This is a genomic window from Streptomyces sp. NA04227 (genome assembly GCF_013364195.1).
Taxonomy (GTDB): Bacteria; Actinomycetota; Actinomycetes; order Streptomycetales; family Streptomycetaceae; genus Streptomyces.
In genome coordinates, this window is the sequence record NZ_CP054918.1 from 1,564,566 (window position 1) to 1,793,028 (window position 228,463).

Annotated in this window: 204 protein-coding genes, 1 other RNA gene, 3 pseudogenes and 1 riboswitch (2 of these 209 only partly in view); of the genes and pseudogenes, 108 read left to right on the forward strand and 100 right to left on the reverse strand. The window is 70.8% G+C overall.

Features of this window, described 5'->3' with window-relative positions:
• Positions 1-730: the 3' portion of an NAD(P)/FAD-dependent oxidoreductase gene (locus tag HUT18_RS06415; protein WP_176098604.1), read on the forward strand. 614 nt of this gene lie to the left of the window's left edge; the window shows 730 of its 1,344 coding nt (coding positions 615-1,344); its start codon lies beyond the left edge, outside the window; it ends in the stop codon at positions 728-730.
• 73 nt (positions 731-803) lie between these two features.
• Here the strand turns inward: HUT18_RS06415 and HUT18_RS06420 are convergent, their stop codons facing one another.
• On the reverse strand, positions 804-2,240 hold the full coding sequence (locus tag HUT18_RS06420) for a regulator (RefSeq protein WP_176098606.1): 1,437 nt from the start codon (positions 2,238-2,240) through the stop codon (positions 804-806).
• A gap of 346 nt (positions 2,241-2,586) precedes the next feature.
• On the opposite strand from HUT18_RS06420, the gene lipB reads away from it, so the two are divergent.
• The 4 genes from lipB to HUT18_RS06440 all read left to right on the forward strand — a co-directional run bounded on the left by lipB (position 2,587) and on the right by HUT18_RS06440 (position 6,199).
• Complete coding sequence (gene lipB / locus HUT18_RS06425; RefSeq protein WP_176098608.1) at positions 2,587-3,384, forward strand: lipoyl(octanoyl) transferase LipB; 798 nt, start codon at positions 2,587-2,589, stop codon at positions 3,382-3,384.
• A 199-nt stretch (positions 3,385-3,583) separates the two neighbouring features.
• Positions 3,584-4,573 carry a lipoyl synthase gene (gene lipA / locus HUT18_RS06430; RefSeq protein WP_176098609.1) on the forward strand — a complete coding sequence of 330 codons (990 nt, stop codon included), beginning with the start codon at positions 3,584-3,586 and terminating at the stop codon, positions 4,571-4,573.
• A gap of 618 nt (positions 4,574-5,191) precedes the next feature.
• On the forward strand, positions 5,192-5,395 hold the full coding sequence (locus HUT18_RS06435; protein ID WP_176098611.1) for a hypothetical protein: 204 nt from the start codon (positions 5,192-5,194) through the stop codon (positions 5,393-5,395).
• Positions 5,396-5,497: 102 nt separating this feature from the next.
• Complete coding sequence (locus HUT18_RS06440) at positions 5,498-6,199, forward strand: DUF4191 domain-containing protein (protein WP_176098613.1); 702 nt, start codon at positions 5,498-5,500, stop codon at positions 6,197-6,199.
• A 243-nt stretch (positions 6,200-6,442) separates the two neighbouring features.
• On the opposite strand, the gene HUT18_RS06445 is transcribed toward HUT18_RS06440, so the two are convergent.
• Positions 6,443-6,910 carry an RDD family protein gene (locus HUT18_RS06445; RefSeq protein WP_176098614.1) on the reverse strand — a complete coding sequence of 156 codons (468 nt, stop codon included), beginning with the start codon at positions 6,908-6,910 and terminating at the stop codon, positions 6,443-6,445.
• 271 nt (positions 6,911-7,181) lie between these two features.
• Between HUT18_RS06445 and glnA (HUT18_RS06450) the strand changes: the two genes are divergently transcribed.
• The 3 genes from glnA (HUT18_RS06450) (at position 7,182) to HUT18_RS06460 (ending at position 10,409) form a co-directional block, all read left to right on the forward strand.
• Positions 7,182-8,591, forward strand: coding sequence for a type I glutamate--ammonia ligase (glnA, locus tag HUT18_RS06450; RefSeq protein WP_176098615.1), 1,410 nt, complete (start codon positions 7,182-7,184; stop codon positions 8,589-8,591).
• A gap of 154 nt (positions 8,592-8,745) precedes the next feature.
• Positions 8,746-9,357 carry a TetR/AcrR family transcriptional regulator gene (locus HUT18_RS06455; protein ID WP_176098616.1) on the forward strand — a complete coding sequence of 204 codons (612 nt, stop codon included), beginning with the start codon at positions 8,746-8,748 and terminating at the stop codon, positions 9,355-9,357.
• A 185-nt stretch (positions 9,358-9,542) separates the two neighbouring features.
• The gene (locus tag HUT18_RS06460) at positions 9,543-10,409 is read left to right on the forward strand and encodes a hypothetical protein (RefSeq protein ID WP_176098617.1); all 867 of its coding nucleotides are present in this window, start codon (positions 9,543-9,545) and stop codon (positions 10,407-10,409) included.
• A 22-nt stretch (positions 10,410-10,431) separates the two neighbouring features.
• Here HUT18_RS06460 and HUT18_RS06465 read toward each other — a convergent pair whose 3' ends face one another.
• A complete protein-coding gene (locus tag HUT18_RS06465; protein WP_176098618.1) occupies positions 10,432-10,857 on the reverse strand; it encodes a PPOX class F420-dependent oxidoreductase in 426 nt (141 codons plus the stop codon).
• A gap of 170 nt (positions 10,858-11,027) precedes the next feature.
• On the opposite strand from HUT18_RS06465, the gene HUT18_RS06470 reads away from it, so the two are divergent.
• From HUT18_RS06470 to HUT18_RS06480, 3 genes are all read left to right on the forward strand, one after another.
• Entirely contained in the window at positions 11,028-11,795 is a 768-nt protein-coding gene (locus tag HUT18_RS06470; protein WP_176098619.1) for a TetR/AcrR family transcriptional regulator, read from the forward strand.
• 325 nt (positions 11,796-12,120) lie between these two features.
• Entirely contained in the window at positions 12,121-13,998 is a 1,878-nt protein-coding gene (locus HUT18_RS06475; RefSeq protein WP_176098620.1) for an amidohydrolase family protein, read from the forward strand.
• A gap of 92 nt (positions 13,999-14,090) precedes the next feature.
• Positions 14,091-14,837 carry a hypothetical protein gene (locus HUT18_RS06480; protein ID WP_176098622.1) on the forward strand — a complete coding sequence of 249 codons (747 nt, stop codon included), beginning with the start codon at positions 14,091-14,093 and terminating at the stop codon, positions 14,835-14,837.
• Positions 14,838-14,958: 121 nt separating this feature from the next.
• Here HUT18_RS06480 and HUT18_RS06485 read toward each other — a convergent pair whose 3' ends face one another.
• The 4 genes from HUT18_RS06485 to HUT18_RS06500 all read right to left on the reverse strand — a co-directional run bounded on the left by HUT18_RS06485 (position 14,959) and on the right by HUT18_RS06500 (position 21,080).
• Positions 14,959-17,277: an ABC transporter ATP-binding protein gene (locus tag HUT18_RS06485; RefSeq protein WP_176098624.1), complete on the reverse strand. Its 2,319-nt coding sequence runs from the start codon at positions 17,275-17,277 to the stop codon at positions 14,959-14,961.
• Between the two features lie 82 nt (positions 17,278-17,359).
• Positions 17,360-18,265, reverse strand: coding sequence for an ABC transporter permease (locus tag HUT18_RS06490; RefSeq protein ID WP_176098626.1), 906 nt, complete (start codon positions 18,263-18,265; stop codon positions 17,360-17,362).
• Complete coding sequence (locus HUT18_RS06495) at positions 18,262-19,212, reverse strand: ABC transporter permease (RefSeq protein WP_176098628.1); 951 nt, start codon at positions 19,210-19,212, stop codon at positions 18,262-18,264. Before HUT18_RS06495 ends, HUT18_RS06490 begins: the two co-directional genes overlap by 4 nt.
• The gene (locus HUT18_RS06500) at positions 19,209-21,080 is read right to left on the reverse strand and encodes a peptide ABC transporter substrate-binding protein (RefSeq protein WP_176098630.1); all 1,872 of its coding nucleotides are present in this window, start codon (positions 21,078-21,080) and stop codon (positions 19,209-19,211) included. The genes HUT18_RS06495 and HUT18_RS06500 overlap by 4 nt, the downstream gene beginning before the upstream one ends.
• 384 nt (positions 21,081-21,464) lie before the next feature.
• Here HUT18_RS06500 and HUT18_RS06505 point away from each other — a divergent pair, with 384 nt between their 5' ends.
• From HUT18_RS06505 to HUT18_RS06515, 3 genes are all read left to right on the forward strand, one after another.
• Entirely contained in the window at positions 21,465-22,664 is a 1,200-nt protein-coding gene (locus HUT18_RS06505; RefSeq protein WP_176098631.1) for an ROK family transcriptional regulator, read from the forward strand.
• Entirely contained in the window at positions 22,661-24,301 is a 1,641-nt protein-coding gene (locus tag HUT18_RS06510) for a M81 family metallopeptidase (RefSeq protein WP_176098633.1), read from the forward strand. Before HUT18_RS06505 ends, HUT18_RS06510 begins: the two co-directional genes overlap by 4 nt.
• Positions 24,302-24,642: 341 nt before the next feature.
• The gene (locus tag HUT18_RS06515; protein ID WP_176098635.1) at positions 24,643-25,005 is read left to right on the forward strand and encodes a hypothetical protein; all 363 of its coding nucleotides are present in this window, start codon (positions 24,643-24,645) and stop codon (positions 25,003-25,005) included.
• Positions 25,006-25,227: 222 nt separating this feature from the next.
• Here the strand turns inward: HUT18_RS06515 and HUT18_RS06520 are convergent, their stop codons facing one another.
• Complete coding sequence (locus HUT18_RS06520) at positions 25,228-25,488, reverse strand: hypothetical protein (protein WP_254878938.1); 261 nt, start codon at positions 25,486-25,488, stop codon at positions 25,228-25,230.
• 263 nt (positions 25,489-25,751) lie between these two features.
• Between HUT18_RS06520 and HUT18_RS06525 the strand changes: the two genes are divergently transcribed.
• The gene (locus tag HUT18_RS06525; protein ID WP_176098638.1) at positions 25,752-26,123 is read left to right on the forward strand and encodes an arsenate reductase family protein; all 372 of its coding nucleotides are present in this window, start codon (positions 25,752-25,754) and stop codon (positions 26,121-26,123) included.
• A gap of 112 nt (positions 26,124-26,235) precedes the next feature.
• On the opposite strand, the gene HUT18_RS06530 is transcribed toward HUT18_RS06525, so the two are convergent.
• From HUT18_RS06530 to HUT18_RS06550, 5 genes are all read right to left on the reverse strand, one after another.
• Positions 26,236-28,641, reverse strand: a complete 2,406-nt coding sequence (locus tag HUT18_RS06530; RefSeq protein ID WP_176098640.1) for an excinuclease ABC subunit UvrA — start codon at positions 28,639-28,641, stop codon at positions 26,236-26,238.
• A 374-nt stretch (positions 28,642-29,015) separates the two neighbouring features.
• On the reverse strand, positions 29,016-29,432 hold the full coding sequence (locus HUT18_RS06535; protein WP_176098642.1) for a VOC family protein: 417 nt from the start codon (positions 29,430-29,432) through the stop codon (positions 29,016-29,018).
• A gap of 10 nt (positions 29,433-29,442) precedes the next feature.
• Complete coding sequence (locus tag HUT18_RS06540; protein WP_176098644.1) at positions 29,443-29,862, reverse strand: helix-turn-helix domain-containing protein; 420 nt, start codon at positions 29,860-29,862, stop codon at positions 29,443-29,445.
• Between the two features lie 87 nt (positions 29,863-29,949).
• Positions 29,950-30,966 (reverse strand): DMT family transporter, encoded by a 1,017-nt coding sequence (locus HUT18_RS06545; protein WP_176098646.1) that lies wholly within the window; start codon positions 30,964-30,966, stop codon positions 29,950-29,952.
• A gap of 113 nt (positions 30,967-31,079) precedes the next feature.
• Positions 31,080-31,841, reverse strand: coding sequence for a helix-turn-helix transcriptional regulator (locus HUT18_RS06550; protein WP_176098648.1), 762 nt, complete (start codon positions 31,839-31,841; stop codon positions 31,080-31,082).
• A 36-nt stretch (positions 31,842-31,877) separates the two neighbouring features.
• Between HUT18_RS06550 and HUT18_RS33560 the strand changes: the two genes are divergently transcribed.
• The 8 genes from HUT18_RS33560 to HUT18_RS06595 all read left to right on the forward strand — a co-directional run bounded on the left by HUT18_RS33560 (position 31,878) and on the right by HUT18_RS06595 (position 41,550).
• On the forward strand, positions 31,878-32,147 hold the full coding sequence (locus HUT18_RS33560) for a hypothetical protein (protein WP_254878454.1): 270 nt from the start codon (positions 31,878-31,880) through the stop codon (positions 32,145-32,147).
• 224 nt (positions 32,148-32,371) lie between these two features.
• Positions 32,372-33,409: a glutamine synthetase gene (gene glnII, locus HUT18_RS06560; RefSeq protein ID WP_176098649.1), complete on the forward strand. Its 1,038-nt coding sequence runs from the start codon at positions 32,372-32,374 to the stop codon at positions 33,407-33,409.
• Positions 33,410-34,782: 1,373 nt separating this feature from the next.
• Entirely contained in the window at positions 34,783-35,448 is a 666-nt protein-coding gene (locus HUT18_RS06570) for a winged helix-turn-helix domain-containing protein (RefSeq protein ID WP_254878940.1), read from the forward strand.
• A gap of 198 nt (positions 35,449-35,646) precedes the next feature.
• Positions 35,647-36,636, forward strand: a complete 990-nt coding sequence (locus tag HUT18_RS06575) for an NAD-dependent epimerase/dehydratase family protein (protein WP_176098651.1) — start codon at positions 35,647-35,649, stop codon at positions 36,634-36,636.
• A gap of 277 nt (positions 36,637-36,913) precedes the next feature.
• Positions 36,914-37,306 (forward strand): nuclear transport factor 2 family protein, encoded by a 393-nt coding sequence (locus HUT18_RS06580; protein ID WP_176098653.1) that lies wholly within the window; start codon positions 36,914-36,916, stop codon positions 37,304-37,306.
• 235 nt (positions 37,307-37,541) lie between these two features.
• A complete protein-coding gene (locus HUT18_RS06585; protein ID WP_176098654.1) occupies positions 37,542-38,813 on the forward strand; it encodes a sensor histidine kinase in 1,272 nt (423 codons plus the stop codon).
• Positions 38,798-39,448: a response regulator transcription factor gene (locus HUT18_RS06590; RefSeq protein WP_176098656.1), complete on the forward strand. Its 651-nt coding sequence runs from the start codon at positions 38,798-38,800 to the stop codon at positions 39,446-39,448. The genes HUT18_RS06585 and HUT18_RS06590 overlap by 16 nt, the downstream gene beginning before the upstream one ends.
• Positions 39,449-39,579: 131 nt before the next feature.
• On the forward strand, positions 39,580-41,550 hold the full coding sequence (locus tag HUT18_RS06595; protein ID WP_176098658.1) for a hypothetical protein: 1,971 nt from the start codon (positions 39,580-39,582) through the stop codon (positions 41,548-41,550).
• Positions 41,551-41,627: 77 nt separating this feature from the next.
• Here the strand turns inward: HUT18_RS06595 and HUT18_RS06600 are convergent, their stop codons facing one another.
• Positions 41,628-43,340 carry a glycoside hydrolase family 13 protein gene (locus tag HUT18_RS06600; protein ID WP_176098660.1) on the reverse strand — a complete coding sequence of 571 codons (1,713 nt, stop codon included), beginning with the start codon at positions 43,338-43,340 and terminating at the stop codon, positions 41,628-41,630.
• Positions 43,341-43,716: 376 nt separating this feature from the next.
• Here HUT18_RS06600 and HUT18_RS06605 point away from each other — a divergent pair, with 376 nt between their 5' ends.
• Complete coding sequence (locus HUT18_RS06605; protein ID WP_254878941.1) at positions 43,717-44,718, forward strand: phosphatase PAP2 family protein; 1,002 nt, start codon at positions 43,717-43,719, stop codon at positions 44,716-44,718.
• A gap of 112 nt (positions 44,719-44,830) precedes the next feature.
• On the opposite strand, the gene HUT18_RS06610 is transcribed toward HUT18_RS06605, so the two are convergent.
• Entirely contained in the window at positions 44,831-47,821 is a 2,991-nt protein-coding gene (locus tag HUT18_RS06610; RefSeq protein WP_176098662.1) for a bifunctional [glutamine synthetase] adenylyltransferase/[glutamine synthetase]-adenylyl-L-tyrosine phosphorylase, read from the reverse strand.
• A 173-nt stretch (positions 47,822-47,994) separates the two neighbouring features.
• On the opposite strand from HUT18_RS06610, the gene HUT18_RS06615 reads away from it, so the two are divergent.
• Positions 47,995-48,186, forward strand: coding sequence for a type II toxin-antitoxin system Phd/YefM family antitoxin (locus tag HUT18_RS06615; RefSeq protein WP_176098664.1), 192 nt, complete (start codon positions 47,995-47,997; stop codon positions 48,184-48,186).
• Between the two features lie 168 nt (positions 48,187-48,354).
• Positions 48,355-48,903, forward strand: coding sequence for a pyridoxamine 5'-phosphate oxidase family protein (locus tag HUT18_RS06620; protein WP_176098666.1), 549 nt, complete (start codon positions 48,355-48,357; stop codon positions 48,901-48,903).
• 257 nt (positions 48,904-49,160) lie between these two features.
• Here HUT18_RS06620 and glnA (HUT18_RS06625) read toward each other — a convergent pair whose 3' ends face one another.
• Complete coding sequence (glnA, locus tag HUT18_RS06625; protein ID WP_176098668.1) at positions 49,161-50,522, reverse strand: type I glutamate--ammonia ligase; 1,362 nt, start codon at positions 50,520-50,522, stop codon at positions 49,161-49,163.
• Positions 50,523-50,783: 261 nt separating this feature from the next.
• Here glnA (HUT18_RS06625) and HUT18_RS06630 point away from each other — a divergent pair, with 261 nt between their 5' ends.
• Both HUT18_RS06630 and HUT18_RS06635 read left to right on the forward strand, forming a co-directional pair.
• A complete protein-coding gene (locus HUT18_RS06630; RefSeq protein ID WP_176098670.1) occupies positions 50,784-51,461 on the forward strand; it encodes a DUF3105 domain-containing protein in 678 nt (225 codons plus the stop codon).
• Complete coding sequence (locus HUT18_RS06635) at positions 51,458-52,081, forward strand: DUF305 domain-containing protein (RefSeq protein ID WP_176098671.1); 624 nt, start codon at positions 51,458-51,460, stop codon at positions 52,079-52,081. Before HUT18_RS06630 ends, HUT18_RS06635 begins: the two co-directional genes overlap by 4 nt.
• A gap of 41 nt (positions 52,082-52,122) precedes the next feature.
• On the opposite strand, the gene HUT18_RS06640 is transcribed toward HUT18_RS06635, so the two are convergent.
• Positions 52,123-53,115, reverse strand: coding sequence for a hydroxyacid dehydrogenase (locus HUT18_RS06640; protein WP_368661506.1), 993 nt, complete (start codon positions 53,113-53,115; stop codon positions 52,123-52,125).
• A 301-nt stretch (positions 53,116-53,416) separates the two neighbouring features.
• On the opposite strand from HUT18_RS06640, the gene HUT18_RS06645 reads away from it, so the two are divergent.
• Complete coding sequence (locus tag HUT18_RS06645) at positions 53,417-55,171, forward strand: NAD+ synthase (RefSeq protein WP_176098673.1); 1,755 nt, start codon at positions 53,417-53,419, stop codon at positions 55,169-55,171.
• Between the two features lie 53 nt (positions 55,172-55,224).
• On the opposite strand, the gene HUT18_RS06650 is transcribed toward HUT18_RS06645, so the two are convergent.
• From HUT18_RS06650 to HUT18_RS06660, 3 genes are all read right to left on the reverse strand, one after another.
• Positions 55,225-56,451: an MFS transporter gene (locus HUT18_RS06650; protein WP_176098675.1), complete on the reverse strand. Its 1,227-nt coding sequence runs from the start codon at positions 56,449-56,451 to the stop codon at positions 55,225-55,227.
• A gap of 402 nt (positions 56,452-56,853) precedes the next feature.
• Entirely contained in the window at positions 56,854-58,071 is a 1,218-nt protein-coding gene (locus HUT18_RS06655) for a S8 family peptidase (RefSeq protein ID WP_176098677.1), read from the reverse strand.
• Between the two features lie 312 nt (positions 58,072-58,383).
• A complete protein-coding gene (locus HUT18_RS06660) occupies positions 58,384-59,409 on the reverse strand; it encodes an endonuclease/exonuclease/phosphatase family protein (RefSeq protein ID WP_176098679.1) in 1,026 nt (341 codons plus the stop codon).
• A 408-nt stretch (positions 59,410-59,817) separates the two neighbouring features.
• Here HUT18_RS06660 and panB point away from each other — a divergent pair, with 408 nt between their 5' ends.
• The 4 genes from panB (at position 59,818) to HUT18_RS06680 (ending at position 63,980) form a co-directional block, all read left to right on the forward strand.
• Positions 59,818-60,690 (forward strand): 3-methyl-2-oxobutanoate hydroxymethyltransferase, encoded by an 873-nt coding sequence (gene panB / locus HUT18_RS06665; RefSeq protein WP_176098680.1) that lies wholly within the window; start codon positions 59,818-59,820, stop codon positions 60,688-60,690.
• A gap of 424 nt (positions 60,691-61,114) precedes the next feature.
• Entirely contained in the window at positions 61,115-62,146 is a 1,032-nt protein-coding gene (locus HUT18_RS06670) for an ATP-binding cassette domain-containing protein (protein ID WP_176098682.1), read from the forward strand.
• Positions 62,143-63,018 (forward strand): ABC transporter permease, encoded by an 876-nt coding sequence (locus HUT18_RS06675; RefSeq protein ID WP_176098684.1) that lies wholly within the window; start codon positions 62,143-62,145, stop codon positions 63,016-63,018. The genes HUT18_RS06670 and HUT18_RS06675 overlap by 4 nt, the downstream gene beginning before the upstream one ends.
• 164 nt (positions 63,019-63,182) lie before the next feature.
• On the forward strand, positions 63,183-63,980 hold the full coding sequence (locus HUT18_RS06680; protein ID WP_176098686.1) for a site-2 protease family protein: 798 nt from the start codon (positions 63,183-63,185) through the stop codon (positions 63,978-63,980).
• 81 nt (positions 63,981-64,061) lie between these two features.
• Here the strand turns inward: HUT18_RS06680 and HUT18_RS06685 are convergent, their stop codons facing one another.
• The 3 genes from HUT18_RS06685 to HUT18_RS06695 form a co-directional block, all read right to left on the reverse strand.
• The gene (locus tag HUT18_RS06685) at positions 64,062-64,241 is read right to left on the reverse strand and encodes a hypothetical protein (protein WP_176098688.1); all 180 of its coding nucleotides are present in this window, start codon (positions 64,239-64,241) and stop codon (positions 64,062-64,064) included.
• Between the two features lie 134 nt (positions 64,242-64,375).
• The gene (gene npdG, locus HUT18_RS06690; protein WP_254878455.1) at positions 64,376-65,125 is read right to left on the reverse strand and encodes an NADPH-dependent F420 reductase; all 750 of its coding nucleotides are present in this window, start codon (positions 65,123-65,125) and stop codon (positions 64,376-64,378) included.
• Between the two features lie 43 nt (positions 65,126-65,168).
• The gene (locus tag HUT18_RS06695; protein ID WP_176098690.1) at positions 65,169-66,317 is read right to left on the reverse strand and encodes an exo-alpha-sialidase; all 1,149 of its coding nucleotides are present in this window, start codon (positions 66,315-66,317) and stop codon (positions 65,169-65,171) included.
• 498 nt (positions 66,318-66,815) lie between these two features.
• Between HUT18_RS06695 and HUT18_RS06700 the strand changes: the two genes are divergently transcribed.
• On the forward strand, positions 66,816-67,424 hold the full coding sequence (locus HUT18_RS06700) for a hypothetical protein (protein WP_176098692.1): 609 nt from the start codon (positions 66,816-66,818) through the stop codon (positions 67,422-67,424).
• Positions 67,425-67,585: 161 nt separating this feature from the next.
• Complete coding sequence (locus tag HUT18_RS06705) at positions 67,586-68,968, forward strand: MFS transporter (protein ID WP_176098693.1); 1,383 nt, start codon at positions 67,586-67,588, stop codon at positions 68,966-68,968.
• A gap of 133 nt (positions 68,969-69,101) precedes the next feature.
• Here HUT18_RS06705 and HUT18_RS06710 read toward each other — a convergent pair whose 3' ends face one another.
• Complete coding sequence (locus HUT18_RS06710; RefSeq protein WP_176098695.1) at positions 69,102-69,335, reverse strand: hypothetical protein; 234 nt, start codon at positions 69,333-69,335, stop codon at positions 69,102-69,104.
• A gap of 118 nt (positions 69,336-69,453) precedes the next feature.
• Between HUT18_RS06710 and map the strand changes: the two genes are divergently transcribed.
• Entirely contained in the window at positions 69,454-70,311 is an 858-nt protein-coding gene (map, locus tag HUT18_RS06715; protein ID WP_176098696.1) for a type I methionyl aminopeptidase, read from the forward strand.
• A 58-nt stretch (positions 70,312-70,369) separates the two neighbouring features.
• Here map and HUT18_RS06720 read toward each other — a convergent pair whose 3' ends face one another.
• Positions 70,370-70,846: a VOC family protein gene (locus HUT18_RS06720; protein WP_176098698.1), complete on the reverse strand. Its 477-nt coding sequence runs from the start codon at positions 70,844-70,846 to the stop codon at positions 70,370-70,372.
• 282 nt (positions 70,847-71,128) lie between these two features.
• Here HUT18_RS06720 and HUT18_RS06725 point away from each other — a divergent pair, with 282 nt between their 5' ends.
• Entirely contained in the window at positions 71,129-71,779 is a 651-nt protein-coding gene (locus HUT18_RS06725) for a heme oxygenase (biliverdin-producing) (protein WP_176098700.1), read from the forward strand.
• A 135-nt stretch (positions 71,780-71,914) separates the two neighbouring features.
• On the opposite strand, the gene HUT18_RS06730 is transcribed toward HUT18_RS06725, so the two are convergent.
• On the reverse strand, positions 71,915-72,541 hold the full coding sequence (locus HUT18_RS06730; RefSeq protein WP_176104327.1) for a PhzF family phenazine biosynthesis protein: 627 nt from the start codon (positions 72,539-72,541) through the stop codon (positions 71,915-71,917).
• Between the two features lie 409 nt (positions 72,542-72,950).
• Between HUT18_RS06730 and HUT18_RS06735 the strand changes: the two genes are divergently transcribed.
• Complete coding sequence (locus HUT18_RS06735) at positions 72,951-73,952, forward strand: hypothetical protein (protein WP_176098702.1); 1,002 nt, start codon at positions 72,951-72,953, stop codon at positions 73,950-73,952.
• Between the two features lie 177 nt (positions 73,953-74,129).
• Here the strand turns inward: HUT18_RS06735 and HUT18_RS06740 are convergent, their stop codons facing one another.
• Together HUT18_RS06740 and HUT18_RS06745 are read right to left on the reverse strand one after the other, a co-directional pair.
• Complete coding sequence (locus tag HUT18_RS06740) at positions 74,130-74,858, reverse strand: bifunctional DNA primase/polymerase (RefSeq protein ID WP_176098704.1); 729 nt, start codon at positions 74,856-74,858, stop codon at positions 74,130-74,132.
• A gap of 380 nt (positions 74,859-75,238) precedes the next feature.
• Positions 75,239-75,877 (reverse strand): TetR/AcrR family transcriptional regulator, encoded by a 639-nt coding sequence (locus HUT18_RS06745; protein ID WP_176104328.1) that lies wholly within the window; start codon positions 75,875-75,877, stop codon positions 75,239-75,241.
• Positions 75,878-76,089: 212 nt separating this feature from the next.
• On the opposite strand from HUT18_RS06745, the gene HUT18_RS34285 reads away from it, so the two are divergent.
• Together HUT18_RS34285 and HUT18_RS06755 are read left to right on the forward strand one after the other, a co-directional pair.
• Positions 76,090-76,449: a DUF6243 family protein gene (locus tag HUT18_RS34285; protein ID WP_176096569.1), complete on the forward strand. Its 360-nt coding sequence runs from the start codon at positions 76,090-76,092 to the stop codon at positions 76,447-76,449.
• 358 nt (positions 76,450-76,807) lie between these two features.
• Positions 76,808-77,422, forward strand: a complete 615-nt coding sequence (locus HUT18_RS06755) for a TetR/AcrR family transcriptional regulator (protein ID WP_176098706.1) — start codon at positions 76,808-76,810, stop codon at positions 77,420-77,422.
• A gap of 139 nt (positions 77,423-77,561) precedes the next feature.
• Here the strand turns inward: HUT18_RS06755 and HUT18_RS06760 are convergent, their stop codons facing one another.
• Positions 77,562-78,605, reverse strand: coding sequence for a small ribosomal subunit Rsm22 family protein (locus HUT18_RS06760; protein ID WP_176098708.1), 1,044 nt, complete (start codon positions 78,603-78,605; stop codon positions 77,562-77,564).
• A 359-nt stretch (positions 78,606-78,964) separates the two neighbouring features.
• Here HUT18_RS06760 and HUT18_RS06765 point away from each other — a divergent pair, with 359 nt between their 5' ends.
• The 5 genes and pseudogenes from HUT18_RS06765 to HUT18_RS33580 form a co-directional block, all read left to right on the forward strand.
• Positions 78,965-79,792 (forward strand): trypsin-like serine protease, encoded by an 828-nt coding sequence (locus HUT18_RS06765; RefSeq protein ID WP_176098710.1) that lies wholly within the window; start codon positions 78,965-78,967, stop codon positions 79,790-79,792.
• A gap of 225 nt (positions 79,793-80,017) precedes the next feature.
• Positions 80,018-80,374 carry a hypothetical protein gene (locus HUT18_RS06770; protein WP_176098712.1) on the forward strand — a complete coding sequence of 119 codons (357 nt, stop codon included), beginning with the start codon at positions 80,018-80,020 and terminating at the stop codon, positions 80,372-80,374.
• Between the two features lie 247 nt (positions 80,375-80,621).
• Positions 80,622-81,059: a hypothetical protein gene (locus tag HUT18_RS06775; protein ID WP_176098714.1), complete on the forward strand. Its 438-nt coding sequence runs from the start codon at positions 80,622-80,624 to the stop codon at positions 81,057-81,059.
• A pseudogene (locus tag HUT18_RS33575) lies at positions 81,043-81,663 on the forward strand (caspase domain-containing protein); the annotation flags it as partial. The gene HUT18_RS06775 and the pseudogene HUT18_RS33575, both read left to right, overlap by 17 nt.
• Before the next feature lie 180 nt (positions 81,664-81,843).
• Positions 81,844-82,828: pseudogene (locus tag HUT18_RS33580) on the forward strand (PAS domain S-box protein); the annotation flags it as partial.
• Positions 82,829-82,851: 23 nt separating this feature from the next.
• On the opposite strand, the gene HUT18_RS06790 reads toward HUT18_RS33580, so the two are convergent.
• Positions 82,852-83,802, reverse strand: a complete 951-nt coding sequence (locus tag HUT18_RS06790; protein ID WP_176104329.1) for a LysR family transcriptional regulator — start codon at positions 83,800-83,802, stop codon at positions 82,852-82,854.
• A gap of 70 nt (positions 83,803-83,872) precedes the next feature.
• On the opposite strand from HUT18_RS06790, the gene HUT18_RS06795 reads away from it, so the two are divergent.
• Positions 83,873-84,952, forward strand: coding sequence for a TDT family transporter (locus HUT18_RS06795; RefSeq protein ID WP_176104330.1), 1,080 nt, complete (start codon positions 83,873-83,875; stop codon positions 84,950-84,952).
• A 38-nt stretch (positions 84,953-84,990) separates the two neighbouring features.
• Here the strand turns inward: HUT18_RS06795 and HUT18_RS06800 are convergent, their stop codons facing one another.
• Positions 84,991-86,058: a serine hydrolase gene (locus tag HUT18_RS06800; RefSeq protein WP_176098716.1), complete on the reverse strand. Its 1,068-nt coding sequence runs from the start codon at positions 86,056-86,058 to the stop codon at positions 84,991-84,993.
• A gap of 56 nt (positions 86,059-86,114) precedes the next feature.
• Positions 86,115-87,479 carry a multidrug effflux MFS transporter gene (locus tag HUT18_RS06805; RefSeq protein WP_176098718.1) on the reverse strand — a complete coding sequence of 455 codons (1,365 nt, stop codon included), beginning with the start codon at positions 87,477-87,479 and terminating at the stop codon, positions 86,115-86,117.
• Positions 87,480-87,616: 137 nt separating this feature from the next.
• Between HUT18_RS06805 and HUT18_RS06810 the strand changes: the two genes are divergently transcribed.
• Positions 87,617-88,621, forward strand: a complete 1,005-nt coding sequence (locus tag HUT18_RS06810; RefSeq protein WP_176098719.1) for a Gfo/Idh/MocA family protein — start codon at positions 87,617-87,619, stop codon at positions 88,619-88,621.
• A 156-nt stretch (positions 88,622-88,777) separates the two neighbouring features.
• Here HUT18_RS06810 and HUT18_RS06815 read toward each other — a convergent pair whose 3' ends face one another.
• The 3 genes from HUT18_RS06815 to HUT18_RS06825 form a co-directional block, all read right to left on the reverse strand.
• The gene (locus tag HUT18_RS06815) at positions 88,778-89,218 is read right to left on the reverse strand and encodes a phage tail protein (RefSeq protein ID WP_254878456.1); all 441 of its coding nucleotides are present in this window, start codon (positions 89,216-89,218) and stop codon (positions 88,778-88,780) included.
• Positions 89,219-89,418: 200 nt separating this feature from the next.
• Positions 89,419-90,297, reverse strand: coding sequence for a GNAT family N-acetyltransferase (locus tag HUT18_RS06820; RefSeq protein WP_176098723.1), 879 nt, complete (start codon positions 90,295-90,297; stop codon positions 89,419-89,421).
• Positions 90,298-90,614: 317 nt separating this feature from the next.
• Positions 90,615-91,058, reverse strand: a complete 444-nt coding sequence (locus tag HUT18_RS06825; protein WP_176098725.1) for an ATP-binding protein — start codon at positions 91,056-91,058, stop codon at positions 90,615-90,617.
• 275 nt (positions 91,059-91,333) lie between these two features.
• On the opposite strand from HUT18_RS06825, the gene HUT18_RS06830 reads away from it, so the two are divergent.
• From HUT18_RS06830 to HUT18_RS06850, 5 genes are all read left to right on the forward strand, one after another.
• Positions 91,334-92,182 (forward strand): helix-turn-helix transcriptional regulator, encoded by an 849-nt coding sequence (locus tag HUT18_RS06830; protein ID WP_176098727.1) that lies wholly within the window; start codon positions 91,334-91,336, stop codon positions 92,180-92,182.
• A gap of 11 nt (positions 92,183-92,193) precedes the next feature.
• Entirely contained in the window at positions 92,194-92,388 is a 195-nt protein-coding gene (locus HUT18_RS06835; protein ID WP_176098729.1) for a hypothetical protein, read from the forward strand.
• 11 nt (positions 92,389-92,399) lie between these two features.
• Positions 92,400-92,594: a hypothetical protein gene (locus HUT18_RS06840; protein ID WP_176098731.1), complete on the forward strand. Its 195-nt coding sequence runs from the start codon at positions 92,400-92,402 to the stop codon at positions 92,592-92,594.
• An 11-nt stretch (positions 92,595-92,605) separates the two neighbouring features.
• Positions 92,606-92,797: a hypothetical protein gene (locus HUT18_RS06845; RefSeq protein WP_176098732.1), complete on the forward strand. Its 192-nt coding sequence runs from the start codon at positions 92,606-92,608 to the stop codon at positions 92,795-92,797.
• A 111-nt stretch (positions 92,798-92,908) separates the two neighbouring features.
• On the forward strand, positions 92,909-93,430 hold the full coding sequence (locus tag HUT18_RS06850; RefSeq protein WP_176098734.1) for a cupin domain-containing protein: 522 nt from the start codon (positions 92,909-92,911) through the stop codon (positions 93,428-93,430).
• Positions 93,431-93,548: 118 nt separating this feature from the next.
• Here HUT18_RS06850 and HUT18_RS06855 read toward each other — a convergent pair whose 3' ends face one another.
• The 5 genes from HUT18_RS06855 to HUT18_RS06875 are packed head-to-tail and all read right to left on the reverse strand — an operon-like array spanning position 93,549 to position 98,194.
• On the reverse strand, positions 93,549-94,235 hold the full coding sequence (locus tag HUT18_RS06855; RefSeq protein WP_176098736.1) for a histidine phosphatase family protein: 687 nt from the start codon (positions 94,233-94,235) through the stop codon (positions 93,549-93,551).
• On the reverse strand, positions 94,232-95,329 hold the full coding sequence (locus tag HUT18_RS06860) for a phosphotransferase family protein (RefSeq protein WP_176098738.1): 1,098 nt from the start codon (positions 95,327-95,329) through the stop codon (positions 94,232-94,234). Before HUT18_RS06860 ends, HUT18_RS06855 begins: the two co-directional genes overlap by 4 nt.
• Positions 95,326-96,075, reverse strand: a complete 750-nt coding sequence (locus tag HUT18_RS06865; protein WP_176098739.1) for an SDR family oxidoreductase — start codon at positions 96,073-96,075, stop codon at positions 95,326-95,328. The genes HUT18_RS06860 and HUT18_RS06865 overlap by 4 nt, the downstream gene beginning before the upstream one ends.
• The gene (locus HUT18_RS06870) at positions 96,072-96,938 is read right to left on the reverse strand and encodes an SDR family NAD(P)-dependent oxidoreductase (RefSeq protein WP_176098741.1); all 867 of its coding nucleotides are present in this window, start codon (positions 96,936-96,938) and stop codon (positions 96,072-96,074) included. The genes HUT18_RS06865 and HUT18_RS06870 overlap by 4 nt, the downstream gene beginning before the upstream one ends.
• Positions 96,935-98,194, reverse strand: coding sequence for an acyl-CoA dehydrogenase family protein (locus HUT18_RS06875; RefSeq protein WP_176098743.1), 1,260 nt, complete (start codon positions 98,192-98,194; stop codon positions 96,935-96,937). The genes HUT18_RS06870 and HUT18_RS06875 overlap by 4 nt, the downstream gene beginning before the upstream one ends.
• A 40-nt stretch (positions 98,195-98,234) precedes the next feature.
• Between HUT18_RS06875 and HUT18_RS06880 the strand changes: the two genes are divergently transcribed.
• From HUT18_RS06880 to HUT18_RS33585, 4 genes are all read left to right on the forward strand, one after another.
• The gene (locus HUT18_RS06880) at positions 98,235-98,993 is read left to right on the forward strand and encodes a TetR/AcrR family transcriptional regulator (protein ID WP_217710467.1); all 759 of its coding nucleotides are present in this window, start codon (positions 98,235-98,237) and stop codon (positions 98,991-98,993) included.
• A gap of 196 nt (positions 98,994-99,189) precedes the next feature.
• On the forward strand, positions 99,190-100,806 hold the full coding sequence (locus HUT18_RS06885; RefSeq protein ID WP_176098745.1) for a RodZ domain-containing protein: 1,617 nt from the start codon (positions 99,190-99,192) through the stop codon (positions 100,804-100,806).
• A 420-nt stretch (positions 100,807-101,226) separates the two neighbouring features.
• Complete coding sequence (locus HUT18_RS06890; protein ID WP_176098747.1) at positions 101,227-101,967, forward strand: hypothetical protein; 741 nt, start codon at positions 101,227-101,229, stop codon at positions 101,965-101,967.
• Between the two features lie 32 nt (positions 101,968-101,999).
• Positions 102,000-102,449, forward strand: a complete 450-nt coding sequence (locus HUT18_RS33585) for a hypothetical protein (RefSeq protein WP_254878457.1) — start codon at positions 102,000-102,002, stop codon at positions 102,447-102,449.
• Between the two features lie 353 nt (positions 102,450-102,802).
• On the opposite strand, the gene HUT18_RS06900 is transcribed toward HUT18_RS33585, so the two are convergent.
• On the reverse strand, positions 102,803-105,217 hold the full coding sequence (locus tag HUT18_RS06900) for an RICIN domain-containing protein (protein ID WP_254878458.1): 2,415 nt from the start codon (positions 105,215-105,217) through the stop codon (positions 102,803-102,805).
• A 456-nt stretch (positions 105,218-105,673) separates the two neighbouring features.
• Between HUT18_RS06900 and HUT18_RS06905 the strand changes: the two genes are divergently transcribed.
• Positions 105,674-105,955: a peptidylprolyl isomerase gene (locus HUT18_RS06905; protein WP_176098751.1), complete on the forward strand. Its 282-nt coding sequence runs from the start codon at positions 105,674-105,676 to the stop codon at positions 105,953-105,955.
• 141 nt (positions 105,956-106,096) lie between these two features.
• On the opposite strand, the gene HUT18_RS06910 is transcribed toward HUT18_RS06905, so the two are convergent.
• Both HUT18_RS06910 and HUT18_RS06915 read right to left on the reverse strand, forming a co-directional pair.
• Positions 106,097-107,743, reverse strand: coding sequence for an alkaline phosphatase (locus HUT18_RS06910; RefSeq protein WP_176098753.1), 1,647 nt, complete (start codon positions 107,741-107,743; stop codon positions 106,097-106,099).
• 819 nt (positions 107,744-108,562) lie between these two features.
• Positions 108,563-108,886: a nuclear transport factor 2 family protein gene (locus HUT18_RS06915; RefSeq protein WP_176098754.1), complete on the reverse strand. Its 324-nt coding sequence runs from the start codon at positions 108,884-108,886 to the stop codon at positions 108,563-108,565.
• 363 nt (positions 108,887-109,249) lie between these two features.
• Between HUT18_RS06915 and HUT18_RS06920 the strand changes: the two genes are divergently transcribed.
• The 5 genes and pseudogenes from HUT18_RS06920 (at position 109,250) to HUT18_RS06940 (ending at position 111,924) form a co-directional block, all read left to right on the forward strand.
• Positions 109,250-109,837: a DoxX family protein gene (locus tag HUT18_RS06920; protein WP_176098755.1), complete on the forward strand. Its 588-nt coding sequence runs from the start codon at positions 109,250-109,252 to the stop codon at positions 109,835-109,837.
• 64 nt (positions 109,838-109,901) lie between these two features.
• Positions 109,902-110,309 carry a MazG-like family protein gene (locus HUT18_RS06925; RefSeq protein WP_254878459.1) on the forward strand — a complete coding sequence of 136 codons (408 nt, stop codon included), beginning with the start codon at positions 109,902-109,904 and terminating at the stop codon, positions 110,307-110,309.
• A gap of 158 nt (positions 110,310-110,467) precedes the next feature.
• Positions 110,468-111,301, forward strand: coding sequence for an NAD(P)H-binding protein (locus tag HUT18_RS06930; protein WP_176098756.1), 834 nt, complete (start codon positions 110,468-110,470; stop codon positions 111,299-111,301).
• A gap of 61 nt (positions 111,302-111,362) precedes the next feature.
• A pseudogene (locus HUT18_RS06935) lies at positions 111,363-111,608 on the forward strand (DJ-1/PfpI family protein); the annotation flags it as partial.
• 127 nt (positions 111,609-111,735) lie between these two features.
• Entirely contained in the window at positions 111,736-111,924 is a 189-nt protein-coding gene (locus tag HUT18_RS06940; RefSeq protein ID WP_176098758.1) for a hypothetical protein, read from the forward strand.
• A 115-nt stretch (positions 111,925-112,039) separates the two neighbouring features.
• On the opposite strand, the gene HUT18_RS06945 is transcribed toward HUT18_RS06940, so the two are convergent.
• A complete protein-coding gene (locus HUT18_RS06945) occupies positions 112,040-112,486 on the reverse strand; it encodes an NUDIX hydrolase (RefSeq protein ID WP_176098759.1) in 447 nt (148 codons plus the stop codon).
• 502 nt (positions 112,487-112,988) lie between these two features.
• Between HUT18_RS06945 and HUT18_RS06950 the strand changes: the two genes are divergently transcribed.
• The 5 genes from HUT18_RS06950 to HUT18_RS06970 all read left to right on the forward strand — a co-directional run bounded on the left by HUT18_RS06950 (position 112,989) and on the right by HUT18_RS06970 (position 118,586).
• The gene (locus HUT18_RS06950) at positions 112,989-115,199 is read left to right on the forward strand and encodes a glycosyltransferase family 4 protein (RefSeq protein ID WP_176098760.1); all 2,211 of its coding nucleotides are present in this window, start codon (positions 112,989-112,991) and stop codon (positions 115,197-115,199) included.
• 201 nt (positions 115,200-115,400) lie between these two features.
• Positions 115,401-116,285, forward strand: a complete 885-nt coding sequence (locus tag HUT18_RS06955) for an amidohydrolase family protein (protein ID WP_254878942.1) — start codon at positions 115,401-115,403, stop codon at positions 116,283-116,285.
• Positions 116,286-116,519: 234 nt separating this feature from the next.
• Positions 116,520-116,942 (forward strand): hypothetical protein, encoded by a 423-nt coding sequence (locus tag HUT18_RS06960; RefSeq protein WP_176098763.1) that lies wholly within the window; start codon positions 116,520-116,522, stop codon positions 116,940-116,942.
• 11 nt (positions 116,943-116,953) lie between these two features.
• Positions 116,954-117,565, forward strand: coding sequence for a cell wall protein (locus tag HUT18_RS06965; RefSeq protein ID WP_176098765.1), 612 nt, complete (start codon positions 116,954-116,956; stop codon positions 117,563-117,565).
• Between the two features lie 121 nt (positions 117,566-117,686).
• The gene (locus HUT18_RS06970; protein ID WP_176098767.1) at positions 117,687-118,586 is read left to right on the forward strand and encodes a MauE/DoxX family redox-associated membrane protein; all 900 of its coding nucleotides are present in this window, start codon (positions 117,687-117,689) and stop codon (positions 118,584-118,586) included.
• An 83-nt stretch (positions 118,587-118,669) separates the two neighbouring features.
• Here the strand turns inward: HUT18_RS06970 and HUT18_RS06975 are convergent, their stop codons facing one another.
• The 4 genes from HUT18_RS06975 to HUT18_RS06990 all read right to left on the reverse strand — a co-directional run bounded on the left by HUT18_RS06975 (position 118,670) and on the right by HUT18_RS06990 (position 124,379).
• Positions 118,670-120,361: a hypothetical protein gene (locus HUT18_RS06975; RefSeq protein WP_176098769.1), complete on the reverse strand. Its 1,692-nt coding sequence runs from the start codon at positions 120,359-120,361 to the stop codon at positions 118,670-118,672.
• Between the two features lie 342 nt (positions 120,362-120,703).
• Positions 120,704-121,681 (reverse strand): TolB-like translocation protein, encoded by a 978-nt coding sequence (locus tag HUT18_RS06980; RefSeq protein WP_217710468.1) that lies wholly within the window; start codon positions 121,679-121,681, stop codon positions 120,704-120,706.
• A 76-nt stretch (positions 121,682-121,757) separates the two neighbouring features.
• On the reverse strand, positions 121,758-123,014 hold the full coding sequence (locus HUT18_RS06985; RefSeq protein WP_176098771.1) for an MFS transporter: 1,257 nt from the start codon (positions 123,012-123,014) through the stop codon (positions 121,758-121,760).
• An 87-nt stretch (positions 123,015-123,101) separates the two neighbouring features.
• Positions 123,102-124,379, reverse strand: a complete 1,278-nt coding sequence (locus HUT18_RS06990; protein WP_217710469.1) for a metallophosphoesterase — start codon at positions 124,377-124,379, stop codon at positions 123,102-123,104.
• Positions 124,380-124,854: 475 nt separating this feature from the next.
• Here HUT18_RS06990 and HUT18_RS06995 point away from each other — a divergent pair, with 475 nt between their 5' ends.
• Positions 124,855-125,742 (forward strand): XRE family transcriptional regulator, encoded by an 888-nt coding sequence (locus HUT18_RS06995; RefSeq protein ID WP_176098774.1) that lies wholly within the window; start codon positions 124,855-124,857, stop codon positions 125,740-125,742.
• Between the two features lie 252 nt (positions 125,743-125,994).
• Positions 125,995-126,375, forward strand: coding sequence for a nuclear transport factor 2 family protein (locus HUT18_RS07000; protein WP_176098776.1), 381 nt, complete (start codon positions 125,995-125,997; stop codon positions 126,373-126,375).
• 120 nt (positions 126,376-126,495) lie between these two features.
• Here the strand turns inward: HUT18_RS07000 and HUT18_RS07005 are convergent, their stop codons facing one another.
• The 4 genes from HUT18_RS07005 to HUT18_RS07020 form a co-directional block, all read right to left on the reverse strand.
• On the reverse strand, positions 126,496-126,882 hold the full coding sequence (locus HUT18_RS07005; RefSeq protein WP_176098778.1) for a VOC family protein: 387 nt from the start codon (positions 126,880-126,882) through the stop codon (positions 126,496-126,498).
• Entirely contained in the window at positions 126,879-127,172 is a 294-nt protein-coding gene (locus HUT18_RS07010; protein ID WP_176098779.1) for a helix-turn-helix transcriptional regulator, read from the reverse strand. Before HUT18_RS07010 ends, HUT18_RS07005 begins: the two co-directional genes overlap by 4 nt.
• A 46-nt stretch (positions 127,173-127,218) precedes the next feature.
• Positions 127,219-127,788, reverse strand: coding sequence for a DinB family protein (locus HUT18_RS07015; protein ID WP_176098780.1), 570 nt, complete (start codon positions 127,786-127,788; stop codon positions 127,219-127,221).
• Positions 127,789-127,857: 69 nt separating this feature from the next.
• Positions 127,858-128,595 (reverse strand): IclR family transcriptional regulator, encoded by a 738-nt coding sequence (locus HUT18_RS07020; protein ID WP_368661507.1) that lies wholly within the window; start codon positions 128,593-128,595, stop codon positions 127,858-127,860.
• A gap of 115 nt (positions 128,596-128,710) precedes the next feature.
• Here HUT18_RS07020 and HUT18_RS07025 point away from each other — a divergent pair, with 115 nt between their 5' ends.
• From HUT18_RS07025 to HUT18_RS07065, 9 genes are all read left to right on the forward strand, one after another.
• Complete coding sequence (locus HUT18_RS07025; protein ID WP_176098782.1) at positions 128,711-129,895, forward strand: cupin domain-containing protein; 1,185 nt, start codon at positions 128,711-128,713, stop codon at positions 129,893-129,895.
• Between the two features lie 41 nt (positions 129,896-129,936).
• Entirely contained in the window at positions 129,937-130,809 is an 873-nt protein-coding gene (locus HUT18_RS07030) for a fumarylacetoacetate hydrolase family protein (protein ID WP_176098783.1), read from the forward strand.
• Positions 130,806-131,450 (forward strand): maleylpyruvate isomerase family mycothiol-dependent enzyme, encoded by a 645-nt coding sequence (locus HUT18_RS07035; protein WP_176098784.1) that lies wholly within the window; start codon positions 130,806-130,808, stop codon positions 131,448-131,450. Before HUT18_RS07030 ends, HUT18_RS07035 begins: the two co-directional genes overlap by 4 nt.
• Positions 131,451-131,506: 56 nt before the next feature.
• Positions 131,507-132,808 (forward strand): FAD-dependent oxidoreductase, encoded by a 1,302-nt coding sequence (locus HUT18_RS07040; RefSeq protein WP_176104335.1) that lies wholly within the window; start codon positions 131,507-131,509, stop codon positions 132,806-132,808.
• Between the two features lie 183 nt (positions 132,809-132,991).
• On the forward strand, positions 132,992-133,378 hold the full coding sequence (locus tag HUT18_RS07045; RefSeq protein ID WP_176098785.1) for a hypothetical protein: 387 nt from the start codon (positions 132,992-132,994) through the stop codon (positions 133,376-133,378).
• Positions 133,379-133,520: 142 nt separating this feature from the next.
• Positions 133,521-134,174 carry a hypothetical protein gene (locus HUT18_RS07050; protein WP_176098787.1) on the forward strand — a complete coding sequence of 218 codons (654 nt, stop codon included), beginning with the start codon at positions 133,521-133,523 and terminating at the stop codon, positions 134,172-134,174.
• Positions 134,175-134,237: 63 nt separating this feature from the next.
• Positions 134,238-134,831, forward strand: a complete 594-nt coding sequence (locus HUT18_RS07055) for a hypothetical protein (protein ID WP_176098789.1) — start codon at positions 134,238-134,240, stop codon at positions 134,829-134,831.
• A complete protein-coding gene (locus tag HUT18_RS07060; RefSeq protein ID WP_176098790.1) occupies positions 134,828-136,186 on the forward strand; it encodes a Dyp-type peroxidase in 1,359 nt (452 codons plus the stop codon). The genes HUT18_RS07055 and HUT18_RS07060 overlap by 4 nt, the downstream gene beginning before the upstream one ends.
• A gap of 19 nt (positions 136,187-136,205) precedes the next feature.
• Positions 136,206-137,507 (forward strand): cytochrome P450, encoded by a 1,302-nt coding sequence (locus HUT18_RS07065; protein WP_176098792.1) that lies wholly within the window; start codon positions 136,206-136,208, stop codon positions 137,505-137,507.
• A gap of 46 nt (positions 137,508-137,553) precedes the next feature.
• On the opposite strand, the gene HUT18_RS07070 is transcribed toward HUT18_RS07065, so the two are convergent.
• The 12 genes from HUT18_RS07070 to HUT18_RS07120 all read right to left on the reverse strand — a co-directional run bounded on the left by HUT18_RS07070 (position 137,554) and on the right by HUT18_RS07120 (position 150,627).
• On the reverse strand, positions 137,554-139,065 hold the full coding sequence (locus HUT18_RS07070) for a DUF6177 family protein (RefSeq protein ID WP_176098794.1): 1,512 nt from the start codon (positions 139,063-139,065) through the stop codon (positions 137,554-137,556).
• Complete coding sequence (eccCb, locus tag HUT18_RS07075; RefSeq protein ID WP_176098796.1) at positions 139,062-143,090, reverse strand: type VII secretion protein EccCb; 4,029 nt, start codon at positions 143,088-143,090, stop codon at positions 139,062-139,064. Before eccCb ends, HUT18_RS07070 begins: the two co-directional genes overlap by 4 nt.
• Complete coding sequence (locus HUT18_RS07080) at positions 143,087-144,337, reverse strand: MinD/ParA family protein (RefSeq protein ID WP_176098798.1); 1,251 nt, start codon at positions 144,335-144,337, stop codon at positions 143,087-143,089. The genes eccCb and HUT18_RS07080 overlap by 4 nt, the downstream gene beginning before the upstream one ends.
• Positions 144,338-144,347: 10 nt before the next feature.
• Positions 144,348-145,643, reverse strand: a complete 1,296-nt coding sequence (gene eccD / locus HUT18_RS07085; RefSeq protein WP_254878460.1) for a type VII secretion integral membrane protein EccD — start codon at positions 145,641-145,643, stop codon at positions 144,348-144,350.
• A gap of 68 nt (positions 145,644-145,711) precedes the next feature.
• Entirely contained in the window at positions 145,712-146,029 is a 318-nt protein-coding gene (locus HUT18_RS33590) for a hypothetical protein (protein WP_254878461.1), read from the reverse strand.
• A 91-nt stretch (positions 146,030-146,120) separates the two neighbouring features.
• On the reverse strand, positions 146,121-146,255 hold the full coding sequence (locus tag HUT18_RS34145) for a hypothetical protein (protein WP_303246532.1): 135 nt from the start codon (positions 146,253-146,255) through the stop codon (positions 146,121-146,123).
• A 220-nt stretch (positions 146,256-146,475) separates the two neighbouring features.
• Positions 146,476-146,802 carry a toxin-antitoxin system YwqK family antitoxin gene (locus tag HUT18_RS07095; RefSeq protein ID WP_176098802.1) on the reverse strand — a complete coding sequence of 109 codons (327 nt, stop codon included), beginning with the start codon at positions 146,800-146,802 and terminating at the stop codon, positions 146,476-146,478.
• 86 nt (positions 146,803-146,888) lie between these two features.
• Positions 146,889-147,230, reverse strand: a complete 342-nt coding sequence (locus HUT18_RS07100; RefSeq protein ID WP_176098804.1) for a hypothetical protein — start codon at positions 147,228-147,230, stop codon at positions 146,889-146,891.
• Positions 147,230-149,473, reverse strand: a complete 2,244-nt coding sequence (locus tag HUT18_RS07105; protein ID WP_176098805.1) for an EndoU domain-containing protein — start codon at positions 149,471-149,473, stop codon at positions 147,230-147,232. Before HUT18_RS07105 ends, HUT18_RS07100 begins: the two co-directional genes overlap by 1 nt.
• Positions 149,470-149,874 carry a DUF6507 family protein gene (locus tag HUT18_RS07110; protein WP_303246533.1) on the reverse strand — a complete coding sequence of 135 codons (405 nt, stop codon included), beginning with the start codon at positions 149,872-149,874 and terminating at the stop codon, positions 149,470-149,472. Before HUT18_RS07110 ends, HUT18_RS07105 begins: the two co-directional genes overlap by 4 nt.
• A gap of 82 nt (positions 149,875-149,956) precedes the next feature.
• Positions 149,957-150,268, reverse strand: coding sequence for a pore-forming ESAT-6 family protein (locus HUT18_RS07115; protein WP_176098808.1), 312 nt, complete (start codon positions 150,266-150,268; stop codon positions 149,957-149,959).
• Between the two features lie 29 nt (positions 150,269-150,297).
• Entirely contained in the window at positions 150,298-150,627 is a 330-nt protein-coding gene (locus HUT18_RS07120) for a hypothetical protein (protein ID WP_176098810.1), read from the reverse strand.
• A 217-nt stretch (positions 150,628-150,844) separates the two neighbouring features.
• On the opposite strand from HUT18_RS07120, the gene HUT18_RS07125 reads away from it, so the two are divergent.
• Positions 150,845-151,384 (forward strand): hypothetical protein, encoded by a 540-nt coding sequence (locus HUT18_RS07125; protein ID WP_176098812.1) that lies wholly within the window; start codon positions 150,845-150,847, stop codon positions 151,382-151,384.
• Between the two features lie 441 nt (positions 151,385-151,825).
• On the opposite strand, the gene HUT18_RS07130 is transcribed toward HUT18_RS07125, so the two are convergent.
• The gene (locus HUT18_RS07130) at positions 151,826-153,538 is read right to left on the reverse strand and encodes a TIGR04141 family sporadically distributed protein (RefSeq protein WP_176098814.1); all 1,713 of its coding nucleotides are present in this window, start codon (positions 153,536-153,538) and stop codon (positions 151,826-151,828) included.
• A 190-nt stretch (positions 153,539-153,728) separates the two neighbouring features.
• Between HUT18_RS07130 and HUT18_RS07135 the strand changes: the two genes are divergently transcribed.
• From HUT18_RS07135 to HUT18_RS07150, 4 genes are all read left to right on the forward strand, one after another.
• Positions 153,729-155,873 (forward strand): N-6 DNA methylase, encoded by a 2,145-nt coding sequence (locus HUT18_RS07135; RefSeq protein ID WP_176098816.1) that lies wholly within the window; start codon positions 153,729-153,731, stop codon positions 155,871-155,873.
• A gap of 80 nt (positions 155,874-155,953) precedes the next feature.
• A complete protein-coding gene (locus tag HUT18_RS07140) occupies positions 155,954-158,020 on the forward strand; it encodes a class I SAM-dependent DNA methyltransferase (protein ID WP_176098818.1) in 2,067 nt (688 codons plus the stop codon).
• A 92-nt stretch (positions 158,021-158,112) separates the two neighbouring features.
• Positions 158,113-159,267, forward strand: a complete 1,155-nt coding sequence (locus HUT18_RS07145; RefSeq protein ID WP_254878943.1) for a restriction endonuclease subunit S — start codon at positions 158,113-158,115, stop codon at positions 159,265-159,267.
• A 53-nt stretch (positions 159,268-159,320) separates the two neighbouring features.
• Positions 159,321-162,554, forward strand: coding sequence for a type I restriction endonuclease subunit R (locus HUT18_RS07150; protein WP_176098822.1), 3,234 nt, complete (start codon positions 159,321-159,323; stop codon positions 162,552-162,554).
• A 22-nt stretch (positions 162,555-162,576) separates the two neighbouring features.
• On the opposite strand, the gene HUT18_RS07155 is transcribed toward HUT18_RS07150, so the two are convergent.
• Positions 162,577-163,011, reverse strand: coding sequence for an ATP-binding protein (locus tag HUT18_RS07155; RefSeq protein WP_176098824.1), 435 nt, complete (start codon positions 163,009-163,011; stop codon positions 162,577-162,579).
• 245 nt (positions 163,012-163,256) lie between these two features.
• Between HUT18_RS07155 and HUT18_RS07160 the strand changes: the two genes are divergently transcribed.
• From HUT18_RS07160 to HUT18_RS07170, 3 genes are all read left to right on the forward strand, one after another.
• Entirely contained in the window at positions 163,257-164,108 is an 852-nt protein-coding gene (locus tag HUT18_RS07160) for a helix-turn-helix transcriptional regulator (protein ID WP_176098826.1), read from the forward strand.
• Positions 164,109-164,119: 11 nt separating this feature from the next.
• Entirely contained in the window at positions 164,120-164,311 is a 192-nt protein-coding gene (locus HUT18_RS07165) for a hypothetical protein (protein WP_176098828.1), read from the forward strand.
• 95 nt (positions 164,312-164,406) lie between these two features.
• Complete coding sequence (locus HUT18_RS07170) at positions 164,407-166,023, forward strand: serine/threonine-protein kinase (RefSeq protein WP_176098829.1); 1,617 nt, start codon at positions 164,407-164,409, stop codon at positions 166,021-166,023.
• Positions 166,024-166,050: 27 nt separating this feature from the next.
• Here the strand turns inward: HUT18_RS07170 and HUT18_RS07175 are convergent, their stop codons facing one another.
• From HUT18_RS07175 to rnpB, 3 genes are all read right to left on the reverse strand, one after another.
• Positions 166,051-168,156, reverse strand: coding sequence for an AIPR family protein (locus HUT18_RS07175; protein WP_176098831.1), 2,106 nt, complete (start codon positions 168,154-168,156; stop codon positions 166,051-166,053).
• A 38-nt stretch (positions 168,157-168,194) separates the two neighbouring features.
• The gene (locus HUT18_RS07180) at positions 168,195-169,547 is read right to left on the reverse strand and encodes a hypothetical protein (RefSeq protein WP_176098833.1); all 1,353 of its coding nucleotides are present in this window, start codon (positions 169,545-169,547) and stop codon (positions 168,195-168,197) included.
• Positions 169,548-169,942: 395 nt separating this feature from the next.
• Positions 169,943-170,349, reverse strand: an RNA gene (gene rnpB / locus HUT18_RS07185) — RNase P RNA component class A.
• A gap of 148 nt (positions 170,350-170,497) precedes the next feature.
• On the opposite strand from rnpB, the gene HUT18_RS07190 reads away from it, so the two are divergent.
• Complete coding sequence (locus HUT18_RS07190; RefSeq protein WP_176098835.1) at positions 170,498-171,421, forward strand: MerR family transcriptional regulator; 924 nt, start codon at positions 170,498-170,500, stop codon at positions 171,419-171,421.
• Between the two features lie 8 nt (positions 171,422-171,429).
• Complete coding sequence (locus HUT18_RS07195) at positions 171,430-172,176, forward strand: hypothetical protein (protein WP_254878462.1); 747 nt, start codon at positions 171,430-171,432, stop codon at positions 172,174-172,176.
• Here HUT18_RS07195 and ligD (HUT18_RS07200) read toward each other — a convergent pair.
• Positions 172,160-173,095, reverse strand: coding sequence for a non-homologous end-joining DNA ligase (gene ligD / locus HUT18_RS07200; RefSeq protein ID WP_176098837.1), 936 nt, complete (start codon positions 173,093-173,095; stop codon positions 172,160-172,162). The genes HUT18_RS07195 and ligD (HUT18_RS07200) overlap by 17 nt on opposite strands.
• A gap of 232 nt (positions 173,096-173,327) precedes the next feature.
• On the opposite strand from ligD (HUT18_RS07200), the gene HUT18_RS07205 reads away from it, so the two are divergent.
• Both HUT18_RS07205 and HUT18_RS07210 read left to right on the forward strand, forming a co-directional pair.
• Positions 173,328-174,035 (forward strand): endonuclease, encoded by a 708-nt coding sequence (locus HUT18_RS07205; RefSeq protein WP_176098839.1) that lies wholly within the window; start codon positions 173,328-173,330, stop codon positions 174,033-174,035.
• A complete protein-coding gene (locus HUT18_RS07210; RefSeq protein ID WP_176098840.1) occupies positions 174,032-174,373 on the forward strand; it encodes a hypothetical protein in 342 nt (113 codons plus the stop codon). The genes HUT18_RS07205 and HUT18_RS07210 overlap by 4 nt, the downstream gene beginning before the upstream one ends.
• Positions 174,374-174,527: 154 nt before the next feature.
• On the opposite strand, the gene ligD (HUT18_RS07215) is transcribed toward HUT18_RS07210, so the two are convergent.
• The 3 genes from ligD (HUT18_RS07215) to HUT18_RS07225 all read right to left on the reverse strand — a co-directional run bounded on the left by ligD (HUT18_RS07215) (position 174,528) and on the right by HUT18_RS07225 (position 177,959).
• Positions 174,528-175,541 (reverse strand): non-homologous end-joining DNA ligase, encoded by a 1,014-nt coding sequence (gene ligD, locus HUT18_RS07215; protein WP_176104338.1) that lies wholly within the window; start codon positions 175,539-175,541, stop codon positions 174,528-174,530.
• A 28-nt stretch (positions 175,542-175,569) separates the two neighbouring features.
• Complete coding sequence (locus HUT18_RS07220; protein WP_176098842.1) at positions 175,570-176,313, reverse strand: DNA polymerase ligase N-terminal domain-containing protein; 744 nt, start codon at positions 176,311-176,313, stop codon at positions 175,570-175,572.
• A 128-nt stretch (positions 176,314-176,441) separates the two neighbouring features.
• Entirely contained in the window at positions 176,442-177,959 is a 1,518-nt protein-coding gene (locus tag HUT18_RS07225) for an RNB domain-containing ribonuclease (protein WP_176098844.1), read from the reverse strand.
• A gap of 109 nt (positions 177,960-178,068) precedes the next feature.
• Between HUT18_RS07225 and yaaA the strand changes: the two genes are divergently transcribed.
• Positions 178,069-178,875 carry a peroxide stress protein YaaA gene (yaaA, locus tag HUT18_RS07230; protein WP_176098846.1) on the forward strand — a complete coding sequence of 269 codons (807 nt, stop codon included), beginning with the start codon at positions 178,069-178,071 and terminating at the stop codon, positions 178,873-178,875.
• Between the two features lie 18 nt (positions 178,876-178,893).
• Here yaaA and HUT18_RS07235 read toward each other — a convergent pair whose 3' ends face one another.
• From HUT18_RS07235 to HUT18_RS07245, 3 genes are all read right to left on the reverse strand, one after another.
• Positions 178,894-180,264 carry a bifunctional RNase H/acid phosphatase gene (locus HUT18_RS07235; RefSeq protein WP_176098848.1) on the reverse strand — a complete coding sequence of 457 codons (1,371 nt, stop codon included), beginning with the start codon at positions 180,262-180,264 and terminating at the stop codon, positions 178,894-178,896.
• Between the two features lie 130 nt (positions 180,265-180,394).
• Positions 180,395-181,138, reverse strand: a complete 744-nt coding sequence (locus tag HUT18_RS07240) for a zinc ribbon domain-containing protein (RefSeq protein ID WP_217710556.1) — start codon at positions 181,136-181,138, stop codon at positions 180,395-180,397.
• On the reverse strand, positions 181,135-182,019 hold the full coding sequence (locus HUT18_RS07245; protein WP_176098859.1) for a Nif3-like dinuclear metal center hexameric protein: 885 nt from the start codon (positions 182,017-182,019) through the stop codon (positions 181,135-181,137). The genes HUT18_RS07240 and HUT18_RS07245 overlap by 4 nt, the downstream gene beginning before the upstream one ends.
• A 420-nt stretch (positions 182,020-182,439) precedes the next feature.
• On the opposite strand from HUT18_RS07245, the gene HUT18_RS07250 reads away from it, so the two are divergent.
• Entirely contained in the window at positions 182,440-183,708 is a 1,269-nt protein-coding gene (locus tag HUT18_RS07250; protein ID WP_254878463.1) for a hypothetical protein, read from the forward strand.
• A 116-nt stretch (positions 183,709-183,824) separates the two neighbouring features.
• On the opposite strand, the gene HUT18_RS07260 is transcribed toward HUT18_RS07250, so the two are convergent.
• Positions 183,825-184,688, reverse strand: coding sequence for a MaoC/PaaZ C-terminal domain-containing protein (locus HUT18_RS07260; protein WP_176098861.1), 864 nt, complete (start codon positions 184,686-184,688; stop codon positions 183,825-183,827).
• A 383-nt stretch (positions 184,689-185,071) separates the two neighbouring features.
• On the opposite strand from HUT18_RS07260, the gene HUT18_RS07265 reads away from it, so the two are divergent.
• The 6 genes from HUT18_RS07265 to HUT18_RS07290 all read left to right on the forward strand — a co-directional run bounded on the left by HUT18_RS07265 (position 185,072) and on the right by HUT18_RS07290 (position 192,002).
• On the forward strand, positions 185,072-186,472 hold the full coding sequence (locus HUT18_RS07265; protein WP_254878464.1) for a sensor histidine kinase: 1,401 nt from the start codon (positions 185,072-185,074) through the stop codon (positions 186,470-186,472).
• A gap of 137 nt (positions 186,473-186,609) precedes the next feature.
• Positions 186,610-187,203, forward strand: coding sequence for a response regulator transcription factor (locus tag HUT18_RS07270; protein WP_303246574.1), 594 nt, complete (start codon positions 186,610-186,612; stop codon positions 187,201-187,203).
• A gap of 305 nt (positions 187,204-187,508) precedes the next feature.
• Entirely contained in the window at positions 187,509-189,056 is a 1,548-nt protein-coding gene (locus HUT18_RS07275; protein WP_176098862.1) for an MFS transporter, read from the forward strand.
• A gap of 223 nt (positions 189,057-189,279) precedes the next feature.
• Positions 189,280-189,870 carry a class I SAM-dependent methyltransferase gene (locus HUT18_RS07280; protein ID WP_254878944.1) on the forward strand — a complete coding sequence of 197 codons (591 nt, stop codon included), beginning with the start codon at positions 189,280-189,282 and terminating at the stop codon, positions 189,868-189,870.
• 108 nt (positions 189,871-189,978) lie between these two features.
• Positions 189,979-190,992: an N-acetylmuramoyl-L-alanine amidase gene (locus tag HUT18_RS07285; RefSeq protein ID WP_176098864.1), complete on the forward strand. Its 1,014-nt coding sequence runs from the start codon at positions 189,979-189,981 to the stop codon at positions 190,990-190,992.
• Between the two features lie 176 nt (positions 190,993-191,168).
• Complete coding sequence (locus tag HUT18_RS07290) at positions 191,169-192,002, forward strand: hypothetical protein (RefSeq protein WP_176098865.1); 834 nt, start codon at positions 191,169-191,171, stop codon at positions 192,000-192,002.
• Between the two features lie 515 nt (positions 192,003-192,517).
• On the opposite strand, the gene HUT18_RS07295 is transcribed toward HUT18_RS07290, so the two are convergent.
• The 3 genes from HUT18_RS07295 to HUT18_RS07305 are packed head-to-tail and all read right to left on the reverse strand — an operon-like array spanning position 192,518 to position 195,731.
• Positions 192,518-193,591 (reverse strand): prenyltransferase/squalene oxidase repeat-containing protein, encoded by a 1,074-nt coding sequence (locus tag HUT18_RS07295; RefSeq protein ID WP_176098866.1) that lies wholly within the window; start codon positions 193,589-193,591, stop codon positions 192,518-192,520.
• A complete protein-coding gene (locus tag HUT18_RS07300) occupies positions 193,588-194,328 on the reverse strand; it encodes a class I SAM-dependent methyltransferase (protein WP_176098867.1) in 741 nt (246 codons plus the stop codon). Before HUT18_RS07300 ends, HUT18_RS07295 begins: the two co-directional genes overlap by 4 nt.
• A complete protein-coding gene (locus tag HUT18_RS07305; RefSeq protein WP_176098868.1) occupies positions 194,322-195,731 on the reverse strand; it encodes a glycosyltransferase family 4 protein in 1,410 nt (469 codons plus the stop codon). Before HUT18_RS07305 ends, HUT18_RS07300 begins: the two co-directional genes overlap by 7 nt.
• 245 nt (positions 195,732-195,976) lie before the next feature.
• Between HUT18_RS07305 and HUT18_RS07310 the strand changes: the two genes are divergently transcribed.
• The 6 genes from HUT18_RS07310 to HUT18_RS07335 all read left to right on the forward strand — a co-directional run bounded on the left by HUT18_RS07310 (position 195,977) and on the right by HUT18_RS07335 (position 203,397).
• Positions 195,977-196,693 carry a TetR family transcriptional regulator gene (locus HUT18_RS07310; RefSeq protein ID WP_176098870.1) on the forward strand — a complete coding sequence of 239 codons (717 nt, stop codon included), beginning with the start codon at positions 195,977-195,979 and terminating at the stop codon, positions 196,691-196,693.
• 162 nt (positions 196,694-196,855) lie between these two features.
• Positions 196,856-196,934, forward strand: a riboswitch (cobalamin riboswitch).
• 132 nt (positions 196,935-197,066) lie between these two features.
• The gene (locus tag HUT18_RS07315; RefSeq protein WP_176098872.1) at positions 197,067-198,344 is read left to right on the forward strand and encodes a prenyltransferase/squalene oxidase repeat-containing protein; all 1,278 of its coding nucleotides are present in this window, start codon (positions 197,067-197,069) and stop codon (positions 198,342-198,344) included.
• A 59-nt stretch (positions 198,345-198,403) separates the two neighbouring features.
• Complete coding sequence (locus tag HUT18_RS07320; protein ID WP_176104341.1) at positions 198,404-199,114, forward strand: SCO2322 family protein; 711 nt, start codon at positions 198,404-198,406, stop codon at positions 199,112-199,114.
• A 298-nt stretch (positions 199,115-199,412) separates the two neighbouring features.
• Entirely contained in the window at positions 199,413-200,654 is a 1,242-nt protein-coding gene (locus HUT18_RS07325; RefSeq protein ID WP_176104342.1) for an energy-coupling factor transporter transmembrane component T, read from the forward strand.
• The gene (locus HUT18_RS07330) at positions 200,651-202,498 is read left to right on the forward strand and encodes an ABC transporter ATP-binding protein (protein ID WP_176098874.1); all 1,848 of its coding nucleotides are present in this window, start codon (positions 200,651-200,653) and stop codon (positions 202,496-202,498) included. The genes HUT18_RS07325 and HUT18_RS07330 overlap by 4 nt, the downstream gene beginning before the upstream one ends.
• A 71-nt stretch (positions 202,499-202,569) precedes the next feature.
• Complete coding sequence (locus tag HUT18_RS07335; RefSeq protein ID WP_176104343.1) at positions 202,570-203,397, forward strand: ECF transporter S component; 828 nt, start codon at positions 202,570-202,572, stop codon at positions 203,395-203,397.
• Positions 203,398-203,700: 303 nt separating this feature from the next.
• On the opposite strand, the gene HUT18_RS07340 is transcribed toward HUT18_RS07335, so the two are convergent.
• The 17 genes from HUT18_RS07340 to HUT18_RS07420 form a co-directional block, all read right to left on the reverse strand.
• Positions 203,701-204,168 carry a hypothetical protein gene (locus tag HUT18_RS07340; RefSeq protein WP_176098876.1) on the reverse strand — a complete coding sequence of 156 codons (468 nt, stop codon included), beginning with the start codon at positions 204,166-204,168 and terminating at the stop codon, positions 203,701-203,703.
• Positions 204,169-204,352: 184 nt separating this feature from the next.
• Complete coding sequence (locus tag HUT18_RS07345; protein ID WP_176098878.1) at positions 204,353-205,627, reverse strand: lytic transglycosylase domain-containing protein; 1,275 nt, start codon at positions 205,625-205,627, stop codon at positions 204,353-204,355.
• Positions 205,628-205,693: 66 nt separating this feature from the next.
• A complete protein-coding gene (locus tag HUT18_RS07350; RefSeq protein WP_176098879.1) occupies positions 205,694-206,584 on the reverse strand; it encodes a hypothetical protein in 891 nt (296 codons plus the stop codon).
• Between the two features lie 30 nt (positions 206,585-206,614).
• Entirely contained in the window at positions 206,615-207,142 is a 528-nt protein-coding gene (locus HUT18_RS07355) for a hypothetical protein (RefSeq protein ID WP_176098881.1), read from the reverse strand.
• 55 nt (positions 207,143-207,197) lie between these two features.
• Positions 207,198-207,683: a hypothetical protein gene (locus tag HUT18_RS07360; protein WP_254878465.1), complete on the reverse strand. Its 486-nt coding sequence runs from the start codon at positions 207,681-207,683 to the stop codon at positions 207,198-207,200.
• Between the two features lie 176 nt (positions 207,684-207,859).
• Positions 207,860-208,393 (reverse strand): hypothetical protein, encoded by a 534-nt coding sequence (locus HUT18_RS07365; RefSeq protein WP_176098883.1) that lies wholly within the window; start codon positions 208,391-208,393, stop codon positions 207,860-207,862.
• Positions 208,390-209,679 (reverse strand): MCE family protein, encoded by a 1,290-nt coding sequence (locus HUT18_RS07370; protein ID WP_176098885.1) that lies wholly within the window; start codon positions 209,677-209,679, stop codon positions 208,390-208,392. Before HUT18_RS07370 ends, HUT18_RS07365 begins: the two co-directional genes overlap by 4 nt.
• Positions 209,679-210,983, reverse strand: a complete 1,305-nt coding sequence (locus HUT18_RS07375; RefSeq protein WP_176098887.1) for an MCE family protein — start codon at positions 210,981-210,983, stop codon at positions 209,679-209,681. Before HUT18_RS07375 ends, HUT18_RS07370 begins: the two co-directional genes overlap by 1 nt.
• Positions 210,980-212,023 (reverse strand): MCE family protein, encoded by a 1,044-nt coding sequence (locus HUT18_RS07380; protein ID WP_176098889.1) that lies wholly within the window; start codon positions 212,021-212,023, stop codon positions 210,980-210,982. Before HUT18_RS07380 ends, HUT18_RS07375 begins: the two co-directional genes overlap by 4 nt.
• A complete protein-coding gene (locus HUT18_RS07385) occupies positions 212,020-213,039 on the reverse strand; it encodes an MCE family protein (protein WP_176104345.1) in 1,020 nt (339 codons plus the stop codon). The genes HUT18_RS07380 and HUT18_RS07385 overlap by 4 nt, the downstream gene beginning before the upstream one ends.
• A 74-nt stretch (positions 213,040-213,113) precedes the next feature.
• Positions 213,114-214,145 carry an MCE family protein gene (locus HUT18_RS07390; RefSeq protein ID WP_176098891.1) on the reverse strand — a complete coding sequence of 344 codons (1,032 nt, stop codon included), beginning with the start codon at positions 214,143-214,145 and terminating at the stop codon, positions 213,114-213,116.
• The gene (locus tag HUT18_RS07395; protein WP_176098893.1) at positions 214,142-215,383 is read right to left on the reverse strand and encodes an MCE family protein; all 1,242 of its coding nucleotides are present in this window, start codon (positions 215,381-215,383) and stop codon (positions 214,142-214,144) included. Before HUT18_RS07395 ends, HUT18_RS07390 begins: the two co-directional genes overlap by 4 nt.
• A complete protein-coding gene (locus HUT18_RS07400) occupies positions 215,380-216,246 on the reverse strand; it encodes an ABC transporter permease (RefSeq protein ID WP_254878466.1) in 867 nt (288 codons plus the stop codon). Before HUT18_RS07400 ends, HUT18_RS07395 begins: the two co-directional genes overlap by 4 nt.
• Positions 216,247-216,249: 3 nt before the next feature.
• Complete coding sequence (locus tag HUT18_RS07405; protein WP_176104347.1) at positions 216,250-217,086, reverse strand: ABC transporter permease; 837 nt, start codon at positions 217,084-217,086, stop codon at positions 216,250-216,252.
• A gap of 77 nt (positions 217,087-217,163) precedes the next feature.
• Positions 217,164-218,201: an ABC transporter ATP-binding protein gene (locus tag HUT18_RS07410; RefSeq protein ID WP_176098895.1), complete on the reverse strand. Its 1,038-nt coding sequence runs from the start codon at positions 218,199-218,201 to the stop codon at positions 217,164-217,166.
• Between the two features lie 278 nt (positions 218,202-218,479).
• The gene (locus HUT18_RS07415) at positions 218,480-219,985 is read right to left on the reverse strand and encodes a DUF6801 domain-containing protein (RefSeq protein WP_176098897.1); all 1,506 of its coding nucleotides are present in this window, start codon (positions 219,983-219,985) and stop codon (positions 218,480-218,482) included.
• A gap of 113 nt (positions 219,986-220,098) precedes the next feature.
• Positions 220,099-220,698: a hypothetical protein gene (locus HUT18_RS07420; RefSeq protein WP_176098899.1), complete on the reverse strand. Its 600-nt coding sequence runs from the start codon at positions 220,696-220,698 to the stop codon at positions 220,099-220,101.
• Positions 220,699-221,225: 527 nt separating this feature from the next.
• Here HUT18_RS07420 and HUT18_RS07425 point away from each other — a divergent pair.
• On the forward strand, positions 221,226-222,434 hold the full coding sequence (locus tag HUT18_RS07425; protein WP_176098901.1) for a helix-turn-helix domain-containing protein: 1,209 nt from the start codon (positions 221,226-221,228) through the stop codon (positions 222,432-222,434).
• A 131-nt stretch (positions 222,435-222,565) separates the two neighbouring features.
• On the opposite strand, the gene HUT18_RS07430 is transcribed toward HUT18_RS07425, so the two are convergent.
• Positions 222,566-224,683 (reverse strand): bifunctional glycosyltransferase 87/phosphatase PAP2 family protein, encoded by a 2,118-nt coding sequence (locus tag HUT18_RS07430; protein WP_176104348.1) that lies wholly within the window; start codon positions 224,681-224,683, stop codon positions 222,566-222,568.
• 439 nt (positions 224,684-225,122) lie between these two features.
• On the opposite strand from HUT18_RS07430, the gene HUT18_RS07435 reads away from it, so the two are divergent.
• Complete coding sequence (locus HUT18_RS07435) at positions 225,123-225,794, forward strand: O-methyltransferase (protein ID WP_176098903.1); 672 nt, start codon at positions 225,123-225,125, stop codon at positions 225,792-225,794.
• A 158-nt stretch (positions 225,795-225,952) separates the two neighbouring features.
• Here HUT18_RS07435 and HUT18_RS07440 read toward each other — a convergent pair whose 3' ends face one another.
• Positions 225,953-226,354 (reverse strand): FHA domain-containing protein, encoded by a 402-nt coding sequence (locus tag HUT18_RS07440; protein WP_176098905.1) that lies wholly within the window; start codon positions 226,352-226,354, stop codon positions 225,953-225,955.
• Between the two features lie 179 nt (positions 226,355-226,533).
• On the opposite strand from HUT18_RS07440, the gene HUT18_RS07445 reads away from it, so the two are divergent.
• Both HUT18_RS07445 and HUT18_RS07450 read left to right on the forward strand, forming a co-directional pair.
• The gene (locus HUT18_RS07445; RefSeq protein ID WP_176098907.1) at positions 226,534-226,938 is read left to right on the forward strand and encodes a DUF1992 domain-containing protein; all 405 of its coding nucleotides are present in this window, start codon (positions 226,534-226,536) and stop codon (positions 226,936-226,938) included.
• Positions 226,939-226,991: 53 nt separating this feature from the next.
• Positions 226,992-227,537, forward strand: a complete 546-nt coding sequence (locus HUT18_RS07450; protein WP_176098908.1) for a GNAT family N-acetyltransferase — start codon at positions 226,992-226,994, stop codon at positions 227,535-227,537.
• A 29-nt stretch (positions 227,538-227,566) separates the two neighbouring features.
• Here HUT18_RS07450 and HUT18_RS07455 read toward each other — a convergent pair whose 3' ends face one another.
• Positions 227,567-228,463, reverse strand: partial view of an MFS transporter gene (locus tag HUT18_RS07455; protein WP_176098910.1) — the 3' end only. It continues 1,266 nt past the right edge of the window; 897 of the gene's 2,163 nt are visible here — the last part of the coding sequence; the start codon falls outside the window, past its right edge; its stop codon occupies positions 227,567-227,569.

Below are 228,463 nucleotides of genomic sequence, written 5' to 3' on the forward strand. Positions count from 1 at the left end.
GGCGGACCTGGCCCTGCACGCCTTCGCCCGCGGCTCCCTCTGTCTGCCCGAGGGCGGCGCCGACGCCCTGCCCCGCCAACTCGCCGCGGCGCTCCCGGCCGGGACGGTGCGGACCTCGGTCCGCGTCACCTCGGTCGCCACCACCTCCGTGACCACCGAGCAACACGGCACCCTGCGCTGCCGCGCCGTCCTGGTCGCCACCGACGCCCGCAGCGCCGCAGCGCTCCTGCCCGGGCTGCGCGTACCCGCGTGCCATCCGGTCACCGTCGTCCACCACACCGCCGACGAGGTCCCGTGCACGGGCTCCGCGCTGGTGCTCGACGCGGACCGGCGCGGGCCCGTGGCGCACACCGCGGTGGTCAGCGAGATCGACCCGAGCCGGGCGCCGCGGGGCCGGGCGCTGATCACCTCCACCGTGCTCGGCACCCCGCCCGCGTCCGTCGACCGGGCGGTGCGCGGTCATCTCGCCGCGCTGTACGGCACGTCCACCACCCGCTGGGACCTGCTCGCCGTGCACCACACCCCGCAGGCCGTCCCGCAGATGAGACCGCCGCACGACCTGCGCCGCTCGGTGCGGCTGCTCGCCGGGCTCTACGTGTGCGGCGACCACCGCGACACCAGCACCGTGCAGGGCGCGCTGTACTCCGGCCGTCGCGCCGCCCGCGCCGTCCTGCGCGACCTCGGCGTACGCAGCGTCCCCGCCGAGGAGCCCGTACCAGCGGTGGCCTGAACCGACCCTCCCGAGCCCGGCCCAACGACCCATCCGGGCCCGGGAGTTCACGCCCTGTCACCTACGCCGCGGCTCAGCCCAGCGCCGCCACCCGGTCCCGGTAACCGCGTACCGGAGCGGCGTCGCGGAAGGGTTCCAGCCTGCGCTCGAACTCGCGGACGTACTCCACCGCCCGTACCGACCGCATCTCGGCCGCGTCCTTGGCCGCCTCGGCACCGAGCGCACAGGCCTGGTCGAGGTCGCCGAGACCGAGGCGGGCCGAGGCGAGGACCACGCGGCAGAACAGACGGCTGCGGGCGTACGCGGGGGCGCGCAGGTCGAGCGAGCGCTCCGCGTGCAGCGCGGCGGTGCGGTACTGCTGGAGGTCGCGGTGGCAGTGCGCGAACTCGTCGGCGAGCTGGGCCTCGTCGAAGAACCGTGCCCAGTACGGGACTTCGTCGCCGGGCTTGGCCGACTGCAGGGCGTGCTCGGCGCGCACCAGACTCGCGGCGCTCAGCCGGCTCTCGCCCAGCACCCCGTGCGCCCGCGCCTCCGCGGCGTGCAACAGGGCCTGCACCAGCGGCGGCACCGAGGCGCCCATGCCCTGCTGCGCGACCCGGGCCAGCTGCACCGCCTCCCGGCCGTGCCCGAGATAGACCGCCTGCCTGCTCATGGTCACCAGGATGTACGCGCCGTAGGCCCGGTCCCCGGCGGCCTGGGCCAGCCGCAGCGACTGTACGAAGTAGCGCTGGGCGAGCCCGTGCGCCGCGATGTCGTAAGAGGTCCAGCCCGCGAGGCGGGTGAGGTCGGCGACGGCGCCGAACAGGCGGCGGCCGGTCTGCTCGCCGTAGTTGCCGCGCAGCATCGGCTCGGCCTCGTGCTCCAGGTACCGCACCAGGGCCTGGCGCGCGTGCCCGCCGCCGTAGGCGTGGTCCAGGGCGCGGAAGAGCTCGCCGACGGAGCGCAGGGCCGCGACGTCGCCGCCGGAGACCCGCTGGCCCGGAGCGCGCTCGGGCTGGCTGCGCGGCCGGGGCACGGTGGCACGGCCCTGGACGGGCACCCGCGGGTGCTGCTCGCCGCGGGCGACCCGGTCGTCGGGGCGCCCGATGAGCCAGTCCCGGCTCGGCACCACCAGACCCGCGGGCGAGAAGGCGATCTTGCGCAGTTCGGCATGGCTGCCGGAGTCCTTGCGCCACAGACCGCCGACGATCTCGACGGCTTCCTCCGGGGTGGCCGCGAACTCCAGCCCGGCGTAGACCGGCGCCCCGGCGTCGAGGCCGAGGTCCTGGGCGGTGAGCCTGCGCCCGAGGCGGCGGGTGAACACCTCGGCGATCAGGGCCGGTGTGGTCCCCCGGGGCTGCTGGCCGCGCAGCCATCTGGTGACCGAGGTCTTGTCGTACCGCAGATCGAGCCCGTGCTCCAGGCCGAGCTGATCGACGCGGCGGGCGAGCCCCGCGTTGGAGAATCCGGCCTCTGCGATGAGTGCGGCGAGCCTGCGGTTCTGCGGTCGCTGCGGGGGTCGTTCGGTCATCAGCTGTGCGGTCTCCTGCCGTCCGGGCCGGGGGGTGGTCACGGGGGTTCTGCCTGCCCGGCGAGATCCCGGGAGATCCGTACGGGCCCTGTGGGAGCACGCCCGGGATCGGTCCCGGGCAGCCCGGGACCGAGGTCACGGGAGTCCCCCACGGCTCGTCCGGCCCCAGGGCCTCGCGAACGGCGCGAATGTAACGCTCCGCAATCTCCGCCCCGCCGGTTTCGGCCCGTCTTCATCCCTTCGGGTGAGGAATGCCCCGAGTTCTGACGCGTGTGTGCGAGTCGTACAGTGGCTGGGGCCGCTCACCGTTACGGGCGGGCCAGGTCTCAGGGAAGAGGGCACGGCCGTGAACGCACTGCGATTCGTCCGGATGGGCTTCGGCGCCGAGGCGGTCGGGTACGCCGAGGCGCTGACCGAACAGCGCCGGGTGCACGCCGCCCGGGTCGCGGACGAGATCCCGGACACCTGCCTGCTCCTGGAGCACCCTGCCGTCTACACCGCGGGCAGGCTCACCAAGGACGACGAGCGGCCCGTCGACGGCACCCCCGTGATCGACGTCGACCGCGGCGGCAAGATCACCTGGCACGGCCCCGGCCAGCTCGTCGGCTATCCGATCACCAGGCTGCCGAACCCGCGGGACGTGGTCGGTCACGTACGCCGCCTGGAGGAGGCCCTGATCCGTACCTGCACGGAGCTCGGCCTTCGGACCAGCCGGGTGGAGGGCCGCAGCGGGGTGTGGGTCCTCGGCGAGGACCGGCCGGCGCCCGCGCTCGGCGGCCTGACCCTGGACTTCGCGCCGCCGCCGCGCACCCGCGCCACCTCCGAGTACAACCCGCGGCTCAGCGGCCCCGAGTACGCGCCGTCCAACGCGGGCCAACGCGGCGAGGACCGCAAGGTGGCCGCGATCGGCATCCGGGTCTCGCGGGGGGTCACCTCGCACGGCTTCGCGCTGAACGTGAACCCGGACAACACCTCCTTCGACCGGATCGTGCCCTGCGGCATCCGGGACGCGGGCGTCACCTCGCTCGCGTACGAGCTGGGCCGCGACGTCACGATCGCCGAGGTCCTGCCGCTGGTGGAGAAGCACCTGGCCGAGGTGCTCGCCGAGGCCGCCGCGGACCCGGCCGGGGCGGTGGCGTCCTGAGCGGGCCCAGGGGCAGGAATGAACCCGGCCCGAGCGAGGTTGGCCGGAGGAGAGGGCCGCGGATTCACGGGCGTACCCTTGGGGTGCACCGAGGATTCCAAGCCTCGAAGTCGTAGTAGCCAAGAAGTCGTAGTAGCCGAGAAGTAGCCGAGAAACCGTGCACCGGCCTGGAAGCCGGCGAAGCTATCAGGGAGCCGCTGTGTCCGCAGTCTCACCCGACGGACGCAAGATGCTGCGCCTGGAGGTCCGCAACAGCCAGACCCCCATCGAGCGCAAGCCCGAGTGGATCAAGACCCGGGCGAAGATGGGCCCCGAGTACCGGAAGATGCAGGCGCTCGTGAAGGGCGAGGGCCTGCACACGGTCTGCCAGGAAGCCGGTTGCCCCAACATCTACGAGTGCTGGGAGGACCGCGAGGCGACCTTCCTCATCGGCGGCGACCAGTGCACCCGTCGCTGCGACTTCTGCCAGATCGACACCGGCAAGCCCGAGGCGCTCGACCGTGACGAACCGCGCCGGGTCGGCGAGTCGGTGGTCACGATGGACCTCAACTACGCCACCATCACCGGCGTCGCCCGCGACGACCTGGAGGACGGCGGCGCCTGGCTGTACGCGGAGACCGTGCGCCAGATCCACGCCCAGACCGCCGAGCGCGCGGAGGGCCGGACCAAGGTCGAGCTCCTCGCCCCGGACTTCAACGCGGTGCCCGAGCAGCTCGCCGAGGTCTTCTCCTCGCGCCCCGAGGTCTTCGCGCACAACGTCGAGACGGTGCCCCGGATCTTCAAGCGCATCCGCCCCGGCTTCCGCTACGACCGCTCCCTCGACGTGATCACCAAGGCCCGCGAGTACGGCCTGGTCACCAAGTCGAACCTGATCCTCGGCATGGGCGAGGAGCGCGCCGAGATCAGCGAGGCCCTGCGCCAGCTGCACGAGGCGGGCTGCGAACTGATCACCATCACCCAGTACCTGCGCCCCTCCGTGCGCCACCACCCCGTCGAGCGCTGGGTCAAGCCCGCCGAGTTCGTGGAGCTCAAGGAGGAGGCCGAGCAGATCGGCTTCTCCGGCGTCATGTCGGGCCCGCTGGTCCGCTCCTCGTACCGCGCGGGCCGCCTGTACCGGATGGCCATGGACCAGCGCGACGGTACGGCCACCGCGACGGACGACTCGTACTCCGCGCGCCAGGCGGTCTGAGAGCTTCCGAGCGTCGTAGGGCCTTTCGTTTGGATCTGGTTGGTGTGGCTAACAGCACTCCATGTCCAACCCGAGCGGGGTCTGGTGCGTGCAGCTGCAAGGCGGAGGATTGAACCATGGCGGAGCCATGGTGATTGACGACAACGCCGCTGGGGGCACCTCCCGGCCGAAGGCTGGGGGAGTGCGTGCCAGACCCCGTGACCCCCAACAAGATCCAAACGAGAGGCCCTAGTTCCGAGAACCGAAGTGCCGTGCCCGGTGGGCCCGTTGGGGCCGCCGGGCACGCGCATGTCCGGGTCCTCTACGCCCCCACGGCTCTGTGAATCCGAGCACAAGTAGTTACCCATCGGTAATGGCGGAACCCGAACGGCCGCCCGCGTCTGCGCAGATCGGAAGCCCGGGGCCACCCGCCGCGTCACGGGAAGGGGCTAACCGCCCGGATTTCAGGCTTCATTGGCGTTTGACCGCCGGGTCACGCACTGGTAACAACGAGCAGTGACGCTGGTTCCCTACCGCGTACACCCTCCGTCACCACCGCGCTGGCACACCACAAGTGGTCCACCGCCGCGTCGGCACCCACGAGTCACCCACCGCCACCCCCGAGGGGATCCCACCGCCATGCAGGCCGCGCCAGTCCGAGCCCAAGCCCTTCCGACCGTCGCCGGAGCCCTTCGCGCCGTCGAATCGCTCCTGATGCGGGGCGGCCAGCGCACCGCACGCCGCAACGCCTGGACCTCCGTACTGGAGGACCGCCGCCGCGCCAAGGACCGGGTCGAGGCCCAGCGCGCACTCGACGCCGCGGTGGAGGCCCGCACCTCCTGAGGGCCCCGACCCTCATCCGCTGAGCCCCGGACCCCTACTTCCCGAGGCTCCGGTCCCTCCCGCGTGTCGAACAGGGTCACCCGGACACGTAGACTCCGCAGTATGGCGAGGAAGGATCCCGCAGCGGACGCTGCGAACACGGGGCGACTCAAGCAGATCGCCCTCACGTACAAGATGACCAGGCGGGCCGACTCCAAAATCGGCCTGATCCTCGGGGCCGTCGGACTCGGCACCTTGGGTGTCTTCCTCGCGATCGGTTTCCTGATCGACCATCCCATCTTCCTGGGCATCGCGGGTCTGCTGGTCTCCCTCCTGGTGACGGCCGTGGTCTTCGGCCGCCGCGCGGAGCAGGCGGCCTTCGGTCAGATGGAGGGCAAGCCCGGCGCGGCCGCCGCTGTCCTGGACAACGTCGGACGCGGCTGGACCACCACCCCCGCCGTCGCGATGAACCGCAACCAGGACGTCGTGCACCGCGCGGTCGGCAAGGCGGGCATCGTCCTGGTCGCCGAGGGCAACCCGAACCGTCTCAAGAGCCTGCTCTCCGCCGAGAAGAAGAAGATGGCGCGCATCGTGGCGGACGTTCCGGTCCACGACATCGTGGTCGGCGAGGGCGAGGGCCAGGTCCCGCTCAAGAAGGTCCGTACGACGATGCTCAAGCTCCCGCGCACCCTCAGCGGCCCGCAGGTGACCGCGACCAACGACCGGTTGCGTGCGCTCGGGGACTTGATGAGCAATATGCCTTTGCCAAAGGGGCCCATGCCGAAAGGCATGCGCATGCCTCGTGGCGGCGGGAAGATGCGCTGAGCATCACCTGAGCCCAGCGACCGAGAAGCGCGAAGGGCGGCCCGGAACTTTCCAGTTCCGGGCCGCCCTTCGCGTACGTACTCGATGACTTGCCTTGCGGGCGCCCGAAGGCCGGGGAACAGCCGGAGCTGCGGAGGCGCGGAACCGCCGGACTACATCCGCACGCGGACCTGGAGCCCGACTCCGAACTACACCCGGAAGCCGCCCTGCCTCCGGAAGCCGACCCGCATATCGGACGCCGAACTACATCCGGACCTGGATCGCGTTGGCCAGCCGGTCGTGGAGGCCGCGGGAGTCGCGGTCCCAGATGAGGGCGGGGACGGCGAGGCAGAGCAGCGCAGTGCGCAGCGCCGCCCGGCCGAGGCCGAGGCTCTCGCCGTGGATGGAGATGACCCGGAGCCGGAAGAGCCGCTTGCCCGGAGTGAAGCCGACCGTACCGACGGTCAGCGTGCCGAGCAGGAAGAGGATGCCGATGGCCCACCTTCCGGTGACCTGCATATCACCTTGCGCGAGCAGACCGTATGCGATCAGGACGCAGAGGCCCCAGTCGACGAAGACGGCGCCGAAGCGCCTGCCGAGCGGTGCGATCGAGCCCGGGCCCTCCTGCGGAAGGCCGAGCTGCTGACCGCGGTAACCGAAGTCGGCATCCGTGCCCTCGGCCGCCTCGCCGGGGCCGGACGGCCTGGATCCCATTGCTTGCCTCTTGTCCACCCGTCAACGGTACTGCCCCCTCTCCGGTACCGGCACCGACGGGTTGGTCGCTGACCTGAACACCCTCCCCGGAGGCCTTCGACGCGACGGACGGTTCTTCCTTTTTGTCGCGCTTGGGACTCTCGGGCCGGTTAACGTGGACGAAACAAATGGGTCATGCTCGAGAAATCCCGCCTCCCTAAGGTCGGGTCCAGCGTGTGCCACCGCACTGGCCGCACCACCGAGCTACAACGCCCGCCCCGAGGACCGGGAGCGGGATAGGAGGAGCTGGATGTTCCAGAACGCCGACGAGGCCAAGAAGTTCATCGCGGACGAGGACGTCAAGTTCGTCGACGTCCGCTTCTGTGACCTGCCGGGTGTGATGCAGCACTTCACGGTGCCCGCCGAGGCGTTCGACCCGACCGAGGAGCTGGCGTTCGACGGGTCGTCGATCCGCGGCTTCCAGGCCATCCACGAGTCGGACATGGCGCTGCGCGCGGACCTGACGACCGCCCGGGTCGACCCCTTCCGCCGCGACAAGCACCTGAACATCAACTTCTTCATCCACGACCCGATCACGGGCGAGCAGTACAGCCGCGACCCGCGCAACATCGCCAAGAAGGCCGAGGCCTACCTCGCCTCCACCGGCATCGCGGACACCGCGTACTTCGGCCCCGAGGCCGAGTTCTACGTCTTCGACAGCGTCCGCTTCGACACCAAGTCGAACGAGAGCTTCTACCACATCGACTCCGAGGCCGGCGCCTGGAACACCGGCTCCGTCGAGGACAACCGTGGTTACAAGGTCCGCTACAAGGGCGGCTACTTCCCGGCTCCCCCGGTCGACCACTTCGCCGACCTGCGCGCCGAGATCTCCCTGGAGCTGGACAAGGCGGGCCTGCAGGTCGAGCGCCAGCACCACGAGGTCGGCACCGCGGGCCAGGCGGAGATCAACTACAAGTTCAACACCCTGCTCGCCGCCGCCGACGACCTGATGCTCTTCAAGTACATCGTGAAGAACGTCGCCTGGCGCAACGGCAAGACCGCCACCTTCATGCCGAAGCCGATCTTCGGCGACAACGGCTCGGGCATGCACGTCCACCAGTCGCTGTGGAGCGGCGGCCAGCCCCTCTTCTACGACGAGCAGGGCTACGCCGGCCTCTCGGACACCGCCCGCTACTACATCGGCGGCATCCTCAAGCACGCCCCGTCGCTGCTCGCGTTCACCAACCCGACGGTGAACTCGTACCACCGCCTGGTCCCGGGCTTCGAGGCGCCGGTCAACCTGGTCTACTCGCAGCGCAACCGCTCCGCGGCCATGCGTATCCCGATCACGGGCTCGAACCCGAAGGCCAAGCGCGTCGAGTTCCGCGCCCCGGACCCGTCCTCCAACCCGTACCTGGCGTTCTCCGCGCTGCTGCTCGCGGGCCTGGACGGCGTGAAGAACAAGATCGAGCCGGCCGAGCCGATCGACAAGGACCTCTACGAGCTCGCCCCCGAGGAGCACGCGGGCGTCGCCCAGGTCCCCACCTCCCTCCCGGCGGTCCTCGACGCCCTCGAGGCGGACAACGAGTACCTCCAGGCCGGTGGCGTCTTCACCTCGGACCTGATCGAAACCTGGATCGACTACAAGCGCACCAACGAGATCGCCCCGATCCAGCTGCGGCCGCACCCGCACGAGTTCGAGCTTTACTACGACATCTAAAGAGCGATGAAGGCCGCCAACCCACGCGTGGGGTTGGCGGCCTTCGTGTTTCATGGCCACCCTTCCGCGCCGTCCGGCAGGAAGGATCGTCCGATTACGATGGCGCCCGGGGCCGGGCCGAACGGTACGACCAGGCAGAAAAGGGCGGCAGTTGATGGTGGGTGACCAGGCGCAGGGCCGCTCCCGGCGACCCGGGGGGCGTGCGGCCGTGGTGGTCGCCGCCGTGCGAGGGGCGACCGATGAGCTGCTCGAGGAAGTCGGCTACGAGGGGCTGACGCTTCCGGAGGTGGCGGCCCGCGCCGGGGTGAACAAGACGACCGTGTACCGGCGTTGGCCGACCAAGGTCGAGCTCATCACCGATCTGTTCCTGATCCGCACCGCGGAGCAGGATCCCGGCCGCGACACCGGCAGCCTGGTCGGCGACCTCGTTGCCACGCTCGAGGACATCGTGGGCCATGTACGCAGTCCCGCGACACGGGCGGTGCTGAGTGTGGCCATCGGCGGCGCCTTGGACGAGCCCACCCGCGCCGCCCGTGAGGCGTTCTGGGACGAGCGGTTCCGTCGCGGTGCCGCGATCGTCGAGCGGGCCGTCGGGCGCGGGGAACTGCCGCCCGATGCGGACGCCCGCCTGCTTCTGGAGGACGCGAGCAGCCCCGTGTACTTCCGTCTGTTGGTCACCGGCCAGGCGCTCACCGACTCGGACATCGAGTTGTTCGCCCGCCGGGCTGCGGAGCGGGCCGGGGGAACCGGCGCAGCTCACGAATGACGGCCGCCCTGACCGGGATCTCGTGGCCGTCGTTGCGGATGTAGCGGCGGGTGCGAGCGATGTGCCGACCCACCCGGATCAGCCGCAACTTTCAATAGCAACTCTAGTTGCTATTACCCTTGACTGCCGCGTCGATCACCGCCACAGTTAAGGCAACTCAAGTTGCCCTTGTGGAGGTGTGCGGGGTGCTGAACCGAAGAAGGTTCCTGGCGATCACGGCTCTCGCGACGGCCGTCGGCGCGGCCCCTCTGGCCCTGTCCTCGGCGAACGCGACGAGCCTTCCGCTCGAGCTGACGGCGTACATCGACGGTCGCGCGGTCGACCGGACGACGGTTCTCGAATGGGAGGCACGGCGGCTTCAGGTGGTTGCCGCGCGGATCGGCGACGAGGTGCCCTCGCTCCTGGCCGAGCTCGCGGTCATCGTCGGACCTGACCCGAGCGCCGAGAACGTGGAGCAGGACCGGCAGCTCCTCGCCGACGTCAAGCTGCGTATGGGCGAAAGCAGGATCCGCGAGCTCCTGGCACCCGACATCGCGATCACGGACCCGATGAGCGCCGCCGCCGCGGCCCTCGGCGACTGGGACGTCAGCACGATCGAGATCTCCAGCTCGCTCGGCACCGCCCAGGGTTTCGTGGACTGGTTCAACGCCCGCATCGCACGGAACGACGTACGCGCCATGCTCGTCGCCTGCCCCGACCACTACGTCCTCAACAGCCCCCGGGCAGGGGTCCAGGAAGTGATCGAGGTGACCGGCGGCGCCGTACTGGGGTCACGCTTCTTCGTCGACTACTCCGACCGCACCGGAGTCCCGATCGAAACGGACCCCGCCTTCCCGGTCCGCACCGCCGGGTGGGCCCGCAACAGCGACGGCACCAAGATCGGCGCGGTCCGTCACCAGTTCCGCGACACTCCCGGAGGCGGGTTCCGGGCAAAGCCCGCCGTCGCCTTCCCGGCCGCACTTCCGCCGGGGATGATCAGTGCGCACGAGTGGCACCTGGCGTGCGAGTTCTCCAACTGGATGACCGCCTACGTCGACTCCCTCCATGCCTGAACGGGCCAGTGCCGTCGCGGGTTCAGCGCCCGCCCGCCTGCGCGTTGTCCTTGTGCGCCCCCCAGCCGTGCCACCTCTCGACCTTGATCCAGGCGTTGACCCGGGCGCGGTCGCGGCGGGCGTAGGGCTGGCCGAGGTAGTGCTCGGACATCCGGTCGATGACGCGGAGGCCCTCGTCGTTGCGGAGGCGGTTGACGGTGCCGATGAAGCTGATGTGCGTGTACCAGGACTTGGCGTCCAGGACGGTGAGGCTGACGCGGGGGTCGTTGCGCACGTGACTCAGGCGTCGGCGCCCTTCGTCCATGTTGACCAGCAGTCGGTCGTCGTCCCACAGGTACCAGGTGGCCGTGGACACCGGCTGGCCGTCCGAACGGAGGGTGGTGATGACGGCCGGGTTGGGCTTGCGCAGGGTGGCGATGACGTCGGCGGGCAGCGGGGGCTCGGACATGGGAGGTCTCCGTGTGTGGTGTGGTGTGGTGTGGCGTGGTGTGGTCGGCCGTTGCCTAGCGATGTATGGAGAGGGTTTCCACGTCCGAGGGGCCGGTGAAACCGGTGAGCCCACCTCTGGGACCGGGCACGCCGCTCACGGCATCCGAGCAGCTCAGTAGACTCGCCGCCATGGGTGCGAGCACGAACGGCGGACGTGCGCCCGACGGGCGGGCGACTCGGTGGGCCGGGCAGCGGGAGCGGCGGCGGGCCGAGTTCGTGGATGCCGCCATCGAGGCCGTCGCACTGCACGGTCCCGAGGTGTCGACCGAGCAGATCGCCGAGCAGGCGGGAGTGGCACGCACCCGGCTGTACAAGCACTTCAGCGATGCCGCGGATCTGAACCGGGCGCTGGTCGAGCGCGTGACCGAGATGATCGCGGCGGAGCTGGAGCCGGTGCTGTACTCGGGCAGTACGCCACGGGACGGCGTCGAGGCGGCGGTGCGTACGCATCTGCAGTGGCTCACCCGGCACAGCAATCTCTACCGCTATCTGCTGCGCCAGACCGCCGACTCCCCCTCCGGTGCCGGTCAGGCGGTGCACGACGTCAAGAGCGCCATGGCCACCATGCTCGCCGGGCTCTTCCGCGACTACACCGCCGCGTTCGAGCTGGACATGCCCGCACAGTGGGTGGACGTGCTCGCCTTTGGCATCGTCGGCCTCATCGAGGCGGCGACCAGCCGTTGGATGGCCGACCCCTCCCAGATCACCGAGGACGAACTCGCCCAGCGCCTCTCCCGCTGGGTCTGGCTCACCCTGGACGATGCACTCCGCGCCGAGGGCATCGAGCTCGACCCGGACGTTTGGCTGCCGCTGCCGCCGCCGAGCGATTCCGCCTCGGCGCCTACGGCTCAGGCTCCGACTCCGGCGGCCGCGGCCCCTCCGGCGACCTCGGACTGAGAACGCGGGCGAGCACGCCCGGGCGCCAACTCCCGTCCCCCGCAAGCTATTTCACCTACGGCGCCACGAGGCCACCGCCCCTTCCTGTGCAGTCATTTCGCCGCCTGCTCACAACGCCACCCCCCGCCCCTCGCCCACAGCCACACCCGTACGCGCACCCGTACGCACAGCCGCACCCGGCGACACCCTTCGCCACGCCTCCAGCCACCCTCCCCATTTATGGGGTACACAACGTACCCTCTTTCTGTGTACGCTCGACGAGCCCGCTGGAACCGTCCGCCGTGGACGTCCCATCGACGCCCCGCCGACGAGAGGAAGCAACGTCATGGCCGAGCTGGATCTGATCGTCACGGGCGGACTGTGGTTCGACGGCACCGGGAGTGCGCCGCTGCGGCGTGAACTCGGCGTGCGGGACGGGGTGTTGGTCGAGATCTCCACCGAGGCGCTGCCCGTGGGGCCGGACACCACCGTGCTCGACGCCCGGGGGAAGTGGGTCACCCCGGGCTTCCTCGACATCCATACGCACTACGACGCCGAGGTCCTCGCCCTGCCGGGGCTGACCGAGTCCGTACGGCACGGCGTGACCACCGTCGTGCTCGGGAACTGCTCACTGTCGACCGTGACGGCCTCCGACGACGAGTGCGCGGACATCTTCAGCCGGGTGGAGGCGGTGCCGCGCGAGTCGGTGATGTCGATCCTGAACGAGCACCGCGACTGGGCCACGCCCGCCGAGTACGCACGGCACCTCGACGGGCTGCCGCTCGGCCCGAACACCGCGGCTTTCCTCGGGCACTCCGACATCCGGGTGCACACGCTGGGACTCGGCCGTTCCGTGACCCGGGCGACCAAGCCGACGGGGGCCGAACTCCGGCGTATGACCGGGCTGTTGGAGGACGCGCTCGACGAGGGGTTCCTCGGTCTGTCGTCCATGACGAACACGCTCGACAAGATCGACGGCGAGGCCTACCGGTCCCGTTCACTGCCCTCGACGTACGCCCGCTCCCGCGAGTTCAAGGCGCTCAACGAGGTACTGCGCTCCCGGGGACGCATCCTGCAGAGCGCGCCCAACATCAGCCTGACACCGAACATCGCCAAGTTCTTCGCGGCGAGTTCGGGGCTCTTCGGGCGCCGCCCGCTGCGTACCTCGCTGCTTTCGGCCGCCGACTCGAAGGCGTATCCCTTCCTCGTCCACTTCATGCTGTACGCGGCGCCGCTCCTGAACCGGTTCGCCGGCACCGACTTCAAGTGGCAGCATCTGCCGGTCCCGTTCAAGGTGTACGCGGACGGCATCGACCTGGTCGTCTTCGAGGAGTTCGGCGCCGGTGCCGCGGCCCTGCATCTGCGGGACGAGGTGGAGCGCGACGAACTGCTCCAACAGGAGTCGTTCCGGCGGCAGTTCCGCAAGGAGTACGACAACAAGCTGACCCCGCGGATCTGGCACCGCAACCTGCACGACGCCCACATCGTCGCCTGCCCGGAGGCGAACACGGTCGGCAAGACCTTCGGACAGGTCGCCGACGAGCGCGGGCTGCACCCCATCGACGCCTTCCTGGACCTGGTCGTGCTGCACGGTCGCAAGGTGCGCTGGCACACCACCGTGGCCAACGACCGGCCGCGCTACGCGGACAAGCTGGCCGCCAACCCCGGCGTCCAGATGGGCTTCGGCGACGCGGGCGCCCACCTGCGCAACATGGCCTTCTACAACTACCACCTGCGGCTTCTCAAGAGGGTCCACGAGGCACGCGGTACGGACAAGCCGTTCCTCAGCCCGCAGCGGGCCGTGCACCGGCTGACCGGCGAGCTCGGCGAGTGGTACGGCCTGGACGCGGGCTTCCTGCGCCGCGGCGACCGCGCCGACCTCGCGATCATCGACCCCGAGCGCCTCGATGCCTCGGTGGACGAGCTGCACGAGAACGCCGTCCCCGCGTACGGCGGTCTGCGCCGCCTGGTGAACCGTAACGACGCCACCGTCACCGCCACCGTCATCAACGGCCAAGTCGCCTGGCGTGACGGCGAGTTCACCGAGGGCTTCGGGACACAGTGGGGCAGCGGGCAGTTCCTCAGGGTGGGCACGCGGGGGCGGACCGGCAGCGCGGTCGACGGCGCCCGTGGGTCCCGCGGCGCGGCGACGGCTCGTACGAAGGACACGAAGAGCACGAAGAGCACGAGCGGTACGCACACTGGGGTCGCCTCGGCGGCGTGAGCTGATCAGGGAGGGGCGGCCCACCGTGGCAGTACGGCAGGGCCGCCCCGCCCTGATCTGCGCCCGGGCCCGTCCGGTGTCAGGCTGGAGGGGTGACCGACTGGTACACACGGACCATCGTGGACCCGGGCAAACAGCCGCTGCTGATCATGCTCGTGGCGTTCATCGTGGCCTTTCTGTTCATCCGGCTCAGTGTCCGCATGATCCGGGCCGAGGTGTCGTGGTGGCCCGGGAACATCGAGGGCGAGGGCTTTCATCTGCACCACGTCGTCTTCGGCATCGTGTTCATGGTCGTGGCGGGGTTCGGACTGGTCTCCCCCTTCGGCTCGGAGAGACCCTGGACAGAGATCCTCGCCGGGCTGTTCGGGGTGGGCACCGCGCTGGTGCTCGACGAGTTCGCGCTCGTACTGCATCTGGAGGACGTGTACTGGACGGGCGAGGGCCGCTTGTCGGTGGACGCCGTCGTACTCGGTGCCGCCCTGGCCGGGCTGCTGCTCATCGGCGCGGCGCCCTTCGGCGTGAACGAGGACACCGCGCGCGGGTCGCCGGTGGTCGGCTGGGACGCGCTGTCGACCATCCTCGTCAACGGTGCGCTGGCGGTGATCGCCCTGACCAAGGGCAAGGTGTTCACCGGCCTGATCGGGCTGCTGCTTCCGGTCTTCGCACTCGTGGGCGCGATACGGCTGGCCCGGCCCGGCTCGCCGTGGGCCCGGCGCAGATATCCCGAGGGCAGCAAGAAGGCGCTACGGGCCGAGCGGCGTGAGACGCGCGAGGACTGGATGCGCCGGATGCGGGTGGCCGCGTACAACGCGATCGCGGGGAAGCCCTCGGCGCAGTGACTCCGGCGTGGGCCTGCCCGCCCTGGCTGCTCCTGGCCCCTGGCTGCTCCTGACTGCTCGCAAACCCGCCTGGCTGCTCGCAAACACTCCTGGCTATTCCCGGCTACTCAGCGTGAGTCGGTCACTTATCGTGAGTCGGCAGCTCACCCTTCGCCACCTCGGCCTTGTACTCGACCTCGGCCCCGACCTCGACCTCGACCTCGACCTCGACCGGAAAGTGGCAGGCCGCCCGGTGGCCGTCCACGCCCGGGCCGAGCTGGGCCGGTTCCCGTTCCGCACACAGGTCCCGTGCCTTCGGGCAGCGAGGGCGGAAGGGGCACCCCGAGACGGGGGCCGTGGCGTGCGCGGGCCCCAGCGGCGGCTCGCCCCGCAACGTGGCCGGGCCCGCCGTACTCGTACCCGGACCCAGACCCGTACCCGTATCCGTACCCGCACCGGGCTCCGGGACGGCCGCCGCGCTCCCCGCGCCGAGCAGTGCCCTCGTATACGGATGCAGCGGGCGCGCGAAGACCTCCTCCGTCGGTCCGGACTCGACGAGTCTGCCGAGGTACATCACGCCGACCCGGTCGGCGAGGTAGCGCACCACGGACAGGTCGTGCGAGATGAAGAGGTAGGTCAGGGAGCGTTCGCGCTGGAGGCGGCGCATCAGGTTGAGGATCTGGGCCTGGACGGAGACGTCCAGCGCCGAGACGGGTTCGTCGGCGATCACCAGATCCGGTTCCAGGGCCAACGCCCTTGCCAGGCCCAGGCGTTGGCGCTGACCGCCGGAGAACTCGTGCGGGTAGCGGTGCTTGGCGCCGCGGGGCAGGCCGACGGCGTCGAGGAGTTCGGCGGTACGGGACTCCTGTTCGCCCCGGGTCCCGTAGCGGTGGATGGCCAGTGGCTCGCGCAGGATCTCGCCGACCCGCATTCTCGGGTCCATGGCCGCGGTCGAGTCCTGGAACATGAGCTGGATCCGGCGGCGCTCGGCACGGCGCTCGGTCCGGGTGAGCAGGGCGAGGTCCCGGCCCTCCAGGCGTACCTCGCCGGAAGTCGCCTCCTCCAGGCCCGCGACGATGCGCCCGAGTGTCGTCTTGCCGCAGCCCGACTCCCCCACGAGCCCGAAGGTCTCCCCGCGCCGCAGCCTCAGGGACACCCCGCCGACCGCCTGGACCGATCCCCGGCGGCGCGCGAAGACGCCGCCCGCGAGGGGGAACTCCTTGTGCAGCGCGTCGAGTTCGAGCAGGACGGGGGCGGGGGCGACACGGCCCGTCCTGGCGTCCACCTCCGCTTCCGCCACCTCTTCCGCTTCCGCTTCCGCTTCCATGGCGGTGCCGTCCGTGTCGGTACGGACACCCGCGCCCTCACCAGTGCGCGCGCCAACACCCGCCAATGGCACCGCGGGATGGAAGCATGCGTGCGAGTGCTCCTGCTCGCCACCCTGTCCCGCCTGTCCCACAGGCACCAACTCCGGTTCCTCGCCCCGGCATTCGGCACTCGCGTGCGTACACCGAGGCGCGAACGGGCACCCCTTCGTCCGTACCGTCAGGCTCGGCGGCAGGCCGGGGATGGTGCGCAGGGGTGCCGCGCGGTGGGCGGCGCGTTCGGGCAGGGCCTCGAAGAGTGCCTGGGTGTAGCGGTGCCGTGGTGCGGTGAACAGCTGGTGGGCACCGGCCTGTTCGACGATGCGGCCGGCGTACATGACCGCCACCTTGTCGACCCGGCGGGCGATCACGCCGAGGTCGTGGGTGACCAGGACGAGGGCCATGCCGAGGCGTTGGCGCAGGTCGTCGACGAGTTCCAGGATCTGGTGCTGGGTGGTGACGTCGAGGGCGGTGGTCGGCTCGTCGGCGATCAGGAGACTCGGTTCGCAGACCAGGGCCATGGCGAGGGCGACGCGCTGGCGCATGCCGCCGGAGAGCTGGTGGGGGTAGGCCCGCATCCGCTCGGCGGGCCGGGGCAGGCCGACCAGGCCGAGCGCCTCCTCGGCCTGCCGCCATGCCTGTTTGCGGCTCAACTCCTTGTGCAGGAGCAGGGGTTCGGCGACCTGGGCGCCGATGGTCAGGGTGGGGTTGAGGGAGGTCAGCGGGTCCTGGAAGACCATGCCGACGGTGTTGCCGCGTACCGCCCGCAGGGTGGTGGGGTCCGCCGAGGTGAGGTCCCTGCCGTCGAAGCGCACCCGGCCGCCGGTGACGCGTGCGCCGTGCGGGAGCAGGCCCAGAACGGCCAGCGCGGTCATCGTCTTTCCGCAGCCGGACTCGCCGACGATGCCGAGTGCCTCGCCGTGCCGCAGGTCGAGGCCGACCCCGTTCAGGGCGTGCACGGTGCGCTCGCCCGCGGTGATCGAGACGTGCAGATCCTCGATGCTCAGCAGCGGCGCGGTGGGCGCTCCGGTCGGCGGCACGGTGGGCGCTCCGGCCGTTCGCGCCCGGGCCGTCGGCACCTCGGTCGGCTCCTTCATCGGGGCTGCCCCTTCCTGGTTCCGGGAGTTGGCGCGTACCGGGCGCCGGGGCCGGATCGCGGTTCCGGCGGCGGCGGTACGTTCACGGCCGCAGCCGTACTTCGAAGGCGTCCCGCAGTCCGTCGCCGATGAAGTTGAAGGCGGCGACGACCAGCACGATCGCGAGGCCGGGCGGGATGATCAGCCACCAGTAGCCGTTCTGGGTGTACGTGATGCCGGCGGAGAGCATGGAGCCCCAGTCCGCGGCGGGCGGCGGGACGCTCAGACCGAGGAAGGCGAGATAGCTGACGTAGAGGATGGCGTCGGCGACCTGGAAGGTGCAGTTGACGAGGACGGTGCCGATCGCACCCGGGAGGATGTGCCGGAAGACGGCGCGGCCCGGACCGCCGCCCATCATCCGCATCGCCTGGACGTACTCGCGCTGCCGCAGGACGAGCGCCTCGCCGCGTACCAGCCGGGCCGGGGAGAGCCAGGCCACCGAGGCGATGATCAGGATCAGGGTGCCCTTGCCGGGGGTGGTGAGGGCGGCGACCACGACGAGCAGGAACATCGCGGGGATGGCGAGGGCGGCATCGGTGATCCGCATCATCACGGCGTCGAGCCAGCCGCCCGCATAGCCCGCCACCGCCCCGTACAGGGTGCCGAAGACCGTGGCGAGCAGGCCCGCGGCGAGGCCGACCTCCAGGGAGGTGCGGCCCGCGACCATCAGCCGTCCGGTCATGTCGTAGCCGAGGTCGGTGGTGCCCAGGAGGTGGCCGTCGGTGCCCGGCGAGAGGTTGGCCCGGGACAGGTCGGTGTGGACCTGTTCGGTGGGGAAGAGCAGCGGGCCGAGGTAGCAGAAGGCGCACAGCAGGCCGAGGACGAGGAGTCCGGTCAGGGCGAGCTTGTTGTGGCGGAAGACGCGCAGCGTGCGGCGGGCCAGTGAAGGGGTGGCCTCGGTGGCCTCCTCGTGCCCGGGCGCGGTGGCGGGGACGGTGGTGGTGGTCATGCCACGCTCCGGATCCGGGGGTCGAGGACCGCGTAGAGGATGTCGGTGAGCAGGGAGCCGACGACGGTGGCGATGCCGACGACGAGGGTGACGCCGAGCAGTACGGGGAAGTCGGAGGCCTGCGCCGCGTTCCAGAACAGCAGCCCCATTCCCGGGTAGTTGAACATCGACTCGACGACCAGGGCACCGCTGAACAGGGTGGGCAGATAGAGGCCGAGCAGGGTGGCGAGCGGGATCAGCGCGTTGCGCAGGACGTGCCGGACGAGCACCCGGCGGCCGGACTGGCCCTTGGCCAGGGCGGTGCGTACGTAGTCCTCGGCGAGGTTGTCGAGAACGGCCGAGCGCATGTAGCGGCTGAACATGGCGACGATGCCGAAGGCCATGGTGACCACCGGCAGGACGAGGCCGCGTACGTCGGCGAGGAGGGAGGTGACGCTCTCGCCCTGGGGTGCCTCGGCCGGGAAGAGCGGGACGACCTGCGCGAAGAGCATGATCATGATGAGGCCGAGGAAGAAGACCGGGGTCGCGTAGAGCAGGAAGGTGACGCCGGTGAGCAGGTAGTCGGACGGCTTGCCGCGGCGCACCGCCTGCAACAGGCCGAGCGGGACGGCGATCAGGACGGCGAGCGCCGTGGACAGGACGGTCAACAGCAGTGTTTTCGGCAGCCGTTGCCGCAGCAGGTCGAATACGGGCGAGTTGAGTTTGTACGAGTCGCCGAGGTCGCCGGTGAACAGGTCGCCGAGGTAGGCCAGATACTGCGTCGGCAGTGAACGGTCGTACCCCTCCTGGTGGTTGAAGTCGGCGATCTGCTCCGGGGTGCCCTTGGGACCGAGGATCGCGCGGGCCGGGCCGCCGGGGAGCAGATGCAGCAGGGTGAAGACGATCAGCGAGACCAGGAACAGCACGACGAGCGCCTGGAGGCACCGTTTGAACAGGAAGCCGCTCATCGGTCCGTTTCCTTCCTGACGTAGTACCAGTGCTGCGGGGCGAAGGAGACCGTCGGGTTCTGCTCGATGCCGCGCAGGTCGTTGCGGATCACCGAGACCTGGTACGCGGGGTTGGGCAGCCACATCACCGGCAACTGCCGGGCGAGGTACTCCCCGTAGGCGTGCACGGCCTTCATGTCGGGCGAGAACTGCACGGCGCGGATCAGCCGGTCGGCCTCCGGGTCGCTGTAGTTGCCGAAGTTGGCCGCGGCGCCGGTGGAGAAGAGCTGCTCGCCGCTGGGGTTGAGCGGGTAGTACCAGGACCCGGCGGTGCCGAAGAAGGACATGTCCCAGTCGCAGCCCGGGTCCTTCGCGGTGCACGGAATCGAGTTGCCGAGCACCGAGTTGAGCGGCTGCTGGCGAATCGTCAGCTCGATTCCGGCCTTGCTCAGCGAGGACTTGAGCTCCTGCATCATGTTCGTGGTCTCGGTGGACCCGGACTGCGAGAGCAGTGTGAAGCGGAGCTGCTGCCCCTTCTTGATGCCCTTGCCGCACTGCCCCCGTCCGGTGCCCGGCCGCTCGCAGCGGGCCGCCCCGCCGTCGACGCCGCGCCAGCCGTGTTCGGTGAGCAGCTTGCGCGCGGCGGCCACGGAGAAGGGGTACGGATCGCGCGTCATGGCGGGCGAGAGGTATTGGCTCCTCGGGGTGAGCGGCACCGGGCCCAGGGTCGGGGTGGCCGTGGTCCGCCAGATGACCTCGGAGATGGCCTTCTGATCGACCAGGTGCTGCATGGCCTGTCGGATGTAGAGCTGCCTCAACAGGGCTGAACTCCGGGTGGAGTTGAAGTTGTGGACGACATAGGTGACCGCCCAGCCCTCCCACGGGTCGACCCGGTAGCCCCGCTCCTCGAACCGGTCCTTCTGGGCCATCACGGAGGGCGGGATGTAGCCGTAGTCGACGCCGGAGGAACGCAGCACGTTGTACTCGGAGTCGGCCGTGGTGAAGGGTTTGAAGACGACCTTGTCCAGGCGCGGACGCTCGGAGGCGGGCCCGGTGTACTTCTCGTTCGGGACGATGGTGACCTGGCCGTTGTCCCGCCAACCCGCCAGCTTCCAGGGGCCGTTGACCGTACGCCACAGCGGGTCGCTGCCGTAGCGGCCGAGGCTCTTGGCGTGCTCGGTGAGCCGGGCGAAGACCGCCTTGGCTCCGGCGGGCGTACGGTCGAAGTCGCCGGTCGGACCGCCGTCGCGCCGCGCGCCCCAGACGTGCTGGGGCAGCGCCCGCATCAGGGTGAGCTGGTTGGCGGTGAACCAGTCCGGGTTGTACGCGCGGTTCAGGTGCAGACGCACGGTGTGCGCGTCGAGGGTCTCGAAGCGGGTGACGTTGTCCGGCATCACCCCCACCGAATAGGCGCCCCAGGACGCCTTGTTGGCCTTCACCAGGTTGAACCAGAACTCCACGTCGCGCGCGGTCACCGGCCTGCCGTCGGACCAGCGCACGCCCTTGCGCAGCGGCACGGTCACCGACCTGTTGCCCTCGCTCCAGCGCGGGGCCAGTCCCAGGGTGCTGGGCCCGTGGGTGGTCAGCCCACCCTTGGCGGCGGGCACGGGGTCGTAGACCGGGGTGTAGAGCAACGACTGGATCGCGGCGTTGTACGAGGCCCCGTAGCCCGGCGCGCCGATCGGCAGGATCCAGTTCGGGGTGGCCGCAGGGGGCAGCGCCATCGTCACGGTGCCGCCCTTGACGGGCACGCCGCCGGTCGGGGCCGCCATGGGGATGGTGCGCCCCTCCTGGAGGCAGCCGCCGAGCGCCGACAGGGTGAGCGCGGTGAGCAGCGAGACCAGGAGCGGGCGGCGTCCCGGTCTTTGACATCGTTGCCTTGAACGCATGGCGGGAAGCCTCCAAGGGGATGTGGACGCCGCCGTGGGGGCGGGGCGGCGCTTGGACGCTAGAGCCACCGCGAAAAGCAAGTCAAGGGCTTCCTTCGGATCGGTGGGCGTCAACTGCGAGCAGAAGAAGGTGAGTTGAGAAGGGCATCGAATCGGCGCCGGATGTTGCCGAATGGTTCGAAGTCACTGGTCAGCAGCGCATTGGCGTGGAGGGCGGCAGGTTCTCGGCGGTGCTCGCCGAATTCCCACTCCTGGTCAACTTCCTTCTGTCGTAAGTAGAGTTGATCGGCCTTTCCGAACCAACTCACCGAACCAACCGGTCGAAGGGGCCGGGATGCGGGATCCGGAACACCGACGAGTACGAGGACGAGGACGTGGAGCCGTATGGCAGGAGTGCCCGGAGCCGAGCCGGATTCGGCGCAGCGGATTCTCGGCCTGGTCTCTTCGGGGGTGGCGGACTCCCGGGCCGGTCTCGTCCGGGAGTTGGGCCTGGCGCCGTCCACCGTCTCGGCCCGGGTCCAGGAGCTGGTGAGCGCGGGACTGCTGACCGAGCACGGCGAGGGTGCCTCGCGCGGCGGGCGGCGGCCCCGGCTGCTGCGGGTGCGGCCGCAGGGTGGCGTCGCGCTCGCGGCCGACCTCGGCAGCCATCACGCGCGGATCGGCGCGGTGGACCTCGGCGGCAGGGTCGTCACGGCCGTGGACCATCCGTACGACCTCACGGCGGGACCGGAGCCCGCGGTGGACTGGCTGTGCGAGCGGGTGGCCGAACTCGCCCGCGTCCAGGGCGAGTCAGGGCACACGGTGCGTGGTTTCGGGGTGGCGTTCCCCGGTCCGGTTCAGGCCGGCGAAGGCCGGGTGCTCAGCCCGTCGCGGATGCCCGGCTGGCACCGCTATCCGCTCCGGGAGGTCCTCCAGGAGCGGCTCGGTATGCCGGTGACCGTCGACAACGACGCGACGATGATGGCCGTCGGCGAACACCGCGCCGCCCGGGGCCACTTGGAGCATCTGGTGGTCGTGAAGGCGGGGCGCGGTATCGGCTGCGGGATCATCAGCGCGGGACGGCCGTACGCGGGTGCGACCGGTTGTGCGGGCGACATCAGCCACGTACGCGTGGACGCCGCCGAGGAACGGCCGTGCAGCTGCGGCAACATCGGCTGCCTGGAGACGGTGGCCAGCGGCGCGGCCCTCACCGCCGAACTCGCCGGCCAGGGCGTGCACTTGACCGACACGGCGGCACTGCTCGACCGGATCTCCGACGGCGACCCGCGGGCCACCACCCTGGTCCGCACGGCCGGACGCCACATCGGCTCCGTCCTGTCCGTGGTGGTCAACTTCTTCAACCCCCAGGCAGTGGTGCTCGGCGGGGCACTGGCCACCGCGGAGCCCCTGGTCGCGGCCGTACGAGGGGTGCTGTACGAACGCTGTCTCCCCCTGGCCACCGCGGAGTTGGACATCACGACCACACTCACCGGACCCGACGCGGGCCTGCTCGGCGCCGGACTGACCGCACTCGACCAGGCCCTGCCCACCGGCCACGCCCTGCCCACCGACCGGCCCGAGCGGGAAGAAGGCGCACCGGCATGACAACTCCCCTGGCCCACCGCCGACTTCGGATCGGTATCGGCGGTATCGCGATCGAGGCTTCGACCTTCTGTCCGCACCGCTCCACCCTCGCGGACTTCCGTCGCACCCGGGGGCAGGAGCTCCTGGACCGGTACGCCTGGACCGCTCCCGGTGGCGATCTGGCCGAACTCGTCGAGTGGGTACCGCTGTTGCACGCCGTGGCCCTGCCCGGCGGCCCGGTGGAGGCCGAGTCGTATCTGCTCCTGAAGGACGAGCTGGTGGCCCGGCTGCGGGCGGCGGGGCCGCTGGACGGTCTGGTGTACGACATCCACGGCGCCATGAGCGTGGTGGGCCTCACCGACGCGGAGGCGGACCTGACCGAGGCGGTACGGGCCGCGCTCGACGCGAACGGCACCCCGGACGACCCGGTCGGTGGGCGCCCGATGATCTCCGCGGCGATGGATCTGCACGGCAATGTCTCCCACCGCTTCGCGGCCCCGATCGACCTGCTCACGGCGCACCGGCTCGCCCCGCACGAGGACGCCTGGGTGACCCGGGAACGCGCCGCCCGCAATCTCGTGCGCTGTCTGACCGAAGGGCTGCGCCCGCACCGCGCCTGGGCGCAGATCCCGGTACTGCTGCCCGGCGAGAAGACCAGCACCCGCCTGGAGCCCGCCAAGTCGCTGTACGCCTCGCTCGCCGACACGGAGCGGCTGCCGGGCATCCTCGACGCCGCGCTCTGGGTGGGCTACGCCTGGGCCGACGAGCCGCGCTGCCGGGCCGCCGTGGTCGTCACCGGCGAGGACGCCGAACTGGCGTGCGCCCAGGCGCACTTGCTGGCCCGGCGTTATTGGCGGGCGCGCCGCGAGTTCGCGTTCGTCGGGCCGACCGGCACCGCCGAGGAGTGTGTCGCCCGGGCCGTCGCCGCCACCGAACGCCCCTTCCTGGTCAGCGACTCCGGCGACAATCCGACGGCGGGCGGCGCGGGCGACCTCGCGTACATGCTGCGCGTACTGCACGCGCACGAGGAGATCCGCGGCGGCCGGGTCACCGCCCTGCACGCGGGCATCACCGACCCCGCCGCCGTCGCCGACTGCCTCGCGGCCGGTACGGGCGCCGAGGTCACCCTCGACGTCGGCGGCAAGGTCGACACCGGCCACGGCGGGCCGTACCGCCTGACGGGAACGGTGCGGGCCGTGCAGCGCGGGGGCGGGGCGGTGGTGCCGGAAACGGGGGTGCGGGACAGCGGGTGCGACTTGGCCGCCGTCACCTGCGGCGGACTCACCGTCGTCCTGACGAGCCGGCGCAAGCCCTTCCACACCCTGGCGGACTTCTCCGGCCCCGCCGAGGGCGGACTCGGCCTGGATCCACGGGAGTTCGACGTCGTGGCCGTCAAGATCGGCTATCTGGAACCGCAACTCCACGACATCGCCGCGGACTGGCTGCTCGCCCTCACCCCGGGCGGCGTCGACCAGGACCTGCCACGGCTCGGCCACCACCGCGTCGAACGCCCGCTGTACCCCTTCGACGAGGACGCCTTCGAGGGCCCGTTCACCGAGGGCTCGTCCGCAGAGGGCCCTCGCACCGGCGCCGACGAGGAGCGGTCCGGGCCGGACCTGACACCCGTACTGCTGCCGCCGTTGCACGACAGGGTGTGAGGCGGGAGAACCTTGCACCCCTGAGGGCCGGACATCCGGGCGCCCGATGCCCTAGGATCGCGTCTTTCCGGCCCGGGCGAGGCTCTGCCCGCGGCCCCATCGCTCCTCCCTCACCGATCCTCCCTCCACCGCTCCTCCCCCACCGGTGCACCGTCGCCCCGGCGGCGCTCCTCCCGCGTTCCGCCGGTCCACGCTCCGTACGCCCCCGAGTCCGCATGCCGGACGCTTGGCGGCGATCTGAGGGGTGCCGCCCGCAACGTCCCAGCGCAGGGCAGTGATAGTACGGAACTATCACCTTTCGGCATTGGCGCCGACCGGGCGCCGTCCACAACGGTGGATCCATGACTGACGGGCGAACCACACCCCGGTTCCCGCCGAGCCCCCAGTCCGTCGTCCGGCACAGTCCGGTCGTGGACGAGGGGCAAGGCTGCCCGTCATGCGCCGCGCAGAACTGGGAGAGCGTCCGGCTGGCGAACGCCACCGAGCTGCTCGACCAAGCGGCGCGCGTGCTGCGTGAACGGCGCTGGACTGCCGGTGAACTGCACCTTCTGGCAGTCCAGTTGACGGAAACGCTGCGCGACGTCCACCGGATCGCCGAGAGCAGGGGCTCCCCACCCCGCGCCCTCTGCGTTCGGCCGGGCGAGGCCGCACCCCGCGGCGAGGGCTCCGGCAGCGGACCCTTGCTCGCGGATGCCTGCGGCTGAGAACCGGCGGCGCGTGGGCGGTACGTGACACACCCCTCATGGACCGCCACCCCCCACAGGGGCCGGGCGGGCGTTCCAGATCTCCCCCAAGATTCTGGAACACCCGCCCGGTACCGCTTTCCCCTCCCTCTTTCCTCCTTGCCCCCCCCCGGATCCCCCCGTTTCCTCTTCCGGCTTCGGCTTCGGCTTCCTCGGCTTCCTTCGGCCGCTACTCCCCCGCCGTCAGCGGCTGTAGCGCATGAGCGCCCGCACCATGTGGCAGGTGGTGTCCGACGGCGGGTGGATCCCGACGCATTCGGCGGTCGCCCGGATCCTCTTGTTGTGCGCCTGGTTGGGCATGTGCACACCCGAGTCCAGGAGTGCTATCGCCAGCCGCATGGCCTTCAGACGGCGGTTGTGCGTGATGTACCACTCGCGCGGGCGGCCCGGAGGCAGCTTCTTCTTGGCGAGCGGGGTGTACGGCAGGTCGATCGGCAGGGACATCTGGTCGAGAACGGCAGACGGCACAGGCATCCTCCTGTCGTGGCCGGAAGAGAACCGGAAATTCCCCGGTCCCTCCCTCGAACACTGCTTCTATTCTACCGTCCGGGACTGACAACAACCCCTGCTCACAGGCACTTTGTGGCCCTCGGAGGCGGTCGCCGCGAGCCCCCGCGCGCACCCCCGCGTACGCCCCGCGTACACCCGCCGCACGATGCCGTACGCCCGATTCACGCCAGGGTCCGTCCGCACGTACCGTGGGCCCCATGGAGATCTGGATCAACCCCGCCTGCTCGAAGTGCCGTACGGCCGTGAAGCTCCTCGACGAGGAGGGTGCCGCGTACACGGTGCGCAAGTACCTGGAGGAGGTGCCGAGCGAGTCGGAGATCCGCGCGGTCCTCGACCGGCTCGGTCTGGAGCCCTGGGACATCACGCGCACCCAGGAGGACGAGGCCAAGGAGCTGGGCCTCAAGGACCGCGAGGCCTGGCCGCGCGACGCCTCCGGCCGCGACCGCTGGATCGCCGCACTGTCCGCCCATCCCCGGCTGATCCAGCGCCCGATCATCACGGCGGACGACGGCACCGCCGTGGTGGCCCGCACGGACGAGGCGGTACGGGACGCGATCTCGCGCGGCTGAGCCGATCCGGGGATGCCCCCAACTGCCGTACCACCGGGGCGGGTTCAGACAGATGCCTGAACCCGCCCCGGTGTCGCGCACCGCGCTGCTGGATGTCGTACTACGGCCTCGCTCAGGCGCCGACGTACTCGCCGACGTACTGAGCGAGGTGCTCGCCGGTGACGGTGGAGCGGGCGGCGACCAGCTCGGCCGGGGTGCCCTCGAAGACGATCCGGCCGCCGTCGTGACCGGCGCCGGGGCCGAGGTCGATGATCCAGTCGGCGTGGGCCATGACCGCCTGGTGGTGCTCGATGACGATCACCGACTTGCCGGATTCCACCAACCGGTCGAGCAGGCCGAGCAGTTGCTCGACATCGGCGAGGTGCAGACCGGTGGTCGGCTCGTCGAGGACGTACACGCCGCCCTTGTCCCCCATATGGGTGGCCAGCTTGAGCCGCTGCCGCTCGCCGCCGGAGAGCGTGGTGAGCGGCTGGCCGAGGGTGAGATAGCCGAGGCCGACGTCGGCGAGCCGCTCAAGGACCTTGTGCGCAGCGGGAGTTCGCGCCTCACCCGCGCCGAAGAACTCCTCCGCCTCGGCCACCGACATCGCGAGCACCTCGCTGATGTCCCGGCCGCCGAAGCGGTATTCGAGCACCGAGGCCTGGAACCGCTTGCCCTCGCACTCCTCGCACGGGACGGCGACCCCGGCCATCATGGCCAGGTCGCTGTAGATCACCCCGGCGCCGTTGCAAGTGGGGCACGCGCCCTCGGAGTTGGCGCTGAACAGGGCGGGCTTCACGCCGTTGGCCTTGGCGAAGGCCTTGCGGATCGGGTCGAGCAGTCCGGTGTACGTCGCCGGGTTGCTGCGCCGTGAGCCGCGGATCGGGCTCTGGTCGACCGAGACCACGCCCGCGTCGGCCGAGATCGACCCATGGATGAGCGAGCTCTTGCCGGAACCGGCGACCCCGGTGACGACGGTGAGCACCCCGAGCGGGATGTCGGCGTCGACGTCGCGCAGGTTGTTGGCGTTCGCGCCGCGGATCTCCAACATGCCGGTGGGCTTGCGTACTTCGTCCTTGAGCACGGCACGGTCGTCGAGATGGCGGCCGGTGACGGTGTCGCTGGCGCGCAGCCCGTCGAGGGTGCCCTCGAAGCAGACGGTGCCGCCGCCGGTACCCGCGCCGGGGCCGAGGTCGACGACATGGTCGGCGATCGCGATCATCTCCGGCTTGTGCTCCACCACGAGCACCGTGTTGCCCTTGTCCCGCAGGCGCAGCAGCAGATTGTTCATGCGCTGGATGTCGTGCGGGTGCAGACCGGCGCTGGGCTCGTCGAAGACGTACGTGACATCGGTGAGCGAGGAGCCGAGGTGGCGGATCATCTTGACGCGCTGGGCCTCGCCGCCGGACAGCGTGCCCGCCGCCCGGTCGAGGGAGAGATAGCCGAGGCCGATCTCCACGAACGAGTCGAGGGTCCGCCGCAGCGCGGTGAGCAGTGGCGCGACCGACGGCTCGTCGAGCTCGCGCGCCCAGTCGGCCAGGTCCCTGATCTCCATCGCACAGGCGTCGGCGATGTTGAGCTTCTTGATCCGTGAGGACCTGGCGAGCTCGCTCAGCCGGGTGCCGTCGCACTCGGGGCAGGTCGTGAAGGTGACCGCCCGCTCCACGAACGCGCGGATGTGCGGCTGCATCGCCTCCCGGTCCTTGGAGAGCATCGACTTCTGCAGCTTGGGGATCAGGCCCTCGTAAGTGAGGTTGACGCCGTTGATCTTGACCTTGGTCGGCTCGCGGTACAGGAAGTCCTGCAGTTCCTTCTTGGTGTACTTGCGGATCGGCTTGGCCGGGTCGAAGAAGCCCGACTCGGTGATGATGCGTACCACCCAGCCGTCGCCGGTGTAGGTGGGGATGGTGAACGGGTCCTCGGAGAGCGACTTGGAGTCGTCGTAGAGCTGGGTGAGATCGATGTCGGAGACCGTGCCCCGGCCCTCGCAGCGGGTGCACATACCGCCGGTGCGGGAGAAGGTCACCTTCTCGGTCTTGGTCTTCTCCGCGCCGCGGTCGACCGTGAACCCGCCGCTCGCGCTGACCGAGGCGACGTTGAAGGAGTACGCGCCGGGCGGGCCGATGTGCGGATCGCCGAGGCGGCTGAAGAGGATGCGCAGCATGGCGTTGACGTCGGTGGCGGTGCCCACCGTGGAGCGCGGGTCGGAGCCCATCCGCTGCTGGTCCACGATGATCGCGGTGGTCAGGCCGTCGAGTACGTCGACCTCGGGCCGCGCCATCGTCGGCATGAACCCCTGGACGAAGGCACTGTAGGTCTCGTTGATCATCCGTTGCGACTCGGCCGCGATGGTGTTGAACACGAGCGAGCTCTTGCCGGAACCGGAGACACCGGTGAACACGGTCAGCCGACGCTTGGGAAGCTCGACGCTGACGTCCTTCAGGTTGTTCTCGCGGGCGCCGTGCACGCGGATGAGGTCGTGACTGTCGGCGACATGCGGCTCGGGCGACTGCGTCCGGGTGCTCGCGGCCGTGCTCATGGTGTCTCCAAATGTCGTGCGGGGCGGCCGGTTCGGCCCCCGTCGGTGTCGCTCGCCCCGGGCCCGCGGCTTCGGGGCCCTGTCGTGGGGCTGTGTCGTGGAGCGGTGTCCGCTGCGGCGCGGCCTGCGTGGTTCCGGCCGCGACCGCCGATACCGGTCAGCGGTGTCGGCTGACCGGTATCGGCGGCGCGGTCCGTCGGGACGCTCGGCGCGCGGCACCGGGCGGCGGGGCCCGTGGCTGGTGGAGTCACGGGCCCGGCCGGGCGGCTTGGGGTTCGCCGCCAGAGTAACCCCCGGCTTCGCGGAGCAGGGCTCAGATTTTCCGCCGCGGGGCCCGCCGCGGTCGGCGTGCGGGGATGACTACGGAGTCGGGCTCACTGCTTGCGGGGCTGGTTGAAGCGGAGCATGTTCCCGGACGGGTCGCGGAAGGCGCAGTCGCGGACGCCGTACGGCTGGTCGGTGGGCTCCTGGAGGACTTCGCCGCCCGCCGCCGCGATGCGCTCGAAGGTGGCGTCGACGTCGTCGGTGCGGAAGATGACGCCGCGCAGCAGGCCCTTGGCGAGCAGTTCGGCCATGGCCTGCCGGTCGGCCGCAGGGGCGTTGGGGTCGGCGAGCGGCGGTTCGAGCACGATGTCCAGATCGGGCTGCGCGGGCGAGCCGACGGTCACCCAGCGCATGCCCTCGAAGGCGACGTCGTTGCGGACCTCGAAGCCGAGTACGTCCCGGTAGAAAGCGAGCGCCTTGTCGTGGTCGTCGACGGCGATGAAGCAGGTGGAAAGGTTGATGTCCATGCGCTTCACGCTACGAGCGGGGGTCGGCTTTCGCTTCTCCATTCCTGACCGGTCGCGTATGGATCTTGGCGATGCACGCCGGGATGGCCGCGCCGTCCCCGTGGTCGCGGGCCCGGTACGCGCTCGGGCTCTCCCCGACCAGCTCGGTGAACCGCGAGCTGAACGACCCGAGCGACGTACAGCCGACCTCGAAACAGACCTCGGTCACCGAGAGATCGCCGCGCCGCAGCAGCGCCTTGGCCCGCTCGATCCGGCGCGTCATCAGATAGCTGTACGGGGTCTCGCCGTAGGCGGCACGGAAGCTGCGGGCGAAGTGGCCCGTGGACATCAGGGCGGTCCGCGCCAGCGCCGGTACGTCGAGCGGCTGCGCGTAGTCGCGGTCCATCACGTCACGGGCCCGGCGCAGCCGGACGAGGTCCTCCAGGTTCACTTGACCAGCGTCGCACAGGGGCGGGCGGGGCCGAGGGGACGAGCGTGGGGGCGGTCCGCCGAGGGGTGGGCGGCGGCTCCGGCGAGGTCAGGGGGCGTCCGCGCCCGCACGGTCCGTGCTGCTTGCGCTGTCGGTGTCAGTGCCGGTGCCGCTGCCGGTGCCGGTGTCACTGCCGCTGTCGCTGTCGCTGTCGGGGCGTTCCGTACGGGAGCGGGAGCGGGACACCGCCACGCCCGCCAGGCACAGAGCGCCGCCGAGGAGGGTTAGCCAGGCCGGTACCTCTTCCAGGAAGACCCAGCTGAGCAGTACGACGATGGCCGGGACGGCGTAGGTGGTCGCGCCCAGCTTTCCCGCGGGCGTGCGCGCGAGGGCGTAGCTCCAGGTGGTGAACGCGAGCGCGGTGGGGACCACGCCGAGGTACACCATGTTGAGGGTCGCGGAGGCCGGGGCCTCGGGCAGTTCCGTCGCCAGTTGTCCCGCGAAGGGCAGACAGGCCGCAGTGCCGACGAGACAACTGAACGCGGTGACCTGCAACGGGGTTCCGTAGGAGAGCGCGGGCTTCTGGGCGATCACGCCCGCCGCGTACGCCACCGCCGCGAGCAGGCAGAGCACCACGCCGAGCAGCGGGGTCCCGTCCGAGGAATCGGAGGACCCGGCGGACATCGACAGACCGACCACCACCGCGCCGCCGAAGGAGACGGCCATCCCCACGATCAGCCGGCGCGGCAGGGCCTCGCCGAGCAACCGGGCCGCGAGCAGTGCCATCAGGATCGGTCCGATGTTCACAAGCAGGGCCGCCGTGCCCGCGTCGACCAGGCGCTCGCCCCAGTTCAGGGCGACCATGTACCCGCCGAACCAGACCACGCCGGCTATTACGATCCCCCGCCACGCCTCGCGGGGCGGGAACCCCTCCCGCCGGACGAGCACCAGCACGACCAGCACCACGGAGGCGGCGGCCAGCCGTCCCAGCGCCAGCGCGCCGGGCGAGAAGGCGGATCCGGCGCTGCGGATCGAGACGAAGGCGGAGGCCCAGGAGAACACGGTGAAACACACCGCGCCGACCGTGAGCGCGGCGGGCGAGGAAGCCGTCAGGCGGGATCTCATGGCCGACACTCTAGGAGTGCTTCATTTCGGCGTCCACCGAAATATTAATCCGCCGAAACAGTGGCTCGTCCCTGCCGGATCGCACCAGGGCGCGAACTCCGCCGGAAATGCGATCACACACGTACAAAGCTCACGTCGACACCCAGGAGTTCCCCGAACGCCCGCTCACCAGCCTCGGTGACCAGCAGCCCCCGCCCTCCCTCGGCCGGACGTACGACCCACTCCAGCCGCAGGGCCTGCGCGCAGAGGCGGGCGCCCGCGAGACCGCCGAGGTGGCGGCGGCGTTCGGTCCAGTCCAGGCAGGAGCTGGCCACCGGTCGCCGACCGCGGCCGGCGAGGTCGACCCCGGCCCGCGCGAACCACTCCCGGCCCTGGTCCGTCAGCTCGAACACCCCGTCCGTACACAGGAGTTCACGTTCCTCCATGGCATCGGTCACCGCCATGCCGAGACGTCCGGCGAAGTGGTCGTAGCAGGTACGGGCGCGGGCCAGCGGGTCCGGCGCGGACACCACCGGAACGGTGTGCGCGGCGTCCCGGCCGGGGACGGCGTGCGCGGCGAGATCGTCGACGAGCCGCGCGGTCCGCGCGTCGGCGATACGGACGTAGCTGTGCCGCCCCTGCCGTTCGGTCACGCAGATGCCGGCGGCGAGCAGCTTCGCCAGGTGGCCGCTGACCGTGGACGCCGCGACGCCCGTGATCCGGGCCAGTTCCCCCGCCGTCCAGGCGCGGCCCTCGAGCAGCGCCATACAGATGGCCGCCCGGGTCTCGTCGGCCAGCGCCGCCGCCAGCGCGGCGAGGCGCGCGGCGGGAGCCGAGGATCCGTTCGCGGAGGGCTCGGCGGAGGCGGCATGACGAGAAGGCGGGGTGCTGGCCATGCCTCCAGAATGCCTCATCACTTCGTCGGCCACCGAATGATTCGGACGGTTCAGACCCCGAACCCGCCGTCGACATTGATCGCCGCCACCGGCCTGAAGGCGGGCAGCATCTACGCGGCCTTCGGTTCCAAGGCCGCGCTCTTCGACCAGGTCGTCGACCGCTATCAGCGCGCCGTGTCCGGCGCCTACGTCGACGACGCCACGGTCGCCGAGGGCATCGCGGTGGAGGCGGCGATGGGCGTGGGCCGGGCCGAGCTGCTCGACATGGTGGCCTTGCTCACGGCGCGGCTTCCCTGGGAGCGGTAGGCGGCTCCCCTCAACTCGCGCGCCCGCCAGGTACGTTCACGCCCGGGCACCGCAGGGCCGTGTAACGCACGGGACCCGGTGGAAGCACGGGTGAAATCTGCGGGAAACAATGCGTGGCTACCGTCACCGAAACCGTTAGCCGCAGGTGAGGGCCCACGCTGGAGCCTCGCGGCGCTGCCCCTGCGCTACCGCCGTAGCGCGTAAGAACCCGCAGGTGAGAGTCGATGACGTTCAAGGCCGAGTACATCTGGATCGACGGCACCGAGCCGACGGCGAAACTGCGCTCCAAGACGAAGATCCTCGCCGACGGTGCGAGCCGCACCGAGCTGCCGATCTGGGGCTTCGACGGCTCCAGCACCAACCAGGCCGAGGGGCACGCCTCCGACCGCGTGCTGAAGCCGGTCTTCGTCTGCCCGGACCCGATCCGCGGCGGCGACGACCTGCTCGTCCTGTGTGAGGTCCTCAACACGGACATGACCCCGCACTCCTCCAACACCCGTGCCGCGCTGGCCGAGGTCGAGGCCAGGTTCACCGCGCAGGAGCCGATCTTCGGCATCGAGCAGGAGTACACCTTCTTCGAGGGCGAGCGCCCGCTCGGCTTCCCGGTGGGCGGCTTCCCCGCCCCGCAGGGCGGCTACTACTGCGGTGTCGGCGCCGACGAGATCCACGGCCGTGACGTCGTCGAGGCACACCTGGAGAACTGCCTGAAGGCCGGTCTCGGCATCTCCGGCATCAACGCCGAGGTCATGCCCGGCCAGTGGGAGTTCCAGGTCGGCCCGCTGGCGCCGCTGGAGGTCTCGGACCAGCTGTGGATCGCCCGCTGGCTGCTGTACCGCACCGCCGAGGACTTCAAGGTCTCGGCCACCCTCGACCCGAAGCCGGTCAAGGGCGACTGGAACGGCGCGGGCGCGCACACCAACTTCTCCACCAAGGCGATGCGCGAAGGACCTGAGGGTTATGCCGCCATCATCACCGCCTGCGAGTCGCTCGGTGAGGGCTCCAAGCCGCTCGACCACGTCAAGAACTACGGCGCGGGCATCGACGACCGTCTGACCGGTCTGCACGAGACCGCCCCGTGGAACGAGTACAGCTACGGTGTCTCCGACCGCGGCGCCTCGGTCCGTATCCCGTGGCAGGTCGAGCAGGACGGCAAGGGCTACATCGAGGACCGCCGCCCGAACGCCAACGTCGACCCGTACGTGGTGACCCGCCTCCTGGTCGACACCTGCTGCGCCGCCCTGGAGAAGGCCGGCCAGGTCTGAGTCACGCGCTTCCCGCGCACACGCACACGGCTGCAAGGGCCCGAGCACGCTCGGGCCGAGGCGCCCGCCGGTTCTCCGGCGGGCGCCTCGCCGTTTCCCGGTACGCGAAGGGCTGGCGAAGGGCTACGTTCACGGGTCTGCGCTCGTGGGTACTCGTGCACGCTCGTAGATGCTCGTGCGCGCTCCTGGGCGCTCGTGGGTGCTCGTACGTCCGCGGGTGCTCGTACGCCCGCGGGTGCGCGTCCGTCCGTGTCCGGACTGCCCGACCACCCCGCCCGACAGCGACAGTTCCCATTCCGCCGACGCCCGTCAGCCGACCTCGCACCCGCCCCGCCGTGCATAGTTCCCGCCCCGCGACGGGGTGTTGACGGACGCCGGTCCCAGTGGTCGGCAACGTGAGATCGGCCACGCGAAGGTCGGGTCTCGGCCAGCACAGGGCCGTGCGGCGCGGGCGACGGGACCCTCGCCGGAAGTCGGTCCGGCCCCGTCCCGGCCGGGAATCGCGGGGCAACGCGGCTTCGGGACGGCCGCGTTCGGTGGGCGCGGGCGGCGATCGTACGGGCGGGCGCGGGCGACCCGGCCCGTATCACCTGCCGAGACCGTACGTGAGAACTCTGCTGCGATCACGTGTCGTCTGCTTCAATGGGGCCATGGCCAGATACCGAATCACCGCGACAGGTCACCAGGACCTCGAGCCGTTCTGGCCTTCCCGTCAGCACCACGACTTCGACCGGGTGTGTTGCCGCGCGACGAACGCGCGGGCCCTCTAAAACCGGTCACCGGCTGACAACCGGCACCCCGGCCTTCGGCCAGCGCGCACGAGCAATCCCCGCGAGTACATTTTCGCCTCGGCCCTTGGCCGGCGACCGTCCCGCCCCCGGCGGACCGGAAGTACTCGCAGAGTCGCCGAGTTCACGGAATCCCCCGGATCCCCCGATGTCCCGGATCCCCGGATTACGGAACCGACGCGCTACGGGCGCTCGCAGAGTCCCTCGCGACGTAGTCGGTTCCGGCGAACTCCCCGGTTTCTCAGGGCCCTTGGATCACCCGGGCCCACGGTCACCGAGGATTCCAGGGTTCCCGGGCTTTCGAGGTTCCGCAGTTCGACGGACTCCATGAACTCGACCGGCTCGACCACTCGACGAGTTCGACGCATCCGACGACTTCCGCGCGAAGAGAGCTGACCTCCCATGGCCCACACCCAAGCGTTCCCGACCGCCTCCGCCCACCGCACCGCGCCCGCACCGGCCCGGCACCGACTGCGTGCCGTGGACCGGGACGAGGTGGTCGACGTCTCCGAGTTCCTCCCGCCGGGCGCGACCTGGCTGCCCGCACCACCGCACACGCTGCCCACGCTGCCGGGCCGCCCGCCGATGGTCGGATACCTGGTCCTGGTGCCCGCCGACCAGGAACAGCGGCTGCTGCCCGCCCAGTTCGCGCAGGCGGCGGCAGCGGCCGTGAGCGCCCCCGCCGGTACCGTGCCCGACGGTGCCGCTCCCGTCGGCGCCGCCCCGGCCACGCGTACGACCGAGGGTGCACCGCACCGGCAGGCAGCGCGGACCGGGACCCCGCAGGCTCCCGCCCAGGCACCGAACTCCCCTGCCCAGCAAGGCCTTTCGGGCCTTCAAGGACTCCAGGGACTGAACGGCCTTCAGGCGCCGCAGGACGCTCAGGGCCTCCAGAACCTGCCGCCCTTCCACACCCCGCAGCACACCACTGCCGACGCAGGGCAGGCCGAACGTCGCGACACCGGGATCTACGTCGACCCGGTGCAGCGCACCGCGGCCGTGGACGGGGAGCAACTCGACCTCACCTACCTGGAGTTCGAGCTGCTCGCCCATCTGGTGGCCCACCCGCACCGGGTTCACACCCGGGACCAGTTGGTCACCACGGTCTGGGGCTACGGGCACGTGGGCGACGGCCGCACGGTCGACGTCCATGTCGCCCGGCTGCGCCGCAAGCTCGGCACCCGGCACCGTCAGCTGATCCAGACGGTGCGTCGCGTGGGCTACAAGTACGCGCCCTCATTGGGTCGTTGAGCACCGAAGGCCGGTGACCCGGCACAGGTCACCGGCCTTCGCGGGCGGTCCGCAAGCAGTCCTCGGGATCGTCGACGGCGGCCGGGGCGGGTGCCCGACAGCGGCTGGGGCGGGTACCCGAAAGCGGCCGGGGGCGAATCGTTCGCCTGGCGGCAGAATCGGCTTCCGTCCCGCACCGGGCCGGGGCACAGTCGCGGTATGAGACTTCTGATTCTGGGCGGTACGGAGTTCGTCGGGCGGGCGGTCACCGAGGCGGCGCTCGCCCGCGGCTGGGACGTGACGTGCTTCCACCGCGGACGCCACGAGGCCCCGGCCGGGGCGCGGGTCCTGCACGGCGACCGCACCGAGCCCCGCTCTCTCGCCGCGCTCGACGGGGGTGAGTGGGACGCGGTCGTGGACACCTGGTCCTCGGCACCGACCGCGGTGCGCGACGCGGCACGCGTACTGAAGGACCGCGTCAACCGCTATGTCTACGTGTCGAGTTGCTCGGTCTACGACTGGCCGCCGCTGGCCGACTACAACGAGGACACCCCTCTCGTGGACGGCTCCGCGGACGCGGACCACACCGCGTACGCCGAGGACAAGCGCGGCGGCGAACTGGCCGCGCTGCGCGAGTTCGGCGCCGAGCGGACCCTGTTCGTACGGTGCGGGCTCATCATCGGCCCCTGGGAGAACATCGGCCGCCTGCCGTACTGGCTGAACCGGATCGCGCGCGGGGGTGCGGTGCTCGCACCCGGCCCGTACGAGCTGCCGGTGCAGTACATCGACGTACGCGACCTCGCCGAGTGGACGCTGGACGCCACGGAGAAGGGGCTCGGCGGCCCGTACAACATGGTCGGTCCGCAGGGGTCCACCACCATCGGCGAGCTGCTCGACACCTGTGTGCGGGTGACCGGGTCGAGCGCCGAGCTGCGCTGGACGGATCCCGGAACCCTGCTCGATGCGGGCGTCGAGCCCTGGACGCAACTGCCGATCTGGATGCCGCCGGACACCGAACTGCACGACGCCGCCTTCCGCGCCGATGTCACGGCGGCTCTGGAGAGCGGCCTGCGGGTCCGTCCGGTCGCCGAAACAGTGGCCGACACCTGGCAGTGGCTGACCTCGATCGGAGGCGAGGCCCCGCAGCGGCCCGACCGCCCCCGGGTCGGGCTCACGCCGGAGCGCGAGCGGGAGGTGCTGGGGCTTTAGGCCCTGCCGCGCGCACTGGGCGAGCTCAACACCCTTCGTGTCAAAGGACGTTGACGCCATCGTGGCCCGCTCCCTCCCGAGGGAGCGGGCCATCGTCGCTCCGGCCCACCCGTCGCCCAACGCCACGACCCGGCTCTCGCGCACACCGCGCCGATCGGCCCCACCCGCCCGCGCCCACCCGTGTGACCAGACCCACACCACAGTCCCGTGGACGCCTCCCGCCACCCTCACTAATCTCCGGCACACCTAGTCAACTAATTGCATAGGAGGAGGGTCGATGCATCCCTTCCGTAAAGCGGTGGAGGCCCGGGACCTCGCGGCGATCGAGGCGTTGCTCGCCGAGGACGTGGTGTTCAGCAGTCCGGTCGCGCACAAGCCGTATCCGGGCAAGGCGATCACGGCGGCAATCCTGCGGGCGGTGATCCAGGTCTTCGAGAACTTCCGCTACGAACGGGAGATCGCCTCGCCCGACGGCCGGGACCACGCCTTCGTGTTCCGGGCCGAGGTGAACGGGCTCGAAGTGCACGGCTGCGACTTCCTGCACTTCGACGAGGAGGGCCGTATCGACGAGTTCACCGTGATGGTGCGGCCGCTCTCGGCGGCCAAGGCCCTGGCCGAGGCGATGGGTGCCCGGTTCGAGGAGATCCAGCGGGAGGCCGCGGGCCGGTGAGGAGCGGGTCCTCGCCGCACGCACCGACGCGGAGGGGATCCGGGCGCCGACCGACGCCGCCCGCCGGGGGTGGTGCCAGCACCACCCCTGGTCCGGGGGCCGGGCCCCGTGCCCGGCGGCCGGGGCGCGGGCGAGACTGTTACCGGTCCCCCTCGGGGGATGCGGCGGGACAGCGGGTCCCGTGGCCCGGCGGTGTACGGTCCGGCGGGCGGCACAGTGGACGGGGAGCGGTGCGATGGGACTGGGGCAGCGGCTGAGAGCGGCGGTGGTGGCCGCGCTGCGGGGGCTGGTGCTCGCCGTGGTGGCCCTCGCGGGGTCGATCGTGCTGTTCGTGCTGTCGGTGGTGTCGATCGTGCTGATCCCGCTGGGCGTGGGCGCGTTCACCACGCCCACGGTGGTGGCGGCGGTACGCGGCTTCGCCAACTGGCGGCGGCTGTGGGCGGCGCAGTGGTGCGGGGTGCGTATTCCGCAGCGGTACCGGCCCTTCCCCGAGGATCTGCGGCCCGGCGTGATCGGCCGCCTGGAGCAGTGCCGACTGCTCCTGAAAGACCCCGCGACCTGGCGCGAACTGCTGTGGCTGCCGGTCGACATGACGGCGGGCTTCCTCACCGCGCTGATCGCGGCCGCACTCGTTGTGTACCCGCTGGAGGGCTTCGCGCTCGGCGCGGGCCTGTGGCGGGCGTTCACCGACGGCACCCGGACGGGCTACTGGTACGGCTTCGTCCCGATCGACGGCCAGGCGAGCGGCTTCCAGGCCGCGGGGCTCGGCGCCGCCATCCTCGTACTCGGTGTGTTCACGGCACCGCTCGTCCTCAGGCTGCACTTCCGGCTCACCGGCGCCGTACTCGCCCCGGGCAACGGCGAACTCACCGAGCGGGTACGGGTGTTGACCGAGACGCGGCGGGACGCGGTGGACACCTCGGCGGCCGAACTGCGGCGCATCGAGCGGGATCTGCACGACGGCGCACAGGCCCGTCTGGTCTCCGTCGGCATGGACCTCGGCACCATCGCGGCGCTCATGGACCACGACCCGGCCAAGGCCAAGGAACTCCTCACCCAGGCGCGACAGTCCTCCGCCGAGGCGCTCACCGAACTGCGTGACCTGGTACGCGGCATCCATCCGCCGGTACTCGCCGAGCGCGGGCTCGGGGACGCGGTACGGGCCCTGGCCCTGCGGCTGCCGGTGGACACCGAGGTCACCGTCGACCTCGACGGCAGGGCTCCCGAACCGGTCGAGTCCGCCGCGTACTTCGCCATCAGCGAGGTGCTCACCAACGCCGTCAAACACGCCTCGGCCGAACGGATCTGGGTCGACATCCACCACGCGGCGGGCACCCTGCGGGCGTCCGTCACGGACAACGGCGGCGGAGGCGCGGTGGTCGGGGCGGGGTCCGGGCTGTCGGGAGTGGAGCGCAGGCTCGGTACATTCGACGGCGTACTCGCCGTCAGCTCCCCGCCCGGCGGCCCGACCATGGTGACGATGGAGATCCCTTGCGCGTTGTCCTAGCCGAAGATCTCTTCCTGCTGCGCGACGGACTCGTCCGGATGCTGGAGGCGTTCGGGTTCGAGATCGCGGCGGCGGTCGAGTCCGGCCCCGAACTCACCCGCGCCCTCAAGGAGTTGACCCCCGACATCGCCGTGGTGGACGTACGGCTGCCGCCCTCGCACACCGACGAGGGCCTGCAGTGCGCGCTCGCCGCCCGGCGGGAACGGCCGGGGCTGCCCGTGCTCGTCCTGTCCCAGCACGTGGAGCAGCTCTACGCACGCGAACTGCTCGCGGACGGCAACGGCGCGGTGGGCTATCTCCTCAAGGACCGGGTCTTCGACGCCGAACAGTTCATCGACGCGGTACGGCGGGTGGCGGCGGGCGGCACCGCGATGGATCCGCAGGTCATCTCCCAGCTCCTGGCACGCAGTTCGGCACAGCAGCCGCTCGGCGGGCTCACCCCGCGCGAGCTGGAGGTACTGGAACTGATGGCCGAGGGCCGCTCCAACGCGGCGATCGCCGCCCAACTCGTCGTCACCGAACGGGCGATCGCCAAACACACGTCCAACATCTTCGCCAAACTCGGCCTGCCGGTCTCCGACGACGACAACCGCCGCGTGCTCGCGGTGCTCGCGTTCCTCGACCAGCAGCGCTGAACTGTGCTTTTAGCAACGGGAGTTGGGCACCACCCGGCCCAATGCGCCCGTGCGCACGTCGAGTTGGCCCGTACTTTGCCCCCGCACCGCTGGCAAGGTGACCATCCGACGATTCGCTCGTTCTGCTGAACGTGCAGTCTCAGGAAGCCCCCTCAGCCACGCCCGCGTCCGTATCGGCACACCCCGTCGACGCGGAGCAGGCCGCGGCCGCCCTCGTCGAGCACTACCCACGGCTCGCCCGGCTCGCCTATCTCGTACTGCCGCCCGGGCTCGGGCGGGGCCGCCGGGTCCGGCTCGCCCACGGACTTCTTCAGCGTGCGCTGCCACGGGTGCGGGGCAGAGGCACCGCGGAACGGTCCCCGCTGCCCGGGCCGCGCCCCGCCCCCACGGCCGCCTCGGGACCGGTGAGCGACCCCGGCTACGCGTACATACGGCTGCGGGTACTGCACCAGGCCCTGGCCGCGTCGGCGCCGCGCCACCGGCTGCGGCCGCCCCGGCGGGCCCAACTCCCGCCGCTGCTCCCGCTGGTGTGGGGCCTCCGGCTGTTCCCACGGGTCGCCGGGCACGACGAACTCGCCCTGGACCAGCAGCTCGCACAGCTGTCCGGGCCCGCGCGCGCCGCGTTCGTACTGCGCGGCCTCGAACGCCTCACCGAGGCGCAGACCGGCGCGTTGCTCACCGAGGCGGGGGTCACCCAGCCGTACCGGGCGATGGCCGAGGCCGCCCGGGTCACGGTGCCGGGGGTGCGCGGGCCGCAGGCCCTGCTCGGCTCCCCCGGCTTCGATCCCTGTTCGCTCCAGGCCCGGCCGACCGACGTGCTCAGGCGTCGCCAGCACCTGCGGGCCGCGCTCGCCGCCGCCCTGGCCCTGCTCGTCTGCGGCGCCCTGCTCGGGCTACCCGGCGACGGCTGGCGCCCCGGCGGGACGGCCCCGTACGACCGCAATCCCGCCACCGAGGCCGCCCTTGACCCGGCGCGGCTCCAGCGGGCCGCCCCCGACGCCTGGCGCGGGGCCACCCGGCAGGGCTTCGCAGCCTGGCCGGTACGCGGTGAACTCGCCCACGACCGGGTCCTGTTGGGCCGCGCCCTGGCCGCCTGGGCCCGGCCGGGTCCGACGGTGAAGGTCTCGGCCGCCCTCGGCACCCCCACCGGCGGTCCGCCGGGGCCGCCCCGGCTGCTGTTCGCGGGCCGGATCGACCTGGCCCGCGTCGTGGTGCTGTACGACGGCCTGCGGGTGGTGCGCTACGCCGAACCCTCCACCGGCGAAGGCCCGGCCGCCCTCGACTTCGCCCGGGTCGACGGCGCCGTCGACGCGGAGGCCGGAGCGGTGGTGGTGAGCCGCCGGCGGGGCGCGGTGCGCTATCTCACGGCGCCGTGGGCGGATCGCGTACGGGTACGGGACCTGCGTCGGCCCGCGACGCAACCGCGCCCGGTGCCGCGCGCGGCGGACGGGGTGACGGACCCGGTCACCGCGCCCGGCCGCTCCCGCGACTGCCGCTCCTGGAACGCCCTGGAACTGCGGGACACCGCCTCCGGCCACGACCGCCTGCTGACCGACCTCGGCGAACTGGTCCCCGCGCATCTCACCTACGGCACCCCCGCGAAACCCCGCGAGGCGACCGGCCGCGCCGCTCTCAACTCCTGGGCACCCACCGCCTGTTCACTGTCCGAAGTGCGGGCGCACGGGGTGCGTTCGGTCAACTCCTGGCGGTACGCGGAGCAGCCGTTGCCGGAGGCGGGCGGCACCGCGCAGTGGCTGTGCACCCGCGCCGAGACCTGGCGCGGTGCGGGCAGCCGTGTCTTCGCCCGCTTCCGCGAGGCCGGGCGGCCCGGTTCGGGGGCGGTCACCGCGAAGTCCGAGGGCTCCCCCGCCTGCGGGCCGAGGCAGCCGCACGTCCTGGCGGGCGTGCTGTGGAAATCCGGCGCGGGCACCTGGTACCTGCTCGCGGCGGGCAGCGAGGACGTGGCCTCGGTGGCGGCACGCGGTGGCGCCGAGGGCAGTACGCAGGGCAACCTCCTCGCCCTGCCCGCCAGCCGGGACGAACGCACCGCCCGTATCAGCGGCCGTCTCACGGACGGCAGCGAGGTGCCGTCGCTGAGGTGAGCCGGGAGGCATCAACTCCTCGCACATACAGAGGAGTTGATGCCTCCCCGCCACTCGACCACTCGACCACCCGGCACTCAGACCTCGGTCCACCACACCGTCGTATCACCCGGCAGTTCCGCGTACCCGTCGGTGACCGTGATCTCGCCGCCGTCGCTGCTGAGCAGGACCTTGCCCTCGGCCGGTACGCGCACCGGCGTTCCGGAGGTGTTGGCCGTACACGCGAAGGCACCGCCGTGCGCCGCGAGGCGACGGAAGGCGAGCACGCCCTCGGGGCTCTCCAGCCACTGCACCGAGTCCCCCGCGCCGAGCGCCGGATGCTCCCTGCGGAGCCCGAGCGCGGTCCGGTACAGCTCCAGGGTCGAGTCCGGGTCGCCGGTCTGCGCCTGCACGCTCAGCTTGCCCCAGTCGGCGGGCTGCGGGAGCCAGCCCGCCCCGGCACCGAACCCGTGCGAGGGGCCGTCCACGCTCCACGGAATGGGTACCCGGCAGCCGTCGCGGAAGCCCTCCTGCCCCGTGGCGCGGAAGAAGGAGGGGTCCTGGCGCACCTCGTCGGGCAGGTCGACCACGTCCGGCAGACCCAGTTCCTCACCCTGGTAGAGGTATGCGGAGCCGGGCAGCGCCAGCATCAGCACCGTCGCCGCGCGGGCCCGGCGCAGACCGAGCTCGACATCGCCCTCGCTCCTCAACTGCACGCCCAGACCTGGCGGGTTGGCGTAGCGGGTGGTGTGCCGGGTCACGTCGTGGTTGGACAGCACCCAGGTGGTGGTGGCACCGACCGGGCGCATCGAGTCCAGGGACAGATCGATGATCTCGCGCAGCTCCGCCGCGTCCCAATACGTCGTCAGGTACTGGAAGTTGAAGGCCTGGTGCATCTCGTCGGGGCGTACGTACAGGGCGGTGCGCTCGACGGAGGGCGTCCAGGCCTCGGCGACCATGATGCGCTCGCCGGAGGGGGCACCGGGACCGGCGCCGGGGGCGTGCGCGTACTCGTCGAGGATCTTGCGCCAGTCCCGGTAGACCTCGTGCACACCGTCCTGGTCGAAGAAGGGCATCGGCTTGTTGCCGAGCATCGAGACCTGGTTGGTGCTGCCCACGTCCGGCAGCCCGTGCGCCTTGACCAGGCCGTGCGCCACGTCGACACGGAAGCCGTCCACGCCGATGTCCAGCCAGAACCGGAGCACGGTACGGAACTCGTCGCGTACGGCGCGGTGTTCCCAGTTGAAGTCGGGCTGCTCGGCGGCGAACAGATGCAGGTACCACTGCCCGTCGGGCACCCGGGTCCAGGCGGGGCCGCCGAACACCGACTCCCAGTCGTTGGGCGGCAGTTCGCCGTGCCGTCCGCGTCCGTCGCGGAACCAGTAGCGCTCCCGCATGGGCGAGCCCGGCCCCTCCTGAAGGGCCCGCCGGAACCAGTCGTGCTTGTCGGAGGAGTGGTTGGGCACCAGGTCGACGATGACGCGCAGGCCGAGCTCGTGGGCCCGGCGTACCAGGGCCTCGGCGTCGCGCAGGCTGCCGAACATGGGGTCGACGGCGCGGTAGTCGGCCACGTCGTATCCGGCGTCCGCCTGCGGGGAGGCGTAGAAGGGGCTGAGCCAGACCGCGTCCACGCCCAGGTCGCGCAGGTGGGTCAGCCGGTAACGGATGCCTTCGAGGTCGCCCATGCCGTCGGCGTTGCTGTCGGCGAAGGAGCGCGGATACACCTGGTAGATCACCGCGTCCCGCCACCAGCCGTGACGGTGAGCGGCGCTGGGAACGGACTGCGAGCGGTCGGCTGCATGCTTGCTCATGACGTCCTTGATGACTCAGGGCGGTCAATACGGCATTGCGCGGATTGCGGGCGGGCCTGGGCCGGACCCGCCGGCGGCCGTCGCTCTGCTCCGGCACGGGCGGACCGGCCTTCTTTCAGCCCAAGCATGCCGTCACGGCCACGTCCTCACCACCGGGCACCGGGTCACCCGCCGGTCATCCGTGCGAGCCCCCGCGCGCCCCCCGTGTGACCTGGGCTGTCTCGCCGGTCCGCGCCCGCTCGTCCAGGAGGTGGAGGTATTCGGACCAAACCCGACCAAGGGAGGATCAGTCCATGACGCGGTTTCTGGCACACTTTGTCCCGTGGGTGTGAAGAGCGTGAACACGCTGCGAGGTCAGGGAGCCACCGCCTCACCCATCGCGGAGAGCGAGAGCCGCACCGGGAGAGACGGCACGGCTCTGTACGGCCTGCTGCGCCGGGCGCGTACGCCGCGTGCGCCGCGCCTGTGGTTCGAGGTCCTGTTGATCGGCCTCAGTTACTGGACGTATTCGCTCATCCGCAACGCGGTGCCGGAGCGGCGTCGGCAGGCACTCGACAACGCCGACTGGCTCTGGCGCCTCGAACAGAACGTGGGCACCGGCTTCGAGCACGCTCTGAACCGGGCGGCCGACTCGGTGACCTGGCTGATCGTCGGGATGAACTACTACTACGCCACCCTGCACTTCGTGGTCACTCTCGGTGTACTTGTCTGGCTCTACCGCCGCCATCCCGGCCGCTACACCGCGACCCGTCTGGTACTCCTCCTGACCACCGTCGTGGCCCTGGCCGGTTACTACCTGTATCCGCTCGCACCACCCCGGTTGCTGCCGGGCGAGGGCTTCGTCGACACCGTGCTCACCCACCACACCTGGGGTTCGATGGCCTCGGGCGACCTGAAGACGGTCTCGAACCAGTACGCCGCCATGCCGTCCATGCACATCGGCTGGTCGCTGTGGTGCGGCCTGACGATCTTCGCCCTGGCCCGCCTCCCCTGGGCCCGGCTGCTCGGCCTGCTCTACCCCGTGGCCACCCTGATCGTCATCGTGGCCACCGCCAACCACTTCTGGCTGGACGCGGTCGGCGGCATCCTCTGCCTGGCCTTCGGCTTCATCGTGGTCCGGCTCTGGTACGGGGCGCTGCCGTACGCGCTGCCGCGTCGGCTGGGGCTGGGGCACCGGACTCCGAAGGAGACGGGAACGCGGGCGGTGGCTCCAGGAGCGGCACAGGCCGCTACGGGCCGCGCCCGGAGTGGTGGTCACGGCCAGGCGCAGGGCCGTGGCCACGGCCAGAGCCACGGCCAGATCGTCGCGCGGGGCACCGCCGCGCCGCCGCACGGGCCGGAGGACGCCGAGCCGGTCGGGGAGATTCAGCGGGAGTGATCCCGTACGGGCGACAGGGGAAGGGATCCCGCACGGGCGAGCGGGGCGGGCCGCCAAGAAGCGTGAGCGGCGCACGCGCCCTGCGAGCGCCGCTCGCGCCCCGTAGCAGCGCTCACGCTCCGTAGAAGCGCTCCTCGACCACCGCGCGCGCCCGGCGGGTGATCCTGCGGTAGTCGTCGAGGAGGTCGCCGACGTGGCCGGGGCCGTAGCCGAAGTAGCGGCCCACGGCGGCGAGCTCCCGGCTCTCGGAGGGGAAGGTGTCGCCCGCCCTGCCGCGTACCAGCATGACCGCGTTGCGCACCCGGGCCGCGAGGACCCACGCGTCGTCGAGGGTCTCGGCCTCCTCGGTGTCGAGGAGACCGGCGGCGTGGGCTGCGTGCAGAGCCTCACGGGTGCGGGTGGTGCGCAGGCCGGGCTCCTCCCAGGCGTGCTGGAGCTGGAGCAGCTGGACCGTCCACTCGACGTCGGACAGGCCGCCGCGGCCGAGTTTGGTGTGCAGGGTCGGGTCCGCGCCGCGAGGGAGCCGCTCGGACTCCATCCGCGCCTTGAGCCGCCGGATCTCGCGCACCGCCTCGTCGCCGAGACCTTCCATCGGATAGCGCAGCGGATCGATCAAGTCGATGAAACGGGCGCCGAGTTCACGGTCCCCGGCGACCACCTCGGCGCGCAGCAGCGCCTGCGCCTCCCAGACGAGCGACCAGCGCCGGTAGTACGCCGCGTAGGAGGCGACCGTACGGACCAGCGGGCCGGTCCTGCCCTCCGGGCGCAGGTCCGCGTCGATCAGCAACGGCGGGTCGGAGCTGGGCAGTTGGAGCAGGCGGCGCATCTCGGCGACGACCTGGTTGGCGGCCTTCGCGGCCTCCTGTTCGTCCACGCCCTCACGCGGCTGGTGCACGAACAGGACGTCCGCGTCGGAGCCGTAACCGAGTTCGTGACCGCCGAAGCGGCCCATGCCGATCACCGCGAACCGGGTCGGCAGGGTGTCGCCCCAGCCCTCGCGGACGACGGCGCGCAGCGTCCCGGCGAGGGTGGCGGCGGTGATGTCGCTGACGGCGCCGCCGATCCGGTCCATCAGGGCGCCGGAGTCCACCTCGGCCGGGCTCTCCTCGGTGCCGTAGGAGGCGACGATGTCCGCCGCGGTGATCCGGAAGAGTTCGCGCCGCCGGACGGCGCGGGCGGCGGCCACGCCCTGTTCGGCGCCGTCGGCGCGGCCGACGGCGGCGAGCACCTCCTGCTCCAGCTGGGGGCGTTCACGCAGTTCGAGGCCGTCCGCGCCGAGCAGCGACACCGCCTCGGGTGCCCGCATGAGCAGGTCGGGGGCGAGGCGGCCTGCGGAGAGCACCCGGGCGAGGTTCTCCGCGACCGCGCCCTCGTCCCGCAGCAGCCGCAGGTACCAGGGCGAGGTGCCGAGCGCGTCGGAGACCTTGCGGAAGCCGAGCAGTCCCGCGTCGGGGTCGGCGGAGTCCGCGAACCAGCCGAGCAGTACCGGCAGCAGGGTGCGCTGGATGGCGGCCTTGCGGGTGACGCCCGAGGCCAGCGCCTCCAGGTGCCTGAGCGCGGCGGCGGGGTCCGCGTAGCCGAGCGCGACCAGCCGTTCGCGGGCCGCCTCCGTACTCAACCGGGCCTCGACCGGGGCGAGTTGGGCGACGGCATCGAGCAGCGGACGGTAGAAGAGCTTCTCGTGCAGACGCCGTACGACGGTGGTGTGCCGCCGCCAGGCGCGGTGCAGATCGGTGATCGGCTCGGTGCGCATACCGAGCGAGCGCCCGATCCGCCGGAGGTCCGCGTCGTCCTCGGGTACCAGGTGCGTACGCCGCAACCGGTAGAGCTGGATGCGGTGTTCGAGCGAGCGCAGGAATCGGTAGGCGTCGTCGAGCTGGGTGGCGTCCACGCGTCCGACGTAGCCGCCCGCGGCGAGTGCGTTCAGGGCGTCGAGCGTGGTGCCGCTGCGCAGGGAGGCGTCGGTGCGTCCGTGCACCAACTGCAGGAGCTGTACGGCGAATTCGACGTCCCGCAGCCCGCCGGGGCCGAGCTTGAGCTGCCGGTCGAGCTCGGCGGCCGGGATGTTGTCGACGACCCGGCGGCGCATCTTCTGTACGTCGGCGACGAAGTTCTCCCGCTCGGCCGCCTGCCAGACCAGCGGGGCGAGGGCGGCCACGTACTCCTGCCCGAGCGGCAGATCACCGGCCACCGGGCGGGCCTTGAGCAGCGCCTGGAACTCCCAAGTCTTGGCCCAGCGCTGGTAGTACGCGAGATGGCTGCTGAGGGTGCGCACCAGCGGCCCGTTGCGCCCCTCGGGCCGGAGGTTGGCGTCGACGGGCCAGATGCTGCCCTCGACCGTGGTCTCGGAGCAGATCCGCATCAGGTGCGAGGCGAGCCGGGTGGCCGCCTGCAGGGCCTTGCCCTCGTCGGCGCCGTCGGCCGCCTCCGCCACGAAGATCACATCGACGTCGGAGACGTAGTTCAGCTCGTGGCCACCGCACTTGCCCATCGCGATCACGGCGAGGCGGCACACGCGGGCGTCCTCGGGCGCCGCGGTGGCGGCCATCGCGAGGGCGGCGCGCAGGGTCGCGGTGGCGAGGTCGGCCAGTTCGGCGGCGGTCTCGTCGATCCGCGTCGTACCGCAGACGTCGCGGGCGGCGATCGACAGCAGACACCGGCGGTAGGCGACGCGCAGCGAGACCGGGTCGTACGCCTCGGCGAGCCCCTGCTCGAACTCCTCGACGCCCGGGTGCAGATCGTGCGGCTCGTAGGTGACCAGGGCCCGCCAGTCCCCCGGGTGCCGGGCCAGGTGGTCGGCGAGGGCCTCGGAGGCGCCCATCACCCCGAGCAGCCGGTCGCGCAGCGGCTTGGCCGCGATGAGGGTGTCGAGCAGTTCACGGCGCTCGGGATCGGTCGGCTGCGCCTCGACGAGCCGGACCAGACCGGCCAGCGCCAGATCCGGGTCGGCGGCCTGCCCGAGCGCGTCGAGCAGCACCGGGTCGGAACGCACCGGCTCCAGTGCCTCGTCCGCGAGCAGCCGCTCGGACGCCGAGGGATCGGTGAACCCGTGCCGCAACAGCCGGGTGAACAGACTGCTGCGACGGCCTTGCGGCACCGACATCCCTGGGCCTCCTGCTCGGGCATCCGTTGCTGGGACGAGCTTAGCCGCGCAGGTGGGAGGTGGCGCGGGGTGCTGGGGGCGGACGGGGAACCGGCCACTCCCCGCCAACCGGACGAGATTCCTGCCAGGCACCTGTACGGGCTTGCGAACAGAAGACGCATACCCTCGCGGGCATGAGAGTTCCCGAAGTCGTCACCGTGAGCGATGCCCGGTCCCGGCTTTCACACCTGCTCTCCGAACTGGCCGAGGCCGGGGAGAAGGCCGAGCCGGTACTGATCGGCGCACATCGCAGGGCTCAGGGCGTACTGCTGTCCGTAGCGGCCTACGAGAACCTTGCCCGCGCGGCCCGGCGCCCGGTCCGCTAGAGCTTCGCCGGATACAGCTCGAACGCCGGGGCGGTCCATCCCGATCTCGGTTCGGCCCGAAGGAGGCCGCCCCCGAAACCGCAGCGCCGCCGATGACTTTCCCGCCCGCGCGCGGTCAGCCCTGTACAGGCATCCTGACGTTCAAGGGCCCCGGAAGAGGGAGCGACGATGTCCGAGAACCGACCCGAGACCCCGCCACAGACCCGGCTCGACGCCCGGTACAGCAGCCCCTCGGCGGCGCCCGGTGACTGGGCCCGCGCCCGCGAGGAGCTGACCCGTGCCGAGTTGTTCTGGCTCGCGACCGTACGCCCCGACGGGCGGCCCCATGTCACCCCGCTGATCGCCGTCTGGCACGAGGGAGCGCTGCACTTCACCACCGGGGCCGACGAACGCAAGGCACGCAACCTCGCCGCCAACCCGGAGGTGGTGATGACCACCGGCACCAACACCTGGGCCGAGGGCCACGACCTCGTCGTCGAGGGCCGGGCGGTCCGCGTACTCGAACCGGCGCGGCTGCGGGAACTGGCCCGTGCCTGGGAGAGCAAGTACGGCCCGGACTGGCACTTCGAGGTGCACGAGGCGGGCGCGGAGTCCGGGTTCCGCGCTCAGCACGGCACTTCGTACGTCTTCGCCGTCGAGCCGAGGACGGCCTTCGGCTTCGCCAAGGGCGAGCCGTTCGGGCAGACGCGGTGGCGGTTCCCGGACGGGGGCCGGTGACGGATACCGGCGGGTGACGGATCCCCACGGGTGACGGGCACGATGCGGGTGACGAACGCGGGCAGAGTGACGGCCACGGGCTCGGCCCAAGTTCCGTATGGGCGCGGCGAGTTCCACACCCGGAGCCCGGCCGAACTCAGCGTGCCCCGCCACTTCCCGGTTCGTCTCGGCCTCAGGGGCAAATGGCGGCGGGGCCCACGACCCGTGAGCCCCGCCCGCGCGGACGACGTGCGCCCGCCCCGCTTACAGCCCGCCGCTCACAACACCGGCAAACTCTTCCGCAACTCGAACGCCGTCACCTCGGACCGGTACTCCTCCCACTCCTGCTTCTTGTTGCGCAGGAAGAAGTCGAAGACGTGCTCGCCGAGGGTTTCGGCGACCAGTTCGCTGCGTTCCATCAGGGCGATGGCCTCGCCGAGGTTCTGCGGGAGGGGTTCGATGCCCATGGCGCGGCGTTCGGCGTCGGACAGGGCCCATACGTCGTCGTCGGCGCCGGGGCCGAGTTCGTAGCCCTCCTCGATGCCCTTGAGGCCCGAGGCGAGCAGGACCGCGTAGGAGAGGTAGGGGTTGGCGCCGGAGTCCAGGGAGCGGACCTCGATGCGGGCCGAGCCGGTCTTGCCGGGCTTGTACATCGGGACGCGGATGAGGGCCGAGCGGTTGTTGTGGCCCCAGCAGATGTACGAGGGGGCCTCGCCGCCGGCGCCTGCGGTGCGCTCGGAGCCGCCCCAGATGCGCTTGTAGGAGTTGACCCACTGGTTGGTGACCGCGGAGGTCTCGGCCGCGTGGCGGAGCAGGCCCGCGATGAAGGAGCGGCCGACCTTGGAGAGCTGGTACTCGGAGCCGGACTCGTAGAAGGCGTTGCGGTCGCCCTCGAAGAGGGAGAGGTGGGTGTGCATGCCGGAGCCGGGGTGCTCGGAGAACGGTTTCGGCATGAACGTCGCGTGCACGCCCTGCTCCAGGGCCACCTGCTTCATCACCAGCCGGAACGTCATGATGTTGTCGGCGGTGGACAGGGCGTCGGCGTAGCGCAGGTCGATCTCCTGCTGGCCGGGGGCGCCCTCGTGGTGGGAGAACTCGACCGAGATGCCCATCGACTCCAGCATGGTGATCGCCTGGCGGCGGAAGTCCATGCCGATGTTCTGCGGGGTGTGGTCGAAGTAGCCGGAGTTGTCCGCGGGGGTGGGGCGGCTGCCGTCCAGCGGGCGGTCCTTGAGCAGGAAGAACTCGATCTCGGGATGGGTGTAGAAGGTGAACCCGAGGTCGGAGGTCTTGGCCAGGGCCCGCTTGAGCACATAGCGCGGGTCGGCGAAGGAGGGCGAGCCGTCCGGCATGAGGATGTCGCAGAACATCCGGGCGGTGCCGGGGGCCTCGGCCCGCCACGGCAGCACCTGGAAGGTCGACGGGTCCGGCTTGGCGATCATGTCGGACTCGTAGACCCGGGCGAAGCCCTCGATCGCGGAGCCGTCGAAGCCGATGCCCTCGTCGAAGGCCTGCTCCAGTTCGGCCGGGGCCACGGCGACGGACTTGAGGAAGCCCAGTACGTCGGTGAACCACAGGCGTACGAAGCGGATGTCGCGCTCCTCGAGGGTGCGGAGCACGAATTCCTGCTGTTTGTCCACGACACGCTTCCTTCCCAGGTCACTGCGTACATGCCCATGCCCAATCTACGGTCCTGAGCACATCCGGGGCACCTCAGCATGACGCCCCTCTGTTTCCAGGACATCACGGGGCCGGGTGCCGGGCCGGGCCCCACGCCCCGGGGCGGCACCGGCCCGGCTGTCGCCTTCGATCCCCACGGATTTCCGGGACGGGCTGGCGGGGTACTCCCCCTTTCGCATTACGATCAGCCCACCTGCCCCCTCCGCCCCGAAGGACTCACCATGGGTTCCGCCCGCAACAGCAACAACACCCGCAAGGCACGGATAGAGGAGATGCGCCGCGCGGAGCAGGCACGCGAGCGCCGCAACCGTGCCCTCACCATCTCGGGTGTCGCCGTGATAGTCGCCGCGATGGTCGGCGGCGGCTACCTCCTGGTCGCGAACGCCGACGGCGACGACAAGGACGACAAGGGCGGCCCGGCCAAGGTGGAGGAGGCCGTGGCCTCCACCTTCGACAAGGACGCCGGTGTGACCTCCTGGGACGCCAAGAAGCTCAAGCGGGACCACGTCACCGGATCGGTGAAGTACGCGATGACCCCGCCGGTGGGCGGCAGGCACCACCAGCAGTGGCTCAACTGCAACGGCGACGTCTACGACGAGGCCGTCCCCAACGAGAACGCGGTGCACGCCCTCGAGCACGGCGCCGTCTGGGTGACGTACACCAGCAAGGCGCCGAAGGCCGACCTGGAGAAGCTCGAGGCGAAGGTCAAGAAGACCCCGTACTCGCTGATGAGCCCGGTCGAGAACCAGAAGGACCCGATCATGCTGAGCGCCTGGGGCAAGCAGCGCACGGTCAAGGGCGCCGCCGACCCGGGCGTCAACAAGTTCTTCGCCGACTTCGTGCAGGGCCCGCAGACGCCCGAGCCGGGTGCGCCCTGCACCGGGGGCCTCGACAAGTGAGGCGTGCGGGACTGATCGTGGCGGGCGCCGCCGCCGTGCTGCTCGCCGGGGCGGGCGGTTTCGGGGTGGCGCTCGCGAGCGGCTCCGAGGACGACCCCGTGCCGGGCGCGGAGTCGGCCGAGGCGGGCTTCGCCCGTGACATGGCCATCCACCACCAGCAGGCGGTCGAGATGTCGTACCTGGTGCGGGAGCGCACCGACGACGAGGACATACGGCGACTCGCGTACGACATCGCCCAGACCCAGGCCAATCAGCGCGGCATGATGCTGGGCTGGCTGGACCTGTGGGAGCTGCCGAAGGTCTCCGAGAAGGAGCCGATGGCCTGGATGGACATGGGCGGCATGACCTCCGGCGAGGACGGCGCGCTGATGCCGGGCATGGCGACCGACAAGCAGATGGCCGAACTGGAGAAGGCCAACGGCAAGCAGGCCGAGATCCTCTTCCTCCAGCTGATGACCGAGCACCACAAGGGTGGTGTGCACATGGCCGAGGGCTGTGTGGAGCGGTGCGAGGTGGACGTCGAGAACCGGCTCGCGCAGGGCATGGTCGAGTCCCAGCAGTCGGAGATCAGCCTCATGGTGGGGATGCTGAAGGAGCGGGGCGCGAAGCCGCTGGGCTAGGCCGTCCGCGAACTGCCGCCATGGCGGCGGCGGTTGCCGCCTCAGGCCAGTCGGGCGAGGTCCTCGTGGCGTACCGCGCCGTGCAGGGGCAGGCCCGCGAGGAAGCGCTCGACCTCGGCCGCCGCGAAGGCGCCGAGACGGCGGGCCTCGTTGCCCTGGGCGCCCGCGATGTGCGGGGTGATCTGCACGTTGGGCAACGCCAGGAGCGGATGTCCGGGCGGCAGTGGCTCGGGGTCGGTGACGTCGAGGTAGGCGTCCAGGCGGCCGGTGGCGCACTCCCGGGTCAGCGCCTCGGTGTCGACGATGCTGCCGCGTGCCGTGTTCACGACGACGCCGCCGTCCGGGATGAGCGCGAGCATCCCGGCGTCCAACAGGCCGCGCGTCTCGGGCAGTTCGGGGGCGTGGACGCTGACGACCGTGCTGCGGCGGCAGAGTTCGGGCAGCGGGACCAGCTCCACGCCCAGCGAGGCCGCCTCCTCCAGGCGCAGGTACGGGTCGGCGAGCAGGACGCGGTATCCGGCCTCGGCGCGGCGCAGTCCGGCCAGTACCCGGCGGCCGACGCGGGAGGCACCGATGACGCCCACCGTGCAGCCGTCCGTACCGGTGCGGGCGGCGAAGCCGGGCGGGCCCTCGGCATAGCGGGCGGCGGTGCGCAGGGCGCCCTTGGCGGCGAAGGTGATCGCGGCGAGGGTGAAGTCGGCGACCGGCCCGGCGTTGGCCGCCGCGGCCGAGGAGACCACGATCCCCCGCTGCCAGACCTCCTCGGTGACCAGTTCCTTCACCGATCCGGCGGCGTGCACCACGGCCGCGAGCCGGGGCGCCCCGGCGAGCACACGGGCGGTGAGCGGCGGGCAGCCCCAGCCGGTGAGCAGGATCCCGGTCTTTGCGAGAACGGACGGCGCGGGCAGGGCGCCGGACCCGTCGGGCGGTACGAGGGTGACGGCGCTGGCGAGACGGCGGCGCAGGTCCTCGGGGAGCACCCGTTCGGCAGCCTCGGGGTCCATCGCCATCGCGACACAGGGCCGGTCCGTCACGCGCGCCTCTCTTCTTTCCGGGTACGTGCCCTCGGCCCAGGGCGAGGCGGCCCGGCCGCGGAGAGCGAAAACCCCATGGTAAACGGTTTCTGCCGGGCGTCTCCGCGTGTTCGCCCACCACCTCGGATCACCACCGCGGATCACCACCTCGCACGCACACCCGCCGCCGCCCCCCGCTCCCGTACCGATGCATCGGCGTACCGACGGACCCCGCTCCCGCTCCCGTCCGCCCCGCGTGAAGCAGGCCACAGCGCCCGCCCTCGGACGACATTGTGTCGCTCTGACGATTACACTGGCTGGCGTGCCTCAACTACGTCTCGCCCTGAATCAGATCGACTCCTCCGTCGGCGACCTCGTACGGAACAGTGAGTCGATCCTCCGCTGGACCCGGCACTGCGCCGAGCAGGGAGCGCACCTGGTCGCGTTCCCCGAAATGGCGCTCACCGGCTACCCGGTCGAGGACCTGGCCCTGCGTCACTCCTTCGTGGAGGCCTCGCGCGCGGCACTGCACGAGCTGGCGGCGCGGCTGGCCGAGGAGGGCCTCGGCCACCTGCCGGTGCTCGTCGGCTACCTCGACCGGTCCGAGTCGGCGCAGCCCAAGTACGGTCAGCCCGCGGGCGCCCCGCAGAACGCGGCGGCCGTCCTGCACGAGGGCCGGGTCGCGCTCACCTTCGCCAAGCACCACCTGCCCAACTACGGCGTCTTCGACGAGTTCCGCTACTTCGTGCCCGGCGACACCCTGCCCGTCGTGCGGGTGCACGGCGTCGACGTCGCGCTCGCCATCTGCGAGGACCTGTGGCAGGACGGCGGCCGGGTGCCCGCCGCGCGCAGCGCCGGGGCCGGTCTGCTGGTGTCGATCAACGCCTCGCCGTACGAGCGCGACAAGGACGACACCCGGCTCGACCTGGTCCGCAAGCGCGCCCAGGAGGCGGGCTGCACCACGGCCTACCTCGCCATGATCGGCGGCCAGGACGAGCTGGTCTTCGACGGCGACTCGATCGTGGTCGGCGCGGACGGCGAAGTCGTCGCCCGCGCCCCGCAGTTCGCCGAGGGCTGTGTCGTACTCGATCTGGACCTGCCCGCGGCGAGCGCCGAACCGGTGACCGGCGTGGTGGACGACGGGCTGCGCATCGAGCGCCTGGTCCTGTCCGAGGAGCCGCTCGCGCCGTACGAGGCGGAGCTGAGCGGCGGGTACGCGGACCGGCTCGACGACGACGAGGAGATCTACTCGGCGCTCGTGGTGGGCCTGCGCGCGTACGCCGCCAAGAACGGCTTCCGCTCGGTGCTCATCGGACTGTCCGGCGGCATTGACTCGGCGCTGACGGCGGCGATCGCCTGCGACGCGCTGGGCGCACAGCACGTGTACGGCGTCTCGATGCCCTCGAAGTACTCCTCGCAGCACTCCAGGGACGACGCCGCCGAGCTGGCCACCCGCACCGGCCTGAACTTCCGCACCGTGCCCATCGAGCCGATGTTCGACGCCTACATGGACGCGGCGGGCCTGACCGGGCTCGCCGAGGAGAACCTCCAGGCGCGGCTGCGCGGCACGCTGCTCATGGCGCTGTCCAACCAGGAGGGCCACATCGTCCTGGCACCGGGCAACAAGTCCGAGCTGGCGGTGGGCTATTCGACCCTCTACGGCGACTCGGCCGGGGCGTACGCGCCGATCAAGGACCTCTACAAGACGGGCGTCTTCCGGCTCGCCACCTGGCGCAACCGGGCCGCCGCCGAACGCGGCCAGACCCCGCCCATCCCGGAGAACTCGATCAGCAAGCCGCCGAGCGCCGAGCTGCGCCCGGACCAGGTCGACACAGACTCGCTGCCCGACTACCCGGTCCTCGACGCGATCCTCGACCGGTACGTGGACCACGACCAGGGCGCCGACGAGATCGTGGCCGCGGGCTTCGAACCCGAACTCGTCACGCGCATCCTGCGGATGGTGGACTCCGCCGAGTACAAGCGCCGCCAGTACCCGCCGGGCACCAAGATCTCGGCGAAGGGCTTCGGCAAGGACCGCCGGATGCCGATCACCAACGGATGGCGCGAGCAGGGCTGAGCCGTCTCACCGCTGCCCGCCGTCGAGGGAGGCGGCGGGCGGCGGTGCGGACGTCACTTCCCGACGCGCTGCCCGCGCGCCCGCGCCTTCGACATGGCGACAAGTCGACCGCCCAGCGGGGTGCCCGTACCGCCGCCTCGGCCCTCGGCCAGGTGGGCGGCGGTGGCGACGCCCAGGCCGAGCAGCGCGAAGCCCGCGCCCACGACCGCGGGTGAGGTACGGCCGAGTCCGGCGGCCAGGGCCAGGCCGCCCGCCCAGGCGCCGCCCGCGTTGGCCAGGTTGAACGCCGCCTGGTTGGCCGAGGAGGCGAGCGAGGGCGCCGCCTGCGCCTTCTCCATGACCATGAGCTGGAGCGGCGAGCTGGTGGTGAAGGCGACCGCGCCGAGCAGCGTCACCGCGAGCGCCGCGCTCCACTGCGTCCGCATGAGGAGCGGGAAGGCGGCGAGGACCGCGGCGAGCGCGAGCAGTCCGCCGAAGAGGGTGGGCCGCATGGCGCGGTCGGCGAGCCGCCCGCCGAGCAGGTTGCCCACCGTCGCGCCGACCCCGAACAGGGCGAGCAGCACGGTCACCGTGGAGTCGGCGAAACCGGCGGTGCCGGTGAGCATCGGCGTGATGTAGCTGTAGGCGGCGAACAGCGCGGCGAAGCCCGCGACCGTGGTGCCGAGCGCCAGCCAGACCGGCAGCGACCCCAGGGCGGCGAGTTCGTGGCGCAGTCCGGTGGACCGGGTACGGGCGTGGTCGTGCGGGATGAGCAGCAGCAGTGCGGCGATCGCGGCGAGGCCGATGGCGGCGACGGCCAGGAAGGTGGCACGCCAGCCGAAGTGCTGTCCCATGAGCGTGGCCAGCGGAACCCCGACCACATTGGCCACGGTCAGTCCCAGGAACATCAGCGAGACCGCGCGGGCCCGGCGCTCGACGGGCACCAGGCCGACCGCGACCACCGCCCCGACCCCGAAGAAGGCCCCGTGCGGCAGTCCGCTCAGGAACCGGGCGGCGAGCAGCCACCCGCTGCCGGGCGCGAGCGCCGACAGCGCGTTCCCCGCGACGAACAGCACCATGAGTCCGACCAGCACCTGCCGCCGGGTGAACCGGGTGGTCACGCCGGCGAGCAGCGGGGCGCCGACCACCACGCCGAGCGCGTAGGCGGAGACGAGATGCCCCGCGGCCGGGATCGAGATGCCGAGGTCGTCCGCGACATCGGGCAGCAGGCCCATCATCACGAACTCGGTGGTACCGATGCCGAAGGCGCCGACGGCCAGAGCGAGCAGGGCCAAGGGCATGGGTACGGAACCTTTCGGGGGGACGGTACGTATGGGGACGGTACGTATGGGGGGTGCGGGTGGGCGCTTCGTGCTCTGTGGGCGGGCCGCGCCTGTGGGGCGTGACTGCGGGCCCTGGCTGCGGGCCCTAACTGCGGGCGCGGCGGACCGTGGAAGGCCTGCGTCCCGCTACCGCCGGAAGTATGTCAACGTTGACATGCGACGCCGAGCCGAAGCGCCTGCGGCGACAATGGTCGCCCGCCGCCCGACCTCGACGCAAATCGCCTGGTACCGGTGGCGACGGCGCCCGACCGAGGGACTCACCCCGACCGAGGCGCCGCCGCTCACGCCCGCCCGGGGCGAAGGCCGTACAGGGGCCCGACCCGCTCCCCTGCCCGGCTACTCGGCTACTCGGCTACTCGGCTACTCGACGACCTTCAGCAAGCGATTCGGCGTTCCCGCCCCCGGATTCGACACCGCTCCCTCCGTGGCGCCCGCGCTCAGCGCCTCGGCGACCTGGGCCGGGGTGGCCTCGGGGTGGCCGGAGAGGTAGAGGGCGGCGGCGCCCACGACGTGCGGGGTGGCCATCGACGTACCGGAGAGGGTGGCGGTGGCGTCGTCGTCGGTGTTCCAGGTGGAGACGATCGACTCGCCGGGGGCGAAAAGGTCCACCGAGGGGCCGAAGTTGGAGGAGGAGCGGCGGGCGTCGGTCTTGGTGGAGGAGGCCACGGTGAGGGCTTCCGGGACGCGGGCGGGCGAGAAGCGGCTCGCGTCGGAGTTCGAGTTGCCCGCGGCGACTCCGTAGGTGACACCGGCGGCTGTCGACTTCCGTACCGCGGCGTCCAGTGCCTCGTTGGCGCCGCCGCCGAGGCTCATGCTCGCGACCGAGGGCCCCTGGTGGTGGGCGGTGACCCAGTCGATGCCCGCCACGACCTGCTCGGTGGTGCCGGAGCCGTTGTCGTCGAGGACCCGTACCGCGACGATCTTCGTCTTCTTCGCGACACCGTGCAGCGTGCCCGCGAGGGTGCCCGCGACATGGGTGCCGTGGCCGTTTCCGTCGTCGGCGCCGGTGTCGCCGTCGATGGCGTCGTACCCGTGGGAGGCGCGCCCGCCGAAGTCGTGGTGACTGATCCGGACCCCGGTGTCCAGGACGTAGGCGGTGACGCCCTCGCCCCCGGAGTCCGGGTACGCGTACTTCTTGTCGAGCTGCGGCGCGCTCTGGTCGATCCGGTCCAGGCCCCAGGAGGGCGGGTTCTTCTGGACGGTGGTGACGTGGAGGTTCTGGTTCCGGACGACCGTCTCCACGGCCGGGTCGGCGGCGAGGCGGTGGGCCTCGGACTCGCTCAGGTTCCCGGCGGAGAAGCCGTTGACGGCGGAGTCGTAGCCGCGCCGGAAGGTACCGCCGTACCGCTCGGCCAGGTCCTTGCCGGTGGCCGCGGCGCGGGTGCGCTCACCGCCCTTGAGCAGGACGACGTAGCTGTCCCCGGAGACCGCCCCGGCCGCGGCCGGGTGCGCGCCGTCGGCGGGGGACGCGGTGGCGCCCGTGGCGGGCAGCGCGAGAAGTGCTCCGGCCGCGAGGACCGTCGCGAGGGAGACCGCCAGGGCCGAACGTCGCCCGGCGGGGCGTGAGTTCAGGAACATCGGTGAAGTCCTTAGGTGGTGTTGGGGGGTTGGGAGCAGAACGGGTCAACTCGCCCCAGACACCACCCCGTTCACGCTCCGCGTGCAACGGCACATTGCTGTACGGCGGGTGAGTGCGCAAGAGGGCCCCGCGGTGGGGGACTTCGGCGGGCGCAGCGGGGCGCCCGTCCTGAGCGGGCCCAGCCCGCTCCCTCACTCCGCTGCCGCTCGGCGACCCCTCGTCGAAGCGACCCTCGTCGCTCGGTGGGCACTCGCCGCTCGGCGACCCGCCTTCGCTCGGCGATCACCCGTCGCGCGGCGACCCCGCCCCGCTCAGCGATCCAGTTCGATCCCCGCCGCCACCGGCAAATGATCGCTCCCGGTCTCCGGCAGCGTCCAGGACGCCGCCGGCGCGACCCCCTTGACCATGATCTGGTCGATCCGTGCCATCGGGAACGAGGCGGGCCAGCTGAAGCCGAAGCCGTCACCCGCGGCGCCCTGGGTGGAGCGCATCTGGGCGGTGACCGCGCGCAGGGCGCGGTCGTTCATGGTGCCGTTGAGGTCGCCGAGCAGGACGGTGCGCCGCTCGGGCTCGGCTCCGATGGCCCGGCCGAGGGCGTCCGCGCTGCGGTCGCGCTGGCTGGCCGTGAAGCCGCTGTCCAACTTGACGCGTACGGAGGGCAGATGGGCGACATAGACGGCGAGCGGGCCCTTGGGGGTGTTCACCACGGTGCGCATGGCGCGGGTCCAGCCGAGTTTGATGTCGACCGCCTCGGTGCCGGTGAGCGGGTACTTGCTCCACAGGCCGACGGTGCCCTTGACGGCGTGGTGGCGGTAGGTGGCGGCGAGTTCCTTCTCGTACACCGGGCGGGCGGCCTCGGTGAGTTCCTCCAGGGCCAGCACGTCCGCGCCGGAGTCGGCGAGCGAGCGGGCGGTGCCGCGCGGGTCGGAGTTGTCGGCGTTGACGTTGTGGGTGACCAGGGTGAGGTCGCTGTGCGCGCCCGACTTCGCGAGGAGCAGCCCGCCGAAGAGGTTGCACCACACCAGGACCGGGATCAGCACCGCGATCAGCGCGGAGACCGAGCGGCGCAGCACGGCGAGCAGCAGCAGTACCAGGACCGGCACGCCCAGCCAGGGCAGGAAGGTCTCGATCAACGAGCCCAGGTTTCCCACCTCGTTGGGGATCCGGGCGTGCAACACCATGACCAGGGCGAGGAACACGGCGATCGAGGCGAGGACCAGGCCGCGGCGCCAGATGCCCGGCGGCCGCCAGTCGCCCACCAGGCGTCGGAACCGGCTGCGGTCGCGCTCCGACTGCGAGCCGCTGTCGTCGGTCTCCGTCATGTACGCCTGCGCCATCTGATCGCCTCACCGCCTGCCGTGCACACCGTTCTCGCCTGGAAGACCCTAGGCGATGACCGGAGTTTGCCCTGCCGCCCGGGGGCGGCTGTACAGGGCTGAGGACGAGCCGGGGGCGGCCGCGAGTTCCGGCCAGGGCACGGGCGGCACCCGCTTGTGACAGAACCGGCACACCGGGGCACGCTCCGCGCCCCGGATCACACGCGGTCACGGCACGCCGTGCCCCGTCCCCGCACCGGAATCAACCCATCCGTAATCGGACGAACCCGCTCGGTGAACGGCCCCCCGGGGACGTGACGCGTACCGCTCCCGGTGAGGTCTGGTCCTGTCAGGCATCCGGTGCCACCATGGGAAGCGGTCCGGGGACGCCGTAAGGGCGCCTCGAGATGACATGAAGGAGCCGTTGCGATGACGCAGTTTTCGGCTGCCCAGAAGCCGGGTACGGCGGCGGGGAACACCCCCACGCTGTACGGAGGCAAGGGCACACGACGCCTCACGGTCCGCGACCTCGCCGCCGCCAAGGAGCGCGGCGAGAAGTGGCCCATGCTCACCGCCTACGACGCGATGACCGCGTCCGTACTCGACGAGGCCGGGATTCCGGTACTGCTCGTCGGTGACTCGGCGGGCAATGTCCACCTGGGGTACGAGACCACCGTGCCCGTCACCCTCGACGAGATGGCCGTGCTGTCCGCCGCCGTCGTACGGGGCAGCAAGCGCGCGCTCGTGGTCGCGGACCTGCCGTTCGGCAGCTACCAGGAGGGCCCGGTACAGGCCCTGCGCTCGGCCACCCGCCTCGTCAAGGAGTGCGGGGTCGGCGCGGTGAAGCTGGAGGGCGGCAAGCGCTCCCTCCCGCAGATCGAGCTGCTCGTGGAGTCGGGCATCCCGGTCATGGCGCACCTGGGCCTGACCCCGCAGTCCGTGAACACCATGGGCTACCGCGTCCAGGGCCGTGGCGCGGAGGCCGCGCACCGGCTCCTCACCGACGCCAAGGCCGCCCAGGACGCGGGTGCCTTCGCGCTGGTCCTCGAACTCGTACCGGCCGAACTGGCCGCCGAGGTCACCCGCAGCCTGCACATCCCCACCGTCGGTATCGGCGCGGGTGTGAACTGCGACGCCCAGGTCCTGGTCACCACCGACATGCTCGGGCTGACCGGCGGGAAGATGCCGCGCTTCGTGAAGCAGTACGCGGACCTGCGCACGACCATCGGCGACGCGGCGAAGGCCTACGCGGACGAGGTCGTCTCGGCGGCCTTCCCGGCCTCCGAGCACGAAGTGCACTGACGTCCCCTACCAACTGACGTCCCGTACCAAGTGCGTGGATCGCCAACTGCACTGACTCCGACGTGCGTTGACACGCGAGGTACACGCGAGTTGCACGCGAAGCAATCGCGATGTGCGGTGACGCGCGAAATGCGCTGACGATCCCCGGAGAGCGCGCCGACCGGAGCGCGCTCCCCTGCGGTACGAACCATTTCCGGCACCACGGCAGCCCGTCGGCCTTCCCCCTCCGGCGGGCTGCCGCTCTTCGTATCCCGGCGTGCTGCCGCGTCTTCGCGCGCGAAGACGCGGCACGGCTGTACGCGCGCACTCCCGGCCCCGCCCGTCCGCCACCCGTCGGCCCCTCCGCCGCCCGTCGGCCCGTTCGTCAACCGCTTGTCGGTGGCTTGTCGGCGCGTTGTCGGTGGCACCTGGCACCTTTGGGTCCATGACCCGAATCGACAAGAACTCCCGGACGACCGCGGGCGGCTCCGCTCACGCCGTCTCGGTGCGGGGGCTGGTCAAGCACTACGGCGAGACCAAAGCGCTGGACGGCGTGGACCTCGACGTACGCGAGGGCACCGTCCTCGGCGTGCTCGGTCCGAACGGCGCCGGTAAGACCACCCTCGTACGCTGCCTGTCCACCCTGATCATCCCGGACGCCGGCACCGCCGTCGTGGCCGGCTACGACGTGCTGCGCCAGCCGCGGCAACTGCGCCGCGCGATAGGCCTGACCGGCCAGTACGCCTCGGTGGACGAGAAGCTCTCCGGACGCGAGAACCTCTACCTCATCGGACGGCTGCTCGACCTGTCCCGGGCCGAGGCCCGCTCGCGCGCCGACGGCCTGCTCGAACGCTTCTCGCTCACCGAGGCGGCCAAGCGCCCCGCGAGCACCTACTCCGGAGGTATGCGGCGGCGGCTCGACCTCGCCGCCTCCATGATCGGCCGCCCCCAGGTGCTCTACCTGGACGAGCCGACCACCGGTCTGGACCCGCGTACCCGCAACGAGGTCTGGGCCGAGATCAAGCGCATGGTCGGCGACGGCGTCACCGTGCTGCTGACCACCCAGTACATGGAGGAGGCCGAGCAGCTCGCGAGCGAGCTGACCGTCATCGACCGCGGCAAGGTGATCGCGGGCGGCGGCATCGACGAGCTGAAGGCCAAGGTCGGCAGCCGCACGCTGCGCATCCGCCCCTCGGACCCGGCCGAACTGACCGCCGTGGCGGCCGTCTTGGACGAGTCGGGGCTCAGCGGCCCCGGCCAGGCGCTCGTGGACGCCGAATCCGCGAGCGTACTGGTGCCGATCCTCTCCGACGAACAACTCACCGCGGTCGTCGGCGCGGTGGCGGCGCGGGGCATCCCGCTGGCCGGAATCATCACCGAACTGCCCAGCCTGGACGAGGTGTTCCTGTCGCTCACCGGCCAGAAGGCCAGTGCCCCGCAGGACGCACGCCCCGAACTCGCGGAGGTCGCCGTATGAGCACCGACACGACTGCCCCGGCCGCCCTCGACGAACCGGCGCGCGACGGGGTGGCCCCCGGCGGCGCCCCGGCCGCACCGACCGGTCCCGGGGCCGACATCCGGATCGGTCCGCGCGCGCATCTGCGGCACACCGGCGCGCTGGTACGCCGGAATCTGCTGTGGATCCGGCAGGACCCGGAGTCCATGATGGACGCCGTCCTGATGCCGATCATCTTCACGATCCTGTTCGTCTTCGTCTTCGGCGGTGCGATCGCGGGCAAGGGCAACCAGGACGACTACGTCAACTACGTGGTGCCCGGGCTGATGGCGATGATGGCCATGAACATCACCATGGGCGTCGGCACCGGTTTCAACCAGGACTTCCAGTCCGGCGTGATGGACCGCTTCCGTACGCTGCCGATCGCCCGGTCCTCGGTGCTCATCGCCAAGATCGTGGTCGAGATCTGCCGGATGCTGGTCGCCACCACGATCCTGCTCATCGTCGGATTCATGCTCGGCCTTTCGGTCTCCAATGTGCCCGGGATGTTCGCGGCCGTCGGGCTCGCCCTCGTCTTCGGCTCCGCCACCATGTGGATCTTCCTGACCATGGGTGTGGTCATGAAGAGCGCGCAGGCCATCCAGGGAATGGGGTTCCTCGTGCTGATGCCGCTGCAGTTCGGCTCCTCGATCTTCGCGCCGACCAAGGACATGCCCGACTGGCTCCAGACCTTCACCGACTACAACCCGCTGTCCTCCCTCGCGGACGCCTCCCGCGGGCTGTTCAACGGCGGCGCGATCGCGCACGACGTCTGGGTCACCCTGATCTGGTCGTTCGCCATCACCGCGATCATGGCGCCGATCGCGATCCACAAGTTCCGCACCAAGTCGTGATCGCGGCGGTACTCCCGTAGTGCTCTCGGCGGTACTTCCGTTGCGCTCGTGGTGGTTCCGTCGCGGGGATTGAGGAGAGAATCCGGGAATCGACCTCAGGCGGTGTGCTCCGGCCGGTCCGGCCGGGGCGCATCGCCGATTCCCGGACTCCTGGAGCCGCGCCCATGACCGTCACCGACCTGCGTCGTCGCCGGGACCGGCGGATCAGCCCGGTCTTCCTCGGCATCGTGGCCGTCACGGCCGCCGCGGGCTGGGCGGCCTGGACGGAACCCGGCGGCAGCACCGGCCTCGCGGTGTTCGTCTTCGTGACCGGCGCCTGGGTGGTCTCGCTGTGCCTGCACGAGTACGCGCACGCCCGGACCGCCCTGCACAGCGGCGACATCTCGATCGAGGCCAAGGGCTATCTGACGCTCAACCCGCTGAAGTACACGCACGCCCTGCTGTCGATCGTGCTGCCGCTGCTCTTCGTGATCATGGGTGGCATCGGCCTGCCCGGCGGCGCCGTCTTCATCGAGCGCGGCCGGATCCGGGGCCGCTGGCGGCACAGCCTGATCTCCGCGGCCGGACCGCTGACCAACCTGCTGTTCGCCGTGGTGTGCACGGCGCCGTTCTGGCTGGACGCACTGGACGGCGTACCCGCCCCCTTCCGGTACGCACTGGCCTTCCTGGCGCTTCTCCAGGTGACCGCGGCGATCCTCAACTCCCTGCCGGTACCCGGGCTCGACGGCTACGGAGTCATCGAGCCCTGGCTCTCGCGCGAGCTGCGTCGGCAGCTCGAACCCTTCGCACAGTTCGGGCTGCTTGCCGTGTTCGGACTGCTCTGGGTGCCGGAGATCAACGACGCCTTCTTCGACGCGGTCGACGCCCTCCTGCGCGCCCTCGACGTGCCGGAGTTCGACACGTACTGGGGCCGCGAGCTGTACCGGTTCTGGCAGGGCGAGGACGTGCCGGGCGTCGGTTAGGGCCTGTCCCGGACGGATCTTCGCGTACGGATCGCGGCGGCGCGTGGCGCGCGTGCGCGGGCTCAGGCGCCGGGCGCGGGCTCAGGCGCCGGGCGCGCGCTCGGCCTTCGCGCGGCGCAGGTAGAACCAGGCCATGTTGGAGCTGAGCCCGGCGAGCAGCACCCACACGATGCCGAACCATTGGCCGCGCGCGAAGGAGAGCACGGCCGCCGCGACGGCGAGGGCACAGACGGCCAGGGCGTACAGCGCGAGTCGGGGCATGGGGTGGGGCTCCTGTCGGGACATGAGAGGTACAGCGTCAACAGTGTCCCCCATGCCTCGCGGGGCTCCGCACGCGGCTGCGGGGCGGGCGCCCGCCCTGCGTGCCTGTGCGCCGGGCGCCCATACGCGCGTGCCTACACGTCGGTCACCCGCAGCCCCGCGTGTGCCTTGTAGCGGCGGTTGACGGAGATCAGGTTCGCGACGAGGGACTCGACCTGGTGCGCGTTGCGCAGTCGGCCCGCGAAGACGCCGCGCATACCGGGGATACGGGCGGCCAGCGCCTGGACGAGGTCGGTGTCGGCACGGGACTCGCCGAGGACCATCACGTCCGTGTCGATCTCCTCGACGGACTCGTCCTGGAGCAGCACGGCGGACAGGTGGTGGAAGGCGGCCGTGACGCGCGAGTCGGGCAGCAGGGCGGCGGCCTGCTCGGCGGCGCTGCCCTCCTCGGGCTTGAGCGCGTAGGCGCCCTTCTTGTCGAAGCCGAGCGGGTTCACGCAGTCGACGACCAGCTTGCCCGCGAGCTCCTCGCGCAGCGCTTCGAGCGTCTTGGCGTGCCCGTCCCAGGGCACCGCGACGATCACGATGTCGCTGCGCCGCGCGCAGTCGGCGTTGTCGGCGCCCTCGATGCCCAACCCCAGTTCGGCGGCGGCGCTTTCGGCCCGCTGTGCCGCACGGGAGCCGATGATCACCCGCTGGCCCGCGCGGGCGAGCCGGTAGGCGAGGCCGCGGCCCTGGTCGCCGGTGCCGCCGAGAACACCGACCACCAGGGAGGACACGTCCGGCAGGTCCCAGGGGTCCTTCGCGGGGGCCTTCCCGGCTCCTGGCTTCGGCTCGGACAGGGTCGGTGCGGGGGCCTGGGCGCCGTCGGCGGGAGTAGTCATGCGACGGATTCTGTCATCGGTGCCGCACGACCAGGCACCGTGGTCACCCGACGGTACGCAGCAGCGCGGTGACCGGGATCCGGCGGAAGCTCAGGGTCTCGTACGAGCTCGTCGCGCCGGTCTCGAAGAGCAGGCCGACGGTTCCCGCGTCGAGCCGTACGAGATCGGAGTACGCGGCCGGGGACTCGTCCACGACATGGGCGACGCGCCAGTGGGTGCCGTGGTCGGAGCTGGCGCGGACGGTCATCCTGGCCCGGCGCTCGGGGTGCGCGGGGCCCGAGTAGAGCAGCAGGTCGGGGTCGCGGAGCTGAAGGAGACTGCCCTGGACCACGGGGCCCTCGATCCCGGGCTGTGGACGGTAGGGGGCGGTCAGCTCGGCGCCGTCGGAGGAGTAGGCGTCGGCACGGGTGCCGGGTGCCGCCGAGTCGTTGCGGGTGTTGAAGTAGAGCCGCCCGTCGGGGAGTTCGGCGGCCGTCGTCTCGTTGGCGTTGATGCGCTCGGGGTGCCCGTCGGGGCCGGGCGGTACGTCGGAGCCGACCGGGGCGGCGAGCGCGGCCAGGGCGTCCGCGTTGTTGTGCACGTAGCCGATCCGCCAGGTCTGGCCCTCGTCGTCGCTGAGCAGGCTGTGCCCGCCGTTGTACGCGCCCTCGGTGCCGAGGTCCGAACCGGTGGGCGGCAGCGAGTGGTTGGCGGGCACAAGCACCCGGCCGCCGGTCAGCTGGAGGGCGTGCCCCGGAGTGGTCGCGTACCAGCGCCAGTCCGGGTCCTTGGTCTGCTCCGTGATCTCGCGCGCCTCGGACCAGGTGACCCCGTCGTCGTCGCTGTACTGCACCCAGACCCGGCGCGCGTCGGCCTGAGCGACCTCGCCGCGACGGATCGCCGCCTCGCTGGCCGCGGCCGCGTTGCGCACATGCACCAGCAGGATGCGGCCCGAGGACAGCACCACGGGTGCCGGGTTGCCCGCGAGGTCGTCGCCGTTCTCGGCCACGCGCTCCAGCGGCGCCCAGGTGCGGCCGCCGTCGTGCGAACGCTTCAGCACGATATCGATGTCACCGTGGTCCTCCGCGGAGCCCACCCGCCCCTCGCAGAAGGCGAGCACGGTGTTCTCGCCGGTGACGACGACGGCCGGGATACGGAAGCTCGCGTATCCCTCGGTACCGGCGCGGAAGGGTACGGACGTCTCACTGGTCAACGGTGCCTCCGGGGCATCGGCGCGTGGGAGCCGCGCGGTCGCGGCAGCGCGTTCGGAGCGGTCGGGCACACTCGCGGGCGGGGCGAGCGGCCGGGCGGGCAGGGGGCGAGCGGGCAAGTGACTTGGCGAGTAAGCGAGGGGGCACGCAAGTTACTCGGCAAGTAAGCAAGCGAGCAGGCAGGCAGGCAACGACGGTAAGCAGGGGCAATCAGGACATGGGATGTCCTGAGGCCTGTGACCCTAGAGACCGTCCCCGACGGCGGTCAACCTCGCCCACCCGTAGTCCTGTTAGCGGTCCGACGCTCCGCCCGCCGCTCACGACGCGCACACGCCGCCCCATGCGCGGGCACTCGGGCGGGCCCGCGAGCGGGGCACGTGATCCGGCGCGCGCCCCCGCCGTTCACGCCCGGCCCGGAGTCCGGCGCACCACCATCCCGTACGAGTGAACAAGTCCCGGACTCCGCTCGTGGCGGCCCGGTCGGCGGCATCCTCGCGGCCATGGACGCGGTACGCGTGGCGCTGTTGCGCGAGGTGCTCGCCGGGACGGAGTGGCTCGGTGCGACCCGCAGGTTCGCGGGGACGTTGCGGGGCTCGGTCGTTCCGCACGGAGGCGGGCTGCTGCTCGTCGGGACACCGGAGTACGAACCCTGGCATCTGGCCGCGCATCTGGTGGACGAGGCGGCCTGGTCCGGCACTCCGGAGCTGACGCCGACCCTGGTACGGCACCGGGTGGGCGACGGGGACCCGGCCCATCTCGCGGTGGGCCTCGGACGACTGGAGGCGGCCCGGCGCGGGGAGACCCTGCTCGTGGTGGCGCCCGACGCGCCGGGCGCGCCACTGCTCGAACGCGTCCAGGACGCACGCCGTTCGGGCGCCACGGTGCTCGCACTGGACTCCGGCGACCGCGAACTGCACACCCTGGCCCACGAGTCGCTGGCCGTGCCCGAGTCCCCGGACCTCGACCTGGACACGGTGCAGCATCTGGTGAGCGCGGCCACCGGCGAGAACTCCCTGCCCGCACAAGTGCCGCGCGGCCGCCGCCAGTTCCGCGACCGCCTCTCCCGCCTGGCCGACCGGCTCACGGCACCGCCCCCGGCGCGCTGGTAGACCGGCGACAGGCACGAGCTGGTAGACCGCCGACAGACACGGGACCCGTACCGGCCGGGTGAGGCGCCGAGTGAGGCCCCGAGCGCGTACGGAAAGGCCGTACGCGCCGACGTGGGAAAACCGTTTGCCACCCCCCTTGGCACACCGCACGATGGCCCTTCGTGACCCCCGACTCCCCCACACCCGCCCCCTCACGCCTGCGTGCGCTGCTGCCCGATCTCGCGCCCTGGCACGCCTCGGCCGACTTCCGGCGGCTGTGGATCGCCGGGGTGATCACGAACTTCGGCAGCTTCCTCACCTTCGTCGCGCTGCCGGTTCAGATGAAGGACCTGACCGGTTCCGCCGCGGCGGTGGGCGCGATCGGTGCGGCCGAGCTGATCCCGCTGATCGTCTTCGGGCTGTACGGCGGCGCCCTCGCGGACGCGATGGACAAGCGCAAGCTGATCCTGTGGACGGAGGTCGGCCAGGCCCTGCTGTGCGCCGTCCTGCTCGGCAACGCGCTGCTGCCCACGCCGATGATCTGGCCGCTGTACCTGGTCGCCGCGCTGTCGGCGGCCCTGGTCGCGGTGCAGCGGCCCGCGCTCGACTCGCTGACCCCGCGCATCGTGGCGCACGAGCATCTGCCCGCGGCCGCCGCACTCAACTCCCTGCGCTGGCAGGTGGGCGGGGTGGCCGGACCCGCGCTCGCCGGAGTGGTGGTCGCCTGGGCCGGAGTCGGCTGGGCCTATGCGGCGGACCTCGTCAGCTTCCTGGCCTCCGTCTGCCTGGCCGTCGGACTCGCCGCCTCGCCCGCCGCGCACGAGGCGGCCAAGCCGTCGTTGAGGTCGATAGCGGAGGGCGCCCGCTACGCCTGGAGCCGCAAGGAACTCCTCGGCACCTATGTCGTCGACATCGCGGCCATGCTCTTCGCCTTCCCGCTGGCCGTACTGCCGTTCCTCGCGGACGACTTGGACGCCGAGTGGTCACTCGGTCTGATGTACGCGGCGCTGCCCGCCGGTTCGCTGCTCGTGAGCCTCACCAGCGGCTGGTCCTCGCGTATCCACCGGCACGGCCTGATGGTCGTCCTCGCGGCGGGCTGCTGGGGTGCGACCGTCGCGATCGCCGGGGTCATGGACAACGTCTGGCTGGTGCTGCTGTTCCTCACCCTGGGCGGCTGCTGCGACATGGTCAGCGGCATCTTCCGCTCCGCGATGTGGAACCAGACCATCCCCGACGAGCTGCGCGGCCGTCTCGCGGGTATCGAGCTGCTCTCGTACTCGGTGGGCCCGCAGCTGGGCCAGGTACGGGCCGGCGGCGTCGCCGCACTCGCGGGCGTGCGCGCCTCGGTATGGTCGGGCGGCCTCGCCTGTGTGGGCGCGGTCGGCCTGCTCGCGCTGTGCCTGCCGAAGCTGATGACGTACGACGTCCGCACCAACGCACACGCCCGCAAGCTGCGCGAGAGCCGTGCCTCGGTGGCGGGCGGCGGGCCGAGGCCGGGTGAGGGCGAGGCGGACGCGACGAACGGAACGGCGGCGCTCGGCGAAGGGACCCCGGCCGGGGGCTGAGGGGCTGCCGGGAGGCCTCGGGCTGAACGGCCGGGAGGCCGCGGGCTGAGCGGCCCGGACCCGGCAGGCCCGATGGACCCAGCGGGCCCGGGCCTGCCGCTCCCCATGAGCTATGCGGATGCGGACTTGTGGACTACTGCTCCCCGCCGCCCGGCTTCCCCTGCTGCCAGTTGGGGTCCTCGTCCCACTCCTTGTTGCGTTCCTCGGCGATCTCGAAGGCGTGTGCCGCCGCCTCGGGGCTGGGGTACGGGCCGAGGCGGTCGGGACCCGGGCAGTCGGGGCCCTCCTCGACCTTGTGGTGGCCGAGGCAGTAGTACCACTCGCCGGGCTTTCCGACGGTCCGCTTCCGCTTCCTGAACAGCGCCATGCCGGCTCCTTGGCTCCTCGTCGCACACGGTGTGCGGGGCGGCGGCGCACGGCCGGGGCCGTCCGGCCGTCCCCACAGCGGCCATGGTGCCCGATCCCGGATCGCTACACTCGTCGACATGTCTGGCCAGTCGCTGCTCGTACCGGGGAAGCTCTCCCCCACCCGTCCCGTCCCGGCGCACATCGCACGCCCCGAGTACGTGGGCAAGCCCGCCCCGACGCCGTTCAAGGGCTCGGAGATCCAGGACGCCGAGACCGTCGAGCGGATGCGGATCGCGGGCGGGATCGCCGCCCGGGCGATGGCCGAGGCGGCCAAGCTGATCGCGCCGGGCGTCACCACCGACGAGCTGGACCGGGTCGCCCACGACTACATGTGCGACCACGGCGCCTACCCGTCGACGCTGGGCTACCGCAGCTTCCCGAAGTCCCTGTGCAGTTCGGTCAACGAGGTCATCTGCCACGGCATCCCGGACTCCACGGTGCTGCGCGACGGCGACATCGTGAACCTGGACGTGACCGCCTTCATCGGCGGGGTGCACGGCGACAACAACGCCACGTACCTGGTCGGGGACGTCGACGAGGAGAGCAGGCTCCTGGTCGAGCGCACCGAGGAGGCACTGGCCCGCGCGATCAAGGCGGTCCGGCCGGGCCGGCAGATCAACATCATCGGCCGGGTCATCGAGTCGTACGCGAAGCGGTTCGGCTACGGCGTCGTGCGCGACTTCACCGGGCACGGCATCAGCACCGCGTTCCACTCCGGCCTGATCGTGCCGCACTACGACAGCCCGCACGCGACGACCGTGATGCAGCCGGGTATGACCTTCACGATCGAGCCGATGCTGACGCTCGGCACCTACGAGTACGACATGTGGGACGACGGCTGGACCGTGGTCACCAAGGACCGCAGGCGCACGGCCCAGTTCGAGCACACCTTGGTGGTCACGGAGACGGGCGCGGAGATTCTCACGCTTCCGTAGCGCACGCCCCTGCCGCCCGCCGTCGTCCCCCGGGTCGTCACCCCGGCGAGGACGGCGGTCACTTCCCGTCGGCCGCCGCCCTGATCGCGGCGATGTCGATCTTGACCTGGCCGAGCATCGCGCGCATGGCGCGGTCGGCGCGGTCCTTGTCGGGGTCGGCGATCAGACGGTCCAGCTCGGCGGGGACCACCTGCCAGGACAGGCCGTACCTGTCCGTGAGCCAGCCGCACTGGACCGGCTTGCCGCCGTCCGCGAGCAGTTTGTCCCAGTAGTAGTCGACCTCTTCCTGGTCCTTGCAGTCGATCAGCAGAGAGATCGCTTCGTTGAAGGTGAAGTCGGGGCCGCCGTTGAGGGCGGTGTAGGGCTGGCCGTCGAGTTCGAACTCGACGGTGAGCACGGTTCCGGCGGGGCGCGGGCCCGCGTCGCCGTAGTGGGTGACGTTGGTGATCCGGGAGTTCGGGAACACGGAGACGTAGAACTCCGCGGCTTCCTTGCCGTTGGTGTCGAACCAGAGGTTGGGCGTGATGCGGGGCATGTCTGCTCCTGGGTCCTCGGCGGGGTGTCGATCCTTCCGCAGTACAGACCCGCGCACCGCCCGAAACTCATCGCCGCGGCGTGGACGGATCCGCCGCGGGGCCCTTCGCACCCCTTCCGCCCGGCCCTCGGCGTGACAGCGGAAACCGAGGGGTGGTGCTGGGACAATCGGGGTACGGTCTTCCCGACAAGCCGTCGGGAAGAATATTGACTTAGGTAAGGCTAGCCTAAATACTACCGGCGTTCCCGCCAGTTCCCGCCACCGTCCCGGGAGGGCCCCACCGTGAGCACGCCGTTCTCGACGCTCATACGCACCGCGTCCCACGAGCAGCACACCCAGGCCGAGACCTCGGCCTTCATGAGCGACCTGCTCGGCGGCCGCCTCGGCGTCGCGGCCTACGCGCGCTACACCGAGCAACTCTGGTTCGTCTACGAGGCGTTGGAGAGTGCCACGGCCCGCCTGGCCGAGGACCCGGTGGCGGGCCCCTTCCTGCGGCCCGAACTGCTGCGCGGGCCCACCCTGGAACGCGACCTGGCCCATCTGCGCGGCGCCGACTGGCGTGCACGGGTCACACCGCTGCCCGCGACCCGGCGGTACGCGGACCGGGTGCGCGAGTGCGCGGCCGACTGGCCCGGCGGTTACGTGGCCCACCACTACACCCGCTACCTCGGCGACCTCTCCGGCGGTCAGATCATCCGCGACAAGGCCGAACGCACCTGGGGCTTCGCGCGCAAGGGCGACGGCGTCCGGTTCTACGTCTTCGAGGACATCTCCAACCCGGCCGCCTTCAAGCGCGATTACCGCGAACTGCTCGACGCCGTACCCGCGGACGACCTGGAGAAGCAGCGCATCGTCGAGGAGTGCAAGCGCGCCTTCTCCTTCAACACGGCCGTCTTCCGCGAACTGGGCGAGGAGTTCCCGCTCAGCGCGTGAGGGAGTGCGGGTGCGCGCCGTTCAACGCGGTCGCGGGCGCGGGTGGTTGCGTACGTGCACGTGAACTCACTTACACGCAGGGCCGGTTGACCGCATACGCCGCGAACGTAACTGCGCACGGGCGGAGTTGAGGCCTCACCGCTCCAACTCCACGCGACCGCCGAGCTCGACCATCCCGTCCGGCTGTGGCGCGGTGAGGAGTTGGGAGCCGCGCCCCTGGGTGATGTTGAGCGCGCGGCCCAACTCCGCGGTGAGCAGCAGGGCCGCCGCGCCGGTCGCCTCGTCCTCGTCGATGCCGTCGTCCCGGCCGGGGAAGGCGCGGGCCCGGACGCGTCCGGCGGGCTCGTCCTCCCAGGCCCAGGCATAGATCCACTCACCGGGCGGGGGGACGGGAAGCGCGTCGACCTCGACGGGTGAGCCGTACCGGCGCAGGGTGCGCGGCGGGGCCCAGTCGGGGTCGGCCTCGATCCAGCTGAACTCGCCGTCGAGTCGCGCGCCCACCACCCCCGCGCCGGTGACGAGTTCGGGGACGTCCAGGAGCCAGGCGGCGCCCACGCAGGGGTAGCCCGCGAACGGCAGCCGGAGGGTCGGCGTATAGATGTCGAGGGTGCCGCGCTCGGGGTCGTCCACGAACACGGTCTCGCTGAAGCCGAGTTGGCGGGCGAGCTCCTGACGGGCCGCGACGGTCGGCACGAATGCCCCCTCGCGCACCACACCGAGCCGGTTGCCGTGCTCGCCGTCGGGACCGCAGAAGACGCGCAGTACGTCGACGACGGTCTCGGGCGCGGCGGGCCGGAGCGGGCGACGGGGGCGCGGGACGGGGCGGGCACGGGCTTCGCCGCGCGAGTCACCTCCCGTACGGGAGCCGCCTTCCGCACGGGAGCCGCCTCCCCCGTCGGCGCCGTCCTCGGCTCGGACGCAGTACGGGACCCGGTCGCCGTCCCGGGCGACGAGCATGCGGTCTTCGCGTGCGGTCATCCGCGCATTGAAGCAGGCTCCGGGCCACCGGCGCCAAGTCGTTTCCAAGGGTGTGTCCACCTTCCCGCCGGATCCGGCGGTCCTCCAGGTCACGGTGTGGGCGCGGTGTGGGCGCGGTATCCGGTCCCGACGCTCGCGCTGTTCCCGGCCCCGGTAGGGTTCGGGCCCGGGAAGGGGAAGGTGACGGGAGTCGATGAGCAAGGTGCACAGGGTGGGCCGGGTCGTGGCGGCAGCGGCGACGGTGACGGTGCTGGCCGTGACGGCGAGCGCGTGCGTGACGGTGCACGGGGAGCGGGAGATCATCCCGTCCGCGACGAAGGCCGAAGCGGCCGCCGCGCTCGAGGAGTTCACCACCGCGTACAACAAGGCGGACAAGTCCTTCGATCCGTCCAAGGACGCGGACCAGGTCACCGGTCCGCTCGGGGCGATCAACCAGGCGGGCCTGAAGGCCAAGCACAAGAACCACCCGGAGGGCAACCCCAAGCACGCGCCGCTGGAACTGACGGACGCGAAGTTCAGCATCCCCAAGCAGGCGGGCTGGCCGAAGTTCTTCGTCGCCGACACCGACTCCAACCGGGACCGTGACGACAAGTCCGGTTACGACAACCGCTGGTTGATCGTCTTCACGCGCACGGGCGTCGACGCCCCCTGGAAGGGCACGTACCTCACGCTGCTCGGCCTGGACGAGGTGCCGGAGCTGAAGACGGACGCCGACGGTCTGGCCGAGCCGGTGGACCCGGCGGACACCGCGCTACTCAGCGCGCCCAAGTCGCTCGGCTCCGCCTACACCGACTACCTCGGCAAGAAGGGCTCGGAGACCGTCTTCGCCCCCGGCGCGCACACCACCGGCTGGCGCGCCCAGCGCGACAAGCTGGCCGAACGGCCCGGCTACGTACGGCAGTACATCGACGAGCCGATGGTCGACGACGCCTACGCCCCGCTCGGCCTGCGGACCAAGGACGGCGGCGCGCTGGTCTTCTTCGCGACCCGGCACTACGAGAAGATCACCGCGTCCAAGGGCCTGGACCTGCCGCTCACCGAGGACATCAAGGCGTTGATGACCGGTGAGGCGAAGGAGTCAGTAACCCTGGAGAAGGTCTCCAACCAGTCGGCGGTGGACCCCGGCAAGGGCGGCCGCGGCAAGGTCAACATCCTCAACCGCATCCAGGGCGTCACGGGGGCCAAGGGCCAGTAACCGGCCCTGGGTCGCGGGGAGTTGTGCTCTGCGGCGCCCGTGAACCGAGGGTTCCGGCCCGCGCCTTCGTCGGCGCGGGCCGCGCGAACGTCAGCCGTCGGTCGTCGGTGTCGTCAACCGTCGGTCATCGGTTCGCCAGCCGCCGTCCGTCAGCCGCCATCCGTCATCCGTCATCCGTCAGCGGCGCGAGGGCCAGGCCGCCGCGTGGTGGCCGGGGTCCGTGCCCGCGTGCCGGGCGCAGGCGTCGGTGAGCGCTTCGAGGAGGGTCAGCGGGTCGGGCAGGGGGTGTTCGGGGCCGCGCAGCCAGCGCACGTCATGGTCGCCGGGCAGCCGGGCGGGCGGGAGCAGCACGTACGAGCCACGGCAGTGCCAGCGCAGACCGGGGTGCTCGTCCATGGTCTCGGGGTGACAGTCGAGTTCGCAGGGCCACCACTCGTCCTCGTCCTCGGGGGTGCCGCGGGTGGCGGTGAAGAAGAGCATGCGGTCGTCGCCGGACTCGGCGATCGGGCCGACCTCGATCCCCTTGGTCTGCAGGCGCTCCAGGGCTTCGGCGCCCGCTGCGACCGGTACGTCGAGCACGTCGTGGACCATGCCGGTGGCGGTGATGAAGTTGGCCTCGGGATCGGCCGCGGCCCAGCGTTCGATCTGGGCGCGGTCGGTGGTGGACTGGGTCTGCCAGGCGAAGGAGACGGGGTGCTGTCCCGGCGTGGGGCAGCCGATGCGCTCACAGGAACATCGGTACCCGGCCGGGTGGGCGGCAGGGGCTATCGGCATGCCCGCGGCGGCGACGGCAAGGAGCAGGGCTTCGCGTTCCGCGCCGACGTCCGCCCCGCTCTCCTTGGGGCGGCGGCCTCGCAGCCACTGGGAGATCTTGCTCTGCCCTCGGCGGCCGAACTCAGCGCCCATGCATCCCCTCGCCTCGTCGTGGAAGCCCACAGATATCCCCCATGGTCGCACCATCCGGTGGCCCACGTGGCCACAGTGCGCTTCCGGTCCGTGCGGGACGACGCCCACCGAGGGGATGTCGGCGCACTATGACAGGAATTGTCGTAGCGCGCTGTCATCGGGGTCACATATGTGCACCGACCGCGCCCGACCGCTGGTGGCGGTCCGGCCGACGGTCGGATGCGGGTGTGGCGGGGGTCGTCCCGTGGGGAGGATGAGGGGTCTGCGGCCGGGGTTCCGTCCGGCGGGGAATTTTGCCGTACGGAGATCTTCGTACGGCACTTTCTCTGCCGGGCCGGACGGGTGGCCGGACCGCCAGCTCGGCGGTGCCGACCGAAGGCTCAGCGCGGGGCGAGCCCGTTGAGTGCGTAGTCGACGAGGGTGTCGGTGTACTCGTGGGTCAGCGGGGCGGTCCGCTGGAGCCAGCGCTGGGCGAGGGGGGAGACGAACAGTTCCAGGGCGATGCGGGGGTCGATGTCGGGGCGCACCTGACCGGCGCGCTGCGCCGACTTCAGCCGCTCGACGTACAACTGGAGCTGGGGTTCGAGCAGTTGGGTGACGAAGGTGCGGCCGAGCTGCTCGTCGACGACGCCCTGTGCGGCGAGCGCCCGCGCGGGCGCCTCGAACCGCGGGTCGAGCATCTCGTCGACGGTGGCCCGCAGCACGAGCTTGAGGTCCGCGGCCAGGTCCCCGGTGTCCGGGAACTCGTACGGCTGCCGCCCGATCTGCTCGTAGGAGCGCTCCGAGAGGTCGAGGAAGGCCTCCAGGAGCACCTCTCCCTTCGAGGTCCACCAGCGGTAGATCGTCTGCTTGCCTACTCCGGCGCGGGCGGCGATGGCCTCGATGGTCGTACGCGGGTAGCCGACCTCGGCCACCAGGGCGAGTGCCGCGTCGTAGATGGCACGGCGCGAGCGCTCGCTGCGGCGCGTGGCATCGGGGGCGGACTTGGCCTCGGGCGCGGATGCGGCCTCGGGATCCATCGGGGCGGAGGCGGGCGGCTTCGGGGACATGCGGCCGAATCTACCGGGTTCGGAGGGCAGCGAGACGCCGCGTCTCAAGACCTCGCAGGAGAGCCGCGGAAATTCGGTGGACAGCGGGGCACCGCCGGGCGCACCGTAGAGCGAGCTTCACGAGACGGACCGTCTCGTGAAGCTGGTCCGAGCACTGGCACGAACACCCGGAGGTGAGACCCATGGCGCGCAAAGGAAACATGCTGGGCGTCGGAGGCACCCGCAACAACCTGTCCCGCGGCGCCCTGCGCGGCAACGGCCGCGGCAGCGGTTACGGCAACCAGGACCCGAACGCGCAGAAGCGCGAACTGCTGCGCAGGTTGCGGGAGTCGCGCCAGGAGCCCCAGGGGCCACAAGAGTCCCGGGAGTCACAGGGGTCACAGGGCTCACAGGGGTCACAGGAGAGTGGCGGGGCCGGGGCGGCGGGATCGGGTACGGACACAGGGCCCGACGGTGAGACCGGGAGCAGGGCCGACGCCGCGTCCGACACCACAACCGAAGCCGCGTCCGACTCCGAAACCGCGTCCGGCACCGACGAGTAGACAGAGGCCGGAGGCCGCGAACCGCGAGCCGCGAACTGCGACCCACGAGCTGTGAACCGCGAGCCCGCGGTTCACAGCTCGCCGCCCAGAAAGCTCCACCCCAGCCGTCAGGCACTCAGCAGACGCCCGGCCGCCGCCCCTCGGGAGCGGCGGCCGCTCGCGTTCCTCGGGCAGGCAGCGGCGCCCCGTGCCGGATCGCGTTCCCCGCGTTGATTCCGTACGCGAAGTCTCGGACGGCCATCAGCACACGGTGCATGACGCCGTGGGTCGGGTTCCTCATGGGGCTCGCCTCCACGCAGGTAAACAGACCGGTATAGCAACCAGCGTAACCATACCGTTCGGTGTACCGTCAACTAACATGACCGACAACAGCGGGACCACCGGCCGGGGCGGCAAGCGGCGCGCTGCGCGCCCGCTGACACCCGCCGGCCTGAAGATCCTCGAAACGGCCTCCCGGCTCTTCTACGAACAGGGCATTCGCGCCGTCGGCGTGGAGGCGATAGCCGAGGAGGCGGGTGTCACCAAGAAGACGCTGTACGACCGTTTCGGGTCGAAGGAGGACCTGATCGTCGCCTACCTGAGGGCACGCGACGACCTGTGGCGCGACACGCTCGAGCGGTATGTCGAGGAGCACGACGGTGCGCCCGACGAGAAGCTGCTGGCCACCTTCCGCGCGCTGGGGGCCTGGATGCGCGAGCGCAACCCGCGCGGCTGCGCGTTCGTCAACGCCTACGTCGAACTGCCCGCCGACCACCCCGGCCAGGAAGTCGCCCGCGAGCAGAAGGCCTGGTTCCTCGCCTACGTGAAGGACCTGGCCGCGGAGGCCGGAGTCGCGGACCCCGAGGCGCTGAGCAACCAGCTTCTGATCCTGCACGAGGGAGCCTGCGTCGCCGACGCCATGCGGTCGGTGGACGAGGCCACGGAACGCGCCGAGCAGATGGCCGCCGTTCTCGTCCGGCAGTCCATGCACTGACCGGACGGAGCAGGCCGTCCCGCCCGTGAGCGACGGGCCCGGGATGACAGGCCAGAGACGACGGGCCCGGCACGGCGGACCCGGGACGGACGCGGGACGGACACGGGACGGACACGGGCCGACCGAGGCGTACGCCCCGCTACTCCCCCGCCGCCCCTGAGCCCTGCCCTGACTCGCCCCTCTCGCCCTCCGGCGGCCAAGCGTCGCCCCAATCCGCGTCCCGGGCCGCCTTGTACAGGTCGCCGTGGCGCTTGGTCACCGTCGTGCGGCGCAGGCCGGGGTCGCGTTCGCAGAGGTCGAGCAGGACCTGGCCCTTGCGGATCTGGGGCTTGCGCACGATCCGGGACGGGGCGGGGTCGACGGGGAAGCGGGTGGCCGCGACGTAGCTGAACTTCTCGTCCTCGTAGGCCAGGGAGCCGCCCTTGACCTGCCGGTGCAGGGAGGTGCGGCTGAGGCGGACGGAGAAGTGGCACCAGTCGGTGCCGGGCACGATCGGGCAGTCGGCGGCGTGCGGGCAGGGGGCGGCGATGTGGAAGCCCGCCTCGATGAGGCGGGTACGGGCCTCGATCACCCGGGCGTAACCGTCCGGGGTGCCGGGCTCGATGACGACGACCGCCTGCCCCACGCGCGCGGCGGCACGCACCGCCAACTCCCGGTCCGCGTCGGTGAGTTCGCCCAGTACGTAGGAGAGCGTCACGAGGTCCGCCGACGGGACGTCCAGCCCCGTACCGATACGCGCCCGCCGCCACTCGGTCCCGTCCAGCGGTGCGAAGCTCCCGGTGAGTTCGCGGCCGAGGGCGAGCGCGGGCTCGGCCCAGTCCAGGACCGTGACCGGCCGCCGCCCCTCCCACACCGCGTTGGCCGCCCAGACGGCCGCGCCGGTACCGCCGCCGATGTCGCTGTGCGCACCCGGCCGCCAGTCCGGCGCCGCGTCGGCCAGGGCCTCCAGGGCGGAGCGGACGGCCTCGAAGGTGGCGGGCATCCGGTACGCGGCGTAGGCGGCGACGTCAGCACGGTCCCGCAGTACGGGCGCCTCGGTCGGGGTGCGGCCCCGGTAGTTCGCGATGAGCCGGTCCACGGCCTGGGCGGCGCGCTTGGGCGGCAGGCCGTCGAGAAGGGTGGCGAGGGCGGTGCGCAGGGCGTCGGCGGGGGCGGCGTCCGGGGCGGGGATCGGGGCGTTCACCTGGGAGATTTTAGGGGGCGGGGAAGGGTGGCGAGCGGCGGCAGCGGTGCGGGGCCGGGTCTCCCGGCGGGACTGTCGCCGGTTGCGCTTCTCCTCGGTGGCCGCCACGTCGGCACAGGAATCGTCGGAGCCGTGTGCGGTGATCCGTATCTGAGCGGGCTCGGTCGGAAGACTTCGGGTCCACACCGCCCTCGTCCCGGACGCGGTCAAGCGCCAACGGCAGGTAAATTGGCTGTAGTTCAGCGGGTGAGTAGCGAAACCTCCCGTTCCGTCCGGCCTTCGGGTGGGGAGCGGCTACGGTGCCGCCAATGGGGCGCGTACTCGCGGCCCGCTCAGTGACGAACCACGGGGGAAGACACATGACGCGTACGTCCGGACGGCAACCGGCCCTGCACTCCTTGGCGGCGACCGCGGCGATCGTGTGCGCACTCGGCGCGACTGCCGTGCCAACCGCCCACGCGAGCAGCGTCTCTGACGATCCGTCAGCAGAGATCATCGGCGGCGGTAACACCACGGTGGAGAAGCACCCCGCCGTGGTGGCGTTCATCGACGGCAACGGACAGCAGTTTTGCGGCGGCACCCTGGTGGCGCCGACCAAGGTGGTCACCGCGGCGCACTGCAACTTCCACTTCGGCGGGCCGACCCAGAACCCGTGGACCGTGGTGGGCGGGCGTACCGACCTGAGGACGGACAAGGGCACGGTGCGGCACATCAAGGAGACCTGGCTCCACCCCGAGTACGACCACCGCTCCTACACCTACGAGCACGACGTGGCGGTGGTGACACTCGACGAGCCGATGCCGTACAAGCCGATGCCGATCGTGGGAGCGAAGGAGCGGCGCCTCTACCAACCCGGCGCGAAGGCGCGCTTCCTCGGCTGGGGAACCATGAACGAGGCGGGCGACGCCTCTCCGGTCCTGCGCCGGGCCGACGTGCCGATGATCTCCGACGAGCAGTGCGGCGCGGCCCACGGCGACCGATTCAAGCCGAAGGCCATGGTGTGCGTGCACGACCCGGTGAACAGCTCGGGCGCCTGCCGGGGTGACAGCGGTGGGCCGATGATCGCCAAGGGGCGGCTGGTCGGCATCGTCTCCTGGGGCGGCGACTGCTTCAACGGCAAGGACCCGAAGGTCTCCACCCGGCTGACCACGTACTCCGCGCTGGTGAAGAAGCAGATCGAGCAGTAGTTCCCGGCAGCCGTGAGGGTGGGGCTGCGGCTACAGGTGGCGGGGGCGGCTGCTCGCGCGACGGCAGGAAGACCGTGCCCGTGACCAGGCGGGCAACCGCCGACGGCAATCCGCTCCCGCCGAGGCGGGGCCAAAACCGATGGCCACCACACTCGACCGCCCGCTACCGTCGCCCCCTGTCACCCCACCCCACCCCACCGCCCCCTCACCCGGAAAGCGCCAACCGTGACCAGCAAGCAAGCACCCACGACAACCCTCTGGCGCCCCACCGGCCCCAAGGAGCTGGAGCTGCTGCGTGAGCTGGACTTCCGCGCCTGGCCGCCCCGGCTTCCCGAGCAGCCGATCTTCTACCCGGTCCTCAACGAGGACTACGCCGTGAGGATCGCGCGGGACTGGAACGTCAAGCACGACGGCGCGGGCTTCGTCACCCGGTTCGAGGTCGAGAGCGACTTCCTGCGCAGGTATCCGGTCCAGCAGGCGGGCGGGCGGACCATCCTTGAGCTGTGGGTACCAGCCGAGGAGCTCGACGAGTTCAACGCGCACATCGTCGGCGGGATCCAGGTGGTTCACGAGTTTCGCTGAGCTGCGGAGACGGAGACGGAGGCGGAGACTGCCGCGACCGGCTACTTCGCCCCCCGCCTCCCCTCCCGCGACCGGCTTCTTCGCGCCGGTCTTCCCTCCCACGACCAAACTCCTGCGGACATGGCCTGGCGCGGGGCCGGCAGGGGCACCGGGCTCTCAACTACACGCGCTGCACGGTTAGTTGAGAGCGGTAGCCTCATCTGGCGGCGTCCGGTACGCCGACGGTGCGAGGGTGAGGGAGCCGCGCGTGCGCTTGGAACTGCGTTTCCCTGACGGGGAGTTGGCGGAGGAGGAACTGCGGTCACTGCACATGTGGTTGCTGGCGGATCCGGCCGCGCGGCGGCACGCCGGACCGGAGCTGGGAACGTCGCGGGCGCCCGTACCCGGAGCACAGGGTGATCTGCTGGATGTCGTGTCGTTGGTGGTGGGCAGCGGCTTCAACGCCGCGACCCTCGCCCTGTCCCTGGTCGCCTGGCGCGGCACGCGACCGCAGCAGCCGACGATGACCGTGGAGCGGCCGGACGGCATGCGGATCACCGTCGCGTACTCCTCCGCGGAGGAGGCACGCCGTCTCATCGAGTCGCTGACGGACGGCCCCGAGGGCGGGGTTGACCGGCCTGCCGATCCCGAGGGCGGGGTCGACCGGCCCGCCGACCCCGAGGGCGGCGATGGCCACTCTGCCTGACCCGTCGGCGTCACGCGCGGTCCTGGTCGGCGTCGGCTCCTTCGGGACGCTCGACGATCTGCCCGCCGTCGAGCCCAGTACCAGGATGCTGGCGCAGCTCCTGACCGAGCAGCACATCCTGGGACTGCCGACCGAACACTGCCGTGCGGTGCTGAATCCGCAGACGCCCCGTCAGCTCTCCAAGCCGATAGCCGAGGCGGCGCAGGAGGCGACGGACGCGCTCGTCGTCTACTACGCGGGGCACGGGCTCATCGAACCGCGAACCGGCCTGCTCCACTTGGCGGTTGCGGACAGCGACCGGATGTCGGTGCACGACACGGCGGCACCGTACGAGTGGATCCGGCGGACCATCGAGCAGAGCCCCGCCGCCCGGAAGATCGTCATAGTCGACTGCTGCTACAGCGCGCGGGCCTTCGGTGTTCAGTCGGCCGAGGCGGACTTGGAGGTCGAGGGCACGTACCTGCTGGTCGCCTCCGCCGAGAACGCCGTCGCGATCGCCCCGCGGGGAGAGCAGTACACCGCCTTCACCGGCGAGCTGATCCGGCTGATCGGCAACGGCCTGCAGAAGGGCGGGGCGTTCCTCGACCTGGACACGGTCTACCGCCAACTGCGCCTGGAACTCGGCCTGAAGGGCCTGCCCGAACCGCACCGGCTGTGCCGGAACGACCTGGGCAAGGCACCCTTCGTACACAACACGGCGTACCAGCCCCTGCCGACCGCGACAGGTTCGAGCTGGAGCAGGTGGACCGCCGACCAGAACTCCGGTTCCGCAGCGGGGGATCCGGTGGAGACGAAGTCCGAGCCGTACGTGCGGCTCGCCACCCTGCGCAGCCTCCTGGACCAGCTGATCCAGCAGGTCTCCCCCGCCCAGAGCCTCGCCGACACGCTGACCACGATCACGGAGGGCGTGGTCGCGGGTCTGGGGTACGAGCTCGCCGCCCTCAATCTGGTACGTCCGGACGGGGACCTCGTCGTCGCCGCGATCACGGGAAACCCCGCTGCCGCAGCCCTGTTGGAGGGCAAGGTCGGCTCCCGCTCGTCCTGGGAGCGTCGTCTGTCGATGGGCGAGGCATGGGGAGACCTCCGGTTCATCCCGTACACCGAGGGCTGGGGCCTCGACGAGGACGACGTACCGGAATGGCACTCCGAGGGGCCCGAGCCGCGGATGGAGGACGAGTGGCATCGCGAGGACCGCCTCTACGCACCCCTGTACTCCGCAGGCAGCAAGAGCCTCCGCGACCTCGTGGGTGTCATCTCCGTCGACATGCCACGCAACGGCCGTCGTCCGGGCGCCTGGGGACAGGAGGCGCTTCAGGTGTACGCGGCCCATGCCGCCGTGGCGCTCAGCAACGCGCAGCTGAGGTCGGACATGCAACGTGCCATGGCCCGGCTGGAACGCGAGCATCAGGCGCGCCTTGCCAGCGAAGAGGCGTTCCGTCAATCCTTCGCGTACGCATCCTCGGGCATGGTGATCGCCGAGTTCGACGGCCAGGAACCGGGACGGATCATGCGCACCAACGACGCCCTGTGCCGGATGCTGGGCAGCCGTTCGTCGAGCCTGATCGGCATGTCGTTCACCGGGCTGACCCACCCCGATGATGTCAGGACGCTGCTCGACACCCCTGCCAGGGGCGGGCGGGCACGGGTGCGACTGTTGCGGCGGGACGGCTCAACTCTGTGGGTCTCGATCCGCAACAGCGTCGTCGCGGACACCAACGGACCGCGCTTCCTCCTCGCTCACGTCCAGGACATCGAAGAAGCGCCGTCGGCCACGCCTCCGTAGCTGTCACAGTCATCTTCCGCCCTCAGCCGAGGGAAGATCCGCCTGCCCCCCACCCCGCGTCAGCGCCAGCAACTCCCGCCCCGGCCCGCCGGGACGCTGCCCCCGGGGCCACACCGCCCGCAGGTCGCGTGCCAGGTGCAGGTCCGCGACCGGTACCGCCACCAGCCGGTGGGACGCCAACTCGTCGCCCACCGCCAGCTCGCTGAGGACCGCCGGACCCGCGCCGCTCAGCGCCGCCGACTTGACCGCTGTCGTCGAGGCCAGTTCGAGGAGCGGAACGGCAAGGCCGCCGTGCGGCGCCAGGGCGGCGTCGAGGACCTCGCGCGTGCCCGAGCCCTCCTCCCGCAGGATGAGCTGCGTCGCTGCCAACTCGGCGGCCGCGACGGGCTTTCGGCGCCGGGCCCAGGGGTGCGACGGGGCCGTGACGACCGTCAGCCAGTCGTGCCCGATCACCGCGCTGTCCAGACCTTGCAGCACCGCCACGCCCTCGACGAAACCCAGGTCCGCCTTTCCGCCGAGTACCCGTGAGGCCACCATCGCCGAGTTGCCGGCCTGCAGGGTCACCGCCGTCTCCGGACGGGCCGCGTGCAGGGCGATCAGCCACCCGGGGAGCAGGTACTCGGCGATCGTCAGGCTCGCCGCGACCCGCAGCCGTGAGTCCCGCCGCGTGCGCAGCGCCTGTGCGCCCGCGTCGAACGCCTCCGCCGCCTCGACGATCCGCCGCGCCCACTCCGCGACCAGCGCCCCCTGCTCCGTGAGCCGTGATCCGGTCGGCGAGCGGTGCACGAGGGCCACCCCGAGCTGCCGCTCCATCGCCCGGATCCGGCCGCTGGCCGCGGGCTGGGTGATCCCGAGGTCCCGGGCCGCCCGGCCGAGACTGCCCAGCCTGCCCACGGCGAGCAGCAGTTCCAGCGAACCGAGATCGGGTACGCGGTGCGCCAGCGGTCCGGGGGAGGTCATAAGCCCAGCTTATGTCCCCATAGGCGTACGGTCTCTACCCGCAGGTCAGCGGCCCGCCGAGGCTGTACGTATGGCCACGCCCACCGCCCTGCCCCTTGCCGCCGAGAAGACCCGCGCCGTCCAGTGGACGATCCGCGAACTCACCCCCAACTGGTACGCCGCCGTCATGGGCACCGCCATCGTCGCCACGGCGGGCGCGGCACTGCCCCTGCGAATACCGGGCCTGAGCGTCGTGTGGGCGCTGTCCGCGATGATGCTCGCCGTCCTGCTGTGTGCCCGTGCCGTCCACTGGGTGCGCCACGGCGACCGGGCCCGGGCCCACCTCGGCGATCCGGCCGTCGCCCCCTTCTACGGCTGTCTGTCGATGGCCGTCGTCGCGGTGGGCCACGCGGGCCTCGCCGTCGGACAGGGCGTGATCGGCGAACGGGCCGCCGTCGCCGTGGACGCGCTCCTGTGGAGCTCCGGCACGCTGGTCGGACTCGTGGCCGCGGTGGTCGTGCCGTATCTGATGATCACCCGGCACCGGATCACGGCCGCCGGGGCGACGCCCGTCTGGCTGCTGCCCCTCGTCGCCCCGATGGTCTCGGCCGCCACCGGCCCCGCACTGATGCCGTATCTGCCCGAGGGCCAGTGGCGGGACACGCTGGGTGCGGCCTGCCTGGCGATGTTCGGGCTGAGCCTGCTCGCCGTACTGACCGTGGTGCCGCTGGTGGTGCACCGGCTGCTCCACCACGGCGCGCTGCCGCTCGCCCTCACGCCGTCGCTGTTCCTGGTGCTCGGCCCCCTCGGTCAGTCGACGACGGCCGCCGGCTCCCTCGCGGACGCCTCGCCCTTGGTCCCGGGGAGCTTCGCGGCGCTGTACGGCGTGCCCGTGATGGGTTTCGCCCTGCTGTGGTTCGCGCTCGCGCTGGCGCTCGTCGTCCGTGCGCGCCGGCGGGGCATGGGTTTCGCGATGACGTGGTGGGCGTTCACCTTCCCCGTCGGCACCTGTGCGACCGGCGCGGCCTCCCTCGCCGCGCACACCGGGCTGTACGTGTTCGACGGACTGGCCGTCCTCGCCTACGCCTGGCTGGTCGCCGCGTGGCTCCTCGCCCTCTGGCACACCTCACGCGGCCTGTACGAGGGTTCGCTCCTGCGCCGGGCGACGTGAGTCCGCGTCGCTCCGCCCGCCCGGCCGGACCAGTGGCCTTACACCACAGCCCGCGCCAACCACGTAGCCGCCCGGGCCCGCGGCTTGCTGTCCGCCGCCCTGCGCCGCGGATGCACCGTGTTGGCGAGCAGCACCAGGAAGGTGTCCGTCGCCGGGTCGAGTACCAGGGACGTGCCGGTGAAGCCCGTGTGCCCGGCGGCTCCCCGGCCCGCCAACTCGCCCATGAACCAAGGCTGGTCGACGTTGAAGCCGAGGCCGGGGGCGGTCAGCATCAGTTCGGCGTAGTCGGGGCCGAGGATGCGGGCCGTGCCGTAGGCGCCGCCCGCGAGGAGGGTGCGGCAGATGACCGCGAGGTCGCGGGCGGTGGAGAAGAGGCCCGCGTGGCCCGCGACGCCGCCGAGGGCCCAGGCGTTCTCGTCGTGCACCTCGCCGCGGATCATGCCGCGGTCCACCTTGGCCCAGGGCCTGCGCTGGTCCTCGGTGGCCGCCGCCCCGGGGCACGGGCCGAAGCCGGTGGCCGTCATACCGAGGGGGCGGGTGATGCCCTCGTACACCAGCTTGTCCAGGCCGCGGCCGGTCCGGCGCTCCAGGAGTTGCTGGAGCAGCAGCATGTTGAGGTCGGAGTAGACGTGGGTGGTGCCCGGTGCGTGTACCGGTGCCTCGTGGCGCAGGGCGGACAGGCGGGCGGCGGCGCCCGGCAGGTCGTAGAGCGGGAGTTCGGGACGCAGGCCCGAGGTGTGGGTGAGCAACTGCCGTACGGTCAGGCCGTGTTCGGCGGCGGCCGTGAAGTCGGGCAGGTACGCGGAGACGGGGGCGTCCAGTTCGAGGGTGCCGCGTTCGAGCTGCTGGACGACGGCGACGGCGGTGAAGAGCTTCGTCAGGGAGGCGAGGTCGAAGGGGGTGTTCGCGTGCATGGGGACGCGGTCCTCGGCGGACAGTTCGACGGGCCCGCCGGCCGCCTCGTCGTAGCGTGCGTAGCGCACGGCCCAGCCCGAGGCCTCCTCGACGGCGATCGCGGGGCCGCGCCCGGCGAGCAGCACGGCGCCCGCGCACCAGGGCCGCGTCCCGGTGTGCAGGGCGCGGACCTCGCGCAGCAGGGTGGCCATTGTCTCCGGGTCGAGCCCGGCGCGGGCCGGACCGGTCAGCCTCAGGCGGGCGGGGCTCAGCTGGCCACCTCCTTGGCTGGGTGCTGCCAGGGGCGGCACAAGCCGAGGAAGCAGCCGAGAGAGGCGAGTACGCAGCCGAACTGGACCAGCGTCATCGGCAGGGCGGTGTCCTCCCCCGCGACCGAGGCGAGCGGCGAGATGACCGCGCCGAGGAGGAAGACGGAGGTGCCGAGCAGGGCGGAGGCGGTACCGGCGGCGTGCGGGGTGCGCATGAGGGCGAGCGCGTTGGTGTTCGGCAGGGCCAGGCCCATGACCGAGAACATGACGAACAGCAGCGCGGACACGCTCACCAGGTTCGCGGTGCCGAGGATCTCCGCGACGTTCAGCAGCAGGAGGACGATGGCGCACAGGGAGATGCCGAGCCCCCAGGTGAGCACCTTGTCCAGGTTCACCCGGCCGACCAGAAGTTTCCCGTTCAACTGACTCATGGCGATCATTCCGGCCGAGTTGAGCCCGAACAACAGGCTGAAGGTCTCCGGGGAGGCACCGTAGATCTCCTGGAGGACGAAGGGGGAGGCACTGATGTACGTGAAGGCGGCACCGAAGGCGAAGCCGCCGCAGAACATGTACCCGGTGAACACCCGGTCCGCAAGCAGTTCCCGCATCAGCCGCAGCGCCTTGCCCAGCCCGCCGGAGTGCCGCCGCTCGGGCGGCAGCGTCTCGGGCAGGACCCGCCAGGCCAGTACGGTGATCCCCAGCCCGACCGCGGTGAGCAGCGCGAACACGCCCCGCCAGTCGGTGAATTGCAGCACGCCGCTGCCGATCAGAGGCGCCGCGATCGGCGCGGTACCGGCGATCAGCATCAGGGTGGAGAAGAACCGGGCCATCTCCACACCGTCGTAGAGATCCCGTACGACCGCGCGCGCGATCACCACCCCCGCGGCCCCTGCGAGTCCCTGCACCAGACGGAAGACGGTCAGCGTGGCGGCGCTCGGCGCGAGCGCGCAGGCCGCGGTGGCGATCACGAACACGACCAGCCCCGTCAGCAGCGGCGGGCGGCGTCCCCACCGGTCGCTGAGCGGGCCGATGACGAGCTGGCCGAGGGCGAGTCCGACCAGGCAGGAGGTGAGCGTGAGCTGGACGTTCGCGGCCGAGGTGCTCAGCGAGTCCGTGACCTGCGGGAGGGCGGGCAGATACAGGTCCATCGACAGCGGCGGTACGGCGCTGAGCCCGCCGAGTACGAGGGTGACGAGGAGGCTTGTCGTACGGGCGCGGGCGGCCGGAGTCGCGGCAGGGGCGCGTTCCGTGATCCTGTCCCGCGCTGCGGAGGGGTGCCGGGGCGACGGAAGCGGAGCGTCCCCCGGCCCGGGTATGTGGCCGTCGGCCGGGTCCTGCGTGGTGTCGGGTCCCCGTTCCGGCATGTGCCCCTCCCCCTCGTCGCGGCTCCGGCCTATCCTCTCAGTTCGGTCGGGGTGGTCGAGACCAGTCAAGAGGTGCTCACAGCGGGTGTGCACCGTACGAGCCGCGGCAGCGTCGCGGCGCCTGGGGAGGGCCAGAAATGGAACGCGTGCGCTGGGGAATCCTCGCGACGGGCAATATCGCCGCACACTTCACCGCAGGACTCCTGGACATGCCGGACGCGGAGGTCGTCGCCGTCGGCTCGCGCAGCGAGGAGTCCGCGCGGACCTTCGCCGAACGCTTCGGCATCCCACGCGCCTACGGCAACTGGGCCAGCCTCGCCACCGACCCCGAGGTCGACGTGGTCTACGTCGCGGGCCCGCACTCCGCGCACCGCGCCGCCGCCGGGATCTGCCTGGAGGCGGGCCGTGCGGTGCTGTGCGAGAAGGCGTTCACGCTCAACGCCCGGGAGGCCGCGGAACTGGTGGGGATGGCCGCCGCCCGCCGGACCTTCCTCATGGAGGGCATGTGGATGTACTGCAATCCGCTGATCCTGCGGATGAAGCAGCTGATCGAGGACGGCGCGATCGGTGAACTGCGCACCGTCCAGGCCGACTTCGGCCTCGCGGGCCCCTTCCCCGCCTCGCACCGGCTGCGCGACCCCGCCCAGGGCGGCGGCGCCCTGCTCGACCTCGGCGTCTACCCGGTCTCACTCGCCCACCTGCTGCTCGGCGAGCCCTCGGAGGTCAAGGCCACGGCGATGCTCTCGCCCGAGGGCGTCGATCTCCAGACCGCGATGATGCTGTCCTGGCCCGGCGGCGAACAGGCCCTGCTGCACTGCGCGATGAACGCGGGCACCTCGGTCACGGCCTCGATCACCGGCTCGGCGGGCCGTATCGAACTTCCGCACGGCTTCTTCTACCCGGAGCGCTTCGTCGTGCACCGCCCGGGCCGCGACCCCGAGGAGTTCACCTCCAAGGACTCGACCGTGCCCCGCGACAGCATGCGCCACGAGGCCGCCGAGGTGATGCGGTGCCTGCGCGCCGGTGAACTCCAGTCCCCGCTGGTGCCGTTGGACGGGACGCTCGCGGTGATGCGGACTCTGGACGCGGTACGGGAACGGATCGGGGTGCGGTATCCGGGGGAGGTGGCGGACGAGGGCTGAGCCGAGGGCCCCTTACCGGTATCGCCGGACCGGTACCGGATGGAGGGGCGGCAGCGCTTCGGCTCGGCGTCCGGCAACGAGCCGAAGCTGAATGATCCCTTCCGTGCAACTGCCGCGCCATGGCTTCGGACGTGATCCGCCGGACAGACCCGATGGCTACTCGACGGTGATGTCTTCGTAGGTGATCGTCACCTGCTCCGTCGCGTACCCGGAGTCGGCGGCTCCCAGCCGCGGCCCTTCCCAACGGGACGCCCAGGCGTTGCTGAGGTGAACGCGGCGGACCGTCTGCTTGTTCGCATCCTTCAACGCGATGGTGATGTTCTGGCGGGCGGCGTCGAGGTCGGCGTTGACCAGGGTCGCCTTGATCCAGTCGGTGAACGCGGTGCTCTTGTCCATGCCGCGGGTGATCGTGACCTCGCTCGTCCCGCGCGCGTTCGGCTGCTTGCGAACGATCAGCTCTCCGGTCGCCGAGACCTGCCGGGTATCCCCCGCGTCCTGCTCCAGTTGGAGTCCCGAGACGTCCTGGACGGTCTCCACCTGGAACTTGCCAAGCTCGATGGCGAAAGTACTGCGGCTGAAGCTGCCACCAGTCAACACGATGCGTTTCCTCCATTGCTCCGCTGAATGGCCGGGGGTCATCTCCTCCGGCCCGCTACCCGGGTGTCTAACGCCACAGCCATGAGGGGGGTCACATGACCCGCCGGACAGGCCTGGTCGGCCGACGCGTCGACCCAAGGATCGCGATTCGCCAGACGGTCGGCCGGTGTTGCCCCGGTGGATGCACAGCAGTTGGTCCGTCAACGGGCCCCCGGTCCCACGCCCGAGAAGTCGTACACGGCGAAGTCGGTGACCGGGCGGTACCCGATCCGCTGGTAGAGGCCGTTGCTGGTGGGGTTGGCCAAGTCGGTGAACAACACCACCTCACTCGCACCCGCGGCCACGGCGGCCCGGCTCACCTCGGCGGTCGCGGCGCCCGCGTATCCGCGACCGCGCAGGTGGGCCGGGGTGTAAACGGGAGCCACCCGGACCTGACCCGCGACCATCGGAGTCACGCCCACCATGGAGACGGGGGTGCCCTCCGGGGTCTCCCAGAACATGACACGGCCGTGGGCGATGCGGCCCTCGGCCCACGAGCTGGAGTCCGTGGCGGCGTCTCCTTCGACGTCGCCGACGAACTCCCGGTGCCAGGCGACAAGTTGCTCCCGGTCCCGCTCCTCCACCACGCGGCTTCGGCCCGCCGGGAGCGGGTCGGGTGGCGTGAGTGCGCCGAGACGGTACAGCCGCTTTCGCTCCCCAAGCGTCACGGCCGCGCCGGTGCGCCGCCGCCATGCCTCGGCGAACGCGGTCGCGGTGTCGTGGTCCGCGTTGACACCGGGGAGGGGTCTGCCGAGGTCGGCCAGGCGGGCGGCGAGGGAATCGGCCTCCTCGGGCGTAAGGGGGGTGAGGCTCGGGCGGCGCGGCGGGGTACGGAAGAAGCTCGCGCGGACTTCACCAGCCCGCTCAAGCCACCCGAAGACCGGCGCTTCGACGCCGGACGCACCCGCCCCGGCGGTACGCAGCCCCTCGGTCACCGTCAACTGGATCGTGTGCAGCGCGGGGCGCGAGCGCAGAAAAGTCCCGGCCCTCGCGAGGAAGCCGTCGACGTCTTGGGTGAGGTGCCAGCCGTCCGAACGCATGCTTCGTGATCCCTCGCGCCCTCGGCGCTTGTCCTCGGATTCCCGTCGGATCGAGATCCGGGGCCGCCACGGTCAACGGTCCGAGTGCGGGCCCGGGTTCCCCCACAGAACCCGGACGCCCGCACCCGAAGGCAGCATCCCAGCACGAGAGGCTGCACGGTGGCACGACACGTGAGCAACATGTGAGGGAACGTCGGGAGGATCTCCGTACGGCGATCCCGCGGGTGCAGCGATCCTGCGCATACGGCGCTCCTGCGCGTACGGCGCTCCTACGCGTACGGAGATCCTGCGTGTACCTAGATGCAGGAGGTACGGGATCATCCGCCCCGCTGGAAAGGGAGCCCGGCGATGACCGACGTTCCCCGGAACGGGCGGGGGCGGACGGTCCAGGCTGCGGCGAGGTGGTCGACCAGGAGGAGACCGCGTCCGGACTCCGACTCCGCACCCGGGTAAGCGAGTTCGGGTTTGCCGTGACCCTTCCCGGCCCCGGCCGCAGCACCGGTGCCGGGGTCGGAGACGCCGATCCAGTAGTGACCATCGGCGGGCCACAGGACGAGTTCGACGCGGTCGCCGTCCTCCTGGCAGGCACCGTGACGGATGGCGTTGGTGACCAGTTCACTGGTGAGCAGACCGAGGTCGGCACTCAACTCCTCACCCAGGCCGTGCGGGAGGGCTCCGGCGATGGCGTTCCTGGCCCGCCGCACGGAGGTTGGGTGAGCGGGGAAGCGCCAGAGGCACGGCAGGTGCGGGACTTCGGACATGGTGAACTCCTTCGCGGGAGTGGGAAGTTGAATGCGAGGGGATGCGAGCGAGTTCGCCGGTGGCCTGCCGTCCTGGTCGCGAACAGGCCACCCCAGGACAGGCGGGCATGCTCGCGCGGTGCGCTTCCGGCGTTGCGGTGAGTAGCTTGCGCGTAACCCAACGCTAGCGCCGGCTGGGGTAATTGTCTCGCCCGTCGCTACAATTGCCCCAAGAGAGGGTGGACCAAGGGTTGGCCGGAGGGGCAGAATGCGCCGACACCACTTGAGGGGATGGCATGTCGACACGACGCACGCCAACTGAGCGGCAGAGGCGCCTGGGAGCTGAGTTGCGCAAGCTCCGCATAGCCGCAGACACCTCCACCGAATTCGCCGCGGGACTGCTGGGTATGGACCGCACACGCATCGCCAACATGGAATCGGGCATCCGGCCGATCAGTGCTGAGCGCGTACGGACTCTGGCCAGCAACTACATCTGTGGCGACGACGCTTACGCAGAAGCTCTCGTGGAGATGGCGGAGCCCTGCGTCGGCTGGTGGGAGCGGTACAGGGGCAGCTTGCCCCAAGGCATGCTCGACATCGCAGAGATGGACGCCCACGCGGTGCGGATGCGTGGCGTGAATACTGTGCACATCCCAGGACTTCTACAGACGTCCGAGCACGCCACGGCAGTGTTCCGTTTCGCTGTACCCAAACTCCCCGAGCACGAAGTCGCGCTCCGCCTCGCACACCGTTCCGAACGCCAGCAGGTGATCACCGGCGCCAAGGCCATCCCGTACGTCGCCCTCATCCACGAGGCCGCTCTCCGCATGCAGTTCGGTGGCCGTGACGTGGCGAAGGCACAGCTGGAATTTCTGCTGGAGACGTCCGAGCGGGACAACGTGAAGGTATTGGCGCTTCCCTTCGAACAGGGAGGCTTTCCTGGGGCGGGACAGAACGCTGTCTACGCCGAGGGGGCCGTGCCGCAGCTCGACACCGTGCAGGTCGACAGTCTGCACGGGCCTGCCTTCCTGCACGCCGAGAGTCAGCTTGCGAAATACCGAGGACAGTTCGACTGGTTGGAGGAGTTGGCCCTGTCGCAAGAAGATTCTCGCAGCTTCATCCATGGGATCGCACGCCAACTCTGAGGAGACGCTCTATGCCCGACATCACCTGGGAAGACCCCTACTGCGCCGAAGGCAACTCCTGCTTCCGCATCGGCACAGACGCCGAAGGCAACGCCTACATAGCCCTCAACGGCCAAGAGGACCACTACCTCACCGACACCCTCGAAGCCCTCCGCACCCTCATCACCGACATCAAGGCAGGCAAAGCCGACCACCTGCTCGCATGAGGAGGAGCCCGATGCCCAACATCACCTGGGAAGACCCCTATTGCGCCGAAGGCAACAACTGCTTCCGCATCGGCACGGACGCTGAGGGCAACGGATACATAGCCCTCAACGGCCAGGAAGACCACTACCTCACGGATACTCGCGAGGCCCTCCGCACCTTCATCACCGACATCAAGGCAGGCAAAGCCGACCACCTACTCGCATGAGGAGAGGCTCGATGCCCAACATCACCTGGGAAGACCCGTACTGCGGCGAAGGCAACAACTGCTTCCGCATCGGCACCGACCCAAACGGCAACGCCTACATAGCCGTTGACGGCCAAGAAGACCACTACCTCACCGACACACTCGAAGCCCTCCGCACCCTCATCACCGACATCAAGGCAGGCAAAGCCGACCACCTGCTCTGACCAGACCCGCCGGGCGAGACGGTGTGCGGTGGCCGGGGGCGGAGTTGGCTCGAAGTGTCAACGCGAGAAATGCCTGGTCAGTGGGTCATCGCGCGCCGTAAGGTCTCGATCATGGCTGAAAGAACATCCAAGACATCCACGACCGACGTACCCGACCCGGCGTTGCTGACCCGGTGCGCGGAGGCGGAGACCTGCGCGGATCCGAGCAGTGTGATGACCCTGCTGGGCGAGTCGGCGGGTGCCGGTGGCGGCTTCACCAGCTACCGCTCGTCCTTCGCCGAGGGGGCGGTGGGAGCACCGGCCCACTTCCACACCTCGGCGACGGAGCTGTTCTTTGTGATCAGCGGGTCCCTGCGGGTCCTGGTGGGCGAGGAGATCACCGTCCTGAACGCGGGGGACTTCCTGGCGGTTCCGCCGCACACCCCGCACGCCTTCGCGGCGGCCCCCGGCTCCGAGGCGGACGTCCTGTTCGTGTTCACGCCCGGCATGGGCCGGTTCGACTACCTGCGCCTGCTGAGCCGGGTGATGCGCGGCGAGGCCGACCCGAAGGAGATCGCCGAGTCCTCGGAACGCTTCGACAACCACTATGTCGACAGCCCTGTCTGGCGCGCCGCCCTGGAGGCCTCCGCCTGATCCGGATACGCACGCGTTCCGATCCGGATACGCACGCGTTCCGCTCGCCGTGACCGAGGACGGTACCGCCAAGGGCCAACTCCCCTTGCCGGTACCGTCGGCACGACAGCCACGCCGCTCAGCGATACGTGACCAAACCTCGGTCGTGCTCCAGATGCTCGTGCGCGTTGACCGTCACGCACGTCATCCCGCGCCGCCCCGAAATCACCTTGGTGACACCGGAGTTGACGGTCACCGGGTTGAGACGCGGCCACAGTGAGTCGTCGCCCACCAGCAGCCGCGACACCACCGAGGACAGTGGCCCTCCGGACGTCACCACGACCACAGTGCCGGAGTGGGCGGCGGCCGCCCGCCCCAGCGCACCCGCCACTCGCTCGCCGAACGCCGCGAACGACTCCGTGTAGTCCCCGTCGTGCTCACCGGCCAGCCACCGGTCGGTGGCCGCCTCGAACATCTCCTGGAACGCGCGCATGGGGTCGGGCGCCGCCGCGAAGTCGCCGATCGCCGCGAGCCGGTCCCGGTAGGCGGGGCGGTACGCCGTCACCACCGAGTCGTGGTCGAACTCGTCCCAGCCGGGGTCGACTTGGACCGGTACGTCGTCCCAGCCCGCCGCCTTCACCAGGCCGTCGGCGGTCTCCTCGTGCCGCCGCAGACCGCCACGTACCACCGCTGTGGGCGTGATGCCACGGCGGGCGAACGCGGCACCGAGCAGGCGGGCCTGTTCGTGGCCGGTCTCCGACAGTACGTCGTAGTCGTCGGCGGTGAACGAGGCCTGGCCGTGGCGGACCAGGAGCAGTACGGTCATCCGTCGGCCCTCGCGATGATCTTCCGGCAGCGGTCCTCAAGGATTCCGGTGACCAGCCAGAAGTCCTTGAACGCCGGGTTGGTGGTCTGCTTGTGGTGGTAGCGGTAGTAGATCTGCTGGCAGATCACCGCGAGCCGGAACAGGCCGAACACCTCGTAGAACGCCCACTGTTGCTCGGTGACGTCGAGTCCCGCGCGCTCGCTGTAGTAGCGCACGACCTCGGTGCGGGTGAGCATGCCGGGCACGTGGGTGGGCTGTCGGCGCAGTTCCCGGAACATGGCGTCGTCGTCGGCCTGGACCCAGTAGGCGAGCGCGCCGCCGAGGTCCATCAACGGGTCGCCGAGGGTGGCCATTTCCCAGTCGAGCAGACCGGCGGGGCGGGTCGGGTCGCTCTCGCCGAGTACGACGTTGTCGAAGCGGAAGTCGTTGTGGATCAGGCAGATCCGGCGGTCGGCGGGCTGGTGGGCGGCCAGCCAGGCCGTCACGTCCTCGAAGTCGCCGACGTTCTCGGTCTTCGCCTTGCGGTAGCGGTCCGACCAGCCCGAGACCTGCCTGCCTACGTAGCCCTCCCCCTTGCCGAGGTCCGACAGCCCCGCCTCGGCCGGGTCGACGGAGTGCAGGTCCACGAGGAGGTCGATGACGTTGGTGCACATGCTGCGCACCTGCTCGGGACTCAAGTGGTCCAGTTCCGGCGGCAGTTCGCGGCGCGGGATGGGTCCGGTCAGGCGGCGCATCACGTAGAACTCGGAGCCGATGACCGACTCGTCGTCGCAGAAGGCGACCATCCCGGGGACGTACGGGAAGACCGGGGCCAGGTGTGACTGGATGCGGTACTCGCGGCCCATGTCGTGGGCACCACGGGCCTTCTTGCCGCTCGGCGGGCGGCGCAGGATGAGGTCCTGCTCCGAGTAGCGCAGCAGATAGGTCAAGTTGGAGGCGCCGCCGCTGAACTGCCGTACCTCCGGGGTCCCTTCGAGCCCCGCGGAGTCCTTCGCGTGGGCGCGCAGCCAGGCGGCCACGGCCTCCACGTCGAAGGCGTCCTCGTCCCGCACCTCGCGGGCTCCGGCGACCTTCGTCCGGGCGTCGTCCGTCACACCAGCCTCCTCACGACCGACAACGGCAGGACCTTCATGGCGGCGGCGATCGGCACCCACGGCCAACTGGGCACGTACGCCTTGACCTTGCGCTTCTCGATCGCCTGGACCATGGCCCTGACGCCGGTCTCGGTATCCACCATGTACTTGGTCTTCTGCTTGACGTGCTCGTTCATCTCGGAGCGGATGTAGCCGGGATAGATCACGGAGACATCCAGGCCGGGTACCCGCTCCGAGCGCAGGCCCTCGGCCATCGCCGCCACTCCGGCCTTGGTGGCCGCGTACGTCGTCATCGCCTTGCGCATGCCGCGCAGTGCGGAGATGGAGGAGATCATCACGAGGTGGCCGCGCCGCTGGCGGCGGAAGATCTCCATGGCGGCCTCGGACTGGGCGAGCGCGCCGACGAAATTGGTCATCGCGGTCTGCCGGTTGGCGTCGTGGCGGCCCGTTCCGTAGGCCGCGCCCTTGCCGAGTCCGGCGTTGACGATCACCCGCTCGATGCTGCCGAACTCCTCGGCGAACTCGGCGAATACGCGGAAGACGGCCTCGTCGTCGGTGACGTCGAGCGCCTTCAGGACGACGCGGCGCTCGGGATGTGCCGCGCCGATCTCGTCGCGCAGCTTCTCCAGGCGTTCGGCCCGCCGGGCGCAGAGCGCCAAGTCCCAGCCAAGCGCGGCGAATTGGCGGGCCATCTCCTCGCCGAGTCCGGAGCTGGCCCCGGTGATCAGTACGGTCCTGCCGCTCATGGTGCTTCCTTCGTGTGGTTCTTCTCGGTACCCGCGCCCGGGGCCGGGCGCCCGGCCCCGGATGTCGCTCGGGCCGCCTGCTCGGCACCGCGCCGCAGCTTCGTACCGAAGTCGAGCATCTGGCGGTCGTAGAGCGGACGCAGCAGTCGCTTGGCCCAGTAGGCGCGGCGGCCGGGCTTGTCCGTGAGGATCAGCGGCTGCCGCTTGTCGACGCCGCGTACGACGATCGCGGCGATCTCCTCGGCGCCGATCTTCGACTTGTTGATCAGCTTCTTCGCCGTCCCGTCCATCAGCGGGTCGGTGCCGCGCAGCGAGGAGGCGAGGTTCGTACGGAAGTAGGACGGGCAGATCACGGAGACGTCGATGCCGAAGGGGTGGAGCTCGAAGCGGAGGGTCTCGCTGACCGCGACCACCGCCGCCTTCACGGCGTTGTACGAGCTCATCGCGGGCGGGTGGACGAGCCCGGCCATGGAGGCGGTGTTCACCAGGTGACCGCTGCCCTGCTCCTTGAACATCGGGGTGAAGGTGCGGCAGCCGCGGACCACGCCGAACAGGTTGATCTCGGTGATCCAGCGCCACTCCTCCAGATCGAGGTACTCGATCCGGCCGCCCGCCGCCACACCGGCGTTGTTCACCAGGATGTCGAGCCCGCCGAACTCGGCGGCGACATGGTCGCGGGCGGCGTCCCAGTCCTCCTGCGAGGTGACGTCGAGCTTCAAGTACGAGGCGCCTGCGGGCAGTTGGGCCGGTGCCTCGGCGCCGATGTCGGTGACCAGGACGCGGTCGCCGCGGGCCGAGAAGGCGGCGGCGAGGGCGGCGCCGAGGCCGGAGGCGCCGCCGGTGATCAGGATGCGGCGGCTCATCGCTTGGCTCCGTACTTGCCGAGTTCGAGCCGGGCGACCATGCCGCGGTGCACCTCGTCGGGGCCGTCGGCCAGGCGCAGGGCGCGGGCGCTCATGAAGAAGCCCGCGAGCGGGAAGTCGTCCGAGAGCCCGCCGCCGCCGTGCAGCTGGATGGCGAAGTCGACGACCTGCTGGGCCATGTTGGGCGCGGCCACCTTGATCTGGCTGACCTCGCTCAGCGCGTTCAGGGGGCCGCCGTTGTCGAGCTTCCAGGCGGCGTTCAGGACAAGCAGCCGGGTCGAGTCGATGGCGATACGGGCGTCGGCGACGCGCTCGCGGTTGCCGCCGAGGTTGATGATCGGCTTGCCGAAGGCGACCCGGTCCAGGCCGCGGCGGCAGGCGAGTTCGAGGGCCTTCTCGGCCAGGCCGATGAGCCGCATGCAGTGGTGCACCCGGCCCGGGCCGAGCCGCCCCTGGGCGATGGAGAAGGCCTCACCGGGTCCGGAGATGATGTTCTCGACCGGCACCCGTACATCGGTGAAGCTGACCTCGCCGTGGCCGTGCGGCTCGTCGAAGAAGCCCAGCGTCGGCAGCAGCCGCTCGACCTTGACGCCGGGGGTGTCCCGGGGCACGAGCACCATGGTGTGCCGGTGGTGCCGGTCGGCGTCCGGGTCGCTGAGCCCCATCACGACGAAGATCTCGCAGTCGGGGTGGCCGACCCCGGTGGACCACCACTTGCGGCCGTTGATCACGACCTCGTCGCCCTCGACGACCGCGCGCAGCTCCATGTTGGTCGCGTCCGAGGAGGCCACGTCCGGCTCGGTCATACAGAACGCGCTGCGGATACGGGCGTCGAGCAGCGGTTCCAGCCACCGATCGCGCTGCTCCTGGGTGCCGTACTTCAGGAGCACTTCCATGTTGCCGGTGTCGGGGGCGTTGCAGTTGAAGACGTGCGGCGCGAGGAAGGAGCGGCCGGTCAGCTCGGCGATCGGCGCGTAGTCGGTGTTGGTGAGGCCGGTGCCGCCGTGGGTGCCGTACTTCTCGGCGTACGGGCCCTCGTGCCCCGCGGGCAGGAAGAGGTTCCACAGTCCCTGCGCGCGGGCCTTGCCGCGCAGCTCCTCGATGACGGGCAGGGGCTCCCAGGGGTCGCCCGCGCCCGCCCTGCGCGCGGCCACTTCCCGGTGGTAGCTCTCCTCGACCGGCTCGATCTCGGTCTCGATGAAGGCGCGCACGCGCTCGATCAGGTCGGCGGCGCGGGGTGAGGGTGCGAAGTCCATGCGATTGACGATAGAGCTCTACTAAGCAATGCTCAATAGCATGAGCGACGGATCACCCTCCGAAGAGTCCGAAGAGGCACGACCGGAGGACGACGGCACCCGGGAGGACGGCGGCACTCCGGAGGGCGACGGCACCTCGGCCGAGGACGGCACCCCGTCGGAACCGGAGCGCCCCCGCCGGGCCCGGCGGGCACCTGACCCCGAGCGCAAGGCGCGCACCCGGATGCCCCCTGCCGAACGTCGCCGCCAGCTCCTCGGCATCGGACTGCGCAAGCTGGTGGAGCGGCCGATCCACGAGCTCTCCATCGACGAGGTGGCCCAGGAGGCGGGCATCTCCCGGGGCCTGCTCTTCCACCACTTCCCGACCAAGACCGCCTACTACGACGAGGTGGTCGCCGCGGCGGCCCGGCGCGTACTGCGCAACACCGCACCCGACGAGGGCCTGGCCGCGGCCCCCGCGCTGCGCCAGTCCGTGGAGCGCTTCTTCGCGCAGATCGAGCGCCGCCGGGACTTCTATCTGGCCCTGGTCTTCGGCCAGGGCGCGGTCTCCCTCGGCGGCGAGCGGGTGGAGAGCCTGCGCGCCACGATCGCCCGGCGTGCGCTCGGCATCCTCGGCCTGGACGAGGGGTCCCTGCCGGTGGCCCACGCCTGGGCCGCCTACACCGAGGACCGCGCCCTGCAGTGGTCCGGCCGCCCGGCCCCCGAACGGGACGCGGCCAGGGACGCCGAGGTGACCCACTGCGTGGACGCCCTGCACGCACTGCTCGCGCTGAAGATGCCGTCGGCGGAGGAAAACTGAGGGGCGGGAGCCGCTGGCCGGTGGCCGGTGGCCGCCGGGGCATTAGCATGCCTGCTGGTGCGGGAACACCCCGGCCCGACGGCCGAACAGCCTTGCTGCCAACGCGAACAGCCTTGCTGGGAGCGCGAACAGCCTTGCTGCGAACGCCGGTCGGTCACACGGACGCGCGGGGTCGCGGCGGAGAGGCGTGCACGGGATGGGGTTCGACTCGGACCTGCCACAGCGGATCGGCGGGTACGCCGTGGAACGCAAGCTGGGCGCCGGTGGCATGGGAACGGTGTATCTGGCCCGCTCCCCGGGCGGCCGCGCGGTGGCCGTCAAAGTGGCACGCTCCGATCTGGCCGGTGACCCGCACTTCCGTGCCCGGTTCCGTGCCGAGATCGAGGCGGCCCGCAAGGTGGGCGGCTTCCACACCGCCCCCGTCGTCGACGCCGACCCCGACGCGGACGCCCCCTGGCTGGCCACCGCGTACATCCCCGGCCCCACCCTGTCCGGCCTGCTCGCCGGCCAGGGGCCGATGGACGAGGACCGGCTGCGGCAGCTGGGCGCTGCCCTGGCGGAGGCCCTTCAGGCCATCCACGCCTGCGGGCTCGTCCACCGCGACCTGAAGCCCGGCAACATCATCATGGCCGAGGACGGACCACGGGTCCTCGACTTCGGCATCGCCCGAGCCGTGGAGTCCACCCGGATCACCTCCACCGGCACCACCTTCGGCACCCCCGGATACCTGGCCCCCGAACAGGCCCAGGGCAGTGAAGTCAGCGGCGCCGCCGATGTGTTCGCCCTCGGCGCGGTACTCGTCTCGGCAGCGGGCGGCAGCGCCTTCGGCACCGGCGCCCCCATGGGCCTGATGTACCGCTCGGTGCACGAACCCGCGGATCTGTCGGCGGTGCCGGAGGCCCTGCGCCCGCTTGTCGCCGCCTGCCTGTCCAAGGACCCGGGCGCGCGGCCTACGCCGGACCGGTTGCTGCGGCTGCTGTTGCCGGGCGGGGACTCGCACGAGGCGACTGTGGTGGTACGCGGGGCACCGGGGGCGGTCGCGGGTGTGGGGGCGGTTACGCCTCCGGGGTCGGGGGCCACGAACGGTCCGGGGGGCAGCGGTACGGGAGGCCGTACAGACGGCGGCGGTACGGACGCCCCTGACGCCGCCCGCACCCCGACCCCCGTCCTTGGCGACACGGACCCCAACAGCAACGCACCCACCGTCGGTCCCGGCCTCGCGGACAGCCCACCGGCCTGGGCGGAGCACCGCGACGCCACCCCCGTCCCGCCGACCGCGCCGCCGCCCGGTGAGCAGCGCGGGCGGCGGCCCGGACGGTCGATCGCCATGGCCCTCGCGGCAGCCGCCGCCACGGGCGCGCTGATCGGGGGCGCGGTGTACCTCACGCAGCAGGACGGGGGAAATGACAATCCGTCCGCCTCGTCCCCGAAGCCCCCATCGGCTTCGGTGCCTTCGTCGAACTCGTCTGACTCGTCCGACTCATCTGAGTCACCGGGCTCATCGGGCTCATCGGATGCGTCGCCCTCGTCGCCGTCATCGGCCGCTCAGGAGCCGGGAGCACAGGGCAAGGTCACGGTTCAAGTCAGCGGCGCGGAACAGCAGAGCTGGGTGTCCGCCAAGAACTCCGCGGGCCGGATGCTCTTCGACGGGCTTCTCGGGCAGGGCGAGACCAAGACCTTCACGGACACGAAGGCGGTCAACCTGGTCCTCGGCGACGCGAGCGCCGTACGACTCGTCGTCAACGGCAAAGAGGTACCGAACGAGTTCACGCCCGGGCAGGTGGAGCGCCTGGTGTTCACGAAGGAGGACTAGCGACCTGAGTCGGAGACTCGTCGGCAGTGGGCGGCGAATCTCCGACCCAGGCCACTGAGCCGTTTCCTTCGAACCCAGCACGGCCGATCCGACGAGTGCCGCCCCAGCAGGCGGGCAGCCAGGCCCAGTTCGCCGCCGCTCGGTGCAGCCACCGGCATCGGCACGGCCACAACCCTGCGTCGGCATTTCAACCGGACAGTCGGGTGCCTCCGGATGCCTGTCGCCGGGCTTTTCGGGTGCGGCCTGCGCCAGGCACCTGACAGCCCGACAGAAAATGCCCCCTTGTCCACTCTTGTCCCAGGCATCTTGAGCACACATGATGGTCTAGACCAGAAGCTCTTGCTGTGCAGCTCTCGCCCTCCGACTCGACCTTCCAATGGCGCGGGCTGCCACAGGGCACACAAATCGGGGAACCCTTTGATGCGCCGTGAGTACGACTGCGTTCATTCCGGGTCATGGTGTGGAAAGTTGAAAGTGAAAAAGCGAATTGTTCAGGCGTCAGGCGCGTCCCTGGCAGCTCTACTTGTTTCGATAGGGCTCGCCGGAACCGCGATCGCGGCACCCGGTTCCGAAGCAGACCCAATCGACTCGACTCCCTCGGACGGCACAGGCGTGCACACTGCCCCGCCGGAAGAACCCACGGAAGAGCTCGTCGACGTGACGGACCCGGCCTCGGAACCTGATACCGGTCCGACTCCGGAGGCCGGGAACTCGAATCTTCCACCCAAGGAGGACTGTGGGCGGCCGTCCCGGATCTATACACCGGACAAGAAGGGGCGCAGCTATCACAAGGGAGTCGGTGCGACGCTCTCGAATACGAATCGCACCTCTCGGACTCTCAAGTCCACCTTTACGTCCGAAGTATCAGGGGAGGTGGGCGTCAGCGTCAGCGCGGGACTCACTACCAAGGTCGACTTCATGATCGCCGAGATTGAGGCGAAATGGGATGTTGAACTGTCCGCCAAGATAACCGCCAAGATGGGCGTCAATGTCATGGTGGACACACCGCCCAAGAAGACGACCAACGCCAAGTACGGCGTCTACCGCCTCAAGGTGACAGGCACCAGCTATCAGCATTACGGCTTCTGTCGCTACTCACCGAAGAAGACGGTCACCAGCTACACGCCTTACAAGGTGGGTTGGTACGTATGGGAAGAGTAAGCCGGAGGGGCCAGTTCGGTGCACGAGCGGCCATGACCGTGATCGGCGTGCTCTCATTCGGTCTCCTTCTCAGCGGATGCACGGAGGCAGCCACCGATGACCAGGCCGAACCGCATACGCTTCCTGAGAAGACGCGGCCATCAGGCAGGGCGGAAGAGGTGCCAGGGGAATCGGTGACCCGGGCCCCGAAGCTCGTGGAGGGGACGGCTCTCGCCGAAGTCGCTTCGGCGCGTGGGAACGGGAGTGTCGACCTCAACGGCAAGGTGGGCAAAGGACCTTTGACGCTCATGGTCAACTGCGAGGGAAAGGGAACCCTCAAGGTGGAAGTGAAACCCGTAGAGGTGCGGTTCCCTCTCGAATGCGTCGAGGGAGAGGTCAGCAGCACGATGAATCAGGTCGTTCTCAAAAGAGAGCGGTCCGACGGCTGGGTGAGCGTCACCGCACCGTCTTCGGTGCGCTGGGCGCTCACCGTGGGGAAATGAGTCGCCGTGCCGTCGGTGAATGAGCTGCAGCGTGTGCAGACGAGCATGAGAACAGCCCAAGAGGTGCAAGCCGAGAGCAGGAGGGGCCGTTTCGAAGCCGACGGACGCAGAGCGGGCCCGTTTCAGGGCCCGCTCTGCGCCGAGGCCGGAGAACACTATGGCGCTTACCCGGGGCATCCGTTGGACCGCCGGAGAGACAGCCCGGGTTCACCGCCCGTCCTCATGCGAACGATGGTCCTGCCATCGCCGGTAGATCGGTTCCGTAGCCGACTGGTGGCGGATGCAAGTGGAGAGGCAGCGCCGCCCGTCACTCCGGCCGGGCGGCGCTCCTTGCTCTCCGTGTCCGCCCGCCGTCAGTCCGTCCGCTCGATGCGCCAGCGCTGGACGGCGGCGCCTCCGGGGATGTTCTGCACCGCCTTCGCCCCGCTCGCCGTCGAGGCCTTGTCGACGTCCAGTTTGCTGCCGGTGGCGCGCGAGGTCAGCGTGTACGCGCCGTTGTCCGAGAGGGCGATCTGCCACTGCTGGCCGGTCCCGCCGTTGCCCTGCCAGAGGTGCAACGGGGTACCGGGGACCGGAGTGTTGCCCGGCACGTCGAGGACCTTGCCGCTGGCCGCACCGGTCACGGTGTAGTAGCCGTCACCGGCCGGGGTGAGCCGCCACCGTTGGTTGGCGCCGCCGTTGTCGTCCCACTGCACCACGGGCGTGCCGTCAGCGGTGCCGCCGCCGGAGGCGTCGAGCACCTTTCCGGTGTGCGCGTTGACCAGCTTGTACGTACCCTCCGGCAGCGCGGCCGACCGCCCCGGCTGGACGGAGAAATCGGCGTACTGCGCGGTGGTCCAGCCGCCGGTGCCGATGCCGGTCATGCCGCCCGCGTACGAGGTGTCCCGTACCGTGGTGAGTTTCTTGCCGTCGATGCGCACCGTGATCTCGGAGCCCTCGAAGGTCAGGGCGAGGCGGTGCCAGGTCCCGGTGCCCGGGGCCGTGACCTTTCCGCTCGCCAGGGTGGTGAACTTCCAGTCCTTGTCGGTCTTCAGGAGCGACCAGGCGCCGTCCTGGCCGAGGCGCAGGTGGTAGGCGTCCAGGCCGTTGTTGTTGCGGTTCTGGGTGCTCACGCGCCCGAGGATCTCCGCCTGCCCCTCCTCCTCGAGCAACACCCGTGCGGAAGCGGTGTAGTTGGACCAGCTCAGGTCACCCATCAGCGCGTACGGCTGGTGCCCGGGTTCGTCGGTCCACCGGATCGGGACCTGGGGAGCCATCTGCCGCAGACAGTTGCCGTCCCGGCCGCCGCCGCAGGGAGCCGACTCGAAGGCGCCGTTCATGGAGGCGAAGTACTTGGCCTCCCGGCCCACCGGGTAGTCCGCGAAGCTGTCCTTGTACGGCAGTCGCAGCGGGCTGCGCTCCGGACCGGTCGCGGTGGCCGCGCCCTGGCCGGTCGTGGTGGTGACGGTGTAGACGTGTCCGGGCTTCAGGGTGAGCCGGTACGTGCCGTCGACCGCGGTCAGGTCGCCCGCCGAAGTCATGCGCGGGTGGGCTGAGTTCAGGTCGGTGGACCAGACGTGCAGCGTGCCGCCGGGCAGTCCGCCCGCCGTCTTGAGGGTGACCTCCTGCTCGGCGGTGGCCTGCGTGGTCTCCAGGACGGTGCTCCAGGCGCTCTTGTCCGGGGCTGCGTAGCTGACGTAGCTGCCGTTCTCGCGCGCGCCGCCCAGGTAACCGCCCGCGGTGTCCAGGTACTTCCAGCCCCGGGCGGTGAACTGCGTGGTCTGCGCGGTGACCCAGGTGCTGCGGCCCACCCGGTAGGCACCCGACCAGGGCTGGTCGGCGACCACCATGCCCACCGTGTTGAAGTACTGGTTCGGATAGAGCGCCGCCACCAGCGGCCAGTGCATGAAGGACGTCATACGGCCGTCCAGATAGCCGCGGTTGATCCCGCGCGCCATCGCCGCGGCACCCGTCTCGGTGTCCTTGGAACCGTTCTCGCTCGCCCAGAGCGGCTTGCCGATGGCCACGGCGTCCGCACTGCTCGGGCAGCTGGTCATCTCACTGAGATATCCACAGGGATAGTGCGAACCGACCACGTCGATCGCCTTGTTCAGCTCCGGGTCCTTGCCCATGGCGGTGGCCACGTCCCAGCCGGCCGAGTCGTCGGCGACGATCTTCACCTTGTCGTAGCCCTTGGCGTCCAGGTCGGCGCGCAGCTTCTTGTACCAACCGGCGTCGTACCCGCGCTCGTTCCAGCCACCGAGGTAGTCGATGGTCAGTCCGTGCCGCTCGGCGCAACCCAGCCAGCGCACCAGGTAGTCGATCATGTCCTGGGACCAGAAGTTGCCGTCGCCGATCCAGCCGGGAGCGCCCCAGGACAGCGCGGCCAGCCCGATCCGCGGATTGCGCTGCTTGGCCTGCTTCATCAGCCACCATTCGTAGCCGTTGTCGCAGTTGACGGTTCCCCGCTCGTGCTCGATGGAGGACTCGGAGCCGTCGGTGGAGTTGGTGTCGCCGCCGATCTCGACCTTCAGCGTCTGGAGCGCCGCGCCCTGCCCCGGCTTGAAGAGGTAGTCGAGTATCCGGGCCCGCTGCGGCTCCGGATAGTCGACCAGCAGCCGCGAGTTGCCCCCGCCGCCGCTGATGGCGCCGATGCCGTCGAAGGTCCGGCCCGGGCTCGCGCCGTCCACGGTGATCGCCGTCGGGGCGGGCGGGGCCGCTGCCGCCGTCCGGTTGTCGAGTCCGGCGAGGAGGGGAACGCAGAGCAGGAAGGCCAGTAACAGCGCCACTCCGGGGACTCGGGGGGATCTGTCTCGGGGAGATCTGTAGCGGGCCGGGGCACGGGTGGGGTCCAAGCGCATACGGTCATCGCCTCCAGCGCTGAGTGAGAGGTGAACGTCGCTCAGCTTGACCGGGGCGGTTGAGTGAAGGCATGGACGCGCAGTGCGATCACTTGGACTTTTCACTCGGCCGACACCGTCGGTCCCGGCCTGTACAGGACGAGTTCACGCCCGGGCGGGTGGAGCGTCCGGTGTTCACGAAGGAGGACCAGGGATCAGGCGGGCCCTCCTCGACGTACCCACCGTGACCGCCTGTGAGAGTGTGCATGTCTGACATACGAAGGCTGCCTGCGGGAGGCCGGAGGAACCCGGGGCTGGTGGGAGCCGTGAAGCGCCACCACCCACGAGGTCCCGACCCGTCCTCCTCGGCGCCGCTGATGGGTACCGTTCGGAAGGATGTAGCCGATGGCTAGGGCAAGTGCACGTCACATTTTGGTCGCCAGTGAGGACAAGGCGTCCGAGCTCAAGACGCAGATCGAGGCCGGAGCGGACTTCGCCGAGGTCGCCAGGGCGAACTCCACCTGTCCCTCCTCGCGCCAGGGTGGTGACCTCGGCACGTTCAGCCCGGGACAGATGGTCCGCGAGTTCGACCAGGTCGTCTTCTCCGCCCCGGTCGGCACCGTCCAGGGGCCGGTGAAGACCCAGTTCGGCTTCCACCTCATCGAGGTCTCCCACCGCGAGGACTGACGCGAGGGGGCCGGGCCGCGTCTCGAACGTGGCCGGGTCATGAGGCGCGTGAGCGGGCCCGGTCGGTGCGAATGCGCCGACCGGGCCCGCCTGCTACGGCGCCGGAACACCAACTGTGCTACCGCGCCAAGAGGTTGAGGATCAGGCCGGTTCCAGGCCCGGGTTGCCCGCCTCGGTGACGAAGGAGCCCGAGGTGGTGAGCGGGGCTCCGGGGGTGGTGACGTGGGTGACCGTCTTGAAGTCGGCGCGGGCCTGGTCTGCGCCGTACTGGACCGTCACGTAGCCGCGACGCCCGTGGTAGAACTTCATGTGCGGGTTGGCCTGCATGTACGTGTCCCAGTTCGACGGCTTGTCCTCGCCGTCCTTGCCGCTGGCGATCGAGGTCGTGACGATCTCGGTGCCGACGGTCTTCGCGTCCGGGTCGCCGGGCTTCTCCTTGATGTCGAGCGCGTAGCTCTTGTGCACATCGCCGGTGAGGACCATCAGGTTCTCCACTCCGGCGGAGGCGGCACCGGCGAGCACACGGTCGCGGGAGGCCGCGTAGCCGTCCCAGGCGTCCATGCTCAGCTTCGCCTCGGCGTTGAGGTCCAGGCGACGCTCGGCGAACATGACCTGCTGCGGGACGACGTTCCACAGTGCGTCGGACTTGTTCCAGCCGTCGATCAGCCAGCGCTCCTGGGTGGCCCCGGTGATGGTGCGCTTGGGGTCGGTGGACTCCGGTCCGGGCACGTGGGCGGTGTCGCCGTAGGCCTGGTCGGAGCGGTACTGGCGGGTGTCGAGCACGTCGAACTGCGCCAGGCGGCCCCACTTGAGGCGGCGGTAGAGCTGCAGGTCGATACCGCTCGGCTGCTGGGCGGCGCGCAGCGGCTGGTTCTCCCAGTACGCGCGGTACGCGGCCGCGCGGCGGACCAGGAACGGGTCCACCGGCTGGTCCTTCTCCGGGATCTCGTCCGCGTAGTTGTTCTCGGTCTCGTGGTCGTCCCAGGTCACGACGAACGGGTGCGCGGCGTGCGCGGCACGCAGGTCCGGGTCGGACTTGTAGAGGGCGTACCGCAGCCGGTAGTCCTCCAGGGTCACCGTCTCGCGGTTGAACAGAGCGGGCAGCGGGGTGCTGAGGTTGCGGACGCCGCCGGCCGCGTTGACCGCGTACTCGTAGAGGTAGTCGCCGAGGTGGAAGACGACGTCCACGTCGTCGGCGGCCAGGTGCTTGTACGGGGTGAAGTAACCGTCGTGGAAGGCCTGGCAGGAGACGGCGGCGATGGTCAGCCCGGAGACGGCGGCGGCGGTGGCCGGGGCGGTACGGGTACGGCCCGTCTCGCTGATCCAACTGCCGGTGCGGAAGCGGTAGTAGAACACCCGGTCGGCGTCGAGGCCCTTCACGTCCACGCGCGCGGAGTGGTGGAACTCCGGGTGCGCGGTCACCGAACCGCGGCGCACGATCCTGGTGAACTTCTCGTCGCTCGCGAGCTCCCACGCGACCGTGATGCGCTCGGCGGGCAGACCGCTGTCGGCCTGGAAGGGCTTGGGGGCGAGCCGGGTCCACAGCAGCACGGAGTCGGGCAGCGGGTCACCGGAGGCGACACCGAGGGTGAACGGGTTCTCGGCGAGCTTGCGAGCGTCGTACTCGCGGGCGCTTGCGGCACCGGCCAGCGGGATGTTGGTGGCGAAGGCCAGCGCGGCGGCGGCGCCGGTCACGGTGAGGAAGCGACGGCGCCCGACGTGACGGGCGGCCTCGACGAACTCGGGAGTGTGCTGCGAAGGCGGAGTGTGACTGCTTGCGGGTGTCATCTGGCTCTCCCCTGACGATTACGGTCAGGGGCATTCGAATCGCGCAGTGCGGCCAGCGACTGTCACGTACAGAACAAACCGATGTCGGCGGAATGAGTTCCACATGGACCGGCGAGGAGTACGCGCCTTCGCGGTGAACTGACGGCAAACCCGGGCCGGGGCAAGGGAGTTGGAGGCTCGTCGGGATCTTTGCCCGGGACTTTGCCGGGGGCTGCGGCGGGGACTGCGGCGGGATGTTCGCGGGGTCCTCGCCGGGGGACTCCCGCCGCCCTACGGAGGCCTCGGAGGGCGGGCCGAGGGATGCCCCGCACGTCTCAGACGGCGACCCCGGACACGGCGGTCACAGCAACGGAGCTCTCCACAAACGGAATATGCCGGATCGCTTCACCTTGCGAGGTGGAAGCCTTATGCTCAACTCCCCCTCCATCGAAGCTTCACAATCGGAGCACGGTGGTGTGCGGCGGCGACACAACCGGGGAACGGGCGGCGCTACACCGTCCGGAAACCTTCCGGGGACTCCAACTCCGCCCCGCCACCGGCCCGTTCACCGGCCATCTTCTGGGGGGGGGAGCGGGCGGCCGCCCCGCGGCGATCCCTGGGGGCTTCCGTGCGCTGGGGGGCCACGGACGCCACGACCGCGGGAGCGGCCGCCCGCCGCACGACCAGCACGGAGAGCAACAGCCGGGCGGCCGCAGGGAGTTGGGCGGCAGCCGAGGAGAGGGATGCCGGGACTGCCGGGCCTTCGGCCCTCGTCCGTCCCCCGCCCTCCGTCCTCCGCCCTCCGCTCCCCGTCCGCCGCTCTCCGTCCGCCGCTCTCCGTCAGGCCTGACCGGTCTCGAAGTGTGTGATCTTGCCGTCGTCGACGGAGAAGGTCCACTTGGTGCGCATCTCGCCCCAGGTGTCGTTGCGGTAGTCGGCCACCAGGGCGCGGCCTCCCGCGGATTCGCTGGCCACGTCCATGTGCCCGTGCGAGGAGAAGATCTCCCGTTCCGTCCAGTCGGCGAGGTCACGCTCACTGCCGTCGTCGGCCATGGTCGCGCCGGGCGCGAGTGTGGCCTCGAACGCCTTACGGTCGTGCGCGTTCACCGCCGTCACGAAGGCACGGACGGTGGGGTCACTGAGTCTGGTCACCTGAATCGGCAAGGTACTTCCGCTCCTTCGGCGGCGGACCGGTGCCGGTCCGCCCGGTTGGTTCGCCCGGTTGGTTCGTACGGGACGCGTACGGGCTCGTACGAGAGGTCCCGTACCGAGGTCTCGCACGGGCACGTACCGAGGTCTCGTACGGGAGGCGTCCCGTACCGGACGGCACACGCGAGGGGTCCGACCGGGCCAGATTCGCACCGGCCCCAGGGCGGTGCCACGCGAGCGGGGCCGAGGGGGTTGCCCGGGCGGCGGGCGCCGGAGTGCCGTGGCCACTCGATCGGACGGTGCGAAAGACCTGCTCGGGGCCGGTCGGTGCGAGGGTGGAAGGCGTCCGCGACCTCGCCAGCCGGGAGTGCCGTCATCGTGACCTGCTACGACCGTAAAGACATGGGCCTGCTCCTGTTGCGCCTCGGCGCGGGAGGCATCCTCGCCGCACACGGCTCGCAGAAGCTCTTCGGCTGGTTCGGGGGCGGCGGCATCGAAGGCACCAGCAGCTTCATGGAGTCCGTCGGCTACTCCCCCGGCAAGGCGAGCGCCGTGGCCGCGGGCGTGGGCGAGCTGGGCAGCGGCGCACTGCTCGCCCTGGGCCTGGCGACCCCGGCCGCCGGTGGCGCGGCGATGGGCACCATGGCCGGTGCCTCCGCCGTGCTCGCACCCAAGGGCTTCTGGTCGCAGTCCGGCGGCTACGAGTACCCGCTGACCCTCGGCCTCATCGGTACCACCCTCGCCGTCATGGGCCCGGGCAGGCTCTCCCTGGACGACGCGCTGCGGCACAAGCTCAACCGCGGCTGGATGGTCCCGGCCGCGCTCGGCGCCGCGGCCGCGGCGGCCTCGGTCGTGGTGTGCTCGCGCGGGGCGGGCAGGTCCGCCGACGAGGGCGACGACGGGGACGGGGATGTTGCCGTCGGCGAGGGCGGGAACGGCTTCGGGGAGCTGGCCTCCGACGATTAGTCGGGCAGGTGCACGGACGGCCGGGCCGCCTCCCCCTGTCCGAGCGGTGTGGCAGGCTCCGCGCATGGATCACGGTCAGTTCCCCGTACAGCAAGGCGAGTTGTCGAGCGAGCCGTCGAGCGAGTTGTCGGCCGAGACGCTGTGGGCAACCATCGAGGAGTTGCACGACTGGCTCGACGGCAACCGCACCCTGCCACCGTCGGAGACCGTCCTGCTGCGGGTGCTCAAGCTCTCCGAAGAGGTGGGCGAGGTGGCCCAGGCCGTCATTGGGGCAACCGGCCAGAACCCTCGCAAGGGCGCCTCCCACACCTGGTCCGACGTACAGGCCGAACTGTGCGACGTCATCATCACGGCGATGGTGACCCTGCGCACGCTGACCCCCGAAGCCCGCGAGGTCTTCGCGGGCCACGTCGACCGGGTGGCGCAACGCTCGCGGGCGGCGCGGGGGCCCGGGGCGGGGGACGAGGCCTGAGGCCAGGGGCGGTTCGGGACCAGGCGGCGCGCGGCGGGAGTGGGAGCGGACACGGTGCCCACTGCCCCTCTGGCGTGCAGGCGTCTCCTTGACCTGAAGTGCGATTGAGCTTTTAGCGTGTTCTCAAGTTGATCACCTGGCGGCGGGAGAAGGCGCTCATGATCCTCGTGACCGGAGCCACAGGAAACATAGGAAGTGCACTACTGGGGGAGTTGCACGCATGCGGCGCGGGGCCGCTGAGGGGGTTCACTCGCGACGCCTCGCGGGCGGCGTTCCCCGCAGAGGTCGAGGCCGTCGAGGGTGACTTCGCGGTGCCGGAGTCGTTGAAAGCCGCTCTGGGCGGGGTGCGCTCGCTGTTTCTGTTGTCGCGTGTGGGCCCGGACGCGGAGAGCCTCGCGGCAGCCCGTCGGGCGGGTGTGGAGCACGTGGTGCTGGTGTCGTCCATTACCGTCCAGACCCATCCGCATCTGGGCCCCGCCGACGAGAACCTGACGGTCGAGCGGCTGCTCAAAGACAGTGGCATGGCCTGGACGATTCTGCGGCCGACGCAGTTCGCCTCGAATGCTCTGATGTGGGCGGCGTCGATCCGCGACCGTGAGACGGTCCGCGCGCCGTATGCGGACACGGGGCTGCCCACGATCCACCCCGCGGACATCGCGTCGGTGGCGCGGGTTGCGCTGACCGAGCCCGGCCACCCGGGGCGGACATATGCCCTGACCGGTCCGGAGCCGGTGACAGCCCGGCAGCAGGTCGACGCCATCGCGGCAGCCGTCAGGCGAGAGGTGCCCTTCATCGAGATCAGCCGACAGGAGGCCCGTGCCCAGATGGTCGCGGTCTTCGGGCACGAGGCAGCGGATGCGGTGCTCGACGTCACGGGCGGAGACGTCAATGACGAGTTGCTCGCGGTGCGCGACACGGTTTCACAGGTCACCGGCTCGCCGGGCAGACCGTTCCGGCAGTGGGTTGCGGAGAATGCCGACATCTTCCGCTGAGACGCCTTCGCATCGCATCACCACGCAGGGCGGGAGCCCTCCGGACTACCTCGCCCCGCACGGCGCGACCCATGTGGCCGAGCGCTACGTCCGTTCCGGCAAGTACGTCACGTCGGCCGGGGTTTCGGCGGGTATCGACATGGCCCTGTACCTCTCGCAGCAGATCGCGGGCGAACAGGTCGCGGGGGCCCTTCAGTTGGCGGTCGAGTACGACCCGAAGCCGCCCTTCGACACCGGCAGCCCGGAGAAGGTAGGACCCGAACTCCGGGAACTGGCACTGCGGTTGCTCGCCGAGTCCGCGGAGTAGACAGCCACACAGGCCGCGCCCGGAGGGGCCGGCAAAGGCGGCCGCCGCACAGGGGACGGCGGCCGCCCTCGCCCGCGCGGCCGAGAATGCACTGTGCGGGACAGGGACTGAGGCATATTCTCTTCACATGTCCTCCACCTCCGCCGCTTCCCCGTCAACCGGGAAAGCACGCTCCGCAGATGTCGTGAACGAGGAGATACGCGCCCTGTGGCTGCGCGCCGGTGGGAAGTTGACGGTCGAACAGCGCCGTGAGTACGAGGCCCTGGTGACGGAATGGGCGCAAGCGGTACGTGGGGGAATCGTGGAGGCGGCCTGAGCCCCTCCGGCACCACGACCGGCGCCACCACCTCCGGCAACAGCACCTCGGGCAGGGACTCCGGCACTCCCACCGACAGCGGACCCACCCCGCGCACTCGGCCGCGCCCCGCGGCTCAGCGCCCCGCGCGCCCCTCCCGCCACACGGACACCGACCGCTTGTAGCCGTCGGCCATGTTCAGCCCCTCGACCTCCCTGGGCGGGAAGAGCCCGAGGCGTCCGGGTTCGTCGGAGACCAGGGGGACCTGGTCGGCGGCGCGCACCTCGCAGCCGTAGGTGACGACCAGGGCGCGCCGGCCATAGCGACCCTCATGGATCCAGACACCGCCGGGGACCAGGGGGCCCACCTCGACCAGCCAGCCGGTCGACGCCAACAGCTCGTGTTCCAGGGCGAGTTCCGGGCTACGGTCGCCCGGGAGGCCGCCGTCGGCACTGCCGGTTTCCAGCCGCCGTCCGGGCAGTTCCCACTCACCCTGCTCGTTGCCCAGGAGCAGCACCCTGCCGTCGGCGTCGAAGAGGACGCCCTTCACGAAGACGGGCCAGGTCGGCGGCGCGAAAGTCATGGTTCTCCTCGTCCGGAACGGGCCTGACGGTGGCTCACGGGTCTTGCGCATTGTGGCAGCCCGCCGTCCGGGCTCCCGGGTATGCGCGCGTACGCGGAGCACCCGGCACCAAGACGGACTCTTCGTGACTTCTGCCACTGAAGCACCACCGGCAGGCAACCCGTGTACGCGGCAGGCGTCTTAGCCGATGTGGCCGATGAGTCATGGGCCACCCTCCGCGCCCTCTCCCCCTTGCCCCTCACGACCAAGGGCACACGAATGGCGCATGCCCGTACGGCGAACGGAAGAGTGATTCTTTGACAAATACCGACATTGCCTGCCTTAATTCCCCAGCTCGGTGGTCGTGGCAGGGAGCGGTGCGGATCGTGGCGGTCCGCCACGCCGACGGGCGGACCCGGCACCGGGCGGACACCCGCGGCCGGACAGACGCGGGCCACCGGGTCCGCGGACCAGGACTCCCCGTTCCTCCGGAGCGGGCCGCGGGCAGCAGGGGCACCGGCACATGAAGATCCAGTTCCTGATCCACAACGCGTACGGGATCGGCGGCACCATCCGGTCCACCGTCAACCTCTCGCAGGCACTCGCCGAGCGGCACGAGGTCGAGGTCGTCAGCGTGCACCGGGTGGCGGACGAACCCCGGCTGGCCCTCGATCCGCGGGTGCGGCTGCGCTCGCTGGTCGACATGCGCGAGGACGCCCCCGGCTACGAGGGCGACCACGAGCTGACGGCCCGGCCCAACACGATGTTCCCCGACGCGGGCGTCGACTTCGGCAAGCTGCGGTACACGGCCCTGCACGAGGAACGCATCGCCGCGTTGCTGCGCACCACCGACGCGGACGTCGTGGTGGCCACCCGGCCGATCCTCAACGGCTACCTCGCGCGCTACGGGCAGTCCCGCTGTCTGCGCATCGGCCAGGAGCACCTCTCGCTCGGCGCGCACAGCGCACAGTTGCGGGCGGACCAGAACGCCGCCGTCGCCGGACTCGACGCGTTCCTCACCGTGTCCGAGGCCGACGCCGAGCAGTACCGCGCGGCGCTGCCCGAGGCGAAGGCCCTCATCGCCTGCGTACCCAACGGTGTTCCGGCGCCGCAGGTCGAGCCGTCCAGCCTGGACTCCAAGGTGATCGTGGCGGCGGGGCGGCTGGTGGCGGTGAAGCGCTACGACCGGCTGGTGGAGGCTTTCGCGGTGGTGGCCGAGGAGTTCCCGGAGTGGACGCTGCGGCTGTACGGGCGCGGCCCCGAGAAGCCGCGGCTGCGCCGCCTGATCGACGAAGCGGGCCTGTACAACCGGGTGTTCCTGATGGGCGCGGTCTCCCCCATCGAGACCGAGTGGGCCAAGGGCGCGCTGGCGGCGGTGAGTTCGGACCAGGAGTCGTTCGGTATGACCATCGTGGAGGCCATGCACTGTGGCGTCCCGGTGGTCGCCACGGACTGCCCGCACGGCCCCGCCGAGATGATCAGCCACGAAGAGGACGGCCTGCTCGTCCCGCTGACCGGCGACGCACGGCAGGACGTGACGGCCTACGCGGCCGCGCTGCGCGACCTCATGTCCGACGCCGCGCTGCGCCGCCGCCTCGGCGACGCGGCCCGTGAAAAGGCCGCGGTGTTCGCCCCCGAGGCCGCCGCCGCACGGTACGAGGAGATCTTCCGCTCGCTCGGCCCGCAGGGGGCGGACTCCGCGAAGGAGATCGCCACGGATGCCCGCAAGGACGGGCGCGCGAACGGGTCCGGCACGACGGGCGGAGGCCTGCTGCGCCGGATGCGCTCCGCATTCGGCGGCAGGCAGGCACAAGCGGGTACGGACCGCGCCGCCAGTTCCTCCCGCAGCGGCTCCGGGTCCCAACCCCGGCCCCCCGTACGCCCGTTGGCCTACGCCCGTGCCACCGACGACGGCGGGGTGCAGATCCGGCTACGGGAACTCCCGCTGCCTGCCGCCGAGCTCGACTTCGTGGCCCGGCTGCGGCGCGATCCGCGGCAGCGGGAGATCCGTACGCCGCTGGTGACCGCGCCCGACGGGGTACGCGCCGAGGTGGGGGTGAGCCTCAAGCACGGCGAACACCTGCTGGCCGAGGGGCGCTGGGACTGCTACGTGGCGCCGCGCGGCAGGGACAAGCGGGTACGGCTGGTCGCGGGCCTCGCCGAACAGGCCCGGCTGCTCGGGCTGCCGCCGGTACTGGACGCGCAGGGGGTGGCGGCCTGGATCCCGTACGCCACCGAGGACGGCTTCCTGGCGCTGCGCACCTGGCGGCGCGGCGCGCACGCGGAGATCGAGTCGGTACAGGTCGCCCGCGAGGGCGCCACGGTGACCGCCCGCCTGCTCACCCTCACCGAACTGAGGCCCGGACAGGGCGAGTTGCGTGCCGCCTCGCGCGAGGGCGACACGCTGGACTTCCGGGTGCCGGTGGAGGAGCTGGGCGACGGGGCGTTCCGTTTCACGCTGCCGTACGACCAGGCGCTGGCGCGGCGGGCCGCCGAGCAGGACGTGTGGGACCTGACGCTGCTGCCGGTGCCGGGCGGCACTCCGGTCACCCTCGGACGTATCACCGGGGACGGCGTCGACCGCAAGAAGACCGACGTCTTCCCGGCCGAACTGCACGAGCACCCCGACCGCGGCACGACACGGCTGCGCCCGTTCTTCACGGTGCACAACAACCTGGCGCTGAGCGCCAAGGACGTGACGGAGGCGGTGGCGGGAGACGCAGACGGCGGCTGACGTGCGGGGCGGAGGTCGGCGGCGGGGCGGCCGGTGTGACGGAGACCTCACCGCACACCTTGCGAGAACGGTCGCTTCGGCCCCCGGCCGGGACCGATCGTGGGCAGCATGGACGATCAGCGCATCACGCTCGCCGGCTCCGCCGCCTCCCCCGACGGCCAGGGCAACAGCCCCTCCGCGACCACAGGGCCCGAGAGTGACATGACCGCACCCCAAGAGGCCGCCGAGGTAAGGGAGTTCTGGAGCCGACTCGGCCTCCCCGGCCTGATCGACGTCCACACCCACTTCATGCCCGAGCGGGTCCTGCGCAAGGTCTGGGAGTACTTCGACGCCAGCGGTCCGCTGATCGGTGGGGCCGGGTGGCCGATCACGTACCGGAAGGAGGAGGCCGAACGGACGGCGCTGCTACGGGAGTTCGGTGTCCGGGCCTTCACCGCGATGCTCTACCCGCACAAGCCGGGCATGGCGCGGTGGCTGAACGAATGGGCGGTCGACTTCGCCCGTCGCACGCCCGACTGCCTGCACACCGCGACCCTCTACCCCGAGCCGGACGTCGAAGCGTACGTCCGCGAGGCCATCGAGGCGGGCGCGCGGGTGTTCAAGGCCCATGTGCAGGTCGGCGCGTACGACCCGACCGACGAACTGCTCCAGCGGGCATGGGGATTGCTCGCCGATGCCGGGGTCCCGGTAGTGATGCACTGCGGCTCGGGACCCGCGCCCGGCAAGCACACCGGCCCCGAACCCGTCGGGCGCCTCCTCGCGCGGCACCCGAGGCTGCGGCTGATCGTCGCGCACATGGGCATGCCCGAGTACGAGGAGTTCCTGGACCTCGCCGAGCGGTACGACCAGGTGCGGCTGGACACGACGATGACGTTCACCGACTTCACCGAGGGCTTCATGCCCTTCCCGCGCCGCGCCCTGCCCCGGCTCGCCGCCCTGGGCGACCGCGTCCTGCTCGGCTCCGACTTTCCCAACATCCCCTATCCGTACGTGCATCAGTTGCACGCCTTGGAACGGCTCGGTCTCGGAGAGGAGTGGCTGCGGGCCGTGTGCCACGACAACTCGGCGGAGCTGTTCGGCATTTAGCTCCCGGCGGGCGGCACGAGCGGCAACGGCGGCGAGGTGCCGAACGCCATCTATGCAACCCGCGTAGATGCGCGCATCATGGGGTTGCTTCGCCCGCACGACCACTTCGGCCGCACCCCGGGCACCTCCCTTTCGCACGTCCACGCCTCGGTGGCGACGGCCGGAAGAACGTGAGCATTCATGACATGCCCACGTCATTTCACCGTCAACTCCATCCCCCGAGGAGGGACAACGATGGCTTGCGGATCGAACAGCCTCTGGGCCGGCGAGACCACCTGGTTCTGCTGCGGCAACGCCTGGGGCCCCTGCGGCAGCACCGGTGGCGGCGCCTGCGGCAACTGCCAGTCCGGCGCCCGGCACGGTGCCTGGCCCAACGCCTCGCAGAACTGCTGGGACATCACCCGGCCCGACCTGTGCGGCGAGAACATCCCCCGGCGCGGCTGCGGGTCGGTGATGAACGTCAGACATCAGTGCTCCGGCGCGACCGTGTGCATCACCATCACCGACTGCGGCCCGCGCACCAAGTCCTGGTGCGGCGAGAAGACCTGCTGCAACGGCACCTGCCGCACCAACCGCGTCCTGGACCTGACCCCGGCCGCGTTCTCGGTGATCGGCAACCTGAGCTCCGGCAAGCTGCCGGTCTACATCTACGAGTGAGGAGGCGGACCATGACCGTACGACACGACCGCGCGGGCCTGGCGCGCAGACGCTTCCTCGCCACCGCCGCGCTGAGCGGCGCCACCATCGTCGGAGCGAGCGCGCTCGGCGGCTTCGACGCCGACGCGGCCTTCGCCGCCGAACCCTCGCTCGACCCCGCCATCGCCGACTCCTCCTTCGTGGAGGGCCTGATCACCGGCATCACCGGCAGCGTCCTGGAGGTCACCAGCTCCCAGGGCGAGCACTTCCGGGTGCAGATGACCAACGTCACCAGCGTGTGGAAGGTACGGGCCACCACCGCCGAGGTGATCGAGGTCGGCGACGGGCTGTACGCGCGCGGGGTGCGGATGCCCGACGGTGTGCTGGCCGCCGACGCGGTCTGGGTGAACATCGTCAACCTCGACACCGAGATCCGCGGCATCGAGAAGCACCGCCTCCATCTCGCCCACGGACACCACGAGTTGGTGGGCAACGTCGTCACGGACACGACCGCCTCGTACGCGGGCCGGGCGCTCACGCCTGACCTGTCCAGGCTGCGCATCGGCCAGCACGCGCAGGTACTGGGCGCCTGGCGTCCGGCGGACGACTCCGTCGACGTCGTCCGTATCTCCGTCGGGCACTGACGGCCGTGCGGACGGGCAGGCTGACGGGCGTGCGGGCAGGCGTGCGGACAGGCACGCGGACGGCCGTGCGAACGGCCGTGAAAGCGACAGCGCGCGGGACGAGCGGGATGCGGGAGGGGTCATGGTGGCACTGACAACGGGGCTGCTCCCGCTGGTACTTGCCGGGCTGCTCGGCTGGACCGGTGCGGTGAAGGCGTTCGGCCGGGGCACCGCGCGGCAGGCGCCGAAGACCGCGCTCGCCCGCATGCTGCGCGACAGTGCGCGGGCGACAACGGTGCTACGGGCCACCGGCGCGGCCGAACTCCTGCTCGCCGCAGGTCTGTTGGCGGCTCCGGGGCATCCGGCCCCGGGGGTTGCGACGGCCGTGCTCGGGGCGGGTTTCCTCGGCTATCTCGGGTACGGCAGGGCGGCGGCGCCCGAAGCCTCCTGCGGCTGCTCGGCGAGCGAGGACGCACCGGTCACCTGGCGGGCCTTCGCCCGCGCGGGTGTGGTCCTCGCGGGCGGGGCCACCGTCGCGACAGCGCGGGAGGAATGGTGGTCGCCGCTCGGTTCCCGGCCGCTCGGCTCGGCGGCCTTCCTGGCCGTGGCGGCGCTGGTGGTCGTAGCGCTCTCGGCCGACCTGGACCGGTGGTGGCTGCTGCCGCTGCGGCGCGGGCGGCTGCGGGTGTTCGGGCATCCACTGCTTGCCACTTCGGGCACCGGGCGCGTGGTGCCGGTCGCCGCGAGCGTCGAACTCCTGGAGGGCTCGCTCGCCTGGCAGGCCGCCGCACCGGTGGTCCGCTCGGCGCTGCTCGACCACTGGGAGGCGGACGGCTGGCGGTTCCTGCTGTTCTCCGGGGTGCACGGGCAGGGGGCCTCGGCGCGGCCCGTCTCCGTCGTGTTCGCCCTCGACGCCGGTGCCGGGCTCGACGCTCCCGGGGATCCCGTGGTCCGGGTCAGCTGTGTGGACGCGGACACCGGGCAGGCGCTCGCCCTCGACCTGGAGCGTCACCCCGTACTGGCCCGGCGGAGCTTGATGTGACTTGAGGTGATGGGCGTGCCACCGGTGGGGCCGGCGGCGGTCGCTCGCACCTGGCACACGTTGTCGGGCGTGGGGAGCCGCGGTCAGTGCCGCGTGTCGCAGCAACCGCCGGTGGCCTCGCCGTCGTCGACGGGTTCGAGGCGGCAGAAACAGGAAGACGCGATCGGTACGTCCGCCAGCGCGGTGGCGATCGTGAGCTGCTGAGCCACGATGCGGGCCTCGCCCTCTTTGCCCAGGCGCGTCAGGCATTCGTGGAACCCGTGCAGGGCCCAGACGTTGCCCGGGTGTTGCAGGGCGCGCGGAAGGGCGCCGTCCAGGCCGAGGTCCGCGCGGTAGACCGCTTCGGCCTCGGTGATGCGGCCCTGTTCGAGGAGCAGGGCGCCGTAGGCGTGCCGCACGGGCTGCATCCAGCCCCAGGGCTCGTCGTAGGGAAGGTTGTCGTCCAGTTCGATGGCACGTTCCAACGAGGCGAAGGCGGCGTCGTAGTCGCGCTTGCGGTACTCCAGTTCGCCGTCGAGCATCGCCGAGGCGATGGCGAGGATGTCGGCGCAGGTGTTGTTGAACAGCATGCGCGTCGTGGGGACCTCGGCCTGTGCCGCGCGGAACAGGAGGCGCTCGGCCTCTGCTTCGGCGACCCGACCGACCGCGGACAACGCGACACCGCGGGCGTAGTACAGCATCGCCGTCGTCACGCTGTAGAGCTGCTGGTCGGTGGGCAAGGGCACTCGCAGGATGTCCGTCCAACGGCCGAAGCGGATCAGCACATGGACACGCATGGCGAAGAAGGCTTCCAGCCAGTCGGCCATGGGCGGGCTCTGGACGCGCAGCAGTTCCTCCGTCAGCGACGCCTCGAGCGCTGCGACGCTCTCCATCGCGGTTCGGTACTGGCCGAGGAACATCGCACCGTAGATCTTGAAGTGGTGGTTGTGCGCCCGGTAGAGGGTGTAGAAGTTCATCGCACCGGCCCGCGCGAGGTACTTCTCGTCGGCGGCGATCGCGTCGCTGTTGTCCGACACCACACGCCGGTAGTCACCGCACAGCACGTCCAGGTGCGAGGGCATGTGCCGCAGGTGGCCGGCGTCGGGCACCAGACCGCGGAGCAGGTCCGCGACGGGGAGGGCGACTTCGGGGGTCGGGGACATCTCCATCAGGTGGATGTACAGGTGCAGGATGCCGGGGTGCCGCTTGCCGGCGTCGGTGGCGACCGCGCGGTCGAGGACGGCCTTGGCTTCGAGGGTGCGGGCGCCCTCGGCGGGCCTGCCGCTGTGGATGTCCCACAACTGCCAGGGGGTGAGGTTCATCAGGGCATCGGCGTACAGGGTGGCGATGTCGAGGTCGTCGGGGGCGAGTTCGTGGACGGCGCGCATACGGTCGGCGTAGGGCCCATTCCACACGGAGCAGTCCTCGACGGGCCGCGCTTGCGGATAGCGGGCGCGCAGCGCGTTGATCAGGGCCCGTTCGACGGGCGTCCCGCGCACAGCGGCCTTCTCGTGGGCACGCTCGACAGCTGCGTGGGTACGGTCGACGGTCTGTGCCAGGTCCTGGCTGTCGAAGGCTTCCCAGGGTTTGTTGTAGTGGGGACCGAGCGCGTAGGCGATGCCCCAGTGGGCCATGGCGCACCCCGGATCCGCCGCGGCGGCCGCCTCGAAGCAGGAGACGGCTTCCTCGAGGTTGAAGGAGTACGTCCACACCAGCCCGCGATCGAACCAGAGCTGGGCCTGCGGGGATGAGGTTGTCACCGGCCGGCTGTGCGCGCCGAGGTCGTAGTAGCCCACGTTTCCCTCCTGACCGCGGTGCCGCCCGGGCGCGGACCGCACAGACGAGTTTCGCGCCGAGAGCGGCCACCCTCGGCGACGCCGCGCCGCTGTCGAGGCGATCCGGGCACGGCCCGAGACCGCGCCCGCACGGGGGGACGCGGTACGACTCCCCGGTGGCTTCGGCCGCCGGGGCAGGGGCAGGGCCGGACCAGTGGCGGCTGGTCCGGCCCCGTTCCCGCACCGCCGCCGCCCGGCACACCGCTCACGCGGCGGGGCGGCTTCGCGGTACCTCGTGACCACACCGAATCCGGTGCCCACATGGCCACGTCCGGCAGGCCGGGTCGCCCCGGCCCGCCCGGCTCAACTCCCCTTTTGCTCCTGCCCGTTGGTCAGGGTCGGCGAGGATCCGTCGAGGAGTCGGCGGGGGGCGCCGGAGCCGTCGGCGGGCACCGTGAAGACGGCGGGCGCGCCGTCGTGCGACTTGGCGTAGGCGACGGTGTCGGCGCCGAGCCAGCTCGCCTGGTCGTCGATGTCGGCCCGCTCCGCGAGCGCCGTCTCGGCCATGGTGCGCAGGTCCAGTACGTGCAGGCGCCACGTGCCGCCGGTCTTCTTCTTGTACGCGATGCGGCGCCCGTCGGGCGACAGCGAGGGGCACTCCACGTTCTCGTGCAGCGCGGTCAGGGTCCGTTTCGTGAGGTCGCCGCGGACCAGCCAGGTACGGCTCTTGGAGGCCATGGTGGCGTAGAAGGTGCGGTCGTCGGAGGCGAAGGTGACGCCCCAGAAGTTCAGGTCGGGCTTGTCGTAGGGCTTGCCGTCGACACGGGCCGCGAAGTCCTCCAGGGAGCCGAAGTGCCTGCCGTCGCGCACGTCGTAGATACCGGCCGTGGTGGAGAACTGTCCGGGCACCGCGTACGAGTCGCCGGTACGGAACACCGTCCAGGCCACCAGACGCCCCGACGGTGAGACCCGGGCCCGGCTCGGCTCGCCCCACAGCGGCAGGGTCACCTTCGGTTTCTCGCTCGCGCCGGTGTAGATCCGGGCCTGCGAGGAGAACGGGCCCGGCCGGGCGTGCAGACAGATCAGCGTGGACCCAGCGGCCGCCGCCCGCTGGCAGGCCGGGCCCTTGCCGACCTCCTTGCCCGACCTGGTGACCTGCCGTACGGTGCCGCCGCCCGCGCGGTCCACGTACACCACCGTGCCCGCCCGTTCGAGGTGCAGCGCCTCGGCGCCGTGCGCCGCGTCGACCTCGGTGCGCCGCCACAGCACGTACCCGGTGGTCGTCAGGAGCAGCGCGAGGATGAGCAACGAGCCGATGAGGACCCGGCGTTGGCGGTTCACCGGCTGCTCCCCGCGGTGCGGTTCGGGAACGGCTCCCCGGTGGCGTGGACCGGGTACGGCTCCCCGGCGGTGTGGTTCATGGGGTGCTCCCAGGGGTTCGGGCGAGGGCCGCCGCGGCGAGGACCAGGGCGAGCGTGCCGGCGAAGACGGTGAAGGCGGAGGTCAGGCCCAGGTGGGCGGCGGTGACGCCGAAGGCGAGGGCGCCGCCCGCCCGCGCCAGGGCCTGGCCGGTCTGGACGGCGGCGAGTCCGGTGGCCCGGACGCGTTCCGGCAGCGAGGGTGCGACATGGGCCATCAGGACCCCGTCGGTCGCCGCGTAGAAACCGCCGTGCAGCGCGAGCACGAGCAGGGTGAACGGCCAGGACGACGACGCCGCGACGACCAGTACGTAGGCGCCGAGGAGCAGCAGATGTCCGCAGAGGAACAGCCGCCAGCGGCCGAAGCGGTCCGCCACCCGGCCGAGCGGGATCGCGGCCAGCATGAACACGCCCGCGGTGCCGAGCGGCAGCAGCGGCAGGAAGCGTTCGGACAGGGCCATCCGCTGTTGCAGCGCCACGTAGAAGAACATGTCGCCGACGGTGGCGAGGCCGAGGGCGACGGCGACGAGCAGCACCCGGCGGGTCGCGGAGGTGGACAGCGTGCCCAGGCACTCGCGCAGCCCGCCGAGCCGGGTGCGTACGGCCGTCGCCCCGTCGTTCTGTACGAAGAAGACCAGGGCCACCACGCCGGTGGCGCCGAGGCAGAAGCTCACCAGGAACACGGCGTCGTAGTCGCCGGGCAGCGCCCACATCAGCGCGAAGGCGAGCAGCGGGCCGAGCATCGCGCCGCAGGTGTCGAGCGCGCGGTGCACCCCGAAGGCGCGGCCGAGGTCCGCCGTCGGTGTGGCCGCGGTGATCAGCGCGTCCCGGGGGCCGGTACGGATGCCCTTGCCCGTACGGTCGGCGGCCAGCACGCCGCCGATCCCCGCGGTGGACGCACCGGCCAGCGGAAAGCCGAGCTTGCTCACCGCGGAGAGGCCGTACCCGAAGGCGGCGACGGTCTTGGGGCGGCCGAGCCGGTCCGCGGCATAGCCGCCGCCGAGCCGGAACAGGGCGGTGGCGCCGGTGTACAGGCCGTCCAGGAAGCCGAGTTGGAGGTAGCCGACGCCGAGCCCGTAGACGAGATACATCGGCAGTACGGCGGTGACCATCTCGGCCGAGGCATCGGTGACCAGGGAGACCATGCCGAGCGCGAGCACGGCGCCGGGGACCCGGGAGGGGCCCGCGGCTTCGGTGTCGGGAGCCTTTGGCCCGGTCCGGGCACTGTCGGCCGCCCGGGTGTGCGACAGGTACATGCGTGACGCTCCGAGTGGGGGCTCAGCGGGCCGGGCGGACGTCGTCCACCCGGCCCTTGCTGCGTCGGCGGTCGGGAGATGCCCTGATCAGCCGCGGGCGGCCGAACCGGATCCCTTGGCGTGGCAGGTGCCCTCGACCGAGTCGGTGAAGGTGCGCCCCTCGACCGGCTTGAACTCGAAGCTGTAGCCCTCGGCGGTGAGTTGGAACTGTCCGACGCCGAAGGTGTCGTTCTGGAACTTCTCGGACGGGCCGTCGCTGCCGTTCTCCTCCGAGTACAGCGCGCGCCCTCCGGTGCCGATGACGAACTGCCGCAGCCCGTTCTCGGCGTCCTCGGTGCCGTCGGCCAGGGCCGGGGCGAAGCGCTCGTAGTGGTGGTCGTGGCCGTTGACCACCACATCCGCCTTGTTGTCGGTGAGCGCCGTGTACAGCGCGCTCATGTCGGAGTTGTCGCTGTGCGCGCCGGAGGAGAAGCGGGGGTGGTGCCAGTACGCCATGGTGCACGGCTTGGTGCTGGCGGCCAGGTCCTCGCGCAGCCACTGCTCCTGCTCACTGCCCTCGCCCGAGTCGACGTTGGAGTTCAGGGCCACCATGTGCCAGTCGCCCACGTCGAAGCTGTAGTAGCCGCCCTGGTCCTCACCGGTGGGCACGTCGTGCTTGCCGTAGTACTCGAAGTAGCCCTTGCCGTCGCTGTGGTACTCGTGGTTGCCCGGCGAGGGGCGCACGATCGAGTTGAACTTGCCCCAGTTGGGGTCGTAGTTCTCCTCGAACTCCTCGATGGTGCCGTCCTCGTACGCGTTGTCCCCGGCCGTGATCAGCGCCTGCGGGCCGATCTTGTCCACCACGGCGGCGGTCTGGTCGCAGGCCGTGCCGCAGATGTCGCCCGCGGCGGCCAGGTTCACGGTGTCCTCGGCGAGCGGCCGCTCGCCGGACTGGTAGGCGGTGATCGCGAAGCGGCTCGCCTTGTCCTTCAGGTGCGGGGTCACGGTCACACAGCCGCCCTCGAAGGCACGGGTGTGGAAGGCGCGGCCCTGCCAGTTGCGCGAAGTCAGCGTGTAGCGGCCGCCGTCGGAGCCGGTGAGGGTGAGAGAGTCCTGACCGCGCAGCGTCAGCTTCTCGAAGCCCAGCCGTATCCAGCGGGCGCCGTCCCCGGCACACACCCGCTCCCGCCCGGCCGAGGCCCCGCTCGCGCGGACGTCGAGGCGCGCGGAGTCGGTGCCGGGCGAGGCGATCTGCTGGACCCCGGAGGCGAACACGTCCGGCGTGGCCTCGGACGGCTGCGCGGCCAGCACGTTGGAGGCGACGAGACTGCCGCCGAGCGCGGCTGCGGCGGTGGCGGCGACCGTGATCGAGGTTCTGCGGGACACACGGCGCCGAGAAGACGACCGGGAAGAAGACCGGAACGAGGCAGGCCGGAAGGGGGGCATCGGTGCTCCTCCGAGTGGGGGGTGGGGAGTTCGGGGGAATGCGAGGGGCGGGGTGGAGCGGGGTGGAGCTGGGGGTGAGTGCTGTGGGGCTGCGCCTCGCGGCTGCCGGTAGAGAACTACGTTGCAGGTGGGGGGTAAAGAGTTGGAGGGCGGTGGGCTGGATAACTCTGGATGGTGGAGAGCAACTCTGGATGGCGGGCCGGGGCTGGGCCGGAGCCGGAGCCGCTGGGGCTGCGACGGGGCCGCCGGGGCTGAGGCCGGGCCGACTCCGCCGGAGTGTCGGTCTATGGGCGTCGCCGAGGTGTCGGTCTTTGGGCGTTGCCGAGGTGTCGGTCCTTGGGCGTTGCCGGAGTGTCGATCTTTGGGCGTTCGCACCGCTGCTTGCGAGCGTCGCGGGCGCTAAGCTCCGGCGTTCATGGACTTCCCCACGACCCTGGCCACGGCCGTCGCGCGGTCCGGACACAGTCTCGGCCGACTGTCGGCCGAGCTGCGGCGCAGGGGAACGCCCGTCAGCGCCAGCACGCTGAGCGCCTGGCAGACCGGACTGAGCCGTCCCGAACGCGAAGCCTCCCTCGCCGCCGTGGCCGCTCTCGAAGACCTCCTCGGGCTGCCGCCGCGCACCCTTGTGAACGCCCTGCCCGCCCGTCGCCCCCGGGGCAGGCACGCGGGTTCCGCCGCCGTGGCCGAGGACCGCGTACGGTCCATGTGGCGGGTGTCCGACGCGGTACGGGACGTCCTGGCCCGCCTCGACGCGGACTGGCGTGACCTGAACTCCCCCACCGTGGTGTCCAACCGGACCCAGGCCCATGTGGGAGCCAACGGCCAGGAGCAGCTGTTCCGCGTGACCCGGGTCCTGAAGGCGGGCTCCGCCCCTGCGGAACGCATGATCTATGTGATCCGTTACGGCTGTCTGCCGCAGGTCCCGCTGGTCTCCGAGTCGCACGGCTGCCGCCCCGCGCGCTTCCGCGGCGATGCCACGAACGGAGTGTTCGCCTTCGAGTTCCTGCTCGACCCGCCGCTGGCGGCAGGCGAGTTCGGCCTCGTCGACTTCGTCCTTCAGGACCCCCCGGGCCAAGAGGAACAGCACCACAGCATCCGGGCCATGGACGGCACCCGCGAGATCCTGCTCAGCGTCCACTTCGATCCCGGGTTCACCCCGGCCGGCTGTCACGCCTACTACCAGCCCGAGGCGGGCGCCCCCGCACGCACCATCCGGCAGACGGAGGGCCTGGCGACAGGGCGCACCTTCCAGTACATCGCCTACGACCCCGAGCCGGGGGTGTACGGCATCCGCTGGGACTGAACGGACACGGCGGCGGACCGGGGCCGCGGAGGCTGATCCGGCGGAGCCACGACAGGCGTCAACGCCCTTACGATCAGAGCCACTTCGCCCTCAGCCCGGCAGGACACACAGCCCACCGGGAATGCATCCCGTCCGCATTACGTCGGAGGTAATCGACCCTCGTACGGGCAGGCAGCAGTCTTGTTCCCGTCAGCCGCACACGGGGTGCGGCGGGTCGCAGCGCAACACTTCACGACGTATGAGGAGCCCGCCATGAACCTGACCACCAGCATCCACACCGGCGCGATCGAGCGGTACATCGCGGCCTGGAACACCCGCGACGCCGAGGCCCGCGCGAAGGCGGTCGCGGCGGCCTGGGCGGAGGACGGCACGTACACCGACCCGCTGACCGAGGCCCGCGGCCACGAGCAGCTCGTCGCGGCCATCGGCGCCACTCAGGCGCAGTTCCCCGGTTACGAGTTCAAGGTCACCGGCGAGCCCGACGGGCACCACGACCTGGTCCGCTTCACCTGGGACCTGGTGTCCGTGGCGGACGGCTCCTCGCCCGCCGCCGGATTCGACGTGATCACCCTGGCCGAGGACGGACGCATCACCTCGGTGGCGGGATTCTTCGACCGGCTGCCCGGCGCCTGAGCCGAGGCCGGGGCAACCCTCACAGCGGCGCTACGCCGAGGCGCGAGCCGCTCGGTCGAGGGCTCGGACGACCCAACTCCTGCCCGACGGGCAGGAGTTGGGGATCCGCCGTGGGAGTGGCTAGTGGGTCTGGGCGATCTGGATGAGGTTGCCGCAGGTGTCGTCGAGCACCGCGGTGGTAACCGGCCCCATCTCGGTCGGCTCCTGGGTGAACTCCACGCCGAGCGCGCGCAGGCGGGCGTACTCCGCGTGCACGTCGTCGACGGCGAACGAGGTGAACGGGATGCCGTCCTGGACCAGGGCGTCCTTGTACGGCCGCACCGCCGGGTGGACGTCCGGCTCCAGCACCAGCTCGGTGCCCTCGGGCGCCTCGGGCGAGACCACGGTCAGCCACCGGAACTCACCCATCGGAACCTCCTCCTTCTTCACGAACCCCAGCACCTCCGTGTAGAAGCGCAGGGCCTTGTCCTGGTCGTCGACGCAGACGCTCGACAGATTGATCCTCATAGGTCGCTCTCCGGTGTCTCGGGCTTGAGCCACCGGGAAACGATCTGCTCAAGCGGTTCTGTGGTGAGGTCATGGAACTTGTACCGGCCCTGGCGCCGACTCCGGAGCAGACCCGCGGCTTCCAGTACGGCCAGGTGCTGGCTGATCGCCTGACGGGACGATGCCAGCCCGTGCCTGGTGGTGAGCCGCGCGCATATCTCGAACAGCGTCTGACCGTTGCGCTCGGTCAGCTCGTCGAGAATCTTCCTGCGGGTGGGGTCGGCCAGGGCCTTGAAGAGGTCGTCCGACACGACCCCACCATAGGCAAGTGTGGGCTTGCCTATCAAGTCGGGGGCGTTACTGCCCCACCCGCCCGTCCACACACTCACGCAACAGATCCGCATGCCCGCAGTGCCGGGCGTACTCCTCGATCCGGTGCACCATGAACTCGCGCACCGCGATGTTCTGCCTGCCCACACGGGCGCCCAGGTCCGCGTGCACGGCCACGGCGGCGTCGGTGGCGGCCTGTTCGCGGGCCAGGGTGGCGTAGGCGTCGTCGACCACGGACTGGTCGGCGACGGCCCCGTGGAAGTCGCCGTCGTCGGCGTCGTAGAGCCCGGGCAGCGGCTCGCCGTCGGTGATCCAGTTCTGCCAGTCGCGCTCCACCTCGGCGAGGTGGCGCAGCAGGCCGAGCAGCGACATGGTCGACGGCGGGACCGAACGGCGGGCGAGCTGCTCCGGGTCCAGGCCCTCGCACTTCATCCGCAGGGTCGTGCGGTAGCCGGAGAGGAAGTCGAGCAGGGTGGCGAGCTCGCCCTCCGGGCCGTCCCCGTCGCTCTCGCGGGGGTCGTCGTCGGGGTCCACCCACATGTCGGGGTAGGTGGTCGCGCTGCTCCATCGTGCGGGTTGTTCACTCATGAGGGACATCGTCGGCTGTGGGCGGGCCGGATCGCCAGTGCGTTTCGTCCGGCTGCCCGCCCGCCCCTCCCGGACGCGTCAGGCGGCCTCCGCGGCGAGCGCGGCGGAGATCGCCCCGGTGGTGGCGGTCAGCGCGGCGACGATCTCCGTCAGCCGTCGCGGCAGGTAGCGCAGGCTCGGCATCGCCACGGAGACGGCGGCGACCGTACGGGCGTCGGGGTCCCGCACGCCGCGCCCGATGGCGACGACGCCGCGCTCGGAGCGTTCCAGGTTGAGGGCCACCCCGCTGCTTCGGACGGCGTGCAGTTCGCCGCGCAGCCTGTCCAGGTCGGGGCCTTCCTCGGTGGCGTCCGGGCCGGGGTCGTAGAGCGCCGCCAGCTCCTCGTCGGTGAGCTCCGCCAGCATGACCAGGCCGCCGGTCACCTCGTGCGCGGGGAACACCATGCCCTCGCGGCTGCCCACCCTGAGCGCCCGGGAGCACTCGACGGAGGCGATGAACCGTACGGTCCGGCCGGTGCGGATGATGAGGTTGGCGGTCTCGTCGAGGGTGTCGACCAGGGCGCGCAGCGGTTCGAGGGCGGCGGTGCGCAGGGCGCCGACGTTCGACTGGGCCTTGTCGGCGATGTTCAGGACCGGGCCCGCGCCGTAACTGCGGTCCTGGTGCTGCACGGCGAAGTCCCGGTAGACGAGTGTGGAGAGCAGCCGATGGGCGCTGGAGCGGGCCACGCCGAGCCGCCGGGCCGCCTCGGAGACCGTGAGGGGTCCTTCGACCTGGAGGATGACCGCCAGCTGGAGGGCGTGGTCCACGCTCGTCACACCGTAAGTCGGCGGATTCTTCATCGACTTGACCACCGTGGCCGCCTCTCGGGCAGGTGTTCTGCTGAGCAGAATCTACTGTTCCAGGAGCGGCCGGGCGACGCACGGTCTGTGCATGACCGAACAGGGCAACGCCGTCTCCCCCGTCCGGCTGACCGCCGAGGACGGACCCGACCAGCCGCCGGTGACCCCCGAACTCCAGGACCTCTACCGGGGTTTCGAGAAGGCACTGCTCGTACCGCTGTGGACCCGCATCGGCGATCTGATGCCACCGCATCCCAAGTCGCGTGCACAGCCCCATCGTTGGGAGTGGCAGGAGCTGCTCGACCTGGCCGGGCGTGCCGGTGATCTGGTGCCGGTCGGCCGTGGCGGCGAGCGGCGGGCGATCGCGCTGGCCAACCCGGGCCTGGACGGCAGGCCGTACGCCACCCCCACGCTCTGGGCCGCCATCCAGTACCTGATGCCCGGCGAGAACGCGCCCGAGCACCGGCACACCCAGAACGCCTTCCGGTTCGTCGTCGAGGGCGAGGGGGTGTGGACCGTGGTGGAGCGCGACCCGGTGCCCATGCGGCGCGGTGACTTCCTGCCGCAGGCCGGTCTGCACTGGCACGCCCACCACAACTCCGCCGACCGGCCGATGGCCTGGATCGACGGCCTGGACATCCCCTTCCAGTACGGCATCGAGGCGCAGTTCTTCGACTTCGGCCGCGACGAGCTGTCCGAGCAGGAACTCACGACGCCCGATCGCTCGCGCTCGGAACGGCTCTGGGGCCACCCCGGCCTGGCACCGGTCTCCCAGCTCGGCACCCGGCAGGGCACCCCGCTGCTGCGCTACCGCTGGGAGGATACCGACGCCGCCCTGGCCGACCAGCTGGAACTCGAACGCGACGGCCGCCCCGGCACCGTGGAGCCCGGCCACGCGCTGGTGCGCTACACCAACCCCACCACCGCGCAGGACGTACTGCCCACCATCCGGGCGCAGTTCCACCGTGTGCGCAGCGGTGCCGAGACCGCGCCGCTGCGCGAGACGGGCTCGTCGGTGTACCAGGTGTTCGACGGCTCCGGCCGCGTGACCGTGGGCGAGAGCTCCTGGTCGGTCACCCGGGGCGACCTCTTCGTCGTCCCGTCCTGGACGCCCCTGTCGATCCGCTCGCAGGCCTCCGGCTCCGACTCCGACTCCGGCGCGCTCGATCTGTTCCAGTTCAGCGACGCGCCCCTGTTCGACAAGCTCAACCTCTTCCGCGCGCATACCGAGAACCTCACCAACGGCAACGCCCGCACTCAGAACTCCCCTTCCTAGACCGCTCATTTCGCGAACAACCCCGCCGAGGAGACGCACGCGTGAAGCTCGCCACCATCCGGGTCGAAGGCCGTACCACCGCCGTCCGTGTCGAGGGGGACGGGCTCGTCGACCTCGGGCTGCCCGACCTGGGTGCCGTCCTCGCCTCGCCCGACGGGCTGCGGACGGCCAGGACGGCCGACGGCCCGCGCCATTCGCTCGCCGAGGCGGACTTCGCCCCGCTCGTGCCGCGCCCCGGCAAAATCGTCTGCGTCGGCCTCAACTACCAGCGCCACATCAAGGAGATGGGCCGCGAGCTGCCCGAACACCCCACGCTCTTCTGCAAGTTCGCCGACAGTCTGATCGGTGCGCAGGACGCCATCCAACGGCCCGTGGAGACCGAGCAGTTCGACTGGGAGGCCGAACTCGCCGTGGTCATCGGCACACAGGTCAGGCGTGCGGACGAGGCCGCGGCCGAGGCCGCCATCGCGGGTTTCACCGTCCTCAACGACATCACCTGCCGCGACTGGCAGTTCCGCACCCGTGAGTGGCTCCAGGGCAAGACCTGGGACTCCACCACGCCGCTCGGCCCGTACCTCGTCACCACCGACGAGGTCGGCGGCCCGCGCCCCGCGCTCGGCATCCGCTGCAAGGTCAACGGCCAGGTCATGCAGCAGGACAGCACCGGCGACCTGCTCTTCGACCCGGTCGACCTGGTCCGCTACATCTCCACGACGGTCCGGCTCAACCCCGGCGACATCATCGCCACCGGCACCCCCGGCGGCGTCGGCCACGCCCGCAAACCGCAGGTCTTCCTGGAGGCGGGCGACACGGTGGTCACCGAGATCGAGGGCGTGGGCCGCCTGGAGAACCGTGTGGTGGCGGACAGCAGCGTGATCGCGGGCAACGGCACCGCGCCGGAGGGCACGCGATGAGGACCCGGCAGGACTCGCTGGCCTGGGCCGCCGAGGGCACCTCGCTGGTACGCAAGGCCCTCGCGGGCCTCGACGCGCAGGCGTACGAGGCGCCGACCCCGCTGCCCGGCTGGACCCGCAAGCACCTCGTGGCCCATCTGGCCGCGAACGCCGAGGCGCTCGGCAACCTCGTGCACTGGGCGCGCACCGGCGAGCGCACGCCCATGTACCGCTCGCCGGAGCAGCGCGCGGCGGACATCGAGTCGGGCGCCACCCTGTCCGCGGACCGCCTCGCCTCCTGGTTCGAGGAATCGGCGCAGCAACTGGCCGATGCCATGGGCGAGTTGACCGAGCAGCAGTGGCAGGCCGAGGTGGTCACCGCGCAGGGCCGCACCGTTTTGGCGAGCGAAACCCCGTGGATCCGCAGCAGGGAGGTCATGGTGCACGCCGTCGACCTCGGCACCGCCGTCACCTTCGCCGACCTCCCCGCCCCCTTCCTCGCGGCACTGAGCGCCGACATCCGCGCCAAGCGCGGCAGCGACCAGGTCCCCGCGGTGCAGGGCGACCCCGCCGAGGTCGCGGCCTATCTGGCGGGCCGCCCCTACACGGGCGTGACGACGGCCGACGGCGTACCGGCCGAGCCCTTGTCGGCGTGGCTCTGACGGATCGGGAGACCAGCACCATGAGCACCGACAGGGAGAAGGACATGGGCAGCGACATGGGGGGCGGCGTGAGCCCAACCGGCCCGCAGCGTCCCCACGTCCTGGTGATCGGCGGCGGAATCGGCGGCCTCTCCGCCGCGCTGGCGCTGGCCCGCAAGGGCTTGCGGGTACGGCTCTACGAACGGTCCTCCGAGTTCGGCGAGGTGGGCGCGGGCCTCCAGATCGCACCGAACTGCACCCGGATCCTGGACGCGTACGGCCTCCTGGACGAGGCGGTCGCGCTCGGCGTCCTGCCCGAGCACATGATCATGAAGGACGCGCTCGACGCCACCGAGCTGACCCGCCTGGACCTGTCCCACCTCGAACGCCGCTACGGCTTCCCGTACATCGTGATCCACCGCAGCGACCTGCACGGCATCTTCCTCGGCGCCTGCACGCGAGCGGGCGTCGAACTGGTCACGGACGCGCACTGCGTGGCGTACGAGAACGTCCCCGGCGGCGCGCGGGTCACCTTCGCCGACGGCCGGACCGACGAGGCCGAGGCCGTCATCGCCGCCGACGGCCTGCGCTCGGTCGCCCGGGAGCTGCTGGTCCGGGACGAGCCGGTGAATTCCGCGTACGTCGCCTACCGCGGCGCGGTGCCCTTCGACCGGGTACGCGCCAACGACGTCCACGAGAAGGACGTCGTGGTCTACATCGGCCCGCGCTGCCACTTCGTCCAATATCCGTTGCGCGGCGGAGAGATGTTCAACCAGGTCGCCGTCTTCGCCTCGCCGAAGGCACTGGCCGGCCAGGAGGACTGGGGCACCCCCGACGAACTCGACGACGCCTTCGAGGGCACCTGCTCCCCCATCCAGAAGGGCCTCCCCCTCATGTGGCGGGACCGCTGGTGGCGCATGTTCGACCGCGACCCGATCACCCACTGGGTCAACGGCCGCATCGCCCTCCTCGGCGACGCCGCCCACCCGCCGCTGCAGTACATGGCCCAGGGCGCGGTCATGGCCATCGAGGACGGCTGGGTCCTCGCCGAACACGTGGGAGCCCAACTGGCCGGACCCAGCGCCAAGTTGTCGGGCTCAGGCGACCCGTCCGGCATCGACTGGGACAAGGCCCTCGCCGCCTACGAGGCCGTACGCCCGGAGCACTGCCGCCGCGTGGTCCTCACCGCCCGCAAGTGGGGCGACCTCTGGCACCTGGACGGCCTGAGGCGCCTGCAACGCAACGCGCTGTTCCGGGCCCGGGACACGTACGACTACGCGTTCGTCGACTGGATCTACGGGCCTACGGCGCTGCTGCCGGAGGAGGAGCCCGAGATGTATCCGACGGTGGCGCTGGAGTCGGTGTCGGTGGAGGTGTGAGGTCGGGGTCGGGTCCGGGCCCGGCCCCGTGACCGTAGCCATGTCCACACCTGCGCCCGCGCCCCCGCCCGCGTCCGTACAAGTCCCCTGAGTGCGCTGCCGGTTGACCCGTTGCCCCAAAACGGCATGTACCGACAGCCTTCGGCGCTACGGTGATCACGCCATCACTCAGGGGAGGTAGTCGTGGACAGGGAGCAACGACTGAAGTACTTCGAGGAAGTACACAGCGAACGGGACCGACTGCTGCATCTGCGGGAACAGTCCACCCAGTTGACGATCGAAGCGATGCGGGCGAACTCACGGGTGGACACCCCGGATCTGATCCCGTACATGAACCTCGCCCACCTCATCGCGGTCAAGCGCGCGGAGGGCGACGACGCACTGATCGCTTTCGCCCTCTCCCTCGCGAACTGGGCGACGGCCGCACTCACCGACCTGGCCCGGCACACCGGCCGCACCTGCGAGCAGGTCATCGATCTGTACGAGACACAGCTCATGGAGAGGCGGGTGGCCGAGGGACCGGATGTGGTGGAGGAGGACGAGCCGCCCTTCTCCGGGGCCGGGGACTGAGAGGAACGAGAAAGAGACACATAACCGAAAGATACGAAATATGCCCTGTGGGTACCTATAGTCACAGGGTGATTACCTTTGGCCGCATCAGGTTTGTCCCGGTGCACGTCACCGGCGTAGCAGAGCCGGGAGGCGGGCCGACATGAGTGGTGCCACGGTGCCCGGCGGGCCCGCCGCCGAACGGCCGGTCCCGGGGGTCCTTGTCGCGGAGCCCGAAGACGACCTCGACGCCGTACGGGCCGCGGACGGCAGAGCGACCGCGATCACCGCGCTGACACCGATCAAGCTGGGCCGCACGCCACTGCTGCGGCTGCTGCTCGTCATCGGCGCCCGCGTCAAGATGCTGCGGGAAGCGCTCGAAACGCTGTCGTTCATCCACTACGCGCGCTGGACCATCATCAAGGAGTTCCCCTACAACGGCGCCCCTCAGCGCAAGGAGAAACTCCGCTACGACTATCTGTTCTTCGAAACGAACTTCAACGGCACCTGGGACGAGTACATCGACGCCTTCTCCGGAGTGATTCCGGAGCGTATGCAGGCGATCTGGGGATTCTGCGTCAACTTCCCCGGTCCCCGGCCGGTCGGGCCGTTCAAGGAGTACATCCACAAGAACGACCTGCCCATCGCCCACTATTACGCCGCCTATCCCGAGGCGACGACCACGACGGTGATCTCCGCACTCGCGGTACAGGACAAGCTGGCCGACTTCCAGGCCCGCACCGTGCAGTTGACGGACCCCGAGCAGTTCCGCCGGGCGTACGAGGAGTTCCTCACCGATGTGCAACACCACCTGTAGGGGCGGCCCCGCCCGCGCCCGAAGGGCCAGGCGCTGTCCGCGGCCGAGCAGTGGGGAGAGGCCATGACGAACACGAACGGTCAGGCGTACGCCTTCATGGCGACGACGCCGATCCTGCCCGGTCGCACCGCGGCACTGCAGGACTACCTCGACGGCCTTCCCGGCGGCGAGGACAGCCCGCTGGCCCGAATGGGGACGACCCATTTCGCCCGCTGGATCGTGCTCCGGGACCTGGTGCACCAGGGGCCACCGCAGCGCCGGGACACCCTCCAGTCCTCGTACCTGGTCTTCGTGAGCAATTTCGACGGCTCGCTCGACCGGTACCTGACCGAGTTGCTCGCCCGGATGGGGGCCGAAGCGGACGCCATCTGGGGAAATTGTGTGGGTTACCCGGGTACCGACGATGTCAGTGCGTTCATCGCGTACCTGAAACACAACCAGATCGAAACGACCGCCTTCCTCCCCGCCTATCCGCACGCCACCGTCGCGAAGGTCAGAGAAGCGCTCGAACTTCGCCGGCAAATGGCGGAATTCGCGGTGGGCGCGCAGGGGAAGGACCCCGCCGCCCTGCGGCAGGCGTTCTTCACACGCTTCCCCGCACCGGCACATGTCCGGGCACCCTCGGGGCCGTCACCGACCACGCCGGAGTCAGCATGAAGGCAACCGCCACCGCAACCGTCCGGCTGGACCTCGACGGCATTCAGGGCCTCGTCCTGCGTGGCTACCGGATGCCGGTCGCCGAGTACGTGTTCGTCCACTTCGGGGACGCCTCGGCGGCGCGCGCATGGTGCGGGCGTCTCGCGGGGCAGGTCACGACCGCCTCCCCCTGGCAGGCGAAGCCGGACACCGCCCTGAACGTGGCGTTCAGCGCCGCCGGACTGCGCGCCCTGGAACTGCCCGAACGGCTCCTCGGCACCTTCCCGGAGGCGTTCCTCGAGGGGATGGCGGCCAGGGCGGCGCAACTCGGCGACGACGGCGCCAGTGCCCCCGAGAACTGGGGCGACGGCCTGGGAACGGACCGGGTGCACGCGCTGCTCCTGCTGTCCGCGCTGGAACCGGCGCAGCTGACGGCCGACTCCGCACGGCTGGACGCCGAACTCGCCGAGGCCGGTGCGACCGTGGTGTCCCGGCAGTCCGCGGCCGCGCTGCCCGGCGGAGTCGAGCACTTCGGCTACTTCGACGGTCTGTCCCAGCCGGACGTCGAGGGCCTGGAGGTCAAACCGCGCACCGAGCAGGGCGCGATGGCGGGACGGGGCCAGTGGCGCCCGGTGCGGGCGGGCGAGTTCGTACTGGGATATCCCGACGAGGAGGGTGTCCTGCCCGCCGCCCCGGCCATGGACGAGCTGGCCCGCAACGGCAGTTACCTCGTCTACCGCAAGCTCCGGCAGGACGTGGCCACGTTTCGCGCTCTGCTGACGGAGGCTGCCCGGTGGTGCGCCGACGACGAGGAACTGCTCGCGGCGAAACTGGTCGGCCGATGGCGTGACGGCACACCACTGGACACCAGTCCCGAGCGCGCCGATCCGGCACTGGCCGCCGACCCCCACCGCAACAACGCCTTCACCTTCGCCGAGGATCCGCGCGGCTACCGCTGCCCGGTCGGCGCGCACATCCGCCGCGCGAACCCGCGTGCGTCGCTGCCCTTCGACGGCAAGCTCGTCAACCGTCACCGTATGGTCCGCCGCGGCCTGCCCTACGGACCGCCGCTGCCGCCCGGGGCGCCCGACGACGGCGTGGACCGCGGTCTCGTCTTCACCTCTCTTCAGGCCGATCTGGAGCGACAGTTCGAGTTCGTCCAGGCGGAGTGGCTCAACGACGGCAACGCCTTCGGGCTGGGCGACGACAAGGACGTCCTGCTCGGCAGCCACAACGGAGGGGGCAAGATGACGGTCAACGGTGCCCCGCCGTTCTTCGTCCACCCACTGGCCCGCACGGTCACGGTAAGTGGTGGTGAGTACTTCTTCCTGCCCGGCGTCAACGGGCTGCGGTACCTGGCCGAATTCGCCAACTGACCATCCGTGAGGGCACCCCATGCCAGTCAAATCGCTTCTGGACGAGTTCAAGCGGATCACCCAGGACGTGGGCGAGGACGCGCACCGCTTCACCGAGCAGGTCAGCCTCCTGTTCCAGGACCTGCTCGTGGCCCATCCGCAGAAGGCGTTCCAGGTACTGCGCACGGTCAAGCCGGTGCTGGTCTACCGCGACGCGGCGATCGTCACCCGCTTCGACGACGTCGTCGAAGTGCTCACCCACGACCGCCAGTTCACCGTCGACGTCTACGGACCGCCGATGCGGAAGATCTCCGGCGACTTCGTCCTGGGCCTGAACCAGGGGCCCGCCTACGAGCGGGCCAGCTCGCTGCTACGGCTCGCCTTCCCGCAGTCGGACGCGCCGCGCATCGCGGAGCTGGCTACGACGATCGCCGACCGGCTGGTGGCCGAAGCCCTGCCGAACGGACAGGTCGACGTCGTCAAGGACATCTGCGACCGCGTCCCCGCCGCTCTCGTGGCCCAAGTCCTCGGCGTACCGGGGCCGGACGAGCCCACGCTGATCGAGTGGGCACGGGTGCTGTTCGCCGAGATGTTCGTGAACCTCACCCACGACGGCATCATCGCGGAGCAGGCGGCAGCGGCCACCGCCGCGATCCAGCCGCACGTCGACGCCCTGGTCGCCGAGCGCAAGGCCGCGCTGGCGTCCGGCGGCCCCGCCCGCGACACCGTGCTCGACCGGCTCCTACGGCAGCAGTTCGCGGACGGACACGGCTCGACCGCCTTCTCGGACGCCGAGATCCGCAGCAACCTGATCGGCCTCCTGGTCGGCATGATCCCGACCCTCTCGAAGGCATCCGCCCTCGCGATCGACGAGTTGCTCCGCAGACCGGAGGAGTGGGCCGCGGCCCGCTCGGCGGCCCGAGCGGGTGACGACACCCTCTTCTCTCGCTACGTCGACGAGGCCATGCGCCTCGCGCCCCAGACAGCGGGCGTGATCCGACGCACCGTCACGGACTACCGCATCGCACGCGGAACCCACCACGAAACCCTGGTACCCGCCGGCACCTACGTCTTCGCCGCCACCCAGTCCGCGATGCTCGACGGCTCGGTAATCAAGGACCCCACGGACTTCCGCCTCGACCGGCCCACCTCGGACTACCTCCACTACGGCGCGGGCCTGCACACGTGCTTCGGCCGGTACGTCAACAGGCTGGTGATTCCCGCCATCGTCAAGGCGGTGCTGTCCATCGAGGGGGTTCAGCGGCAGCGGGGCGGGGCGGGGGAGCTGAGCATTGATGGGAACTTTCCTACTTCTATGGTTTTGACGTTTCCAGCGGGGTGATCGGGGCGTTCGCTTCGCTGGTCGGCTTCGCGGCCGCCGACGCGCCTCAAGAGACGTGCGCCTGCCCAAGATGCGCCGTGAGCTGTTCCAGTGCGGTCCACGCGTTGGCGTCGCGTCCCTCGCCCAGCCGGTAGTGCAGCGCGGGAGCTGTCGCGGGGCCGAGCTGGACTGAGCGCAGAGGCAGAGGGGGACGCCGGGCGTGGGTCAGGCCGATGTTGCGTACGTCGGTGGCGCCCAGGGTGAAGGAGACCGGGGCCGGTGGGGGCTCGAAGTGTGGGGGCACCGCCAGGTCCCGGCGCGCTGTGCGGACGCTGGCGAGCATGGCCGTGAGACCGTGCTCGGCGACCAGTGTTCGGGCGAGGGCTTCGATGGCGTCCAGTGGCAGCGTCTCGTCGGTGCTCCAGCCGACGGTGAGCGTGACGTCTTCGGCGACGCCGCCCCGCGTACGGCTGACGCGTTCGACGGCGAGCGCCGGGCGGTCCGGGGCACCCACGGCGAGGAATTGTGTGGGCTGGGGTGCGCGTCCTCGGGCGAGATCTGTCAACTGGCGCTTGGACCATGGTGAGTTGACGGGCTCCGCGGTGCCCCATCCGAGGGGCGGTGTGCCGGTGAGCGCGTTCCATGCCTCTTCGAGCGCTCCGCCGAGTTCGAGTGCGGCGGATGCCTCGTGCAGTACCCGGAAGGAGAGTACGAGTTGCTGTCCCTGCCCGGATGCCTCGGAGGGTTCGCCGAAGGCTTTCGCGACGGGGGTGGGGCCGCCGTTCTCGCTCCCTTGCGGCCTGGGGGTGAAAGTGCCGTCGTGCCAGTGCAGTTGGGCGCCCGAGAGGCCGTCGTAGTAGCCGCTTTCGGGGTCCTGGACAACCCAGCGGTTGGGTGCGCCGGTCAGGGCGGTGCGCAGGGGCAGGCTCAGGCGGGCGTGTGAGGGGGTGACGATGTGCAGGGCGCGGCCCGAGTCGGCGGTGGCCCGGAGGACTTCGGAGAGCCACGCGGTCAGGGGGACCACCGGCCGGTCCGCCAGGACAACGGCGGTCGACGGGGTGAGGACGTCGACAGCGGGCAGGGCCTCCTCACGCGTCCCTTCGGAGGTCTGCTCTCGTGTCCTGTCGGAGGTTTGCTCGGGTGCCTCGTCTTCGGCGAGTGGGTCGTGGCCGCCCTCTGCTTCGGTGCCTTCCTCACCCGGGATCCGTACGACTCCGAGCGCCGCCGTCCCCGGGGGCCAGGCCGTGCCGCCCAGCAGGGCGACGAGGCGGGCACAGAGAGAACCCGCGAGCTGTTCCGCACCGGCCACGGCCGTCGTCGCGCGGGCTTCCGTCCACCAGAACGGGCCTTGAGGGAGCGGCAGTTCACTGCCGAGCAGGCGCTCGGCCTCCCCCGGAACCTGGACGAGGACGGGAGCTTCGACGCTTACGAGTGGCCGACCGTCCCGGCTGCGGAGCTGGATGATCGCGTCCTCGTGAACGCTGCCGAGAGCGAGGTCGGGGCCACCGGCGTAGAGGCCCGCGATCAGTGTGCGGGCGTCGGGCATCTTCGGGGTGAGGGCGATGACGTCCTTGGTCACGACTGTCCGGCGCCTTCCGCTGTGTCCGGTCCAATTGATGTGTCGGGGGTGCCGACGAGGGCGGTCTGTATGAGCTGGTGGCGTCGGCCACGACGGACCAGGGTGCCGCGACCCGTTGGTTGCGCGGAGGCGTACAGGCCGGGGAAGATCTGCCCCTCGGTTCGGTCACCGGTCATCAGCAGAGCCGTGGTGCCGGTTTCCCTGAGGGTGGTCAACAGCGGCTCGTACAGGGCGCGGGAGGAACCGGCGACTCTGCGGGCGATCACGAAGTGCAGGCCGATGTCCTGCGCCGAGGAGACATAGGGCAGGAACGCGTTCAAGGGTTGCTGGCCCGCTGTGGTGAGGATGTCGTAGTCGTCGACGAGGATGACGATGCGCGGCCCGGTGAAGGCCGGTTCGGTGGTGAGTTCGTCCGGGTCGGCGGTCTCGGGCAGGCGTTTTTCCAACTCGCCCGCGATTCCGGTGGCGAGGGCCCCGGCGAGTTTCGCGTTGTGCGCGTACCCGCCCCGGTAGGGCTCGGGAATCACTCCGCGCAGTCCCCGGCGCGGATCGAAGACACCAAAGACCAGTTCCTTGTCGGAGTAGCGCTCGACCAACTGCGTGGCGATGAGCCCCAGCAGGTTGGTCTTGCCGCACTCGTTGTCGCCGAGGATGAGCAAGTGCTGGTCCTGCTCGAACAGATCGAGGAGTACGGGGGACAGGGAGTCCTGGTCGACGCCGAGGGGGACTCTCGTCGGCTCGGCCGCCGGGGAGGGCAGCCGGGTCGCGGGCATCCTGGTGGGCAACACCCTTACCGGGGCAGCGAGTTCACCGGGCCAGGTCGCCCGTACGGTGTCCGCGGCCTGTTCCAGCGCGGCCCCGAGGTCCGCCGCCGACGGCTGTCCGTCGAGGCGGGGCAGGGCCACCTGGGCGAACAGCTTCTGGTCGGTGAGGACGCGGCCGGGGGTCTCCGCGCTGATGGTCTCGGAGAGTTTGCGGTCGATGCTGGAATCACTCGGGTCGTTCAGCCGCAGCTCGATCCGGCTGCCGAACATCGACTGGACGGCGATACGGACATCGTTCCACCGCAGCATGCCCGCGACGACGTGGATTCCGTAGCCGCCGCCGCGTTTGAGCAGGTCGGCGACGGGTTCGTCGAGGTCTGTGAACTCCTCGCGCAGCGCACCGAAGCCGTCGACGAGCAGCACGATGTCGGTCGAGCCGAGTTCGGTCAGCTCGCCTTGGCGGCGTCGTCGCCTGAGCTGTTCCACGGAGTCGATCCCGTGCTCGCGGAACAGTTCCTCGCGTCGCTCCAGCATGGCACGGACCTCGGCTACCGTGCGGGCAGCCCGCTCCCGGTCGGCTCGGCCCGCGACACCGCCGACGTGTGGCAGCCCGGAGATGGCGGAGAGCCCGCCGCCCACCAAGTCGAGGCCGTAGAGGGCGACTTCGGCCGGGGTGTGGGTGAGCGCCAGGGAGAGGGCGAGGGTGCGCAGCAAGGTCGTCTTGCCCGACTGCGGGCCGCCGATTACGGCGGTGTGCCCACCGGCTACGTTCAGGTCCAGGAGCCACTGCCCCTGCCATTGCCTGGCCGGATCGTCGAGCACTCCGAGCGGGACCTGGAGCGCGCTCGACTGCCGCGCGAGGTGCAGTCCACGCTCGGACACCGCCACCGGCCCCGCCGCCGCGTCGAGAGCGATCGCCTCCGGCACCGGCGGGAGCCAGATGCGCCGGGCCGGTGCCCCGGCCTCGGACAACCGGTCGACCACGACGGACATGACGGTCGGACCGGTCTCGCGCTCACGTACTCCCGGCTGCGCGGGGGCTTCCGCCTGTGCCGGGTCGTCGCCCGTGCTGCTGCGGTACGCCGGATAGGGCCACGCCCGGGGCTCGTTCCGCCCCGTTTCCCGTAGCGCGGGGCCTCGGTAGGCGCCGGAGACATAACCGGCTTTGAAGCGCTCGTAGGTCGAGGTGTCGACCTTGAGGTAGCCGAAGCCGGGCAGCGGCGGCAGGTTGAAGGCGTCGACCGTGTCCAGCACGGTGCGTGACTCGTCGGCGGAGAAGGTGCGCAGCCCGAGCCGGTACGAGAGATAGGTCTCCAGGCCCTTGAGCTTGCCCGATTCGATGCGCTGGCTGGACAGCAGCAGGTGCACGCCGATCGAGCGGCCGATCCGGCCGATCGACAGGAACAGGTCGATGAAGTCGGGCTTGGCGGTGAGCAGTTCACCGAACTCGTCGATGACGACGAACAGGTGCGGCAGCGGGTCGAGCTCCGGCCGCTTGGTGCGCAGCGCCGCGTAGTGGCCGATGTCGGCGACGTTGCCCGCGTCCTTGAGGACCTGCTGTCGGCGCTTGACCTCTCCGGCCAGGCTGGTGTGGACCCGTTCCACCAGATCGGCCTGGTTCTCCAGGTTGGTGATCACACCTGCGACATGCGGCAGGGTGGTGAAGGGGGCGAAGGTCGCGCCGCCCTTGTAGTCGACCAGGACCATGGCCAGGTCCTCGGGAGAGTGGGTGGCCACGAGAGCGAGGACAAGGGTGCGCAGGAGTTCGCTCTTGCCGGACCCGGTCGCCCCCACGCACAGGCCGTGCGGCCCCATGCCCAGCTCGGAGGACTCCTTCAGGTCGAGCAGCACCGCCTCGTGCCGGTCGTTCAGGCCGATCGGTACGCGCAGGAAGTCCCGCTCCGTGCGGGGCGCCCACAGCTCTTCGACACGAACCTGTGCCGGGTCGTCGATGCCGAGCAGTGCGGGAAAGTCCACCGGCCCCGAGACCGGGGCGCCTTCGGCCGCCGATTCGGCCGACAGCCGCAGCGGTGCCAGAATCCGGGCCAGTCCTTCGGCCCCCGCCGGACTGAGGGTGTCCAGGGTCCCGTGCACGGCCACAGCGTTCGCATCCCGCAGGTCCTGGACCGTGACGCGGTTCTCGTCGACGGTGATACGGACACTGACATGATCCGGCTCCTGTACCTGTTCGCTCAGCAGGTGCAGGACGGTCACGCCCATGTCGGACAGGCCAACGGCACTGTCCGGACGGGGAAGTTCGACCGCGTTGCCGCCGTACTCGTCGCTGACCACGAGCAGCCGGTCGGTCAGCTTCAGCGCGTCTCTGCCGGACAGGCCGCGCCGCACCTCGGCGGCGTACGAGGCACGGCGCCGCAGTTCCGCGCCGAACCGCCGGGCCAGGTCGGGCAGCCCGGTGGCGATCCGCCGGGCCGGGACGGGCCCGTCCTGCTCCTGCGCGTCCAGGACATGGGGCAGCCACTTCACCCATTCCCACGCCGATAGTTCGTCGCCCGGAACGCCCAGGGCGATCGCGACATCGTCGGGTGCGTGGGTGACGGCGGTCTGTACGAGCAGCGTCCGCGCCACCTGGAGTACGCCGTCGCGATCCCCGATGATGCTGACGTTTCCGGCCCGGTCCAACGGGGCCGTCAGCGGGAAATCGGAGGTCACGGCGAACCGGCCCTGCAGCGCACGTGCCTCGTTGAGCATGAACGGGTCCGGCGGCGTCAGCACTCCCCCGCCACTGTGCTGCCCGATCTCCAGCGTCTGCACGGGTACGTCGCCGGTGCCGAGGCGGACGCACAGGAAGTCCGGGTCCGTACGCCGCCGTTCCCACAGCCGTGCGGGATCACGCGCGAGGTCGTACAGCGCCTGGGGCGCCGGGCTCAGCTCGCGGGCCGCCGCGCGGCGCTCGCGTTCGGCGGCACCGAGGTCCTCACGCAGCTCCTCCAGGTACTCCAGATACCGCTCACGCTGCGTACGACGGGTGCGTTGGGCCTTGCCCCGCTGGGACAGGAACAGGCCCACTCCGCCGAGGAGCGCCACGACCAGGACCACCGCGCCCAGCCCCGCGAACTGGCTGGAGCGGATCACGGTCATCATCACGACCGAGCCCATGATCCCCGCCATCGGCAGCAGCGCCGTGGCCGCGGTGCCCAGTTTGCCCTCGGGGAGGTTGGGCGGCGGTTCGACAGTCCTGGGCTCGGCCGGGGCAAGCGGCCGAGTGGCACGGGCCGGCCGGTGGATCAGATGCTGGGTCATCGCACCCGTACCGCCCGTTCCATCGCTTCGGCAGCCAGACGCGTGGCCGCCTGCCGGGTGGACTGGGCTAGGCGGGCGGTATGGATCGGTCCTCCTGCGGCGAGGTGACGGTCGTAGGGCACGGGCACCACCGTGGTCCCGGCCTCCCGGAGATGGGCGGTGGCAGCCTTCAAGTCGAGTGCGAGATCAGGTGAGTTGGCGGTCAGCGCCACGACCGTCGTGGCGAGCGCCGAGTGCGGGAGCTGCGCCAGCCAGTCGAGGACCACGCGGGTACCCCCGACCCCTTCCGCGGTCATCGGTGCCACGACCACCCGCGCGTGCGCGGTGTCCATCGCGGTACGCGCCACCTCGCCCGGCAGGCACTCGCAGTCCACCACCGTGACCGCGAAGTAGCGGCGCAGGGCCAGCGTCACCGTGCGGTAGATCCGCATGTCGAGCATCCCGCCGACCCGCCCCCGGCTCGCGGGGAGCAGCCAGCCGCCGTCGGCCACCGGTACGAGGTAGCCGGTGATGTCGGTGAGGTTCATCTCGGGACTGAGGATCTGCGCCAGGTCGGCGCACGACCAGCGCACCGACTCCGCGCCCATCCGCACAGGAAGCGTGCCGAGGGCGGTGTCCGCCTCCAGGGTGAGCACGGGATCGTGACGGTAGTGGTTGAACGTACGGCCGAGCAGGGCGGAAACCGTCGTCTTGCCCACCCCGCCCCGGATGGAGGTGACGGCGATGACCCGCCCGGTGGTCACCGGCCGCTGCAACTCCTGCGCCAGCCGGGTCTCTTCGGCGACGTCCCGGGCGGCGGAGGAAGTGAGCTTGCGCAGGGAGGTCGCAGTGCGGCGGGCGACGGTGTCTCCGCGTCCCGGCTTGCCGAGGGCGACGGCGAGGCGGGGGTCGAGGGTGGGGACGGACTCGGGGGCGGGGCCCGCCGGGAGACGCGGGGCCGAGGACGGCTTTGCCCGTCCGCCGGCAGGGGGCTGGGGGTGCGGAGCGGGGGCCTGTACGGGCTGGCCTGCCGGGGCGACCGGAGCAGCCGGGGCGGCCGGGGCCTTCAAGCGGGGGTCCGCGGGCATCGTCGGCTGTCGGGGGTCGACCGGGGCTTGCGGCAGCTGCGGGGATCCGTTCGGTTGCGGCTGCTGATGCTGTTGCTGTCCGGTGGACGACTGCGGCTGGGCTGCTTCCGGCCCGGTACGCCCGGTACCGCTGTGTCTCAGCTGCCGCAACACGTCCTGCTGCCAGTCGCCCTGGGTCATTCCGGCGCCCTCACGCGAAGGTGTCGAGCAGCCGGCCGTACACGCCGAACGCCCCGATCACCAGCGGAAACAGGGCGATGGCGCCCACCGACTCGAGAACGTCACCGAGTCGCCGCAGCCGTACGCGCACATGCTCGGCAGGCCGGACCGCCTGCACGACGAGCAAGAGGGCGGCAAACGCCACCAGGGCAGCCAGGGGGCCGGCGGCACCCGTGTGGTCCAGCCAGACCCAGACCAACCGGACAGCCACGACGGCCGCAGCCACGAGAGCCGCCACAACCTCGACGGTCAGCGGAAAGGCCCGGGCACGCAGGGCGAGAACCAGAGTCGCGCCGATCGCGAGCAAGACAGTCCACACCGACACCGACCGCAACACGAGAACACCGGCAACGGCCGCCGAGGCAGAAACAACAACCGTGGCGAGCACCAGCCCACGGTGGGTGGCCGCGAGTGCCACGGTGACTTGATACCGGCTCACCGACACCCCGGCCGAACGCTTGTCATCCAGCCCCGACAGACCGGAAGCCATCAGCGCCAGCCGTGGCAGCACGCCGAGCACCACCACCGACAACACGGCCAACAACGCCCCCGCACGGGCGGCGTCCTCCGCGGCCCGGCCGCCCGACTGCACGGCCAGGGCGACTTCCCAGGCACCGGCAGTCGCGCCCAGTGCGGCAGCACCGACCAGTCCCCCACGCCCGAACGGCGTGAAGACTCCGAGCAGCACCAGAGCGAAGGTGACAGCACCGGCCACAGCGGCGAGCTGTACAGCACCCGGCCAGTCGTACGCGTCACCGAGCGTCCAGGCCCCCAACACACCAACAACGGTGGCAGAGGCAATCAGGGTGGCGGCGAGACCGTGACGCCGCGCACGCCCCAACAGCGCCCCGGCAAGCGCCTGCAGGACCGCGACAGCAACAAGCACGCCCCCAACGGCAAGGTCACCGAACTCCTCGCGGGCCAGCACCCCGGCAACGCCCGCCCATACGACTGCGGCGACTCCTGCCACGGCCTGCCCGGTCTCGGGCCCCCACCGCCACGCCCGTACGTCAAGGTCGCCCGCGGTCTCGTCCGTGACATCGTGAACAACGGGAGCAGAGGGAGCGTCCTCGACTCGCACCAGCCGCAGTACCGCGCCGTCGGCCACACCGGCCGACTCCAGCGTGCCGTCCTCGGCGAGCACCGAACCGTCGGCCCGCACCAGATGCCTCAACTGCGGCCGCGCGGACACTTCGTCGTCCAGCAACCACAAAACCTCGGGCAGCAGCAGACCGATCGGTTCCCGCGACGGAAGTACGAGATCCACCCGCCGCCGCTCACCGACCAAAGTGACCCGGCTGAGCGCCGTGCGGCTCGCTGTTCCTCCCCCAGATATCACCGTTCGAACCTATCACCGGGAGCCTTTGGAACGGACACGGAGGGTGACGAATCCACCGGAGAAGGCGGCGCCGAACTCGACTTCGAGGACCCGAACGGACCTTGCCCCGCAAGCCTGTTGGAGATGAACGACCACCCCACACACCCCGCACACAACACAGCCGCGATCACAATCCCGGCGAACACCTTCCCCAACCGCTCATCCACCGACCGCCGTTGCCGCTGCCCCCCGAACAACAACGCATCCCGCAAACGACGACGACGGACCGACACCGACTCGAGGAGTTGGCTGTCGTAGTCCTGGGCTGCGGCCATGGGGGCGGTTGCTCACTTTCGTTGGTTTGTCGGGTCACTGCTCCCCGGGACCCCCGGGCCCCGGAAGGGTTTCGGAACCTATACCGCAGTGTCATTCTTCCGGCGGAGCTGGCTGCTCCTCCCGCCCCTCAAAGAGATAGGCGTTCATATCTTCCAGGTAGGCATAGAGCGAATCATCGTCCGGAAACTCAATTTCAGTCAGACGCTCATACTCGCCGAGCGTCATACTGCACTCACGCAGAACTTCAGCGAACCCTTCACGAACTCCTGCGACAAATGACTCACTGAATCCGAGCAATGTGGGACGCAGAGAGTCGCCAGCGTCGTATACCCGCTCAAAATGGAGATACGTACCGACGAATGTGGCTAGCTCCCTGTTCATCCTCAACCGCCCCGTCGGTCACGAGCACCGAAGATGGGGCCGTTCCGACTCGCCCACCCGAATCTCACCTTTGGCCCGCATGCCATTCTTTTGTTAGCTCTCCGCTCTCGTCCCACTCGAAGATCGTGAGCTGGTGCAGGCCGTCCTCACTCATGATCGTTCGAGCAGCCAACACCCCATTGTGATGCCACTTCCTGAACTCTCCGACAGGAAATCCGTCGCGCATGACGCCCTCGGACCTCAAAACCCCATCGACGTACCACTGTCGAATCGGGCCATCCTCAACGCCTTCCTTGTAGGTGTTGAGGCTGACCACGGCACCTCGTTGGAGCTCTACCGCTTCGCCGGTGAACGGAACGCCTTGGTAGAACAGTTGCTCACTTTCATCCATTTCCGCTTCAGGGTCGTCGATATCGATTCGTACAGCGTCTCCTGATCGGGTCCGCCACCCATCGCGAACTTCGGGCAGCGATGCCGTCAGCGACCTTCCTCTCCCCGTAGATACTCTCGAAGGTCAGTCACTGCAGCGAGGAAGTCCTCCTCCTTGAGCGATACGGTCTCAAATTGCTCATAGAATGACTTAATGGTGACTTGCCCCTTGTCGAGAGTGGCGAGCGTCGCATTAAATCCCAGCCCTTCAGGGCCATCAGCTTGCCCGACCGAGCGCCACTCGGAGATGAGCACTTCGATTCCGCCTGTACCCAAGGCGTCATCCAGGTAGTCGGAGACAGCGAGCACCACCGAGGACTCCATCTCAGGATTCTCCGCAATGAGGAAGTCATCCTCGTCGTAATGAAAAGACCAGATCGCACGCGACATCAAGCACCACCCTTCCTGGGGAAAAAGGTAGCCAATCCCTTGGAGTCGACCAGCCCTACAATATCCAATCCCTTATGGGGGATCTTCACCTTCCCTTTCTTGGGTGTCTGCCCTTCAAGTAGTTTTCCTACCTCTACAAGGTCACGAACGGTCCAATCCGCGGGGAAAAACGTGTGCCACATGGAATTCTTGACCACCCAGTTTCCGTTCAGGTCACGCATCGCAACTCTGGAGAACCTGACACCGTTCGCCTGCACCTGCAGAGTTCCGGGAAGGATGCTTCGATCCGGGAAGTTCTCGTCGTACACATGCCAGCCCTGCGCCGCACCATCCTTCACTTCGCCAAACAGTACGTGATTCAGAGTCTCCTTTGGAATTCCGTACCGAGCCTCAAGGGTCTCCGCCACGACTTCGCGCGCTTCGATGGGAACTTCTGAAAGTGGACGCTCGCCACTCAGGAGATCATCTACGAATTCAGGCGCAAGCGGCGTGTTCGCTCCGGGCAAGGGGTCCGGAGGGAGGGCCGAAGTACCGTCCCCTCGATCTGCAGTCCCCCGCCCCCCATCACTTGAGCCTTGGAACTCGCCACCGCGCACATGCGCTTCACTACTTGACGCACCACCCCCGTTGCTGTGAGCCCCCGAACCTCCCTGGCCTGGCACAGCGTTGTCGCCTGTGTCGTGGCTCGCCATCGGGCCACGCACACTCTCTGCGGACGTTGAACCAACACCGTCCCGCCCAACAGAATCAGGACGAGTGACACTCGGCCATTCGCCGATTGTGCGTCCTGCGCTCCTGATGCCCTCGTCCCCTGCCCGAGCCCCTGTCAGGGCGGGTTCGCGTAGCAAATCCGTCTGCGTCGGTGTCTCCGAGTGAGCCGCTGCCCGCTCCGCCGCCGAAGGCTCGCGCCGGATCTCGTCAAGGTGTTGCAGGATCTTGCCGCTCTCGTCGACCAGCGGACCGCCCCGAACCATGTACGCGATCTCGCCCGAAGCCGTCCGATAGGGGATGGCATTGGGGTCCATCTCCGCCACTCGGCTGGGAAGTGGGACGGCCGCCTCGTCCGCCTGAAGGCGTCCGAGATCCGACAGAGCGTCAAAGGTCGTCCCGCCAGTGCCCAGAGTCTTGAGTCGTCCGAACAGGTCACCGACCTTGGCCCCGGTGTACGCCCCCGCCTTGACGACGTACGTGACGGGATCCACAGCCCGGGCGACCCTGCTCGCAGCCGCAACCGCCTTGGCCGCAGCCCCGCTCTTCGTGGCGACCCCCGCGCCACCCGTCGCCACCGTCGTGAGCACATTGAACGTGACCGCTCCCGCCGCCCTGGACGGGTTCTTGCTCCACTGGTCGTAGGCGATCAGCGCTTTGCCCGTCTCCTTCAGCGCCGTACGCGTTTCCTGTATACCGGGCGGGAGCTTGTCGGCCGGGGCCAGCCAGTACGCACCCGCCGCCGGGGACAGCGTCAGCGCAAGGCCGTTGCCGAGCTTGGCCAGCCCGAGCCACGCCTGGCCCGCGGTGCCCCAGCCGTCCTTGCCGAACAGCGTGCCCAGGCCCTTGACCGTGCCGACGACGCCGTCGATGACGAAGCCGTCCCACACATAGCTCTTGGCCTGGTGCCCGACCCATGCGAGACCGGTGTACTCGCGCTCGACCGGCACACCCCACGGCGTTTCGCCGGCCTTGTCGAGCAGCCCTTCCTCGAAGCCGTACGTGCCACAACTGGTCGTACCGTCCTGGCTGGGCTTGACCTGGATACCGCCGACCAGCGCCGTGATCTTGTTGTGGCAGGCCGCCTCCGCGGCCTCGAACGCCTCCACCGTGGCATTCACGTCATGCCACAGGTCGTTGTTCAGGTCGACCTTGTCCTTGTCCTCGCGCCAGTCCTCATCCGTGTCGACGTCGTTCGCGACGAACAGCGCGGCCTGGGTCTTCAACGCCCGAAGCTTCTTCGCCAGCGGCGCCACCTCGTCGCCGTACGTCCTCAGCGCGGAAGCCACCTGCCCCAGCTGGTCGGCAAACGCGTCCGTCTTTGTCTCCACGGGCTTGGTGGTGGCGAACAACTGCTCCGCCTCCGGCGCCTCGTAGCACGCCGACAGGCCCTGGAAGCGCTGGTGCACCTGCGCACCCTGGTGCCGGAACAGGGTCGCGAAACCGGTCAGCGCCAGCACATCCGACGTCAACTCCTCGACGTCCCCGGTGAACTGAGGAATCGCGTCGGGAACGATCAGCTTCGCGTCACTCATCGCCCACCACCCCCCTGTCCTCCCTGCCCTCCGTGAACGCCGGGCAGGTCGATCTCCGGCACCTTCAGCGCTTCTTCCTGCGCCTTGGCGGCCATGGTCAGATTGCCCCGGTGGTACTCGGTGGTCGCCAGTGCCGCGCCCTTCAACGACGCTTCGGTGCGCTCGGCGACGTAGGCCAGGTTCTTCTGCCACTGCCGGACGAACACACCAAGCGCGGATCCCACCAGACCGGGAGTGCCGGGCTTCAACTCACCACCGGCGATCGCCGTCCCCGCGTGCTTCGCCGCTTCCGGGAAGGTCTTCTGCAACTGCGTACCGACCTTGCCAAGGCCCTCGGCAGCCTCCCCCGACTTCTGCAGCACCCCTCGCACGCCGGCAGGGTCGATGTCCCACGACGTCACTGAATACCCCCTCCTCGCCCCAGTGTTCCCGCGCCCGCTTCCCCCTCGCGGCGGCGCCCCCGCACCGCCGCGGCCGACGCGGTCAGCCGATGTTGTGGACCGCCGCGCGCGCCTTGGCGAGCGTCGACTGCGCCGTCGAGTCGTTGTTCTCCAAGGTGCTGCGGACCAGGCGGATGATCTCGCGCACCTCGTTCGCGGCCTTGTTCCAGCGGATTTCCTTGCCGTGGTACTCGTCCGAGACCCCGTCCGCCTGGTAGTCGGCCATGGCCGCTTTCACGGCACGGTCGCGGTCCGCGAGCACCTGCTCCAGCCGACCGATGATCACGCCCAGGCTGCCCTGGACATCACCGGAGGCCCCGGTGTCGTACGAGAGCCTGTCCTGTGTCCCTGCCATCGCGAAGAATCCCCTCCCGTAGTTCTCGATCAGCCCGAGAAACGTGCGCCGTCGAAGTTCGCGGCACCCATGTTCTGGTGGGCGTTGTCGCCCTGCTCCTGGTCACCCGTCCCGAACGCCACGTCCATGCCGGACTGACCGCCCAGGATCGAGGACAACGAGCCGTTCAGCGCGCCGGTGATCTCGTCCGCCCGCAGCTTGAACGAGTCGAAGGCCACCTTGCCCGTACCGTTGAACTTCCCCTCGAGCGGCTCCGCCGCCGCGATCAACTGCTGGATCAACGTCCCCAGGTCGTCAGTGGAACCCAGCGTGCTCTTGCCGAGATCGGACAACGTCGTCGATCCCATGTCGAACTTCATACGCCCACCCCGTGCCGGTCGGTCGCACGCGCAACTCACCACGCATGCGGATCACTTGAGCACCGAGCGTATCTAACGGCACCGACAACAAGCGACGACAAAAGTCACTCGTAGGGGATCTTGAGACAACTCACTCGTGCTACTCACGAGGCACGAGGGGAAGCCGCGCGGCTGCCTCGTTCGCCTCCACGACACCCCGATCGACCAGGAGGGACGCTTGAGCACCGACCCGGATCGAGGAGAACCCAGACACGATCTGAGCACGTGGACGATCGATCAGCTGCGCACATACATCCATGACGCCTGCGGTCAGCAGCTTGAGACAGCCCGCATCGCGGCGCAGGCACGCGCCTACGACCCCACCCACACCCAGGAAGTCCGCCGCCGATGGGCGAAACTGTCGTTGCTCGCGAGCCGGCACATGCGCACCGACAGCACAGGAGGTCACGCCCGGGTCTGCCAGCAGGACTTCATGCTCCGGATGTGGGTGATCGACCAGTTGGGCCCCGATGACACGGACCTCGACTGGCGCCCCGACGCGCTGGCGTCCGACACACTGGCGGCACTCACGTGCACGCCAGCTCAGGCCGCCGCTCTCGCCGATCGATGGCGTGACCTGGCCATAGAGCAGATCCGCGAGCTGCGGTGGCACAAGAACCTGACGGCCCATGTGGACAGACTGGTCGGCTACCTGGCACCTGGCCCCATCCGCGACGAGCTTCTGGTTTGGACGGCGACCCGTCAGCGTCTTCCTTGACCGGCTCCGCCTATCGGGCTCTGAGCAGAGAAATGGCAGACGAGTGGGCTGTATGCCGGGCAGTGCCATCGCCGTGCTATGACCTTTGCAGACGCGGAGGGAGTGCACTGTCTGTGGCTACCTTGATGGCTACGTCATCTCGCCCTGCAGCGGTCCGGACGGCATCTTCGTTGCTATCTCGGTCAGACGGTCTACCCGATGCGCTCGAAACACCCGGGTCCGACTCCATGCGGCTACCTTCGCATTCTGCGGGCGAACATGACGGTGGTCGCGAAGGCTGCGAGCCCAAACAACTGCAGGGCGGAACAGCGCCTCAGCAGGCGCATGGACACGAAGTGGTTCCCCCCAGAGCACGAGTGACTCGTGAGGGTGGGGGCGTGTTTCCGGTAGGGGGTACCCCATCCGTCCGCAATTCGGCACGGGTGACCTTAAATGGGCCCGCTACGCGGCCAGGTGACGGATTCCCGCCCGGCCCGGAGGCACCGCCATGGCCTGGATCCCGATGACCTCGACGGCGATGCCCCACGTCTCAAGCATCTTGGCTGTCTGCACGAGGGTGACCTGGGAGAACGGGAACAGCGTGTCGGCGGCGAGGTCGGTTCCGCTCTTCAGCAGGATCGCGAAGACGACCTTCGACGGCCGGAATCCCTCCGGCAGGGGCCGGCCGTGCCGGGCCGCGGCCACCTTCCGGGCGAACACGTCCGCGGCCTCCGGCGAGTGCAGCAGGGTCTGTACGGCGACCAGGGCCTGCCCGAACAGATGGCTCAGCGCATCGGACCCCTTGGCCCGCTTCACCATGACCAGGACGTCGTCCGGGCTCAGCAGGTCACAGATCTCCACGCCGTTGCCCCGGTGCAGGGCCGTCCGGACATTGTCACGGTCGAAGCAGACGTACCCGAGCCGCAGGTCGGGCACCGACTGGTTGTACGTCCGCTCCGTGTCCCCGAGCACCCAGGCCGGAAGGTCGACCGAGGGCGTGCGGGCGATGAGCCGCTCGACCTGCGAGCGAATCGCCTCCAGGTACGCCTCGCCGATCTCGTACCACTGCCCGTCCAGCAGGAAGAACCGGCGGGCGCCGAGGGCCACTTCCGCTTCGATCCAGCGCAGCACGTGTGACGTCCGGATCACGTCGTCCTTCGCTGCCCGGGTGTGCGAGTAGAGGGTGACCGTGCCGTCCCGGAGCGCGGCGAAGCGCGTTCCGGGCCTCTGCACGCGGGCCCGGTCGAGGACGTACTCCAGGCTGAAGTCGTCCGTGAGGTACGCCTCCGCGCTGTGCACCTTGGTGGCGAACGCCTGGGCGGCGGTGTAGTCGTCCCAGTGGTCGGACGGGACGGCGACCGCGATGCGCCCGTCCGGCTGCTCGCCGAGCATGCCGTCGAGCCGCGCCTCCAGCCGCGTGACGAGGTCGTCGTCCTTGACCGGGACGATGTGCTCGACGAATTCCAGTGCCGGGCTCGGGGCCTCCTCCCTGAGGACACGGGCGATGGCCCGGATGTCCGCGACCAGGTCCGCCGCGTCGACGCCGAGCCGCATCCGCAACCCGGTACCGCCCTCGACGCCGGAGACCTTCGTACGGTTGTCCTGACCGATCGTGAGCCGCATCCCGTCCAGTCGGCCGCCCAGCCGGCGCACGATCTGCGCGTGCTCCTGGATGCCCAGACTCCAGACCGGAGTGCCGCCGGGGACGAGGGTGATGTCCGTCCGTCCGCCGCCCGGCGTATGGGAGACAAGGTCGCGGATCTGGGCGGGGTCCACCCTGCGGATCACGAAGCTCAGTCCGAACCGCCGATCCTTGACGCGATCGGGCACCAGGCGGAATCCCTGGTCGTAGCCGATGGCGTACACCTCACCGTCGACCGCGAGCATCAGCAACCCGGCCGACCGGTTCACCGGACGCGACACCTCGCACCCGGTGGTACGGGCGATCTCGCCGCACCAGCTCGCGACCGGCTGCTCAAAGCTGCCCGTGACGAGCAGTGCCGGAACCCCCAGCTGCTCTCCCGGGAAGTGCAGTTCCGCGTCGACGGCTTCGAGCCTCTCCGGGGCGAGCACGTCGAACATCGCGTCGACGGTAGGAGCGACACCCGTGAGTCGGTACAGGGTGCGCTTGGAGGTGCTGGATGCGTAGGAAGTGCCGGAGGTCCGGGTCGCCATGGCGCCGCTCCGTCCAAGGAGTTGAGGGCAGGGGGATGCCTCGGAGCCCCGAGAGAACCGGGAAGCCGAGTGAAAGCACATCCAGTAGAGCGGCAACTGAAAGCACTGTCAAACACTTCAACTCCGTGGGACACCGGTATAGAGTGGGGCCCGTCCAGCCCACCCGCCCCTATGTCACCGGCAGGAGCCCATGAAACAGCAGGCCAGTGCCCTCGTGACCGCCGCCGATGTCTCCCGGCTGGCCGGGGTCACCCGCGCCACGGTGAGCAACTGGCGCCGTCGGCATCCGGACTTTCCCGCCCCGGCCGGAGGCACGGACAGCAGCCCCACCTACGACCTCGACGCCGTGCGTGCCTGGCTCTCCGCCCGTGGCCAACTCCCCGACGACACACCGGCGGACGAACTGCGCACCGCACTGCGCGGCCGCTCCGGCGACGGAGGACGGGAACTGGCCCTCCACTTGCTCCCCGCGGTCCTCGGGGCCGCCCGGCTGGACCGAAGAGAGCGCGAAGCCCTTCCCGGACTGCCTGACGACGCGCTGCTGCGATGGGTCCGGGCGGCTGCGGGCGAGAGATCCCAGGACATTCCCGGAATCGACAGCCCCATATACCCCGTATACAGCGACGACATGGCCGGGCCGCTGAGGGCCCTGGTGCGATGCGTCGTCGTGGCGGGCGCCGAGGCCACGACGGATGTCCTGGCCGAACGCCTGCTTGAGGACGCCCGGGGCTCCGGAACCTACCCCACGCCGCGCCCCTTGGCCGCCCTCATGGCCCGGCTGCTGGCCGACAGCGCGGGCGTCTTCCCCTCGAGCGTTCTCGACCCCGCGTGCGGCACCGGATCGCTGCTCGCGGCGGCGGCATCCGCGGGCGCGACCGCACTGCACGGCCAGGATGTACTGCTCGCCCAGGCCGCCCAGGCCGCCGCGCGGCTCCGGCTGAGCACTCCCGAGGCGGTGATCTCCGTACGTACCGGGGACAGCCTGCGCTCCGACGCCTTCCCGGGCCTCACCGCCGACGCCGTGCTGTGCAATCCGCCCTATGGTGTCCGCGACTGGGGGCACGAGGGGCTGGCGTACGACCAGCGCTGGGCCTACGGTGTGCCGCCCAAGGGCGAGCCCGAACTCGCCTGGGTCCAGCACTGTCTGGCCCATCTCGCGCCCCGCGGCCGTGCCGTGCTTCTCATGCCGCCCGCCGTCGCGGAGCGCACCGCAGGCCGGCGTATCCGTGCGCAGCTCGTACGCGACGGGGCCCTCCGCTCGGTTGTCGCGCTTCCCCAGGGCGCGGCCACCCCGCTCCACATCGGCCTGCACCTCTGGGTGCTCGAACGGCCGGATCCGCGGGCCGAAGCCCCGGGGACGGTACTGCTCGTCGATGCCGCCGCATCGTCCGGGAACCGGGATCTCGACTGGGCCGCCATCCACAACACCGTGCTCTCGGCCTGGCGGCCGTACCTCGCCGACCGGGACAGCTTCACCGCAACCCCGGGCATCGCCGGCGCGGTGCCCCTCACCGACCTCCTCGACGAGGCTGTGGACCTGACTCCGGCCCGCCACATCCCAGCCGCCTCCCGGCAAACCCTGCACCCCGCTCAGCTGGCCCGCCGGACTTCCGAGCTGTACGGCCAACTACAGCAAGCCACAAGGGACTTGACCAGCATCAGCGCCGAAGGGGACTGGCCACCGGCCGACGACCGCCCCCGCGAATGGCGCACGGCGACGCTCGCGGATCTGCTGCGCGGCGGCGCTCTCAGCCTGCTGCACACCCCGCTCGCAGGCCGCCGGACGACCCGCAGCGGCCGGGCACAGCCGCCGCCCGGACCGGTATCCGGCGGACGGCCGACGCTCACGGCTGCCGACGTCCTGAACAGTCGGCCCGCCTCCGGAACGGATACGGACCTTCCCACCGACACCGCCCTCCCCCTGATCCAGGGAGGCGATGTGCTGCTCACCGAGTTGCTCCAGGTGGGACACAGCGCAGTGACCCGGGTCGTCGAAGCGGACGAGGCGGGCTGCTTCCTCGGGCCGCAGCTGCTGCTCTTCCGCCCGGACCGGCGCCGCCTCGACTCCTGGTTCCTGGCCGGGTTCCTCTCCGCGGAGCAGAACGTCAACGCTGCGGCCACCGGTACCTCCGTCGTACGAGTGGACCCCCGGCGACTCCGCGTTCCCTTGCTCCCCCTCGCCGAACAGCAGCGCTACGGCGCCGCGTTCCGCCACCTCCACCAGCTGCGCACCGCCGCCCGCCGCGCCGACCGGGCCGCCGAGGATGTCACCCGTCTCCTCAGTACCGGACTCACCGGCGGCGCCCTGTTGCCACGGGGTCACGGATCGGCGTGAAACGTTCGGCCGTGCATCGCGAGCGGCCAGACTTGACCCCCTCCGTCCCTCGGGGACGGCGAAACTCCGGAAGGACAGCGTTGAAGAGCAGTAAGCACACGGAGCTGGCGAACCATGCATGGTCGGTCGCCGACCTCCTGCGCGGGGACTACAAACAGTCCGACTACGGCAAGGTGATCCTCCCGTTCACCGTGCTGCGGCGCCTGGAGTGCGTCCTGGCTCCGACCAAGGACAAGGTCCTGGAGACCGCCGCCAAGTACGCGAACCAGGACATGAACCCGGACCGCGTTCTGCGCCTCGCGTCCCGCCACCGCTTCTACAACACCAGCGCCTACACACTGAAGGCCATCGCGGGCGACGCCTCGCACGCAGCGAAGCACCTCATCGAGTACTACGGCGCCTTCTCCCCCAACGCCCGGGAAGTCCTGGAGCGTTACGACTTCACCCAGCAAATCAAGCGGCTGGACACAGCGAACCTGCTGTACCAGGTGGTCGGACGCTTCGCCGACCTCGACCTGCGGCCGGTGGAGCGGAACGACGACGGCAATGTCGTGCTCGGCGAGGACGGCGAGCCGGTGGAGATCGTCTCCAACCACCAAATGGGCTATGTCTTCGAGGATCTGATCCGGCGCTTCGCCGAGCAGTCCAACGAGACGGCCGGTGAGCACTTCACGCCGAGGGAAGTCATCCGGCTGATGGTCAATCTCCTCATCGCACCGGACAGCGACGCACTGGCCCTGCCGGGCACCGTCCGCACCGTCATGGACCCTGCCTGCGGAACCGGCGGCATGCTCAGCGCGGCCGACGATCACATCACGGCCCTCAACCCGGACGCCACGGTCAAGGTCTACGGGCAGGAGCTCAACCCCGAGTCCTGGGCCATCTGCCGGTCGGACATGCTGATCAAGGGCCAGGACCCGGAGAACATCAAGTACGGCAACTCCTTCAGCGACGACGGCCACCCCGGCGCCACCTTCGACTATCTGCTGGCCAACCCGCCGTTCGGTGTGGAGTGGAAGAAGGTCAAGGACGCGGTCGACGACGAACACGAACGCCTCGGTGAGAGCGGGCGGTTCGGGGCCGGTCTGCCACGTATCAACGACGGCTCGCTGCTCTTCCTCCAGCACATGATCTCGAAGATGAGGCCGGTGGACGCGTCGGGGGCGGGCGGCAGCCGGATCGCGATCGTCTTCAACGGCTCCCCGCTGTTCACAGGGGCGGCGGAGTCCGGCGAGTCCAGGATCCGTCAGTGGATCCTGGAGAACGACTGGCTGGAGGGCATCGTCGCCCTGCCCGACCAGCTCTTCTACAACACCGGTATCTCCACGTACTTCTGGGTGCTCAGCAACCGCAAGGCCAGGGACCGTCACGGCAAGGTCGTCCTGCTGGACGCCCGCGACTACTGGCGCAAGATGCGCAAGTCGCTCGGCGACAAGCGCAAGGAACTGGGCGAGCAGCACATCTCCGAGATCACCCGGCTCTACACGGAGGCGCTGGCGGTCGTCGACGCGGCGGAAAGGGACGGCGGCCACGACTTGGCCGACCGGGCCGGGAAGATCAAGGTCTTCCGCAACCAGGACTTCGGGTACCACCGGATCACCGTCGAACGGCCGTTGAAGCTCCGCTTCGAGGTGACGGAGGAGACGCTGACGGCCCTCACCGCATCCAAGCCCATCGCACGGGCCACGGACGCCAAGGCGTTCGCGGAGGCGCTGCGCCCGCTGGTCGGCAAGTCCTGGGCGACGAAGTCCGACGCCTGGCTCGACCTCAAGGACGCGGCCGTCGCGGCCGGGGTGCTGTGGCCGACGGGCGCGCCGTTCAGCAAGGCGCTACGGGAAGCGGTCGGCGTCCGGGACCCGGAGGGCGAGGTCCAGCGCATCAAGGGCGAGCCGGAACCCGATCCGGAGCTGCGCGACTACGAGAACGTGCCGCTGGAGGAGGACGTGGAGGAGTACCTGCGGCGGGAAGTCCTGCCCCACGTCCCGGACGCGTGGATCGACCACAGCAAGACGAAGGTGGGGTACGAGATTCCGTTCACGCGGCATTTCTACGTGTACAAGCCGCCGCGGCCGTTGACGGAGATCGATGCGGAGCTAAAGGCTTTGGAAGCTGAGATTCAGGAGCTGCTTAGGGAGGTGACGGAATGAGCACCGTGCGTTTGCGGCACCTCGCTGACGTCAATCCATTGACGCCTGCTTTCGATCGTCTTACGAATGGGGAGGAAGTCACTTTCCTCCCCATGGAGGCCGTATGGCCTGGAGAGAGACTAGACATCTCACGGCGCCGGACCAAAGCATCCATCGCCGTTGGCTATACCCGCTTTCAAGACGGCGACGTACTTGTACCGAAGATCACACCCACGTTCGAGGCCGGGCGGGCTGTGCTAATTCACAGCCTCCATCGAGGTTTGGGTGCAGGGAGCACGGAGCTTCACGTACTCCGGCCCGGGCCCCTCCTTGACCCGCGGTTCCTTTTGTACCTAGTAAATACCCACAGCTTCCTCAAAAAAGGGGAGGCGGAGATGTACGGCGTTGCAGGCCAGCAGCGGGTGCCGGACACGTTCCTGCGCGATCTGCCGGTGGATCTACCGTCGCTGGCGGAACAGCGCCGCATCGCCGACTTCCTCGACGTCGAGACCACCCGCATCGACCGCCTATTGACCTTGAATAACTCGGTTCATATGCAACTCGTCGAACGAGTTCGCTCTGTACGTGACACCCTGGTCAACAGACTTGCCGATTCGCAGGAATCAGTGCCATTGCGCCGCTTTGTTACACAGATCGAGCAAGGCGCAAGTCCTCAATGCGAAGCAACCCCTCGCGAGGGAGAAAACGAACAGGCGGTGCTGAAGCTAAGCTCTGTCAAGAGTGGGAAATTCCACCCGGGAGAAAACAAAAGACTCCCGACGGATGTCCAGTTCTCTTCAGCACACGAAGTTCACGCCGGCGATTTTCTCGTCACCCGCGCGAACACGCCAAGCCTCGTCGGAGACGTTGCGGTCGTAGGTGACAGCCCGCCACCACGCCTCCTACTGCCAGATCTCATCTACCGAGTCGGCTTGACCGGGGAAATCAAGGCCGAATATGTGATGCAGATCGCCTTGAGTGGCCGAATCCGCTCATTGATCGAATCCACAGCCCGCGGGACCTCTCAGTCGATGGTCAAATTGCGAGGCGAAGATATCAAAGAGTGGCCTATCCCAATTGTCACTCGGCGTCAACAGTCGGAAATTATAGAAGAGATCACCGAGGCGACCGATAACGCAGCTGACCTTCAGGATCTCACGAGGCGTCAGGTTAAGTTGCTCACCGAACACCGCCAAGCCCTCATCACCGCCGCCGTAACCGGCCAGATCGACGTATCCACCGCCAGCGGTCGAGGCATCGAGAAGTAATCGCGCCACCAGCACCTGTCCGGAATCCGAAAAAGCGGGGGGAATAACCGCTCATGTCCGTCCACGACGAAGCAGCCTTCGGAAACGCCATAGTCGCCGCCCTCCTTGAACGCGGTTGGCGTGAAGGAAACCGGTCGCACTTCCAGCCCCAACTCGCCCTGGACACCGGCCAGCTCTACGAGTTCATCGGCAAGACCCAGGCCGACGACTGGGCCCAGCTGATCGCCCTCTACGGCGGAGACCCCAACACCGCCCAGGCCGGGTTCGCCCAGCGAGTGGATCAGGCGATCGCCACCGACGGTGTGCTTGACGTGCTCCGCAAGGGCGTGAAGGACCACGGCGTGCTGATCAGGCTCGCGTACTTCAAGCCGTCACTCGTCGCCTCGGACGCGGTGCTTGACGACTACCGGGCGAACCGGCTGACCTACCTCAAGGAGCTGGTGTACGCGGCCAAGCAGGCGGACAAGGGCAAGCGTCTCGACCTCACCCTCTTCCTCAACGGAATCCCGCTGGCGACCGCCGAGTTCAAGAACGCCCTCACGCGGCAGGGGGTGGAGGCCGCCAAGGGGCAGTACCGTACGGACCGCGACCCCACCGAGCTGATCTTCGCGCGCCGGGTGATCGCGAACTTCGCCATCGACACGGACCTGGTGTTCGTAGCGCCGGAACTGCGGGGCAAGGCGACACGGTTCCTGCCGTTCAACACCGGCTCCGAGGGCCCGGGGAAGCCCGGCGGCGCGGGGAATCCGGCGCCCGTCGTCCCCGGCACGTACGCGACCTCCTACCTCTGGGAGCAGATCTGGGAGCGGGACACCTGGCTGGACCTGATCGAGCGGTTCGTGCACCTCAGCAAGGAGAAGGGCCCGGACGGGCGGACGCGGAAGAAGCTGATCTTCCCGCGCTACCACCAGTGGGACATCGTCAGGAAGCTCACCGACCACGCGGCACGGTACGGCGCCGGGCACAACTACCTCGGCATGGCCTCGGCCGGTTCCGGCAAGTCGAACACCATCGGCTGGCTGGCGCACCGCCTGTCGTCGCTGCACACGCCCACTGACCCCGCCGAGATCGACCCCGAGGCCCTGGCCGCCGGGCTCAAGCCGGGTTCGCCCGTATTCGACAAGGTCGTGATCATCACCGACCGACGCAATCTCGACGCCCAACTGCGCGAGACCGTCGGCAGTTTCGAGAAGACCGCCGGTCTGGTGTTGAAGATCGACGAGAAGCACGGCGCGAAGTCCGAGCAGCTCGCCAAGGCGCTTTCCCGCGAGACGGGGAAGATCATCACCGTCACGCTGCACACGTTCCCCGCCCTCATCGACTACCTGCGCCGCAACCCCACCGAGATACAGGGCCACAACTTCGCGATCGTCGTGGACGAGGCGCACTCCTCCCAGTCCGGCGACGCCGCCAAGGACGTCCGCGCGGCCCTGCGCGACCTCGGCCTGGACTCGGACTCCGACGAGGCCGGGGCGACCGAGCTGGAAGCGGAAGCCGCTGTCAACGCCGGGCAGGAGGCGGCGGCAGCCACCACCGACGCCAAGCTCATCCGCAAGGCCATCCAGCGCAGCATGGCCGCCAACCTCTCCTACTTCGCCTTCACGGCCACGCCCAAGGCCAAGACGCTCGAACTCTTCGGCACCCTGGACACCGTCAACGGCACACCGGCGTACGTCCCCTTCCACACGTACTCGATGCGTCAGGCCATTGAGGAAGGCTTCATCCTCGACCCGCTGCGCAGCTACGTCACGTACAACACGTACTGGAAGCTGGTGAACAGGAACCCGGACGAGCGCGAGGTGGACCCGGCCAGGGCGAATGTGCTGCTCGCCCGGTACGCGCTCACCCACGACTCCACGGTGACCCAGCAGGCGCAGGTGATCGTCGAGCACTTCCGCACGCACACCGCCGGCCGGCTCGGCGGGCGGGCCAAGGCCATGGTGGTGACGGCCTCCCGGGACAGCGCGGTGCGGATGGCCCGTGCGATCCGGAAGTACCTCGGCGACCGGGCGTACGCCGACCCCGGCGTCCTGGTCGCGTTCTCCGGGACCCTGACGTACGACGGCGAGGAGACGACCGAGCCGAAGGAGAACGGCGGTCTTGCCGAGTCCGCGCTGCCGAAGGCGTTCGCGTACACCCGCAAGGACGACAAGGCGGTACGCACCGGTGGGACGGCGACGCAGCGCGAGTACCGCATCCTGGTCGTCGCGGAGAAGTACCAGACCGGCTTCGACCAGCCGCTGCTCACCACGATGTACGTGAACAAGAAGCTCGCGGGCATCAGCGCCGTCCAGACCCTCTCCCGGCTGAACCGCACCGCGGACCGCAAGTCGCAGGCGGACCTGGCCGTACTGGACTTCGTCAACGACGCCGAGGGCATCAAGGAGTCCTTCCGCCCGTACTTCGAGGAAGCGAACACCCTTCCCTCGGACCCCAACCTCCTCTACACCGCGCTGAGCAAGGTCATGCGGCCCTACATCCTGGTCGAGGAGGAGATGCGGGAGTTCGCCGCCGCCTATCTGGCGGCCGAGGAGAAGGCGGCCGGCTCGGCGGCCCGTTGGGAGCGGCTGCATGCCGAGCTGTACCGGCAACTCGCCCCCGCCGTCGAGCGGTTCACCGACCTCCTTGACCGTACGGACGAGGCCGGCGACCCCGACGAGGACGCCGCCAAGGCCGCTGAGCAGTTCCGCGCGGATCTCAGCGACTATGTGCGCAAGTACGGCTTCCTCTCGCAGATCGTGCCCTACCGCGACGCCGACCTCGAATGCCTCTACCTCTACGGCCGCCACCTGCTCAACCGGCTGCCGCGGCTCGGGAACGGTGGCGTGGACATAGGGGACGTGGACCTCAGTCACCTTCGTATTCAGAAGACCGGTGAGCACGACCTCGCGCTGACCTCCGAGGGAGCGGCGGAGCTGCGCGGCTTCGGCGAAGGTGGGGGCGACGCCAAGGAAACGGAGAAGTCGCTGCTGTCGGAGTTGATCGAGAAGTTCAACGACAAGTTCGGCACCGACTTCACCGAGCAGGACGTGATCACGCCATTCTCAGAGGCGAAGGCGGACCCGAAGGTCCGCGCCGCCGCCATCAATGACGAGGACAACTTCGGTCTCGTCTTCGACGAGGTCTTCGAGGACAAGATGGCCGAACACATCGACACCATCGCCGACATGGGACGCCAGTACTTCAGCCACGACGACAGCTTCAAGCAGTCACTCAACCAGAGTGCGCGCCGGGCGGCTTGGCGGATGATCCGCCGGGAGGAGAACATCGACGACGAGGCGGCCTGACCGGTACGGCACTCCGGGCGGGTCATCCGCCAGGTGGGAAGGAGAGGCCCGCGACCACAGACGTTCCCCGTGTGGGGCGGGGCCGGACGGTCCAGGTGGTGGCGAGGCGGTCGACGAGGATCAGCCCCCGGCCGCCCTCCGACTCCGGCTTCGGGCAGGCCAGTTGGGGTTTCCCAGCACCGTGTCCGGCTTTGCCGCTACCCGGGTCGGAGACCGCGAGCCAGTAGTGTCCGTCGGCAGGCCACAGGACAAGTTCGATACGGTCCTCGTCCTCCCGCCAGGTCCCGTGCCGGATGGCGTTGGTGACCAGCTCCGAAGTCAAGAGGCCGAGGTCGTCGCCGAGTTGGGGACGAAAGTCGTCCGGCAGTGATGCGGCGACGGCCTGCCGTGCCCGCCGTACGGAAGCGGGGTGGGCGGGGAAGCGCCAGTGGACGGGTACGAGGGGGATCTCGGACATGGCGAACTCCACGATTGCGTGAGGGGGTTGAGGTCGCCGGTGGCATGCCGCCCTGGTCGCGGGCATACCTCGTCCCAAGGCAGACGGGCAGGCACGCGCGGTGCACTTCCGGCATTGCGGTGTGTAGCTTGCGCGATACTCACAGTAGAGCACCGAGGGGGGCACATGTGCTACCGAATGCCGAAGGGCCGCTAGAACGACTCCGTTTGACGGCAAACTGAGCCGCGAGCGACGAGAGGGAACACATGCCGCCGAGGAGCAATCCCACAGCGCGTCAGCAGCGTCTGGGCGCGGAACTTCGCAATCTGCGGGAAGGTGCGGAACTGTCCACCGAACAGGCCGCCGCACTGCTGGAAACGAATCGGACCGTAATCACGAACACCGAGGCGGGGCGTCACGGCGTCAGCGCAGAGCGCGTCCGGAAGATCGCCTTCCGGTACGAGTGCACAGACCAGACCCTGGTGGACGCGCTCGTCTCCATGTGCGGTGACCGCACGACCGGTTGGTGGGAGGAGTATCGCGACCGCCTGCCCGCAGCATTTCTGGACATCGCCGAGTTGGAGTGGCACGCCAAGGGATTGCGTGTGAGCACAATGACGCACATGCCGGGGCAGTTCCAGACCGGCGCCTACGCACGCGCCCTCTTCCAAGCCGCCATCCCGCCGTTGCCCGCCGAAGAGTTCGAGGCCAGAGTCGCCCACCGCGTGCAGAGACACCAGGTCATCGACCGGCCAGGGGCTCCGGACTACGCGCTGATCATCCACGAAGCCGCTTTGCGGATCGAAGCCGGTGGACGCGCGGTGCTACGAGACCAGCTCGGTCACCTCATGTCAGCCGCAGACCGCGACAACGTAACGATCCAGGCGATCCCCTTCTCCGCGGGGGTTTTCCCTGGTTCGGGACAGGCGATCCTGTATGCCCTCGGCCCGGTACCTCAGCTCGACACCGTGCACCTGGACCGCACCACGGCAGGGGAGTTCCTTTATTCAGGCACCCAGTTGCGCAAGTACCGTATACAACTCGACGAGATGCAGCGGATCGCGCTCAAGCCCGCGGAGACCCTCGATCTCATGCACTCCATTTCCCGCAGCCTTTAGGAGAGCTGGTCATGTCTCACATCACCTGGGAAGCCCCTTTCTGCCAGGACGCGAGCAACTGCTTCCGCCTCGGCACCGACGCCCACGGCAACGGCTACATAGCCGTTAACGGCCAGGAGGACCACCACCTCACCGACTCCCTCGAAGCCCTGCGCACGCTCATCACCGACATCAAGGCCGGCAAGGCCGACCACCTGCTGTAGGACCTGTTGCGGGACCTGCCACGGGCGGTGCCGCAGGTCGGTACCGTGTACAGCAATCGGCTGACTGGGCATCAGGACGATGGGGGGCGCGACGCGTGGCGCAGGCCAGGAGAATCGGCGAGCAGGGCCGTTATGAGCTGATCGAGGAGATCGAGCCCGGCGGTATGGGCACGGTCTGGCGGGGCTACGACGCCGTCCTCGACCGGGAGATCGCGGTCAAGCTCATCCGGCCCGACGTCGTCGTATCGCCCACGCAGGCAAAGGAGTTCACCCGCCGCTTCGAGCGCGAGGCGCGCGTCACCGCACGGATCGGGCATCACGGAGTGCCGCAGGTATTCGACGCGGTGCTGGACGAGGCGTCGTTCGACCGGCTGTATCTGGTGATGGAGTATGTGCGCGGGATCTCCCTGCGCAGTGTGCTCAGCGGCACGGCGGACGGCGGGGCGGTGGGGCTCCCGGTGAGCTGGGCCGCGTCGATCGCCGCACAGATCTGCACCGTCCTGTCGTACGCCCACGCGATCCCGGTCGTGCACCGCGACCTGAAGCCGGACAACGTCCTGATCGCCGTGGACGGCACGGTCAAGGTGCTGGACTTCGGCATCGCGAAACTGCTGCGCACGGACGTCACCCGGCTCACCGCCACCGGCAACCTGGTCGGCACCAGCCGGTACATGCCACCCGAGCAGATCGACAACGCGCAGATCACCCCGCTCAGCGACCTCTACGCACTCGGCTGCGTGCTGCACGAACTCCTGACCGGGCAGCCGGTGTTCAGCGGCGACAGCGACTACCGGCTCCTGCGCCAGCACATGGATGCCCCGCCAACGCCCCTGCGCACCCTGCGGCCCGAGGTACCGGAAGATCTGGAAGCCCTGACCCTCGACCTGCTGGCCAAGGCCCCCGAGCAGCGGCCGGCCGACGCCTACGCGGTGTACGAGCGCCTGTCGCCGCACCTGCCGCCACCGGGTTCGGCGGCCGACCCCGTGACCCTCGGCGAGGGGGACACCCAGTCCGTGGCGCCCGATCCGACGGTGGTCTACCGGCAGCCGAACGCGCCCCTGCGCCGGACCACGGCCCCCACCCCCGCGCCGGATCCGTCGGTTCCGGTGCCGCTCCCGGTGCGCGCCGACACAGTGCTGCGGGACGCGATCCAAGGCGCCTACGCCCGGTCTGCGGACCTCGCCGAGAGCGGGCGGTTCGCCCAGGCCGCGGACGTCCTCAAGGCGGTGATCACCACGGCGGCCTCCGCCCTCGGCGCGCACAACCCGCGTGTACTCGGGCTGCGGCGGCAGCGCGCGGCGGTCCTCATGTTCGGCGAGGACTTCCGGCGGGCCCTGCCGGAGTTCGACGCGCTGGCCGCCGCCTACGACCGCACGGCGGGACCGGCCGACGAAAGCACGCTGGAGTGCCGTCGAAACGCCGCACACTGCCGGGCCAACCTCGGCCAGGCCACCGTCGCCCTGCGGGAGTTCCGGGAGGTCCTGGAGGTCGTCTCCGACGCGGCCGGGGACGCCTCCGAGACCGCTCTCGACCTGCGCCGCAGTATCGGCATCCTGCTCTTCTCCGAGGGCCGCCGCGCCGAGGCCGAAGGCGTCCTCGACGCCCTCCACGAGGACATGTGCGTCCTCCTCGGCGAGGACGACGAGGAAACCCGCGAGATCGCCGATCTCCTCGCCCGGCTACGCGGCCCGGAGAGACCACGCCTCTACTGACGTCCTGCCGCTGCGGTGCACACTCCGTCAGGCCTCGTCCTCGGCCTCTTCGCTGTGGAGGCGCTGGGCCAGATCCCACAGGCTCAGGCCGTCCGACTGGAACCAGCGAGCCGTTCCCTGATTGGCGACCGGGCGGTCGCCCCAGTCGGCATCCGCCCACATCTTCGACACCAGCCCCGACGGCGAGTACTGCTGCTCGTCGTACGCCCACAGGATCGACTTGGTCCGGTGATTGACCCAGGTCGCCTGGCGCCGCCGTTCGTCCTGGACAAGCCACTCTTCCATGGCGTCGCGCTCGGGCTCGCTCGGAGCCACGTACCGGAGAGGCGCTCCCTCCTTGATGACACGACGGTCGACTAGGAGCGGCACCGTGTTCGGGCGACGCGGCTTGCGCTCCTTCGCCGAAGGTGCGGGTACGGCGACGCCATCGGCCAGGTCGCCGAGGACGTGCTTCGCGAGCTCCCGGCATGTCTCCGTGGTCTGGAAGGCGGTCCTGATCTGGGGACGCGGCCCGTGACGAGTCACGATCCGATGGGTCAGCCGACGCACCAGATCCGGCACGAGGACGGGAACCTTCTCCAGCACCTCGCTGTCCCAGTCGAAGTCGGGGTCATCGATACTCGTGGCGCCGAGATGATGGAAGAGCAGGTGGGTGACGAGAAAGCCACCGTGCTCGGTGGTCGAGGCCTCGCGGCTGTTCTGACCACTGCCCAGTTCGTAGACCGCGCTCCGTGCCGCGCGCAGCGTGAGCACGGAGCGCCACACCTTCTGCGGCGAGGGTTCGCGTTTGAACAGCAGGGTGTGGCTGCCCTTGGGGCCCTGCTCCCAGAGGTTCTCCGTGGAACTGGCGGCCCGGGCGGCCTGTTCCGCATCCGGGTGCAGGCAGGCGAGTGCGAGAGCGAGTTCATCCAGCGAACAACCGGTCTCGGGCGCGGCCACCGGCTCGCCGCGCTTGATCACGTACTGCTTGCGCAGTTCGGCGCGCAGGTTGGCCTTGATCGCCTGGTGCACGGGTTCCAGCGCGATGTGATCGCGCTGCTCGATGGCGTTCTGCCGGTTGGCCGCCTGTGAGACCTGGACGCCGAATTCGCGGTCCTCATGCGTGTTGATGACCTTGATGCTCAAAGTGGCGTTGGCCGCGGCCTCACCGTCGTCGTGCATGGCCCTGGCGACAGCCCGTACCGTCTGAGCACCGTTCACGATGCTCGCCCCGGCCACGGTGAGGGTGGTCGGCCTGCTCTGCGGTGCCTTGGCGCTGTCGTTCTTCGCGGTGAGCGAGTTGCAGATCATGGTGATGCCGTTGTTCAGGTGCCAGAATCTCGTGGGATCGGACGTAAGGGTCTGACCAATCTCCGCATTCGTGACGGTGGTCCCGAGCGGGGCCCGGAGATTCTGCTCGAACAGGCCGGTACCGTGCGTCTCGTACCATTCAGCGACGCTCTCGGCGGAGACCGTGCCCTGATAGGCCTCAAGAGGTCCCTTCTGCTGGTACCAGTCGTCAAGGCGTACATCAAGGCAGATCGGCTCCGGCCGAAGATCCGCGTGGATCTGGTCATGGAAGTCCGCGGCGTACAGCACCTCGACGCTCAAGCGGGCACCGTGCTTGTTGAACTCGTCGAGAGCGTTGTTGAGAACCTCAAGCGCTGGCGGAGAGGGCTCCACAGTGCCCATCAGCGCGATGAGCAGAGTGGCCTTCTTGTTGACGATGAACGGCCGGGCTTCCAGAGCGAGGGCGCCGGCACGCTGGTTGAACTGGTCGTACAGTTCGTTCTCGATCCGGTTCAGCCCATCCACCATCGCCTTGGCGGCATCCACGTCGAAGGTCGCCGTGCCCTTGTCGCTCCACTTCGCCTGGACGAGCAGGGCCTGCCCGCTCTCCGGCAGGGGGGCGATGGCGTCCAATCCCTGGTCCGCGATGCCGTCCGTGACGAACCGGGCCGCCTCGGCCGCAGTGCATTGGGCCACTCGTCGTACCGCGAGGGCTGCCAGAGCGCGGGAGAGGAAGCGCTGTTCGTAGTTGCCCCCTCGGAAGTGGGCGATGTCGCTGTCGTCTATCACCCCGTCGAATGTCTCGTGCAGCTGCTCGCGGACCTGCGTGACTTGGCGAGGTGTGTCCGCCCCCGACGTGACCATGGATGATGCCTTCCCATTGGTGGTGTCTTGTTGCTGGCCTAGGCCCGTGTCTTGATCCCTGAGCCGTTGCCACGCTGCCGGGGACTGAAGTCCACGACCAGCAAAGCAACACCAGCCGTGTCGATCGTGGCTTTCACCCAGTCCAAAGCCACTTCGAAGGGCACGCCGCTCGCACCGAACCAACCGTCGCGCACCAGCTGAGCGAACTGGGTCGGTACCAGGTGGCGGGTGAGCGAGCTCAGGGAAAGGTCCGGGAGACCGGGTCCCGCCGCGGGCAAGATCGCTGCGGCGACCTGGTCGTACGGGTAGATCGCACCGGGGCTCGTCCGGTGCAGAGCGGCGGTGAAGGGCACCGGCTCATGAACGCGGAGGAAGAGAGGGTCGTCTACCAAGCTGTGATCGTCAGTGCTCCGCCGCTCGGGTCTCGGCAGGTGGCGAACACGGCCGTGGAACTCTTCCAGACTGTGCCGAGCGTCAGGTGACAGTAGTCCGTTCAGGCCAGGACGCACGTAGCGCAGCATGGAGAGCGTCCGAGATTCGAGGTGATAGTAGTACGCGTCGAGGGCGCCTTCCCGACCGTCCAGCACCGACTGGTCGGTTATCGATGTGGCCTCGAAGTCATAGCTTCGATTACCTCCGCGACTCGCGAACGCTCGGACGACGGTCTCCCCGATGCCGCTGAACATCGTGGCCGCCAGCCCGCGGATGTCGTCGAGCATCGGCTGGATCTCAGTCCCGACAAGCCCGCCGATAAAGGCTGCCCGGGCAGCTGTCCTGTCCCAGAGATGTATCTCCGAGAAGTCGCTCTGGGGCATCCCGGCAATCTTGGCGAAGAGCAGAAGAGCGTCACGCTCATCACGCCAGCGGAGTTCCCCCGCGTTCCAGTCTTCGGCATCATCGAGCAGAGGCATCAAACGCTGGACTTCGGCCTCGGCCTCAAGGGAAATCCGCCGAAGATTGGCGAACACGGTGTCTGCGTCGACCGTAACAGGACCGCTTTCCGGTAACGACTTGGAGAGTTCGGCGTCTCGCTCGCCATCGACGCACCAGAGCCCTGAGAGAGGCACCAGGCCTCGAAGGCTTCGCGCACGGGCGACGACGACCTTGCGGTCTCGATCGGTCACATGAGCAGGGCGAACGATACCCAGCCCCCAGATACGCTCCGGTTGCTCCCCACCTTCTTCGTCACGCTGCTGGTCAGCAGGCGCAAGCAGGATCGCGAGATGCGGCTTGACCTCGGGCCAGTCACGGCAGGGTTGAGAGTAGGACCTTTCCTTGGTGTGGTTGGCATCGAGCAGACGAAGTAAGCCATTGTCAGGACGCAGAATCGCCAGCCGCGGCGATCGCGCCGAAGGCGGGGGATCTACCCGACCTGGTTGTGCGAATGTCATCCACTCCCCCGAACCGCCTGCCACCACGCCGAGCCAGGCTCAGGGGGATGGTAGCGCGCCAGCTACAACGCCCGGCTTCAACGTCCCCAGTTCTCGCCACCCCGCCAGCTCCGTTACTTCTTCGCCCAGTTCCTCGGAGACCAAGCCGACGGACTCACCGATTTCCTGGTACCCGGTCAATGGTGTGCGACTCCCACCAGCCGTTCGAACCTGCGCGACACTCGTTCGACACGCTGGTTTACGACCCAAGTCCCGCCCAGCCAGCCGCTTCCAGACTCCACAACCGTTGCGCAGTTGTAGAAGGACTCCCGGGAACCCGCACGCAGAAGTGAGAACCTCCTCCCAACAAGAAATGCCCCATCCCGAGGCAAACTCCGAGGTCAGGGCCATAAAAGCAGACGAGTCGGGCTGTACGCCGGGTTCTGTCGCCCGGAAGCCTCGCGGCGTCCGGGGAGACGGCCATCCATCTAGGACCGGCGTTGCCGCCGGTCTCGTGCGGTCTACCCGCGGACTCGGGCGGGCAGCCCTCGAACATCCGCGCAGGGTCGCTTCCGCGGCCCCTCTTGACCTTGCTCCAGGTGGGGTTTACCTAGCCGCCTGGGTCACCCCAGGCGCTGGTGGTCTCTTACACCACCGTTTCACCCTTACCCGGCGCCTGAGCGCCGGGCGGTCTGTTTTCTGTGGCACTGTCCCGCGGGTCACCCCGGGTGGCCGTTAGCCACCACCCTGCCCTGTGGAGCCCGGACGTTCCTCGGGAAGCCGATCCGAGAATCGGTCTTCACGCGGCCGTCCGCCCGGCTCGTCTGCCGTGCCGTCCATCGTACCCGTCACCGGGGTGTGCCTTCGGCCTCGCCCGCTTCCCCCGCTTGCCCCACCGGGCCTGGAGCGACTCCGCTGACCTGCGGTCCTGCCATTGACCTTGCCGCAGCGTCAACGTGTCTACTGACGCCATGCGGATCTCGGAGCTCGCCTCCGTCGTCGGTGTGACGACGCGCGCGATCAGGCATTACCACCATCTCGGGCTGCTGCCCGAGCCCGACCGGCTGGCCAACGGCTACCGGGACTACGGGCTGCGCCATGCCGTACTGCTCGCCCGTATCAAGCGGCTCACCGAGCTGGGCCTCGGTCTGCCGGAGGTACGGGACGTGCTCAGCGACGACGCCGGAAGGGAGCTCGCCGAGGTGCTGGCCGAGCTGGACGCCGACCTCGCACGGCAGGAGCGGCGGCTGCGTGAGCAGCGGACCCGGCTCGGGGCCCTGCTCCAGGAGGCCGAGCGCGGGGAGCTGTCCCCCGAGGGGCCGATGTCACCCGAATTCGCCGCGCTTTTCCGGGAGTTGGCCAATACGGACACGGGAACGGAAGCGGACACAGAAGCGGACACAGAAGCTGCGGGGACGACGCGGGAGGAGCTGGTCTCGTCCTCGTCCTCGTCCTCGCCCTCGTCCGAAACCGCCACCCCTGCCGCTGCCCCCACCTCCCCCATGGCCGCCAAGGACCGCGAGATCCTCGGCCTGCTGGAGGTCACCGCGGCGCCCGACGACCGCGAGCGGCTCCTTGTCGCCGTACGTGAGGTGGCGGGTACCCAGGAGGCTCGGGTTCGGGCGCAGCGGGCCTACGCGCTGCTCGACCAGCTCGAAGAACTCGGTGAGGGCGAGCTCGACGACCCGCTCGTCCAGCAGGCCGCGGACGCGCTCGTGGACTGTATGCGGGGGACGGCCATGGCAGGTCTCGCGGCGTCCGCGCCGCCGCAGGACTCGGCCCGCACCTTCCTCGACGCCCTCTACGCCGACTTCGCGCCCGCCCAGGCCGAGGCCGTACGCCGCGCTCTCGCCTGGTTCTCCGACCGAGCCGTCGATCCCGGCACCGAGAAATGAGTGAGCCCATGCGGAACAGCCACGCGCGGACGAACAGCACGGTCGAGACCGGTGCCGGTACTGGTGCAGGGGCCGGTGCCCGCACCCGCGCCGCCGCCCTCACTCACCTGAAACCCGCCCTCCTCCTGATACGCCGCCTCGTCGGGCACGAACTCCGGCTGCTGTGGAGCCTGTTGCTGTGGGCTCGGCGGCGGCGGGACGGGGTGGACGCGGGGCGGGGGGTGAGGGGGTTCGGGTATGCGCGGGCTCAGGCGGCGCTGATGTACGGGTTCGCGTTCGTGTGTGTGGTGGAGACGGTGGCCTTCGCCGTGTTGCTGCGGCCGTGGCCCGCTGTGGAGCGGCCGCTGCTGTTCATCGACGTGTACTCCGTGATCATGGTCATCGGGATGCAGGGCGCCTCCGTGACCCGGCCCCATCTTGTCGGTCCCGAGGAGGTGCGGATCCGCCGTGGTGCCCACGTCGACCTGCGGGTTCCGCTGGATCTCGTCGCCCGGGTGGGGCGGGAGCTGCGAATGAGTCACGAGAAGGCCGAGGGGGTGCTGAGTCTGGACATCGGCGGGCAGTCCACGGTGACCCTCGAACTGCGCGAGCCGGTACGGCACATGACGTTCTTCGGCCGGGTGCGCGAGGTCGCGGTGATTCACTGCCATGCCGACGAACCGGACGCGTTCGTAAGGGAGTTGAGGGCGGCACTCGACGCGCGGGAGGGGGCGGGGACGGGGGACCTCGACCCGCCGTTCAGCCCAGCCGCTTGAGGCGCCGCGCGGCCGCGGTGAGCGAGCGGACGCGGCCCAGGCCCGACCACGGTGTGGACTCCGCGAGTTCCCGTACGGCGGACACGTCGCGCAGCGACCAGCTCCGGGCGTCCAGGCCGGGGTCGTCCAGCCGGTCCCAGGGCAGCGGGGCCGCCACCGGGCCGCCTTCCTTCGCGCGTACGGACCAGGGGGCGACGGCGGTCTGGGCGTAGGCGTTGCGCTGGATGTCCAGGTAGAGGCGGTTGCCGCGGCGGTTCTTGCGGACCTCGGTGGTGAGGCTGTCGGGGTGGCGGGAGGCCAGGAGTTCGGCCAGGTCGCGGGCGAAGGCGCGGCAGTCGTCGAAGGGGAGGTGTCCGTCGAGGGGGACGGTGACGTGCAGGCCTCGGGAGCCGGTGGTCATCAGGCGGGCGGGCAGGCGCAGTTCGTCGAGCAGATCCTTCAGACGCCGGGCCGCCTCGCGTACGGCCTCGAAGTCGTCGTCCGGCGGATCGAGGTCGAAGACCAGCCGGTCGGGGTGCTCGGGCCGGTCCGCACGGGAGAGCCAGCGGTGCAGGCAGACGCACGCCTGGTCGGCGAGGAAGACGAGCGTGGCCGTGTTGTCGCAGACCGTGTGCACGACTGTGCCGCCCTCCTTCGGCAGCTCGGCTCTCCGCACCCAGTCCGGATAGTGGTCCGGGGTGTCCTTCTGCATGAAGTGCGGCTGCTTCGCGATGCCCTCGGGGTGCCGCTCCAGCATCAGAGGGCGGCCCTTCAGCTCGGGCAGCAGGTACGGGGCGAGCAGCCGGTGGTACTCGGCGAGGTCCGCCTTGGTGAGCCCGCCCTCGCCAGGCCCTTCTGCGGGGAAGAGCACCTTGTCCGGGCGCCGCAGCTCCACGGTGCGCCGACCGGCTCGGATCCGCTGTGTCTCGGTCGTGGTCATGCCTGATGTGTCCCATGTTCGGTGCGCCCCACTCCTGGCCGTGGCGAAGGCGGTGACGGCCGGAGCGGTGGCAGCGGACCTGTCCGCCCCTGCGTATGCCCGGGGTCTTTGGGACAATTCACCTGTACGGAGTCGAGTCCGGTCGGCGCACTCGGTACGCCGAGCCGCCGTCCGGTTGTCCCGCCGTCCAGCCGTCGCCCGTCGACCGTCCAGACGTTCCGGGAGGGATGTCATGACCGCCACGGCCACCCGCAGGGAGACCGCGGACGCACTGCTCGACACCCACGGGCAGACCTACGCGGCGCAGGCGGGCATCCGGCTGCGCGACACCCCGCAGCCGCTGTACCAGCTCCTGGTGCTCGCCTGTCTGCTCAGTGCCCGGATCCGTGCCTCGGTCGCCGTGGACGCGGCGCACGCGCTGTTCGACGCGGACCTGCGCACCCCGCGCCGGATGCGGGACGCCACCTGGCAGCAGCGGGTCGACGCCCTGGGCGAGGGCCACTACCGGCGCTACGACGAGAGCACCTCCACCACCCTCGGCAAGGGCGCCGACTTCGTCCGCGAGCGCTACGGCGGCGATCTGCGCAGGCTGCGCGAACAGGCGCACGGGGACCGGCGGCGGATGCGCGAACTGTTGCAGGAGGTGCCCGGACTCGGACCCACGGGCGCGGACATCTTCCTGCGCGAAGTCCAGGGAATCTGGACCGAGTTGGAGCCCTACATCGACGCCAAGGCCACCCAGGGCGCGGAACGTCTCGGGCTGCCCGCGGATCCGCGGCGGCTCGCGACACTGGTGGCGAAGGAGCAGCTCGCCGTGTTCGCGGCGGCACTCGTACGCGCCGCGCTCGACAAGTCGGTGGTCCAGGACGTACGCGAACGAACCGAAGGGACCGAACGAACCGAAGGGACCGAACGGACCCAGGAAGGGAGCGGACGATGACGCATCACAAGGAGCGACTGCCGCTGGCGGACTACGACGACCTGCCGGTCGGCGTGCTCGAAGGCCAGGTTCGCGGGCTGCCCGCCGGTGACGTGGCCAAGCTGCTCGACTACGAGATGACGCACGGCCACCGTACGCATGTCGTCGAGGTCCTCAGGCACCGGCTCGACCACGCGCCCGGCGGCTTCTCCGCCGACACCGGCAAGGGCGGACTCCCGGGCAAGGCGACGCCCACCAGCCGTTCCGGCGTCTCCCCCGCGACCGCCGCCGCGCCGCACAGCCCACCGCCCCACGGCACCAGCGACCAGTCCGGGCGTCCCAAAGGCAACGCGAGCTGATCCGGGTCGACTTGGCTTCCTCCTCCCTGCCGTTCCCTCACAACGGACATCCCCGGATCAGGAACTACCCCTACGGCAGGGAGAGTTGTCGCCGTCTCCCCAACTACACGTACGGAAACGGGAGTTCAGTAACTACACGTAGAGCCAAAGGAGTTCAGCGCTTCCTCGGGTGTTCCCGTACGACCTCGGACGGCTTCTTGTCCTGGCGCAGGCCCAGGAAGCGGGGGTGGCGGAGCATGCCGTCGCGGGTCCACTCGGTGAAGCCGATCTCGGCGACGACGAAGGGTTCCACCCAGTGGGCGCCGCGTTCGCGTACCGGTGTGCTGAAGGGTGAGGTCTCACGCTCCAACTCGTCCAGTCCGGAGCGGAGTTGGCGCAGGGTGGTGTGGTCGAAGCCGGTGCCGACCTTGCCCGCGTAGCGGAGCCCGCCCTGCTCGTGGTAGCCGAGGAGCAGGGCGCCGAAGCCGGTGCGGCTGCCCGCGGGTTCGGTGAATCCGCCGACCACGAACTCCTGGCCGCCGGAGCACTTGAGCTTGAGCCAGTCCGGGGAGCGGCGCCGGACGTAGCGGCCGTCGGCACGCTTGGCGATCAGGCCCTCCCAGCCGTGTGCGCAGGCGTCGGCCAGCTCTTGCGGTCCACCCTGGTTGCGGTGCGGGGTGAAACGTACCGGGGCGCGGAAGTCCAGGGCCCGGCGCAGCAGGGACTTGCGGGTGCGCAGCGGGAGCCGGGTGAGGTCGACGCCGTCGAGGCGGAGCAGATCGAAGACGTAGTACGTGATGGCCACGCCGCTGGCGCGGGCCCGGCGCGCGTTTGTGAGTTGCATGCGCTGCTGGAGCCGGGCGAAGTCGGTGCGGCCGTGCGCGAAGGCGACGATCTCACCGTCCAGGGTGAAACCGGTGGCCGGCTGCGCGGCGAGCGCCTCGGCGATTTCCGGGTAACTCCCGTGTACCGCACGGCCGGTGCGGGAGAGCAGACGGATCCGGTCGCCGTCCCGGGTCGCCAGTGTGCGTACGCCGTCCAGCTTCCGTTCGAAGATCCACTCGGGGCCGAAGTCCCTGCGGTCGCTGAGGACGGCGAGCATCGGGTCGGTCGCGGAGGCCACCGGTCCGGGTGCGGCGGCGAGCAGGCGTTGCTGCGCCTCCGGGAGGGCGGCGAGCAGGTCGTTCATGGCGGGCAGGTCGTTCATGGCGGGCACGTCATTCATCGTGCGGCTCCGGAGCCTCCGGCGTCGGCCGGGCGGGGCGAACTCCCCCTGAGCGCACGGCCGTTGACCCCGTCACGGGCCCCTCCTCTGCCTCCTCTGCCTCCTCTGCCTCCTCGGCAGCGACCTGACGCAGAGTGCGGCCGCTGCGTACCGAGCGGGCGCGGTGGGGGTCGGGGGCGTCCTTGCCGTCGGCGCGGGTGTCCTTCTTCTTGACCAGGAGCCAGGACTCGCGCTCGGTGGAGTCCTCACCGCCCCGGAAGCGGGTGAGCGCGTAGCCGCCGTGGAGTTTCGCGCCGTTCAGGCGGAAGGTGGCGTGCCCGTGTTCCAGGGCCTCGGCGAAGGTACGGCCCTTGTCCTCGGTGCTGCTCGCCAGCGGCGCGTAGGTGCCCTCGTCCCAGACGATCACCGTGCCCGCCCCGTACTCGCCCCCGGCGATGACGCCCTCGAACTCGCGGTACTCCATCGGGTGGTCCTCGGTCGGCATCGCCAGCCTCTTGTCGTGGATGTCGGCGGACGGGCCCTTGGGCACCGACCAGGACTTCAGTACGCCGTCGACCTCCAGGCGGAAGTCGAAGTGCGTCGTCGAGGCGTCGTGGATCTGGACGACGAAGACGGGTTCGTCGCCGGTCGGGGTGCCGTGGCCGCGCGGCTCCCGGGTGCGGTCGAAGTGCCGCTTCTCCCGGTAGGTGGCCAGTTTGCCGCCGTCGCTGCCGCTGCCTTCGCCGCTGTCGCTCACACCCGTGCCTCCCCGTGCCTCCCGGTGCCTTCCGGCGATCGCCTGCCCGCTTCCCCTCCACTGTCACGCCTCGGGTGGGTGCTCGCACACCGGCCGCGGCAGGGGCCGTCCGCAGTGGACCCGGCGCCTCACGCGGGCGCGAACCGTACCTTCGCCGCGGTCGGGTCGGCCTCGGTGAGCCGGGCGCGTACCCGCTCGCCGAGTGGCAGGGGCGCGGGGCCGCCGGTGATCCGCGCGACGACGGCGGGCTCGGTCAACTGCACGGTGCCGACGACCGGTTCGTCCTCGCGTACGTCGATCACGACGCCGTCGAAGACCTCGCCCACCCGGTCCTTCAGGAGCGCCGCCTCGACGAGGTCGACGCACTCGCGCTCGACGGTGGCCCCGCGCCGGTTGCCCTCGGCCATCTCGCCCGGCAGTGCGTCCAGGGCCTCGTCAACCCAGCCGGGCACCGGCACGTCGGCGCAGGCGGCCAGGCAGATCTCGCTCGTGTACCGGTCGACGAGCCGCCGCAGCGGCGCGGTGCAGTGCGTGTACGGGGCGGCTACGGCGGAGTGCACCAGGGGCGAGGGCAGCCGTCCGTCGCGGAAGACGGTGTACCCGGCGCCGCGCAGCAGGGTCGTGCACTCCTGGAGGAAGGCGGCGTGCCGGGGCAGGGCCGGGTCGAGGGAGCGGATCAGTTGCGCGTAGGCGACGTGGTGCGGCCAGTCGATGTGCAGGGCGGCGGCGGTGCGGCGCAGGCGTCCGACCGCGCCGTCGGGTGCCGCGGGCAGGGTGCGCAGGACGCCGGTGCCGCGTCCGGTCATCAGGTCGGCGGCGGCCATGCCGGTCAGCAGCGAGATCTGCGCGTTCCAGCCCTCGACCGGGAGCGTGGCGCGATGCACCAGTTCGTACGTGGCGCCGGGTGCGGTTCCTTCGTGCCCCGTCCCGTCGTACGACGTCCCGAGCTGCTGAGGTGCGGCGGCGGGATGCTCGACGGTTTCCTGGATCTCCTGTTCCGGCACGTTGAGGGAGACGCCGCCGCGTGCGACCTCCTGGGCCTCGCGGAGGCGGCCGATGGTGGCGAGCAGGGCGAGGGGGGCCTCGGCGGTACCGGCGTCGAGCTGGCGCTGGACACCCGCGTAGTCGAGCTTGGCGCGGCTGCGGACGCGGGCGCGGCGCACGGTGGCGGACCGGACGGCGCCCTCGGCGTCCAGGTCGAGCGTCCACAGCGCGGCCGGGCGCTCCTCGCCGGGGAGCAGGCTGGCGGCCGCCTCGCTCAGGGGCGCGGGGTGCAGCGGGATGCGGCCGTCGGGGAGGTAGAGGGTGGTGACGCGGTGGTGCGCCTCGGCGTCGAGTGCGCCGTGCGGCCGGACGAAGGCGGCGACGTCGGCGATCGCGTACCGCACCCGGTAGCCGCCGTCGGCGCGTTCGGCGAGGTGCATGGCCTGGTCCAGGTCGGTGGACGCGGGGGGATCGAGGGTGAAGAACGGGATGTCGGTGGCGTCCTCGGACGGCAGCCGGGGCTCGCGCGCCGCCCGCTCCGCCTCGGCGAGTACCTCGGGCGGGAAACCCTCCGGCAGCGCGAGCCGCCTGCGCAGCGTGCGCAGGGCCGTTCGCAGCGGCGCCTCTTCCGCGCCGGTCACCTGGACATGGCGGCGTGGCATGGCACGAGCGTAGGCCGGGGTGAGGCGGCCCGCCCTTCGGGAGCCCGGCACCGTCGGCACCCCGTAACCTTGAGGGTCGTCACACCCCGTAGTGCCCAGGGAGATCCTCGTGCTCGTGCTGCTGCCCCCGTCCGAAGGCAAGGCCTCCTCGGGTCGCGGCGCCCCGCTGAAACTGGAGTCGCTGTCGCTGCCGGGGCTGACGGCGACGCGCGAGGCGGTCCTGGAGGAGCTCGTCGAGCTGTGCGCGGCCGACGAGGAGCGGGCCCGGCAGGTGCTCGGCCTCAGCGAGGGGCAGCGCGAGGAGGTCACCAAGAACCTCGGGCTGCGTACGGCGGGTGCGCGCCCGGCGGGCCAGATCTACACCGGCGTCCTCTACGACGCCCTGGGCCTGGCCACCCTCGACGCCGCCGCCAAGCGCCGGGCGGCCCGTTCGCTGCTGGTCTTCTCCGGCCTGTGGGGCGCCGTCCGCACCGGCGACAGGATCCCTTCCTACCGCTGCTCGATGGACGTCAAGCTGCCCCGGCTCGGCTCGCTCGCCGCGCACTGGCGGCCGGCCCTCGCCGAAGCGCTGCCCGAGGCCGCGGGCAGCGGACTGCTGCTCGACCTGCGCTCTTCCTCGTACGCCACCGCCTTCAAGCCCAAGGGCGAACTGGCCGGACGGACGGCGACGGTGCGGGTGCTGCACGCCGAGACCGACCCGGTGACCGGCGCGGAGAAGCGTTCGGTGGTCAGCCATTTCAACAAGGCGACCAAGGGCAGGATCGTCCGCGCGCTGCTGACGGCGGGGGCGTCGCCGCGTACTCCGGCGGAGCTGGTCCAGACGCTGCGCGACCTCGGCCATGTCGTGGAGGCCGAGGCGCCGGAACGGGCCGGGCGGCCCTGGGCGCTGGATGTCGTGGTGCGGCAGATCCACTGAGCGGGGACCCGCGCCCGGCTACCTCAAGTGCCCTGTGTCGTTGAGGAGTCGGACCGAGGCGTTGCCGTCCCGGTAGTACGCGACCGCCGAGAGGGAGGCCGCCGAGAGTTCCATCCGGAACAGGGAGGCGGCGGGAGCGCCGAGGGCGAGGCGTACCAGGGTCTTGATCGGCGTCACATGGGTCACCAGGAGGACCGTGCGTCCGGCGTACCGCTCGACGAGGCGGTCCCGGGCCGCCGCCACCCGGTCCGCGACCTCGGTGAAGCTCTCGCCGCCGCCGGTCGGCCTCGCCTCGGGTGAGGCGAGCCAGTCGGTCAGGTCCTGGGCGTGGCGCTCGCGCACCTCGCCGAAGGTCAGGCCCTCCCAGGCCCCGAAGTCCGTTTCGCGCAGGCCCTCTTCGAGCTCGATACCGAGGCCCAGGCGGTCCGCGACCGCCCCGGCCGTCTCACGGCAGCGCGCCAGCGGCGAGCTGACGATCGCCTCGACAGTGCCGCGCTCGGCCAGCGCCGCGGCCACCCGTGCGGCCTGGTCGCGGCCCACCGCCGAGAGCGCCGGGTCGCTGCCCCCACTGCCCGAGAAGCGCTTCTCGGGGGTGAGGGGGGTCTCGCCGTGGCGCAGCAGTACGAAGGTGGCGGGCTGCCCGAGGTCGGCGGGGGCCCAGCCCGCGGCCGGGGTACGGGTGTCGGCGGTACGGGACTGATCGTCCGCGGAGTGGTCGCTACGGGGGCGGGGCTCGGCGGTCCGCGTCTCGCCGGTACGGGCGATGTTGCGGGCGGCGCGGACGTCTGCCTGTTCGGTGGTGTCACGGTCGGGGTCGGCCTCCGCAGCACGGCCGTTCGCAGAGGCGGCGAGGGCCGTGCGTACGGCTGCCGCTCCGGCCGCCGCGTCACCGGGCCCGGCCGCCGCGTCCTCGCCCGCCGCCAACCGCGCGTCCTGGGCGTCGAGTTCGGCGGTGGAGGTGGCCGGGGACCACTGTTCGCCGCGTGCGCCCGCGTCCATGGCCTCGTTGGCGAGGCGGTCGGCGTGCTTGTTCCGCGCGCGCGGGATCCACTCGTAGGAGACCTGCCCGGGCCCGAAGACGGCGCGGGCCTCGGCGGCCAGCGGGCGCATGGCGGGGTGCTTGATCTGCCAGCGGCCCGACATCTGCTCGACGACCAGCTTGGAGTCCATCCGTACCCGGACCGTCGCCGCCGGGTCCAGACGGTGAGCCGCCCGCAGCCCGGCGACCAGGCCGCTGTACTCGGCGACGTTGTTGGTGGCGACGCCGAGGTACTCGGCGGCCTCCGCCAGGGTCTGGCCGGTGGCCGCGTCGAGCACCACCGCGCCGTAGCCCGCGGGCCCGGGGTTGCCCCGGGAGCCGCCGTCCGCCTCGACGATGAACTCGTTCATGCCGCTGATGCCCCCGTCGTCACTCCGGCGCCGCCCCTGCGATGCCGGAGATCACCTTCGGTCTGTTCTCGCTGTCCCGCGGATTCGGTGCTGCGCCGCCCCCGCGGATTCCGTGCTGCCCGGCGGGCGGTTACAGGCCCGACTCGGAGGTACGGACCAGGATGCGGCGGCAGTTCTCGCAGCGCAGGACCTTGTCGGAGGGGGCGGTGCGCACGTCGTTGAGTTCGGTGATGTTGAGTTCGAGTTGGCAGCCCTCGCAGCGGCGCTGGTAGAGACGGGCCGCGCCGACGCCGCCCTGCTGCTCGCGGAGCTTGTCGTAGAGCTTCAGGAGGTCGGCGGGCACCGAACCGGCCACCAGGGCACGCTCCTTGGTGACGCCCGCGGCCTCGTCGTCGAGCTCCTGCTGCGCCCGGTCGCGGCGGGCGACCGCTTCCCCAGCCTTGGTCTCGGCCGAGGAGAGACGTGCGGTGAGTTCGGAGACCCGCTCCTGGGCGCTCTCGCGGCGCTCCATCACTTCCAGGACGACGTCCTCGAGGTCGCTCTGCCGCTTGGCGAGCGAGGCGATCTCGTGCTGGAGGCTCTCCAGGTCCTTGGGCGAGGTGACCGCGCCGGAGTCGAGCCGCTGCTGGTCACGGGCGGCGCGCTGGCGCACCTGGTCCACGTCCTGCTCGGCCTTGGTCTGCTCGCGGGCGGTGTCGCTCTCCTCGGTCTGCGCGGCGACCAGGAGGTCGCGGAGCTGGCTGAGGTCCTTGTTCAGCGACTCGATCTCGGCGTGCTCGGGCAGCGACCTGCGCTTGTGCGCGAGCTGCTGGAGGCGTACGTCGAGTGCCTGGAGGTCGAGCAGGCGGATCTGGTCGTCGGGCGCGGCGTTCAGTTGGGGGCTCCTGCGGGGTCGGTGGGTGCCCACGAGGCAGTGCCGTGCGAGGCGGCGTGGGCGGTCCACGGGTCGGTGACCGTCTTCGAGACGTGGACGCGCAGTCCCCATCCGTTGCGGTCGGAGATCTCGTCGAGCTGGGCTGCGGCCAGCTCGCACCAGGGCCACTCGGTGGCCCAGTGCGCCGCGTCGAGCAGCGCGAGAGGACTGTGGGCGCCGCCGTCCGCCATGAACTCGGACGCCGGGTGGTGGCGCAGGTCCGCGGTGAGGAAGGCGTCGGCGCCGGTGGCGCGGACGGCGTCGAAGAGGCTGTCGCCGCTGCCGCCGCTGACCACCATGGTGCGGACCGTCGCGTCGGGGTCGCCCGCGACCCGGATGCCCTGCGCGGTGGCGGGCAGCCGCTTCGCCGCGACGGCGGCCAACTCCCTTACGGTCAGCGGGTGTTGGAGCTCGCAGACCCGGCCGAGACCACGGCGGCCCTGAGGGTCGGCGGAGTCCGGGACCAACGGGCCGAGGACACGCAGGTCGAGCGCGCCCGCGAGGGCGTCGGAGACCCCGGGGTCGGCGGTGTCGGCGTTGGTGTGGGCGACGTGCAGCGCGACGTCGTGCTTGATCAGTTCGTGGACCACGCGGCCCTTGAAGGTCGACGCGGCCACCGTCGTCGTCCCGCGCAGGTACAGCGGGTGGTGGGTGACCAGGAGCTGGGCACCGAGCGCCACCGCCTCGTCGGCGATCTCGCGCACCGGGTCGACCGCGAACAGGACCCGGTCCACCTCGGCGTCCGGGTCGCCGCAGACGGTACCGACCGCGTCCCAGCTCTCGGCCCGCTCGGGGGGCCACAGGGCGTCGAGGGCTGCGATGACTTCAGACAGACGGGGCACACGTAAAGGCTACCTGCCCGGACGGGTGCCTCCGGGCGGGCGGGTGGTGGGTACGGGAGGAGGGGCGCGGAGGGGTGCGCGGGCAGGTAGGGGAGGAGGGGCGGGGCCGATACGGGGGGGGCCGGTACGGGAGGAGAGGCGCGGGAGGATGCGCGGGCGGGCGGGGGTCGCGCCCGGTCGGCTTCCTCGTCCCTCGCCGTCACCCCCGGCCGACCGCTGCAGTTCGCCGCGCGCCCCCACGCCCGCGCGTGCCCACCAGCGCGCACGCCCCGGCGGACGCGCTCGCCCGTGCACAAGCACAACCCCGCCTGCCACCTCAGGGAAACGCCGCGATCGCCACCCTTCCGTGTGAAACGGACACTTCTCGTTGTCGGGGCGCACGCGGCGAAAACTAGCTTCGGGGACCGGAGGTGACCCACCATGACGGCCTGTGCCACCGAGACCGCACCCGGCCACCAAGGCGAAGAGCGGAGCGAAGGACGGGACGAAGCCGAGGCGGCCCGGCATCCGCAGTGCACGCTCACCGCCGACGGCTCCTACGCCGCGCGGCTGGCCACGGACGGAGAATCCTTTTACCCGGAGCGCTGGACCCTGGACGGCCCGGAACCGTACGCCGTGCCACTGCCCGGCAACCAGCCGGAGGAACCCGGCACCGCGCTCCAGCCGCTGGCCGACGGCCGGGTCCTAATCCACCGGACCACCCGTCTCACTGCCGGGGAACACCACTTCGCGCTGCTCTACCCCACCGGGCCCGGAACGGGTGAACTCCCGCTCGGCACCGTCGAGTCGGAGCGACTGCGGCTGCTGCCGCCGACCCCGCACGGCAGGGCCGCGTACGCGCTCGCCGTACGCGACGAGTCGACGGATCTGTGGCTGGTGGCGGGCGGGGCGCGCGGGCCCGAGTTGGTCGCGGCGGTGCCGGGCCGGTGCTCGGGCGGCGCGTGGCTGGACGGGGCGGGACGGATGCTCGCCCTGGACCGGGAGCGCGACGGGCGCACCAAAACGGTCGTGGTGGACCTCCAGCGCGGCGGCGAGGTGTCGCCGCTGCTCCAGATCTCCGAGGAGAGCGAGGACCGGCTGCTGCTCGCGGACATCGACAGCGGGCTGCTCCTGCTGTGCTCCGACGCGCCCTCCCCCGGCCGGACCCGACTCGGCTGGGGCGTCCTCGGCAGCACCCTGCCGGTACGGTTCCCGCACTCCCTGCGCCTCACCGGCCGGACGGTGACCCCGCTCGCCGTACAGCCGGGCCAGACCCTCACCCCGGAAACGGCCGCGGTGGCCCTCCGCATCGACGGCCCCACCGGCACCCGGCTCGGCGTCTGGCGCCCCCTGGACCGCAAGGTGCGCCAACTCGCCCCGCCACAGGGCTGGTTGACGGGGTCAGCGGTGTGGACGCGGGGCGGCCTGCTACGGCTGCCCTGCGTGACGGACACGGTGCCGTGCGCGGTGGCGGAGGTGCCGGGGCCGGAGGCGGAGTGGGACTCGGTGCCGGGCGCCGGAGCGGGCGCGAGAACGGACAACAGGACGGACGCCGGACCGGACACGGACGCCAGACCGGACGCCGAGTGCAGGTCAGCTCAACTCCGTACGGAATCAACGGACATCACACCGTCGACGGCCAACTCCCCCGCCGCCGCACCGATTCCACTGGGGAAGGCCCCGCTGGGTCCGGTGGCGGCGAGCCGCTGACGCGACGGCCAGCCGACCCGCAGGCCGCCCCGGGTCCTGCCGGGTCGCGCCGGGTCGCGCCCGGGACGGCCTGCGGGTCCCGCCGCCAACTCCCTTACCCCTCCTACGTGTTCGGCTTACGCATGTTCGACCACGGTGTCCGCGAGGACCGGGGCGTCCTCCCGGTCCACCGCGGTGACCGTGACCTGCACGCGGCCCTCGGCGCCCTCGTCGGCCCACATCCGTACGCGCAGGGTCTCGCCGGGGAAGACGATCCCGGCGAAGCGGGTGGAGTAGGAGCGCACCCGGCTCGCGTCGCCGTCCAGGACGGTGTCGACGACGGCCTTGAGGGCGATGCCGTACGAGCACAGTCCGTGCAGGATGGGCCGGTCGAACCCGGCGAGCCGGGCGAACTCCGGGTCGGCGTGCAGGGGGTTGACGTCGCCGGAGAGGCGGTAGAGGAGCGCCTGGTCCTCGCGGGTGGCGCGCTCGACCACGTGGTCGGGGTCGCGCTCGGGGGTCTCCAGCCTGTTCGAGGGGCCACGCTCGCCGCCGAAACCGCCCTCGCCGCGGACGAAGATCTGCGCGTCGCTGGTCCACAACGGCCCGTCCGCGTCGGCGACTTCGGAGCGCAGGACGAGGACGGCGGCCTTGCCCTTGTCGTAGACGGCGGCGACCCGTGAGGTGCTCGTCGCGGTGCCCCGGGCGGGCAGCGGCCGGTGGAGTTCGATGATCTGGCCGCCGTGCAGCACGGACATGAGGTCGATGTCGATACCGGGCGCGCCGAGCGAGCCCACGAAGCCCATCGTGCCGCCCGCGACGGTCGCGAAGCTCGGCAGCACCTGGAGCCTGGACTCCAGCGTGTAGCGCAGTTCGGCGGGGTCGGTCGCCGGGACTCCGGCGCCGATGCCCAGGTGGTAGAGCAGGACGTCCTTGTGCTCCCAGGCGATCTCGCTGGACACGGGATCGGCGGCGAGCGCCTTCGCGGCATCGATGGGCATGCGGTCCTGCTCCTTCGGGCTGGTGCGCGGGGTACGAGCTGGTGCGTGGGGGTACGGGTGCGGCACGGGCGGTGGCGGCGGGCGAGGGTGCGCGTACGCGAGGGATACGGTCCATACGCGTCCGGCCCGGCTGCCTCGGCTGGCTCGGGTCGCCCCCCTCCCCGCTCGCCCTAGAACGTGTTTCACTTCGACTGGCTCCCTGTATAGCCCAGCGGCCGACGCTTGGGAAGAGTTCAGATGCCGCGTCGGCTACCGCCGGTAAGCCCAGGTCGCGGGCGGGCGCCGCCCCCGGGCGGGCCGGCCGGACCCAGGACATTTGTCCTGCCCGGAACGGGACGGGACGCTCTGCCGCCCGCCGCCGGACTCTCCGTAGCGTCCAGGACATGACGAACAATGCGGGGCAGGCACCACCGGCGGACGGGCGGGGAGACGGACGGATGGGCGACGGAGGGGGCGACGAGCGGACGCGACCCGACTGGCGGGGAGACGAGCAGGGAGACGAGCGGACGCAACCGGCGACGAGCAGCGACCCGGACGAGGGGCTGGACGAGAGGCTGGACGAGGGGCCGGCCGACGGCGCCGCCGGACCGGACGGCGAACGGCGAACGGCGAAGTCGTTCCCGCGCGCGCCGCACCGCCGCCCCGGGCGGGGCTGTCTGCGGCCGCCGCCGAGCGGGTTCACGATGCTGCCGTGGCTGCTGCTCGGCATGGGCTCGGTGTCCCATCTGGTGCAGGGCAAGGCGAACCCGATCGTCGCCGGGGTGGGGCTGCTCGTCTTCAACTCCCTCTATATCTCCGTGGTGTTCCGTGCCCTGGTCGAGCGGAAGCGCGACACCCCGCTGACCTGGGCGACCCTGGCGGTGATGGGCCTGCTCACCTTCGGGCTCGCGGCCTGGTACGGCGGCGGCTGGCTGATGTTCTTCCCGCTGTACGGGCTGGCCTGCGGCGCGGTGCTGCGGGGCAGGGCGCTCGGCGTCACGGTCGGCGTGCTCACCCTCGTCGCCGGGGGCGTCGGCGGCTGGCGGGGCGGCTGGGACGGACTGACCATCGCCTACGTCACCCTCGTCTCGGGCCTGATCACCGCGACCCTGCTCACCCTGTCCCGTACGGTCGTCGAGCTGCGCGAGACCCGGCAGGAACTGGCCCGTACCGCCGTCGACAAGGAACGTCTGCGGTTCTCCCGGGACCTGCACGACCTGCTCGGCCACACGCTCTCGGTGATCGTGGTGAAGTCCGAGGCGGCCCGCCGCCTCGCGCACCGGGACCTCGACGCGGCGCTGCACCAGGTCGACGACATCGAATGCGTGGGCAGGCAGGCGCTCGCCGAGATCCGGGAGGCGGTCACCGGTTACCGCGAGGGCAGCCTCGCCACCGAGCTGGAACGCGCCCGCGACGCACTGGAGTCGGCGGGGATCGAGACGCTGGTACGGCAGTCGGGGCCGCCGCTCCCGCCCGGGACCGCGGCACTGCTCGGCTGGGTGGTGCGGGAGTGCGCGACCAACGCGGTACGCCATTCCGGGGCCGCGCACTGCGAGTTCGCGATCGACTCGACGGCGGAGCGGGTCAGGCTCCTTGTCACCGACGACGGCCCCGGCTCGGGCGGCGACCGGTCGGGCAGCGGGTTCGGCGGCGCCCAACCCGGCAGTGGACTCAAGGGACTTGGCGAGCGGGTGACGTCCGCGGGCGGCTCGCTTGAGGCCGGCCCCGCGCCCGGCCGCGGCTTCCGCGTGGTCGCCGAACTCCCCGTACGCGAAACGCCCGTGGCCTCCCCCGCCGGGCGGTGACCGCCGCGTCGGCCGGGCCGCCGGACCGCGGGCGGCGCGCCTACCCTGACCCCGTGGACGAGACCCCCGCCCCCGCCCAACCGGACGCCGCACGGTCGGCCCCGGGACAGCCGACCGCCGAGCGTCCCGTACGCGTACTGCTCGCCGAGGACCAGGGCATGATGCGCGGGGCGCTGGCGCTGCTGCTCGGGATGGAGCCCGACATCGAGGTGGTGGCACAGGTCGGCCGGGGCGACGAGATCCTCGCCGCGGCACAGGACACCCGCCCGGACGTCGCCCTGCTCGACATCGAACTCCCCGGCCAAAGCGGCCTGGAGGCCGCCGCCGCACTGCGCGAGCACTGCCCGCACTGCCGGGTGCTGATCCTCACCACCTTCGGCCGCCCCGGCTATCTGCGCCGCGCCATGGAGGCGGGCGCCCGCGGCTTCCTGGTCAAGGACGGGCCGGTACAGGAACTCGCGGAGGCGGTACGGCGCGTACTGCGCGGTGAGCGGGTGCTCGACCCGGCGCTCGCCGCCTCGGCGCTCAGCGCGGGACCCAGTCCCCTCACCCCGCGCGAGGCGGAGGTGCTCGCCGCCTCGGCGGACGGCGCGACGGTGGCCGACGTGGCCGGTGCGCTGCACCTGTCGGAGAGCACCGTACGCAACTACCTGTCCGCGGCCATCGGCAAGACCGGCACCCGCAACCGGGCGGAGGCACTGCGCGAGGCGCGCCACCAGGGCTGGGTCTGAGCCCCGCCGCCGACCGCTCGTAACGAAGGCTTGCACGAAGGCTCGTACGAAGGCTTGTACGTCATGAGGCCGCGAACCGCCCTCATCCCGCCCTCATCGCGCCCCACCCCACCCCCACCCCGCGCTCATCCGCGCCGCTCCATGATTCGGCAAAGGTTCAACAACCCGGCCCGGACGCGGAATAGCCGCCGTTACAGCGGAGGTTAGGAAAGGTTCATGCTGCAATGATTCCCTTCCTGCGAGGCCCTTCCTGCGAGGCGCTTCCGGTCCACGGCCACCCGCGAGTCCCCAGGAGTGCGCGACACATGACGCAGAACGATGCCCACCATCCAGCGGCGGCCGCGGCCGCCGCTGCCGTGTCCGGGCCGCCCGGCGGCCCCGAAGGCTCCCGGCCGACGGCCGCCCTGGTGCCCGTTCTCGCCTTCGCGGGAATCGTGGTCGCGGTCATGCAGACCCTGCTCGTCCCGGTGATCAAGGATCTGCCGACGCTCCTGGACACCTCCGTCAGCAACGCGACCTGGGTACTGACCGCGACGCTGCTGTCCGGTGCGGTGTCGACCCCGATCATGGGCCGCCTCGGCGATCTCTACGGCAAGCGCCGGATGCTGGTGACCAGCCTCGGTGTGATGGTGGCCGGCTCTCTCGTCTGCGGTTTCACGAGTCACCTGCTGGTGATGGTCGCCGGGCGCACCCTCCAGGGCGTCGCCATGGGCGCGATACCCCTCGGCATCGGCCTGATGCGTGACGCGCTGCCCCGCGAACGGCTCGGGCAGGCGATGGGGCTGATGTCGTCCTCGATCGGAATCGGCGGCGGGCTCGCCCTGCCGCTCGCCGCGCTGGTCGCGCAGCACACCGACTGGCACGTGCTGTTCTTCGGCGCCGCGGGCCTGGGCGTCCTGTCGATCGCGCTGACGCTGTGGACGGTGCCCGAGTCCGCCGTCCGCGCGCGGGGCCACTTCGACGTGACCGGCGCGCTCGGCCTCTCGCTGGGCCTGATCCTGCTGCTGCTCCCGATCACCAAGGGCACCGACTGGGGCTGGACCTCGCCCACCGTGCTCGGCCTGTTCGTCGCCTCGGTGGTCGTGCTGCTGCTGTGGGGCGCCTTCGAACTGCGCAGCACGGCACCGCTGGTGGACCTGCGCACCAGCGCCCGCCCCGAGGTGCTCCTCACCAACATCGTCTCCATCATGATCGGCGTCGCCTTCTTCGCCGTCTCGCTGGTGCTGCCGCAACTCCTGCAACTGCCGACCTCCACCGGCTACGGGCTCGGCCAGTCGATGGTGGTGGCCGGTCTGTGCGTGGCCCCGCTCGGCCTGACCATGATGCTGACGGCGCCCATCTACGCCCGGATCTCCGCGAAGTACGGGCCCAAGGCCTCGCTGATCACCGGCATGCTGGTGATCGCCCTCGGATACGCGGGCGGCCTGGCCCTGATGGACGCCGTCTGGCAGACCGTGGTCACCTCGGTGGTGCTCGGCGCGGGCATCGGCCTCGCCTACGCGGCGCTGCCCGCCCTGATCGTCGGCGCGGTCGACCCCTCCGAGACCGGCGCGGCCAACGGCCTGAACACCCTGATGCGTTCGATCGGCACCTCGGTCTCCAGCGCCGTGATCGGCATGATCCTGGCCCGTACGGCCGACAAGGACGGCGCCGTCGAGATCCCGACCATGGAGGGCTTCCGGCTCTCGTTCCTGATCGCCACCGCGGCGGTCACCCTCGGTCTGCTGCTCGCCCTGCTGATCCCCACCCGCCCGCGGCCCGCGCCCGCGACTCCCGCTTCCTCGGGCGGCGGCCGCGAGAGCGCCCCGGCGCCCGGTCCCACCGCGGCGCAGGGGGCCGCGAGTTCGGCCTGAGGCGCAGGTCACGGCGCCCCCACCGGTACGGGAAGGGGCGCCGTACGGCACCATGGGCCGCGCACATCCGCGCGCCCGCCGCCCGTATCGCTGGAGGAAGTCCATGGCCGCCGAGACCACGCCGCAGGGCACCGAGCAACCGGCGGCCGGGACCCCGGCGGACGGTGCGAGCGCCGCTCCCTCGCCCGAGGTGCTCGCCGCCTTCGAGAACGCCAAGGGCTTCATGCCGAAGCACGAGGGGCTCGCCCTGTACGCGGCGGCCACCGAGGCGGCGGGGCTCGGTCTGCCGCTGCTCGAAGTCGGCACGTACTGCGGCCGTTCCACGATCCTGCTCGCCGCCGTCGCCCGCGACTTCGGTGTGAGCGCGGTCACCGTGGACCACCACCGGGGCAGCGAGGAGCAGCAGCCGGGCTGGGAGTACCACGACACGAGCCTGGTGGACGAGGCCGTCGGCAGGATGGACACGCTGCCCGAGTTCCGGCGCACGCTGTTCCGGGCGGGTCTTGAGGAGCACATCCTCGCCGTGGTGGGACGCTCCCCGCAGGTGGCCCGCGTCTGGCAGGGGCGGCTCGGCTTCGTCTTCATCGACGGCGGCCACACCGACGAGCACGCGAGCGGCGACTACGAGGGCTGGGCGCCCAAGGTCGCCGAGGGCGGAATCCTGGTCATCCACGATGTCTTCCCCGATCCGGCCGACGGCGGCCAGGCCCCGTACCGGATCCACCAGCGTGCCCTGGAATCGGGCGAGTTCACCGAGATCTCGGTGACCGACTCTATGCGCGTACTGCGCCGCGTGGCCCCCGCACCCCGCTGACCGCCCGGCCGCATCCGCCGGGGCGCCGCCCCGGCGGCCACCGGAGCACCGCTCCACCCCGCCGCTCCACCCCCGGGTGTACACCGCCATGCCCTAGGGTCGGGTCCTGTGTCGTACGTGACTCCGGACAGCGATCCCCGCCCGCCGCGCCGCAATCGCCGCGCACTGACCGTCGGCGTGGCCGCCCTGGTACCCGCGGCGCTGGCCGGCTGGCTGGTGTGGCAGGCCACGGCCGACTCCGACGACGGCAACGCCGACCGGGCCGCCCCCTCCTCGCCCCCCTCGGAGAACGCCAAGCCCGCGCCCACGAGTACGGGCCCCTCCGCGATGCCGTCCCCCGCGAGTACCGACAAGGGCGAGCCGGGCGACGGCGACGACGGCGGGAAGAACGACGACAAGGGTGACGGCAAGGGTGACGACAAGGACAAGCCGGGGGGCGGCGGTTCGGGACCGCTCAAGGGCAAGGTCGTCGTGATCGATCCGGGGCACAATACGGGCAACAGCGCCCACACCTCGGAAATCAATCGACAGGTGAATATCGGCACCGGCAGCAAGGAATGCGACACCACCGGCACGTCCACCAACTCCGGTTACTCCGAGGCGAAATTCACCCTCGATGTCGCGCACCGGCTGCGCACTCTGCTCGAAAAGCAGGGCGCCACCGTCGAATTGACCCATGACGGCGACCGCGCCTGGGGTCCCTGCGTCGACGAGCGGGCACGATTCGGCAACAAGGCGCGCGCGGACGCCGCGGTCTCGATCCACGCCGACGGCTCCGCGGCGGGCAACCGGGGATTCCATGTGATCCTGCCCGCCCGGGTGCACGCGGGCGCCGCCGACACCCGCGCGATCGTCGGCCCCTCCAAGGAGTTGGGCGAGCGCATCGCGGGCAACCTGCTGCGCTCGACCGGCAGCGCACCCTCCAACTACATCGGCGACGGCACCGGCTTGGACACCCGCGGTGACCTCGGCGGACTCAATCTGTCAACCGTGCCCAAGGTGTTCGTCGAGTGCGCGAATATGCGTGACGCAAATGATGCGGCTCTGGTCACAAGCAGTGACTGGCGACAGAAAGCCGCGCAAGGGATCTCCGAGGGCATCCAGAGCTTTCTTCGCAGGTAGCACAGCCCACCGTATGGCCCCGGTAAACATCCGGGCCGGACTGACGATATGGTCACTCTTACGATGGGGGGCCATCCCCGCGCTTCACACCGCGACGTTCGGCCAAAATGGCGACGGGGCACTGCGGTGGACAGCGACGCCTCCACCGACAAGACCACCTGACGAAGGACCCTGAAGTGAACATCCGATCCCTCACTCGAGGCGACGGCGTGGTGATCGGAGCAGCGGTGTTGCTGTTCATCGCCTCGTTCCTCGACACCCTGGACGACGCCGGCGATGACGCGCCCACCGCTTGGTCCAACGGCAACCTGCTGCTCAGCGTCTACCTGCTCGGCATCTTCGCGGCCGCGCTGATCGTCGTCGGCCGCGGCCTGCCCGCGCAGCGCAAGATCGCGGGCCTGGAACTCGGTCAGATCGGCGTCGCGTTCGCCGTCGCCTCCGCATGGAGCGCGCTGGGCGCGATCTTCGACACCGACCAGTCCTTCGGCTTCATCTTCGACAAGATGGGCGGCGGAAGCTCCAGCGAGATCGAAGCCGGTACCGGTCTCATCCTCGGCCTGATCGCCGCACTGATCCTCGCCGCCGCAGCGGTCGCGACCGCCCTGGTCCCGGCCCTCAGCGCCCCGCTCATGGGTGCCGCCCCGGCCGCCCCGCAGCCCTACGGCGCCCAGCCGCAGGGCGGTTACGGCTACCCGGGCCCGGGTGGCGCGCAGCAGGCCCCGCTCGGCGGTCAGCCGCAGCAGCCGTACGGCGCCCAGGCCGGTCAGCCGCAGCCCGCGGCTCCCGCCCCGGCCGCCCCGAGCCAGGGTGGCGACTTCTCGCCGTTCTGGTTCGCCGTCCCGGTGGCCCGTCCCCTCTTCGGTGAGGACGGTTCGCCGACCCCGATCGCCGAACTGGCGCCCGGCACCTGGTACCTGGCCGTCGAGCAGCGCGGTGCGCAGCTCATCGCCCAGACCCAGGACGGCCGTCGCGGTGTCCTCCAGGACACCTCCGGCATCCAGCGCGGCTGACCCTCGCGGCGGTCACGAACCGCCGTCGGTCATCTGAGCAACACCCGAGGGCCTCTCACTCCAGGAACGGGAGTGAGAGGCCCTCGGTCATGCGCGGAAGCCTCCAGGCGGTCATACGCGGAAGCCCACATGTGCAAATGCCGTAGGGGTACGGCGTGTTCAATGTGCTGAAGCGAGGGGCGTGCGCGGGCCGGACGCACCGCGGCCCACCTCCGTATGCGCGAGATGCGCGAGGTGGGCCGGAAAACGCATGGAGGTCGCGCAGGGAACGAGCCTCTCCCCCGTGGCGGTGCCTCAAGTACCGCCGAGGGCCCGCTCCCTGCGGCAACCTCTGGACTCCATACTCCCCGAGTGGGCCACCCCTGTCTTTGGCACACAGTGCACAGAATCCTTGACGCTGAACGCACAGTGCGGACCAACTCGGTGGGGCAGGCGTCGAGTTGGTCCGCAATCGGGTGCGTGGCGCCGCTTGTGCCGGATTCGGGCAGTGTTTCGGGGTCCGGAAGCGGCAGATCTCAGGTGCAGCAGCCCTGTGCCAGACCGCTCGGCAGGCTCTCTCCGGAGAAGACGGCGCAGGTGGCGGGTTCACCGCCGAGGGCGGCGACGGCGAGCAGCACCGAACCGGCGGTCCAGGTGGTGAGTTCGCGGGGCCAGATCGCCTCGTCCTCGAAGACGAAGCCGGTCCAGTACAGACCGCTTTCCGCGTCCCTCAGGTGCTGGATGGACTGGAGTATCGCGAGGGCGCGGTCCGATTCGCCAACTGCCCAGAGCGCCAGGGCGAGTTCGGCGGACTCGCCGCCGGTGACCCACGGGTTGGGCACCACGCAGCGTACGCCGAGACCGGGCACCACGAAGCGGTCCCAGCCCTCTTCGAGCCGGGCCTTGGCCGCCTCGCCGGTCAGCGCGCCGCCGAGGACCGGGTAGTACCAGTCCATCGAGTAGCGGTCCTTGTCGAGGAAACGCTCGGGGTGCGAACGGATCGCGTGCCCGAGCGCGCCGAGCGCCAACTCCCAGTCGGGCTGCGGCTCTTCACGCTGTTCGGCGATGGCCAGTGCGCAGCGCAGCGCGTGGTGGACCGAGGAGCAGCCGGTGAGCAGCGCGTCGGTGACGGGGGTGCCGTCGGCCTCGCGCTTCCAGCCGATCTGGCCGCCGGGCTGCTGGAGGCCGAGGACGAACTCCGTCGCGGCGACCACCACCGGCCACATGCGGTCCAGGAAGGTGTCGTCGCCGGTGCTGAGGTAGTGGTGCCAGACGCCGACCGCGATGTAGGCGGTGAAGTTGGACTCCTTGCCCCGGTCGGTGACGTCCTCGAAGTCGCCGTCGGCGTAGGCCGCGTACCAGGAACCGTCGGAGTTCTGGTGCCGTGCCAGCCACTCGTAGGCACGCCGTGCCGCCTCGTGCTCGCCGCAGGCGTCGAGCGCCATCGCGGCCTCGGTGTGGTCCCAGGGGTCCAGGTGATGTCCCCGGAACCACGGAATGGCACCGTCCTCGCGCTGCACGGACAGCAGTCCGCGGACCGTGCGGGCAGCCTGATCGGCGGTCAATACGCCGTCGAGGACGAGGTGTTGGGTCTGTTCGGGGCTTGTCACGCCTCGGCCTTCGGGAGGTGGGGCTTGGTGGCGTAGGCGACGAAGCTCTTGCCGACGACCGGGTTCAGGAGCTGCTCGGCGACCCGGGTGGCAAGGGGGCGCTTCATGATGTCCCACACCAGGAGCTTGTGGTACGCGCGCACCGGCAGGGCTGCGTCGTCACCGTCGCGGCCGACTCCGAAGGCGCACTTGAGCCACCAGTACGGGGAGTGCAGGGCGTGCGCGTGGTGGGTGCCGTACGGCTTGAGCCCGGCCTCGCGCATCCTCTCCAGGAGTTCGTCCGCCTTGTAGATGCGGATGTGGCCGCCCTCGACCTCGTGGTACGCGTCGCTCAGCGCCCAGCAGACCTTCTCCGGGCCGTAGCGCGGAACGGTGACCGCGATGCGGCCGCCGGGGCGCAACACCCGTACCATCTCGGCGAGTACGCCCTTGTCGTCCGGGATGTGCTCCATGACCTCGGAGATGATCACGACGTCGAAGGAGTCGTCGGGGAAGGGCAGTGCGAGCGCGTCGCCCTCCATCGCGGTGGCGGTGGCTCCGGCCGGGGCCTCACCGGCCTCCTCCATCGCGGCGAACCACTTGGCGACCTCGCGGATCTCCTCGGCGTTGCGGTCGAGGGCGACGACGCGAGCACCGCGCCGGTAGCACTCGAAGGCGTGCCGCCCCGCCCCGCAGCCGAGGTCGAGCACGCGGTCGCCCGCGGCGAGCGGGAAGCGGGAGAAGTCGACGGTCAGCACGTGGTCCTGCTTTCGCGTTCCGGTACGGGTATTGCCTGTGCCGTCGACTCGCCGGAGGCGGCGGTGACGGCGGGCCGGGAGGCGCCGGAGCCTCCGATGGCCTCGCGGTAGCGCTCGACGGTACCCTTGGCGGCGGCGGCCCAGGTGAACCTGGTGAGCACGCGCTCGCGACCGGCTGCGCCGAGCCTGCGGCGCAGGTCCTCGTCGGTGAGCAGCCTGCCGAGGGCGGCGGACAGCGCGCCCGCGTCGGCGGGCGGCACCGCGAGACAGGTCTCGCCGTCGGGGCCCGCGACCTCCGGGATGGCGCCGCCGGTGGTGGCGACCAGCGGGGTTCCGGTGGCCATCGCCTCGGCGGCGGGCAGCGAGAAACCCTCGTACAGGGAAGGCACACAGGCGACTTGGGCGGAGCGCACCAGGTCGACGAGTTCCTGGTCGGAGATCCCCTTGACGAACTCCACGGCGCCCGCGAGGCCGTAGCGCTCGATCATCTGCGCCACCGGACCGTCCTCGGCGCGCTTGCCGACGACGACCAGATGGGCCTCGGGAATCTCGGTACGCAGCTTGGCGAGCGCCTCGACCAGGTGCACCAGGCCCTTGAGCGGGACGTCGGCGCTGGAGGTGGTGACGATACGGCCGGGCACCTCGGGCACCGAGGCGTCCGGGCTGAACAGCCCGGTGTCGGCGCCGATGTGGACGACGTGCACGCGCGAGGGGCTCACGCCGAGGTGGTCCACGATCTCCTGGCGGGAGCTGCCGGAGACGGTGAGCACCGACGGCAGCCGCCGGGCGACGCGTTTTTGCATCCGGGTGAAGGCGTACCAGCGGCGCACCGAGAGCTTGCGGTGCCAGGTCGGCGCGGCGTCCAGCTCCAGCTGCCGGTCCACCGTGATCGGGTGGTGGATGGTGGTGACCAGCGGGGCGCCGAGGTCGCCGAGGAGTCCGTAACCGAGCGTCTGGTTGTCGTGGACGACGTCGAACTCCCCTGCCCTGGCGCGCAGATGACGGCCCGCCCGCAGGGAGAAGGTCAGCGGCTCGGGGAAGCCGCCGGTGAGCATGGTGCCGACCTCGACGGCGTCGATCCAGTCGCGGTACTCCTCGCGCGCGGGACGCCGGAAGGGGTCCGAGGCGCGGTAGAGGTCCAGGCTCGGCAGTTCGGTGAGACGGGGGCTCGCGGGGGCTTCGGTCCCGGCGGCGACCTCGTCGAGCACCGGGTAGGGCTGGGCGCCGATGACCTCGACGTCGTGGCCGAGGCGGGCGAGCTCGCGGGAGAGGTGGCGTACGTAGACGCCCTGGCCGCCGCAGAACGGGTTGCCCTTGTAGGTGAGGAGGGCGATACGCAACGGACGGTCACCGTCGGCGGCGGAGCCCGCGCGAGGGCCTTCCTTCCTGGCCTCAGCGGTCACTCCTGGCCCCCTTCTCACGGCTCTTTCACGCGAGACTACGCGCGGCGCTAACCTAGAACAAGTTTCAGACCCGAGGCTCCAGGCAGCGGCAGGGCACCGAATTTACCGGCTGGTAGCCACGACGTGGCCCGGCGGACCAGGTGATTCGCGCCACCACCCGGGGCACTGCCGTACCGGGCGCACCGGGGTCGCAGACTTGCCGCCGGGCGCCCACACGCCCGGCCGAGACGCACGGAACGAGACGCATGAGCACACAGGCACGGCCCCCACGCCCGGAGCGGCCCGCCCGGCCGGAACGCTCCACGCGTGCCCGGACGGAGCGCCCGACGCAGCCCGCGGAGGCCCTGACCGAACGGCAGGCGGAGCGCCGCCGTCGCATGCTGCGCGCCTGCGCCGAGCTGGCCGCGCAGGGCGGCTTCGACGGGGTGCAGATGCGGGAGGTCGCGGAGTCCTCGGGGGTCGCACTCGGCACCCTGTACCGGTACTTCCCGTCCAAGATCCATCTGCTTGTCGCGACCATGCAGGACCAGCTCGGCCAGCTCCACACCACGCTGCGCAAACGCCCGCCGCGCGCCGCGGAGCCCTCGGAGCGGGTCACCCGGACCCTGATGCGCGCCTTCCGCGCGCTCCAGGGGGAGCCGAGGCTTGCCGACGCCATGGTCCGCGCGCTGACCTTCGCGGACAGTTCGGTGAGCGCCGAGGCGGAGGAGGTCTCCCGGCTGACGGCGGCACTGATCCTGGACGCGGCGGGCCTGGACAGCCCGACTCCCCGCCAGCTCTCGGCCGTACGGGTGATCGGCCACACCTGGCACTCCACGATGATCACCTGGCTCGCCGGACGCTCCTCGCTCGCCCAGGTGGAGACGGATATCACCACGGCGTGCGGGCTGCTCGCGGGGCATACGGAGTCCGCGGAGGCGGCGGACGGCGCCGGTGACGAAGGCGCCGACGAGGTCCGGTGACACGGCCGGAAATCCACGTAGGCGCGGGGCGGGAGTGAACTCGCGCGCCCCGGCGTGCTGGTGGGGCGCACGGTGGCATCAGGGGCGCACATGGCGCGGAAGCACCGGCGGACCGGGCCGGACCCCCCGGTACAGTGAGCCCGTCGTCCTCATGTCCGCCCGGGGGAAGCCGGTGGGAATCCGGCGCTGGCCCGCAACCGTGAACCGTCGCCCGCAACGGCGCCGGTGAGCCGGATTGCCCGGTGCGGAACAGGACCGGCTCGTGTCATCGGGTCCCCGGTGACAGGCACCGTCGAGGTACACGGAGCCGCAGCCGCCCGGTGCGCCCCGTGCCGTGCTGCCCGGCTCCCCGCAGGAGAGGCAGCCGCCGACCATGAATCTTCGCCGCAGCGTGACGGTGCTCGCCGCCGTCGTCGTGACAGGTGTGGCCGGAGCACCGGCCGCCTTCGCCGAGAGCCCCTCGCCGACGCCGTCCGTGGCGTTGCCCTCCGGCCTGTACGGCAAGGCCGACCCGTCCTTCGACGGCGTCTGGCGGCAGTCGCTCGCGCTGCTCGCTCAGGACTCCGTGGGCGTACGGCCCGCCGAGAAGGCTGTGGACTGGCTCACCGGGCAGCAGTGCGCGGACGGGGCGTTCGCGCCGTTCCGCGCCGAGCCCTCCACCGCCTGCGACGCGAAGACGCCCGTCGACACCAACAGCACCGCCGCCGCCGTACAGGCGCTCGCCGCGCTCGGCGGGCACAAGAAGGTCACGGACAAGGCCGTCGACTGGCTGCGCTCCGTACAGAACCCGGACGGCGGCTGGGGCTACCTGCCCAAGGGCGCCAGCGACACCAACTCCACCTCTCTCGTCATCGGCGCGCTCAACGCCGCCGGCCACAGCGCGGGTTCGGTCAAGAAGGGCGGCAAGTCCCCCTTCGACGCGCTCGATTCGCTGACCCTGCCCTGTGCGGGCAAGGACGGCGGCGCCTTCGCCTTCCAGCCCGACAAGCCCGGCAAGGGCGACAAGGGCACGGCCGGGAAGCCGAAGCTGACGGCCAACCCGGACGCCTCGGCCGCCGCGGTCCTCGGCAGCCTCGGCACGACCCTGGCCGCGACCGAGGGCAAGGCCGCCGCCGAGGACACCTGCGTCGAGCCGGGCAAGGCCACGCCCGAGCAGTCCGCCGTCGCGGCCGCGAAGTACCTTCGGGGCGCGCTGAACGGCGGCACCCATCTGATGTCCGCCATGCCGGGCGCCGAGGACAAGCCCGACTTCGGCAACACCGCCGACACCGTGGTCGCCCTGTCCGCCGCCGGAGACGAGGCCGCCGCCGAGAAGGCCCTGGCCTGGCTGGAGAAGAACTCCGCCGACTGGGCCGAGCAGAGCGGCCCCGCCGCCTTCGCCCAGCTCGTCCTCGCCGCCCGCGCCACCGGCTCCGACCCGCGCGCCTTCGGCACCACCGACCTGGTGGCCGAGCTCAACTCCCAGGGCCCGGCGCCGCAGTCGCAGGGGGCGGGCGGCTCCGACGCGGACAAGAAGGACGACGCCAAGAAGAAGGACGACTCCGACGACGAGGGCGGCAGCGAGGTCTGGTGGATCGTCGGCGCCGGACTCGTCGCCGGTATCGGCGTCGGCTTCCTGTTCAGCGGCCGCAACAAGAAGCCGCGGAAGTGAGCGGCGGCGGCACGGGGCTTCGTACGCAGACCCGGGAGGGGTGCATACGGGCGCGCCAACTGGTCCTCGCGTTCACGGCGTTCCTCGCCGCACTGCTCGTACCGCTGGCCGCCGCGGGCCCCGCCGAGGCCGCCGGATACCGCTACTGGTCGTTCTGGGAACGCACGGACGGCGCCGACGCGGCCTGGGTGTACGCGAATCAGGGCCCCTCGCTCATCCGTCCCTCGGACGGTGCGGTGCAGGGCTTCCGGTTCTCGGTGAGCGAGGACTCCCAGGACTCCGCGAAGCCGCGCGGCACCGCCGAGTTCGCGGCCATCTGTGCGGACACCCCCGCGAAGGACGGCCGCAAGCGGGTCGCCCTGGTCCTCGACTTCGGTACGGCCGCCGACGCCCCGGACGGCGAGAGGCCGCCCGCACCGCGTACGGCCTGCGCCCGCGTCGCCGAGGACGCCACCGCCGCCGAAGCCCTCGCCTCGGTCGCCAAACCCCTGCGTTACGACAGCAAGGCGCTGTTGTGCGCCATCGCGGGCTACCCCGAGTCGGGCTGCGGCGAGCAGGTCTCGGGCGACGGTTCGGCGAAGGGCGACGGTTCGGACGCGGAGGACGGGCAGGACGAGAACGGCAAGGGCGGGAAGGGCGACAACGGGAGCGCCGGTGACGCGTCCGCCGACGGCGACGACGGGCCCTCGCTCGGTGTGCTCGGCGGTGGCGCCGTGGTGGTGATCGTCGCCCTGGCCGCGGGTCTGCGGGCGAAGCGCCGCCGCGGCTGAGGGACATCCGGTCATGCACGACAACACCCCATCCCCTTCGGGGCCCGACGGGCGCGAGGTCGCCGACGCGGGCGTAGTTCCGGGCACGGGCGGAGTTCCTGGTACGGGCGGAGTTCCGGGCACGGGCGGAGTTCCGGGTACGGGCGGAGTTCCGGGTACGGGCGGAGTTCCGGGTACGGGCGGAGTTCCGCGCGCACGCGGGGTCTCCGACGTGAGTGGAGTCGCGGACACGCGGAGGGCTGCGGACAGGCGCGGGACCGCCGACCCGGACGCGGCCGCCGACGTTCGCCCTACCGAGATCCGCCCGAACTCCCTCCGCTCAGCGCGTAGTTGGAGCGCCCCTCGACTCGCGCCGGTCGCCGTGCGGGCGAACGCGCTGCATCCGGTGGCGTGGTGGCTCTGGGCGCTCGGGCTCGCCGCCGCGGCCTCGCGCACCACCAATCCGCTGCTGCTCGGGCTGCTCGTCGCGGTCGCCGGATACGTGGTGGCCGCGCGCAGGACCTCGGCGCCCTGGGCGCGCTCCTACGGGGCCTTCGTCCGGCTCGGCCTCGCGGTACTGGGTATCCGGCTGGTGTTCGCGGTGGTCCTGGGATCGCCGATCCCGGGATCGCACATCCTGGTGACGCTGCCCGAAGTGCCGCTGCCGCACTGGGCACAGGGCATCCGGATCGGCGGCCGGGTCACCGCCGAGGGCCTGGTCTTCGCCGTGTACGACGGGCTCAAGCTCGCCTCCCTGCTCATCTGCGTCGGCGCGGCGAACGCCCTCGCGAGCCCCTCCCGGCTGCTGAAATCCCTGCCCGGCGCGCTCTACGAGGCAGGTGTGGCGGTGGTGGTGGCGATGACCTTCGCACCCCAACTCATCGCGGACGTAAGACGGTTGCAGGGGGCACGACGACTGCGCGGCCGCCCGGACCGGGGACCGCGCGCGCTCCTCCAGGTCGGCCTGCCGGTACTGGAAGGCGCACTGGAGCGTTCGGTGGCGCTCGCCGCCTCGATGGACGCCCGCGGCTTCGGACGCACCGCCCCGGTGCCGCCCGGCGTGCGCCGAGCGACCTCTGCCCTGACCCTGGGCGGCCTGATCGCCGTCTGCGCCGGGACCTACGGGATGCTCGCGGACGGCGGCGCCGGGTACGGACTGCCCGCGCTCGGCGCGGGAACCGCCGCCCTCCTGGCCGGTCTTCGACTCGGCGGCCGCCGTACGGTACGCACCCGCTACCGGCCCGACGCGTTCGGCGCCCGCGCCTGGCTGGTCGCGGGCAGCGGGGCGGCCGTCGCCGCGACCCTGATCCTCGCCGAGTCCACCTACGCGGAGGCGCTGCGCCCCGGCGTGATCCCGCTGGTCGCCCCCGAACTCCCGCTGTGGCCCGCCGCCGGGATCCTGCTCGGCCTGCTCCCCGCCTTCGTGGCACCGGTGCCGCCGGAGGCGGAGCGGCCGACGGTCGGCGAGGCCCGGAGGCCAGAGGCTCGGACATCAGAGGCCCGGACATCAAAGACTCGGGCCTCATCCGAAGTACCTTCCCCACTCAAGGAGTTCAGGTGATCCGTTTCGAAGAGGTCTCGGTCACCTACGACGACGCGGCCGAACCCGCCCTGGTGGGCGCCGACTTCACGGTGCCCGAGGGTGAACTGGTGCTGCTCGTGGGGCCGTCGGGGGTCGGCAAGTCGACTCTCCTTGGTGCGGTGAGCGGGCTGGTTCCGCACTTCACGGGCGGCACGCTGCGCGGCCGCGTCACGGTGGCGGGACGGGACACCCGTACCCACAAACCCCGTGAACTCTCCGATGTGGTGGGCACCGTGGGCCAGGACCCGCTGTCCCACTTCGTCACCGACACGGTCGAGGACGAGCTGGCCTACGGCATGGAGTCGCTCGGCCTCGCCCCCGCCGTGATGCGCCGCAGAGTGGAGGAGACGCTGGATCTGCTCGGTCTCGCCCCGTTGCGGGACCGGCCGATCGCCTCGCTCTCCGGCGGCCAGCAGCAGCGGGTGGCCATCGGCTCGGTGCTCACGCCGCACCCCCGTGTCCTGGTCCTGGACGAACCGACCTCGGCGCTCGACCCCGCCGCGGCCGAGGAGGTGCTCGCGGTCCTCCAGCGGCTGGTGCACGACCTCGGCACCACGGTCCTGATGGCCGAGCACCGGCTGGAACGGGTCGTGCAGTACGCGGACCGGGGGCTGCTCCTCGCCGGGCGCGGCGAGCCTCCCGTACTCGGCGATCCCGCCCAACTCATGGCCGTTTCCCCGGTGTTCCCGCCCGTGGTCGGCCTCGGCCGCCTCGCGGGCTGGTCCCCGCTGCCGCTGACCGTACGGGACGCACGACGCCGGGCCCATGACCTGCGGGCACGGCTGGCGGGGTGCACCCCGTCGACGGAGAGCACCGCCGCCACCGCACCCGTACCGACGGACGCCAAGGGCGCGTTGGGCACCGCAACGGCCACAACCACGGCACCTACGAGCCCCACCACGACGCTCGCCGTCGAAGGCACGCCCCCGACCAGTACCAAGTCGTCCCCCTTCCAACTCCGCCTGCCCACACGGCTGTTGCGCCGCCGCGCGGAAGCGGTAGCAACCGGCGAGGAGGCCGGACCGTACGCGGTGGTCCGCTCCCTCGGAGTGCGGCGCGGCCGTGTGGAAGCGCTGCGGGCGGCCGACCTGACGGTGAACCCGGGCGAGACCGTGGCCCTCATGGGCCGCAACGGTGCCGGGAAGTCGACCCTCCTTGCCGCCCTCGCCGGGTTGGTCGCCCCGTCGACCGGCGAGGTCCGGGTGCGGGGCCGGGTCCCGCACCGCACGTCGCCGCGCCAACTCCTGCGGCACGTAGGCCTCGTACCGCAGGAACCGCGCGATCTGCTGTACGCGGAGACCGTGGACGCGGAGTGCGCGGCGGCGGACGAGGACGCCGGTGCCGAGGCGGGGACCTGCCGGGAGCTGGTGCGGCGGCTGCTGCCGTCGGTCGCCGGGGCGACGCATCCGCGCGATCTGTCCGAGGGCCAGCGGCTCGCGCTCGCGCTCGCCGTGATCCTCACCGCCCGGCCTCCGCTGCTGCTGCTCGACGAACCGACCCGCGGGCTCGACTACGCGGCGAAGGCCCGGCTCGTCGGGATACTGCGCGAACTCACCGCGCGGGGCCATGCGTTGGTGCTCGCCACCCACGACGTCGAGCTGGCCGCCGAGGTCGCCCACCGGGTGGTGATCCTGGCGGAGGGCGAGATCGTGGCCGACGGGCCGACCGCCGCCCTGGTGGTCTCCTCCCCCTCCTTCGCGCCCCAGCTCACCAAGATCCTCGCCCCGCAGGAATGGCTCACCCTCGCCCAGGTCGAACGGGCACTGGCCGCCACACAGGAGCCACCGGGGAGCGGCGACGGCGGCACGGGAGCGGCGCCGTGAACACAAACTCCGTGGACACAAACGCCGTGAACACCAACGCCGTGAACACGAACGCCATGGAGACGAACGCCATGGACACAAAGACGAAGCGGGTGCACGCGGTGCGCCTCGGGCCCCGTTCCGTACTCGCGCTCGCCTTGGTGAGCGCGGTCGGGGTGGCCGCCTTCGGCTGGCCGCTGCTCGCCGGGACCGGATCGCAGGTCAACGCCCATGCCCAGGACGCCCCGTGGCTGTTCTCGGGACTGCTCGTGCTGCTGGTCGGCGTGGTCTCGGCCACGCTCGCCGAGTCGGGGCTCGGCCCGAAGGCGGTGGCGATGCTGGGGGTGCTCGCCGCGACCGGGGCGGCGCTGCGCCCGCTGGGTGCGGGTACCGCCGGTCTGGAGCCGATGTTCTTTCTGATGGTGCTCAGCGGCCGGGTCCTCGGTCCCGGGTTCGGCTTCGCGCTCGGCTCGGTGACGATGTTCGCCTCGGCGCTGCTCACCGGCGGGGTCGGCCCGTGGATGCCGTTCCAGATGCTCTCCATGGGCTGGTTCACCATGGGCGCCGGACTGCTGCCGGGTCCCGAACGGCTGTGCGGCCGCGCCGAGTTGGCCGTACTCGCCGCCTACGGCGGGCTGGCCTCCCTCGCGTACGGGACGCTCATGAACCTTGCGGGGTGGCCCTTCATGAACGCCCTCAGCTCGTCGCTCGCCTTCGATCCGGACCTGCCGCTGCACCAGAACCTGACCCGGTTCCTCGCCTACTGCCTGGCGACCTCGCTCGGCTGGGACCTCGGCCGGGCGACCCTGACGGTGGTCCTGACCTGCACGCTGGGCGGCACGGTGCTGCGCGCCCTGCGCCGCGCGACCCGGCGGGCCGCCTTCGAGGCGCCGGTGCGCTTCGGCCGACCGGCCGAGTGAGAGGCGGGGCGCCCGAAAGACCGGGCGACGGGGCCGGGGAAAAGCGTCAGGTCAGCGCCGGTTGACGCGCGTCACCCACTCGTGCGGCGCACGTTGACGAACCGCGGTGGCGCCTCCAGCATGCGGACAAGGCCACGGACGCGTTCCCGTGGTCAGGGCCGGTCCCCGGCCCGGGGGCTTCCCATCCCACGCCTCGCTCCCGGTCCGGGGGCCGGTGCGGCATGCCCGGTCCGGGCGGAACGGCCTCAGCGGTACGGAGCGGCCTCAGCGGTACGGCGGCGGGCGACGGGCGCCTGCCCCTGCTCAGTGCAGGGCATCCCGGGCCGCGTCGAGGAAGGCCAGCCGGTTGTCCTCCAGGTAGTCCCGTACGCTCTCGCCCTCCGGCAGGCCGTGCCACACCGTCTTGTTGAGGTCGAGGAAGTACGCGCGCGCCGCGTCGTGCACCGGGAGCGGGAACTGGAGCCGGATCAGCCGCTCGGCGACCCACAGCCGGTTCATCACGTCGGTGGTACGCACCGCCCACTCGTCGTTGTCGTCCCAGGAGTCGGGGCGCGAGAAGGCGCAGCGCTCGGCCTCGGCGCCCACCGCCACGAACCGTTCCAGCAGGGCGAGGCGTTCGGCGCGCCTGCTCTCCGCGAGGGAGATCTCCTGCCGCCGCGTCTCCACACGCTCGGCCGACCGCTGGGTGGCGTGCTGCACCAGGTAGGACAGCACACCACCCAGTGCGACACCGCCCAGCGACATCACCGACACCCAGACCTGACCCGACATGCCCACATCCTGACATGCCACCTGCGGCGACCCACGCTCCTTGTCCGCTGCTCAACGGGTCGCTGCTGTAAGGGAGTTGGCGTGAGGCGTAGGTGACCCGTCGGGCGGGAGCGGCCGGATGACAGGACCCGGGCCCCCGGCCTCCGGCGTCGGGGGCCCGGGTCCACCCGCCCGGGCACGAGGTTCAGGTACTCGTGCTGGGACTGGGGCTCGGGGACTCGCAGGGGTCGTCGCCGGGGCTCGGGTCGGGGGACGGCGACGGCGAGTCGGTGGGCGTCGGCGAGGCGCTGTCCGTGGGGCAGCCGGAGGGCTCGCCCGGGTCGGAGGGGGTCGGTTCGCCCGAGGGGCCGGGGGTGGCGGAGCCCGTCGGGTCGGGTGAGGGGCCGCCGGTGTCCGTCGGGTCCGGGTCCGGATCGGTGCCAGAGGAGGGGTCGGGCCGGTCCGGGCGGTCCGGGTCGGAGGGCGTGGCCGGGTCGGAGGGATCGGTGGGGCGGGAGGGCCCGGACGGGTCGCCGGGGCCGCCCGGTTGCGGGCCGACGATGATGCCGCCGCCCACCGGACGGGTCGCCGGAGTCCTGCCGCCCGCGCCGGGGCTGGCCGGGATCACGCCCTTGCCGTCGGGTACCGAGTGCACCCCACTGCGGTAGAACTCCATCCAGTACAGGACCAGTTGGAGGTAGTCCGTCGAGTGGTTGTAGCTGAGGACGGCGCGGTCGAGGTCCGTGCGCACGCTCAAGTCCTGGTCACCGGCGCACAGATAGCGACCGGCCGCCAGCGCGGCGTCGAAGACATTGTTCGGGTCGCTACGGCCGTCGCCGTTGCCGTCGGCGCCCCAGCGGGCCCAGGTCGTGGGCAGGAACTGCATCGGCCCGACCGCCCTGTCGTACACGGCGTCGCCGTCGTGCACGCCGTTGTCCGAGTCACGGATCAGCGCGAAGCCCTCGCCGTTGAGCGCGGGACCGACGATCCGGCCGCGCGTCGTGCCGTCCGCCGTCACGGCCCCGCCCCTCGCCTGACCGGACTCGACCTTGCCGATCGCGGCGAGCAGATACCAGGGCAGACGGCAGCCCGGATCGGAACGGCGCACCGCCGCCTCGGCCGCGCGGTAGGCGGCGAGCACGGTACGCGGGATGCCCGACTGCGCCTGGATCTCGCCCACTTGGGGCGGCAGGCCGATGCCCTCGTCCACGGTGAGCGGCGGCAGTTCGGTGTGGTACGAGTCGTCGCCCTGCACGGGAACGCCTTCGGGCGCGGGCACGGACCCGGCACCCTCCGTTCCGCCCGCCGACCTCGCCCGGTCCGCCTTCTCCGGTACGAGTCCCGGGGCCTGGGAGGCGGTGAGCAGGGCGACGGCGGCCACGGCCACGGCGGTACCGCGTGCCGAGTGCCGCAGCCGGGCCAGCCGCCCGGACCGCCCGGACCGCCCGGACCGCCCGCCGCTTTGTACCGCGCGTGTCATCGTCCGCATCTCCCCTGCTTGTTTCCGGCTTCCCTTGGCCGGTCCCACTCCGTCGGTTGTCCCGCGTCAGCGAGTGAAGGTGTCGATGCCGGAGACCAGCCAGTGGCCGTCCCGGTGCACGAGGTCCACCGCGAACACAGCGCCTGCGTACGCCGGTTCGCCGGTTTCCCCGCCTTTCCCGTCCTTCTCGCCCTTCCCGGCCTTCTCGCCCTTCCCGGCCTCCCCCGCCTTCCCGTCCTTCTCGCCGCTCGCGTCCTTCTCGCCGCTCTTCGCGGCGGGCTTCTGCTGCGTACCGGCGGTGCTCACGCTGCTCTGGTCCGCGTAGACGAGGACTCGGGCCCGGTCGCCGTCGAGGCGTTCCACGGCGCTGTCGGTCACGGTGGTGGTGAGGACGAGTTTTCGTTCCTGCGCCTGGGCCTTCACGTCCGCGAGCAGTTCCGCGTGGCGGTCAACGGCCTTGCCGGTCAGCAGAGTTGAGGCCGCCTTCTCGGCCTTGCCGGGATTGGCGTAGTCGTACGAGAAGAGGGCTCCGACGGCGCGGTCCGTCTGGCCCTTGAGTTCGCTGGTGCGCGCGAGGTCGGTGAGGGCGGTGTTCTGCCGTACGGGGTCCTCGTCGAGGCTCGCCGCGCGGCTGAAGCCGAAGCCCGCGAAGGAGCCGAGGAGGAGGGTGAGCGCGCACAGCACACCGATCAGCAGACGGTGCCGCGTGGCACCCACCGCCGTGAGAGCAGGGGCGGTGGGTGCCAACTCGGGGGGTCTGCAGGGGCATTTGGATGGGGCGGCAGCATCGGGCGTCTCGGCGGCGGGCTTCATCAGGGAAGCGGAAGCGCGTGCGGGTGCGGAGGGGGAGGCGGCTGCCTCTGTGGGCTGTCCGGCTCCCGTCGCGGCGCGGTCGCGGCCGGTGCGGACCGCGCTCAGTCTGCGCTGGCGGTTGAGGTGATGGCGCGTGGTCGACATGGCTTGGGTCCTGGTCCTCTCGGGTCGCCGTCAGCCGGACGCGGTGTCGCCGATGGGGGCCTGGCCCAGTGCGCTGAGCTTCCACCGGCCCGCGCTGCGGGTGAGTTCGCCGACCATGCGGCTGTCCTTGTCGGCGGGCTCGGCCTCGGGTGCGCGGACGGTGACCCGTACCGCGACGAGGACCCTGGCCCGGCCCGCTCGCTCGTCCAACTCGGTCACGGCGCCGGAGAGCACCTCGGCCGTGGTGACCGTACGGGCCTGCTTGACCTGGGACTCGAACTGCCCGCGTCCGTCGACGAGTTGCTGGTGCAGTTCGCCGGTGGTCGACTGCTCCCACAGGTCGAGCCCGCGCGCCAGGCTGCGGTGGTCGAGCGTGTTCAGGTTCTGGACGGCCTGCTCACCGGCGGCCAGCGCGGCGTCGCGTTCGGCGGCGTAGGACGCCGAGTCGTCGTGCGCCGCGTCGTACCAGGACCAGCCGGCCCAGGCCGCGCTCACGCCCGCGAGAAGGGCGAGTACGAGTGCGGCGGCGAGCAGGGGCTGTACCGTCAGCCGTTTCACAGGCGCGCTCCTTTCCGCCGGGCGGGCGGGAGTTTCGGGAATCCGGCGACAGGGCCTAACGCGCCTTGAGCTCGACGATGCGCCACTGGCCCTCCTCCTTGTGTGCTGTCACGGACAGTTGGGCGGGCACCCGCGTCGGGGCCTTGTCGCCGCGTCGTGCCGTCTGGTCGAGGAAGAAGAGGAGGTGGGCGCTGTCACCGTCGAGTCGCTCGACGCCCGCCCGTACCACCTGGGTGCTGAGCGTGAGCCGTTGTGCGGCCACCCGCTCCCTCAACTGCCCGAAGAGTTCCTCGTATTGGGCCGCCGCCCGGCCGCCGAGCACCTCGGCCGCCGAGCGCCGGGTGGCCTCGGTGCCCTCCGGCGTGTACGAGAAGATCTTCGCCAGTGCGGTACTGATCTCGCCGGTGACCTGTTCGGTCGCGGTGGTGTCGGTGAGCGCGTGGTTCGCGGCGGCGGGGGTGTCCCGTACCTGGTGGGCGGCGATGAGCAGTCCGGCACCGGTGAGCGTGAGAGCCACGATGGCCGCCACGGCGGCGTTCAACCACCTTGTGGGGCGCGGACGTTGGGGCTCGGCTTCCGGCGCCTCCGTCTGCGCCCCTGCCTCGGCCCCTGCCTCGACTTCTTCTTCTGTCTTTGCCTCTGCCTCTGTCGCTGCTTCCGCTTCCGCTTCTCCCTCTGCCTGTGCCTCTGTCTTTGTCTGCGCCGTCGCGTCCATGCTCAGCTCTCCTCCGGGCCGCTGACGGGTACCGCGCCGAGGGCCTTGATCCGCCAGCCGTCGCCGGTGCGGGTCAGTACGGCCTCCAGGCGTTTGCGGTCGCTGCCGGGGGCCGTGCCGGAGGCCCTGGTCACGTCCACCCGGACGGTGGCGAGCAGCTTGGCGGTGCCCGCGCGGGTGTCCAGTGCGGTGACCGCGGCGTCGGTCACGGTGCCTCGGGTGCGGGTGCCCGACTCGGGGCGGGCGCGGGCGAGTTCGTCGCGCAGTGCGCCGGTGGACGCCGACCGCCAGGCCCGTAGACCGGCCTCGGTGGACTTGCTCGTCCGGGCGTCGAGCGAGGTGAGCGTGGTGAGGGCGGCGCGGCCCTCGGCCAGGGCGGCGTCGCGCTGTTCGGCGTGGTCGAGCGAGTCGTCGCCGCGGGCATCGGCGTACGACCAGGTCCCGTACCCGCACAGGAGCAGGGCGAGGCCGAGGGCGGCGGCGGTCAGCAGGGCGAGTGGGCCGCGCGGGGAGCGGCGCGGGGCGGGCGGGGTCATCGGCGGTCCTCCTTCGGGGACGGGCCGAGGCCGAGGAGTCCGGCCAGGTCGGCCGGGCCGCCGATGCTGGCGGGGAGGCCCAGTGCGCCGGGCAGTCCGGCGCTGGCCTGACCGGCGGGGGCCTTGGCGCCGTTGCCGGACGGCAGGGAGCCGGGCCGAGCCGGTTCGGGCACGGGGCCGCCGCCGGGTGCGTGGGCGGAGCCGCGGACGTTGATGCCGCTCGCGGCCGAAGAGGTGCAGGAGGCACCGGAGTTGAGCGGTGGGGCGGTGCCGAGGTCGAGTCCGTTGCGGTAGCGGGTGGCGCCGTAGCCGTCGGTGCAGGGCAGCGGTTTGAAGAAGGTGACGGCCATCCCGAAGTTGGCCTTCCTGCCGTCGATGGCGGTGGCTCCGGCGGCCACCACGGCGGGCACCTTCACCAGGAACTCCTCGGTGCCGCGCTGGCGGGTGACGGCGACCTCGGAGGTGGTGAGCAGATTGGCGAGGACCACGCTCAGGCTCGGGTCGACGTCCCGCAGTAGCCCGCTGACCTGGGTGGCAGCCTCGGGCGCCGCCTGAATGAGCCGCCGCAGATCGGTGTCGGAGCCCTTGAGTGCGGCGTTGAGGTCGCGGGCGCCGGTGGCGAAGTCCCGTATGGCGCGGGCCTCTTCGGCCTGGGTGCGCAGTACCGTCTCGCCGTCGGTGATCAGTTTGGTGGTGGCCGGGAGGTTGCGGTCGGCGGCCACGATGAACTCGCTGCCGTTGTCCAGGAGTACCTGGAGGTCGTCGCCGCGCCCCTCGAAGGCCTTGCCGAACTCGTCGACGACGGTGCGCAGCGACTCCAGCGGTACGGACTTGGTGAGGTCGTTGACGCTGCTCAGCAGGTCGGTGACGGGGGCGGGCACCTGGGTGGCGGACCGGTCGATACGGGAGCCCTGGGCGAGGTAGGGCCCGCCGCGGCGCTCGGGTCTGAGGTCGACGTACTGTTCGCCGACCGCCGACAGGCTGGCCACCACCGCGCGGGCGTCGGAGGGGATGCGCGGTGCGGAGTTCTTGATACGCAGTTCCGCCTCGACGCCGTCGCCGGTGAGCGAGATGGGGCCGACCCGGCCCACCGAGACGCCCCGGTAGGTCACGTCCGAGTGGGTGAACAGGCCGCCGGTACGCGGGAGTTGGACCGTGACCGTGTAGTAGTCGGCGACGCCCGCGTAGCGCCCGAGGTCGGCGTACTTGATGCCGACGAAGGCGAGGACGAGTGTGCCGACGACGAGGAAGGCCAGGTTCTTCAGATGGGTGCCGAGGGTCAGCATCAGTGACCGCCTCCCGTCGCTGCGGACTCGCTCGTGGGCGGCGCGGAGTCCGAAGAGGTGCCCGATGCCTCCCGGGTGCCCGGCGCGGTCGTGGACGGGCCGGGCGAGGGGCCGGTGACCGAGGGCAGGGGCAGCGGGGTGGTGCCGGGCCGCGTGGCGGACTGGCCGCCGCCGTTACCTCGGGCGGCTGCCGACGGGCTCGGCGAGGGGCCGAGTACGGGCGGGATCACGGTGGTGCCCGGTGCCGCGGTCATGTCCAGGTAGACGTTGAGGTAGTCGCCCTTGACGCCGCGCAGCACCTCGTCGGTGAACGGGTAAGTCAGCAGTACCTGAAGCGAGTTGGGCAGGTCTTCGCCGGAGTCGGCCAGCTTGCGCAGGACCGGGGCGATCGCCTTCAGGTCGGCGACCATGTCGTCCTTGGACTTGTTGACGGTGTCGGTGGCGACGCTGGAGAGGGTGTCCAGCGACCGCAGCATCGTCATCAGCGAACCGCGTTGTTTCTCCAGGGTCTTGAGGCCCGGGGAGAGGTCCGTGATCACCTTGCCGACGGCCTGTTTGCGGGTGGCCAGGCGGGTGGAGAGCCGGTTGACCCCGTCGAGCGCGTCGGTGAGCGCGTCGCGGTTGCCGTCCAGGTCGGTGACGAGGGTGTCGACGCGCCGCAGCATGGAGCGGACCTCCGGCTCGCGGCCGCCGAGGGCCTTGTTGAGTTCGGTGGTGATCGTCTTCAGCTGGTTGACGCCGCCGCCGTTCAGAAGCAGCGACAGGGCGCCGAAGACCTCCTCGACCTCGGTGTTGCGGTCGGTGCGGGAGAGCGGGATCACCGCCCCGTCGCCCAACGCGGCCTGTTTCGCGTGCTGTTGGGGCTCCCGCTTTCGTGCGGGGGCGATGAGCTGGATGTATTTCTCGCCGAGGAGGCTGGACTGTTCGACCCGGGCGCTGGTCTCGGCGGGCAGCCGGACATCGCCGTTGATCCGCATGGTGACGCGTGCCGTCCAGGCGCCGTCGGCGAGTTCGATGTCGGTGACGCGTCCCACGTCGACGTCATTGACCTTCACCGAGGACTGCGGGACCAGGCTCAGTACGTCCGCGATCTGGGCGGTGACCTCGTAGGGATGGTCGCCGAGGTCGGCGCCGCCGGGCAGCGGGAGGTCCTCGATGGCGGGCAGGCCGAGATCGTCCGGGGCGGCCGAACAGCCGCCCACGGCAAGGGAGATGAGCAGACCGAGGGCGAGCGCCCCGGCCAGTGGGCGGCGGGCGGCACGTATCCGAGCCCGCGTTCTTGAGCGTGCCCCTTCGCCTGTCATCGGGTCCCTCCCGTCGGCGTCGTGTCGCCGACGGCCGGGAAGGGCAGCAGCGGGCCGCCCATGCTCAGCTCGTTGAGGTCGGCGCGGCCGTCGAGGGTGCGGGTGGCCGGGTTGTAGGCGTTCAGGAGGTTGCCCGCGGCCAGCGGCGCGGTGTCCAGGGCCTCGGCGAGCGAGCGGCGCTGGTCGACCAGGGCCTGGGTGACGGGCACCAACTTGTCGACGTTCTCCTTGAGTTGGCCCCGGTTGTCCTTGATGAAGGTCTTCACCTTGGTGAGCGCCTTGCCGAGTTCCTTGAGGGCGCCGGAGAGGTCGTTCTTGTTGTCGCCGAGGAAGCGGGTGACATCGCCGAGGGACTCCTGGGCGTCGCGCACCTTGCCGTCCTTGTTCTTCAGCATGGTGGTCAGGCTCTGGAGCTGGGTGAGCGTGGCGAACAGGTCCTTGCTGCTGCCGTCCAGCGTCTTGGCAGCCTTGCCGAACTCGCCGATGGACTCCCCGATCGCCTTGCCGTTGCCGTCGAGGTTCTTCGCGCCGGTGTCCAGCAGCGAGGACAGCGCACCGTCCGCGTTGGCACCGTCCGGCCCGAGCATCCGGCTCAACTCGGTGACGGAGTCGTAGAGTTGGTCGACCTCGACCGGGGTGGCGTTGCGGGCGGCGGGCAGCTTCGCGCCCGGCTTCAGGCGCGGGCCCGAGGTGTAGGCGGGGGTGAGCTGGACGTAGCGGTCGGCGACCACGCTCGGGGCGACCACGACGGCGCGCGCGTTCGCCGGTACCCGTATCCCTTCGTCCAGGGTGAGTTCGACGCGTACCTGCCGTCCCTCGGGGTGCACGGAGGTGACCGACCCGGCCCGTACGCCGAGGATGCGCAGGTCCGAGCCCGCGTAGAGGCCGACGGTGCGGTCGAAGTAGGCGGTGATCCGGGTGCCCTTGTCGTCGTCGAGGACACCGAGACCGGCCAGACCCACGGCGGCGAGCAGTATCAGGACGAGACTGCCCACGAGGACCTGCCGTCTGCCGATACGCCGCTGACCGGTGTCCTTCATCGGGTCTCTCCCCCTTTCGCCGCCTGCTGCTCGGGCGGCATGCAGCCCTTGGCGGGCTGGGAGCCCTCGGGCAGATAGCCGCGCGGTACGACTCCGCACAGATAGCTGTCGAACCAGCGGCCGTTGCCGAGGGTGTTGCCGACCAGCCGGTAGTAGGGGCCGACGGCGGCCAGGGTCTTCTCCAGGCCGTCGCGGTTCTTCACCAGCACGTCGGTGACGCGGCCGAGCGCCTTGAGGGTCGGCGCGAGTTCCTTGTTGTTGTCGTCGACCAGGCCGCTGAGCTGGGTGCCGAGACTTCGGGTGCCGGTCAGCAGGCCCTTGATCGCCGCACGGCGCGCCTTGAGTTCGCCGAGCAGGTCGCCGCCGTCGTCGATGAGCGTCTCGAAGCTGGACTTCTTGCCCTCCAGGGTCTTGGTGAGCCGGTTGCTCGCCTTGAGGAGGGTGGCCAGTTCGCCGTCGCGTTCGGAGACCGTCCGGGACAGCGCGGACAGGCCCGAGACGGCCTTGCGCACCTCGGGCGGCGAATCCTTGAAGGTTTCCGAGATGGTCTCGAAGCTCTTCGCGAGCTGCCGGGTGTCGATCTCGTCGAGGGTGCCGCTGAGATCCCCGAACGCCTCGGTGACGTCGTACGGGGAGGTGGTGCGGCTGAGCGGGATACGGCGGCCGGGGTCCTGCGGGGCGGTGCCGAGCGGCTCGAGGGCCACGTACTTGTCGCCGAGCAGGGTCTTGATGCCGATGGCCGCGGTGGAGGCGTCGCCGACCCAGGCGTCCTCGACCGTGAAGCTCACCTTGACCCGGTCCCCGTCCAGGGCGACCCCGGTGACCTTGCCGACCTTCACCCCGGCGATCCGTACCTCGTCGCCCTCGGCGAGACCGGCGGCCTCGCTGAAGGAAGCGGTGTACGTGGTGCCGTTGCCCACGAGCGGGAGCCGCTCGACGTTGAACGCGGCCAGGCCGAGCAGCGCGAGCAGGAGCAGTCCGACGACGGCGACACTCACCTGGTTCCTCTCCCGCATGGGCTTGAACAGCGGGTCACGGCGGCCGGTCCGGCGCGCGGGGTGTCCCCAAGTGCGGGGTGTGCGGGGCCACTTCACGACCGGCACCTCGCTTCGGTGACGGGGATTCCGGTGGGCGGCTTCGACCCGTCGGAGGTCCGCACCCCGTGCACGGTGGCCTCGCAGAGATACAGGTTCAGCCAGGAGCCGTAGGAGGCGATCCTGCTGAGCGTGGCCATCTTGCCGGGGGTGCGGCGGAGGAAGTCGGTGAGCTGCGAGCCGCCCGTGTCGAGAGTGCGGGAGAGCCGCCCGAGTTCCACGATGTCCTCCTTCAGCGGTGCCCTGCCGTCCCTGAGCAGCCCCGCGGTGGTGGTCGTGAGGTCGTCCATGGCGCTGACGGCGCGGCCGAGCGGTTTTCGGTCCCCGGCGAAGCCGCTCACCAGGTCTTTCAGGGTGTCGACCAGGTCCTCGAAGCCGTCCTCACGGGTGTTGACGGTGTCCAGGACGGTGTTGAGGTTGCCGACGACCTGGCCGATCACCTTGTCCTTGGCGGCCACCGTGGTGGTGAGCGAGCCGATGTGGGTGAGCAGGCTGTCGACGGTTTTGCCCTCGCCCTGGAGCACCTGCACCAGCGAGCCCGCGAGTTCGTTGGTGTCCTTCGGCGACAGGCCCTGGAACAGCGGCTTGAAGCCGTTGAACAGAAGGGTCAGGTCGAGTGCGGGGCTGGTCCTGGCCACCGGGATGGTGCCCCCGGGCGCGAGAGTGCCGCCGACCTCTCCGCTGCCCCGGCCGAGCGAGACGTACCGCTGGCCGACCATGTTGAGGTACTTGACCGAGGCGGTGACGGAGGCGGGCAGGGGCCGGTCCTCGCGGACGCTGAACGTCACCTGGGCCAGCCGCCGGTCGACCACCCGGATGTCCTCGACCTGACCGACCTTCACCCCGGCGATACGGACGCTGTCGCCCTCGATCAGGCCGGTGGTGTCGGTGAACCTGGCCCGGTAGGTCACCGAGTCGCCGACACCCTTGTTGGCGATGCTGAGGGCGAGCACGGCGGTGGTCAGCGAGGTGACCAGGACGAACACCAGTGATTTGACCAGAGTTCCGGCAAGGGAGCGGCGCTTCACTTGAGTCTCACCTCCGTGCCGCGGAAGGCGGGGCCGACGAGCAGGCTGCTCCAGTCGGGCAGGTTCTCGGGGGCGGTGCCGGCCGAGGGCGCGAGGAGTTCGTTGACGAGGTCGTTCTCGGCGGGCGAGTTGGCGGGGCCGAGGTTCTGCGCGGCCGGGTCGCCGGCGGCGGCGGCGCGGACCGGGGTGCCGAGGTAGGGCACGGGGTAGCAGCGCGGGCCGCCGCCCGCGGTGTAGGCGGGGGTGTCCTTGCCGGGCACGTAACTGCCGCGCGAGGGAACGGTGTTGACGCTCACGTGCAGCCCGGGCTCATCGGTGCCCTTGCCCAGCGCCTTGTCCATCGCGGGTACGAACCGGGCAAGGGTGCGCAGGGTGCACGGGAAGGACGGCGCGTACTCGGCGAGGAGTTCAAGGGTGGGCCTGCCGGTGGCGGTGAGCCGGATCAGGTTGTCCTTGTTCTGCCGCAGGAAGCCGGTGAGGTCCTCGGCGGCCCGGGTGGTGTCGCCGTAGGTGGCGGCGAGCCGGTCCTCCTGTTCGGCGAGGGTGCCGCTGGTGGTGGTGAAGTCGTCCAGGGCGCGGACGATGTCCGGCGCGGCGTCCGCGTAGACCGCGGAGACCTCGACGAGGTGCTTCAAGTCCCGGTTGAGGGCGGGCAGTTGGGGGTTGAACTTCTTCAGGTGGGAGTCGAGCCGGGACAGGGTCGCGCCGAGTTTCTCGCCGCGCCCCTCCAAGGCGCGGGAGACCGCGGACAGGGTGGCCGAGAGTTTGTGCGGCTGCACCGCGGTCAGCATCGGCAGGACATTGTCGAGGACTTCCTGGAGTTCGACGGCGTTGCGGGAGCGGTCCTGCGGGATGACGGCTCCGGCGGGCAGGGCACGGGCGGAGGGCCGCGCCGGGGGTACGAGGGCCACGTACCGTTCGCCGAACAGGGTGGTGGGCAGCATCTGCGCAGCGACGTCGGCGGGAATGTGCTCGCGGGTGCCGGGGTCGAGGGCGAGGGTGAGCCGGGCGCCGTCGCCGTCCGCCTCGATCCCGCGCACCTCGCCGACCACCACGCCGCGCAGCTTCACCTCGGCGCCCCGGTGCATCTCGTTGCCGACGCTGCCGGTCTGGACGGTCACCTCGTCGCTGTCGGTGAAGTCCTTGTCGTAGACGGAGATCGCCAGCCGGATCAGCAGGGCGGGCACGAGCAGGAAGGCGACTCCGGCGGTGCGCCGCCGCACGGTGTGCGCGTTCATCCGGCCACCTTCACGGTTGTCGTCGCGCCCCAGATGGCGAGCGAGAGGAAGAAGTCGGTGACGCTGATCAGCACGATGGCGTTGCGCACCGAACGCCCCACGGCCACGCCCACCCCGGCGGGCCCGCCGGTCGCGGTGAAGCCGTAGTAGCAGTGGGCGACGATCACCAGAACGCTGAAGATCAGCACCTTGAGGAAGGACAGCAGGACGTCCGAGGGCGACAGGAAGAGCTGGAAGTAGTGGTCGTAGGTGCCGCGCGACTGGCCGTTGAAGAAGACCGTCACCCACCGCGAGGCGAGATACGAGCTGAGCAGGCCCATCGCGTAGAGCGGGATGATGGCGACGGTGCCCGCGATGATCCGGGTGGTCACCAGGTAGGGCATGCTGCGGATGCCCATCCCCTCCAGGGCGTCGACCTCCTCGTTGATGCGCATCGCGCCGAGTTGGGCGGTGAACCCGGCGCCGACGGTGGCCGACAGCGCGAGTCCGGCGACCAGCGGGGCGATCTCGCGGGTGTTGAAGTACGCGGAGACGAAGCCGGTGAAGGCGGCGGTGCCGATCTGGTTGAGCGCCGCGTAGCCCTGGAGCCCGACGACGGTGCCGGTGAACAGGGTCATCGCGACCATCACGCCGATGGTGCCGCCGATGACGCTGAGGCCGCCGCTGCCGAACGCGACCTCGGCGAGCAGGCGTTGGACCTCCTTGAGGTAGCGGCGCAGGGTGCGCGGCACCCACAGCAGGGCGCGCAGGTAGAACAGGAACTGGTCGCCGCAGCGGTCCAGCCAGGCCAGCGGCGAGGCCGCATGGGGCAGCCGTAGCCGTCGGACGCCTGCGGGTCGGGGGTCGGCGGGCGAGGAGGCCATCGCTCAGCCTCCCTTCGGCGGGACGATCTGGAGGTAGATCCCGGTCATCACGGTGTTGACGAAGAACAGGAGGAGGAAGGTGATGACGACGGACTGGTTCACCGCGTCGCCCACCCCCTTGGGGCCGCCGCGCGGGTTCAGGCCCCGGTAGGCGGCGACGATCCCGGCGATGAACCCGAAGATCAGCGCCTTGAGTTCGCTGATGTACAGGTCGGGCAGCTGGGCGAGCGCGGAGAAGCTGGAGAGATACGCGCCCGGGGTGCCGTCCTGCATGATCACGTTGAAGAAGTAGCCGCCGAGGGTGCCGACCACCGACACGAGTCCGTTGAGCAGGACGGCGACCAGCATGGTCGCGAGCACCCGGGGCACCACCAGCCGCTGCACCGGCGAGATACCCATGACCTTCATGGCGTCGAGTTCCTCGCGGATGGTGCGCGAGCCCAGGTCGGCACAGATCGCCGAGCCGCCCGCGCCCGCGATGAGCAGGGCCACGATCAGTGGGCTCGCCTGCTGGATGACGGCCAGGACGCTGGCCCCGCCGGTGAACGACTGGGCGCCCAACTGCTGGGTGAGAGAGCCCACTTGGAGCGCGATCACGGCACCGAAGGGGATCGAGACCAGGGCCGCGGGCAGGATGGTGACACTGGCCACGAACCAGAACTGCTCGACGAACTCACGGAACTGGAAAGGCCGTTTGAAGAACGCCCGGCACACCTCGGCGGCCAGGGAGAACAGGCCGCCGACCTGGCGCAGCGGGGCGAGCAGGGGTGAGGGGGGTCGCGGCGTGGGCGTCCTCGATGTTTCGGACGCTTCGGGAGTCCGGTCCGTCTCCGGTGTCATGGCCGCATCCGGTGTCGTGGCCGCTCGGGGCTCCGGGCCGTCCGGCGCGTTCGCCGGTCCGGGCACGGCGGGCGCGCTCATCGGCCGGTCCTGCGGGTGGGCAGCGGCGGCAGGGTGCGGGTCGGTGCGGTGGCGCCGACGGTCGCGGGGGCGGCGCCGTCCGCGTAGGTCTTCTCGATGGCGGCGCGGGCGGCGGGCGGCAGCGAGTCCAGCATGGCCAGGACGCGCTGTCGGCGGCGTTCGGCGGCCTGGCGCCGCGGCAGACCGGGCGAGGGTTCCAACTGCGGGGCGATGGGCGGCAGCGGCAGGGCGGCGGAGCCGTTCGCGGCCTCCCGGGCGAGCGCGTCGGAGTCCTTCTCCTCGGTCATCCCGATGGGGCCCTGGCGGCGACCGTTGAGGAACTGCGCGACCACCGGTTCCTCGCTGGTGAGCAGGACCTCGCGGGGCCCGAAGGTGACGAGCCTGCGCAGATAGAGCATGCCCATGTTGTCCGGGACGGTCGCCGCGATGTCGAGGTTGTGGGTGACGATCAGCATCGTCGCGTCGATCTCCGCGTTGAGGTCGATCAGGAGCTGGGAGAGCAGCGCGGTGCGGACCGGGTCGAGTCCGGAGTCCGGCTCGTCGATCAGGATGATCTGCGGATCGAGCACCAGCGCGCGGGCGAGCCCGGCCCGTTTGCGCATACCGCCGGAGATCTCGCCGGGCAACTTGCCCTCGGCGCCCGCGAGTCCGACGGTCTCCATCCGCTCCAGGACGATCCGGCGGATCTCGGACTCCTTCTTGCGTGTGTGCTCGCGCAGCGGAAAGGCGACATTGTCGAAGAGCGTCATGGAACCGAACAGGGCGCCGTCCTGGAACATCAGCCCGAAAAGTTTCCGGGTCTCGAAGATGTCCCGTTCCTTTCCGCCCGCCATGTCGACGCCATTGATGAGAACCCGTCCACGGTCGGGTTTCAGCAGCCCGATGAGCGATTTCAGAAAGACGGTCTTTCCGGTTCCCGACGGCCCCAGCATGACGCTGACTTCACCCGCCGGGAGCGTCAGTGAGACGTCCTGCCAGATCTTCTGCGTGCCGAAGGATTTGGTGAGCCCCTCGACGACCACTTCGATTCCCATCACACCTCCCGGCGATATCCAGCCGTGCTCGTGCGGTACTCGTGCGGTACTCGTCGTTCTCCGAGAACGTGCCTGCGGTGCGCGTACGGAAGGGGGTGATGCGGGTCCGCCGGGGCGGGAGCGCCACGGATGGCGGGAACCGTATGACCCGCTTACCGGGCGGTACAAGCGGTCGAACGGCAACTTTGCGACCACATACGCAAGTTGGCACAGTTCTTGTCATCTGCTGACAAGGCGTCATCTGGATTGCTGTCGCCCGTTGAGTACGGGCACGTCGCTCACCGTCCGGGTGCGCGCGCCGTCGAGGGCCCCGTGGCGGGCAGCGGGGGAATCGCGGGCGGGCACCAGACGGGGGTGGTGGCGGTGCACGTCTTCTCCTGTACGAGCTCGACGTGGTTGCCCGGTCCGGAGATGGCCGCGGTGAACAGGGGGTCGAGGTCCTCGCCACCGGTGCCGCAGCCGCTGAACTCGGGAATGTCCACGTCGCCGCGGAGTCGTCCCCCGGTGAGCACATTGACGTAGTCCGGGCTCTTGCCGCGCACCACGACCTTGAACGGCTTCTTCGTACGGCAGCTCGGGCCCACGTCCAACGGGGTGCCGTTGACCTCGACGTCGTGCAGGCGCAGGGACTGCCAGAAGGCGATGACCGCGAAGTCCGTCTTGGGCTGACCGGCCGGGCGGTAGCTGCCGGTGGAGATGCTGAGCGGGCCGTTCTCGAACGAGACCCGTGCCGTGACCGGCTGGAATCCGAAGGTGAGGAAGGTCGATTCGGCGTCCGGCAGGTCGAACGAGGCGAGCGAGTCGATCCGCGAGTAGTTGTCCGGCCGGACCACGGACTGCGTCTGCAGCGCCACCATCACATTGACGACCGCGGGTTTCCTCTGCGGATCGTTGATGATCATGGCTCCGTTCAGCTTGCGGACCGAGGCGTAGCCGAGGGCGTAGGTGCAGCCGTGCGAGGGGCTCCGGCCGGGCTGCGGCGGGGGCGCGTAGTCCGGCGGTGGCAGTGCCTCGCTGTAGTCGATCTCGCCGGTCGGGATCTCCGTGGGGCAGGACTCGGCCGCGGCGGCGGGCTGTACGGGGGCGATGTCGATGCCGTCGCCGGCGCCGGGGTTCGCGGGGTCTTCGGGGTTCTGCGGCCCCGGGGTTGTCCCGTCCCCGGGTTGCTCCGGCCCCGAGGAACCGACGACCTGTACGGCGCCGAGTACGAGGTCCTGCCCGGCGGCCGGTTCGCAGCGCACGTCGACCGGTGCGGCGGGGGTCTCCCGCGTGGGGTCGGCCGTGGTCATGGCCAGGGTCAACGCTCCGGCCTCGAAGCGCACTTCGCCCGCGGAGCCGACGGTGACCGAGGGCACGGGGCCGGTGTGGGCGAACTCGACCGCGCCTTCGGCGGGCAGAGTTGTGGCCGGGGCCGCCAGCCTCTGCCAGTGGGCCCGGGCCGCCTCGCCCTGGTGGGTGAGACGTACGTCGAGGGCGGCTTCGCTGGACAGGGCGGGCGCGCCCTCGGGGAACAGGGCCGCGACGTCCGCGCGGTCCAGTGTGGTGCGCACCCGTACGGACTCGGGGCGAATGGCCCGGCCCGCGGGCACCGTCGTGGGCAGGCTCGCCTCCACGAGGGCGTCGAGGCCGAACTCGCCGTCCCCTGCCCGGCATTGGTACGCCAGGGTGCCGCGGGCGGTCCGCTCGTCGTCGACGGCCGCGCCCGGACCCGCGAGCAGACCGGTGCCGAGCACCGTCGCCGAGCAGGCGAGCAACGCCGTACGCCGCCGTGGCCTTCGTAGCACGTGCACTCCCCGAGCCGAAGAGGGTTACGGCGGCCCGGCGGGAGGTTCGCCCCCACCGGGCCGCCCTGCTGCCGGACGGAACCAGGGCCTCTCGCGTGAGAGAGACCGCGCGGTCAGTCGAGGGTGATGGTCTGGTTCGGCGAGACGGCGAACGCGGCTTCGAAGGAGGCCACGTCACCGTCGTTGATCAGGCCGAGGCAGTTGGCGTTGGAGGCCGTGAGGTCGCCGCCGCCGTCCACGACGAGTTCGCCGGTGTCGTTCTGGTAGCGGCCGGTCACCGTGCCGCTGAAGTCGGCCGAGCATCCGGTGCCCTCGATGTGGGCGGTGATGCCGGAGATCGTGCCGTCGACCCAGTCGGGGTTGGCGGCGTTGACGCCGGTGACATTCAGCGCCCAGGGGGTGTTCGAGGTGGTGACCTCGAAAGAGATCCCGGCCAGGCCGCAGTTGTCGAAGGTCAGCGAGTTGATCTGACCGATACCGGCACCGTCCAGGCCCGAACCGCTCTTCACCGAGCCGGTGGCGTCGGCGCTGTCACAGGTGAGGGTCGCGGCCGGCACCGTCAGCGTCGGCACCTGGGCGTGGGCGGTGATCGCACCGCCCGGGCTCACCGTCCAGGTCGCCTGGGCACCCGCCGAGGCGGAGGTGGCGAAGAGGCCGAGCGCGGCGCCGCCCGCGGCGGCCACGACGGCGATTTTGCGCGCAAGTGTGTGCATGAATTCGCGTCCTTTCCGAAAGAAACGGGCCGCAGCGGGAATCCGGGGCAGGAAAGCGGCCCCGGATTCTGCGCGGCGCACTTTCACGTAATCGATCGATCCGTCCCATTGATCAACCGACCGTGCACCTTGCGCCGTTGACGCTACGAGCGAGTAACACCGGCAGGCAAGAGACCGGCGAAAGAATCACGAAAGGCCATCGGCCGCGCTCTCTTTCTTGTCCCTGAATGAGAAGGCGGCAGGAATTTCTTGTCGCCCCGTGAGTAAGCGACCCACCGGGCGACGGCAGCGGGGACCCTACAGCCGAGAGGTGACAAGGTCCATGCCCGCTACAACTCTCGCGGTCGCACGTCTGTCCTTGTCCGTGACCGTCGTCTATGTTCAACAACCCCACACCTCAGCCCCACAGCCCGTTCCACGCCAAGAGGTTGACGCTCCATCCGGCGCCCGCTCGTCCACCGGGCGGGCACTGTCCCCCCACATGTGTCCCTGACCGGAGGACTGCGGAGAGAGGGAGACCCCACGCCATGGCACGCCCCATCGACCCGCCCGTCAGCGGGGAGGCCCTGCGGCCCCTGCCCACCGAGTTCGCCGTCGTCCTGCAGCCCGAACTCCCCTCCCTGATCAAGGAGATCAGGCTGGAGCTCACCCGCGCCTATCCCGAGTACGCCGCACTGCTCGACGGGCCCTACGGGGACTCCATCAAGGTCGGCGTCGAGCAGAGCCTGTCGGTGTTCGTCGCCCGGGTCGCCTCGCCGAGCGCGGCCTCCTCCTTACGCGACGAACTGTGCCGCGCCTTCGGCCGGTTCGAGGCGTACGAGGGGCGCAGTCTGGAGTCGCTCCAGGGGGCGTACCGGCTCGGCGCGCGCCTCGCGCTGCGCCGGGCGCAGAAGCTCGGGCGGCGCTACAACCTCTCCCCCGCGCTGATCCTCTCCTTCGCGGACGCGATCCTCAGCTATGTCGACGAGCTCGAAACCCTGTCCCGCGAGGGCTACTTGGAGGCGCAGAACCGTTCGGGCAACCGTGACGAATCGCGGCGCCGACGGCTGCTCCACCTGATCCTGGCCGGGCGCCCGGTGCCGCACAGCGCCCTGAGCGAACTCGCCGAGCAGAGCGGCTGGCGCCTGCCCGAGCAGGTCACACTGGTGGCTCTGCGCGCTCCGCTCACGCTGGCGCAGGCCGATCTCGACATCGATGTCCTGTCCGACCTGACTTATCCCCAACCGCACCTGCTGATCCCCGGCCCCTTCGACGAGGACCGACGAAGATCCCTGACCGCCGCTCTCGGCACGACGCGGGCGGCCGTCGGACTCACGGTGCCGCTCGCGGACGCCGCCGACTCGCTGCGCTGGGCCCGCCGTACCGCCGAACTCGTCGAGACCAAGATGGTCTCGGAGGCCCCGCTGGTCCTCGCCCGGGACGAACTGCTCACCCTGTGGCTGCTGTCCGATCCCGCGCTGCTCGGCCATCTCGCCGCACTCGAACTCGCCCCCCTCCAGGGGCTGCCCGCCTCCCGCCGCGACCGCCTGGTGGAGACCCTGCGGGTCTGGCTCACCACCCGCGGCACCGCCGACCAGGTCAGCGGCATCCTCGGGGTGCATCCGCAGACCGTGCGCTACCGGCTGCGCAACATCGACTCCCACTTCGGCGACCGGCTCTCCGATCCGGGCCACCGGTTCGCGACGGAGGCGGTGCTGCGGGCGCTGGAGCTTCAGGGGAACCGGTACGCGGACTGAGGGGACGTCAGGAAGCGCCGGGAAACACCGGGAAACACCGGGAGACGTCAACCGGTCGGAGCGAGCGGGCGCACGGCATGTCATCCGATCGGGTCGACGGGCCGGTCAACCGACCGGTGACGTACGGGCTTTCAGGCGGACTGCGGGGCGTGCTCGGGCTCGGAGTCGTCGGGCTTGGTTTTCGTGCCGTCGGTCCCGGTCCCGGTGTGATCGCGGTCCGGTTCGGCGTTGGCTCGCTCCGGCTCGCGCTCCGGCGCGGAAGTGGGCTCGCCCGCCCCGGTCTTGGTGCCGCGCGCCCCGGTCTTCGTACCGCCCGCTGTGTCGAGCGCCGTGCCGAGCGCCGTGTGCGCCCTGGCCGCCGCGGCGGTCTTCTCGGCCGGGGTGGTGCGCGGGCGCGGGCCGGACAGGAAGTAGACGAGGGCGAAGCCGGTGGCCACGGCGACGGCGCCGCCGACCGCGTCCATGATCCAGTGGTTGGCGGTCGCCACGATCGCGGAGACCGTGAAGAGCGGGTGCAGGGTGCCGAGCGCCTTCATCCACCACTTCGGCGCCAGCGCCACGATCACCACTCCGCACCACAGCGACCAGCCGAAGTGCAGTGAGGGCATGGCCGCGTACTGGTTGGTGACCGCCGTCAGCGCGCCGTAGTCGGGCTGGCCGAAGTCCTGGGCGCCGTGCACCGTGTCGATGAAGCCGAGCTCGGGCATCAGGCGCGGCGGCGCGAGCGGGTAGAGCCAGAAGCCGAGCAGCGCGAGCAGGGTGGCGAAGCCAAGCGCGGAGCGCGCCCAGCGGTAGTCGACCGGCCGCCGTACGTAGAGGACGGCCAGGATTGTCAGCGGAACGAAGAAGTGGAACGACGTGTAGTAGAAGTCGAAGAATTCCTGGAGCCAGGGGACCTTGACCACCGAGTGGTTGACCCAGTGCTCGATGTCGATGTGCAGGAACCGTTCCAGGGCGTAAATCTGTTCGCCGTGTTCCTCGGCCGCCGCCCGGCTGCCCGCCGCGATGGTACGGATCTCCGAGTACGCGGTGTAGCCGACCCGGATCAGGGCGAGTTCGAGGAGCAGGTTCGGGCGCGTGAGCACCTTGCGCCACACCGGAAGCAGCGGGATCCAGGGGAACCGGGTGGGGCCGGGGGGCACCGCGTCGGTGGGGATCGGCGTGGCGTAGAACACCGACTTGCGCGAGAAGAACGGGATCACGCAGGCGGTGAGGACCACCGCGATCAGCACCAGGTTCTCGCGCAGCGGCCGCATGATCGCGTCGTCCGGGATGAGCACCGAGGACGGCAGTGTCATCACCAGGACCACGGCCACCGGCCACATCGGGCGCGCCGAGTCGCGGCGGCCCAGGCGGCCCGCGACGGCGAGCATCAGCCACAGGAGCTGGTGCTGCCAGGCGGTGGGCGAGACGGCGACGGCGGCACAGCCGGTCATCGCGACGGCCAGCAGCAACTGTCCGTCACGGGCGTAGCGCACCGCGCGGCGCACCGCGACCACCGCGATCACGGCGGCGAGCAGCAGGAAGAGGACCTGCTCCAGCGGGCCGCTCAGGCCAAGGCGCAGCAGCGCGCCGTGCAGGGACTGGTTGCTCAGACCGGCCGGGTCGCCGCCGAGACCCGCCCCGGCGAGGTGGTGGAACCAGTAGGTGCCGGAGTCGTCGGGCAGCGCGGCCCAGGCGAGCAGGGTGCAGGCGAGGAAACTGCCGCCCGCGGCGGCCGCGGCCCGGCGCCGGTCGGTGAACCACAGCAGTGCGGCGAACAGGAGCAGGGTGGGCTGCAGGGCGACCGCGACACCGATCAGGACGCCGCCCGCGCGCTGCCCGCGTACCGCGAAACAGCCGAGCATGACGAGCAGTACCGGGATGACGCTGGTCTGCCCGAGGTAGAGGGTGTTGCGCACCGGCAGGGACAGCATGAGCAGGCTGATCGCGACCGGCGGGGCCAGCAGAGCGGTGCGCCGGGACACCGGCTGCGGCAGCGCGCGTGCGGCGAGCAGCGCGACCACCACGACGAACAGCAGGGTGCCGAAGGTCCAGCCCCAGCCGAGGGCCTGCTCGGCGGCGTGCGGCAGGGGTCTGAGCACGAGTCCGGCGAAGGGGGTGCCGGTGAACTGGTCGGAGTCGTAGAGCGAACCCCCGACGTGCAGGACGCCCTCCGGGCCCACCCACGCCTCGAGGTCGATCAAACGTTCGTCGGGTGGCTGCCGCAGCACCGCCGCGACTTGGCGCACCGCGAGTACGGCGGCCATCAGCCACAGACCGGCCCGCACGAGCGCGAAGCGCGTCCTCGCGGTGTCCGCGGCGTCGGCCCCGAAGCTCCCGCTCACCTCACCCTGCCGAACATCTGCCACGCCCTAGTCGCTCCCGCCCCGAACCTGGCCGGTGCCGCGCCCGGACGGGCACGACCCCACCCCACAAACCACATTCCCCGTCCCGGGAGACGCGGGCAACCGGGGCTTCACCTGACAGCAGCCTCCCTTTTGGCCGGAAGATGATGAGGCGTGGCGGATCACTTTCGCTCACGTCGCAACGAGTTGGCTCCGCGGACCGCCCGCCGTCACGCGTATGACGAACGCACCGGGCAGCGGGCCGCGCCCCACTTTTCCACAGGCCGCACACGCGCGATGCCAGAGGGTTATCTTTCGGACGAGTTCCTTAGTACGGCTAACGAGAAACCGGTGGTACGCGATGCACGAGCAGACCGTGTGGACAGCAGTCGACGAGTACGTCACCTCCGCCCTCGCCCCCGACGACGAGGCACTGCGGGCCGCCCAGGAGTCCAGCGAGAAGGCGGGCCTGCCGCCGATCGCGGTGGCGGGCAACCAGGGCAAGTTCCTGCATCTGCTCGCCCGGCTGCAGGGCGCGCGGCGGATCCTGGAGATCGGCACCCTCGGCGGGTACAGCACCATCTGGCTGGCCAGGGCGCTGCCCGAGGACGGGCGTCTGGTGAGCCTGGAGTACGACGCGCGGCACGCCGAGGTGGCCGGGGAGAACCTGGCCCGTGCCGGACTGGACCGGATCGCCGAGATCCGGGTCGGCGCGGCCCTGGACTCGCTGCCCGTCCTGGCCGCCGAGAACCCCGAGCCCTTCGACCTGACCTTCATCGACGCGGACAAGGTGAACAACGCCCACTACGTCGAGTGGGCCCTGAAGCTCAGCAGGCCGGGCAGCGTGATCGTGGTGGACAACGTGGTGCGGGGCGGCCGGGTCACCGAGCACGACAGCGAGGAACCGGCGATCGTCGGCACCAGGGCCGCGGTGCGCGCGGTCGCCGACAACCCGCGGCTGGACGGCACCGTGGTGCAGACCGTGGGGGTCAAGGGGTACGACGGGTTCCTGCTGGCCCGGGTGGTGTCGTAGTCAGGGGCCCGGTCGAGAGCCCGGCCGGGCGCGGAAACTCGCGTCCGGCCCGGGCCCGGGCCGGTTCGCGAGGGTCCGGGCCGGTTCGCGAGGGTCCGGGCCGGTTCGCGAGGGTCCGGGCCGGTTCGCGAGGGTCCGGCTCAGAGCCCGTGCCCCGCTCAGGGTTCGTGGTAGAAGCCGACGTTCACGGTGCGGGGTGCGCTGCGGTCCTCGACGATCAGTTCGCCGGAGCCGCCGTGCGGGAGCGGGGTGACGCTGCCGTAGTCGAGGTCGTGTGCGGTGCCGCCGGTCAGCAGCCGTACCCGCGAGGAGGGTTCGGCGTGCGAGCCGCGCAGCCAGTGCACGGTCCACGCGCCGGACGGGCCGCAGACGAACTCCAGGTGCACCCGGGAGACGAACAGCCAGTCGTCCGGGGTGACCAGGCGGCACTGGGCCCGGTCCCGCCCGACCCGCAGCACCGCGCCCGGGCTGCTCGGTGCCTCCGCCATCTGCATTCCGGCGGTGGCACCGGCCCCGGCCCCCTGGTCGTCCGCCACCGTGGCCATCGTGAGCTCAAGCACCTGCAACGCACCTCGACTTCGTCGTGAGTCGTGAACGGGACCGATTCCCCCGCCGCCCTCGGACGGTCGGCACCCGTGTCGCCGCCGCATAGTAGGACGCGCGCGAGCGCCCGAACGATGCGCGTGACCGGGGACACACGACCCGTTCGTTTGCCGGTGCGTTCTGGGACACTGGAGGCATGACCGAGCGCAAGCCCGCGGGCGTGAGTTTCGAGTCCTGGATCGACAAGCAGATCCGCGAGGCGCAGGAGCGGGGCGACTTCGCCCAACTGCCCGGCGCGGGCAAGCCCCTGGCCGAGGGCCCCGACACCACGTACGACGAGATGTGGTGGATCAAGCAGAAGATGGCCCGTGAGGGCCTGTCCCATCTGCCGCCCACCCTGGCCCTGCGCAAGGAGGCCGAAGAGGCCCTGGAGGCGGCGTACGCGGCGCCTTCGGAGCGTGTGGCCCGCAAGATCATCGAGGACATCAACGCCAAGATCCTGCGCAATCTGATGATGCCGCCGCCCGGTCCGCCGCTGGGCATCAACCGCTTCGACCTGGACCGGGTGCTCGCGGAACGGGCGCGGCGCAGGGCGAGTTGACGCCGGCGAATTCCGGTTGCGGACCGCCCTCCCCCGCGCCGCACAATGCGGGCATGAACACCTGGACCGTGACCCCGGAGCCCTTCGACTCACCCGTGGCGAAGGAGCTGTGGCGCGCCTACTACACCGAGGTCAGCGACCGCTGGTTCCTTCATCACGAGAACCGGCGCACCCCGCCCGCGGAACTCACGGCCGGCATCGCCTCGGAATCGGGCGCCGAACTCGCCCCGCCGAGCGGCCGGTTGCTGGTCGCCCGCTGCGACGGTGAGCCCGCGGGAACCGCCGGGGTCCGCCTCCTGAACGCCGAAACGGCCGAGCTGAAGCGGGTCTTCGTCCACGAGTCCCGGCGCGGCCTGGGCGGCGGTGCGGTACTCCTTGCCGCCATCGAGGAGGCGGCCCGCGAGCTCGGCGCCCACCGGATCATCCTGGACACCCGCGACGATCTCGTCGAGGCGCGCGCCCTGTACGCCCGGCACGGCTACGTGGAGACCGAGCCGCACAACGACCAGATGTACGCCGAGCATTGGTTCCGCAAGGAGTTGACGACCCCGGCACTGACCGGGGGCGCCAAGGGTTCGGGGACGCAGCCGCAGAAGTGAACGGGGCGTAGGCGCACGCCGGTTGAGGGTCAGGGGACGGAGGCTGAGGAGCCCGTTGCCGCCCTCACCCGTACCGGTGGCGGCGCCCCCTGATGCGGGCGTTCGGCGTCGCAGCCGCACAGTTCGGCGTTGAGTTCGGCGACGAGGTCCCGCAGGTCGCGCGGCCGTTTGTCGTGCCACCAGTCGCCGAGCATTTCGGCCAGCGACTCCTCGCGCGCCCGGGACAGCTTGAGCGCCGCCTCGTACCCGGCCGGGGTGAAGGTGAGCGGCAGCCCCTCGCGTACCGCGAGACCGCGCTCCTCGACCTGGCGGGCGGCCTGGGTGATGAGCCGCAGCGGCACTCCGGTGCGGTCGGCGAGCAGACTCGGCTCGGCCGAGCCGTAGCGCAGGATGCGCAAAAGGAGCCAGCTGGTGGCGGGTTCGAGGTCCAGGCCCGCGCGCCGGGTGATCCGTACGTACACCTCGTGACGCCCCTCGCGGTTGCCTAGTACGGACAGGGCGCGTACCACCTCGTCGTGCGAGGAGCGCTCCACCGGGTTGCAGACGAGGGTTTCGGTGGCGTCGGGTGCGGTGACCGAGCCGCGCAGCCGGTCGTGCCGCAGGTAGAACGCGAGGATGAAGGCGAGCAGGGCGAGCGGGGCGCCGTAGAGGAAGACATCGGTGATCGCCGAGGAGTAGGCGTGCAGCACGGGCTCGCGCACCGGCTCGGGCAGCCCCTGCACGGCGCGCGGATCGTCCTGGAGCGACTCGGGGTTCACGCCCGGGGGCAGCGCCCGTCCGCTGAGCGCCGAGTCCAGCTTGTCGACGAGCAGGTTCGCGAAGACCGTGCCGAATATCGCCACCCCGAACGAGGCACCGATCGAGCGGAAGAAGGTGACTCCGGACGTGGCCACGCCCAGGTCCTCGTACGTGACGGCGTTCTGGGC

Coding starts and splice junctions, on each gene's coding strand:
- HUT18_RS06470 (WP_176098619.1), top strand. CDS start 11,028: ATGGGTGCGAGCACGAACGGCGGACGTGCGCCCGACGGGCGGGCGACT.
- HUT18_RS06890 (WP_176098747.1), top strand. CDS start 101,227: ATGCGCCGTGAGTACGACTGCGTTCATTCCGGGTCATGGTGTGGAAAG.
- HUT18_RS33585 (WP_254878457.1), top strand. CDS start 102,000: ATGACCGTGATCGGCGTGCTCTCATTCGGTCTCCTTCTCAGCGGATGC.
- glnA (WP_176098615.1), top strand. CDS start 7,182: ATGTTCCAGAACGCCGACGAGGCCAAGAAGTTCATCGCGGACGAGGAC.
- HUT18_RS06710 (WP_176098695.1), bottom strand. CDS start 69,335: ATGGCGCTGTTCAGGAAGCGGAAGCGGACCGTCGGAAAGCCCGGCGAG.
- HUT18_RS07210 (WP_176098840.1), top strand. CDS start 174,032: ATGACGCATCACAAGGAGCGACTGCCGCTGGCGGACTACGACGACCTG.
- HUT18_RS07445 (WP_176098907.1), top strand. CDS start 226,534: ATGACCGAGCGCAAGCCCGCGGGCGTGAGTTTCGAGTCCTGGATCGAC.
- HUT18_RS06930 (WP_176098756.1), top strand. CDS start 110,468: ATGATCCTCGTGACCGGAGCCACAGGAAACATAGGAAGTGCACTACTG.
- HUT18_RS07450 (WP_176098908.1), top strand. CDS start 226,992: ATGAACACCTGGACCGTGACCCCGGAGCCCTTCGACTCACCCGTGGCG.
- HUT18_RS06530 (WP_176098640.1), bottom strand. CDS start 28,641: ATGAGCACGGCCGCGAGCACCCGGACGCAGTCGCCCGAGCCGCATGTC.
- HUT18_RS07145 (WP_254878943.1), top strand. CDS start 158,113: ATGGAGGCCGTATGGCCTGGAGAGAGACTAGACATCTCACGGCGCCGG.
- HUT18_RS07000 (WP_176098776.1), top strand. CDS start 125,995: ATGAACCTGACCACCAGCATCCACACCGGCGCGATCGAGCGGTACATC.
- HUT18_RS07380 (WP_176098889.1), bottom strand. CDS start 212,023: ATGAAGGACACCGGTCAGCGGCGTATCGGCAGACGGCAGGTCCTCGTG.
- HUT18_RS06960 (WP_176098763.1), top strand. CDS start 116,520: ATGGCTTGCGGATCGAACAGCCTCTGGGCCGGCGAGACCACCTGGTTC.
- HUT18_RS07370 (WP_176098885.1), bottom strand. CDS start 209,679: ATGCTGACCCTCGGCACCCATCTGAAGAACCTGGCCTTCCTCGTCGTC.
- HUT18_RS06880 (WP_217710467.1), top strand. CDS start 98,235: ATGAGCGACGGATCACCCTCCGAAGAGTCCGAAGAGGCACGACCGGAG.
- HUT18_RS06435 (WP_176098611.1), top strand. CDS start 5,192: ATGCAGGCCGCGCCAGTCCGAGCCCAAGCCCTTCCGACCGTCGCCGGA.
- HUT18_RS06490 (WP_176098626.1), bottom strand. CDS start 18,265: ATGACCACCACCACCGTCCCCGCCACCGCGCCCGGGCACGAGGAGGCC.
- HUT18_RS06910 (WP_176098753.1), bottom strand. CDS start 107,743: ATGACACCCGCAAGCAGTCACACTCCGCCTTCGCAGCACACTCCCGAG.
- HUT18_RS06830 (WP_176098727.1), top strand. CDS start 91,334: ATGTCGACACGACGCACGCCAACTGAGCGGCAGAGGCGCCTGGGAGCT.
- HUT18_RS07080 (WP_176098798.1), bottom strand. CDS start 144,337: ATGACCCAGGGCGACTGGCAGCAGGACGTGTTGCGGCAGCTGAGACAC.
- HUT18_RS06825 (WP_176098725.1), bottom strand. CDS start 91,058: ATGTCCGAAGTCCCGCACCTGCCGTGCCTCTGGCGCTTCCCCGCTCAC.
- HUT18_RS06475 (WP_176098620.1), top strand. CDS start 12,121: ATGGCCGAGCTGGATCTGATCGTCACGGGCGGACTGTGGTTCGACGGC.
- HUT18_RS06885 (WP_176098745.1), top strand. CDS start 99,190: ATGGGGTTCGACTCGGACCTGCCACAGCGGATCGGCGGGTACGCCGTG.
- HUT18_RS06865 (WP_176098739.1), bottom strand. CDS start 96,075: ATGAGCGGCAGGACCGTACTGATCACCGGGGCCAGCTCCGGACTCGGC.
- HUT18_RS06970 (WP_176098767.1), top strand. CDS start 117,687: ATGGTGGCACTGACAACGGGGCTGCTCCCGCTGGTACTTGCCGGGCTG.
- HUT18_RS06420 (WP_176098606.1), bottom strand. CDS start 2,240: ATGACCGAACGACCCCCGCAGCGACCGCAGAACCGCAGGCTCGCCGCA.
- HUT18_RS07260 (WP_176098861.1), bottom strand. CDS start 184,688: ATGCCCATCGATGCCGCGAAGGCGCTCGCCGCCGATCCCGTGTCCAGC.
- HUT18_RS07315 (WP_176098872.1), top strand. CDS start 197,067: ATGAATCTTCGCCGCAGCGTGACGGTGCTCGCCGCCGTCGTCGTGACA.
- HUT18_RS07035 (WP_176098784.1), top strand. CDS start 130,806: ATGAGGACCCGGCAGGACTCGCTGGCCTGGGCCGCCGAGGGCACCTCG.
- panB (WP_176098680.1), top strand. CDS start 59,818: ATGACGCAGTTTTCGGCTGCCCAGAAGCCGGGTACGGCGGCGGGGAAC.
- HUT18_RS06950 (WP_176098760.1), top strand. CDS start 112,989: ATGAAGATCCAGTTCCTGATCCACAACGCGTACGGGATCGGCGGCACC.
- HUT18_RS06845 (WP_176098732.1), top strand. CDS start 92,606: ATGCCCAACATCACCTGGGAAGACCCGTACTGCGGCGAAGGCAACAAC.
- HUT18_RS34285 (WP_176096569.1), top strand. CDS start 76,090: ATGGCGCGCAAAGGAAACATGCTGGGCGTCGGAGGCACCCGCAACAAC.
- HUT18_RS07375 (WP_176098887.1), bottom strand. CDS start 210,983: ATGACAGGCGAAGGGGCACGCTCAAGAACGCGGGCTCGGATACGTGCC.
- HUT18_RS07190 (WP_176098835.1), top strand. CDS start 170,498: ATGCGGATCTCGGAGCTCGCCTCCGTCGTCGGTGTGACGACGCGCGCG.
- HUT18_RS07425 (WP_176098901.1), top strand. CDS start 221,226: ATGGCACGCCCCATCGACCCGCCCGTCAGCGGGGAGGCCCTGCGGCCC.
- HUT18_RS07350 (WP_176098879.1), bottom strand. CDS start 206,584: ATGTCGACCACGCGCCATCACCTCAACCGCCAGCGCAGACTGAGCGCG.
- HUT18_RS07275 (WP_176098862.1), top strand. CDS start 187,509: ATGACGCAGAACGATGCCCACCATCCAGCGGCGGCCGCGGCCGCCGCT.
- HUT18_RS06745 (WP_176104328.1), bottom strand. CDS start 75,877: ATGGATCCCGAGGCCGCATCCGCGCCCGAGGCCAAGTCCGCCCCCGAT.
- HUT18_RS06545 (WP_176098646.1), bottom strand. CDS start 30,966: ATGAGATCCCGCCTGACGGCTTCCTCGCCCGCCGCGCTCACGGTCGGC.
- HUT18_RS06925 (WP_254878459.1), top strand. CDS start 109,902: ATGGATCACGGTCAGTTCCCCGTACAGCAAGGCGAGTTGTCGAGCGAG.
- HUT18_RS06855 (WP_176098736.1), bottom strand. CDS start 94,235: ATGACCGTACTGCTCCTGGTCCGCCACGGCCAGGCCTCGTTCACCGCC.
- HUT18_RS06465 (WP_176098618.1), bottom strand. CDS start 10,857: ATGTCCGAGCCCCCGCTGCCCGCCGACGTCATCGCCACCCTGCGCAAG.
- HUT18_RS07310 (WP_176098870.1), top strand. CDS start 195,977: ATGAGCACACAGGCACGGCCCCCACGCCCGGAGCGGCCCGCCCGGCCG.
- HUT18_RS06810 (WP_176098719.1), top strand. CDS start 87,617: ATGGAACGCGTGCGCTGGGGAATCCTCGCGACGGGCAATATCGCCGCA.
- HUT18_RS07065 (WP_176098792.1), top strand. CDS start 136,206: ATGCCAGTCAAATCGCTTCTGGACGAGTTCAAGCGGATCACCCAGGAC.
- HUT18_RS07160 (WP_176098826.1), top strand. CDS start 163,257: ATGCCGCCGAGGAGCAATCCCACAGCGCGTCAGCAGCGTCTGGGCGCG.
- HUT18_RS06650 (WP_176098675.1), bottom strand. CDS start 56,451: ATGCCCTTGGCCCTGCTCGCTCTGGCCGTCGGCGCCTTCGGCATCGGT.
- HUT18_RS07105 (WP_176098805.1), bottom strand. CDS start 149,473: ATGAGTGACGCGAAGCTGATCGTTCCCGACGCGATTCCTCAGTTCACC.
- HUT18_RS07120 (WP_176098810.1), bottom strand. CDS start 150,627: ATGAAGTTCGACATGGGATCGACGACGTTGTCCGATCTCGGCAAGAGC.
- HUT18_RS07430 (WP_176104348.1), bottom strand. CDS start 224,683: ATGGCCGCCGTACTCGCGGTGCGCCAAGTCGCGGCGGTGCTGCGGCAG.
- HUT18_RS07100 (WP_176098804.1), bottom strand. CDS start 147,230: ATGTCGCGTGCGATCTGGTCTTTTCATTACGACGAGGATGACTTCCTC.
- HUT18_RS06995 (WP_176098774.1), top strand. CDS start 124,855: ATGGACTTCCCCACGACCCTGGCCACGGCCGTCGCGCGGTCCGGACAC.
- HUT18_RS06700 (WP_176098692.1), top strand. CDS start 66,816: ATGGACGCGGTACGCGTGGCGCTGTTGCGCGAGGTGCTCGCCGGGACG.
- HUT18_RS06720 (WP_176098698.1), bottom strand. CDS start 70,846: ATGCCCCGCATCACGCCCAACCTCTGGTTCGACACCAACGGCAAGGAA.
- HUT18_RS07060 (WP_176098790.1), top strand. CDS start 134,828: ATGAAGGCAACCGCCACCGCAACCGTCCGGCTGGACCTCGACGGCATT.
- ligD (WP_176098837.1), bottom strand. CDS start 173,095: ATGACCACGACCGAGACACAGCGGATCCGAGCCGGTCGGCGCACCGTG.
- HUT18_RS07400 (WP_254878466.1), bottom strand. CDS start 216,246: ATGGCCTCCTCGCCCGCCGACCCCCGACCCGCAGGCGTCCGACGGCTA.
- HUT18_RS07095 (WP_176098802.1), bottom strand. CDS start 146,802: ATGGATGAAAGTGAGCAACTGTTCTACCAAGGCGTTCCGTTCACCGGC.
- HUT18_RS07250 (WP_254878463.1), top strand. CDS start 182,440: ATGACGGCCTGTGCCACCGAGACCGCACCCGGCCACCAAGGCGAAGAG.
- HUT18_RS06630 (WP_176098670.1), top strand. CDS start 50,784: ATGGGTTCCGCCCGCAACAGCAACAACACCCGCAAGGCACGGATAGAG.
- HUT18_RS33590 (WP_254878461.1), bottom strand. CDS start 146,029: ATGGCCGCAGCCCAGGACTACGACAGCCAACTCCTCGAGTCGGTGTCG.
- HUT18_RS06735 (WP_176098702.1), top strand. CDS start 72,951: ATGAGCAAGGTGCACAGGGTGGGCCGGGTCGTGGCGGCAGCGGCGACG.
- HUT18_RS06945 (WP_176098759.1), bottom strand. CDS start 112,486: ATGACTTTCGCGCCGCCGACCTGGCCCGTCTTCGTGAAGGGCGTCCTC.
- HUT18_RS06875 (WP_176098743.1), bottom strand. CDS start 98,194: ATGGACTTCGCACCCTCACCCCGCGCCGCCGACCTGATCGAGCGCGTG.
- eccCb (WP_176098796.1), bottom strand. CDS start 143,090: ATGACCCAGCATCTGATCCACCGGCCGGCCCGTGCCACTCGGCCGCTT.
- HUT18_RS07335 (WP_176104343.1), top strand. CDS start 202,570: ATGGACACAAAGACGAAGCGGGTGCACGCGGTGCGCCTCGGGCCCCGT.
- HUT18_RS07150 (WP_176098822.1), top strand. CDS start 159,321: ATGTCCGTCCACGACGAAGCAGCCTTCGGAAACGCCATAGTCGCCGCC.
- HUT18_RS06965 (WP_176098765.1), top strand. CDS start 116,954: ATGACCGTACGACACGACCGCGCGGGCCTGGCGCGCAGACGCTTCCTC.
- HUT18_RS07055 (WP_176098789.1), top strand. CDS start 134,238: ATGACGAACACGAACGGTCAGGCGTACGCCTTCATGGCGACGACGCCG.
- ligD (WP_176104338.1), bottom strand. CDS start 175,541: ATGAACGACCTGCTCGCCGCCCTCCCGGAGGCGCAGCAACGCCTGCTC.
- HUT18_RS06820 (WP_176098723.1), bottom strand. CDS start 90,297: ATGCGTTCGGACGGCTGGCACCTCACCCAAGACGTCGACGGCTTCCTC.
- HUT18_RS06440 (WP_176098613.1), top strand. CDS start 5,498: ATGGCGAGGAAGGATCCCGCAGCGGACGCTGCGAACACGGGGCGACTC.
- HUT18_RS06655 (WP_176098677.1), bottom strand. CDS start 58,071: ATGTTCCTGAACTCACGCCCCGCCGGGCGACGTTCGGCCCTGGCGGTC.
- HUT18_RS07235 (WP_176098848.1), bottom strand. CDS start 180,264: ATGAACGAGTTCATCGTCGAGGCGGACGGCGGCTCCCGGGGCAACCCC.
- HUT18_RS07225 (WP_176098844.1), bottom strand. CDS start 177,959: ATGCCACGCCGCCATGTCCAGGTGACCGGCGCGGAAGAGGCGCCGCTG.
- HUT18_RS07410 (WP_176098895.1), bottom strand. CDS start 218,201: ATGGGAATCGAAGTGGTCGTCGAGGGGCTCACCAAATCCTTCGGCACG.
- HUT18_RS06660 (WP_176098679.1), bottom strand. CDS start 59,409: ATGGCGCAGGCGTACATGACGGAGACCGACGACAGCGGCTCGCAGTCG.
- HUT18_RS06685 (WP_176098688.1), bottom strand. CDS start 64,241: ATGCCCCGACTCGCGCTGTACGCCCTGGCCGTCTGTGCCCTCGCCGTC.
- HUT18_RS06680 (WP_176098686.1), top strand. CDS start 63,183: ATGACCGTCACCGACCTGCGTCGTCGCCGGGACCGGCGGATCAGCCCG.
- HUT18_RS06755 (WP_176098706.1), top strand. CDS start 76,808: ATGACCGACAACAGCGGGACCACCGGCCGGGGCGGCAAGCGGCGCGCT.
- HUT18_RS07180 (WP_176098833.1), bottom strand. CDS start 169,547: ATGACATTCGCACAACCAGGTCGGGTAGATCCCCCGCCTTCGGCGCGA.
- HUT18_RS07405 (WP_176104347.1), bottom strand. CDS start 217,086: ATGACACCGGAGACGGACCGGACTCCCGAAGCGTCCGAAACATCGAGG.
- glnII (WP_176098649.1), top strand. CDS start 32,372: ATGACGTTCAAGGCCGAGTACATCTGGATCGACGGCACCGAGCCGACG.
- HUT18_RS07165 (WP_176098828.1), top strand. CDS start 164,120: ATGTCTCACATCACCTGGGAAGCCCCTTTCTGCCAGGACGCGAGCAAC.
- HUT18_RS07040 (WP_176104335.1), top strand. CDS start 131,507: ATGGGGGGCGGCGTGAGCCCAACCGGCCCGCAGCGTCCCCACGTCCTG.
- HUT18_RS06800 (WP_176098716.1), bottom strand. CDS start 86,058: ATGGCCACCCTGCTGCGCGAGGTCCGCGCCCTGCACACCGGGACGCGG.
- HUT18_RS06740 (WP_176098704.1), bottom strand. CDS start 74,858: ATGGGCGCTGAGTTCGGCCGCCGAGGGCAGAGCAAGATCTCCCAGTGG.
- HUT18_RS06510 (WP_176098633.1), top strand. CDS start 22,661: ATGACAACTCCCCTGGCCCACCGCCGACTTCGGATCGGTATCGGCGGT.
- HUT18_RS06455 (WP_176098616.1), top strand. CDS start 8,746: ATGGTGGGTGACCAGGCGCAGGGCCGCTCCCGGCGACCCGGGGGGCGT.
- HUT18_RS07015 (WP_176098780.1), bottom strand. CDS start 127,788: ATGTCCCTCATGAGTGAACAACCCGCACGATGGAGCAGCGCGACCACC.
- map (WP_176098696.1), top strand. CDS start 69,454: ATGTCTGGCCAGTCGCTGCTCGTACCGGGGAAGCTCTCCCCCACCCGT.
- HUT18_RS06570 (WP_254878940.1), top strand. CDS start 34,783: ATGGTCGGATACCTGGTCCTGGTGCCCGCCGACCAGGAACAGCGGCTG.
- HUT18_RS07195 (WP_254878462.1), top strand. CDS start 171,430: ATGCGGAACAGCCACGCGCGGACGAACAGCACGGTCGAGACCGGTGCC.
- npdG (WP_254878455.1), bottom strand. CDS start 65,125: ATGACTACTCCCGCCGACGGCGCCCAGGCCCCCGCACCGACCCTGTCC.
- HUT18_RS07395 (WP_176098893.1), bottom strand. CDS start 215,383: ATGAACGCGCACACCGTGCGGCGGCGCACCGCCGGAGTCGCCTTCCTG.
- HUT18_RS06615 (WP_176098664.1), top strand. CDS start 47,995: ATGAGAGTTCCCGAAGTCGTCACCGTGAGCGATGCCCGGTCCCGGCTT.
- HUT18_RS06985 (WP_176098771.1), bottom strand. CDS start 123,014: ATGTACCTGTCGCACACCCGGGCGGCCGACAGTGCCCGGACCGGGCCA.
- HUT18_RS07130 (WP_176098814.1), bottom strand. CDS start 153,538: ATGGCGACCCGGACCTCCGGCACTTCCTACGCATCCAGCACCTCCAAG.
- HUT18_RS07365 (WP_176098883.1), bottom strand. CDS start 208,393: ATGACCCCGCCCGCCCCGCGCCGCTCCCCGCGCGGCCCACTCGCCCTG.
- HUT18_RS07385 (WP_176104345.1), bottom strand. CDS start 213,039: ATGCGGGAGAGGAACCAGGTGAGTGTCGCCGTCGTCGGACTGCTCCTG.
- HUT18_RS07005 (WP_176098778.1), bottom strand. CDS start 126,882: ATGAGGATCAATCTGTCGAGCGTCTGCGTCGACGACCAGGACAAGGCC.
- HUT18_RS06575 (WP_176098651.1), top strand. CDS start 35,647: ATGAGACTTCTGATTCTGGGCGGTACGGAGTTCGTCGGGCGGGCGGTC.
- HUT18_RS06535 (WP_176098642.1), bottom strand. CDS start 29,432: ATGGACATCAACCTTTCCACCTGCTTCATCGCCGTCGACGACCACGAC.
- HUT18_RS06840 (WP_176098731.1), top strand. CDS start 92,400: ATGCCCAACATCACCTGGGAAGACCCCTATTGCGCCGAAGGCAACAAC.
- HUT18_RS06520 (WP_254878938.1), bottom strand. CDS start 25,488: ATGTCCCTGCCGATCGACCTGCCGTACACCCCGCTCGCCAAGAAGAAG.
- HUT18_RS07345 (WP_176098878.1), bottom strand. CDS start 205,627: ATGACACGCGCGGTACAAAGCGGCGGGCGGTCCGGGCGGTCCGGGCGG.
- HUT18_RS06850 (WP_176098734.1), top strand. CDS start 92,909: ATGGCTGAAAGAACATCCAAGACATCCACGACCGACGTACCCGACCCG.
- HUT18_RS07205 (WP_176098839.1), top strand. CDS start 173,328: ATGACCGCCACGGCCACCCGCAGGGAGACCGCGGACGCACTGCTCGAC.
- HUT18_RS07135 (WP_176098816.1), top strand. CDS start 153,729: ATGAAACAGCAGGCCAGTGCCCTCGTGACCGCCGCCGATGTCTCCCGG.
- HUT18_RS06600 (WP_176098660.1), bottom strand. CDS start 43,340: ATGAGCAAGCATGCAGCCGACCGCTCGCAGTCCGTTCCCAGCGCCGCT.
- HUT18_RS06905 (WP_176098751.1), top strand. CDS start 105,674: ATGGCTAGGGCAAGTGCACGTCACATTTTGGTCGCCAGTGAGGACAAG.
- HUT18_RS06550 (WP_176098648.1), bottom strand. CDS start 31,841: ATGGCCAGCACCCCGCCTTCTCGTCATGCCGCCTCCGCCGAGCCCTCC.
- HUT18_RS07435 (WP_176098903.1), top strand. CDS start 225,123: ATGCACGAGCAGACCGTGTGGACAGCAGTCGACGAGTACGTCACCTCC.
- HUT18_RS06580 (WP_176098653.1), top strand. CDS start 36,914: ATGCATCCCTTCCGTAAAGCGGTGGAGGCCCGGGACCTCGCGGCGATC.
- HUT18_RS33560 (WP_254878454.1), top strand. CDS start 31,878: ATGATTCGGACGGTTCAGACCCCGAACCCGCCGTCGACATTGATCGCC.
- HUT18_RS06495 (WP_176098628.1), bottom strand. CDS start 19,212: ATGAGCGGCTTCCTGTTCAAACGGTGCCTCCAGGCGCTCGTCGTGCTG.
- HUT18_RS07025 (WP_176098782.1), top strand. CDS start 128,711: ATGACCGAACAGGGCAACGCCGTCTCCCCCGTCCGGCTGACCGCCGAG.
- HUT18_RS07280 (WP_254878944.1), top strand. CDS start 189,280: ATGCCGAAGCACGAGGGGCTCGCCCTGTACGCGGCGGCCACCGAGGCG.
- HUT18_RS07155 (WP_176098824.1), bottom strand. CDS start 163,011: ATGTCCGAGATCCCCCTCGTACCCGTCCACTGGCGCTTCCCCGCCCAC.
- HUT18_RS06485 (WP_176098624.1), bottom strand. CDS start 17,277: ATGAAGGAGCCGACCGAGGTGCCGACGGCCCGGGCGCGAACGGCCGGA.
- HUT18_RS06500 (WP_176098630.1), bottom strand. CDS start 21,080: ATGCGTTCAAGGCAACGATGTCAAAGACCGGGACGCCGCCCGCTCCTG.
- HUT18_RS07420 (WP_176098899.1), bottom strand. CDS start 220,698: ATGCACACACTTGCGCGCAAAATCGCCGTCGTGGCCGCCGCGGGCGGC.
- HUT18_RS06515 (WP_176098635.1), top strand. CDS start 24,643: ATGACTGACGGGCGAACCACACCCCGGTTCCCGCCGAGCCCCCAGTCC.
- HUT18_RS06835 (WP_176098729.1), top strand. CDS start 92,194: ATGCCCGACATCACCTGGGAAGACCCCTACTGCGCCGAAGGCAACTCC.
- HUT18_RS06585 (WP_176098654.1), top strand. CDS start 37,542: ATGGGACTGGGGCAGCGGCTGAGAGCGGCGGTGGTGGCCGCGCTGCGG.
- HUT18_RS06505 (WP_176098631.1), top strand. CDS start 21,465: ATGGCAGGAGTGCCCGGAGCCGAGCCGGATTCGGCGCAGCGGATTCTC.
- HUT18_RS06620 (WP_176098666.1), top strand. CDS start 48,355: ATGTCCGAGAACCGACCCGAGACCCCGCCACAGACCCGGCTCGACGCC.
- HUT18_RS06795 (WP_176104330.1), top strand. CDS start 83,873: ATGGCCACGCCCACCGCCCTGCCCCTTGCCGCCGAGAAGACCCGCGCC.
- HUT18_RS06525 (WP_176098638.1), top strand. CDS start 25,752: ATGGAGATCTGGATCAACCCCGCCTGCTCGAAGTGCCGTACGGCCGTG.
- HUT18_RS07265 (WP_254878464.1), top strand. CDS start 185,072: ATGACGAACAATGCGGGGCAGGCACCACCGGCGGACGGGCGGGGAGAC.
- HUT18_RS06765 (WP_176098710.1), top strand. CDS start 78,965: ATGACGCGTACGTCCGGACGGCAACCGGCCCTGCACTCCTTGGCGGCG.
- HUT18_RS06610 (WP_176098662.1), bottom strand. CDS start 47,821: ATGTCGGTGCCGCAAGGCCGTCGCAGCAGTCTGTTCACCCGGCTGTTG.
- HUT18_RS06675 (WP_176098684.1), top strand. CDS start 62,143: ATGAGCACCGACACGACTGCCCCGGCCGCCCTCGACGAACCGGCGCGC.
- HUT18_RS07050 (WP_176098787.1), top strand. CDS start 133,521: ATGAGTGGTGCCACGGTGCCCGGCGGGCCCGCCGCCGAACGGCCGGTC.
- HUT18_RS06790 (WP_176104329.1), bottom strand. CDS start 83,802: ATGACCTCCCCCGGACCGCTGGCGCACCGCGTACCCGATCTCGGTTCG.
- HUT18_RS06955 (WP_254878942.1), top strand. CDS start 115,401: ATGACCGCACCCCAAGAGGCCGCCGAGGTAAGGGAGTTCTGGAGCCGA.
- HUT18_RS06870 (WP_176098741.1), bottom strand. CDS start 96,938: ATGAGCCGCCGCATCCTGATCACCGGCGGCGCCTCCGGCCTCGGCGCC.
- HUT18_RS34145 (WP_303246532.1), bottom strand. CDS start 146,255: ATGACGCTCGGCGAGTATGAGCGTCTGACTGAAATTGAGTTTCCGGAC.
- HUT18_RS07115 (WP_176098808.1), bottom strand. CDS start 150,268: ATGGCAGGGACACAGGACAGGCTCTCGTACGACACCGGGGCCTCCGGT.
- HUT18_RS06805 (WP_176098718.1), bottom strand. CDS start 87,479: ATGCCGGAACGGGGACCCGACACCACGCAGGACCCGGCCGACGGCCAC.
- HUT18_RS06670 (WP_176098682.1), top strand. CDS start 61,115: ATGACCCGAATCGACAAGAACTCCCGGACGACCGCGGGCGGCTCCGCT.
- HUT18_RS06940 (WP_176098758.1), top strand. CDS start 111,736: ATGTCCTCCACCTCCGCCGCTTCCCCGTCAACCGGGAAAGCACGCTCC.
- HUT18_RS07175 (WP_176098831.1), bottom strand. CDS start 168,156: ATGGTCACGTCGGGGGCGGACACACCTCGCCAAGTCACGCAGGTCCGC.
- HUT18_RS07340 (WP_176098876.1), bottom strand. CDS start 204,168: ATGTCGGGTCAGGTCTGGGTGTCGGTGATGTCGCTGGGCGGTGTCGCA.